General features: G+C 60.1%; 191 protein-coding genes and 1 other RNA gene (2 of these 192 running past the window's edge). 93 read left to right on the top strand and 99 right to left on the bottom strand.

The features are described from left to right. From PQR62_RS02045 to PQR62_RS02025, 5 genes are all read right to left on the bottom strand, one after another. Nucleotides 1–57: the start of a pyridoxal phosphate-dependent aminotransferase gene (locus PQR62_RS02045; protein ID WP_408154262.1), read on the bottom strand. It extends 1,143 nt beyond the left edge of the window; the window shows 57 of its 1,200 coding nt (coding positions 1–57); its start codon is at nt 55–57; its stop codon lies off the left edge, out of view. Nucleotides 58–174: 117 nt separating this feature from the next. Further along, the gene (locus PQR62_RS02040; RefSeq protein ID WP_408154260.1) at nt 175–912 is read right to left on the bottom strand and encodes an amino acid ABC transporter ATP-binding protein; all 738 of its coding nucleotides are present in this window, start codon (nt 910–912) and stop codon (nt 175–177) included. Continuing rightward, complete coding sequence (locus tag PQR62_RS02035; RefSeq protein WP_408154258.1) at nt 909–1,628, bottom strand: amino acid ABC transporter permease; 720 nt, start codon at nt 1,626–1,628, stop codon at nt 909–911. The genes PQR62_RS02040 and PQR62_RS02035 overlap by 4 nt, the downstream gene beginning before the upstream one ends. Next, entirely contained in the window at nt 1,625–2,320 is a 696-nt protein-coding gene (locus PQR62_RS02030; RefSeq protein WP_408154256.1) for an amino acid ABC transporter permease, read from the bottom strand. The genes PQR62_RS02035 and PQR62_RS02030 overlap by 4 nt, the downstream gene beginning before the upstream one ends. Nucleotides 2,321–2,419: 99 nt before the next feature. Continuing rightward, complete coding sequence (locus PQR62_RS02025) at nt 2,420–3,259, bottom strand: transporter substrate-binding domain-containing protein (RefSeq protein WP_408154254.1); 840 nt, start codon at nt 3,257–3,259, stop codon at nt 2,420–2,422. Between the two features lie 708 nt (nt 3,260–3,967). Here PQR62_RS02025 and PQR62_RS02020 point away from each other — a divergent pair. From PQR62_RS02020 to PQR62_RS02000, 5 genes are all read left to right on the top strand, one after another. Further along, a complete protein-coding gene (locus PQR62_RS02020) occupies nt 3,968–5,689 on the top strand; it encodes a methyl-accepting chemotaxis protein (protein WP_408154253.1) in 1,722 nt (573 codons plus the stop codon). 233 nt (nt 5,690–5,922) lie between these two features. Beyond that, nucleotides 5,923–6,324 (top strand): hypothetical protein, encoded by a 402-nt coding sequence (locus tag PQR62_RS02015; RefSeq protein ID WP_408154251.1) that lies wholly within the window; start codon nt 5,923–5,925, stop codon nt 6,322–6,324. Between the two features lie 185 nt (nt 6,325–6,509). Continuing rightward, on the top strand, nt 6,510–7,223 hold the full coding sequence (locus PQR62_RS02010) for a gluconate 2-dehydrogenase subunit 3 family protein (RefSeq protein ID WP_408154249.1): 714 nt from the start codon (nt 6,510–6,512) through the stop codon (nt 7,221–7,223). A gap of 95 nt (nt 7,224–7,318) precedes the next feature. Continuing rightward, nucleotides 7,319–9,091 carry a GMC family oxidoreductase gene (locus tag PQR62_RS02005; protein WP_408154247.1) on the top strand — a complete coding sequence of 591 codons (1,773 nt, stop codon included), beginning with the start codon at nt 7,319–7,321 and terminating at the stop codon, nt 9,089–9,091. 11 nt (nt 9,092–9,102) lie between these two features. After that, a complete protein-coding gene (locus PQR62_RS02000; RefSeq protein WP_408154245.1) occupies nt 9,103–10,359 on the top strand; it encodes a c-type cytochrome in 1,257 nt (418 codons plus the stop codon). A 106-nt stretch (nt 10,360–10,465) separates the two neighbouring features. On the opposite strand, the gene PQR62_RS01995 is transcribed toward PQR62_RS02000, so the two are convergent. From PQR62_RS01995 to phnD, 6 genes are all read right to left on the bottom strand, one after another. After that, the gene (locus tag PQR62_RS01995; RefSeq protein ID WP_408154243.1) at nt 10,466–10,900 is read right to left on the bottom strand and encodes a PaaI family thioesterase; all 435 of its coding nucleotides are present in this window, start codon (nt 10,898–10,900) and stop codon (nt 10,466–10,468) included. Between the two features lie 151 nt (nt 10,901–11,051). Further along, nucleotides 11,052–11,879, bottom strand: a complete 828-nt coding sequence (phnX, locus tag PQR62_RS01990) for a phosphonoacetaldehyde hydrolase (RefSeq protein ID WP_408154241.1) — start codon at nt 11,877–11,879, stop codon at nt 11,052–11,054. Between the two features lie 39 nt (nt 11,880–11,918). Beyond that, nucleotides 11,919–13,010, bottom strand: coding sequence for an iron-containing alcohol dehydrogenase PsrA (psrA, locus tag PQR62_RS01985; RefSeq protein ID WP_408154239.1), 1,092 nt, complete (start codon nt 13,008–13,010; stop codon nt 11,919–11,921). Between the two features lie 88 nt (nt 13,011–13,098). Continuing rightward, a complete protein-coding gene (phnE, locus tag PQR62_RS01980) occupies nt 13,099–13,956 on the bottom strand; it encodes a phosphonate ABC transporter, permease protein PhnE (protein ID WP_408154237.1) in 858 nt (285 codons plus the stop codon). Continuing rightward, entirely contained in the window at nt 13,953–14,801 is an 849-nt protein-coding gene (gene phnC, locus PQR62_RS01975) for a phosphonate ABC transporter ATP-binding protein (protein WP_408154235.1), read from the bottom strand. Before phnC ends, phnE begins: the two co-directional genes overlap by 4 nt. Continuing rightward, nucleotides 14,798–15,661, bottom strand: coding sequence for a phosphonate ABC transporter substrate-binding protein (gene phnD, locus PQR62_RS01970; RefSeq protein ID WP_408154233.1), 864 nt, complete (start codon nt 15,659–15,661; stop codon nt 14,798–14,800). Before phnD ends, phnC begins: the two co-directional genes overlap by 4 nt. A gap of 148 nt (nt 15,662–15,809) precedes the next feature. Here phnD and PQR62_RS01965 point away from each other — a divergent pair, with 148 nt between their 5' ends. After that, nucleotides 15,810–16,694: a LysR substrate-binding domain-containing protein gene (locus PQR62_RS01965; protein ID WP_408154231.1), complete on the top strand. Its 885-nt coding sequence runs from the start codon at nt 15,810–15,812 to the stop codon at nt 16,692–16,694. 140 nt (nt 16,695–16,834) lie between these two features. Here the strand turns inward: PQR62_RS01965 and PQR62_RS01960 are convergent, their stop codons facing one another. Then, on the bottom strand, nt 16,835–17,473 hold the full coding sequence (locus tag PQR62_RS01960) for an NAD(P)H-dependent oxidoreductase (protein ID WP_408154229.1): 639 nt from the start codon (nt 17,471–17,473) through the stop codon (nt 16,835–16,837). Between the two features lie 133 nt (nt 17,474–17,606). Here PQR62_RS01960 and PQR62_RS01955 point away from each other — a divergent pair, with 133 nt between their 5' ends. The 4 genes from PQR62_RS01955 (at nt 17,607) to PQR62_RS01940 (ending at nt 22,646) form a co-directional block, all read left to right on the top strand. Beyond that, the gene (locus tag PQR62_RS01955; protein WP_408154227.1) at nt 17,607–18,071 is read left to right on the top strand and encodes a MerR family transcriptional regulator; all 465 of its coding nucleotides are present in this window, start codon (nt 17,607–17,609) and stop codon (nt 18,069–18,071) included. Nucleotides 18,072–18,423: 352 nt separating this feature from the next. Further along, nucleotides 18,424–20,682: a catalase/peroxidase HPI gene (katG, locus tag PQR62_RS01950; RefSeq protein ID WP_408154225.1), complete on the top strand. Its 2,259-nt coding sequence runs from the start codon at nt 18,424–18,426 to the stop codon at nt 20,680–20,682. A gap of 221 nt (nt 20,683–20,903) precedes the next feature. After that, nucleotides 20,904–21,698, top strand: a complete 795-nt coding sequence (locus PQR62_RS01945; protein ID WP_408154223.1) for a glutamate racemase — start codon at nt 20,904–20,906, stop codon at nt 21,696–21,698. Nucleotides 21,699–21,908: 210 nt separating this feature from the next. After that, nucleotides 21,909–22,646 carry a cupin domain-containing protein gene (locus PQR62_RS01940; protein WP_408154221.1) on the top strand — a complete coding sequence of 246 codons (738 nt, stop codon included), beginning with the start codon at nt 21,909–21,911 and terminating at the stop codon, nt 22,644–22,646. Nucleotides 22,647–22,728: 82 nt separating this feature from the next. On the opposite strand, the gene pdeM is transcribed toward PQR62_RS01940, so the two are convergent. The 5 genes from pdeM to PQR62_RS01915 all read right to left on the bottom strand — a co-directional run bounded on the left by pdeM (nt 22,729) and on the right by PQR62_RS01915 (nt 29,664). After that, nucleotides 22,729–23,412 carry a ligase-associated DNA damage response endonuclease PdeM gene (gene pdeM, locus PQR62_RS01935; protein ID WP_408154219.1) on the bottom strand — a complete coding sequence of 228 codons (684 nt, stop codon included), beginning with the start codon at nt 23,410–23,412 and terminating at the stop codon, nt 22,729–22,731. Continuing rightward, on the bottom strand, nt 23,409–26,003 hold the full coding sequence (locus PQR62_RS01930) for a ligase-associated DNA damage response DEXH box helicase (RefSeq protein ID WP_408154217.1): 2,595 nt from the start codon (nt 26,001–26,003) through the stop codon (nt 23,409–23,411). The genes pdeM and PQR62_RS01930 overlap by 4 nt, the downstream gene beginning before the upstream one ends. Continuing rightward, the gene (locus tag PQR62_RS01925) at nt 25,987–27,642 is read right to left on the bottom strand and encodes an ATP-dependent DNA ligase (RefSeq protein WP_408154215.1); all 1,656 of its coding nucleotides are present in this window, start codon (nt 27,640–27,642) and stop codon (nt 25,987–25,989) included. The genes PQR62_RS01930 and PQR62_RS01925 overlap by 17 nt, the downstream gene beginning before the upstream one ends. Next, nucleotides 27,635–28,693: a ligase-associated DNA damage response exonuclease gene (locus PQR62_RS01920; protein WP_408154213.1), complete on the bottom strand. Its 1,059-nt coding sequence runs from the start codon at nt 28,691–28,693 to the stop codon at nt 27,635–27,637. The genes PQR62_RS01925 and PQR62_RS01920 overlap by 8 nt, the downstream gene beginning before the upstream one ends. A 233-nt stretch (nt 28,694–28,926) precedes the next feature. Beyond that, on the bottom strand, nt 28,927–29,664 hold the full coding sequence (locus tag PQR62_RS01915; protein ID WP_408154211.1) for a siderophore-interacting protein: 738 nt from the start codon (nt 29,662–29,664) through the stop codon (nt 28,927–28,929). 33 nt (nt 29,665–29,697) lie between these two features. On the opposite strand from PQR62_RS01915, the gene PQR62_RS01910 reads away from it, so the two are divergent. Continuing rightward, complete coding sequence (locus PQR62_RS01910) at nt 29,698–30,171, top strand: MarR family winged helix-turn-helix transcriptional regulator (protein ID WP_408154209.1); 474 nt, start codon at nt 29,698–29,700, stop codon at nt 30,169–30,171. Between the two features lie 21 nt (nt 30,172–30,192). On the opposite strand, the gene PQR62_RS01905 is transcribed toward PQR62_RS01910, so the two are convergent. Then, complete coding sequence (locus tag PQR62_RS01905; protein WP_408154207.1) at nt 30,193–31,887, bottom strand: fatty acid desaturase family protein; 1,695 nt, start codon at nt 31,885–31,887, stop codon at nt 30,193–30,195. Between the two features lie 930 nt (nt 31,888–32,817). On the opposite strand from PQR62_RS01905, the gene PQR62_RS01900 reads away from it, so the two are divergent. The 8 genes from PQR62_RS01900 (at nt 32,818) to PQR62_RS01865 (ending at nt 42,913) form a co-directional block, all read left to right on the top strand. After that, entirely contained in the window at nt 32,818–34,446 is a 1,629-nt protein-coding gene (locus PQR62_RS01900) for an ABC transporter substrate-binding protein (protein ID WP_408154205.1), read from the top strand. 231 nt (nt 34,447–34,677) lie between these two features. Next, nucleotides 34,678–35,652, top strand: a complete 975-nt coding sequence (locus tag PQR62_RS01895) for an ABC transporter permease (protein WP_408154203.1) — start codon at nt 34,678–34,680, stop codon at nt 35,650–35,652. Between the two features lie 13 nt (nt 35,653–35,665). Then, nucleotides 35,666–36,574: an ABC transporter permease gene (locus PQR62_RS01890; protein ID WP_408154201.1), complete on the top strand. Its 909-nt coding sequence runs from the start codon at nt 35,666–35,668 to the stop codon at nt 36,572–36,574. 5 nt (nt 36,575–36,579) lie between these two features. After that, entirely contained in the window at nt 36,580–37,581 is a 1,002-nt protein-coding gene (locus PQR62_RS01885) for an ABC transporter ATP-binding protein (RefSeq protein WP_408154199.1), read from the top strand. Nucleotides 37,582–37,613: 32 nt separating this feature from the next. Beyond that, nucleotides 37,614–38,624, top strand: a complete 1,011-nt coding sequence (locus tag PQR62_RS01880; protein WP_408154197.1) for an ABC transporter ATP-binding protein — start codon at nt 37,614–37,616, stop codon at nt 38,622–38,624. A gap of 208 nt (nt 38,625–38,832) precedes the next feature. Continuing rightward, nucleotides 38,833–40,644 (top strand): methyl-accepting chemotaxis protein, encoded by a 1,812-nt coding sequence (locus tag PQR62_RS01875; RefSeq protein ID WP_408154195.1) that lies wholly within the window; start codon nt 38,833–38,835, stop codon nt 40,642–40,644. 109 nt (nt 40,645–40,753) lie between these two features. Further along, nucleotides 40,754–41,980: a M20 aminoacylase family protein gene (locus PQR62_RS01870; RefSeq protein WP_408154193.1), complete on the top strand. Its 1,227-nt coding sequence runs from the start codon at nt 40,754–40,756 to the stop codon at nt 41,978–41,980. Between the two features lie 54 nt (nt 41,981–42,034). Then, a complete protein-coding gene (locus PQR62_RS01865) occupies nt 42,035–42,913 on the top strand; it encodes a LysR family transcriptional regulator (RefSeq protein ID WP_408154191.1) in 879 nt (292 codons plus the stop codon). A 26-nt stretch (nt 42,914–42,939) separates the two neighbouring features. Here PQR62_RS01865 and PQR62_RS01860 read toward each other — a convergent pair whose 3' ends face one another. Further along, nucleotides 42,940–44,223, bottom strand: a complete 1,284-nt coding sequence (locus PQR62_RS01860; protein WP_408154189.1) for an aspartate carbamoyltransferase — start codon at nt 44,221–44,223, stop codon at nt 42,940–42,942. 251 nt (nt 44,224–44,474) lie between these two features. Here PQR62_RS01860 and PQR62_RS01855 point away from each other — a divergent pair, with 251 nt between their 5' ends. After that, a complete protein-coding gene (locus PQR62_RS01855) occupies nt 44,475–45,068 on the top strand; it encodes a PadR family transcriptional regulator (protein ID WP_408154187.1) in 594 nt (197 codons plus the stop codon). 90 nt (nt 45,069–45,158) lie between these two features. Here the strand turns inward: PQR62_RS01855 and sbcB are convergent, their stop codons facing one another. From sbcB to PQR62_RS01835, 4 genes are all read right to left on the bottom strand, one after another. Beyond that, on the bottom strand, nt 45,159–46,610 hold the full coding sequence (gene sbcB / locus PQR62_RS01850) for an exodeoxyribonuclease I (RefSeq protein ID WP_408154185.1): 1,452 nt from the start codon (nt 46,608–46,610) through the stop codon (nt 45,159–45,161). A gap of 172 nt (nt 46,611–46,782) precedes the next feature. After that, the gene (locus PQR62_RS01845) at nt 46,783–47,337 is read right to left on the bottom strand and encodes a YqhG/Tai3 family protein (protein ID WP_408154183.1); all 555 of its coding nucleotides are present in this window, start codon (nt 47,335–47,337) and stop codon (nt 46,783–46,785) included. A gap of 509 nt (nt 47,338–47,846) precedes the next feature. Beyond that, nucleotides 47,847–48,446: a DUF3828 domain-containing protein gene (locus PQR62_RS01840; protein WP_408154181.1), complete on the bottom strand. Its 600-nt coding sequence runs from the start codon at nt 48,444–48,446 to the stop codon at nt 47,847–47,849. Between the two features lie 274 nt (nt 48,447–48,720). Next, entirely contained in the window at nt 48,721–49,023 is a 303-nt protein-coding gene (locus tag PQR62_RS01835) for an antibiotic biosynthesis monooxygenase family protein (RefSeq protein WP_408154179.1), read from the bottom strand. 566 nt (nt 49,024–49,589) lie between these two features. On the opposite strand from PQR62_RS01835, the gene PQR62_RS01830 reads away from it, so the two are divergent. After that, entirely contained in the window at nt 49,590–50,081 is a 492-nt protein-coding gene (locus PQR62_RS01830) for a DUF1269 domain-containing protein (protein ID WP_408154177.1), read from the top strand. 69 nt (nt 50,082–50,150) lie between these two features. Here PQR62_RS01830 and PQR62_RS01825 read toward each other — a convergent pair whose 3' ends face one another. Next, a complete protein-coding gene (locus PQR62_RS01825) occupies nt 50,151–50,579 on the bottom strand; it encodes a DUF2721 domain-containing protein (protein ID WP_408154175.1) in 429 nt (142 codons plus the stop codon). A 446-nt stretch (nt 50,580–51,025) separates the two neighbouring features. Here PQR62_RS01825 and PQR62_RS01820 point away from each other — a divergent pair, with 446 nt between their 5' ends. From PQR62_RS01820 to PQR62_RS01810, 3 genes are all read left to right on the top strand, one after another. After that, nucleotides 51,026–52,321, top strand: coding sequence for a solute carrier family 23 protein (locus PQR62_RS01820; protein ID WP_408154173.1), 1,296 nt, complete (start codon nt 51,026–51,028; stop codon nt 52,319–52,321). Between the two features lie 262 nt (nt 52,322–52,583). Next, nucleotides 52,584–52,820 (top strand): hypothetical protein, encoded by a 237-nt coding sequence (locus tag PQR62_RS01815; RefSeq protein ID WP_408154171.1) that lies wholly within the window; start codon nt 52,584–52,586, stop codon nt 52,818–52,820. 109 nt (nt 52,821–52,929) lie between these two features. Then, nucleotides 52,930–53,943, top strand: a complete 1,014-nt coding sequence (locus PQR62_RS01810; protein ID WP_408154169.1) for a transporter — start codon at nt 52,930–52,932, stop codon at nt 53,941–53,943. Between the two features lie 85 nt (nt 53,944–54,028). On the opposite strand, the gene PQR62_RS01805 is transcribed toward PQR62_RS01810, so the two are convergent. Both PQR62_RS01805 and PQR62_RS01800 read right to left on the bottom strand, forming a co-directional pair. Continuing rightward, on the bottom strand, nt 54,029–54,370 hold the full coding sequence (locus PQR62_RS01805; protein ID WP_408154167.1) for a hypothetical protein: 342 nt from the start codon (nt 54,368–54,370) through the stop codon (nt 54,029–54,031). A gap of 155 nt (nt 54,371–54,525) precedes the next feature. Next, complete coding sequence (locus tag PQR62_RS01800; protein ID WP_408154165.1) at nt 54,526–56,277, bottom strand: glutamine--tRNA ligase/YqeY domain fusion protein; 1,752 nt, start codon at nt 56,275–56,277, stop codon at nt 54,526–54,528. Between the two features lie 182 nt (nt 56,278–56,459). Here PQR62_RS01800 and PQR62_RS01795 point away from each other — a divergent pair, with 182 nt between their 5' ends. Beyond that, nucleotides 56,460–56,600 carry a hypothetical protein gene (locus PQR62_RS01795; protein ID WP_408154163.1) on the top strand — a complete coding sequence of 47 codons (141 nt, stop codon included), beginning with the start codon at nt 56,460–56,462 and terminating at the stop codon, nt 56,598–56,600. A 326-nt stretch (nt 56,601–56,926) separates the two neighbouring features. Beyond that, on the top strand, nt 56,927–57,394 hold the full coding sequence (locus PQR62_RS01790; protein WP_408154161.1) for a DUF2269 family protein: 468 nt from the start codon (nt 56,927–56,929) through the stop codon (nt 57,392–57,394). A gap of 39 nt (nt 57,395–57,433) precedes the next feature. On the opposite strand, the gene PQR62_RS01785 is transcribed toward PQR62_RS01790, so the two are convergent. The 3 genes from PQR62_RS01785 to PQR62_RS01775 all read right to left on the bottom strand — a co-directional run bounded on the left by PQR62_RS01785 (nt 57,434) and on the right by PQR62_RS01775 (nt 59,826). Then, nucleotides 57,434–58,288: a LytR/AlgR family response regulator transcription factor gene (locus tag PQR62_RS01785; RefSeq protein WP_408154159.1), complete on the bottom strand. Its 855-nt coding sequence runs from the start codon at nt 58,286–58,288 to the stop codon at nt 57,434–57,436. A gap of 33 nt (nt 58,289–58,321) precedes the next feature. Further along, a complete protein-coding gene (locus tag PQR62_RS01780) occupies nt 58,322–59,470 on the bottom strand; it encodes a sensor histidine kinase (protein ID WP_408154157.1) in 1,149 nt (382 codons plus the stop codon). A 62-nt stretch (nt 59,471–59,532) separates the two neighbouring features. Continuing rightward, nucleotides 59,533–59,826, bottom strand: coding sequence for a 2TM domain-containing protein (locus tag PQR62_RS01775; RefSeq protein ID WP_408154155.1), 294 nt, complete (start codon nt 59,824–59,826; stop codon nt 59,533–59,535). Between the two features lie 248 nt (nt 59,827–60,074). On the opposite strand from PQR62_RS01775, the gene ugpQ reads away from it, so the two are divergent. The 5 genes from ugpQ (at nt 60,075) to PQR62_RS01750 (ending at nt 65,453) form a co-directional block, all read left to right on the top strand. Then, nucleotides 60,075–60,836 (top strand): glycerophosphodiester phosphodiesterase, encoded by a 762-nt coding sequence (gene ugpQ / locus PQR62_RS01770; protein WP_408154153.1) that lies wholly within the window; start codon nt 60,075–60,077, stop codon nt 60,834–60,836. A 280-nt stretch (nt 60,837–61,116) separates the two neighbouring features. Beyond that, on the top strand, nt 61,117–61,350 hold the full coding sequence (locus PQR62_RS01765) for a hypothetical protein (RefSeq protein ID WP_408154151.1): 234 nt from the start codon (nt 61,117–61,119) through the stop codon (nt 61,348–61,350). 583 nt (nt 61,351–61,933) lie between these two features. Continuing rightward, entirely contained in the window at nt 61,934–64,558 is a 2,625-nt protein-coding gene (gene alaS / locus PQR62_RS01760) for an alanine--tRNA ligase (RefSeq protein WP_408154149.1), read from the top strand. Nucleotides 64,559–64,572: 14 nt separating this feature from the next. Then, complete coding sequence (locus tag PQR62_RS01755; protein WP_408154147.1) at nt 64,573–65,124, top strand: NUDIX domain-containing protein; 552 nt, start codon at nt 64,573–64,575, stop codon at nt 65,122–65,124. 95 nt (nt 65,125–65,219) lie between these two features. Further along, nucleotides 65,220–65,453: a sulfurtransferase TusA family protein gene (locus PQR62_RS01750; RefSeq protein ID WP_408154145.1), complete on the top strand. Its 234-nt coding sequence runs from the start codon at nt 65,220–65,222 to the stop codon at nt 65,451–65,453. Between the two features lie 193 nt (nt 65,454–65,646). Here PQR62_RS01750 and PQR62_RS01745 read toward each other — a convergent pair whose 3' ends face one another. Continuing rightward, nucleotides 65,647–67,245, bottom strand: coding sequence for an FMN-binding glutamate synthase family protein (locus PQR62_RS01745; RefSeq protein ID WP_408154143.1), 1,599 nt, complete (start codon nt 67,243–67,245; stop codon nt 65,647–65,649). Nucleotides 67,246–67,623: 378 nt separating this feature from the next. Between PQR62_RS01745 and PQR62_RS01740 the strand changes: the two genes are divergently transcribed. The 9 genes from PQR62_RS01740 to typA all read left to right on the top strand — a co-directional run bounded on the left by PQR62_RS01740 (nt 67,624) and on the right by typA (nt 82,519). Then, a complete protein-coding gene (locus tag PQR62_RS01740; protein ID WP_408154141.1) occupies nt 67,624–69,759 on the top strand; it encodes a putative bifunctional diguanylate cyclase/phosphodiesterase in 2,136 nt (711 codons plus the stop codon). Nucleotides 69,760–70,230: 471 nt separating this feature from the next. Continuing rightward, a complete protein-coding gene (gene scpB / locus PQR62_RS01735) occupies nt 70,231–71,367 on the top strand; it encodes an SMC-Scp complex subunit ScpB (protein ID WP_408154139.1) in 1,137 nt (378 codons plus the stop codon). Beyond that, nucleotides 71,354–73,348, top strand: coding sequence for a 23S rRNA pseudouridine(2605) synthase RluB (rluB, locus tag PQR62_RS01730; protein ID WP_408154137.1), 1,995 nt, complete (start codon nt 71,354–71,356; stop codon nt 73,346–73,348). The genes scpB and rluB overlap by 14 nt, the downstream gene beginning before the upstream one ends. 364 nt (nt 73,349–73,712) lie before the next feature. Next, nucleotides 73,713–74,201, top strand: coding sequence for a ribosome maturation factor RimP (gene rimP / locus PQR62_RS01725; protein WP_408154135.1), 489 nt, complete (start codon nt 73,713–73,715; stop codon nt 74,199–74,201). Then, on the top strand, nt 74,198–75,760 hold the full coding sequence (nusA, locus tag PQR62_RS01720) for a transcription termination factor NusA (RefSeq protein ID WP_408154133.1): 1,563 nt from the start codon (nt 74,198–74,200) through the stop codon (nt 75,758–75,760). Before rimP ends, nusA begins: the two co-directional genes overlap by 4 nt. Before the next feature lie 50 nt (nt 75,761–75,810). Then, nucleotides 75,811–78,684: a translation initiation factor IF-2 gene (gene infB, locus PQR62_RS01715; protein WP_408154131.1), complete on the top strand. Its 2,874-nt coding sequence runs from the start codon at nt 75,811–75,813 to the stop codon at nt 78,682–78,684. Between the two features lie 142 nt (nt 78,685–78,826). Then, entirely contained in the window at nt 78,827–79,225 is a 399-nt protein-coding gene (gene rbfA / locus PQR62_RS01710) for a 30S ribosome-binding factor RbfA (protein WP_408154129.1), read from the top strand. A 246-nt stretch (nt 79,226–79,471) separates the two neighbouring features. Continuing rightward, nucleotides 79,472–80,533, top strand: a complete 1,062-nt coding sequence (truB, locus tag PQR62_RS01705; protein ID WP_408154127.1) for a tRNA pseudouridine(55) synthase TruB — start codon at nt 79,472–79,474, stop codon at nt 80,531–80,533. Between the two features lie 150 nt (nt 80,534–80,683). Beyond that, nucleotides 80,684–82,519, top strand: coding sequence for a translational GTPase TypA (gene typA, locus PQR62_RS01700; RefSeq protein ID WP_408154125.1), 1,836 nt, complete (start codon nt 80,684–80,686; stop codon nt 82,517–82,519). 549 nt (nt 82,520–83,068) lie between these two features. Here the strand turns inward: typA and PQR62_RS01695 are convergent. Together PQR62_RS01695 and PQR62_RS01690 are read right to left on the bottom strand one after the other, a co-directional pair. After that, a complete protein-coding gene (locus PQR62_RS01695) occupies nt 83,069–84,853 on the bottom strand; it encodes a sensor domain-containing phosphodiesterase (RefSeq protein WP_408154123.1) in 1,785 nt (594 codons plus the stop codon). Between the two features lie 373 nt (nt 84,854–85,226). Continuing rightward, entirely contained in the window at nt 85,227–85,505 is a 279-nt protein-coding gene (locus tag PQR62_RS01690) for a hypothetical protein (protein ID WP_408154121.1), read from the bottom strand. A 283-nt stretch (nt 85,506–85,788) separates the two neighbouring features. On the opposite strand from PQR62_RS01690, the gene PQR62_RS01685 reads away from it, so the two are divergent. Further along, nucleotides 85,789–86,166, top strand: a complete 378-nt coding sequence (locus PQR62_RS01685) for a response regulator (protein WP_408154119.1) — start codon at nt 85,789–85,791, stop codon at nt 86,164–86,166. Nucleotides 86,167–86,398: 232 nt separating this feature from the next. Here the strand turns inward: PQR62_RS01685 and PQR62_RS01680 are convergent, their stop codons facing one another. Beyond that, nucleotides 86,399–86,761, bottom strand: a complete 363-nt coding sequence (locus PQR62_RS01680) for a hypothetical protein (RefSeq protein WP_408154117.1) — start codon at nt 86,759–86,761, stop codon at nt 86,399–86,401. A gap of 169 nt (nt 86,762–86,930) precedes the next feature. Next, nucleotides 86,931–87,563, bottom strand: a complete 633-nt coding sequence (locus PQR62_RS01675) for a DUF1120 domain-containing protein (RefSeq protein ID WP_408154115.1) — start codon at nt 87,561–87,563, stop codon at nt 86,931–86,933. 381 nt (nt 87,564–87,944) lie between these two features. Between PQR62_RS01675 and PQR62_RS01670 the strand changes: the two genes are divergently transcribed. From PQR62_RS01670 to PQR62_RS01645, 6 genes are all read left to right on the top strand, one after another. Then, nucleotides 87,945–88,169: a hypothetical protein gene (locus PQR62_RS01670; protein ID WP_408154113.1), complete on the top strand. Its 225-nt coding sequence runs from the start codon at nt 87,945–87,947 to the stop codon at nt 88,167–88,169. 35 nt (nt 88,170–88,204) lie between these two features. Beyond that, nucleotides 88,205–89,239, top strand: coding sequence for a tRNA dihydrouridine(20/20a) synthase DusA (gene dusA, locus PQR62_RS01665; protein WP_408154111.1), 1,035 nt, complete (start codon nt 88,205–88,207; stop codon nt 89,237–89,239). Between the two features lie 145 nt (nt 89,240–89,384). Then, nucleotides 89,385–90,503, top strand: coding sequence for a bifunctional 3,4-dihydroxy-2-butanone-4-phosphate synthase/GTP cyclohydrolase II (gene ribBA / locus PQR62_RS01660; protein WP_408154109.1), 1,119 nt, complete (start codon nt 89,385–89,387; stop codon nt 90,501–90,503). 42 nt (nt 90,504–90,545) lie between these two features. Then, complete coding sequence (gene ribH, locus PQR62_RS01655) at nt 90,546–91,031, top strand: 6,7-dimethyl-8-ribityllumazine synthase (RefSeq protein ID WP_408154107.1); 486 nt, start codon at nt 90,546–90,548, stop codon at nt 91,029–91,031. A gap of 204 nt (nt 91,032–91,235) precedes the next feature. Then, complete coding sequence (nusB, locus tag PQR62_RS01650; protein ID WP_408154106.1) at nt 91,236–91,706, top strand: transcription antitermination factor NusB; 471 nt, start codon at nt 91,236–91,238, stop codon at nt 91,704–91,706. Between the two features lie 316 nt (nt 91,707–92,022). Further along, the gene (locus tag PQR62_RS01645) at nt 92,023–93,213 is read left to right on the top strand and encodes a pyridoxal phosphate-dependent aminotransferase (RefSeq protein ID WP_408154104.1); all 1,191 of its coding nucleotides are present in this window, start codon (nt 92,023–92,025) and stop codon (nt 93,211–93,213) included. A 124-nt stretch (nt 93,214–93,337) separates the two neighbouring features. Here the strand turns inward: PQR62_RS01645 and PQR62_RS01640 are convergent, their stop codons facing one another. Continuing rightward, on the bottom strand, nt 93,338–94,336 hold the full coding sequence (locus PQR62_RS01640) for a transglycosylase SLT domain-containing protein (protein WP_408154102.1): 999 nt from the start codon (nt 94,334–94,336) through the stop codon (nt 93,338–93,340). A 458-nt stretch (nt 94,337–94,794) separates the two neighbouring features. On the opposite strand from PQR62_RS01640, the gene ubiD reads away from it, so the two are divergent. Together ubiD and ffs are read left to right on the top strand one after the other, a co-directional pair. Beyond that, complete coding sequence (ubiD, locus tag PQR62_RS01635; RefSeq protein WP_408154100.1) at nt 94,795–96,279, top strand: 4-hydroxy-3-polyprenylbenzoate decarboxylase; 1,485 nt, start codon at nt 94,795–94,797, stop codon at nt 96,277–96,279. A 338-nt stretch (nt 96,280–96,617) separates the two neighbouring features. Beyond that, nucleotides 96,618–96,716, top strand: an RNA gene (ffs, locus tag PQR62_RS01630) — signal recognition particle sRNA small type. Nucleotides 96,717–96,766: 50 nt separating this feature from the next. Here the strand turns inward: ffs and PQR62_RS01625 are convergent. The 4 genes from PQR62_RS01625 to PQR62_RS01610 all read right to left on the bottom strand — a co-directional run bounded on the left by PQR62_RS01625 (nt 96,767) and on the right by PQR62_RS01610 (nt 102,720). Then, nucleotides 96,767–96,934 carry a hypothetical protein gene (locus PQR62_RS01625; protein WP_408154099.1) on the bottom strand — a complete coding sequence of 56 codons (168 nt, stop codon included), beginning with the start codon at nt 96,932–96,934 and terminating at the stop codon, nt 96,767–96,769. Nucleotides 96,935–96,968: 34 nt separating this feature from the next. After that, nucleotides 96,969–98,837, bottom strand: a complete 1,869-nt coding sequence (locus tag PQR62_RS01620) for a glucokinase (RefSeq protein WP_408154687.1) — start codon at nt 98,835–98,837, stop codon at nt 96,969–96,971. 264 nt (nt 98,838–99,101) lie between these two features. Then, on the bottom strand, nt 99,102–100,577 hold the full coding sequence (gene zwf / locus PQR62_RS01615; RefSeq protein ID WP_408154098.1) for a glucose-6-phosphate dehydrogenase: 1,476 nt from the start codon (nt 100,575–100,577) through the stop codon (nt 99,102–99,104). A 340-nt stretch (nt 100,578–100,917) separates the two neighbouring features. Next, a complete protein-coding gene (locus PQR62_RS01610; protein WP_408154096.1) occupies nt 100,918–102,720 on the bottom strand; it encodes a tetratricopeptide repeat protein in 1,803 nt (600 codons plus the stop codon). A gap of 396 nt (nt 102,721–103,116) precedes the next feature. On the opposite strand from PQR62_RS01610, the gene PQR62_RS01605 reads away from it, so the two are divergent. Further along, entirely contained in the window at nt 103,117–103,800 is a 684-nt protein-coding gene (locus tag PQR62_RS01605) for a fumarylacetoacetate hydrolase family protein (RefSeq protein WP_408154094.1), read from the top strand. Between the two features lie 395 nt (nt 103,801–104,195). After that, nucleotides 104,196–105,692 carry a DEAD/DEAH box helicase gene (locus tag PQR62_RS01600; RefSeq protein WP_408154092.1) on the top strand — a complete coding sequence of 499 codons (1,497 nt, stop codon included), beginning with the start codon at nt 104,196–104,198 and terminating at the stop codon, nt 105,690–105,692. 122 nt (nt 105,693–105,814) lie between these two features. Here PQR62_RS01600 and gluQRS read toward each other — a convergent pair whose 3' ends face one another. After that, nucleotides 105,815–106,711 carry a tRNA glutamyl-Q(34) synthetase GluQRS gene (gluQRS, locus tag PQR62_RS01595; RefSeq protein ID WP_408154090.1) on the bottom strand — a complete coding sequence of 299 codons (897 nt, stop codon included), beginning with the start codon at nt 106,709–106,711 and terminating at the stop codon, nt 105,815–105,817. 52 nt (nt 106,712–106,763) lie between these two features. Further along, a complete protein-coding gene (locus tag PQR62_RS01590) occupies nt 106,764–107,708 on the bottom strand; it encodes a LysR family transcriptional regulator (protein WP_408154088.1) in 945 nt (314 codons plus the stop codon). Between the two features lie 166 nt (nt 107,709–107,874). Between PQR62_RS01590 and PQR62_RS01585 the strand changes: the two genes are divergently transcribed. Together PQR62_RS01585 and PQR62_RS01580 are read left to right on the top strand one after the other, a co-directional pair. Beyond that, entirely contained in the window at nt 107,875–108,576 is a 702-nt protein-coding gene (locus PQR62_RS01585; protein WP_408154086.1) for a pirin family protein, read from the top strand. 57 nt (nt 108,577–108,633) lie between these two features. Then, nucleotides 108,634–109,209: a flavodoxin family protein gene (locus tag PQR62_RS01580; RefSeq protein ID WP_408154084.1), complete on the top strand. Its 576-nt coding sequence runs from the start codon at nt 108,634–108,636 to the stop codon at nt 109,207–109,209. Between the two features lie 83 nt (nt 109,210–109,292). On the opposite strand, the gene PQR62_RS01575 is transcribed toward PQR62_RS01580, so the two are convergent. Further along, nucleotides 109,293–110,183: a sulfurtransferase gene (locus PQR62_RS01575; protein WP_408154082.1), complete on the bottom strand. Its 891-nt coding sequence runs from the start codon at nt 110,181–110,183 to the stop codon at nt 109,293–109,295. A 204-nt stretch (nt 110,184–110,387) separates the two neighbouring features. Here PQR62_RS01575 and dnaE point away from each other — a divergent pair, with 204 nt between their 5' ends. The 6 genes from dnaE to PQR62_RS01545 all read left to right on the top strand — a co-directional run bounded on the left by dnaE (nt 110,388) and on the right by PQR62_RS01545 (nt 120,335). Then, complete coding sequence (gene dnaE, locus PQR62_RS01570) at nt 110,388–113,846, top strand: DNA polymerase III subunit alpha (protein ID WP_408154080.1); 3,459 nt, start codon at nt 110,388–110,390, stop codon at nt 113,844–113,846. Nucleotides 113,847–114,099: 253 nt separating this feature from the next. Beyond that, a complete protein-coding gene (gene msbA, locus PQR62_RS01565) occupies nt 114,100–115,878 on the top strand; it encodes a lipid A export permease/ATP-binding protein MsbA (protein WP_408154078.1) in 1,779 nt (592 codons plus the stop codon). Nucleotides 115,879–115,973: 95 nt separating this feature from the next. Continuing rightward, nucleotides 115,974–117,137 (top strand): glycosyltransferase family 9 protein, encoded by a 1,164-nt coding sequence (locus PQR62_RS01560; protein ID WP_408154076.1) that lies wholly within the window; start codon nt 115,974–115,976, stop codon nt 117,135–117,137. 1 nt (nt 117,138) lies between these two features. Further along, a complete protein-coding gene (locus PQR62_RS01555; protein WP_408154074.1) occupies nt 117,139–118,242 on the top strand; it encodes a glycosyltransferase family 9 protein in 1,104 nt (367 codons plus the stop codon). After that, on the top strand, nt 118,243–119,217 hold the full coding sequence (locus PQR62_RS01550) for a glycosyltransferase family 8 protein (RefSeq protein ID WP_408154072.1): 975 nt from the start codon (nt 118,243–118,245) through the stop codon (nt 119,215–119,217). Between the two features lie 20 nt (nt 119,218–119,237). After that, a complete protein-coding gene (locus tag PQR62_RS01545) occupies nt 119,238–120,335 on the top strand; it encodes a glycosyltransferase family 9 protein (RefSeq protein ID WP_408154070.1) in 1,098 nt (365 codons plus the stop codon). Between the two features lie 107 nt (nt 120,336–120,442). Here PQR62_RS01545 and PQR62_RS01540 read toward each other — a convergent pair whose 3' ends face one another. From PQR62_RS01540 to PQR62_RS01475, 14 genes are all read right to left on the bottom strand, one after another. Continuing rightward, nucleotides 120,443–121,117 (bottom strand): anti-sigma factor, encoded by a 675-nt coding sequence (locus tag PQR62_RS01540; protein WP_408154068.1) that lies wholly within the window; start codon nt 121,115–121,117, stop codon nt 120,443–120,445. 7 nt (nt 121,118–121,124) lie between these two features. Continuing rightward, a complete protein-coding gene (locus tag PQR62_RS01535; RefSeq protein ID WP_408154067.1) occupies nt 121,125–121,703 on the bottom strand; it encodes a sigma-70 family RNA polymerase sigma factor in 579 nt (192 codons plus the stop codon). A 583-nt stretch (nt 121,704–122,286) separates the two neighbouring features. Then, nucleotides 122,287–124,704: a TonB-dependent siderophore receptor gene (locus PQR62_RS01530; protein ID WP_408154065.1), complete on the bottom strand. Its 2,418-nt coding sequence runs from the start codon at nt 124,702–124,704 to the stop codon at nt 122,287–122,289. Nucleotides 124,705–124,884: 180 nt separating this feature from the next. After that, the gene (locus PQR62_RS01525) at nt 124,885–125,898 is read right to left on the bottom strand and encodes a FecR domain-containing protein (protein ID WP_408154063.1); all 1,014 of its coding nucleotides are present in this window, start codon (nt 125,896–125,898) and stop codon (nt 124,885–124,887) included. A 13-nt stretch (nt 125,899–125,911) separates the two neighbouring features. Beyond that, a complete protein-coding gene (locus tag PQR62_RS01520) occupies nt 125,912–126,376 on the bottom strand; it encodes a sigma-70 family RNA polymerase sigma factor (RefSeq protein ID WP_408154061.1) in 465 nt (154 codons plus the stop codon). 332 nt (nt 126,377–126,708) lie between these two features. Further along, a complete protein-coding gene (gene rng / locus PQR62_RS01515) occupies nt 126,709–128,172 on the bottom strand; it encodes a ribonuclease G (RefSeq protein WP_408154059.1) in 1,464 nt (487 codons plus the stop codon). Further along, nucleotides 128,169–128,789: a Maf family protein gene (locus tag PQR62_RS01510; protein WP_408154057.1), complete on the bottom strand. Its 621-nt coding sequence runs from the start codon at nt 128,787–128,789 to the stop codon at nt 128,169–128,171. The genes rng and PQR62_RS01510 overlap by 4 nt, the downstream gene beginning before the upstream one ends. Nucleotides 128,790–128,860: 71 nt before the next feature. Further along, entirely contained in the window at nt 128,861–129,331 is a 471-nt protein-coding gene (gene rlmH, locus PQR62_RS01505) for a 23S rRNA (pseudouridine(1915)-N(3))-methyltransferase RlmH (protein WP_408154055.1), read from the bottom strand. An 11-nt stretch (nt 129,332–129,342) separates the two neighbouring features. Then, a complete protein-coding gene (gene rsfS, locus PQR62_RS01500) occupies nt 129,343–130,254 on the bottom strand; it encodes a ribosome silencing factor (protein ID WP_408154054.1) in 912 nt (303 codons plus the stop codon). Continuing rightward, nucleotides 130,254–130,919: a nicotinate-nucleotide adenylyltransferase gene (locus PQR62_RS01495; RefSeq protein WP_408154053.1), complete on the bottom strand. Its 666-nt coding sequence runs from the start codon at nt 130,917–130,919 to the stop codon at nt 130,254–130,256. Before PQR62_RS01495 ends, rsfS begins: the two co-directional genes overlap by 1 nt. After that, nucleotides 130,919–131,830, bottom strand: a complete 912-nt coding sequence (gene hemF / locus PQR62_RS01490) for an oxygen-dependent coproporphyrinogen oxidase (RefSeq protein ID WP_408154051.1) — start codon at nt 131,828–131,830, stop codon at nt 130,919–130,921. The genes PQR62_RS01495 and hemF overlap by 1 nt, the downstream gene beginning before the upstream one ends. Before the next feature lie 213 nt (nt 131,831–132,043). Then, nucleotides 132,044–132,895, bottom strand: coding sequence for a mechanosensitive ion channel family protein (locus tag PQR62_RS01485; protein ID WP_408154049.1), 852 nt, complete (start codon nt 132,893–132,895; stop codon nt 132,044–132,046). A gap of 400 nt (nt 132,896–133,295) precedes the next feature. Beyond that, complete coding sequence (gene purD, locus PQR62_RS01480; protein WP_408154047.1) at nt 133,296–134,564, bottom strand: phosphoribosylamine--glycine ligase; 1,269 nt, start codon at nt 134,562–134,564, stop codon at nt 133,296–133,298. A 45-nt stretch (nt 134,565–134,609) separates the two neighbouring features. Beyond that, nucleotides 134,610–135,335, bottom strand: coding sequence for a YebC/PmpR family DNA-binding transcriptional regulator (locus tag PQR62_RS01475; RefSeq protein ID WP_408154045.1), 726 nt, complete (start codon nt 135,333–135,335; stop codon nt 134,610–134,612). 186 nt (nt 135,336–135,521) lie between these two features. Here PQR62_RS01475 and PQR62_RS01470 point away from each other — a divergent pair, with 186 nt between their 5' ends. From PQR62_RS01470 to PQR62_RS01450, 5 genes are all read left to right on the top strand, one after another. Further along, a complete protein-coding gene (locus tag PQR62_RS01470; protein ID WP_408154043.1) occupies nt 135,522–137,162 on the top strand; it encodes a helicase HerA-like C-terminal domain-containing protein in 1,641 nt (546 codons plus the stop codon). A gap of 3 nt (nt 137,163–137,165) precedes the next feature. Beyond that, nucleotides 137,166–139,733 carry a DEAD/DEAH box helicase gene (locus PQR62_RS01465; RefSeq protein ID WP_408154041.1) on the top strand — a complete coding sequence of 856 codons (2,568 nt, stop codon included), beginning with the start codon at nt 137,166–137,168 and terminating at the stop codon, nt 139,731–139,733. Nucleotides 139,734–139,774: 41 nt separating this feature from the next. Further along, nucleotides 139,775–140,692, top strand: a complete 918-nt coding sequence (locus PQR62_RS01460; RefSeq protein WP_408154039.1) for a DMT family transporter — start codon at nt 139,775–139,777, stop codon at nt 140,690–140,692. A 77-nt stretch (nt 140,693–140,769) separates the two neighbouring features. Further along, nucleotides 140,770–141,744 (top strand): quinone oxidoreductase family protein, encoded by a 975-nt coding sequence (locus PQR62_RS01455; RefSeq protein WP_408154037.1) that lies wholly within the window; start codon nt 140,770–140,772, stop codon nt 141,742–141,744. 69 nt (nt 141,745–141,813) lie between these two features. Continuing rightward, entirely contained in the window at nt 141,814–141,981 is a 168-nt protein-coding gene (locus PQR62_RS01450; RefSeq protein ID WP_408154711.1) for a hypothetical protein, read from the top strand. Nucleotides 141,982–142,095: 114 nt separating this feature from the next. On the opposite strand, the gene PQR62_RS01445 is transcribed toward PQR62_RS01450, so the two are convergent. Next, nucleotides 142,096–142,761, bottom strand: coding sequence for a DUF4136 domain-containing protein (locus PQR62_RS01445; RefSeq protein ID WP_408154035.1), 666 nt, complete (start codon nt 142,759–142,761; stop codon nt 142,096–142,098). A 419-nt stretch (nt 142,762–143,180) separates the two neighbouring features. Between PQR62_RS01445 and pepN the strand changes: the two genes are divergently transcribed. Beyond that, nucleotides 143,181–145,874, top strand: a complete 2,694-nt coding sequence (gene pepN / locus PQR62_RS01440) for an aminopeptidase N (RefSeq protein ID WP_408154033.1) — start codon at nt 143,181–143,183, stop codon at nt 145,872–145,874. Between the two features lie 65 nt (nt 145,875–145,939). Further along, nucleotides 145,940–146,944, top strand: a complete 1,005-nt coding sequence (locus tag PQR62_RS01435; protein WP_408154031.1) for a class 1 fructose-bisphosphatase — start codon at nt 145,940–145,942, stop codon at nt 146,942–146,944. Between the two features lie 104 nt (nt 146,945–147,048). Here the strand turns inward: PQR62_RS01435 and PQR62_RS01430 are convergent, their stop codons facing one another. Together PQR62_RS01430 and rarD are read right to left on the bottom strand one after the other, a co-directional pair. Further along, nucleotides 147,049–148,608 (bottom strand): sensor domain-containing diguanylate cyclase, encoded by a 1,560-nt coding sequence (locus PQR62_RS01430; protein WP_408154029.1) that lies wholly within the window; start codon nt 148,606–148,608, stop codon nt 147,049–147,051. Nucleotides 148,609–148,776: 168 nt separating this feature from the next. Beyond that, entirely contained in the window at nt 148,777–149,694 is a 918-nt protein-coding gene (gene rarD / locus PQR62_RS01425) for an EamA family transporter RarD (RefSeq protein WP_408154027.1), read from the bottom strand. Nucleotides 149,695–150,049: 355 nt separating this feature from the next. Between rarD and PQR62_RS01420 the strand changes: the two genes are divergently transcribed. Together PQR62_RS01420 and PQR62_RS01415 are read left to right on the top strand one after the other, a co-directional pair. Continuing rightward, nucleotides 150,050–150,718, top strand: a complete 669-nt coding sequence (locus PQR62_RS01420; protein WP_408154025.1) for a response regulator transcription factor — start codon at nt 150,050–150,052, stop codon at nt 150,716–150,718. Beyond that, on the top strand, nt 150,705–152,123 hold the full coding sequence (locus tag PQR62_RS01415; protein ID WP_408154023.1) for a sensor histidine kinase: 1,419 nt from the start codon (nt 150,705–150,707) through the stop codon (nt 152,121–152,123). The genes PQR62_RS01420 and PQR62_RS01415 overlap by 14 nt, the downstream gene beginning before the upstream one ends. Before the next feature lie 34 nt (nt 152,124–152,157). Here the strand turns inward: PQR62_RS01415 and PQR62_RS01410 are convergent, their stop codons facing one another. The 6 genes from PQR62_RS01410 to PQR62_RS01385 form a co-directional block, all read right to left on the bottom strand. Beyond that, nucleotides 152,158–152,562, bottom strand: a complete 405-nt coding sequence (locus PQR62_RS01410; protein WP_408154021.1) for a YbaN family protein — start codon at nt 152,560–152,562, stop codon at nt 152,158–152,160. 151 nt (nt 152,563–152,713) lie between these two features. Beyond that, a complete protein-coding gene (locus tag PQR62_RS01405; protein WP_408154019.1) occupies nt 152,714–153,322 on the bottom strand; it encodes a biliverdin-producing heme oxygenase in 609 nt (202 codons plus the stop codon). Nucleotides 153,323–153,593: 271 nt separating this feature from the next. Further along, the gene (locus PQR62_RS01400; protein ID WP_408154017.1) at nt 153,594–154,160 is read right to left on the bottom strand and encodes a DUF2271 domain-containing protein; all 567 of its coding nucleotides are present in this window, start codon (nt 154,158–154,160) and stop codon (nt 153,594–153,596) included. 28 nt (nt 154,161–154,188) lie between these two features. After that, nucleotides 154,189–154,734 carry an EF-hand domain-containing protein gene (locus PQR62_RS01395; RefSeq protein WP_408154015.1) on the bottom strand — a complete coding sequence of 182 codons (546 nt, stop codon included), beginning with the start codon at nt 154,732–154,734 and terminating at the stop codon, nt 154,189–154,191. 117 nt (nt 154,735–154,851) lie between these two features. Then, complete coding sequence (locus PQR62_RS01390; protein WP_408154013.1) at nt 154,852–157,233, bottom strand: TonB-dependent hemoglobin/transferrin/lactoferrin family receptor; 2,382 nt, start codon at nt 157,231–157,233, stop codon at nt 154,852–154,854. Nucleotides 157,234–157,683: 450 nt separating this feature from the next. After that, nucleotides 157,684–158,265 carry an antibiotic biosynthesis monooxygenase gene (locus PQR62_RS01385; RefSeq protein WP_408154011.1) on the bottom strand — a complete coding sequence of 194 codons (582 nt, stop codon included), beginning with the start codon at nt 158,263–158,265 and terminating at the stop codon, nt 157,684–157,686. Nucleotides 158,266–158,572: 307 nt separating this feature from the next. Between PQR62_RS01385 and PQR62_RS01380 the strand changes: the two genes are divergently transcribed. Then, nucleotides 158,573–159,538 (top strand): chemotaxis protein, encoded by a 966-nt coding sequence (locus PQR62_RS01380; RefSeq protein ID WP_408154009.1) that lies wholly within the window; start codon nt 158,573–158,575, stop codon nt 159,536–159,538. A gap of 134 nt (nt 159,539–159,672) precedes the next feature. On the opposite strand, the gene PQR62_RS01375 is transcribed toward PQR62_RS01380, so the two are convergent. Next, nucleotides 159,673–160,539, bottom strand: a complete 867-nt coding sequence (locus PQR62_RS01375; RefSeq protein WP_408154007.1) for an oxidoreductase — start codon at nt 160,537–160,539, stop codon at nt 159,673–159,675. Between the two features lie 188 nt (nt 160,540–160,727). Between PQR62_RS01375 and PQR62_RS01370 the strand changes: the two genes are divergently transcribed. After that, the gene (locus PQR62_RS01370; protein ID WP_408154005.1) at nt 160,728–161,639 is read left to right on the top strand and encodes a LysR family transcriptional regulator; all 912 of its coding nucleotides are present in this window, start codon (nt 160,728–160,730) and stop codon (nt 161,637–161,639) included. 50 nt (nt 161,640–161,689) lie between these two features. Here PQR62_RS01370 and PQR62_RS01365 read toward each other — a convergent pair whose 3' ends face one another. From PQR62_RS01365 to PQR62_RS01350, 4 genes are all read right to left on the bottom strand, one after another. Next, nucleotides 161,690–161,869, bottom strand: a complete 180-nt coding sequence (locus tag PQR62_RS01365; protein ID WP_408154003.1) for a hypothetical protein — start codon at nt 161,867–161,869, stop codon at nt 161,690–161,692. 125 nt (nt 161,870–161,994) lie between these two features. After that, nucleotides 161,995–163,449: an efflux transporter outer membrane subunit gene (locus tag PQR62_RS01360; RefSeq protein ID WP_408154001.1), complete on the bottom strand. Its 1,455-nt coding sequence runs from the start codon at nt 163,447–163,449 to the stop codon at nt 161,995–161,997. After that, nucleotides 163,449–164,990, bottom strand: a complete 1,542-nt coding sequence (locus PQR62_RS01355; protein ID WP_408153999.1) for a DHA2 family efflux MFS transporter permease subunit — start codon at nt 164,988–164,990, stop codon at nt 163,449–163,451. Before PQR62_RS01355 ends, PQR62_RS01360 begins: the two co-directional genes overlap by 1 nt. Continuing rightward, entirely contained in the window at nt 164,987–166,204 is a 1,218-nt protein-coding gene (locus PQR62_RS01350) for an HlyD family secretion protein (protein ID WP_408153997.1), read from the bottom strand. The genes PQR62_RS01355 and PQR62_RS01350 overlap by 4 nt, the downstream gene beginning before the upstream one ends. A gap of 105 nt (nt 166,205–166,309) precedes the next feature. On the opposite strand from PQR62_RS01350, the gene PQR62_RS01345 reads away from it, so the two are divergent. Beyond that, nucleotides 166,310–166,789 (top strand): MarR family winged helix-turn-helix transcriptional regulator, encoded by a 480-nt coding sequence (locus PQR62_RS01345; protein WP_408153995.1) that lies wholly within the window; start codon nt 166,310–166,312, stop codon nt 166,787–166,789. Nucleotides 166,790–166,892: 103 nt separating this feature from the next. On the opposite strand, the gene PQR62_RS01340 is transcribed toward PQR62_RS01345, so the two are convergent. The 6 genes from PQR62_RS01340 to PQR62_RS01315 all read right to left on the bottom strand — a co-directional run bounded on the left by PQR62_RS01340 (nt 166,893) and on the right by PQR62_RS01315 (nt 173,064). Then, nucleotides 166,893–167,681, bottom strand: coding sequence for a phosphodiesterase (locus PQR62_RS01340; protein ID WP_408153993.1), 789 nt, complete (start codon nt 167,679–167,681; stop codon nt 166,893–166,895). Between the two features lie 77 nt (nt 167,682–167,758). Beyond that, entirely contained in the window at nt 167,759–168,628 is an 870-nt protein-coding gene (locus PQR62_RS01335) for a carbohydrate ABC transporter permease (protein WP_408153991.1), read from the bottom strand. 29 nt (nt 168,629–168,657) lie between these two features. Then, nucleotides 168,658–169,614, bottom strand: coding sequence for a carbohydrate ABC transporter permease (locus PQR62_RS01330; RefSeq protein ID WP_408153989.1), 957 nt, complete (start codon nt 169,612–169,614; stop codon nt 168,658–168,660). Between the two features lie 126 nt (nt 169,615–169,740). Then, nucleotides 169,741–171,015, bottom strand: coding sequence for an ABC transporter substrate-binding protein (locus PQR62_RS01325; RefSeq protein WP_408153987.1), 1,275 nt, complete (start codon nt 171,013–171,015; stop codon nt 169,741–169,743). A 50-nt stretch (nt 171,016–171,065) separates the two neighbouring features. Next, on the bottom strand, nt 171,066–172,181 hold the full coding sequence (locus PQR62_RS01320; RefSeq protein WP_408153985.1) for an ABC transporter ATP-binding protein: 1,116 nt from the start codon (nt 172,179–172,181) through the stop codon (nt 171,066–171,068). A 13-nt stretch (nt 172,182–172,194) separates the two neighbouring features. After that, nucleotides 172,195–173,064: a DeoR/GlpR family DNA-binding transcription regulator gene (locus PQR62_RS01315; protein ID WP_408153983.1), complete on the bottom strand. Its 870-nt coding sequence runs from the start codon at nt 173,062–173,064 to the stop codon at nt 172,195–172,197. Nucleotides 173,065–173,262: 198 nt separating this feature from the next. Between PQR62_RS01315 and PQR62_RS01310 the strand changes: the two genes are divergently transcribed. Together PQR62_RS01310 and PQR62_RS01305 are read left to right on the top strand one after the other, a co-directional pair. After that, nucleotides 173,263–174,462, top strand: coding sequence for a porin (locus tag PQR62_RS01310; protein ID WP_408153981.1), 1,200 nt, complete (start codon nt 173,263–173,265; stop codon nt 174,460–174,462). Nucleotides 174,463–174,481: 19 nt separating this feature from the next. Next, complete coding sequence (locus PQR62_RS01305) at nt 174,482–175,393, top strand: glycerophosphodiester phosphodiesterase family protein (protein ID WP_408153979.1); 912 nt, start codon at nt 174,482–174,484, stop codon at nt 175,391–175,393. 184 nt (nt 175,394–175,577) lie between these two features. Here PQR62_RS01305 and PQR62_RS01300 read toward each other — a convergent pair whose 3' ends face one another. Beyond that, nucleotides 175,578–176,153, bottom strand: a complete 576-nt coding sequence (locus PQR62_RS01300; protein WP_408153977.1) for an FxDxF family PEP-CTERM protein — start codon at nt 176,151–176,153, stop codon at nt 175,578–175,580. A gap of 635 nt (nt 176,154–176,788) precedes the next feature. Between PQR62_RS01300 and PQR62_RS01295 the strand changes: the two genes are divergently transcribed. The 5 genes from PQR62_RS01295 to PQR62_RS01275 all read left to right on the top strand — a co-directional run bounded on the left by PQR62_RS01295 (nt 176,789) and on the right by PQR62_RS01275 (nt 179,040). After that, nucleotides 176,789–177,028: a hypothetical protein gene (locus PQR62_RS01295; protein ID WP_408153975.1), complete on the top strand. Its 240-nt coding sequence runs from the start codon at nt 176,789–176,791 to the stop codon at nt 177,026–177,028. 216 nt (nt 177,029–177,244) lie between these two features. Continuing rightward, nucleotides 177,245–177,472, top strand: coding sequence for a hypothetical protein (locus tag PQR62_RS01290; RefSeq protein ID WP_408153974.1), 228 nt, complete (start codon nt 177,245–177,247; stop codon nt 177,470–177,472). 81 nt (nt 177,473–177,553) lie between these two features. Further along, nucleotides 177,554–177,790 (top strand): hypothetical protein, encoded by a 237-nt coding sequence (locus PQR62_RS01285; protein WP_408153972.1) that lies wholly within the window; start codon nt 177,554–177,556, stop codon nt 177,788–177,790. Between the two features lie 486 nt (nt 177,791–178,276). Then, entirely contained in the window at nt 178,277–178,510 is a 234-nt protein-coding gene (locus PQR62_RS01280) for a hypothetical protein (RefSeq protein WP_408153970.1), read from the top strand. A gap of 203 nt (nt 178,511–178,713) precedes the next feature. After that, nucleotides 178,714–179,040 carry a plasmid stabilization protein gene (locus PQR62_RS01275; protein ID WP_408153969.1) on the top strand — a complete coding sequence of 109 codons (327 nt, stop codon included), beginning with the start codon at nt 178,714–178,716 and terminating at the stop codon, nt 179,038–179,040. Nucleotides 179,041–179,199: 159 nt separating this feature from the next. Here PQR62_RS01275 and PQR62_RS01270 read toward each other — a convergent pair whose 3' ends face one another. Further along, nucleotides 179,200–180,342 (bottom strand): branched-chain amino acid ABC transporter substrate-binding protein, encoded by a 1,143-nt coding sequence (locus PQR62_RS01270; RefSeq protein ID WP_408153967.1) that lies wholly within the window; start codon nt 180,340–180,342, stop codon nt 179,200–179,202. Nucleotides 180,343–180,572: 230 nt separating this feature from the next. Here PQR62_RS01270 and PQR62_RS01265 point away from each other — a divergent pair, with 230 nt between their 5' ends. From PQR62_RS01265 to rpiA, 3 genes are all read left to right on the top strand, one after another. Next, entirely contained in the window at nt 180,573–181,085 is a 513-nt protein-coding gene (locus PQR62_RS01265) for an Lrp/AsnC family transcriptional regulator (RefSeq protein ID WP_408153965.1), read from the top strand. 438 nt (nt 181,086–181,523) lie between these two features. Next, nucleotides 181,524–183,296, top strand: a complete 1,773-nt coding sequence (locus PQR62_RS01260) for a cation:proton antiporter (RefSeq protein ID WP_408153963.1) — start codon at nt 181,524–181,526, stop codon at nt 183,294–183,296. A gap of 93 nt (nt 183,297–183,389) precedes the next feature. Then, nucleotides 183,390–184,061 carry a ribose-5-phosphate isomerase RpiA gene (gene rpiA / locus PQR62_RS01255; protein ID WP_408153961.1) on the top strand — a complete coding sequence of 224 codons (672 nt, stop codon included), beginning with the start codon at nt 183,390–183,392 and terminating at the stop codon, nt 184,059–184,061. Between the two features lie 126 nt (nt 184,062–184,187). Here the strand turns inward: rpiA and PQR62_RS01250 are convergent, their stop codons facing one another. The 7 genes from PQR62_RS01250 to gabT all read right to left on the bottom strand — a co-directional run bounded on the left by PQR62_RS01250 (nt 184,188) and on the right by gabT (nt 194,942). Then, entirely contained in the window at nt 184,188–187,097 is a 2,910-nt protein-coding gene (locus PQR62_RS01250; RefSeq protein WP_408153959.1) for a M16 family metallopeptidase, read from the bottom strand. A 419-nt stretch (nt 187,098–187,516) separates the two neighbouring features. After that, nucleotides 187,517–188,977 (bottom strand): NADP-dependent succinate-semialdehyde dehydrogenase, encoded by a 1,461-nt coding sequence (gene gabD, locus PQR62_RS01245; protein ID WP_408153957.1) that lies wholly within the window; start codon nt 188,975–188,977, stop codon nt 187,517–187,519. 23 nt (nt 188,978–189,000) lie between these two features. Further along, nucleotides 189,001–189,834, bottom strand: coding sequence for an ABC transporter permease (locus PQR62_RS01240; protein WP_408153955.1), 834 nt, complete (start codon nt 189,832–189,834; stop codon nt 189,001–189,003). Between the two features lie 72 nt (nt 189,835–189,906). Beyond that, a complete protein-coding gene (locus tag PQR62_RS01235; protein ID WP_408153953.1) occupies nt 189,907–191,196 on the bottom strand; it encodes an ABC transporter permease in 1,290 nt (429 codons plus the stop codon). Between the two features lie 114 nt (nt 191,197–191,310). Beyond that, complete coding sequence (locus PQR62_RS01230; protein WP_408153951.1) at nt 191,311–192,357, bottom strand: ABC transporter substrate-binding protein; 1,047 nt, start codon at nt 192,355–192,357, stop codon at nt 191,311–191,313. 83 nt (nt 192,358–192,440) lie between these two features. Continuing rightward, a complete protein-coding gene (locus tag PQR62_RS01225) occupies nt 192,441–193,568 on the bottom strand; it encodes an ABC transporter ATP-binding protein (protein ID WP_408154685.1) in 1,128 nt (375 codons plus the stop codon). Between the two features lie 90 nt (nt 193,569–193,658). After that, nucleotides 193,659–194,942 carry a 4-aminobutyrate--2-oxoglutarate transaminase gene (gene gabT, locus PQR62_RS01220; protein WP_408153949.1) on the bottom strand — a complete coding sequence of 428 codons (1,284 nt, stop codon included), beginning with the start codon at nt 194,940–194,942 and terminating at the stop codon, nt 193,659–193,661. A 104-nt stretch (nt 194,943–195,046) separates the two neighbouring features. Here gabT and pdxR point away from each other — a divergent pair, with 104 nt between their 5' ends. Next, complete coding sequence (pdxR, locus tag PQR62_RS01215) at nt 195,047–196,558, top strand: MocR-like pyridoxine biosynthesis transcription factor PdxR (protein WP_408153947.1); 1,512 nt, start codon at nt 195,047–195,049, stop codon at nt 196,556–196,558. 163 nt (nt 196,559–196,721) lie between these two features. On the opposite strand, the gene PQR62_RS01210 is transcribed toward pdxR, so the two are convergent. Then, nucleotides 196,722–196,994: an oxidative damage protection protein gene (locus PQR62_RS01210; RefSeq protein ID WP_408153945.1), complete on the bottom strand. Its 273-nt coding sequence runs from the start codon at nt 196,992–196,994 to the stop codon at nt 196,722–196,724. A gap of 100 nt (nt 196,995–197,094) precedes the next feature. Then, the gene (argA, locus tag PQR62_RS01205) at nt 197,095–198,405 is read right to left on the bottom strand and encodes an amino-acid N-acetyltransferase (protein ID WP_408153943.1); all 1,311 of its coding nucleotides are present in this window, start codon (nt 198,403–198,405) and stop codon (nt 197,095–197,097) included. 337 nt (nt 198,406–198,742) lie between these two features. Here argA and PQR62_RS01200 point away from each other — a divergent pair, with 337 nt between their 5' ends. Continuing rightward, nucleotides 198,743–198,919 (top strand): hypothetical protein, encoded by a 177-nt coding sequence (locus PQR62_RS01200; protein WP_408153941.1) that lies wholly within the window; start codon nt 198,743–198,745, stop codon nt 198,917–198,919. A gap of 102 nt (nt 198,920–199,021) precedes the next feature. On the opposite strand, the gene PQR62_RS01195 is transcribed toward PQR62_RS01200, so the two are convergent. Next, the gene (locus tag PQR62_RS01195) at nt 199,022–199,654 is read right to left on the bottom strand and encodes a DUF1120 domain-containing protein (protein WP_408153939.1); all 633 of its coding nucleotides are present in this window, start codon (nt 199,652–199,654) and stop codon (nt 199,022–199,024) included. A 451-nt stretch (nt 199,655–200,105) separates the two neighbouring features. On the opposite strand from PQR62_RS01195, the gene hrpA reads away from it, so the two are divergent. Beyond that, nucleotides 200,106–204,200, top strand: a complete 4,095-nt coding sequence (hrpA, locus tag PQR62_RS01190) for an ATP-dependent RNA helicase HrpA (RefSeq protein ID WP_408153937.1) — start codon at nt 200,106–200,108, stop codon at nt 204,198–204,200. Nucleotides 204,201–204,361: 161 nt separating this feature from the next. Further along, nucleotides 204,362–204,928: a dCTP deaminase gene (gene dcd, locus PQR62_RS01185; RefSeq protein ID WP_408153935.1), complete on the top strand. Its 567-nt coding sequence runs from the start codon at nt 204,362–204,364 to the stop codon at nt 204,926–204,928. Between the two features lie 75 nt (nt 204,929–205,003). Here the strand turns inward: dcd and PQR62_RS01180 are convergent, their stop codons facing one another. Further along, nucleotides 205,004–205,918: a LysR family transcriptional regulator gene (locus tag PQR62_RS01180; RefSeq protein WP_408153933.1), complete on the bottom strand. Its 915-nt coding sequence runs from the start codon at nt 205,916–205,918 to the stop codon at nt 205,004–205,006. A gap of 218 nt (nt 205,919–206,136) precedes the next feature. Here PQR62_RS01180 and PQR62_RS01175 point away from each other — a divergent pair, with 218 nt between their 5' ends. The 3 genes from PQR62_RS01175 to PQR62_RS01165 all read left to right on the top strand — a co-directional run bounded on the left by PQR62_RS01175 (nt 206,137) and on the right by PQR62_RS01165 (nt 208,142). After that, entirely contained in the window at nt 206,137–206,760 is a 624-nt protein-coding gene (locus PQR62_RS01175) for a chromate transporter (protein ID WP_408154683.1), read from the top strand. Next, nucleotides 206,757–207,287, top strand: coding sequence for a chromate transporter (locus tag PQR62_RS01170; protein ID WP_408153931.1), 531 nt, complete (start codon nt 206,757–206,759; stop codon nt 207,285–207,287). The genes PQR62_RS01175 and PQR62_RS01170 overlap by 4 nt, the downstream gene beginning before the upstream one ends. A gap of 69 nt (nt 207,288–207,356) precedes the next feature. Then, nucleotides 207,357–208,142: a class I SAM-dependent methyltransferase gene (locus PQR62_RS01165; RefSeq protein ID WP_408153929.1), complete on the top strand. Its 786-nt coding sequence runs from the start codon at nt 207,357–207,359 to the stop codon at nt 208,140–208,142. A 12-nt stretch (nt 208,143–208,154) separates the two neighbouring features. On the opposite strand, the gene PQR62_RS01160 is transcribed toward PQR62_RS01165, so the two are convergent. The 4 genes from PQR62_RS01160 to PQR62_RS01145 form a co-directional block, all read right to left on the bottom strand. Further along, nucleotides 208,155–210,236 carry an alpha/beta hydrolase family protein gene (locus PQR62_RS01160; protein ID WP_408153927.1) on the bottom strand — a complete coding sequence of 694 codons (2,082 nt, stop codon included), beginning with the start codon at nt 210,234–210,236 and terminating at the stop codon, nt 208,155–208,157. Between the two features lie 399 nt (nt 210,237–210,635). After that, nucleotides 210,636–211,208, bottom strand: a complete 573-nt coding sequence (locus PQR62_RS01155) for a thioredoxin fold domain-containing protein (protein WP_408153925.1) — start codon at nt 211,206–211,208, stop codon at nt 210,636–210,638. Between the two features lie 148 nt (nt 211,209–211,356). Further along, the gene (locus PQR62_RS01150) at nt 211,357–213,621 is read right to left on the bottom strand and encodes an Orn/Lys/Arg family decarboxylase (RefSeq protein WP_408153923.1); all 2,265 of its coding nucleotides are present in this window, start codon (nt 213,619–213,621) and stop codon (nt 211,357–211,359) included. 274 nt (nt 213,622–213,895) lie between these two features. After that, complete coding sequence (locus tag PQR62_RS01145; protein ID WP_408153921.1) at nt 213,896–214,405, bottom strand: dihydrofolate reductase; 510 nt, start codon at nt 214,403–214,405, stop codon at nt 213,896–213,898. Nucleotides 214,406–215,188: 783 nt separating this feature from the next. On the opposite strand from PQR62_RS01145, the gene PQR62_RS01140 reads away from it, so the two are divergent. From PQR62_RS01140 to PQR62_RS01120, 5 genes are all read left to right on the top strand, one after another. Continuing rightward, nucleotides 215,189–216,685, top strand: coding sequence for a glucan biosynthesis protein G (locus PQR62_RS01140; RefSeq protein WP_408154681.1), 1,497 nt, complete (start codon nt 215,189–215,191; stop codon nt 216,683–216,685). Next, nucleotides 216,658–219,366: a glucans biosynthesis glucosyltransferase MdoH gene (gene mdoH / locus PQR62_RS01135; RefSeq protein WP_408153919.1), complete on the top strand. Its 2,709-nt coding sequence runs from the start codon at nt 216,658–216,660 to the stop codon at nt 219,364–219,366. Before PQR62_RS01140 ends, mdoH begins: the two co-directional genes overlap by 28 nt. 91 nt (nt 219,367–219,457) lie before the next feature. Next, on the top strand, nt 219,458–220,726 hold the full coding sequence (locus tag PQR62_RS01130) for an efflux RND transporter periplasmic adaptor subunit (protein WP_408153917.1): 1,269 nt from the start codon (nt 219,458–219,460) through the stop codon (nt 220,724–220,726). 237 nt (nt 220,727–220,963) lie between these two features. Then, a complete protein-coding gene (locus PQR62_RS01125; protein WP_408153915.1) occupies nt 220,964–222,433 on the top strand; it encodes an efflux transporter outer membrane subunit in 1,470 nt (489 codons plus the stop codon). A gap of 98 nt (nt 222,434–222,531) precedes the next feature. Next, entirely contained in the window at nt 222,532–223,365 is an 834-nt protein-coding gene (locus PQR62_RS01120; protein ID WP_408153913.1) for a thymidylate synthase, read from the top strand. A gap of 271 nt (nt 223,366–223,636) precedes the next feature. Here the strand turns inward: PQR62_RS01120 and PQR62_RS01115 are convergent, their stop codons facing one another. The 6 genes from PQR62_RS01115 to PQR62_RS01090 form a co-directional block, all read right to left on the bottom strand. Then, nucleotides 223,637–224,266: a carbonic anhydrase gene (locus PQR62_RS01115; protein WP_408153911.1), complete on the bottom strand. Its 630-nt coding sequence runs from the start codon at nt 224,264–224,266 to the stop codon at nt 223,637–223,639. Nucleotides 224,267–224,727: 461 nt separating this feature from the next. Then, the gene (gene kce / locus PQR62_RS01110) at nt 224,728–225,660 is read right to left on the bottom strand and encodes a 3,5-dioxohexanoate:acetyl-CoA acetone transferase (RefSeq protein ID WP_408153909.1); all 933 of its coding nucleotides are present in this window, start codon (nt 225,658–225,660) and stop codon (nt 224,728–224,730) included. 410 nt (nt 225,661–226,070) lie between these two features. Continuing rightward, nucleotides 226,071–227,003: a 3-hydroxyacyl-CoA dehydrogenase gene (locus tag PQR62_RS01105; RefSeq protein WP_408153907.1), complete on the bottom strand. Its 933-nt coding sequence runs from the start codon at nt 227,001–227,003 to the stop codon at nt 226,071–226,073. A gap of 88 nt (nt 227,004–227,091) precedes the next feature. After that, nucleotides 227,092–227,874 carry an SDR family oxidoreductase gene (locus tag PQR62_RS01100; RefSeq protein ID WP_408153905.1) on the bottom strand — a complete coding sequence of 261 codons (783 nt, stop codon included), beginning with the start codon at nt 227,872–227,874 and terminating at the stop codon, nt 227,092–227,094. An 85-nt stretch (nt 227,875–227,959) separates the two neighbouring features. Then, the gene (locus PQR62_RS01095; RefSeq protein ID WP_408153903.1) at nt 227,960–230,482 is read right to left on the bottom strand and encodes a branched-chain amino acid ABC transporter ATP-binding protein/permease; all 2,523 of its coding nucleotides are present in this window, start codon (nt 230,480–230,482) and stop codon (nt 227,960–227,962) included. Nucleotides 230,483–230,490: 8 nt separating this feature from the next. Beyond that, nucleotides 230,491–230,686 carry the end of a branched-chain amino acid ABC transporter permease gene (locus PQR62_RS01090; RefSeq protein WP_408153901.1) on the bottom strand. The gene runs 680 nt beyond the window's last position, so only the last 196 of its 876 coding nucleotides appear in the window; the start codon falls outside the window, past its right edge; the stop codon is at nt 230,491–230,493.

Genomic DNA, 230,686 nt, shown 5'->3' with positions numbered 1-230,686 from the left:
GATCAGGGCCATGGTCATGGATGGTTTGCTGTTGCTTGCGCGTTGGGATAATTTCATGGTGATTCTCCTCATGGATGTGCCGTCTGCAAAAATGCAGGCGCGAGTTCGCCCCTGCCGATCCGATCGGCTTTCGGTATTGCATGGATAGGCTTAGTGGCTAATCAGGTGCCTGATCTAGTGGTTGATCGAGTTCAGGAAGCGGCGTACCCGTTCATTTTCATTCCCGGTAAAGAATTGTTCTGCCGGCAGGTCTTGCAGCAGATTTCCTTGCTCCAGGAACCAGATCTGGTCTGCCGCCTGGCGCGCAAAATGCATTTCGTGCGTGACGCACATCATGGTGAGCCCCTCTTCTGCCAGCGTACGCATGGCGTTCAGCACTTCGCCGACCATTTCAGGATCAAGCGCGCTGGTCGGTTCATCGAACAGAATCAGTTTTGGCTCCATCGCCAGCACCCGGGCGATGGCTACACGCTGCTGCTGGCCGCCTGAAAGCTGGGCCGGATATTTGGCGCAATGCGCCTCCAGGCCGAGCCGGCGCAACTGAGTGAGCGCACGTGAAGCAGCTTCATCCTTCCCCATTTTCCTGACCCGTCGCAGGGCAATCGCAACATTGTCGAGCGCCGTGAGATGTTGGAATAGATTGAAGGACTGCGCCACAAATCCTATGCCGCTGCGCAGCTTGTTGACGTTGATCAGTGCATCGTGAATGTTGATGCCGTCGACAAAAATGCGTCCGCCGCTGATCGGTTCCAGCCGGTTGACCATGCGTATGAGCGTCGATTTCCCCGAACCCGATGAGCCGCACAGCACCACGGTGCTGCCTTGCCTGACGCTGGCGTTGATGCCGTTGATCACCAGGTTCTCGCCGTATTTCTTGATCACGTTGTCGAAGATGACTGCATCCTGACTCATGCTGCCGCTCCCTGCTGGCCTAGCGCCGGACTGTTCGAACGCGCCTTCTGAATACGCCCTTCGATATAGCTTGCAAAGCTGCTGAGCAGATAATTCATCGCGAAGTAGACAATTGCAATGATCAGGAACACTTCAAACGGTTGCGTGAACAGCGTGGCATTGAGCTGATTGCCGGCGAAGGCCAGTTCATTGGCGCCGATGATGTAACCCACCGAAGTATCTTTGACGATGCCGACAAACTGCGTGACGATGCTGGGCAACATGTTCATGACCACCTGCGGCAGAACGATGCTGAAGGTGCGGCTGATGTAATTCAGCCCCAGAGCATGCGCAGCTTCAATTTGTCCCTTGGGCAGCGACTCGATGCCGCCGCGCACGATCTCGGCGATATAGGCCGACTTGTAGACCACCAGCGTGCCGATCAGCGTGGTGACCGGGCCGATTTCGTGGCCGATCAGCAGGGGCAAGGCGAAGTAGGCCCAGAAGATCAGCATCAGAAATGGCATGCCGCGCATCAGTTGCACCAGTGCCCTTGCCGGCCGTACCAGGCAGTGCTTGCCCGATGTCATTGCCAGCGCCAGCGCGATCGAAACCGGGATGCACAGCAACAGGCTGGTGACGGCGATGATCAGCGTCATCGCCAGTCCGCCCAGCGGGCCGTAAGGGTATTGGCCGATCAGAAGCAGCAGCCAGTTGTCCTGAACGATCTGTATCATTTTCCGGCCCCCCACTTAGGCTTGCTCAGACGCGCGCCGGCTTTCATCAGCATGAATGAGATCGCCAGATAGATGAGGGTAGTCACTGAGTAGATGGCGAAGGTGCGATAGGTAGCATCCTGAATGGCCCGCGTCTGATAGCTCAGCTCTACTACGCCAATGGTCATGGCCAGGCTGGTCGATTTGAAGAACAGCAAGGCTTGATTCATGATGGCCGGCGCTGCCGAGCGAAGCGCTTGCGGCAGGACGATCCAGAACATCGATGACAGATAGGAAAAGCCGAGTGCGCGCGCCGCTTCGGTTTGACGTCCGTCCATCGAGCGGATACCGCTGCGCAGATCCTCCGAAATATAGGCGCCGAAGGCCGATGACATGGCGATGAAGGCAAACAGGAATTCGATGGGCTGCTTGTTGACCCAGAATCGGACGCCTTCCGGCAGCAGTTGCGGAACGCCGAAGTACCAGATGAAAATCTGGATCACCAGCGGCACATTGCGATGGTATTCGACGTACAGGGCAATCAGCCAGCGCAGCGGGCGGACCGGCAGCGCGCGCAAGACCGCCAGCACCACGCCCCAGATGAATCCGAACACGAACATGAGCACGGTCAGCTTGAGCATCTCGACGATGCCGCCGAGCAGCTGCATGCCGTAAGGCGCTTTCAGGACTGAAAGAAACTCGAATAGCTGCATGGCCGATCGGGAGCTAAGGAAATGTGGATGCCAGGGGCGGAGCCGCCCCGGACATTGCGCGTGGCGCGCCGTATTGCACGGCGATGCGGCGATGACGTGTTACTCGCCGATCTTTTCCACCTTGAAACGGCGTGTCATGTTGAACTCTGAATCCTTGCCGACGAACTTGTCGAAGATTTTGTCGAGCTCGCCCTTCTTGTCGGCATCCAGCAGTGCATCATTGACGGCGTTGACCAATGCTGTTTCACCCTTCTTGATGCCCAGACCGTAGGTCTCGGCAAAGAGCGGCGGATCGGTCAGCAAGTCGATGGCGTCCGGCGTGCCCTGTGTCCGCTTCTTGTATTGCTGCAGGAAGATTTCATTGAGCGCGACGGCGTCGACCTTGCGTTGCTTGAGCGCAAGCAATACTTGTGAGATGTCGTCGAAGGTCACCAATGTGGCTTGCGGAATTTTTTCCTTGGCCGCTGCCGCTGAAGTCGTGGCGCTGCCGGCCGCAATGCGTTTTCCTGCAAACTGGGCCCACGATGTGTAAGGTGTGCTGGCCGAATAGCCCAGCACGGTCAGCGTTTTGTAATAAGCGAAACTGAAATCGATCTGTTCTGCGCGGGCCGGAGTCCAGCCCAGCGAGCCGGCGACGATATCCACCCGGCCCTGGCTTACTTCCGGAATGCGCGCGGGCACGGCCACCACTTTCAGCTCGGGTTTGACGCCGAGATGCTGCGCAATCGTCTTGCACATCTCGATGTCGTAGCCGATCGGCTCGCGCGTCTTGGGATCCTGATAACCGAATGGCGGCACCGAGCCGAGCACGCCGCAGATCAGCGTGCCACGCTTCTTTACCTGCTCCAACTGGTCGGCATGGGCGTTTTGATTGTCGAGCAGAAACAGCAGGCCTAGCGAGAGGGAGAGGATGGTTTTCTTGTATGCCTTAGCGTCCATGGTGTCGATGTTCCGTTAATTTGGTGGGAAAAATAAGGAAACACGCGGTTGTCTGGAGCCCCGCTTGTTGGAGTCTAGTGTCAGATCTGTGCTGCAGTCGCACAAGCGAATAATTGGCAGGCGCAGGCACGAAAAAAAGTGCGATGACCGAGAGTGGCAGGCGGGAAGAAAGCTTCGGCCTTGCCGCTGCAAGACGCGCCTTACGCCCGGTGTCTCGCGCTTTGCTATCCGGACACGCGGGACGCACCGGCAGTTTCCTTGCTGGTGCTGCCGACGCCAAAAAAGCGGATGAGGATGTTGGTGTGCTCATTTGCGCACGATCGTTCATCGATGCTTTTATGGCGCGCGTGGAAGTTAAGCAACACGAAATAAGATGCTGAATTCCCGTCGTATCGGATGTCTTGTGCGGCTGGAGTTCTTTCCAGTAAAGGAGAAACGAGACAGCATGATCGTTGGCGAGGTTGACGTCAAAATGTAAGGATTTCGTGAATGCCTTAGGTTCGATTGCCAGCTTTTTATTTTTAGAGCATCATCGCCGCCGAATCAGATGAAAAAAATTTGTTCAGGGCTTCATTACTGTTCAAGACAAGAATCAAAGCCTCCAAAAAAAGGCGGGGAGAGACAAGCACTCATTCCATGAGTCTTTGCGGAACTCCGTTTGCAGATTCTTGTTTGCGGGTTCCTGTGCTAACGGTAAAGGAACTAGTAATGTCGACCCATTTTAAAAATCTAGGGGTAGGGGCCCGCCTGGCTGCGGTGTTTGCTCTGGTCATTCTGTTGCTGGTCGTGGTGAGCGTCACTGCCGTCACCAAGATCAACAATATCAACACCTCCATCAATCAGATTCTTGGCGACCGCTATCTCAAGGTGCGCTGGGCGTTCGACGTGCGTGACGGCGTCAACGACGAAATCAAATATCTGCGCGGCATCGTGATCGACGCCGGCCGCCCTGAACTCAACAAGAATCGCTACGCTCAACTGGACGTTGCAACCAAGAAGACCAAGGATGCGATTGACAAGATCGCCGCCCGCCAGACGACCGACGGCGGCAAGAAGAAGATCAAGGTGCTCGACGATGCACGTCTGAATTTCGAAGCCGGCAAGGCCGAACTGCTGGCGCTGACCAGGGCAGGCAATGCCGAGGCTGCCGGCGAATACGTGCTGAGAAAGATCACCGCTTCGCAGAACAACTACCTGGAACTGGCGACCAGCTTCGCCAACTCGCAGGATCAGCAGATGCAGCAGGAGGGCGAAAAGGCTCGTGCCGAAGGCGCGCTGGCGATCGACATCACGCTGGTGTGCTCGGTGGTGGCGGTGCTGGCTTCCATCATCCTCGGTTACTTTCTGGTGCGCTCCATCGTGCGCCCGCTCAATGAAGCGGTGCGGGTGGCCGAGAACGTCGCCGGGGGCGATCTGACCACGCGCATCGAGGTCAAGTCCAATGATGAGACCGGCAAACTGATGCAGGCGCTCAGGAAGATGAACGACAATCTGCTCGGCATCGTGAGCAATGTACGCAGCGGCACCGATACCATCACCACTGCCTCCAACGAGATTGCCTCGGGCAATCTGGATCTGTCGTCGCGCACCGAACAGCAGGCTTCTTCGCTGGAAGAAACCGCATCGGCGATGGAACAGATGACATCGACCGTCAAGCAGAATGCCGAGAATGCCCGCCAGGCCAATCACCTGGCGACCTCGGCATCGGCAGTGGCGATTCAGGGCGGTGAAGTGGTGGGCCAGGTGGTCGGCACCATGGATGCCATCAACACGTCCTCCAGGAAGATCGTCGACATCATCAGTGTGATTGACGGCATCGCTTTCCAGACCAACATCCTGGCGCTCAACGCGGCGGTGGAAGCTGCGCGCGCCGGCGAGCAGGGGCGCGGTTTCGCGGTAGTGGCCTCGGAAGTGCGCAGTCTGGCGCAGCGTTCCGCCTCGGCGGCCAAGGAAATCAAGATCCTGATCGACGATTCGGTGGCGAAAGTGGACGACGGCAGCAAGCTGGTGGCCAAGGCCGGCGCGACCATGGATGAAGTGGTCGCCAGCGTGAAGAGCGTGACCGACATCGTCGGCGAAATCACTGCCGCCAGCTCGGAGCAGAGCACCGGCATCGAGGAAATCAACCGCGCCATCACACAGATGGATGAGGTCACGCAACAGAATGCCGCCCTGGTCGAAGAAGCCGCCGCGGCGGCGCAGTCGATGCAGGATCAGGCCATGCGGCTGTCGCAGGCAATCAGCATTTTCAAGCTGACGCAGGGGGCCGTGCCGGTCCCGGTCTCAGTGGGGGCCAAGGTGGCGCCTGCCTATCAGCGCAAGGTAATGCCCGAGACCAGGAACATCACGCCGCGGGCAGAGCGCCTGCGAGCAGAGGAGTCGAAATCGCTTGCGGTAAAAAGCGATGAGAGTTCATGGGAAACCTTCTGAGTTGCATCTGCTCGCGAACTGAGGGGCGCTGAACGCGTTTTGTACAAGCTGCAGGAGAATTCAGGAAAGAGGAGCGGCGCAGGCCTTGCTCCTCTTTTTATCCGGCAGCTTGTGCCTGGCTTGCGGTGATGCCCGGTGCCGGCGTTGTTTGTAAGAACTCGTCTTTTTATTCGCAGCCTGGCGTGAGCGAACAGCTCTGAAATGCAGGGAGGCTGTTGGATTATGCTCACATAATGTATGACAACTTTTCGAAAGAGTTGCGACATCCTACTTCTATCAATGCTAATATCCGACCCGTGTCAGTTCACTGGCGCCCTGGCGGTATTCATGTTCAGGCCTGCATGCAGCAGCGCAAGAAAAAAGCGAAGTGCATATGCTTCTTTCAGATGCGTGAAACTGCAGTGAAATACAATAAAAAATGCCAGTCATCCAGACTGGATGAGATTTTCGGAGACGCGTTTATTAACTCTGAAACTCAGGCAATGGCCCAAATCCATACCCAAGAAGTCAGCTTTCACCTGACTGCTGCATCCGCCTCCGATCTGATCGGCCCGGCGATGATCCGCCCGCAGCACGCACAAACCATTCATACCATCTGCAGTACCCAGAGGCGAACACGTCCGCCCTCCGGATAATGCGCGCCGTTCGGCTTTGACCGACGCCGGCTGATGGTTGCAATCGTGCTGATCGCGCTGTGCGTTCAGCGCAATTCATCTGCCCGCTCGGGTTACCCGGCTCATTCCATTTTGTTCGCTGATCGCGCAACGGCTGCTGCCGCTGCTGCGCAGGTCTTTCTTCATCTCAAACATCATTCGCCAAAATGTCGACACCGAAATTCAGTCCATCGCGCCGGGCCATGCTGGTTGCCACGGCCGCCGCAGTCCCCATTGCTTCCATCCCGATGATCAAGGCACGCGCCGAAGGCCTTGAGGGCATAGAGCTGCGCCAGTACCAGCCGGTCTTCTTTTCCGCCGCCGAATGGCTCTTCATCATGGCTGCCTGCGACCGTCTGATTCCGACCGAAGGCAAGGGCCCCGGCGCACTGGAAACCAATGTGCCTGTGTTCATCGATCAGCAATTGCACGTGGGTCTTGGCAGCGACATTTATCAGCAAGGTCCGCACAAGGTGGATGCGCCTGCGACCATGGGCTTCCAGATGCCGCATGCGCCGCAAGAGGTGTATCGCATCGGGATCAGGCTGGCGCAGCAGGAAAGCCAGAAGCTGCACGGCAAGCCGTTCGAACAATTGAGCGCGCCCGAGAAAGACGCCTTCCTGACCGCGCTGCAAAAGAATGGCGTGGACTTTGCAGCGATGGGTGTGAGCACGCTCAAGGCCTCGCAATTCTTCAGCCAGATGCTGGGCGACACCAAGAACGGTTATCTGGCCGACCCGATGTACGGCGGCAACAAGGACATGAAGGCCTGGGTCGCCATCGGCTTCCCGGGCGCCCGCGCGGCCTACACCGAATGGATCGATCAGCACAACGTCAAGTATCCGCTGGGTCCGGTCAGCCTGAGCGGCAAGCGCGCCTGATCCGCTTCCGATTTTCATGCAGGCGCCGGGTTTGATTTCTGTCCGGCCCGTGTCTGCCTTGCGCCTTGTGCGCTACTTCATTGAATAGCCTCTTTATGCCAAACATTACTAACGACGAAGTCGATGTCGTCATCGTCGGCCTCGGTTGGGCCGGCTCCATCATGGCCATCGAACTCGCGCGTGAAGGTCTGAAAGTCCGCGCGCTGGAACGCGGCCCGGATCGTCCGCCGGAAGATTTCGCTTATCCGAAACCGGCCGACCAATACGGCTACGCCACCCGCAACAAGGTGTTCGCCACGCCGCGCGATGCCGCGCTGACGGTGCGCTACAACCAGGAGCAGGCAGCCTTGCCGACCCGCAAATGGGGCGCGTTTGCACCGGGCACCGGCGTCGGCGGTTCCGGTCTGCACTGGACCGGCGTGCTGATTCGCCCGACGCCGACCGACATCAAGCTCAAGACTTATGCCGACCAGGCCTACAAGCGCGGCACGCTCGATCCGGAAATGCGCATCAAGGATTTCCCGTTCACCTGGGAAGAAATCGAACCGCATTACGACTTCTTCGACAAGGTCTGCGGCCTGTCCGGCAACACCGGCAACCTCGGCGGAAAAATCATGCCGGGCGGCGATCCGTTTGAAGGTCCGCGTTCCAGTCCGTATCCGCTGCCGGCCTTGCACGACACGCTCAACAGCTCGATGTTCGCCAAGGTGGCGACGCAGATGGGTTACCACCCTTTCCCCAATCCGTCGGCCAACGTGTCGCAGGCCTGGACCAATCCTTACGGCGCGCAGATCGCACCGTGCAACTATTGCGGCTACTGCAGCAAATATCCTTGCCTGAATTATTCCAAGGCCTCGCCGCAGACCACGATTCTCGACGTGCTCAAGCGCATGCCGAACTTCGACTATCGCGTCAACGCCAACGTGATCAAGGTCAACCTGCACGCCGACAAGAAGACGGCCACCGGCGTCACCTATTACGACGAGCAGAAGCGCGAAGTATTCCAGCCGGCCAGGATCGTGATTCTGAGCAGCTTCCAGTTCGCCAACGTGCGCCTGATGCTGTTGTCGGGCATCGGCAAGCCTTACGATCCGGTCACCGAAACCGGCACCATCGGCCGCAACTACGCCTTCCTGTCCAACGGCGGCGCCACGCTGTTCTTCAAGGACAAGAACTTCAATCCCTTCGTCACCGCCGGCGCCACCGGTGAAATGTTCAATGACATCTCGCCGGGCAATTTCGACGACGGCATCAAGCTCGGCTTCATCGGCGGCGCCAAGATTCACAGCTCGCAGTCGAGCGGCGCCCCGATCGGCACCGCGCTGCCGCCGGGCACGCCCAGCTGGGGCAAGGGCTGGAAGGACGGCATGGTGGACTGGTACGGCCGCTCGATGAAGGTCAGCATCACCACCACCTGCATGTCCTATCGCGGCCACTTTCTGGACCTCGATCCGAACTACAGGGATCCATGGGGCCAGCCGCTGCTGCGCATGACTTTCGACTGGCGTCAGAATGAGCTGAAGCTGCAACGCTATCTGCGCGACATCGTGATGAACATCTCCAAGGAGCTCAAACCGGACATGGTCTCCGAAGGTTTCCTCGGACTGGATTCGCATTGGGACATCACCAAGTACGTGTCCACCCACAACGTGGGCGGCGCCATCATGGGCACCTCGCCCAAGGATTCCGCGCTCAATCGCTATCTGCAATCCTGGGATGTGCATAACGTGTTCGTACCGGGCGGCAACGCCTTTCCGCAGAACTTCCAGGCCAACCCGACCGCCACCATCGGCGCCATCACGCTGTTCGCGGCAGAGGCGATCAAGAAGTATTACCTGAAAAATCCAGGCCCCCTGGTCAAGGCATGAGCATCCCAAACATGAACAGTCTGAAACAACTACTGGCCATCGTGGCCCTGAGTCTGAGCACTTTCTCTATCGCCAGCGCCGCGAACGATCCGGCCGTCGTCCAGCGCGGCGCCTATCTGGCGCGCGCCGGCGATTGCATGGCCTGCCACAGTGCAGCCGGCAAGGCCGAGTACAGCGGCGGTCTCGCCATCGACAGCGGTCACGGCATCATTTATTCCACCAACATCACGCCCGACAAGCAGCACGGCATCGGCAATTACACCGAGCAGCAGTTCGCCGACGCCATGCGCAAGGGGGTGCGCGCCGACGGCACGCATCTGTATCCGGCCATGCCGTATCCAAGCTACGCCAAGGTCTCGGATGAAGATGTGCACGCGCTGTATGCCTACTTCATGGATGGCGTGAAACCGGTGGCCACCGATCCGCCGGCCACCAGGATGAGTTTCCCGTTCAACATGCGCTGGGGTATGGCCTTGTGGAATGTGTTCTTCGCTTCCGACAAGCCATTCAGGGCGCAGGACGGCTGGAGCGGCGAGATCAGGCGCGGCGCCTATCTGGTCGAAGGTCTGGGCCACTGCGGCAGCTGCCACACACCGCGCGGTTTCGCCATGAACGAAAAAGCCGGCGACAGCAGCGATGCGCAATTTCTGGCCGGCGGCGAGCTGAACGGCTGGGCGGTGCCATCGCTGCGCGGCATGCCGCGCTGGAGCGCCGACGACATCGTGGCCTATCTGCAGACCGGTCGCAACAAGACATCGTCGGTGGCCGGCGAGATGAGCATGGTGGTGGAGCACAGCACCTCGCATCTGAAGGATGAAGATCTGAAAGCCATCGCGGCGTATCTGAAGACCTTGACGCAAGTGCCGCCGCGCAGCAGCGGCATCAAGCCGCAGGGCCGCGATGAGACCATCAGGAAACTCACCGCCGCCAAGGATCTGACGCTGGGTGAGCGCCTGTATCTGGATAATTGCGCAGCCTGCCACTTCGTCACCGGCAAGGGCGCCGGCGGCATCTTCCCCGAGTTGGACGGCGCCAGCGTGATCAACGCCGGCAATCCCGGCGCGCTGGTGCACGTGATCCTGCAAGGCGCACGCACGCCGTCGACCGAGAAAGCGCCGTCGATTCTGGTGATGCCCGGATTCGCGCATCGCCTGAGCGACAGCGAAGTGGCGGAACTGGCGACCTTCCTGCGTCAGGGCTGGAGCAATCAGGCCGAAGCGGTAACGGAGCGCGATGTTTCCAAACTGCGCGCCAAGGCAGAGAAGTAAGTTCGCTGCAGCTGCATGCCTGAGCGGCATGCACAGGAAAAAAGCCCGCATGTTTCATCCATGCGGGCTTTTTTCATCCTGGGACAGAGCGATGGCGATGCCGGCTTCAGGGCGCCACATGCATCATGGTGGCCTGCATCAGCGCAATCACTTTGCTGGCGCCATCCTTGAACGCCAGCACTTCACCGGTGCAGATGCTCAGCTGCTTGCCAGCATTCTGCACGCGGCCGATGGCGAGAAAGCGTTCGCCGATGGCCGGACGCAGCATATTGATCTTGAATTCCACCGTGACGACTTCATGCCCGGCCGGCGCTTTGGTCAGGGCCGCGTAACCGCAGGCGCTGTCGACGATGCTGGTGGTGGCGCCGGCATGCATGTAGCCGTGTTGCTGCGACAGCCGGATGGAAAACGGCAGGGCGATATGCACTTCGCCGTCGCCCACCGAGACCAGCTGTGCGCCGAGGGTGGTCATCAGACCTTGCGCATTGAAGCTGGCGGTGACCCGCTGCTCTATATTGTGTTGATCATTGTGATCGCTCATCTTGATTGCTCCTCCTGTTGATGTCTGGATGTGTCCGCGCTGTTTTGAACGAGCGGCATTTTTTCTGAATTTCTGAATATCCCGACTCTACTAAAAAAGCCCGCGATGTGCGGGCTTTCTCGTTACAGGCTGGCCGAGGAGCAGGTCGGCATCACGGACGTTCACCTAGTTGCAGGCGCGCTGCAATCTGTTCCGTCACGGCCGGCAGATCGGCCACCGAGTCGATCACGTAATGTGCGCCTGCGCTGCGCAGCCGCAGTTCGGCCGCGGCCTTCAACGCGGCTATCTGCTCCGGCTGCATCTGCGCCAGTTCGGCGCGGGTGCAGCCGACTTCATTGCCGGACAATGAAATGCCGACGCTCCACATGCCGGCATGTATGCCTTCTTCGATGCCGGGCACGGTGTCATCCACCTTGATGCAGGCCGCGACCTCGCGAATCCTCAGCGCCAGCACATTGGCTAGCGCCATGTAGGGGCCGGGGCGGCCGCCGGCATCCAGCTCGTCGCCGGCGACCACGTGATCGGGCGCGATGCCTTCCTGCGCCGCCAGCGGCAGCAGCACGTCCAGCACCTGGCGCGGATAGCCGGAGCAGGAACCGGTCTTCAGACCTTGTTCACGCAGCCATGCCAGCGTGTCGGCGGCGCCTTCTATGGCCTGCGAATAGTGGCCCACCTTGGCGATCTGCATCGGCATGAAGCGCGCATAGATGGCATCCACGTCCTGATCGTTCGGGGCGTGACCCATGCAAGCCTGCCATTGTGCGGCGATGGCCGGATCGGCCAGCAGGGTATGAATGTGCTGCCATTTCGACAGGCCCATGGGGCCGCGCGCCTGTTGCAGACTGATGTCGATGTCGAAGCTCTTGAAGGCGTCAACAAAGATTTGCGTCGGCGCCAGCGAGCCGAAATCAACCAGCGTACCGGCCCAGTCGAAGATCACGGCTTCCAGCGCAATCGCCGGTTTGGGAGTGTTGAACATGAGGATTCCTTTGTGCTTGAAAGATGCTGAACAGGTGAGTTAAGCGGCCGCAGCTGCGGCAATGAAATTGCGCCCGCGCGGGCCTTGCAGAGCGCGCTGCACCATGTCGTCCCAGTTGTCGCCTATGCCGTAATGCGCCGGGTCGGTGCTGACGCCCAGCGCCTGCAGAAAGCGCGACAGACGGGCCAGCGCCTGCGCTGTATCGACGGCGTCGAAGATGTGCAGCAGCAAGGCGTCGACCTGTGGATCGCGGCCGAAGGCCAGTCGCATCACCTCGGGCAGGGAGAACGAGCAGGCGATGCCATGCGCCACCCCGTGATGCAGGGTGATGTCGTAGGACAGCGAATGCGCCAGCGCGGTCTTGGTGTTGGAAAACGCAAGGCCGGCCTGCAGCGCCGCCAGCGCCATGTCTTCGCGCAGCTGCAGGTTGGCGGGCTGCAGCATCAGTGCCGGCAGCGTGGCGATGATCTGGCGCGCGGCGCCGGCGGCCAGGCTGGCCGAGACCGGATTGCGGTTGACGTTCCAGATCGATTCCAGCGCATGCGACAGCGCATCGAGGCCGCTGGCCAGCGTGGCGCCGGGCGGCAGGCTGAGCATCAGTTGCGGATCGATGATGGCGGCCTGCGGCCAGGTCCACGGAAGGTGCAGCGAATACTTGTTGCCGGCGGCCGCGTCCCAGATCGTGGCCCAGGGCGTGACTTCGCTGCCGGTGCCGGCGGTGGTCGGGATCGCGATCAGCGCCTTGCTGTCCTTGCCGTCGAGCGCGGCGCCGTCGCGCAGATGCGCCAGCAGTTCATCGAAGCAGCCGCCGGGCGTCGGCGTCAGCATGGCCTTGGCGCAGTCGAGCACGCTGCCGCCGCCGATGGCGACGATGCATTCGACCTCGGCATGCTTGGCCCAGATGCGGGCATACATGGCGGCCAGCCAGCTGACGTCGGGATTGGGTTGCACCGCGTTTTCGATGCCGGCCAGACGCGGGCCGAGCAAGGCGGCGATGTGCTGTTCCAGACCGAGGCCGGCGGCTTCGGGGAAGGTGATCAGCAGGGCGCGCCGTTCGCCCAGCAATTGCGGCAGGCGCGACAGGCTACCCGCGCCGGCATGCACCGACACTGGATTGTGATAATTCCACATGAGTTCTTGTTTCTGTGAAGAGAGGTTGAGGTCTTGCGAGATGTTGAATGCCGCATGTTGCAGGTCGCGCCGGCAACATGCGGTGAAATCAGTGCGCGCGGCCGTCCTGAATCATCTTGCGCAAGCGGCTGGAAATCGTATCGGCTAGCACCACCATCAGCGTCACCACGACGATGCAGGTGGCGGTGTCCTGATACTTGAACAGCTTGAGGCTGTTGACCAGTTCGAAACCGAGGCCGCCGGCGCCGACCATGCCGAGCACCGTGGCCTGGCGCAGGTTGACTTCGAAGCGATACAGCACGGTGGCGATCCACGCGGTGATCACTTGCGGCAGTACGCCGAAGGCCACCACCTGCAAGGGCCGGGCGCCGGTGGCGCGCAAGGCTTCCAGCGGGCCGTCGTCGATTTCCTCGATGCTGTCGGCGAAGAATTTTCCGACCATGCCGACTCCGTGCAAGGCCAGCGCCAGCACGCCGGGGAAGGGGCCGAGGCCGACCGCCGAGACAAATACCAGCGCCAGGATCAGTTCATTGATGCTGCGCGTGACGTTCAGAAACTGGCGCACTGCCTGATACACGACGCGATTGCGATTCAGGTTGCGCGCCGCCAGAAATGAAATCGGGATCGCGGCCAGCACGCCCAGCAGGGTGCCCCACAGCGCAATCTGTATGGTCTCGATGGCGGGTGCGATCAGATTGCCGAGGATGTTCCAGTTGGGCGGGAACGAGCGGCTCAGGAAGTCGCCGATCTGCGGCAGGCCGTTGGCCAGTTCGCTCCAGCTCAGTTGCGTGCCTTGCGCGCTCCAGGCCAGCACGACGGCGACCAGCACCACGGCGGCCACGCACAGCAGCCATGCGCGCAGGGTCAGCGGGCGCGGGCCGGTCCAGATGAAATCGCGATAGCTGCCCGCCTCGCTGTGTTGCAGGCCGGGAATCAGGCTGCTCATGACAGTGCTCCTTGTATCGACAGTTCGCTCGCGCGCGTCGTCTCCGGCGATGGCGCGTGATGGTTGGATGGGGCGTGCTCGTTACTCTGATTGTTCTGATCGGCGCCGCCGTAAATCAGGTTGAGATGCGATTCGCGCAGCTCATCGCCACGGCCGTCGAACACCAGCTTGCCGCCCGCCAGTCCGACGATACGGTCGCCGAATTCACGCGCGTAATCCACCTGATGCAGATTGCACACCACGGTGATACCCAGTTCGCGACAGGCATCGCGCAGATATTGCAGCACCAGCCGCGAAGTCTTCGGATCGAGACTGGCTACCGGTTCGTCGGCCAGAATCACTTGCGGCCGCTGTGCCAGTGCACGGGCAATGCCGACCCGCTGGCGCTGTCCGCCGGACAAGGCATCGGTGCGCTCGGCGGCCTTGTGTTCCAGGCCGACGCGGCGCAGACAATCCATGGCCAGCGCCACGTCCTGCCGCGAAAACAATTGCAGTAGCGAGCTCAGTGTGGAGACCTGGCCCAGGCGGCCGGTCAATACATTCTTCAGCACGCTCAGGCGCGGCACCACATTGTGATGCTGGAAAATCATCGCCACCTGCTGGCGCAACTGCCGCAGCTGGCGTCCGCTGCGGGACCGGGTGGCGGCGCCGGCATCAAAACCCGCTGCCACCAGCTCGCCGGAGGAGGGCGAGACCAGACCGTTGATACAGCGGAGCAGGGTCGATTTGCCGGCGCCGGAGGGCCCCAGCACCACCAGGAACTCGCCTGCGGCCACATCGAGGTCAACCCCGCGCAGCACGGCATTGCTGCCGTATTGCTTGGTCAGCGCGCGGATGCGGATCATTTCATGGCCTTGAGATCAAGATTCAGGATCTTGGCGGTGTCGCGCACCACGTTGTAAGCGGCATCGTCGGTCGGCACGAAACCGTTCAGCACGCCCTGATCGCCCCATGGCACGTCCTTGATGTTGGCGAAGGCGGTCGCGATCTTCTTCTTCAGCGCCGGATCCAGATCCTTGCGCCATACCATCGGCGACTCGGGAATATCGGCCGAAGTCCACACCACGTTGAAATCGGATTGCTTGACCACGCCCTTGGCGATGGCCGAGGCCAGAATGCGGTCGGCCACGGCGGCGGCATCGACCTTCTTGTTGGCCACTGCCAGGATGCTGGCGTCATGCGAACCGGAGAAGATCACGCGCGAGAAATACTTGTTCGGATCGATATTGTTTTTCTGCAGACCGGCGCTGGGGAACAGATGGCCGGAGGCGGACGATGGATCGACGAAGGCCATGGTGTGGCCCTTGAGCTGTTCGATGTTTTGAATGCCGCTGTCCTTGCGCACGATGATCAGGCTCTTGTACGAACTCTTGCCGGTCTTCTTGGTTTCCGCCACCGAGAAGGCTTCGACGTTGGCGACCGAACTGGCCAGCACATACGAGAACGGGCCGAGGTAGGCCACGTCCAGCTTCTTCGAGCGCAGGGCTTCGATGATGCCGTTGTAGTCGGTGGCGATGAAAGGCTTGACCGGCATGCCGACCTGTTCCTGCAGGCTGGCGATGACTTGCTTGCTGTTTTCCAGCATGGCCTGCGAATCTTCCGCCGGGATCAGACCGACCGTCAGCGGTGGCGCCGCCATCGCCGGATGGAAAACCGTGGCAGTCAAAAGGCCCAGGCACACGGCCAGCAGCGAGCGTCGTTTCATGATTCATCCTTGATCGTTTTAAGTGGAATAAGCGGATGCAGGGAACAGCGCCTGACTCCGGACAGACGCAAGATTAAGCATGCTTTGTGACGAGCTTATTATCGATATAATCAAAAAATCCTGATCAATCTATTGATTGAAGCTATAGATGACACCTTCACAACTTCGCGCCTTTCTTGCCGTCGCCCGCCATCGCGGCTTTTCCGCTGCTGCCCGCGCGCTGGGCGTGAGCCAGCCGACCCTGACCACGCAGGTGCAGGCGCTGGAACGCGATCACAATGTCGAGCTGTTCTATCGTCGCGGTCGCCGGCTCGACCTGAGCGAGACTGCACAGCGCCTTTTGCCGATCGCGCAAAACATTGCCGAGCTGGAACTGGATGCGCTCAATCTGCTGGTCAACTCAGGGGCGCTGCACGTGGGCCATCTGCGCATCGGCGCGGTGGGGCCCTTCCATGTCATCGAAATGGTGGATGCCTATCGCGCGAAATATCCCAAGGTCGAGTTGTCGATCAAGCTGGGCAATTCGGCGCAGTCGCTGGCCGACCTTGAAAATTACGTGACCGACGTCGCAGTGCTGGCCACCTTCAGCGACGATGTACGTTTTGTCAGCGTGCCGTATGCCGCGCACGCGGTCGTCTTGTTTGCGCATGTCGGTCATCCGTTTGCGCGACGCCAATCGATACGGCTGGAAGAGCTGGCCGGTCAGCCCATGCTGATGCGCGAACAGGGTTCGACCACGCGGCTGGCGCTGGAAAAAGCATTGCAGGCAGCCGGCGTGCGGCCGCAGATCGTGATGGAAATCGGCAGCCGTGAAGCGCTGCGCGAAGCGGTGGCGCGCGGGCTAGGATTAGGCACGGTATCGCAGGACGAATTCATTCCCGATCCGCGCATTCGCATGGTGCGGATCGAGGGCGATCCGGTGAGTACGCATACTTACGTGTATTGCCTGAGCGAGCGGCGCTCGGCGCGCCTGGTCGGTTCTTTCATGGAGATCACGGAGCAGGCTTCCGCCACAGCAGCGCTCAGGCCCTGATCGTTCTCAGCCCGCCGCATCTGAAAAATCCTCGACCTCCAATGCACAAGACCCGCGTGTTTTCGCATGCGGGTCTTGCGTTCTTCTGTCCCTGATGTGCTGCCGGTTTCAGGCCGGAGGGCGCAGCAGGGAGGAAGCGATTACTTCACTTCAGTGATGAAGTTTTCGCGTGAGCGACGCACCTTCTTCAGATCGACCAGCCAGTCGCCTTCGGCCGCGCGATAGCCGAGCGCCAGGACCACCACGCTGCGCAGATGTCTGGCCTGCAGGCCAAGAATTTCATCGACGGCGGCCGGGTCAAAACCTTCCATCGGCGTCGAATCCACTTTCTCGAATGCGGCCGCGATCATGGCCGAGCCGAGTGCAATGTAGGCCTGGCGCGCCGCAGACTGGTAGTTGCCTTCCTGGCCGCGCTGCGCCGCAATGCCGGTGAGCATCTGGCGATAATTTTCCCAGCCTTCGTTGACCGTGCCGCGCACCTCATTGGTCAGGTCGAACATCATGTTGATGCGCTCGGGCGTGATGTCGTCCCATGCTGCAAACACCAGCAGGTGCGAGCAATCGGTGTATTGCGTCTGGTCCCAGCCGACCGCCTTGATTTTTGCGCGCAGTTCGGGATTGGTGACCACCAGCACTTCAAACGGTTGCAGGCCGCTGGAGGTCGCGCTCAGGCGGGCGGCTTCGAGGATGCGTTCCAGTGTTTCCGCCGGAACGGTTTTGCTTGGATCGTATTTTTTGGTGGCGTAACGCCAGTTCAGTGCATGGATGACTGCTGTCATGTGAGGTACTCCGGACGATAGTGATAAGGGATGAAAAACAGAGCGCAAGCCGATGCCGGGCACGGGCGCACCTGCATCGTGTTGTGTCTGCGCTTATACTAAGCTTCAAGTCAACTTGAAGGTCAAGGCAAAAATGAAGATAGGCGAACTGGCAGAAAAAACCGGCGTGGCCCCATCGGCGATCCGCTTTTATGAAGAAGAGGGCTTGCTGCAGGCGCCGGTACGCGGCGCCAACGGCTATCGCCATTACGACGACAACGCGCTCAAGCGTCTGAAGATCGTGGTGGCCGTGCAAAAGCTGGGTTTTTCGCTGGAGACGATACGCGGTCTGTTCATGCACGACGGTCGTTGTTCCAAGTTCAGGACGATGGAGCAGATCGATGTCCGGCTGGATGAAGTGCGCCGGCTTGAACTGGAGCTGGCGGCGCAGCGCGGCGAACTGATCGCGATGCGCGACATGCTGGAAGAGAGTGTCAGGACCGGGCGTGATCCCAGTTGTCCGGGAACGCTGCAGGAGAATGCCGCCGTGCAAGACGCCGGGCGAAGCGCCAAGGCCGGCGTCACCAAGCGCGATGCGGATCGGCTGCACGCAGGCTGAAGCTGCAATTTTCATTGCTCACGAAACGGACTGCGATGCAGCGCCGGACCCAGGTTTTCGCCCGGGCCGCAAGATCGGATTGTTGTGCCGGGCCCGCCAGCAGAAAAAAACTACCGGCATGTGACATCCGGCGCTCACCTGCAGCTTATCCATACCCGGCTGCCGCGTGAGCCCGCGTCAGCCCCATCCGATGCTCGCTTTATCGTCGGCTATCGGCACTCTTAGTTTTTAGCTCTGGAATCCATCAGGAAATTCAATTTCCGGGATAAATACCTCGGTGCTACCATCGCAACTCGCTTAACCCCCAATCGAAACATGGTGATTCGATCAGGTCGTCTAAAGGAGATTGTGCATGACAAACGAAGCCAAGTGCCCGTTCAACCATACCGCCGGCGGCGGTACTACCAACCGTGACTGGTGGCCCAAGCAGTTGCGTCTGGATCTGCTGGCGCAGCATTCGTCAAAGTCCAATCCCATGGATCCCGACTTCGATTATGCGAAGGCGTTCAAGAGCCTCGATCTGGCCGCCGTGAAAAAAGATCTGGCGGCGCTGATGACCGATTCGCAGGACTGGTGGCCGGCCGATTTCGGCCACTACGGTCCGCTGTTCATCCGCATGGCATGGCATAGCGCCGGTACCTATCGCATCGGCGATGGCCGTGGCGGCGCCGGTCGCGGGCAACAACGTTTTGCACCACTCAACAGCTGGCCCGACAACGTCAGCCTGGACAAGGCGCGCCGTCTGCTGTGGCCGATCAAGCAGAAATACGGCAAGAAAATTTCCTGGGCCGATCTGCTGATCCTGACCGGCAACGTCGCGCTGGAAACCATGGGCTTCAAGACCTTCGGTTTCGCCGGCGGCCGTGAAGATGTATGGGAACCGGATCTGGATGTCTACTGGGGCACCGAAACCACCTGGCTCGGCGGCGATGCGCGCTACGGCAAGGGCAAGCCCGGCAGCCACACTGGCGAAATCGTGGCCGATCCCGATCAGCACGGCAGCGAGCAGGATCGCACCGCACCTGCCGGCCGCAATCTGGAAAATCCACTGGCTGCAGTGCAGATGGGTCTGATCTACGTCAATCCGGAAGGTCCGGAAGGCAATCCCGATCCGATCGCCGCCGCCAAGGATATCCGCGAGACTTTCGCCCGCATGGCGATGAACGATGAAGAGACCGTGGCGCTGATCGCCGGCGGCCACACCTTCGGCAAGACCCACGGCGCGGGCGATGCCAAACACGTCGGTCGCGAGCCGGAAGCCTCCGATCTGGAACATCAGGGGCTGGGCTGGCACAGCAGCTTCGGCACCGGCGTCGGCAAGGATGCCATTACCAGCGGTCTGGAAGTGACCTGGACGCAGACGCCGACGCAGTGGAGCAATTTCTTCTTCGAGAACCTGTTCAAGTTCGACTGGGAGCTCACCAAGAGCCCGGCCGGCGCGCATCAGTGGACGCCGAAGAACGGCGCCGGCGCCGGCATCATTCCCGACGCCCATGATGCATCCAAGAGCCACGCGCCGACCATGCTGACGACCGACTTGTCGCTGCGTTTCGACCCGGCTTACGAGAAAATCTCGCGTCGTTTCTTTGAGCATCCGGAGCAGTTCGCCGATGCCTTCGCGCGTGCATGGTTCAAGCTGACACACCGCGACATGGGGCCGCGTGCCCGTTATCTGGGCCCGGAAGTGCCGTCCGAAGAACTGATCTGGCAAGACCCTGTCCCGGCAGTCAGCGCACCGCTGATCGATGCGGCTGATGTGGCTGCACTGAAGAGCAAGGTATTGGCTTCAGGCTTGTCGGTGTCGGAACTGGTCTCGACGGCCTGGGCTTCGGCTTCGACCTTTCGTGGTTCGGACAAACGCGGCGGCGCCAACGGTGCCCGCATTCGTCTGGCGCCGCAAAAGGACTGGGCTGTCAATCAGCCGGCGCAACTGGCCAAGGTGCTGAAGGCGCTGGAAGCGATTCAGCGCGAATTCAATGCGCAGGGCAGCAAGAAGGTTTCGCTGGCCGACCTGATCGTGCTGGCCGGCGATGCAGCGGTGGAGCAAGCGGCGAAAAGCGCAGGTCAGAACGTGAGCGTGCCTTTCACGCCGGGCCGTACCGACGCTTCGCAAGAGCAGACCGATGTCGATTCCTTCGTACCGCTGGAACCGGTGGCCGATGGTTTCCGCAACTACCTGAAAGGGCAGTACAGCGTGCCGGCTGAAGCGCTGCTGATCGACAAGGCGCAACTGCTGACGCTGACCGCGCCGGAGATGGCTGTGCTGGTGGGTGGCTTGCGTGTGCTCGGCGCCAACGTCGGTCAGACACAGCAGGGCGTGTTCACCGCTCGCCCGGGCGTTCTGAGCAACGACTTCTTCCTCAACCTGCTCGACATGGGCACGGAGTGGAAATCGACGTCGCCGGCCAAGGATGCCTTTGAAGGCCGCGACCGCAAAACCGGCGCAGCCAAGTGGACCGGCAGCCGCATCGACTTGCTGTTCGGTTCGCAGGCGCAGTTGCGCGCAGTGGCGGAAGTCTACGGCAGCGCCGATGCACAGGAAAAGTTTGTGCATGACTTCGCGGCAGCCTGGACCAAGGTGATGAATCTGGATCGCTTCGATCTGGCCTGATCGCTCTGCAATGCGGCTGGAAACATCGGCCGCGTGAGCCCTATCCGCAGTAACTGAAGCGGCGAATCATCTGATTCGCCGCTTTTTCATTTGTCTGGCTTTGTCTCGCATTCAGCGTGTTTCCTTGCCTGTTGCGGTCTGTTTTTCCGGCAACTGTGTCTGGTGAAGCAAAGCCTTCGCCTTACCATTGCAGGCTCATCTCATCATGAACGGAGTACGGCGTGACGCAACTGAAGCAGCCCATCGGAATCTTTGACGCCGGCATCGGCAGCTATGCCATCGTCGAGCGCGTGCATCAACATTTCCCGCTGCAAGACATCCTCTATCTCGCAGATCGCGCCAGCTTTCCCTACGGCGCCAAGTCGCCGGCCGAGTTGCTGGCCTCGGTCAGCAAGGCTGCCGACTATCTGCAAAGTCAGGGATGCGGCGCGATCATTCTGGCCTCGAATGCGCCCAGCATCATGGTGCTGGACGGCTTGTGTGAAGTCTGTGGCATTCCGGTGATCGGCGTCTTTCCGCCGGTGGAAGAAGCCGTCAAGGCATCGGCTTCAAAGCGGGTCGCGGTGCTGGGCGTCAAATCGATGGTGACGAGCGAAGCGATGCAACACTATGTCGCCCGCTATCGGCCGGCCGGCGCTGAAGTCTTGCTGATCAATGCCTCGGCCATGGTCGATCTGGTCGAGAATTTCATGTTCTTGAACAATCCGGCGGAGACCCAGGCGCAGGTAAGAGCCTTCGTGACGGCGCTGCTGGATCGTCACCCCGAGCTGGACGTGATGACCTTGTCGTCCACCCATCTGCCGTGGCTGAAACCTTTCTTCGAGCAGGCGGCGCCGCACATCAGATTTCTCGATCCGGCCGATTCCGTGCTGGCGCAGATCAGCCCGTTCACGCTGGAGGGCAGAGGCGCGATCAGATGTGTAGCGACTGAAACAGCGGCGTTTCCCGTCAGCGAATTCAACACGGCGCTGGCGCAACTGGGGTTTGCCGGCGAGGCGGCGCGCATCACTTTCTGAGTGAGTGAAAAGCGGCGGGAGGGCGGCAGGCGCAGTTTTTCCGGCGGCGTATCCATTCTGGCACTATCCTTGCATATAGAGTGCGTGCGTATGGCCTCTGGCCTCCGGCCGCCTGCGGTCCGGGTGGCGTCAAACGACTTTCTTTTCATCAGCTTTTCTTCACCGACGATATAAAAAATGGCCGATCCCCAAGCAGTCTCCGCAGCCCCAGTGTCAGCAATTCGCCAGGCGCCGCCGTCTTTCATCAATCTACGCCAGTTTGCGCAGGATTCCAGTCTGGGTGCACCGATCGCGCTCAATGAGGCAGGTGGCGAGGACGCTTTCCTGTCCGCGCGCCGTGTTCTTGAAGTGCAGCCGGGGGCGGTCATGATCGGCGCCATCGATCTGAACGCGGGCAGCGGTATGGTCAAGGCTCAGCCGGCCGATGAATTCATCGTCGTCTGCGCCGGCGAGCTGACGGTGACGCACAAGGATCTCAAGCTGGTGCTGCAAGCCGGGCAGAGCGCGATTGTTCAGCATGGCGCCGGTTTCAGCTGGAGCGCAACGCAGCCGGTGACGTTGCTGTTCATGCGTTACAAGGCCAGCACCGCAGACACTTGTCTGGTGGTGCCGGTCAGCCAGACGCCTGATCTGCAGGTCTCGAATTCTCCCTCCGCGCAGCTGCTGCTCACGCCGACGCCGGTGTGCCGCGCGTACAGTGATCATCTTTCCGCCGATGAAGTATTTGCCTGCGGCACCTGGGACTCGACGCCGTATAGTCGCAGCGCCAATACCATTGCGCACTATGAACTGATGCATCTGCTCAAGGGCAGCGTCAGCTTCGTGGATGAGACCGGCCGCAGTGGCACCTTCTCGCAAGGCGATATTTTCCTCATTGAGCAGGGCGCCAAATGCTCCTGGGAAAGCCTGGAGCACGTGGAAAAAATCTACGCCATATGCCAGGCCTGATGCCGGTTTGCGTTGAACACGTGAAGCAATGCGCGCTGTCGCAGAGGCATGGCGGTCGCAGGTTCTTTTTTCGTGCTTTCTGTCATCCGCGCGGATAGCGAAAGACGCGGTCGTCGGTGCAGATGAAGATGTCTGCTTCGGCCTCCGGTTCGATCGCGTAGCCGCCGGTGAATGCGCCAAATGCCGGCAAGGTCGCCATGCGCTCGCCAAACAGGAAGCAGGGCAGCCTCAGCGCATCGCGTCCGCTGCGAAGCCGGATGACGGGATGAATATGCCCGGCCAGGACATAAGCGCCTTCAATTAACTGCGGATGGTGGCACAAGGCCAGGCCATCCATCATCAGCGGCTCATCCACCACGTCAATACGCAGATCCTCAGGCGGGTCGCCGGCATGGTGATCATGATTGCCGCGCACCAGCGTCAACTGCAATTCCGGATGCCGATCGCGCCAGCGCCGCAAGGCGCTCAGCGTGGCCGCCGCCCGCGCAGTTCTGGCGTGCAGAAAATCGCCCAGAAACACGATGTGCGTGATCGCACACTGCTCCAGCAGCGAATCCAGTTCTTCAAGATTGGCGCTGGTGGTGCCATGCGGCACCGGAATGCCGCCCGAGCGGAACGCTGCCGCCTTGCCGAAATGGATATCTGCCACGATCAGCAATTGCCGTTCGCGCCACAGCAAGGCGCGCTGCGGCAGCAGCGTCAGTGCCACGCCGCCGACGCTAACCGTCTGCAGTTGATCGGGTTCTGAATGGATGCGCCCCGTCATTTGTTTGCGGCCTTTTCAAGTTCTTGCAGCATGCGCGCCACGCGGTCGTTGAGCTTTTCGGTCGACAGTTTTTCGCGAAAGCGCTCCACCATCAGCGGGAAAGCAAACGGCGTTGCGCGTGTGATCTTGCACACCAGCAGCGAGCGTCCGCGCAATTCGGCCAGCGTGTCGCGCAGTCTTTGCAACTCCAGTTCCTGTTCCAGCACTTCGGTCTGCGCCTGCGTCAGCAAAAGGTTGCCGGCATCGTGCTTGCGAAAGACTTCGAAGAACAGGCTGGCCGAGGCCTGCAGTTGGCGCATGCTTTTCGGCTGGCCGGGGAAGCCCTGAAACACCAGCCCGGAAATGCGCGCGATTTCTCTGAAGCGGCGCTGCGTCAGCTCGGTCGCATTGAGGCTGGCAATCACGTCTTCCAGCAGATGCTCCGATGAAAACAGTTCGGTGCCGAACGGCGAGTCCGAGGCGGCGTTGGCGATCTCGACAGGCATGGCGCTGAGCAGCTCAAAGCCGTAATCATTGACGGCAATGGAAAAGGTGGCGGGCTGCTGCCGCGCCAGACGATAGGCCAGCAGCGAGGCCAGGCCGACATGCACCAGCCTTCCGGCAAACGGGTAGAAAAACAGATGATGGCCTTCGCGGCTGTGCAGCTGTTCAACTACCAGCTGATGCGCAGTCGGCAGCGCCGACCAGGTGTTTTGCAGGCTCAGCAGCGGCTTGACGGCCTGCATCTCGGCGCCGGCGTAGTCGTTGTGCGTCGCCTGCTCCAGGCACTCGAGCACGGCGTGCGCCAGGGTCGAGGACAGAGGCATGCGGCCGCCCTGCCAGCGCGGTACGGCGCCGGAACCGCTGCTGCTGCGTCGCACGTAGGCGGTCATTTCATGCACCCGCACGAACTCCAGCATGCGGCCGCCGAACAGAAAACGGTCGCCCGGACGCAGGCGGGCAATGAAGGATTCCTCGATGGTGCCGAGGCGCGCGCCGCGCAGATATTGCACCTGCATGCTGGCGTCCGAAACGATGGTGCCTATGCTCATGCGATGGCGGCGCGCGATGGCCGCATCGGGCACGCGGTAGACGCCCTCGTCGTCCGCGGCGACTCTCTGATATTCCGGATACGCGGTCAGGCTCTGGCCGCCGCGCGTGACGAAGTCCAGCGCCCATTGCCACTGATCGGGACGCAGATGCCGATATGAATAGGCGCAGCGCACCTCCTCGAACAAGGCCTGCGAGTCGAAGCCGCCGCCCAGCGCCACCGTCACCAGATGCTGTACCAGCACGTCAAGCGGCGTGTCGGGCACCGGTCTTTGTTCTATTTCGCCGACGGCGACGGCATGGCGCGCGCCGGCTGCTTCCAGCAGCTCCAGGGTATTGGTGGGCACCAGCGTCACGCGCGAAACCCGGCCCGGCGAATGTCCGCTGCGGCCCGCGCGTTGCAAGAGACGCGCTACGCCGCGCGCGCTGCCTATCTGCAGCACGCGTTCCACCGGCGTGAAGTCGACGCCCAGATCGAGACTGGAGGTGCACACCACCGCCTTGAGCTGGCCGGCCTTGATGGCGGTTTCCACCCATTCGCGTACCGTGCGGTCGAGCGAGCCGTGATGCAGCGCAATCAGGCCGGCCCAGTCGGGCCGCGCCGCCAGCAGATTCTGATACCAGAGCTCGGCCTGTGAGCGCGTATTGGTGAACACCAGCGTGCTGTGATGCGCATCGATTTCCTGTATCACCGGCGCCAGCATCTGCAGGCCCAGATGGCCGGCCCAGGCGAAGCGCGAGGGATTTTCGGGGATCAGGGTATCGACCAGAATGGTCTTGCGCATGGCCGCCTGCACGATGACGCCGCGCCCGGCGCCGAGCAGCGCATCCCTGGCTTGCGGCAGATTGCCCAGCGTGGCCGACAAGCCCCAGATCAGCAGATCAGGCCGCCAGCGGCGCAGCCTGGCCAGCGCCAGTTGCGTCTGCACGCCGCGCTTGCTGCCCATCAGCTCATGCCATTCATCGACCACGATGGAATCGAGCCGGGCGAAACGGCTGGCCGCATCCGGCTGGCTCAGCAACAGAGAAAGACTTTCGGGGGTGGTGATCAGGACATGGGGCAAGACGCGCATTTGCCGCGCCCGTTCACTGCCGCTGGTGTCTCCGGTGCGGCTGCCGATAGTCCAGTCGGGCAGCAAGTCCTTGAGCGGTGCTTCCAGCGCGCGCGTGGTATCGGATGCCAGTGCGCGCATCGGCGTGATCCAGAGTATGCGCAGGCCTTGCTCAGTCCTGGGTTTGCGGGGCTTGCCGGATTTGCCGGCTGCGACGGCGACGGCGAGGGCGGCGCTCGCTTCGGATGGCGGCGGTGGCGCAGCCATGGATTTCCTTAGTTGCGGCGCCGCGTGCTGCAGGGCGGCGAACCAGACCGCATAGGTTTTGCCGGCGCCGGTGCTGGCGTGGAGCAAGCCTGATTCGCCGCGCTTTGCGGCTTGCCAGACTTCGCGCTGAAACGCAAAAATCTTCCAGCCCCGCGCAACGAACCAATGTTCGACCGCGCTGCGCGCAGCGGCGTGAGGCGCCGCATCGACGGCGGCGACCTTGGCTTCAGGCTTGCGGCGCACGATGATGCTCCGCCGCGCTGAGCAGCGCTTTCAGGGTTGCCAGGGTGTCGGCTTCGGCGATGGGTTTGTCGTCGCGAATGCGCAGGATGCGCGGAAAGCGCACCGCAATTCCGGCCTTGTGGCGGGGTGAGGCGGCGATGCCTTCAAAGCCGATTTCGAACACCATGCTGGGCCTGACGCTGCGCACCGGTCCGAATTTTTCCACGGTGGTTTTGCGGATGATCTGATCGACGCGCGCGATCTCGGCATCGCTCAGACCTGAATAGGCTTTGGCGAAGGGCACCAGTTTTCTTTCCTGTGCATCGGCGGGGTCGTCTTCCCACACTGCGAAGGTGTAGTCGGTGTAGAGCGAAGCGCGCCGGCCGTGTCCGCTCTGGGCGTAGATCAGGACGGCATCGACCGAATAGGGGTCGACTTTCCATTTCCACCAGGTGCCGACATTCTTGGTGCGGCCTATGCCGTAGTGCGCGTCTCTGGCCTTGAGCATCATGCCTTCCACGCCGCGTGCGCGCGAGCTTTCGCGCAGTGTGGCGAGCTCGCTCCAGTCCGCCGCCTCAATCACGGGCGCCAGTGTCAGGCGGGGCGCAGCAGTGTGCAGAATCATTTGTTCCAGCAAGGCGCGCCGTTCATGTTGCGGCCGGCTGCGTAAATCCTGGCCTTGCCATTCAAGCAGATCATAAGCGATCAACGCCGCCGGAAAATCCGCCAGCATTTTGGCCGACAGCGTCTTGCGGCCTATGCGTTTTTGCAATTCGGCAAACGGAGCGATGACATCCTCACGCCGGATCACGATCTCGCCATCGACCACGGTGCCATCGGCCAGCGGCAGCTGTGCCAGCTCCGGAAAACGTTCCGAGATCAGTTCCTCGCCGCGCGACCATAACCAGCTTTGTCCGTCGCGGCGTACCAGTTGCGCCCGGATGCCGTCGTATTTCCACTCGGCCTGCCAGGCGCTGAGATCGCCCAAGGCGTTCGGATCGGCCATGAGTGGATGCGCCAGAAAGAAGGGGTAGGGCTGGCCGCCGCGCAGTTGATGGTCGGCATCGGAGGCAGGTGCGATCAGCGCGGCGAAGCCTGCCGCCGTCACCCGCGCATGGCCATCGGTCCAGCCGACCAGCCGCTGAGCGATGAGTTTGGCATCCAGCCCGGCCACGGCCGCCAGCGCGCGCGTGACCAGCAGCTTGGACACGCCCACGCGAAAGCTGCCGCCGATCAGCTTGGTCAGCAGAAAGCGGCCTTGCCAGTCGAGCTGATCCCAGTAGCTGAACAGCGCGGCGCGGATGTCCGGAGGATCGGCGCCGCGCAGAGGAGCAATCCGGTCTCGCATCCAGATGGCGAGACCGAGTTCGTCGCCGTGCGTGGCCGGCGGCAGGATATGCGCAATCGTCTCGGCCAGATCGCCCACCGATTGATAGCACTCCTCGAATAGCCACTCATCGATCTGCGCATATTGCATGGCGCAATGGCGCAGCAGTCTGGTCGGCACCGCCTGGCGCGGTTTGCCGCCCGCCAGAAAATACACGGCCCATGCTGCGTCGGCGTGCTGGACTCGGGCGAAATAGGACTGCAGCGCTTCCAGTTTGCGATTGGTCGCCGTAGTAGCGTCGAGTTCGGTATAGAGATGGGCGAAATCACGCATCCTGTTGCTGCGCCTCGCTTGGTATGGCGTTGCTTGGTGCAGGCGTTTCGGCAACTGCTTCAAGTTCCTCTTCGCCGCCGTATTCGGTATCGAAGGCGCCCGCGTCCAGACCGTTCTGCTGCAGCCAGCGCACCATGGTCGGAATTTGTCCGTGTGTGACGATAATCCGGCTGGCGCGGCTGGCCTCGATGGCGCTGAGCAGGCCCGGCCAGTCGGCGTGATCCGACAGCACAAATCCGCGATCCACGCCACGGCGGCGGCGCGAGCCGCGCAGACGCATCCAGCCGCTGGCAAAGGCATCGCTGTAATCGCCGAAGCGGCGCATCCAGGGCGACCCGGCGGCCGAGGGCGGCGCCAGCACCAGTGCGCGCCGCAAGGAGGACTTGTCGGTAATGTCGCCGACAGCCAGCGTGCGTGGCAAGGCGACGCCGGCAGCGCGGTAAAGTTGATTCAGCGGCTCTACCGCGCCGTGACAGACGATGGGGCCGATGTCGGCCTCCAGCCCATGCAGAATGCGCTGCGCCTTGCCGAACGCATAGCAGAACAAGACGCTGGTGCGGCCTTCGTCGGCATTGCGGCACCACCATGCATTGATGTCGTCGAAGATTTCAGCCTGCGGCTGCCAGCGATAGATCGGCATGCCGAAGGTGGATTCGGTGATGAAGGTGTCGCAGGGGACGCTTTCAAAGGCCTGGCAAGTGCCGTCGGCTTCGAGTTTGTAGTCGCCCGAAGCCACCCAGACTTCGCCGCGATATTCCATGCGCAACTGCGCCGAGCCGAGCACGTGTCCGGCCGGATGCAGAGAAAGTCTGACGCCGTTGCGAACAGTGGTTTCACCGTAAGCCAGGGTGTCGAGGCTGATGGGGCCGAGCCGGGCGCGCAGAATCCCGGCGCCGGCGGCAGTGGCCAGGTAATGAGCATGGCCGGTACGGGCATGATCGGAATGCGCATGCGTGATCACGGCCCTGTCCACCGGCCGCCACGGGTCGATGTAGAAATCGCCGGGGACGCAATATAAGCCATCCTTTTTCACTATGACCATCTCGCTCATGCGCGCTTGTTCCTCCGGTTCTGCGGCATCCTCCGGCATTTGCCGGCGCCCGTACATGGCGTTGCGCCAAATGCTTCAGCATAGGGGAAAAAAACGAAACTGCTTGTCAGAGATGCGCTGTTTACGGCGTCAGCGTCCATCGGCCGGGCAAGAAAAAACCCGCAGGCGCGGGTCTGGGGCGATGCTGCGGAGCATCCGAACGGCGTCCGCATGTCTTGTCTTTCTTGACGGTTTCAATCCAGCTTTTCATGGAAATCCGAGGCGCCGTGTTTCCAATAGGCCGAGATGCGCATCGCCTCTTTCGGATGCTGTTTCTCATTGAGCAGCACCTCACGCAGTTGCTTCATGACGACCGCTTCACCACCACCCCAGGCATAGCCTTCGCCGGCCGGCAATTCCAGGGCGCGTACGGCGGAGAGCAGTTCATTGCCGTTCGACACCCATTTGATATCGACTTGTGCAACTGAATCGAACTGTCGCAGATCGCCCATATGCGCGATTTCGACAACCGCGATGGCGCGCGTGCCGGCCGGCAATTCCTTGAGGCGACGGGTGATGGCGGGCAGGGCCGACAGGTCGCCGACCAGCAGATGCCAGTCGTAATCGGGCGGAATGATCATGGAGCCGCGCGGGCCTGCAATCACCGCTTCCATGCCGACTTTGGCGCGGCGCGCCCAATCGGTGGCGGCGCCCTCGGCATGCAGTGCGAATTCCAGCGTCAGCTCGCATTGTTGTGGGTCGTACTGGGTTGGCGTATAGTCGCGCCGGATCTGTTCGCCTGCGGCGTCAGGAAAGATAAACTTGACGTGGTCGTCGAACGACAGGGAAACGAAGTCCGACAAGGCCTCGCCCTTGAACGCGATGCTCAGCATATTGGTGCCGGTCTGGCGAATCGCCGACACCGTCACGTTGCGAATCTTGAGTTCATGGCGCACACGCTCGACCACTCTTGATGTTGATTTGATATCCATGTCTATAGAATTTAGTTGATAATATCTACTATTATGAAAAATCAAGTTGATAAAGTCAACCATTCACCTACTGCCGATGCGGTCTTTGATGCCTTGCATACCGTCATGCATCTCTATCGCTCGCGGCGGGCCCAGACTTTCCGCGAGGATGAGCGCGACATCACGCATATGGAAAGTCGCGTCATGGACTACTTCGATCGCCATCCCGGCGCCACGCAGAGCGATCTGGTGCTGCATTCGGGCAAGGACAAGGCGCAACTCACGCGCCTGATCCGCGGCTTGCGCGACAAGGGCTATCTGGAAGCGCACGAAGATGAACGGGACCGCCGCTCCTCGCGCCTTCACCTGAGCGCCGAAGGCAAGGCGATTCAGCGGGAACTCAAGAAATGCAGCAAGGAGGTATTGGCGCTCGCGGTCGAGGGGCTCACTCAGGAGCAGAACCGCGAGCTGGTGACATTACTGAAGATGCTGCAAGCCAATCTGGAAGGCAGCGGCAAATCGCGTTGAGCCATGCCGCGGCTGCTTCCGTCAGCGTGCGCCACCGAGTATCAGGCTGGCGAATGACTCAATCAAAAACAAGGGCACGATACGCCACAGCCGTTTGGATGTGGACAGCGGCAGATGGCCGCGCAGGATCACGCCGTAATCGAGCGACGCGTCGTGCGGAAAATAATTTTCGTGAACCGACACAATCTGGCGAAATCCCTTCCTGAAGTAATAACGCAGCTGCGGGTCGAGCGGTTCCTGCGAATGGAATGTGCGCTTGGCATGCACGTAGCGCCATACGGACAACTGCGGATCGCGTTCACGCGCCTTGCGAAAGCCGGGCATCGGCGATCCTAGAAATACGTCAGTCCAGCCGGCCTTGAGCGCGCGCGAGTAGAAGAAGCGGAACATGTCGTCGACGGCGTCGGCACGGTTGCTGCTCAGACTGATGCCAAACAGGGAGCGGGTGGTGGCGCCATCCAGATAAGGCCAGGCGGAGGCATCGGCGGTGTATTCCCAGCGCGTGGGCGCAGTAAAAATCGCCGGGCTGACAGGCCGCAGAAACAGCGACGCCAATGCCTTGCCGGTATCAAGACAGAAGCAAGCCATGGACAGCGTTGGAAAAGCACGAATGCGATCCTGCAGGGTCTGCGCATCTGCGGCCTGGTTGGGCTCCCACTTCGATTGTTCGAGTTCCAGCAGCGCCGGCACATCTTGCCGTTGCAGGTAGCGCGTTTCCATGCGCTTGCCGGCAGTTCTTTTGCCGCCGCTCCTGTCGCCGGATTGCTGCCCGCCGGCTCCGGGGCGGCTGATCTCATCCAGCAGTTGCCCGAAATATCCGCGCGTGATCACCGCCCGCACCTGATACTCCTGATCGCTCAGCAAGATGCGATGCAGGCGTCTCAGACGAAAGAACGGCACCGAGGGGAACAGATGATGCTCGGCGTGAAAATGCACGCCATTCTGCGAGATCAGCAGCCGTTCAAGCCAGCCTGCGACCACCGTGCGCGAATGTCCAAAGCCTTGCGACGGCATGCCGAAATGCTCTCCGACGTCACGCACATACAGGATCGCCATCAGAAAGGTGGACATCGGCAGGACCCAGTACAGCAACACCTCTGGCCACCAGCCGAGCGCGCTGATGGCCAGCACCGCCAGCACGGTGAAGAGCACGCGTGCGATGCGCGTGAAGCGCGGCAATTCTAGCGCCATCCCGGCATCGACCGTATAGCCTTTGAGTTCCGCGAAGGTGTACCAGCCGACGCAATGTTTGATGACCTCGGAGAGATAGCGCGGTTTGCTCATCGGGAACTGATAGCGCTGCTTGCGCAAGGATGACATCCAGTTGGGATCCTGGCCCGAAGAAGTATTGCGGTGGTGCTGCATGTGGTTGCGGCGAAAGCCGAACACCGAGATGAAGAACGGAAACGCCGTGAAGACATCGCCGACCAGATCGTTGAGCCATGCCTGACGCCGGCTCAACTGGTAGTGCGCATATTCATGCATGAGTGCCAGCAAGGCATGCTGGCGTGTGGCAATCAGCAAAATGCAGAGTGTGCTGAACAAGGGATGGGCGACCCGCACGGCGGCCACGATCATCAGCACGATGCACAGCCATTCGAATAAGGTCTGTACCAGCAGACGCAGCGGTGCGCGCCGTGCCAGCTCACTCAGTAATGTGCGACTGAGCGCAATTCGGCGGTCGATGGACGAGGGGGTGAGCGACGAGGGATTCATGATCTCCGGTTTCTTCTTCGAAAGTTGATAAATGGTTTTTCAAATTCTCAAGAAGCGGGATCGTAATAATCAAATATGTCAGCTCCGTGAAAAAAACGATAAATATCGTTTTCACTGGCCCTTATTTTTTCATTTTGCTTTTTAGGTATATTTGCATGCATATCGCGGGTATATCGCAGCATTTGCTTGGAGATGTCGTTGTGGGAAATCCGGGTACGGTCTCTCGCTGCCGGCTGCGATCCGTTTTGCCTGATCCTCCCGTCTGCCTGTCGGCCGAGGCAAGCCTTGCCCGGACAGGCCATTTTGCGTGCGCCGGTCGCCGGCATTGGCCGCCTTACGTGGTTTTTTTGTATAAGCAGAGGCCGCGCGGGGATCGGATTTACTGCGTGCGGCGCATTTTATTTGCGTTTTGCGCGTGCGCTTCCTGGAATAGGGCGGTTCTTTTTGGTGCGTGACGGCAGTCGAATCAGCGCGGCGAGCACCGCATGCTCCTGCGTCGCTATGCTTCAGAACGCAGTGCTCACGTTTCCATCCAGGCTTGCCGAATAGCGCTGCGCCCCTGCTCATCTGAAGCATAGCGGCGTATTTTCACCAGATTTCAGGGCTGAATTCGCATGCTTTGTGCGTCGGGCCTTGAGCCCTTGTGTGGCCTGTTATTGCCCCCTTTTCGGGCCCCAGTTTGGGTAGTTCTTTCTATATTTTCAAAGCATAACAACCATGCTAATTCAGTAATTTGAGAGTGTCGGTTGCCTGCATATACTTGCCTCAACTTATAGAAAATAAGTCTAGCAAGACGGTCCGCAAGCTGAATGTCGCGTCCGCAGCCAACTCTGCCGGGGCGCCGCCATTTGAGCGCGGGATCTGCTTGCCGCATTCGGCTTCACGCCTGGCGTCGAAGCGTAAAGCTACTTGATTAAACTGGGGAGAGTCATGATTAAGTTTTGTCTCAAGCATCTTGCCGCACCGGTCGCCTGTATCGGTTTGCTCGCTTCAACGCTGAGCGCTCCGCTCGCGCAGGCAGCGGATCTGAAGATCGGTCTGGCGGCAGAGCCTACTGCAATGGATCCGCACTACCATTTGTTCACACCGAATATTTCGCTGGCCAATCAGATCTATGAGCCGCTGGTGATGAAGAATCCGGACTTCTCCATGCATCCCGGACTGGCCGAGTCTTACCGCGCGATCAATCCGACCACCTGGGAATTCAAGCTGCGCAAGAACGTCAAGTTCCACGACGGCACCGCGTTCGACGCCAATGATGTGCTGTTCACCTTCTGCCGCGTGCCGACGGTGCAGAACAGTCCTTCGCCGTTCACGCTGTACACCAAGGCCATCAAGGAGATGGAAGCGCCCGATCCCTACACCGTGATCATCAAGACCACCGAACCTTATCCGCTGCTACCGAACGAACTGGCCACCATCGGCATCATTTCCGACAGTCTGATCGACGGTGAGAAAGTGCACTTCTCGGACGCCGGTTGCAAGATCACGCACAAGTGGCCTGCCACCGAAGAATTCAACAGCGGCAAGGCCGCCATCGGCACCGGGCCGTTCAAGTTCGGGCAGTTCACCAAGGGCGACCGTATCGTACTCAAGCGCAACGACGCTTACTGGGGCAAGAAGCCGGCCTGGGACCAGGTCATCATGCGACCGATCACCAATCCCGGCTCGCGGGTGGCGGCCTTGTTGTCGGGTGATGTCGATTTCATCGAACGTCCGACCACGCAGGATATTCCGCGCATCAAAGCCGATCCGCGCTTCAAGATCGAAGGCGCCGTTTCAACCCGCACCGTTTTCCTGGTGATGGATCAGAGCAGCGACAAGGCGCCGCCCGGCGTCAAGACCGCCGACGGCAAGAACCCTTTCAAGGATGTGCGGGTACGCAAGGCCTTGTCGATGGCGATCGATCGCCGCGCGATTGTTGATCGCATCATGGGCGGTTTCGCCAAGCCGGCGCAGCAGTTGATGAGCAAGGAGTTCTTCGGCACTGATACCTCGTTGCCGGTGCTGGCCACCGATGTGGCGCAAGCCAGGAAACTGCTGGCCGAGGCCGGGTATCCGGATGGCTTCGAGATGACGCTGGCGACGCCGAACGACCGTTACATCAACGATTCGCAAGTGGCCCAGGCGGTGGCGCAGATGTTCACCAAGATCGGCATCAAGACCGGTGTCGACGCGATGACCGCCAGTACGTTTCTGTCGCGCCGTGCCAAGCATGAGTTCGGCATCTACCTGTTCGGCTGGGGCGCACAGACTGGTGAAATGTCGTCGCCGCTGCGCGGACTGGTCGCCACGGTCAACAAGACCAAGGGCTGGGGCAGTTCCAACTACGGCAAGTTCTCCGACGCCACGATAGACAGCACGCTGGACAAAGCGATGGAGACCGTCGATGACAACAAGCGCCGCGCCCTGATGGCTGAAGTGAGCAAGCGCTCGATGGAGCTGATGGCGGTGATTCCTCTGCACTACGAAGTCACGCCCTGGGCCATGAAAGCCAGCCTGAACTACAAGGCGCGTGCCGATGAGTTCACCAAGGCGGAGGATGTGACGCCGAAGTGATTGTGGAAAAATCACGGCAAGCGAGGGCTGCTGCGGCATCTTAAAAAATAATAAACAAGCGGCCAGTCCTGAGCAGGTTCGTAGCAAATGCAGTCGTCCGACTGACGTCACATGGAGTAAAGCAACATGCGCAGACCGGCGCGGCCACGACTGAGTGGTCGCGCGGGCGGCCTGTTGTCCGAATTTCGCGAGTCCTTTCAACATATCTTTAACCAGCATGAAGAAGCCCGCATGATTACCTTTCTGATCCGGCGTCTCATCCCGTCCCTGATGACGATGTTCGTGATGTCACTGATTCTGTTTCTGGGTCTCTACACCATCGGCGATCCGGTCGAGATTCTGGTCGATCCTTCCGCCGACGATGCAACGCGCGAAGCGGTGCGTCAGAGCCTGGGACTGGATCTGCCGCTGTATCTGCAATTTTTCCGCTTTCTCGGCAATGCACTGCACGGCGATCTCGGCAACTCTTTCGTGCAGAACGTGCCGGCGATTCAGCTGATTCTGCAACGCATGCCGGCCACGCTGGAAGTGGCCGTGCTGGCGTTGGCGATGGCGGTGATCGTCGGGCTGCCGCTGGGTATGCTGGCCGGACTCAGGCCAAACGGCAAAGCCAGCCGCGTGATCATGTCGGTGTCGATACTCGGTTTCTCGCTGCCGGGTTTCTGGATCGGACTGATGCTGGCGCTGGGTTTCGGCGTACTGCTGGGCTGGCTGCCGGCCGGCGGCCGTGGCGAAACCAGTCTGCTGCTCGGCGTGCCGGTCAGTTTTCTGACGCTGGACGGACTGCGCCATCTGATCTTGCCGGCCGTCACGCTGTCGCTCTACAAGACCGCTTTGATCATCCGCCTCAGCCGTGCCGGCACGCGTGAAGTGATGCAGCACGACTACATCAAGTTCGCACGTGCCAAGGGGGTGAAGTCGTCGCGCATCATCTTTGTTCACGTATTGAAAAACATCGCCATTCCCATCGTGACCGTCGTCGGCCTCGAGTTCGGTTCGCTCATCGCGTTTGCAGTGGTGACTGAAACCGTGTTTGCCTGGCCCGGCATGGGCAAGCTGCTGATCGACAGCATTCTGCGTCTGGACCGGCCGGTGGTCGTGGCGTATCTGCTGATCGTGGTGGTCATGTTTTCACTGATCAATCTGGCGGTCGATCTGGTGTATTCGCTGCTCGATCCGCGCATTCGCATGGGAGGCAAGGCCTGAAATGGATATCGCAATGCAAACTGAATTGCCCAGGAAAGCACGGCCCAAGGCCTCGATGCTCAAGCGCATCGCCAGGGATTTTGCACACAGCAAGGTGGCGATGGCCGGGCTCCTGATTCTGGCGCTGCTGATTCTGGCGGCGGTGTTCGCGCCGCTGGTGACGCCGCAAAATCCTTATGACCTGAGTCAGCTCAATGTGATGAACAGTCACATGCATCCGGGCGCCCGGCCCGACGATCAGAACTTTCATTTCTGGCTCGGCACCGACGATCAGGGGCGTGACATCTACAGCGGCATCGTCTACGGCTTGCGCATCAGCCTGATGGTCGGTTTCGTGAGTACCGGCGTGGCCTTGATAATCGGCACCGTGTTCGGTCTGATGGCCGCCTACTTCGGCGGCTGGGTGGAGGGCCTGATCATGCGCATCGTCGATCTTCAGTTGTCGTTCCCGGCCATGTTGATTGCGCTGGTGCTGCTGGCGATGCTGGGCACCGGTCTGGACAAGGTGATCGTTGCACTGATCGCAGTCCAATGGGCCTACTACGCACGCACCGTGCGCAGTGCGGCGCTGATCGAAAAGAACCGCGAATACATAGAAGCGGCGCGCAGCCTGGGCTTGTCCAGCCGCCGCATCTTGTTTCGCCATCTGCTGCCGAACTGCATTCCGCCGCTGATCGTGGTGGCCACCATGAACATCGCCACCGCCATCTCGCTGGAAGCCACGCTGGCCTTTCTCGGCGTCGGTGCGCCGATTACCGAGCCTTCGCTCGGACGTCTGATCGCCAATGGCTATTCGTACATGCTGTCGGGCGAATACTGGATCTGCTTCTATCCCGGCGTGGTGCTGGTGCTGTTGATCGTGGCCGTTAATCTGGTCGGCGACCAGTTGCGCGATGTTCTTAATCCCCGTCTGCAAAAGTGAATCTCATGAGCGATACCTTATTGGAAGTACGCGGTCTGCAAACCTGGTTCGATACGCGCTCCGGCACCATCCGTTCGGTCAACGGCGTCGATCTCACGCTCAAGCGCGGCGAGATTCTTGGTCTGGTGGGGGAATCCGGTTCGGGCAAGAGCGTCACCGGCTATTCCATCATGGGCTTGCTGGAGGCGCCGGGCCGGATTGCCGGCGGCTCGATCAAGTTTTACGGCAAGAACGGCACTGCCGTCGATCTGGTCAATCTGTCCGAGGAGCGCATGCGTGCGCTGCGTGGCGACCGCATCGCCATGATCTTTCAGGATCCGGCCACCAGCCTCAATCCGGTGCTGCGGGTCGATACCCAGATGTGCGAGGCCTTGCATTCGCATGCCCGCATGAGCGAGACGCAGGCGCGCGACATCGCGCGTGAAGCGCTGAACCGGGTCGGCATTCCGGCGCCGGATGAGCGCCTCAAGTCGTACCCGCATCAGTTCTCGGGCGGCATGCGGCAGCGGGTGGCGATCGCCACCGCGATTCTCAACAAGCCCGAGCTGATCATCGCCGACGAGCCGACCACCGCGCTGGACGTCACGGTGCAGGCGCAGATTCTGTACGAAGTGAAGAAGCTGTGCCGTGAATCGGGCACCGCGCTGATCTGGATCACCCACGATCTGTCGCTGGTGTCGGGGCTGGCCGACAAGATCGCCGTGATGTACGCGGGGCGCATCGTCGAGACCGGCCCGATTGCCGAAGTGATGGCGGCGCCGCGCCACCCTTACACCATCGGCCTGATGAAATCGATCCCCAGCAACAACCCGCGCGGTCAGCCCTTGTACCAGATTCCCGGGATGGCGCCGTCGGCCGAAAACCTGCCGACCGGTTGCGCCTTTCGTCCGCGCTGCGAGCGTGCCAGCGCGGCCTGCGAAAGCGTGCCCGAGGCGCGCGACCTGTCGCGCACTCCCGGTGTCGAACACATGGTGCGTTGTTTCCACGCGCAAGAGGTGAACGCATGAATACCCATCTGAATATGCCGAGGCCAGCGGACATGGCAAGTGCCGTCAACAAATCCGAGAGCCTGATCCGGCTCGATCACATTTCCAAACGCTTTACCGCCAAGCGCGATCTGGCCGGCGCGTTGATTGCCAGGCTCAGCGGCAAACCGCCTTTGCCGTCGGTGCACGCGGTGGACGACGTTTCGCTGCACATCGCCAAAGGCGAGGTGGTCGGTCTGGTGGGCGAGTCCGGTTGCGGAAAATCAACGCTGGGGCGGGTGGTTGCCGGCATCCACGGCCAGAGCAGCGGCAGCATGCAGTGGAAGGGAACGGCCGTCGAGCGGCTCGATGCCGCCGAGCGCAAGCGCCACAGCCTGGCGATCCAGATGATCTTTCAGGATCCGATGGCGTCGCTCAATCCGCGCATGCGGGTGCGCGACATCATCGGCGAAGCGGCTGTGGCGCATGGTCTGGTGAAGCCGTCGGCGATTGAAGACTACGTCGATGACGTGATGCTGCGCGTCGGCCTCGATCCAACTTATCAGTTGCGCTATCCGCATCAGTTTTCCGGCGGCCAGCGTCAGCGCATCGGCATTGCGCGGGCGCTCGCGGTGCAGCCGGAATTTCTGGTGTGCGACGAATCGGTGGCGGCGCTGGATGTATCGATTCAGGCGCAGGTGATCAATCTCTTCATGCGTCTGCGCGAGCAGTTCAATCTGACTTACCTGTTCATCAGCCACGACCTCGGCGTGGTCGAGCACATTTCGGATCGCGTCGCGATCATGTATCTGGGCCGCATCGTGGAGATCGCGCCCACCGCAGAATTGTTCGCGCAGCCCAATCATCCTTACACCCGGGCGCTGCTCAGTGAAGTGCCGCGCATCAGTACGACGCCGCGTGAATTCAGTCCGATGAAGGGCGAATTGCCGTCGCCGCTGAATCCGCCCAAGGGCTGCCATTTCAATCCGCGCTGTCCGTTTGCGATGGAACGCTGCCGGCAGGAGAGGCCGGAGCTGAAACAGATTTCAATGACCCATGCGTCGGCCTGTCATTTGAACGATTGAAGCAGGACGCGGCCGGCGGTGGACCGGTGAGCAGTTCACCGCGTCCGCAGCGACGCCGACGATAGCCTGGCCCGCTCGCACAAGGGGGGAAGCTTGCGCAGAGAAAAAATCGGTGCGGGCGGATGCCGGGCTACCTCGCTGGTGGTGGTGGAAATGTTGGAAGTGGTGGCAGCAGTGGATTTCAATACTTTTGAATCAGGGGGCGGCAATGACACCGAGCAATCGACGCAGCACAGGACTGAGCATCAGGCTCAATGACATGCGCATAGGAACGCGGCTGGGGATCGGCTTCGGCCTGTTGCTGCTGATCCTGATCGTGCAGATTGCCATGGTGGGCGTGATCAGCGCCGGCAACAGCAGCCGCCTCAATAACGATCTGGCGAAGGCCAATGCGCGCGCGCTGCTGGCGTCCAACATGCGCACCGCCATGCTGCAGGCCGGCATCGCCATGCGCAACATCGGCCTGCAAACCGATCTGAGCGCCATGCAGATCGAGGAAGACAGATTCAACGCGGCCCAGAAGCGCTATCGTGAAGGACGCGACCAGTTGCTGGGCAGCGGTCTGGCCAGGGCGGAGAGCGATGCCGTGGCGCGTCTCGATGCTCTGCAGGCGCAGATGGCGGAGCCGATGAAGGAGGCGGTGGCCGATGCGCATTCCTTCAACGGTGAAGGCGCAGCCAAGCTGATCGCCGAAAAGATCGATCCGCTGACGCAACAATCGATGTCGGAAATCGACAAGCTGGTCGAGGCGCAGCAGGCGGTGTCGCTGCGCAGTCTGCACACGGTGACCGCGGATTCCGGATCGATCATATATTTTTCCATCATCGTCGGTCTGATTTCGCTGGCGGTGGGCGGCCTGTCGGCGTTCGTCATCACGCGCAGCATCACCTTGCCGCTGAAGGCTGCGGTCAAGGTGGCGCGGCGGGTGGCAGCCGGCGAGCTGGAACTGAGCGCCACCGCCGCCGGCAGCGATGAGATCTGCCAGTTGCTGGATGCCCTGGCCGACATGAACGCCAGCCTGATGAAGATGGTCGGCGAGGTGCGCATCGCCAGCGCCACCATCGCCACCTCTTCCGGTGAAATTGCGCAGGGCAATGCTGATCTGTCGATACGGACCGAGGCGCAGGCCGCCTCGCTGCAGGAGACCGCATCGTCGATGGAAGAACTGACGACCGCAGTGCGCCTCAATGCGCAAAATTCCGGCGTCGCCAATGAGCTGGTCGAGGCCGCTTCGCAGCATGCCAGCAGCGGCGGCGAAATCGTGGCGCAGGTGGTGTTGACCATGGGTTCGATCAAGGAAAGTTCGCGCCGTATCGTCGACATCATCGGCGTCATCGATGGCATTGCTTTCCAGACCAATATTCTGGCGCTCAACGCGGCGGTCGAAGCGGCGCGCGCCGGCGAGCAAGGCCGCGGATTTGCGGTAGTGGCGTCGGAGGTGCGCAGCCTGGCCGCGCGCTCGGCCAGCGCCGCCAAAGAGATCAAGGTGCTGATCGCGGATTCGGTCGGCAAGGTGGATGCCGGTGCGGTGCTGGTCGAGAAGAGCGGCATGGCGATGGACGAGATCGTCGGTTCGGTGCAGCGCGTGACCAGCATCATGGGCGACATCGCGCATGCCGGCCGTGAGCAGAGCAAGGGCATCGTCGAAGTCAACAGCGCCATCGCGCGCATGGATGAAATGACGCAGCAGAATGCGGCCCTGGTGGAGCAGGCTGCAGCCTCGGCCGAAAGCATGAGCATGCAGGCCGCACGCCTGGCGGATGCGGTGGCGGTGTTCAAGCTGGGCGAGACCAGCGCCGCCAGTCCGGGTGGAAATATCGACGCTGTGCGCAATGTCGGACGGGGCGGCGATGCAGTCAAGGCGCCGCTACCGCGCCGGCCGGTCGCGGTCTCGCCCTCGCCCGCAGAGGCAGCCGACGGCAAGCCGCCTACCTGGACTCAGCATGTACAACGTCTGACCTTGCGGCGGGCGCTGACCCGGTCTGTAGCGGCACAGGATGAAGGATTCGAACAGTATTAGGAAAAAGTGAAAAACAGAATTGAAAAACATCGCTGAAAACCAGGGATGCAATTCAGTCAGGCAAGTCGAGACCCCCTTTTTTAGCAACGGAACAGGACATAAGCATCTCATGAACGATACCAAACGCTTTTGCGAAATCAGTGACCTCGAAGGCGCCGCGCCGGAGTTGCGCGCCGTGCGCCATCATATTCACGAACATCCCGAGCTGGCCTATGAAGAGCTTGAGACCGCGGCGCTGGTGGCGCACAAGCTGGAAGAATACGGCTATCAGGTCACCACCGGCGTCGGCCGCACCGGCGTGGTAGGCACGCTCAAGGTCGGCGAAGGCCCGCGCAGCATCGGCATCCGTGCCGACATGGATGCCTTGCCCATCGTCGAAGCGACCGGCCTGCCCTACGCCAGCAAGACGCACGGAAAGATGCATGCCTGCGGTCATGACGGTCATACCACCATGCTGCTGGGCGCGGCCAGATATCTGGCCGCCACGCGCAATTTCTCAGGCACCTTGCAGTTGTACTTTCAGCCGGCCGAAGAGCATGGCATCGACAGCGGTGCGCGCGCAATGATCCGCGACGGTCTGTTCGAACGCTTTCCCTGCGACGCGGTGTTCGGCGTGCACAATCATCCGGGCGCACCGGCCGGCAGCTTCCGTTTTCGCAGCGGCGCCTTCATGTCGGCCAGCGACAAGGTCTTCATCGACATCCAGGGCAAGGGCGGCCATGCGTCGCGTCCGCACCTGGCGGTCGATCCCGTCATGGTCGGTTCCAGCATCGTGATGGCGCTGCAGACCGTGGTCTCGCGCAACATGCCGCCGCAGGAGCCGGTGGTGGTGACGGTCGGGGTGTTCAAGGCCGGCATCGCCAGCAATGTGATTCCGGACAGCGCCCGGCTGGAACTGAGCGTGCGCACCTTTAACGCCGCCGTGCGCGACAAGATACGGCAACGCATCATTGACCTGGTGCATGCCCAGGCCGACAGCTATGGCGCGACCGCCAAGGTGGATTACGTCTACGGCTATCCGATGGTGGTCAATACGCCCGACGAAACCGCATTCGCCATCGAAGTGGCGCGCGAACTGGTGGGCGTCGACAAGGTGACGCCGCATTCGGATCTGTTGATGGGCAGCGAAGACTTTGCCTTCATGCTGCAGGAGCGGCCGGGCTGTTTCTTGCGTATCGGCAATGGCGGCACCTCCGAGGAAGACGCTTGCATGGTGCACAATCCGGGCTATGATTTCAACGATGCCAATCTGCCGGTCGGGGCTGCCTTCTGGTCGCGCCTGGTGGAACGCTTCCTCGATCCGGCGCGCGATTCTGCGGCTGGCGCAGCGCTCTGACATCGCCGCCGACCGTAACGGTGTCGGTACCGATTTTCAAGGATAAAGCCTGATATGGAACTGAGACACCTGCGTTATTTCATGGCCGTCGCCACGCATGGCAGCGTGGCGGAAGCGGCACGCAAGATGAACGTGGCGCAGCCGGCGCTGAGTCGCCAGATTCACGATCTGGAGGAGCATCTCGGCACCTCGCTGTTCCAGCGCACCACCAAGGGCACCAGTCTGACCGGCGCCGGCCGGCAGTTCCTGATCGACGTCACGCGTCTGATGGGAGAACTGGACGAGGCCAAGGAGCGTGCCCTGAATGTGGGGAGCGGGCAGTCCGGCACCTTGCGCATCGGCGTGTCGCCGTATCACACCTCGCATCCCGAATTGCTGCGCCGTCTGCGCAAATTTCGCGATACCTATCCTGAAATCACGGTGGTGCTGGAGCCCGGTGTGTCGATGAAGCAGCCTACGCTGATCAAGGAAGGGAAGCTGGATGGCGGCATCATGTCCTTGCGCGACCCCGGCGATACGCAACTGGACAGCATCAACATTCTGCGCGTCGGCCTGGTGCTGGTATTTGCCAGTGATCACCGTTTTGCGCTGCACCCGCCGACCCGGCTGAGCGAACTCAAGGACGATCCCTGCGTCTGGTTTCCGCGTCCGCGCTCTCCGGTCTACTACGATTACATCATGGCGCAGTGCGAGTTGGGCGGTCTGACGCCCAAGCACATTTTCGTTAGCGGCGACGTTGGCACGCGGCTGGGCATGGTCGCCATCGGCATGGGATATACCGTCATTTCCGAAGCCACGCGTTACAACTGCCCGGCCGGGCTGGTGCTGCACCGGCACAGCGATCTGCCCAATACCTACAACATCGAATTTGCGTTTCGCCGCAACGATGCTTCGCCGTTGCTCAGGCTCTTCATCCGTGCGATGGAAGAGTGACGCGGGCCTGCCTTCCGAGGGCCGGCTCAGCCATCCAGTCCATGAAACAGCGCATCGTCAGGGCCGATGAAACGCGGTACCTTCCAGGTGGTGTCGCGCAGTGAATTGGCGACCTGACCGGCGACGCCTAGCAGCGAGGCGAACAGCGCCATACGCACCGGGATGCCGTTGTCGGTCTGGCGGAAGATCGCCAGGCGCGGGTCGTGAATCAGATCGGCGCCGAGGTCGTTGGCGCCCGGCCGGCTGTCGCGCGGCAGCGGATGCATGATCAGCGTGTCATGCCCGCACACGGTGTTGACCAATGCCTGATTGATCTGAAAGTCGGGCGTGTAGCCTTCAATGTCTTCATTGGCGAAACGCTCTATCTGGATGCGCGTCGCATAGACCACATCGGCACCCTGCAGTCCTTGCGCCAGGTCGCTGGTCTGTTCCACCACATTGCCGTTGTTCGCGATCCGCTCGACGATGTAGGCCGGCATCTCCAGGCCGGCCGGTGCAATCAGCGTGAATTTGATGCCGCGATACAGCGCCAGCAATTTGCTCAGCGAGTGCACGGTGCGGCCGTATTTCAGATCGCCAACCATGGCGATGTGGGCGCCGTCGATGATCTTGCCGAGACGCGAAAATTCGCGCTGGATGGTGTACAGGTCGAGCAAGGCCTGGCTGGGGTGTTCGCCCGGCCCGTCGCCGGCATTGATCACCGGGATGTTGGTGGCGCGCGCAAATTCTGCGACCGAACCCTGATCGGGGTGGCGCACCACCAGCGCATCGACATAGCCGCTGAGCACGCGGCTGGTGTCGTAGATCGACTCGCCCTTGGCCATCGATGAAAAGGTGAAGCCGGTGGTGTCGCACACCGAGCCGCCGAGCCGGCAGAACGCAGCGCCGAAACTCACGCGCGTGCGCGTGCTGGCTTCGAAGAACAGATTCCCCAGCACCGCACCTTCCAGCACGCGCGAGACTTTTTGTCTGCGCGCGATGGGTTGCATCACATCGGCCAATTGAAACAGCGCCTCTGCCGATTCGCGCGAAAACTGATCGACCGACAGCAGGCAGGGCTTGCCTTCATGTTCAATCGCCAGGCTCGCCGGTGCGGCGGCATGTTGCGCGGTGTCGGCGCTGCCGGCCAGAATTTCGGTCACGAAGCGTTCGACGATTTCCGGCATGCGGCGGAACTCCTGAGAGTCCAGCGGCAGTAGCCAGGTATCCAGCGCGCGGCGGCTGACGCCGATGCGGGAGGAGAAGCCCTCGCGGGTCAGGTTGAGTCGGCGCATGGCGTCGCGAAGGAAACTCTGCTGTTGAATTGTCATGATCTGGAATATCCAATAAGCGTATATCTAAATTATATTTTTGTATTTTAATGGAATTATATGTACGCAATGCGTAAATGTAATGGATATTCAGCGCCTATTCCTGTCAGGAATCCCTCGTGAACGGCGCGGGAAAGCTGTAACTATCCACGCTGCGTGGTGAAGTAATTGAAAGCTACATCTAAGATATATCTTGACTGAGGTATTTTTAAGATATATCTTAGATCTGTCTTCAATCAAAAAGGACAGACATGTTCAAACATTTACTGGGCCGTGGACATGGCCCCATGCATCATCGTTTCGAGCGTTCGCATCATGGCGGCGGTCTGTTTGACGAACGTGGACCGGATGAGCGCGGCCCGCGAGGCCGTGAAGGCGGCGGACGCGGGCGCATGTTCGAACAGGGGGCGCTGCGCGTCGTGATCCTGCATCTGCTGCAGGAAAAACCGCGCCACGGTTACGAAATCATCAAGGAAGTGGAAGTGCTGGTCGGCGGTGGCTACAGCCCGAGCCCGGGCGTGATTTATCCGACGCTGACGCTGCTGGAAGAAATGGGCTACGCCACCGTGGAAGCGGAAGAGGGCGGCAAGAAGCTGTATCGCATCACCGCCGAAGGCGACGCCCATCTGCAGGAAAACAGCGTGATACTGCAGCAGATTCTCAAGAAGTTCGAAATGCGTCGGGAGCCGCTTCCCGGCACCGATTCGCCGGAGCTGCGCCGCGCCACCCAGAATTTCAGGATGGCCTTGCACACGCGTCTGGCGAAGGGTGAATTGAGCAAGCAGGAGTTGCACGCCATGATCGATATCATCGATCAGGCAGCGGTCGCCATCGAACGTGTGTGACTGGCGGGTGCAGGTAGCAGAGATGTAAAACGGGCCCCGGCTGAATTCAGCCGGGGCCTGTTGTTTGTTAATGCAAGCGAAGTCGCCGCCTCAATCGCGCGAGGGCGCAATCATCTCCGCGTAGTCGTACAGCGCGCCCAGCACTTCCTCGCCACGCTCATCCACGGTTTCAGATAGCTGATCGATCTCTTCGAACAGTTGATCGACGGTGCGCGCGCCGCCCTGGCCTTCGAACAGCCGCGCCACGCGATGCGCTTCCCAACGCAGGACTTCCTGCTCCGACAAGGTCTCGGGGAAATTGCGGGCGCGATAGCGGAACAGGATCTGATCCAGACGCGCATCGTCGAAGGCGGCATCGGCATGCGCCAGATCCTGCGGCGACATGGCGCGCAATTGCGTCAGCAGGCGACGGTCGCTGTTGCCGACGAAACCGCCGTACAGATCTTCATCGACATCGGGTGCCGCTTCCGCCGGGCGATGAAACACCTCGCGCCACAGATGCGAGAGATCGGGCAGGGCTGCGGCAAGGTCGGCCATGCGCAGTGCCGCCTCGACATCGATGCCGAGTTCGGCCGCACGCTCGGGATTGAGTGTCTTGAGATTGCCGACCACCATCGGCGACTTGTTCAGGTGAATGCTTTTGATCGGCAAGCGTGTGACGCCCTGCGGCAGATTCTCGCTCTTGCTGAACATGCGTTCGCGCACGGTGGCGGCGTCCAGCTTTGCCAGCTCGCTCGGATCGCCGCTCAGATCCCAGGCGATGACTTCATTCTTGTTGGTCGGATGCATGCCCAGCGGCCACATCAGCGCCAGGCAACCGCGCGTCGACGGGAACATGCCGGACACATGCAGGAAGGGGCGGGTGGTGCTGGACTGATCGACTTTCGGCAGGCCGATTTCGCTCGCCGCCTTGTCCTTCTTGTGCAGCGCCAGGCTGAAGTCGAACAGGCGTGGATTCTTTTCGCGGATCAGGCGCGCCAGCGCAATCGTGGCGCGCACGTCGGACAGCGCATCGTGCGCAGCTTCGTGCGCCAGGCCGTTGGCCTTGCTCAGATGTTCCAGTTTGAAGCTGGGTGTGCCGTCTTCCTTGCGCGGCCATTCGATGCCATCGGGGCGCAGCGCATAGTTCAGGCGCACCACGTCAAGCAGATCCCAGCGGCCGCAGCCGTTCTGCCATTCGCGGGCATAGGGATCGATCAGATTGCGCCAGAACATGAAGCGCGTGACTTCATCGTCGAAGCGTATGGTGTTGTAGCCGACGCCGATGGTGCCCGGCTGCGCCATGGCTTGTTCGATCTCGGCCGCGAATTCGTGTTCGGGCAACCCGCGCTCGAGGCAGGTCTGCGGCGTGATGTGGGTGATCAGACAGGATTGCGGATCGGGCAGGAAATCCGGCGCCGGCTTGCAATAGATCATGATCGGTTCGCCGATCTCGTTGAGCTCGGCATCGGTGCGGATGGCCGCGAACTGCGCGGGGCGATCGCGGCGCGGGACTACGCCAAAGGTTTCGTAGTCGTGCCAGAGAAAGGTGTGATTGGACATCGGAATGGAGTCGCGCGTGGCTGAAGGATAATGGCGCGATTATAGAGCCATAGAGCCTGCGCACGCCGCCACACGTGAAAGTGCGGATTCCATCACGATGCTGCAAATGAAAAAAGCGGGCAGTGCCCGCTTTTTTTTTATCATCACCGCCGCGGTCCGAGCCGGGGCCGCCTTATTGCAAGACCGGCGTATCGCGATGGAGCAACGTGCGCATCACTTTTTGCAGATCGCCGCTGCGCATGGGCGCGGCGCCGCCGGCGTATTCGATATTGTCGATCACCCAGCCGCGTGCATCGCGGTTGAGCACCACGCGGTCGGTCCACTTCGAGGGGGCCTGCAGCTTGGCGTCGCTGTAGATCAGTTCGACATTGCAGGTGCTGACGCTTTCCTGCATGTCGCAATTGATGATGCGGAAGGTCGAGGCGCCGCCTGGATGAGAGGTGAACAGATCGCCTTCGACCAGCGGCGGCGACGGTGCGGCAGCGTTCTGGGCGGCGCGCGCCTCATCCGCCATTGACAGGTCTTTGAGCAGATCAAACAGCGGCACCGACATGAAGTGGCGGAAGGTGATCAGTTCCTTCAGCGTCAGCGGGCCCGAAGGGCGTGCCGCCTGATGCGTCTGATAGAAGCTGGTGACCACTTCCTTGGCCTTGTGCTCGTCATTGCTGGAACATGCGGCCAGCAGAACGCTGACTGCGATGATAAAAATTAGGCCGATCCGCTTCACGATCTTTTCCCCTTGACGCCATCGACGTCGATCAAACGCGCTTTGATGGCACTTGTTGCTTTCCTTGTTATAGGACGGTCGCCGTCGCGACCCCTTCATGTGATTCCGTCAGGCGCTCCCCCCTGTTCAGAATCGATGCCGCTGGTTTTGTGTTGCCTGCCGTTATTGACGGCACCGCGGTTCGCAGCAAGGCGAAGAGCAGCATGATAAATGAAATGGAAGGGCTTGCGTGCGCTACGAAACGCAGCGTTTCGGTAACAAAATACCAAGCATGCCCAAGGGCAAGAGTAATCCAGTCAGGCGGCGGACGAGCAGTGGAGAAGTCGTGGAAAATCCTGCCAATTCAGATTAAAGACGCAGGGTTTGGCCGGCGCAGCTGAGAATCGATAGCAAGGAAGCCGGCTGTGAGGCAAGCCCGGAATATGCCGGGCTTGCCACTGACATTTTGCTGACCGGGTGCTGATGGCATGCGACAGCGGGCTGCACTTTTCCAGCCCTTGTAAAGAACTTTACTGCGCGTCCTTGATCGCTTCCGACAAGGTGTCGCTCAGATATTCGCGTTGCGAGGATTGGTCGTTGCCGATGAATTCGATATCGTCGATGCGCCAGTGACCGTCTTCGCGCACCAGCAGAATCTTGTCATTCCAGGCTTCTCTGTCGCCGTCCTGGCTCTTGTACTCGAAGCCTACCTGGCAAGAGGCCTTGTTGTCCTGACTGTCGCAGCTTTCGACGCGGTACGAACTGGCGCCTTCGAACAGCGAAGTAAACAGATCGCCCTCGATGATGGGCGGTACTTGCGTACCCATCGCGGCGTGGTACTTGGCTTCGGCAGCGGAAGCCTGATCCAGCAGCGCGGCCAGCGCATGGCTGACGAAGGGCTGATATTGCTTTAGTTCTTCGGCGGCCGGGATGCCCGGCGTATGCGCCTTCAGATGCGCATCATAGAAACCGGAGATGACTTGCGCCTGTTGCTTGTCGTCGCCCGAGAAATTATTGCAGCCGGCCAGCGCGGCGCTGGCGGCGATGCTGAGAACGGCGATGCTTTTACCCAGCAAGGCGGGAGAGATGGGGGACGTGGCGGATTTTGGCTGGCGGCTAAAAATTTTCATTCAGGTTTTCCGGCGCAGAACACCTCGGCGGCAGGGCCGGCCGGTATTCCGCAGGTACATTTCTTTCGCTGTGGCCGCTGCCGCTTGTGCGGCCTGGGCTGTATTTTTTGCAATGTGCGGGCGGGTAGTTCAGGTCGCGCGCGCCGCGTGAGGCGCAGGCTGGAACCGCTTAGTCTGCATCACGCGGTGTGCGTTCCCCGGCAAGTCAAACATCGGAACAAAAAATCTGGCTGCTTGCTCCGGCGATGGTTTGCTGCCGGCGTCGGGTTCGAGATCAGGCAGATTCGCTCAGCAGCGCGAAGTGTTCGACTTGCGGCGGGCTGGCGAAGTAAGGGCCGACGATGCCGCGCCATTCGGTGAAGGCCGGCGATTCGCGAAAGTCGACGGTGTGATTTTCCAGGGTCGCCCATTGCACCATCAGCAGATAACGCTCCGGCGCTTCCACACCTTTTTGCACCTTGTGGCCCAGATAGCCTTTGGCCTTGGCGATGGTCTGCGCCACGCCGCGTTGGATGGCTTCGTCGAATTCGGCTTGCTTGCCGGGCTGGATGCGAATGTCCGCCAGTTCAAGAATCATGGATGTCTCCCTCATGTGTGTGCTGTGATAGTGGAATGTCGATACTGCCAAGCGCCCGAGCGGCGTCGCGCGAAAGCGGCCCTGATTATGACATTTTCCTGACGCCATTGCCGGGCCGCGCACCTCTGCGGCGGATGAAATGACTTCATCAGTCGCGCTGCAAATCGTTGCGGAAAAATGCCCGCCACGTCTTGCAAAGAATAGCCGCCGGCCATGTCGACGCCGGCTGAAATTCCGCGGCGGCCTCCCTGTGCCGCTTTCTCTGCGGGCTGAGTCCGCAGGCCGCAGATGTTGCCGAATCTCATCGTTGAAATGCCGCTGCCGATTGACTATGCTGAAACCTGACGCGCATGTCAGGATGCGGAGATGCGCCGGAGAACATGTGCCCGCACACCGGCAAGGCAAGCGCATCACATGAAATAAACGGGCGTGCCTGAAATTGCGGCGCAGCTACCGTGCCCGGAACCGCCAACAAGGCCAGCTGTAAAAAGTGCCGCGCAGATGTTCAGATCATCATTGAGCTACACGGGGGCAACACCATGCCGGGCAGACAAAGACTGTATTTCATGCTTCCCGATGTCGCCAGCGCCAGAGGCCTGCGCGACGATTTGTTGCTGGCCCAGGTGGGCATCGGCCATATCCATTTCTGGGCCAGGGACAGCGGCTTGCCGCTCGATTTGCCGGATGCCGGCATTACTCACAAAACCGATCTGGTGCATGGCGCCGAGATTGGCCTGGCTGTCGGCGGCATACTCGGTTTCATCGGTGGCGTGTGGCTGGCGATCTTTCCTCCCGAATGGGCGGAGTTGCATATGCTGAAGGTGCTGCTGATGACGATGGGCGGTGCTTTGGCGGGGGGCTGGATGGGTGGCATAGCGGCGGCTGCCTTCCCCAATTCACGCTTGCGGCGGCTTCAGCAAAGCATTTCAGACGGCTGGATTCTGTTGTTGGCGGATGTCCCGGGCCCACAGGTGAGTGAAATCGAAGCGCTGCTCAAGCGGCGTCAGGCGGAAGCCCATTTCGCCGGCGTCGATCTGCGCATGGCGGTGCTGCGCTGAGTTCGTTCTGGATTGTTCGGCTGATGATTTTGCAGGCCTGGATCGGCAGCGTCTGCCTCATCCATTTCATCAATTGCCCTGATCCGGTTTGACCGTGCGCGGCGCTCGCTGCAGTTTTTGCTCCAACTCTTCCAGACCGATCTCAATCGCACGCGTGCTGATCGCGATCTCCCACAATGAAAACAGCAGCGACAGCACCAGCAGGAAAATACTGGCGCCGAAGGCGAATTGCGCCACGCCGTCGATCTCGATGAAGAGCAGAAACATCGACAGTGCGCACAGAATGAAGCTGCTCACGCCCAGCACCTGCATGTTGCGAATCATCGCGATGCGCTTGCGCAGATTGACGATCTGGCGGATCACGACGTCGCGACCGTCTTCCTTGTGCTGGGTTTGCAGATGGCGGATCAGTTGCGCAAGCACCAGAAAGCGGTTGGTGTAAGCGAGCAGCAGCAGCGAGATGGCGGGGAACAGGAGTGCAGGGGTGGTCAGATTCATGGTGGCGGCGCAGGCGTGCGCAAACTCCTTCTAAAGCTATTGATTTCGCAAGAAATATGCCCGTGACCTGCACGCAAGCCGATGTGAGTGAGGGGCTGCTGCATTCCCGGGGACAGCAGCGGCGCGCTGCAGATTGGGTGATTTGCATCTGTGATTCAAGGCAGGCATTTAAACACCGCGCATGGCTATTGTCGAATCGTCATCGCTGAATGCGCTTTGTGACGGATTTCGCGTGCGCAGGCAGTCACCAAAATCGAGCCTGAAATGATTTTCAGCAGGCCAAATTGGGGCGTTATCGGACAGGATCACACCATCATGCACTAAGGCATGGCAGCGCCGCGCCGGCCCGATTATTTTTGCGCTCGGCGTTCGCTTGCCGATTGTTATTTGTTCACTCGCTCAATACACTAGCTCCCGTTCATTACAATAAAACCGAAAGGCAAAACATGGCGGGTTCTTACTTTCCTCAGTGGCGCTTGCGCGCCGGCGTCGATGACGGCAAGGCGCAGGTGATTGCAGCGGACGAGCGCCTGCCGGCGCCGCAGACGGTGGCGATGGGCATACAGCACGTGGTCGCGATGTTCGGCTCTACCGTGCTGGCGCCGTTGCTGATGGGCTTCGATCCGAATCTGGCGATTCTGATGTCGGGCGTCGGCACCTTGCTGTTCTTCGTGCTGGTCGGCGGCCGCGTGCCCAGCTATCTCGGTTCCAGCTTTGCCTTCATCGGTCTGGTGATTGCCGTTACCGGCTATGCCGGGCAGGGCCACAACAATAATCTGGGCGTGGCGCTGGGCGGCATCATTGCCTGCGGCGCGGTGTATACCCTGATCGGTTTTCTGGTGTCGGCGGTCGGCACGCGCTGGATCGAAAGTCTGATGCCGCCGGTGGTCACCGGCTCGGTGGTGGCGGTGATCGGCCTCAATCTGGCGCCGATCGCAGTCAAGGGCGTGACCGGCAATAACTTCGATGCCTGGATGGCGCTGGGTACCGTGCTGTGCGTCGGCGTGGTGGCGGTGTTTACGCGCGGCATGCTGCAGCGTCTGCTGATTCTGATCGGTCTGTTGCTGGCCTATGTGATCTACGGGGTGCTGACCAATGGCGCCGGTCTCGGCAAGCCCATCGATTTCAGCGGGGTCGCAAGCGCGGCCTGGTTCGGTATTCCGACTTTTGCCGCACCGGTATTTCGCGCAGATGCAATGGCCTTGCTGGCGCCGGTAGCGATCATCCTGGTGGCGGAAAATCTCGGCCATATCAAGGCGGTGAGCGCGATGACCGGTCAGAATCTGGACCAGTACATCGGTCGCGCCTTCATCGGCGATGGTCTGGCCACCATGTTGTCGGGCAGCGTGGGCGGCACCGGCGTGACGACCTACGCCGAAAATATCGGTGTGATGGCGGTGACCAAGATCTACTCCACGCTGGTGTTCGTGGTGGCGGCGCTGATTGCGATTCTGCTGGGTTTCTCACCCAAGTTCGGTGCGGTGATCCTGACGATTCCGGGCGCGGTGCTGGGCGGCGTGTCGATTGTGGTCTTCGGTCTGATCACGATATCTGGCGCACGCATCTGGGTGGAGAACAAGGTCGATTTTTCCAACAACACCAATCTGATCGTGGCGGCCGTGACGCTGGTGCTGGGCGCCGGAGACTTCACGCTGAAGCTGGGCGGCTTTGCATTGGGTGGTATCGGCACCGCCACCTTCGGCGCCATCATTCTGTATGCGCTGCTGAGAAAGCGCGCCTGATGTTGTCGGCTTCGGCCCTGTAGCAGGCAACGGGTAAAACTGATCGGCGCGATGCAATGTATTTATGCATCGCGCCGATCCGGATTGCCATTTTTCCATTGAGCAAGTCCTGCTTAGTTACTATACTTGCCGCTGCTGTTGATTGCCTTGTGGAAATTTCCGGGCGCAGATCCGGACACTTGTCAGCAATGCAAGATGCTATGAATCTTTGACCTACAGGTCACGCAAGGCCGGCTGCGCCGGACAAGGGGAAAACGCTTAAATGAATACCGCAATCCGATTGGGCGCACTGCTGTGCGTCGCTCTGCCTTTGCTCGCCGCCTGCGACGCAGTGGCCGGCAAGAAGGACTACGCCTACTTCCGCAAGAATCTGGACGAAGCCAAATCGATTTCCGATCAGTGCTCGCTGAACGGCACCTCCGGCATGAACAAGGCCCAGATGGCGGAATGCGATGCCGCGCGCGAAGCCTATGCGAATCGCAATATGAAGGGCTACTAGGTTCTTTTCTACAGATTCCTTGCAGCACGCGGCGTACGGCCGGGTTTGTCACAAAATTGTCAAAGTCGGCCGGTAGAATCCAACGTCTTTCAGACCGTTGCCGCTGACCATGATCAATCCGTCGGACTTGCCGCAGGCTTTGCACCTGCTCTATGAACCTGCGGGTTTCATCTGTGCGTTCCGTTTCAATGGCGGTCGCGCCGAACAGCTCAAGTGGAATCAGGTGCTGGACGATAGACCGGCGCCGTCTGCTTTCACCTGGGTGCACGTCAAGACCGCCGACGTCAAGGTTCAGCACTGGATGCAAAACGGCAGCGGCATCCCCGAACACATTCAGGAGTTTCTGCTCAGCAGCGACACCCATCCAGGTTTGCATGCCGCGGCACAAGGCGTCTACGGCACGCTGACCGACATCAAGATGGAAATCGGCGACACCGGCACCGAGAAGGGCGCGCTGCATTTCTATCTCGACGGCGGCCGCTTGCTGACCTTGCGCACACAACCTTTGTGCTCCACCAATCTGCTGCGGCAGAAAGTGCTGGACGGCGCCGAGTTCGACAATCCCATGGATTTGTTTGCCGAGCTGCTGCGATGCCTGGCCGACGGCTTCAATCTCAAGCTGGAAGCGCTCAACGACCGCGTCGACGATATCGAGTTTTCAGTGCTGTCAGACCGTCGTCCGGAAGACCGCGCCGAGCTCAGCAGCATTCGTCGTCAACTGGCCGAGCTACGCCGCTACATCACGCCCGAGCGGCGTTTGCTGAATCAGTTCAATCGCCTGCGCCCGGCCTGGGTGCCTCCCGCCGCGCTGGAAGATCTGTCGCATGCGCTGGATGAGCTCAATGAACTGCATTCCACGGTCGAGGCCTTGTACGAACGCGCCAAGCTGCTGCAGGAAGAAATCGCTTCGCAGATGTCGGAACAGATGAACCGCAATCTGATGGCGCTTTCGATACTGACGGCTTTGCTGATGCCGGCGACCTTGGTGTCCGGCATTTTCGGGATGAATGTTGCCGGCTTGCCCGGCTTGCACGATGAAGGTTCGTTTGTGATGGTCATGGCCATCATGATCGGGCTCGGTGTGGCGACGGTGGCGTTTCTGAAGTGGCTGAAGATCTGGTAGGGCAGGTCGGCAGAGGGCATGGTCAAAAAAAACGCGCCTGGCTGGGCGCGTTTTTTTATTGTGTGCGACAGGTGGTGAAAGGGGCTCAGCTTTCTTCGCTGACCAAGCTGTCCAGATCGAGGGTGTCGACTGCTTCCACCTTCAGCGCCAGCGGCCGCCACAGCGAATACAGCCACAGGCCGATGGTGCACAGCGTGCCGAGGAACAAGGTAATGAAACCGGACAGAAACAGGCCGATGAAGGGCGCCGCCATCAGCCCCTGATACCCGATCAGATGCTTGCCATCCCAGGTGATGGTCTGTGCGCCGAACAGCGACAGCAATCCCATCAACGTTGAAAACGGCACCAGCGAAAAGCAGGTGCCGATCGCCAGCAATTTGTAAATCGTGCCCATGGACAGGCGTTGAATCTTGATTTCTTCGAACATGGGCTTCAGCCCCCCGACTGTAAGATGATGGAATGCTTTGCTTGCTGCCGGACGGCGCTCCCCCGGAATTGCCGGCGCCGTCTTTTATTCTATGACTCAATGAATTCTGCGTGGCTGGCTTGAGCGAACGCACCGAAGCGCTTCGCCCGTCCTGCTTATTTGCCCCAGCTGTCTTTCAGTGTCACTGCGCGATTGAACACCGGCTTGCCGTCTGTCGAATCGATGCGGTCGGCGACGAAATAACCATGGCGTTCGAACTGATAGATGTCGCCCGGCTTGGCCGATTTCAGTGTCGGCTCCAGATAGGCAGTGATGACTTCCTTCGAGTTCGGATTCAGCGCCTGGAGGAAATCCTTGCCGCCGGCGTCCGGATGCGGATCGCTGAACAGGCGGTCGTACAGGCGTACTTCTGCGGCCAGTGCGTGCTCTGCGCTGACCCAGTGCAGATTGCCCTTCACCTTGTAGTTGGAGCTGCCTTCGGTGCCGCTTTTGCTGTCTTCGAAGTAGCTGCAATGCACGGCGATGATGTTGCCGTTTTCATCCTTGTCGCAGCCGGTGCATTCCACCACGTAACCGTAACGCAGACGCACCTTGTTGCCCGGGAACAGGCGGAAGTAACCCTTGGTCGGCACTTCCATGAAGTCTTCGCGTTCGATCCACAGTTCCCTGGTGATCGGGAAGTGGCGATGCTCGCTGTCGTGCTGCGGATGCGCCGGCGGGTAGACCGGTGCGCTGCAGTCTATGCTCTGCCCTTCGGGGAAGTTGTCGATGATCAGTTTGAGAGGACGCAGCACGGCGACGGCGCGCGGCGCCTTCGGATCCAGATCGTCGCGCAGCGCGCCTTCGAGGATGCTGTAGTCGATCCAGCTGTTGTTCTTGGAGGCGCCGGTGCGGTCGCACATCAGGCGGATCGCTTCCGGCGTGTAACCGCGACGGCGCAGACCGACGATGGTCGGCATGCGCGGATCATCCCAGCCGCTGACGATCTTTTCATCGACCAGCTGTTTCAGCTTGCGCTTGCTGGTGATGATGTAGGTCAGGTTGAGGCGTGCGAATTCATATTGATGCGGCAGCGGCTTCTTGAAGAAACCGGCATCCGACAGGCGTTCCAGTACCCAGTCGTAAAGCGGGCGCTGATCTTCGAACTCCAGCGTGCAGATCGAATGGCTGATGTTTTCCAGCGCGTCTTCAATCGGATGCGCGTAGCTGTACATCGGATACACGCACCACTTGTCGCCGGTGTTGTGATGCGTCGCATGGCGGATACGGTAGATGGCCGGATCGCGCAGATTCATGTTGGGGCTGGCCATGTCGATCCTGGCGCGCAGGATCAGCGTGCCGTCGGCGTGCTTGCCGTCGCGCATTTCTTCAAACAGACGCAGCGATTCATCGGCCGGGCGATTGCGCCATGGCGAATCCTTGCCCGGCTCGGTCAGCGTGCCGCGGCTTTCGCGCATCTGTTCGGCGTTCTGTTCATCGACATACGCCAGCCCGGATTTGATCAGCGATTGCGCGCCGGCGTACATCACGTCGAAGTAATTGCTGGCGTAATAAAGATGCGTTTGCCCATCCTTGTTCCAGTCGAAGCCCAGCCATTTGACCGAGTCGATGATGGTGTCGACGTATTCCTGATCTTCTTTTTCCGGATTGGTGTCGTCGAAGCGCAGGTGGCAGCGGCCCGCGTAGTCGCGCGCCAGACCGAAGTTAAGGCAGATCGATTTGGCGTGGCCGATGTGCAGATAGCCGTTAGGCTCGGGTGGAAAACGCGTCACCACTTGCGGCAGCGGCTGGCCCTGGCTGTCGCTGCGGTCGGCATAGGTGCCGGACACAAGGTCGGCTTCGATGATGCCGCGCAGGAAGTTGGTGGAGGGTGGTGCCGGGTGACCGTTTTTCAGTTCGTTGCTCATGAGGTGATAAAGAATGCGGATTTATGCAGAATGCAAACATTTTACAGCAGGGCGCCCGTATTCATCGGGCTTTGCGCTGCGGCAACGGCGAAATAATTGATTACAGTTGATACCGCTGCGAATTACCTTGCGCAGGCCGCGGATGGCAAGCTGGCACCGTACTGCAAACCAAGGAGGGCAGCATGAAGAAGTTAATCAAACTGGTAGTGGTCGGCGTCTTGCTGAGTTCGGCCCTGTCGGCCTGCGTGGTGGTGCCGGCCGGTCCGCCGCATCCTCACTATTACCGTCCTTATTACGGGCCTGGTCCTTATTACGGACGTTGATTTCGGATGTTTCATCTTTTAAGCGTTGCGTCAGCTTTCTGTGGTCGATGATTTATATGGTCCCGTGCAGCGAGAATGTCCGGCCGTAAGGCGGACTGATTGTGTATTGCAGCGGGCTCAATTGCTCTGCGCCCGGCGTCGCCGATAACATTCCTCGGGGGCGCCGGGCGCTGTTTTTGTGCCACGTATTTCCATGCCTTCATCAGATGCCGGCGATGGATCATCGGCTCATTGCCGGTTTTCTGCATTTCGTCGCTTGCGCCTTCGCACCGGTCGAGTATTGCGCCATCCTTTCTATCTCTCTTTGTTATTGATCGGAGTGCGCAATGACGGTAGTCACGTGGAAGGCCATTCATCTGGCCGGCATGCTTTTATTTCTCGGCAATATCATTCTCACCGCATTCTGGAAAACGCTGGCTGACCGCAGCAGCAATCTGGTGCTCATCCGTTTCGGCGTGCGCGTTGCCAATCTGGCCGACATTTTTTTCACGCTGCCTGGCGCCATCATGCTTGCAGCAGCAGGCCACTTCATGGCGCCGTCCTATGGCGGGTTGTTACACACCGGCTGGATGTTCTGGGGCTTGGTGCTTTTTATCGGTGCCGGGGCATTGTGGCTGATGGTGTTGATTCCTCTGCAACTGGCACAGGCGCGCAGCTTGCGGTCGCTGCGCGATGGCGATGCAATTCCGACGCGTTATCGCAAGCTGGCGCGCGCCTGGGCGATGGCAGGCATGCTGGCCACTTTATTGCCCTTGATTGCCGCTGTGCTAATGGTGATCAAGCCGCAGTTGTGAGCGGTTCGCCATGCATGCGGCGCCCATTGCCGGAAATGACTACATCTGCCTGAACAGATATGCAAACAGGCGACTCACCGCCAGCCGCTCTTTGCGATGATGCAGTGTCAGCGACAACTTGCCCGTCTCATCCCGTACGGCTGCCTGCACCTGGCGGATCTGCACTACGGTGCCGCGATGCACCTGCCAGAATTGCTGCGGATCGAGTTGCGGTATCAGCTCTTTCAGGCTGGTGCGGATCAGTGCTTCGCCGTCGGCTGTGACGACGTTGATATATTTGTCGGTGGCCTCGAAGTACAGCACTTCACTGACCGGAATCATGCGCACCTGATTGCCCACTGCAGCGCGGATGATGTCCAGTCGCGGCACGGCCTTGTTCGATGCCGTCAGTTGATTCAATTGCGCGAGCGCCTGCGCCAGCCCTGCATCCGGCAAGTCTTCCATTGCGGAGGCCGCATCCGTCCTGGTGCGCTCGGCGAGCCGTGCCTGCAAACGCAATACCGTTTGCATCAGTCGCTCATCATTCACCGGCTTGAGCAGATAGTCGACAGCCGCCTGATCAAAGGCTTGCAGCGCGTATTGATCATAGGCGGTGACGAACACCAGCAGCGGAAACGGCCGTTCATCCGGCCAGGCATTCAACAGTTCCTGCGCCGCCTCCAGTCCGCTCAGTCCGGGCATCTTGATATCGAAAAACAGGATGTGCGGCAAGCGCGCCAGCGCCTGCTCGACGGCCGCGATGCCGTTTTCGGCAATGGCGGCGATCTGCAGTTGCGGCCAGCAGCGTTGCAGGGCCTGGCTCAGCGCCCGGGCCAGCAGAGCTTCGTCTTCGGCGATCAGTGCAGAAATCGGAGCCGAAGTCTGAGTGGCATTTACGGTCGTCGTCGAACTCATCGTCACACTCCGGCGAAGTGCTGCGGTTGGCGGTCAGGCGCGCGTATAAGGCGAGGGAGGCAGTGCGCTCAGGGGAATCGTGATTTGCGCCATGGTGCCGGCGGGGACGTTGTGCGTGAGGATCAGTTCCGCCAGCGGACCGTAAAGCGCGTGCAGGCGGTCACGGATGTTTTGCAGGCCGAAGTGCATGGTTTCGCCCTCCAGCGTCGGGCCTTCCGCCAGTATGCCGGGCGGCTGGTTATAGCTGATGCCGGCATTCAGCCCCTGGCCGGTATCGAACACGCTCAGGATCAGCATGCCTTGATGCAGCGAGGCGCGCACGGTGCAGTTGCCGCCCTCGACCTTGGGTTCCAGACCGTGACGGATGGAGTTCTCCACCAGCGGTTGCAGCAGCATCGGCGCCAGCTTCAGCGAACCCAGTTGTTCCGGCAATTGCAGGCGGTAGCTCAGACGCAGACCCATGCGTAGCGACATCAGGCCGAGGTAGGCCTGAATCAGATCGAACTCCTTTTGCAGCGTGGTGTTTTCGCTGCGCGAGGTGGTCAGCGTGGCGCGCATATAGTGAATCAATTGATCCAGCATCTGGGTGGCGCGCAGCGGTTCGCTGGCGATCAGTGTCTGCAGTGTGGCAAGCGTGTTGAACAGCATGTGCGGTTCGACCTGAGCCTGCAGCATCTGCAATTGCGCCAGCGCCGCCTGTTTTTCGATGATGCTGGCATGCGCCTGCAGGGCCGCGATCTTTTCGCGATTCCAGAAAAACAGGGTGCCGCCGACGCAGGCCAATAGAGTGAGGACGATGATGCCGATGATGTTGTTGCTCTGGCCCAGCGTCAGCGCCTCGATCGGTGTGCCGAGGATGACTTCGGCCACCAGATTGCCGATCACGAACGACAGCGGCGCGAGTACCAGCAGCATGGCAATGAAACCGCCCTTGTGCGGTTCGCCATTGCCCCAGAACAGGGTACGAGCACCTTGAATCAGCAACATGGCGCTCAGGCCTATGCACATCGCGATCAGCAGATTTTGCTTGAAGCCGGTGCCGATGTGCATCAGGTAGGTGACGACGGCCGCACACAGCACATTGATGACCAGCGTCGGCAGCAGCGCGCGCAGCAGCTCGCGCGCCAGCAGATAGATCCGGGAGGAAGACGGTGATGCAGGTGGACTCGCAGGTGTACTCATTAATCCAAAACGTTCAGATAATTCAAGAATCGCCGCTGCGGCATGGCTATTGAGGCCATGGCTCAGCGGTTTTGCAGTTCGCGCTCTATCATGCGCTGCTTCCAGCGCGTGGGCTGCCGTGGGAACACCGACAGAGCGTGGAATAGTAACCCGATTCCCCAGCCGAGTAACGGTCCGGCGCTCCAGAAAGGTGCGCCGGGATGGCGCAGATTGAGGATCACCAGTGCACTGTTGATTACCAGATAAATGGCCAGATGGCGGTAAAAGCCGATCATGCGTTCGACGCGGCGGGTGGCGTTGATCCGCGCCGCGGGATCGTCGCAGGCCTCGCTGGCGGTGGCTTGATGGTCTTGCATGGCATGCTCCTCTGGCGTGGATTGATTGCCGGCCAGTATCCTGCCTGGATGCGCTGCAGGACATGCCGATGCGACGAAATGCTGAATCGTGGCGTTCAATGGATTGCTGGCCGCGCCAGCGGAAACGCATACAATCCATGCGGCGCAGAAAAAGCGCCGGGCGGGCAGACCGGCTCGGCCCGTTGGGACGATTTTCAGGGCTCAGCCGCCCGCCGTCCGCACAATCTGCAATCTCAGGAGGAAATCATATGTGGCCCTATCCCAAGATCGTCGCTCACCGTGGCGGCGGCATTCTGGCTCCGGAAAATACCATCGCCGGCTTTAAGGCCGGTTTGGAGCATGGTTTCAAGGCGGTTGAATTCGACGTCATGTTGACGCGCGACGAAGTGCCGATCCTGATGCACGACCCGCAACGCGGGCGCACCTTGCCCGGCAGCGGCAGGATTGCCGAGCAGGATTGGGCCGAATTGCGCGAGCTCGATGCCGGCGGCTGGCACGGCCCGGATTTCGTCGGCGAACGCATCTGCACCCTGCAGGCGGCGCTGGACTTTTGCGTGGAGCGCGGCATCTGGATGAACATCGAGATCAAGCCGGCGGCGCCGGAATACGCAAGGCGTACCGGCGAGCTGACGGCAGCGCTGGTGCGCGCCAAATTCTCCACGCAACTGGCTGCGCACGCGGCGCCCGCGCAATTGCCGCTGTTCTCTTCATTTTCCTTCGATGCGCTGATGGCCGCAAAAGTCGGCGCCCCGGATATTCCGCGCGGGTTTCTGATTGATGCGCCCGGACCGGACTGGCGCGAGCGCTTGCAGCAGCTAGCCGCTGTTGCACTGCACACCAACCACAAACATCTCAGCGCCGGACTGGCGCAAGCCGTCAAACAGGCCGGTTACGGGCTGTTCTGCTACACGGTGAACGAGGCGCAGCGCGCTCGCGAGATCCTCGGCTGGGGTGTGGACGCCTTTTGCACCGATCGTATCGACCTGATCGGACCCGGCTGGCAACCCTGAAAATGAAGTGAAAAAGTCATTCTGACCAAGCGACTGAAATGTTTTGCCGCTGGCTAAGATCGGCTGACGGATGGCGGGGTGGACTTTGGGATTCTCGGGGGGATATTCGGGAGCCTGCAAAAACACCGCAAACCTGATGTCAACGCTTGCAGAAGAGCGCGCGTTATGGAAGCACAAGGCTTGTAAATCCTGATGGACACCACCCAGGGGAGCTGGCGGCAGCGGAACTGACGACAGATTTGCAAGCAGCCTTGTGACGATAAAACACTTGATGAGGAAAATGATGAAGATCAATAAATTGTTGGCCGCTGTACTCGTTGCCGCTTTCGCTCTGCCAGTCATGGCTCAACCGGCTCCAGCCGCTGCTCCAGCGCCGGCTGCTGCACCAGCAGCTCCGGCTCCGGCCGCCAAGCCAGCTGCCAAGCACAAGAAGCACAAAAAGGTTAAGAAGCACAAGAAGCACAAAAAGGCGAAAAAGGCCGCTCCTGCTCTGCCAATCAACAAAGGCGCTTAAGCCGGCGTCTCAAGACTGAAAACGCGCCGTCTGCCGCAGGCAGGCGGCGCGCCAGTTTTACCGGAAGGGGAAGCACCGAAAGCGGAATCGCTTGCAGCCGGCGCAATGAGCCGCGCCGGGCTGAAGGTCGCGACCCGTGACCCGTTGGGAGAAATCCCGACGGGTTTTTTTTCGTCTGCCGATTTGTTTTGATGTGAATGAAAGGCCTTTAAGTGGCGTCATTGGCGTTCTTTGAACGACAGCCCGGCGCCGGGCTGCAAGCAGTCGAGTCGGAAAAGAAGTGTCTGGTGACCGCCGGATCGGGGCGCAGAGGCAATGCCGCGGGCTTCAAGCCACGTCGTGCAGGCCGCCGGAGTTTGCCCGCCGGGCCGCTGCCGCCGGGTCCCCGGCGGCCATTTCGCCATCTTTGATGGTATCCGTGATTGCCATAGGGCTTCTCGCGTGTATCACGTATAATCTTCGGTTCGCAATCTCTTTTTGCAGCGGTTTTTGCTCTATTTAATGCATGGCCCCGGCTTCGTTTTTCGTTGCCTCATTGCTCTGCCGCTTGGCCTACTACCCGTTTTCTTATTAGCCCCTGAACATGAACTCAGCCGAAATTCGCGACAAGTTTCTGAAATTCTTTGAAGCCCAAGGACATACCATCGTTCGTTCGTCCAGTCTGGTGCCGGGCAACGATCCGACCTTGCTGTTTACCAACTCCGGCATGGTTCAGTTCAAGGATGTGTTCCTCGGCACCGACAAGCGCAACTATGTGCGTGCCGTGTCCGTGCAGCGCTGCCTGCGCGCCGGCGGCAAGCACAACGATCTGGAAAACGTGGGTTACACCGCACGTCACCATACCTTCTTCGAAATGCTGGGCAACTGGTCTTTCGGCGACTACTTCAAGCGCGAATCGCTGAAGTGGGCCTGGGAACTGCTGACCAAGGTCTACGGCCTGCCGGCTGAAAAGCTGTGGGCTACGGTCTATGAGACCGACGACGAAGCCTACGACATCTGGACCAAGGAAATCGGCGTGCCGCCTGAGCGCGTGGTGCGCATCGGCGACAACAAGGGCGCGCCTTACGCGTCCGACAATTTCTGGCAGATGGCCGACACCGGTCCATGCGGGCCTTGCTCGGAAATCTTTTTCGATCACGGTCCTGAAATCTGGGGCGGCCCTCCGGGCAGCCCGGACGCCGACGGCGACCGCTACATCGAAATCTGGAACAACGTGTTCATGCAGTTCGACCGTCAGATCGACCCTGCCACCGGCCAATACACGCTGTCGCCGCTGCCGGCGCCTTGCGTCGACACCGGCATGGGTCTGGAACGTCTGGCTGCGATTCTGCAGCATGTGCACAGCAACTATGAGATCGACCTGTTCCAGACGCTGATCAAGGCTGCTGCGCGCGAAACCAATATCACCGATCTCAGCAATAATTCCTTGAAGGTCATTGCCGACCACATCCGCGCGACTTCTTTCTTGATCGTCGATGGCGTGATTCCGGGCAATGAAGGCCGCGGCTATGTGCTGCGCCGTATCATCCGCCGCGCGCTGCGTCATGGTCACAAGCTGGGCCAGACCAAGCCGTTCTTTTTCAAGCTGGTCAAGGATCTGGTGGCCGAGATGGGCGCTGCTTATCCGGAACTGCCGGAAGCCGCAGCCCGTGTCGAAATGGTGCTCAAGCAAGAGGAAGAGCGCTTCGGCGAAACGCTGGAACACGGCATGAAGATTCTCGAGTCCGCGTTGGCCGGCAACACCGGCAAGCTGGACGGCGAAACTGCTTTCACGCTGTACGACACTTACGGCTTCCCGCTGGACTTGACCGCCGACATCTGCCGCGAGCGCAATGTCGAGCTGGACGAAGCCGGTTTTGACGCTGCCATGGCGCGTCAGAAATCCACTGCGCGCGCCGCAGGCAAGTTCAAGATGGCGGCCGCCGTGGAATACACCGGCGACAAGACCAAGTTCGTGGGCTACGAGTCGCTGGCCCAATCCGCCAAGGTCATCGCCTTGTATGTGGCCGGCAGTGCAGTGCAGAAGGTCGAAGCCGGGCAGGAAGCCATTGTGGTGCTGGACACCACGCCGTTCTACGCTGAGTCGGGCGGTCAGGGCGGCGACGCCGGCACGCTGGAAGCGGCATCGGCCTTGTTTGCCGTGGCTGATACGCAAAAGATTCAAGCCGATGTGTTCGGCCACCACGGCGAACTGATCAAGGGCAGCCTGGCCGTCGGCGATAGCGTCGAAGCCAAGGTCGATGCCGATCAGCGCGGCCGCACCGTGCGCAATCACTCGGCGACCCACCTGATGCACAAGGCCTTGCGCGAAGTGCTGGGTGGCCATGTCGCGCAACGGGGCTCGCTGGTGGATGCGGACAAGACCCGTTTCGACTTCAGCCACACCGCAGCGATGAGCGCCGACGAAATCCGTCGTGTGGAAGAAATCGTCAATCGCGAAATTCTGGCCAACGTCTCGACCGAAGCCAAATTGATGAGCTACGACGACGCTATCGGCGCCGGCGCCATGGCATTGTTCGGCGAAAAGTACGGCGACGAAGTGCGGGTGCTGTCGATCGGTTCCTCACGCGAACTGTGCGGCGGTACGCACGTGTGCCGCACCGGCGACATCGGCCTGTTCAAGATTGTGGCGGAAGGCGGCGTCGCCGCCGGCATCCGTCGGATTGAAGCAGTGACCGGCGAAGGCGCATTGGCGCTGGTGCAATCCCTGAGCAATCGTGTCAGCGAAGCGGCGGCCGCGCTCAAGGCGCCGCCGGAAGAACTGACCCAGCGTATCGGCCAGGTGCAGGATCACGTCAAGGCGCTGGAAAAAGAAGTGGCAGCACTGAAGTCCAAACTGGCCTCCAATCAGGGCGATGAACTGGTGGCGCAAGCCGTCGATGTCAAGGGCCTGAAGGTGCTGGCGGCGACGCTGGAAGGCGCCGATGTCGGCACCCTGCGCGAAACCATGGACAAGCTGAAGGACAAGCTGAAGAGCGCGGCCATCGTGCTGGCCTCGGTCAAGGACGGCAAGGTCAGTCTGATCGCCGGCGTGACTGCGGATGCCACTGCCAAGGTCAAGGCCGGCGAGCTGGTCAACTTCGTCGCGCAGCAGGTTGGCGGCAAGGGCGGCGGCCGTCCCGACATGGCGCAGGCCGGCGGCACCGATCCGTCCGGTCTGCCGCAAGCGTTGCAAGGCGTGGCCGAGTGGGTCAGCGCCAAGGTCTGAACAAGGACATCATCGTGAGCGATTTCAAATTTTGTCCGGTGTGCGCAGCGTCTCTGGAACTGCGCGCCGACGAAGGCGAAGCCAACAAGCTTCGCCTGGCTTGTCCGCACGGACATTGGACCCATTGGGACAATCCCCTGCCGGTGCTGGCAGCGCTGGTTGAAATCGACGGCAAGATGCTGACAGCGCGCAATGCGGCCTGGGCTGAAGGTCGATTTGCTTTGATTACCGGATTCATGGAGCGCGATGAAACCCCGGAGCAGGGCATCGCGCGCGAGATCAAGGAAGAAACCGATCTCGATGCCCAGCAAATTCAATTGATCGGCGTATACGAGTTCATGCGCAAGAACGAGCTGATCATCGCCTATTACGTGAAGGCCAGCGGCACCGTCAAACTTTCGCCGGAACTGCTGGAATATCGCTTGTCCGAGCCGGCCGATTTGCGGCCGTGGCCGGCGGGTACCGGTCATGCAGTAGCGGACTGGATGCGTGCGCGTAATCTGCCGGTGCAGTACGTGGAATTTGCCGGATCTACAACACCTTTAGTTGCTTCTGCACAAGCTTAGTGCGCAGAATACAACAGCACTTGTGCGATGCATCAACTCGGGTCACGTTTGCAGTAAAATCGTGCACAGTTCTTGTTCGGATTTAGAGTCAACGTATGGTTATCGAATTTCACAGAGAGCTGGACGCGCGTGGACTTAATTGTCCATTGCCGATTCTCAAAACCAAGAAGGCGCTGGCGGATATGACAAGCGGGCAAGTTCTGCGCGTCACGGCCACAGATACCGGATCGGTTCGGGATTTTCAGGCTTTCGCAAAACAGACCGGCAACGATTTGCTTTCGCAGTCGCAACATGAGCAGGAATTCATCTTCTTCATGAAACGCAAGTAAGCAGGCATTCTCTCGTCCGACACATCGCAGAATTCAGGGGCCGCGCAGCATCACCGGCCTGCAAGAAAAGCCCGCCATCGCGGGCTTTTTCATTGGGATCGTTGCTTGCGGAGCGATTCAGCAAATTTCCGTTCATCAGAAAATAGCCGCCCCGGTTCCGGCGCATGCAGCTCGCCATGCGCCGGCAGTCCGCTTAACCCAGCTGCGGATGAAAACTCTCTGCGCGTGCGATGGGCCAATATTTTTCATAGACCTGGTAGCGGAACTGCCCCGCCAGCAAATCGCCGGGCTCTAGATATTTCAGCAACTCCGACAGCAACTGGATCTCGTGATCGTTGATTCTGTGCACGATGTGATGCGGGCGCAGCGCCGAGGTGTGCGGCAAACCGGCTGCCTGCACCAGCTCCTGCAGAGCATGCAGCGTGCTTTGATGGAAGCGGTAGACGCGTTCGGCCTTGTCCGGCACCACCAGAGCGCGGGCCCGGACTTGATTTTGCGTGGCGACGCCGGTCGGGCAGCGGTCGGTATGGCAGCTTTGCGACTGGATGCAGCCCAGCGCAAACATGAAGCCGCGCGCCGAGTTGCACCAGTCGGCGCCGAGCGCCAGCGTGCGGGCAATGTCGAAGGCGGTGATGATCTTGCCGCTGGCGCCGATCTTGACCTTGTCGCGCAGGCCGATGCCGACCAGCGTGTTGTGCACCATCAGCAAGCCTTCCTGCAAGGGCATGCCGACGTGATCGACGAATTCCAGCGGGGCGGCGCCGGTGCCGCCTTCGGAGCCGTCGACCGTGATGAAGTCGGGCGTGATGCCGGTTTGCAGCATGGCTTTGGCAATGCCGAAGAATTCCCAGGGATGGCCGATGCACATCTTGATGCCGACCGGTTTGCCGCCCGACAGTTGGCGCAGCTTTTCGATGAATTCAAGCAGGCCGATCGGTGTCGAGAACGAGGAGTGCACCGCCGGCGAAATGCAGTCGATGCCCATGGGGATGCCGCGCGTGGCCGAAATCTCGGGTGTGATCTTGGCCGCCGGCAGTACGCCGCCGTGGCCGGGTTTGGCGCCTTGCGACAGCTTGACCTCGATCATCCTGATCTGCGGCGATTTGGCTTGCGCTGCGAATTTTTCATCGTCGAAGCTGCCATCGGCGTTGCGGCAGCCGAAATAGCCTGAGGCGACCTGCCACACCAGGTCGCCGCCGAATTCGCGGTGATAGGCCGATACCGAGCCTTCGCCGGTGTCATGCGCGAAATTTCCCTTCTTGGCGCCCTGATTCAGCGCGCGGATGGCATTGGCCGACAGCGAGCCGAAACTCATGGCCGATATATTGAAGACCGACATCGAATACGGCTGGGCGCGATGTTCGCCAACCGTCACGCGGAAGTCGTGACTGGCAATCTTGGTGGGCGATAGCGAATGGCCTATCCATTCATAACCTTGCTGCTGAACATCCAGTTCGGTGCCGAACGGCCGGCTGTCGACATCGGCCTTGGCGCGTTGGTAGACGATGCTGCGTTTCTTGCGAGAAAACGGTCGGCCGTCCATTTCGCCTTCGAAGAAGTATTGGCGCAGTTCCGGGCGGATGGCTTCGAACAGAAAGCGGAAATGGCCGATCAGCGGATAGTTGCGCAACACCGCATGGCGTTTCTGCAGGACATCGCGCAGTCCGACCGCGCTGAGCGCCAGCGGGATCACGATCCAGGCCCAACTGATCGCGTGGGTGCCGGCGCATGCCGCCAGCGCCAGGGTCAGGAGCACCAGCAGCCAAAGTGTCAGGTAGCGGTATGCCAGCATGTGAGTCTTCCTTGTTGTTATGAGCAGGGCGGTGGCCACATGGCTGCCCGGCAGAATGTTGTGCGATTCTACTGCGCAGCGGGGTAGACGGCTTGCGTCGAAATGAGGGGTGTTTCTTGTTGAATTGGCCAACTTGCCCTTGATTCATGCGCAGCCGCTGCATTTGCCGGGCTGGCGCCGGCTTGCGCGCTGCCATAAATCAGCTGCCGGTCAGCAGCTGAAATCGTGGAATGGCATTGTTATTGCTTATTGTGAGCACAGTATGCGTCTGCAGGGGGAGGGGCTAAAAATAACAAGAATCGGGCTGCCTGCACATCAATAAAAACGTCCAACCTGTTGTTCAGGGTTTTAGCGGGGATAGGATTCACCCTTCACTTTATGAAGATAGTCGCTTCGTCAATCAAGGCCGACCCAAGCCTTGTTTCCGCTCCTGCCAATCGCTCGCCACGCTTGCTGGAAACTTTGCTGGCCAACCTCGATGGCATGGTATATCGCCGCCGCGAGGATGAAAGCTGGGCCATGGAGTTCATCAGCGAGGGCTGCCTCGCGCTGACCGGATATTTGCCCGAAGATCTGTTGATGAATCAACTTGTTTCTTATGAGCAATTGATTCATGCCGATGATCGTCACATGGTGCGTGCACGCATTGCCGAAAGTCTGTCGCAGCAAAGCCGTTTTGAGATCGAGTACCGCATCGTGCGCGCCGATGGCCAGTTGCGCTGGGTGTGGGAGCGAGGCGTCGGCATCTTCAATCCCGACGGTAGCGTTGATGCGCTGGAAGGTTTTATTCAGGACATTACCGAGCGCAAGGAGTCCAATCAGGCGCTGCTTGAGGCGGAACGCCGTTACCGCAGCATCTTCGAAAACGCGATCGAAGGCGTGTTTCAGACTACGCCCAGTGGTGCCTACATTGCCGTCAATCCGGCGCTGGCGCGGATCTACGGTTATCGCTCGCCGGAAGATCTGATCGTCAGTCTGCGCGATATCCGGCATCAGCTGTATGTGGAAAACGAGCGTCGCGCCGAATTCATGCGCCTGATGGAGGAGGAGGGCTCGGTCTCCAATTTCGAATCGCGCGTGTATCGGCGCGATGGGGAAATCATCTGGATATCGGAAAACGCCCGCGCCGTACACGATGAAGCCGGGCAGTTGCTGTTTTATGAAGGCACCGTCGAGGCCATTACCGAGCGCAAGCTGTATGAGGCGGAGATCCGCCATCAGGCCACGCACGACGCCTTGACCGGGCTGCCCAACCGCACCATGTTGCACAACCACCTGCAGCGTGCGATTCAGATTCCGCGACAGAAAAGCGCGCTGACGGCAGTGGTGTTCGTCGATCTGGATCAGTTTAAATATATCAATGACAGCCTGGGCCACCAGATCGGCGACGAGTTGCTGAAGACGGTGGCGCAGCGCCTGGTTTCCTGCGTGCGCGACAGCGACATGGTGGCGCGCCAGGGGGGCGATGAATTCGTGCTGGTACTGGAAAATCAGGCGGACGAAAACAGTATTACCGAAGTCATGCAGCGCATTCTGACGGCGGTGGCTAAGCCCTGGCGCGCCGGCGACCGCGAGTTTCATATTACCTCCAGCATTGGCATCAGCCGTTATCCGACCGATGGCCGAGATGTTGAAACCTTGCTCAAGAACGCCGATTCGGCGATGTACAAAGCCAAGGAGCGCGGACGCAACAACTTCCAGTTCTTCGCGCGCTGGATGGATACGCAAGTCAGCAATCGCCTGGAAATGCTGGTCAGTCTGCGCCAGGCGCTGGACAAGGATGAATTCAAGCTGTTCTATCAGCCCAAGGTCAGTATTGCCGACGGCAGCATCATCGGCGCTGAGGCATTGATCCGTTGGCAATCGCCGGAGCAGGGCATGGTGGCGCCGGATCGCTTCATTCCGTTTGCAGAAGAGGCCGGCCTAATCGTGCCGATCGGCGAGTGGGTCTTGCGCACCGCCTGCGCTCAGAACAAGGCCTGGCAGGAAGCGGGCCTGCTGCAGATTCCGGTCGCCGTGAATCTGTCGCCGCGCCAGCTGGATCAGTCGCTGCCGGATTTTGTGCGCAAGGTGCTGACCGAAAGTGCTTTGTCGGCGCAGTGGCTGGAGCTGGAGATTACTGAAAACGTGGTGATGAAGGACGCCGAGAAGACTGTGGCGACGCTGAATGCCCTGAAGCAACTCGGACTGAAGATTTCGGTCGATGATTTCGGCACCGGTTATTCGAGCCTGAGCTATCTGCGCCGCTTTCCGGTGGATGCGCTGAAGATCGACAAGTCCTTCGTGCGCGACATTGCGCGCGATGCCGACAGCGCCGCGATCGTCAAGGCGGTGATTTCGCTGGCGCATATTCTCAATCTGCGGGTGATAGCCGAAGGCGTGGAGGATCATGAGCAATACAACTTCCTGCGCCAGAACGGCTGCGATGAAGTGCAGGGCTACTATTTCGGCAAGCCGATGTCGGTGGCTGATTTCACGCTGCGTCTGCAGCAGGAACAAAGCAGCGAGGAATGAAGCGCCATTGCAGCCACGCCCGGCCCGGTGCCAGCAGGCCTGTAAATAAGTGTCGAAGCCCTGCAACAAGCACCAAACGCGCAAATCTTTGTGCTAAACTCCGCGCAGTATATTTGGACTTAAGTGATGCGCATCGCAACTTCCGCCGCAAAAAAAGTCCAAAGCCGCAAGGCCAAGTTGAAAAAGGGTGCGAGAATTTAGCGATCCGTGATTTTGCTGGATTCAGCCGGATTTAGTTAGTTTCGCAGCCAGATCTTATTTTCCAGCTCATCTTCAACCTCCTATAAATCGGGCGCCGGAAAGCAGCATCAGCTGCGAACGTACAACGCAACCCATTTGCGCGTGCACAACTCCGTTGGCGTTGCGATGAAGCGCAGGCATGCAGCCGGGCCATTTGGCATTGGCTATGGTCTCGAACCATAGTTTTCAAGCCGCTAAATTTTTGTTAAACACGTCGCACAAGAGCCGTACATGGATATTGCTGAGGTCAAGAGAGTCCTCGAAACCGCATTGTTATGCACGCATGAGCCCCTATCGATCAATGATTTGAAGAAACTGTACGCCCAGGACGGCGAGCAGAGCGCGGTCAATAGCGACACCCTCAAGCAATTGCTTGAAGAGTTGCGTGGCGACTGGGCAGATAAGGGCGTAGAGATTGTCAGCTTGTCGACGGGATGGCGTTTTCAGAGCCGCGCCGACATGAAGGTGTACCTGGACAGGCTGCATCCTGAGAAACCGCCTAAATATACGCGCGCTACCCTTGAAACTCTGGCCATCATTGCCTATCGTCAGCCGGTGACCCGCGGCGATATCGAAGAAATTCGCGGTGTGGCGGTCAATACGCAGACCATCAGAATGCTGGAAGAGCGCGGCTGGATTGAATCCATCGGCCATCGCGATGTGCCTGGCCGTCCTGCCTTGTTCGCTACGACGCGCAAGTTCCTCGACGATCTGGGGCTGACTTCGCTGGATCAACTGCCGGCATTGCAGAACGTCGGTGCCGACGGTGCTGCGCAAGGCGCGCTGCTGGAGTTGCAGGCGCTGGAAGCAGGTCTGGGTCAAGCCTCGGCAGAAGAAATGGCGATAGACGAGGCCGAGTTCGGTGTTGATGCCGGGCCGGATCTGCTGACGCAGGCCGAGCTGCCGGTCGATTCCGTAGCTGAAGAAAGTGTTGATGCCGAGTTTGCCGACGAGTCTGATGGCACCGCTCAGGCCGTCAGCTCGGAAGATGCCGCCATGAGCAGCGATGTGGCTTCTGCGTTTGATTCAGTTGAGGCGGATGATCATGTGCTCGCCGAAGATGCAGTTGTTGAGCTTGAGGTCGAACATGATCTGGAGTTTACTGGAGAGGCCGGCATCGAATCCCAAATCGTGCCGCCGCTGGAGTCCGAGTCGCCGGTTCAATTGGCTGCAATGGAAATTGAAACAGGCACGGAAAATTCAGAACCTTTTGCCGAGCAGCTTGCCGTAGAAGAAAAAGCAGCCACGCCAGCTGCCGCATTAGCACTAAATACAGAAGAAACCGATTCCCCCGATCCGGCATCCGAGCAGAAAAAAGCTGCCGAGTCCGATCTGCACAACCACGATTCGAATAATGAAACCAACTAGTCCCAAAGACGAGCAAGCTGTCGATGTTATCGCGACAGGCGCAGATGCGTCTGCTGCCGCCAAGCCGGTGAAAAAGCGTACCCGCAAAGTGGTCGAGGCCGATGCCGTCGAGGCGCCGGTGACTGCTGTCGCCGCTGAAGCCGGTGACGAGGCTGCGCCGAAGAAGCGCGCGCCACGCGCCAAGAAGCCAAAGGAAGAGGCTCCGGCACTTGCCGTGGAAGCCGCTGTCGAGCAATCGGCTCCAGTGGCGGAGAAGTCTGTCAAGGCTGCGGCTGCAAAGACGCCGAAGCCGCGCGCTCCGCGCGCCAAGCCGTCGGTTGAAACCAAGCCGGCTGTCGAGAAGGCTCAGTTGTCGTTCGATATGGCCCCGGCAGCATCTGCTCCGGCATCTGCCGAGTCGCCCAAGGTGATCGTGACGGTTGGTGAGGAAGTATCGGCGCCGCCGGTTCTGCTGGACGCTCCCAACGAAAACGCCAATCGCAACAAGCCCGCGCGTCGTGGCGTGCGTGGCCCGCGCGCATTGCGCAACAACCGGGCAGCGCAACGCGCCGCAGCAACCGACGGTGAAGTCGCTCAGCCGGCGGTTGCAGAGGCTGGGAATGACGGCGCGAGCCAGGAAGTGCGTCCGCAGCAGGCACGTGGCCAGCATCAGCGTGTGCCGGGTGCATTCGGCACGCAACCGGGCAAGGGCGGCAAGAAGCAGCCCTTCGTCAAAGGTCATAACAAGCCGAAGGCGCCGCAACTGGGTTTGCGCGCCGAACCGTCGGACGATATTTTTTCCTTCGTGACCTCGGAAGCTTTCGATCAGGAAGAGGGCGGCAAGTCGCGTGCATCGCATGTGATGCGCGGCAAGAATGGTCGTCGCGACCTGACCGCGGAGGATGATGCGCCAAAGCTGCACAAGGTGCTGGCTGAAGGCGGTCTGGGTTCGCGTCGCGATATGGAAGAATTGATCGTCGCCGGCCGTGTGTCCGTCAACGGCGAACCGGCGCACATCGGTCAGCGCATTTTGCCGACCGATCAAGTGCGTATCAACGGCAAGCTGTTGCAGCGTAAAGTCAGCAAGAAGCCACCGCGCGTGCTGGTGTATCACAAGCCGTCCGGTGAAATCGTCAGTCACAGCGACCCTGAAGGCCGTAGTTCTGTTTTTGATCGTTTGCCCAACATGAAGGCCGCCAAATGGCTGGCCGTCGGCCGCTTGGATTTCAATACCGAAGGTCTGCTGTTGTTCACGACTTCCGGCGACCTGGCGAATCGTCTGATGCATCCGCGTTACAACATCGAGCGTGAATACGCCGTGCGTACGCTGGGCGAACTGGAGGAGGGCATGCGCCAGAAGCTGTTGTCCGGCGTTGAGCTCGATGATGGCATTGCGCAGTTCTCCCGTATCGCCGATGGCGGTGGCGAAGGCGTCAACAAGTGGTATCGCGTCACGATCGGCGAGGGCCGTAATCGCGAAGTGCGCCGCATGTTCGAAGCGATAGGTCTGACCGTGTCGCGCCTGATTCGCACCCGTTACGGCGCGATGACTTTGCCGCAAGGTCTGAAGCGCGGGCGTTGGGAAGAGCTGGAAGAAAATGAAGTCCGAGGCATGATGGCTGCCTGTGGCCTGGAAAAGCAAGCCGAGCAAAAAGGCTCCGGCAAAGGCCAGGGGCAGAGCAACGGCAATAGCTTTGGCAATGGCGGTAACCAGATGCGTGGCGGCAATCATGCGCCGCAGAACAAAGGTCCGCAGCAACGTCGCAACAGCAATGGCGGCGGCCAATGGCAGCAAGGTAATGGCAATGGTAACGGCGGCGGCAATGGCAACAAAGCTGGTGGCGGTCAGCCGCGCAGCCGTCAGCCGGATCCTTTGCAAACGGCGCTGGGTTTCCCCGATGCCGGGCAAGGTCGTCGCAACAACAATCGTCCGCAGCGCAACAACAGCGGCATGCCGATGTCGGGAATGCCGGGTCTGCCGCGTCGCCGTTCGCGCGGTTGATTGTCGGCTGGCTTGATGGTGATGTGAGCGAAGTGGGTGCCGGTGTTGCTGATGGCGTTGCACTTCGCTGATTGATTGGTAGCTCTGAATTGTCTTTGTGGCAATTTTTTGCGGCGGTGTAGGCCGCCGTATGCAATCCGCCCGGATTCATGAATTGCCGCACATACCGTAATCGGTTATAATGCGCAAGTTAACACAGCCAGTCACGGATAATTTGTGAGTAAAGCTTAACGAGATGCGTGGCCGGTTGTATGAAACATAATAAAGATGGGCGGATGCCCATTTTTTTTTTGCTGATCAAATTCTGATGTCGGCCTGAGACGCGGTTTATGTGTCATGCCGCTGTCATTACGGAGAAATAGTCTTGCAATTGCTTGAACTGATCGAGACCACCCTGAAGGGCATGGGATACGAACTGGTTGATTTCGAAAAAGCCGCACGCGGTTTGCTGCGCATCTACATCGATTTCCCGTTCGAACAGGCCGAAAAGGGTTCGATCACCGTTGAAGATTGCGAGAAGGTCACGCATCAGCTGGTGCACGTATTCACGGTCGAAAATGTGGCCTACGAGCGACTCGAGATTTCGTCGCCAGGTCTGGATCGCCCGCTGAAGAAACTGAATGATTATCTGCGGTTCGCAGATGCGGAAGCCATCATTAAATTGCGTGTGCCGATGCCCAATACCTCGAATCGCAAAACTTACCAGGGCCTGCTGCGCGCGCCCGAAGGTGAAAGTCTGAAACTGGAATTTGAAGCAAATGATGGGTCGGCAGCGGTGTTGAGTTTCACGCTGGCCGATGTGGATAAGGCACACCTGGTGCCGCAGGTCGATTTTAGGAGTCGCAAAGCATGAGTCGCGAAGTTTTGTTATTGGTCGATGCGCTGGCGCGCGAAAAGAACGTCGATAAAGAAGTGGTTTTCGGTGCACTGGAACACGCACTGGCACAAGCCACCAAGAAGCGCTACGAAGGTGAAGTCGACATTCGCGTATCGATCGATCGTGAAAGCGGAGAATTCGAATCCTTCCGCCGCTGGCACGTGGTGCCTGATGAGGCCGGTCTGCAACTGCCTGACCAGGAAGTGCTGCATTTCGAAGCCAAGGAACAGATCCCTGATATTCAGGTGGATGAGTACATCGAAGAAGCCATTGAGTCGGTTGAGTTCGGTCGTCGTTTTGCGCAGGACACCAAGCAGGTCGTGCTGCAGCGTATTCGTGATGCCGAGCGTGAGCAGATTCTGGCCGACTTCCTGGAACGCGGCGATTCGCTGGTCACCGGCACCATCAAGCGTATGGAGCGCGGCGATGCCATCGTCGAGTCCGGCAAGGTGGAAGCCCGCCTGCCGCGCGATCAGATGATCCCCAAGGAAAACCTGCGTATCGGCGATCGCGTCCGTGCTTATATCCTGCGCATCGATCGCAATGCACGCGGCCCTCAGGTGATTCTGTCGCGCACCGCGCCTGAATTCATCATGAAGCTGTTCGAGCTGGAAGTGCCGGAAATCGAGCAAGGCTCGCTGGAAATCAAGTCGGCAGCACGCGACGCCGGCGTGCGCGCCAAGATCGCCGTGTTTACTGCAGACAAGCGCATCGACCCTATCGGCACCTGCGTCGGCATGCGCGGTTCGCGCGTGCAGGCCGTGACCGGTGAGCTGGGCGGCGAGCGTGTTGACATCGTGCTGTGGTCGGAAGATCCGGCGCAGTTCGTCATCGGCGCGCTGGCGCCGGCCAATGTCAGCTCCATCGTCGTGGATGAAGAAAAGCACGCCATGGACGTCGTTGTGGACGAAGAGAACCTGGCGATCGCCATCGGTCGCGGCGGCCAGAACGTGCGTCTTGCTGCTGAACTGACTGGCTGGCAAATCAACATCATGACGGCCGAGGAATCGGCCGACAAGTCGGCGCTTGAAACCGCCGCAATCCGTACGCTGTTCATGGAAAAGCTGGATGTCGACCAGGAAGTGGCCGACATTCTGGTGGAAGAAGGTTTTGCCAGCCTGGAAGAAATCGCCTATGTGCCGATTACTGAAATGCTGGAGATCGAATCGTTTGACGAAGAAACGGTGAATGAACTGCGTAACCGTGCCCGTGACGCGCTGGTGACGGAAGCGATTGCTTCCGAAGAAGGCCTGGAAGGCATGGACGACGCACTGATCAATTTTGAAGGTCTGGATCGTGTCCTGGCCGGCAAGCTTGGTCTGGCGGGTATCAAGACCCTGGCGGCTTTTGCCGCACTGGCGTATGACGAGTTTGGCGCGATTCTGGCTTTGCCGGCCGAGCGCGCACGCCAGTTGATTGACAATGCATTTGAAGATGTGACCGACGATGAAATGAAGCTCATCGATGCCAAATACGATGAGCGAGCCAAGGCTCTGCAAGCCAAGGCATGGAGCGCGGCGGAAGCCGAGCATTGAAGCGCAGCTCCATCACATCATCTGCCGAGCCACATAGAAAAGAGGACTGAATGGCGAGTAACAACGTAGCCCAATTTGCCACCGAGCTGAAAATGCCGGCGGATCTGCTGCTGACCCAGTTAAAGTCGGCCGGGGTTGAAAAAAGCTCTGAATCCGATGCCCTGTCGAAGGAAGACAAGGATCGTTTGCTCGAGCATCTGCGTCGAGCGCGTGGTGCTGCGCCGGAAGGCGAGAAGAAAAAGATCACGCTGACACGCAAAGAAACCACCGAAATCAAGCAGGCCGATGCAACCGGCAAGTCGCGCACCATTCAGGTCGAAGTGCGCAAGAAGCGTACCTTCATCAAGCGCGATGAGTCGGCTCCTGACGAAGCCGCTGCACGTCCGGCCGGTGCCGCTGCGCCTGTGGCTGATCCTGCAGAAGAAGCACGTCAGGCAGAAGAAGCGCGTCAGCAGGCTGAGCTGATCGCACGCCAGGAAGCTGAATTGTTGGCCAAGCAAGAACGTCTGGCGCAACTGGAGGCTGAAAAGGCCGCCCAGGCCAAGGCCGATGAGCAGGAGCAGCAACGCGCCAAGGCAGAGGCTGAAGCCGAAGCTGCACGCGCCGCTGCCGACGCTGCTGCTAAAGCCAAGGCCAGTGCCAGCGCGAAGGAAAGCGCCGCACCTGTTGCCGCGGTGGATCCGGCGGAAGAAGAGAAAAAGCGTGTCGCTGCTGATGAAGCCAAGAAGAAGGCTGCTGATGCCGCGAAGGTCGCCAGCGAGCGTACTGCTGCTACCGAACGCGCACGCAAGGCGGTGGAAGACGAAGTCGCCCAGATCAAGGCCATGATGAATGCGCCGCGCCGGGTGATCAAGGCTCCCGAGCCTGCACCGGTCGTCGCCAAGACATCCGAAGGCACGTTGCACAAGCCGGCTGACAAGAAGCCGGGCGAGAAGAAGGACGACAAGAAACCGGCGGTTGTGGTCGACAAGAAATCGATCAAGTCGGCCAATGTGTCCTCGACCTGGCAGGATGATGCGAAGAAGCGTCCGGGCGGCGGCGCTGGCGGTGGCATGAAGTCACGCGGCAACTCCGGCGGTGGCCGGGACGGCTGGCGCGGTGCAAAGGGCCGTCGTCATTCGAACCACGACGACCACGAAAGCAATTTCCAGGCGCCGACTGAAGCCGTCATCAAGGACGTCTACGTGCCGGAAACCATCACTGTCGCCGAAGTGGCGCACAAGATGGCAGTCAAGGCTTCCGAGGTCATCAAGCATTTGATGAAGCTAGGTCAGATGGTCACCATCAACCAGGTGCTGGATCAGGAAACTGCCATGATTCTGGTGGAAGAAATGGGCCATCGCGCTCATGCCGCCAAACTGGACGATCCTGAAGCGCTGCTGGAAGAAGGCGACGGCCATGCCGACGCCGAACTGATCCCACGCGCCCCGGTCGTTACCGTCATGGGTCACGTTGACCACGGTAAAACGTCGCTGCTGGATTACATCCGTCGCACCAAGGTGGCGTCGGGCGAAGCCGGCGGCATCACGCAGCACATCGGCGCATACCACGTCGAAACGCCGCGCGGCATGATCACCTTCCTCGACACCCCGGGCCACGAAGCGTTTACCGCTATGCGTGCCCGCGGCGCCAAGGCGACCGACATCGTTATTCTGGTGGTGGCGGCCGACGACGGCGTGATGCCGCAGACCAAGGAGGCGATTGCTCATGCGAAAGCCGGCGGCGTGCCGCTGGTTGTGGCGATCAACAAGATCGACAAGCCGGGCAGCAATCTGGATCGCGTCAAGCAGGAACTGATCGCCGAAGGCGTCGTGCCGGAAGAATACGGTGGCGAATCGCCATTCATTTCGGTATCGGCCAAGACCGGCGAAGGCATCGACTCCTTGCTGGAGCAGGTGCTGTTGCAAGCCGAAGTTCTGGAACTGACCTCGCCGATCGATGTGCCGGCCCGTGGTCTGGTGATTGAAGCCAAGCTGGACAAGGGCCGTGGCCCGGTGGCAACGATTCTGGTGCAGTCGGGTACCTTGAAGCGCGGCGATGTCGTGCTGGCAGGTTCATCCTACGGTCGCGTTCGTGCGATGCTGGACGAAAACGGCAAGAGCATCTCGGAAGCAGGTCCGTCGATCCCGGTCGAAATTCAAGGTCTGACAGAAGTGCCGTCGGCCGGTGAAGAAGTGCTGGTGATGTCGGATGAGCGCAAGGCCCGTGAAATCGGTCTGTTCCGTCAAGGCAAGTTCCGCGACGTCAAGCTGGCCAAGCAGCAGGCCGCGAAGCTGGAAAACATGTTCGACCAGATGGCCGAAGGCGAGGTCAAGAACCTGCCGATGATCATCAAGACCGACGTCCAGGGTTCGCTGGAAGCGCTGGTGCAATCGCTGCAGAAACTGTCCAACTCCGAAGTGCGTGTACAGGTTGTGCACGCTGCGGTGGGCGGCATCAGCGAAAACGACGTCAACCTCGCGGTGGCATCGAAGGCGGTCATCATCGGCTTCAACACCCGTGCCGATGCATCCGCACGCAAGCTGGCCGAGGCCAATGGCGTCGACATCCGTTACTACAACATCATTTACGATGCGGTGGACGAGGTGAAGGCTGCGATGTCGGGCATGCTGTCCCCGGAAAAGCGCGAACAGGCGCTGGGTCTGGTCGAGATTCGTCAGGTGTTCGTGGTCAGCAAGGTCGGCTCGATCGCCGGCTGCTACGTGCTGGAAGGCCTGGTCAAGCGCGGTTCTCAAGTCCGTCTGCTGCGCAACAATGTAGTGTTGTGGACTGGCGAGCTGGATTCGCTGAAGCGCTTCAAGGACGACGTCAAGGAAGTCAAGTTCGGCTTCGAGTGCGGTCTGTCGCTGAAGAACTACAACGACATCCAGGTCGGCGATCAGCTGGAAATCTTCGAAGTCCAGGAAATCGCACGTACGCTGTAAAACATTCCGCTCCGGCGTCGGCAGCATTCTTGCTGGCCGCCGGAGTGCGGAAACATCAGTTTGAATCGATAGCATTGTCCGTCGTAGCAACGCAGTGACTCTGGTCTTGCATCGCCTGCGACGGATTCTTTTTTTTTAGAGCATGGCAAAACATAGCAAATCCATTCCAGCACGCGGTCTGCGTGTCGCCGATCAGATTCAGCGCGATCTGTCGGAGATCATCGCATTCGAGTTGAAAGACCCGCGTGTGGGGATGATCACGATTACCGAAGTGCAGGTCACCCCGGATTACGCGCACGCGAAGATTTTCTTTACCACCCTGAAGGACGATGCCGAGGCGGTGAAAAACACGGTCACCGCTCTGCGTACCGCGGCTGGTTTCCTGCGCAATCAGTTGGGCCGTCGTCTGCATATCCACACCTTGCCGGAGCTGCATTTCGTGCACGACAATTCGACCGTACGCGGTATCGAGATGTCGCGCCTGATCGATGAGGCCAACGCCACTCGTGCCAAGGATGCAGACGAAGATCCTCAGAAGTAAGCTGGCGACGAGTGCGGCACGGGTATCGGATAAGTAATCGTCGGATAGCCGCTGTACCCGGAGTTGGCAGTCAGAAATGCGCTGTGAAGGATTGAGCCGATATTTGATTTTCCGCGCTCTCCACGCGACGTAATCCTCGTGTCCGGAATGTGATTCCGGCAAGAACAATAAGATCAAACACTGAAACAAGGCTGCGCGCATTGCCTATTGCATGCTGCGGCCGCTTTTTGAATGGCAGATTTCCAGATGGCGTCCGATTTGCCTTCCACACAGAATCCGGTCCTGGCACCGGTTGGCGATATTCCGGCCCGGCCGAAGAAAAAGCAGCAACGCAACGCACAGGCGCCGCGCATCCCACGCGAACCGGTGCATGGCGTACTGTTGCTCGACAAGGCCGTAGGCTGGTCGAGCAACGACGCGCTGATCAAAGCCAAGCGCATGCTGAACGCGATGAAGGCTGGGCATACCGGCACGCTCGATCCATTCGCGACCGGTCTCTTGCCATTGTGCTTTGGCGAAGCGACCAAGTTTTCGCAGGACTTGCTGGAAGCCGACAAGAGTTACGAAGCCACCGTGCATCTGGGCATCAAGACCAACACCGGCGATACCGAAGGCGAAGTGCTGGCTGAGTTGCCGGTCGATGTCAGCGTTGAGCAGATCGAGCAGGTGCTGGTGCAATTTCGCGGCGATATTCAGCAGGTGCCGCCCATGCATTCCGCGCTCAAGCGCGACGGCAAGCCTTTGTATGAATATGCGCGGGCGGGTATCACGCTCGAGCGAGAAGCGCGCGCTGTGACGATTCATGCGCTGGAGTTGCTGGAGTATCAGGCGCCGCTGTTGCGCATTCGTGTGGTGTGCAGCAAAGGCACCTACATCCGCGTGCTGGGCGAAGACATCGGTACAGCGCTGGGATGCGGTGCGCATTTGCAAGCCTTGCGCCGTATCGGCGTCGGTGCGCTGACGCTGGAGCATGCCGTGACGCTGGAGCAGTTCGAACAGCTCGGCCTGGCTGGCGCTGATGCAGAATCGGGGCCGGCAGCGATCGCCGCCCGCCGGCAAACACTGCTGCCGGTGGATGGTCTGCTGCAGACTTTTCCGATGGTCAGCTTGCCGGATGAATTGGCGCGCCGCTTCATGCAGGGCCAGCGACTGGCCTTGGGCAAAGAGGGGGTGCCGGCGCCCGAACAGCAGGGCCGGGTGCGCGTGTATCGCAGTGCCGACGGTGTATTGCTGGGCACCGGGCTATTGCAGGAGTATTCGATTCTGGCGCCGGAGCGGCTGATTTCAACTGCCGCCACCAGCGCCTGAAGCAGGTTTTTTCACCGCCTTTTCACCGCCCTTGCGGGTGTCGCGGAGAGGCAGCAAGCCGTTGAAATTATTAGGCTTTTTAAAGTTCGTGCGTCGCACCATGCTATAATGCGCGCCTTCCAGGATCAGGCAGACCAACTTAACTCAATCATGTCAAACAATAAACGCGCTATTCGCAACATCGCCATCATCGCCCACGTTGACCATGGCAAAACCACCCTCGTCGACCAATTGCTGCGCCAGTCCGGTACTTTCCGCGACAATCAGCAAGTGGACGCCCGCGTGATGGACTCCAACGATATTGAAAAAGAGCGCGGCATCACGATTCTGTCGAAGAACTGCGCCGTTGAATACAAGGGCACCCACATCAATATCGTCGACACCCCAGGCCACGCCGATTTCGGCGGTGAGGTCGAGCGCGTGCTGTCGATGGTCGACAGCGTGCTGCTGCTGGTGGATGCGCAAGAAGGTCCGATGCCGCAAACGCGTTTCGTGACCCGCAAGGCACTGGCGCTGGGCCTGAAGCCTATCGTCGTGGTCAACAAGATCGACCGCGAAAACGCCGATCCGCAGAAGGCCGTCAACGCCACTTTCGAACTGTTCGACAAGCTGGGCGCAACCGACGAGCAACTGGATTTCCCTATCGTTTATGCATCGGGCTTCAAGGGCTATGCCGGTCTGGAAGACAGCGTGCGCGAAGGCAACATGGAGCCGCTGTTCGACGCGATCCTGGAACACGTTCCTGCGCGTGAAGATGACCCGGACGGTCCACTGCAACTGCAAATCACTTCGCTGGAATACTCGTCCTACGTCGGCAAGATCGGCGTTGGCCGTATCCTGCGCGGTCGCGTCAAGGCACTGCAAGACGTGGTCTGGATGAACGGTCCTGACGACAAGCCAACCAAGGCACGCATCAACCAGGTGCTGACTTTCCGCGGTCTGGATCGCGTGCTGGTCGATGAAGCGCTGGCCGGCGACATCGTGCTGATCAACGGTATCGAAGAAATCAGCATCGGTTCGACCATCTGTGCCCCGGATACCCCGGAAGGCCTGCCGATGCTCAAGATCGACGAGCCGACCCTGACCATGAACTTCATGGTCAACAGCTCGCCGCTGGCCGGCCGCGAAGGCAAGTTCGTGACCACACGTCAGATCCGCGATCGTCTGGACCGCGAACTGAAATCCAACATGGCGCTGCGCGTGGTGCAGGCTGAAAACGACGACTCGACCTACGAAGTGTCGGGCCGTGGTGAATTGCACCTGACCATTCTGATCGAAAACATGCGTCGCGAAGGCTACGAGCTGGCCGTGTCGCGTCCACGCGTGGTGTTCAAGATGGTGGATGGCGTGCGCCACGAGCCGTACGAAAACCTGACCGTCGACGTCGAAGAAACCAGCCAGGGCGGCGTGATGGAAGAACTGGGTCGTCGTCGCGGCGATCTGCAGAACATGGAACCGGACGGCAAGGGGCGCGTTCGTCTGGAATACCGTATTCCTGCACGTGGCCTGATCGGCTTCCAGGGCGAATTCATGACGCTGACACGCGGCACAGGTCTGATGAGCCACGTGTTCGACGAATACGCTGCAGTCGACAACAGCAAGGGTGAGCTGGGCGGTCGTCGCAACGGCGTGCTGATTTCTCAGGACGACGGTGCTGCCGTGGCCTACGCCATCTGGAAGCTGCAAGATCGCGGCCGCATGTTCGTGAGCCACAACGATCCGGTCTACGAAGGCATGATCATCGGCATCCACTCGCGCGACAACGATCTGGTGGTCAACCCGATCAAGGGCAAGCAACTGACCAACGTGCGTTCGTCGGGTACCGACGAAGCGGTGCGCCTGGTCCCACCGATCGAAATGTCGCTGGAATATGCGGTTGAATTCATTGACGACGACGAACTGGTCGAAGTGACACCGAAGAGCATTCGTCTGCGCAAGCGTTTCCTGAAGGAACACGAGCGCAAGAAGGCATCGCGCGACGCGTAATAGATGTGCAAGTGAGAAGTTGAAGGAGCGGGGCGCGTATTGAGCTGTGTTGTTTATTGTGCTGATATCTTATTTGTGAATACCTGATATCAGCATAATAAAGCGGACGAGTATGATGCGCTGCGATATAGTTCTACCTGTCTCCTCCAATTTCCTCCTAAAGAATTGGATTTAAACCCGCAACCTTCAGGTCGCGGGTTTTTTTTTGCCAAAATTTATTTAATCTTTCGTTTGTCTGAATTTGCTTGTCGGCGCGCATGCGCCAAGTGTGATGCAGGGCTGGCAAGGCTTTCGGAGCGCTCCCTCAGATATGTCGAGGTCTATTTCTCCATGTTCAGAGGTCGCGCGGCGAAAAAATTTCCAGAAAGGCACTAAATTTGTGCGGTGCGAAATGACGAATGCTGAATTGTGGTGCAGAATCAGCCCCGTAGTATAAAAATCCTATCTCTCAAGAGGATAGAGGGGACACCGGCCCGCAGCGCGCAAGCTCTGCGGGTTTTCTATTTGGGCGATTGAATTTGCCGGAAAGCAGGGCGCGTTCCGGGCAATTTAGTTGTTGATCTCCAACCAGGCCTCAAAGTCCGCTGCCGGCATGGGTCTCGCAATCGCATAGCCTTGGCCGTGATCGCATCCATAGCTCTTGAGCAGTTCGTAGGTCTCCATGCATTCGATCCCTTCCGCCACCACCACATAACCGAGTTCGTGGCCCAGTCGCATGATGGAAGGCACGATCATGCGGTCGGTCTTATTGACCAGCAGGCCTTTGATGAAGGACTGATCGATCTTCATATGATCGGCCGGTATGTTCTTCAGGTAGGACAGATTGCTGAAGCCGGCGCCGAAGTCGTCAATCGCAATCTTCACGCCCAGATTTTTCATATCCAGAATCTGCTCGCGCAGACTTTGCGCATTTTTGCCGATGGCGCTTTCTGTGAATTCGATTTCAATCAGCCCCGGCGGTATCTTGTGTTCGGCGAGCAGGGCGCGCAGTAATCCCGGCAACTCGTCGGTGTCGAAGTCGCGCGCGGAAACGTTGATCGCCACCGGAATGCGGCGACCTTGTTGCATCCATTTGGCGGCTTGCGTGATGCCTTCGCGCAGCGCCCATTTGGTCACGCGGCGGATCAGTGCGGTCTTCTCCGCAAGCGGAATGAAAACAGCTGGCGAGACGCTGCCAAACACCGGGTGCTGCCATCTGATAAGCGCTTCCACCCCTGAGCATTTGCCGTCGCGCATCGAGACTTTGGGTTGAAAGTGCAGGGTCAGCTGGCTTTCAGACAAGAGGGCGCTGGGGATGGACGACAGAATATCGAAGGTGTGCTTCTGGCTTTCACCTTGCGATTGTTCAAACACACGCTGACCTGTGCCGTCTTGCCGCGCCAGATCGGCCGCAGTAAACAGCGAGCGCACCAGGTCTTCACTGCTGCTGCTTGATTGAACCGGGACGATGCCCACCGAAATTTCCATGGTGTAAGGAATGCCTTGATGCTCAAGCGGCGTATTGAAACGCTCCTGAATCTTGTCGATCAAGGTCTGCAGCTCCTTGCTGTCCGAGTAGTGCAGATAGGCAAACAGCGTCGTACCGATGCGATACACGGCGCTTGTGTCGACCGCATCGACCAGTCGGTTTTTGGCCTGGATAAGAAAGCCTTCGGCGTAATCCCAGCCGAGCGCCTTGATCATGTCGACAAAATAGTCGCGATCACAAATGTCGACCGATACCGCCGTCACCGAGCGCCGCAGACGGTCCGAGCTCTTTTCGAAAAAGCGCAGGTCCTCGATGAATCGCGTGCGGTTGGGCAAGGTGGTCAGTGCATCGACGTAGCCGGTGGTTCGCAATATTTCAAGGCGCGCCATGACGATGGCGCCCAATTGTTCCAGCGTGGCCAGGTCTTCGTCGCTGAATTCGTCGCGCGGTGTTTTACCGATGACGCACAGTGTGCCCAGGCATATGCCTTCCGGCGTGATCAGCGGGGCGCCGGCGTAAAAGCGGATGTGGGGATCACCCAGTACCAATGCGTTGTTCTTGAAACGCTCATCCTTGGTCGCATCAAGTACGACCATCGGCCGGTGCTGGTGAATCGCGTGCGCACAGAAAGAATCCGATCTGGGCGTCTGCACCACATTCAGGCCTTTTCTGGATTTGAACCACTGCCGATTCTCATCGATCAGGGAAATCAGCGAGATGTCTGCGTTCAACAATTTAGCGGCCAGATCCGTGAGCAGGTCGGACAGCGGGTCGGGGGGAGTATCAAGCAAACAGTAGGATTTGAGCGTTGCCAGGCGGACATGTTCGTCCACGGCCAGCCTGGAAATATTGCTATCGCTCATCATTTACCTTTGTAATCGAAATTGCTCTATTGACAATATTGTATTGTCTTTTAAATCGACTGCCTGGCATAGCGTGGCGACTCAAAATCTGAATAAAACTTGATCTGCGTTGCAGTCAGCCCTCACTTTTTAGCGGCAAGAGCATCTTGAAATTGCTTTGCTGAAATTTCAGTTTTCCGCTGTAGCGCTTGCGGTTGATTTTGTGTGGCGATATGGCAATGGTCGGCGCGAATTTAACGGACATGTTGCTGATGCCCGCCGGGCAGTCTCTGACGACCACATCGGATTTGGGTTCCGGTCCAACGCTGCAGCGGGCAGCTTGCGACTCGAGTCGGACATGGCATATGTTTGCGGCCGAGCCAAGAGCCGCACCGGGCTACTCGTCATCGAATTCCGCCAGGATGATCTGGGCCTGCGATGCAAGAAGGCCCGCGCTCCGCACCGCCTCCCTATATTGCTGGAACATCTCTCTTGTTACGGTGAGCGACGCGCTTCCATCGATACTGCGTGAATTTCCGGAAATATCTGCAATGGCATCGCAGGCGATCTGGTGCGCATCTTTCATCCTGGAGATGCAGGTCAGAAGTGAGTTCTTTTTTTTCACATCGAGCTCCTGTGTTCGTGTATCGATGACGTTGAAAAATAGCGCATTCATCGTATCCGATGGAGATGGCGCGCGGGAGTTCTGCCCGCTTCGTATTCAAGTATTCGGGAAGCCGAGTCCGCATGCTCCGCTCGGTGTTTCCCTGCCAGTGCAAACAGCTGTGCGAGCAAAGAAAGGATGAGCTTGGAAGGATCGACGCACGCCACTTGTAAGTAATGACTGACGCCCGAATGAGGCGCGCAGGCCGTGTGCATTTCGCGCTGATGCGTGATACTGAAATCCTGTTGCCACTGTGTGTGGCATTTCACATTTATCCTAACTCAAACGGTCATTTATGACGGAAACGACACAAGCAGTTCTGGTCGTTGAAGATGATGACGACACTCGGTATATGCTGGCGCACGTGCTGAGGGAAAGCGGCAGGAAAGTGATTGAAGCCGTTGACGGTGTAGATGCGCTGGAGCAGATGAAGCTGCATGAGTTATCCATCGTGCTGACCGACTTGCGCATGCCAAGAATGAATGGCATTGAGTTGGCCAGAAAGCTCAAGAAATCGGCTTCGTACAAAAATATTCCTATCGTGCTCATCTCTGCAACGCCACCTTCACCAGGCCAGCGTATTCCTGAGTTTGCAGCGGTTCTGGTCAAGCCCTTTGCGATTGCGGGCCTGCTGCGTTGCGTCGACGAACTGCTCACCCCTCTGAACGGATAAGCGACAGCGCATCGTTCACGTGCTATGTCCGCTCTTTGCCCAAAAAAAGGCCCGCTACCGGGGGAGATAGCGGGCCTGAATGATCACAGTTTCGGGCCATGATCAGGGGGGTACAGTCGGTTAAACGGACAAATTCTTCGATCTTGATGTAGAGCTTTGTCATTATTATCTGCGCTTGAGAAGCGAAGACTTTCAGCCGTTTCGTCGATTCGCCATTTCCTCCTGAAGCTCTTCAGAATTTGATCGCGCCTCTGTCGCATACTTGTCGTGCCCGATGCGACGCCAGGCAATTTTCAACAAGGACTTCCTTCAATCCATGCGCTGATTTTAAGAGGCGTGCATGAGCCTGTCCGTGCGGTAGGCCATATATGGCTGAATTTGCGTGAATGCGCATGCCACGGCCGGTCTGCAACTTCAAGCCTTGCGCATCGCGCATCCTTGGCAAAAATCCTTGGTCTGTCAATTGGCTCGAGGCCTTGCTTGTCTCACCGACCACGTATTGGCCGGTTTTCTTTGTGACTCTGTCTTTCCAGCGGGCGGTGACGCCTTCGCCGGAGTCGGTCTGCAGTTCTGTTTCGGATTCGGCTGCTTCCATCTTTGTTTCAGACGCATGTGTGTGGTGAATCGATTGGCGCCCATGGTTTTATATGCAAAAAAACGCGGACAAAAAAAAGCCCACCTTCGGAGAGGTGGGCAAACTTACAGGGACTACATCACTACTTACTCTCAAGATTCGTTTGTCGGATTTCTCCAACGTGCATGGCTTACAGGTAGATCACTTCAATTGTCGCCGAGCCATCCAGAGGGATTTCACGCGTCAGGTCGAGATCTTCCGGCTTGTTGATGATGGCGGCGACCCGGATCTTTGCCGTTACGTCTTTGTAAGCACCAGGATTCCAGCCGCCATTATTAAAAGAAAACAAATGCCATGTATTGAGGCCACTGGCGCCTTGATACCAGCTTTTGCCCGAATCGCCGGAGTAGAGGACCTGGCCCGCTACGCCATCGCCGGTCACGCCCGCCATTTCAATGGTGTAGCCGCCGGTCTTCTTTCCGCCAACCGTGCCCAGGCCGAAATTGTGTTCTGGATACTGCATCATTTCGGTCACGATGGACTCGTGACGGTTATCAACAAACTTGAAGCCGATCTTGGTCGGTGCTTCGCATTTGATGTTCAGGGCGACTTCTCTTGTCGGCATGGGGGTGTAGGCGCCTTTCTTGAGAACGCTTGCGGGTATCACACCATAGTCAACCACGGCGCCGCCACTGAAGCTCGGAACGCAAGCCGATGGGCGGATCACTCCTTTGACCTTGAGTTCTGCGGTATCGGCTGCGTGCGACAGAGTGGAGAACAGAGCAACGGCGAGCAGGGCAGAGGCGGTGATGAGGTTTTTCATGATGTCTTCCCAAGAAAGTAAGCTGTAGTCTGTGCATCGCGCTTGTTTGTGCTGTCTGATGCAGTGATGTCATTGTGCTTTTTTGGTCTCGATACTTATATGAGAAAAGTCTCAAAACCTTTTCGGCTTTTGAGGCTGTGCACCGCCTGGGTAAAGCTACTGATATTGAAATCAGGAAATTATTTCGCGTGTTTTTGGGCGCGCGTAATGAAGCCACCGATCGTCTGCTGCAGGCGACCTCGGTGCTGGCGAAGTGCACTCCGGGCTAGCACAGCGCAGGAGGGGGCCGTTTGTTGCGTCCGAACGCTCTGTCTTGCCGCATTTCGGCGAAATATTCATTAGTGAATTCGCTCACAGCGGGCGGGATAAGGTCATGCCGTCGTGGAAATCCAACGTATCCATGTCGCGCTCGACTTTGTGCGCCCATTCCTGAGCCATCCCCTTATCGGAGAGAGACTTGCTGATAAACTTATGCCCTTTTTAGCGAATCTGGGCAATCTACGCGTCGCTTCGCCTGGTATTGCTCACGATTCTGTCGATGCAAATTTGATGCTGTCAGGTAATGAAATGGCGCCAGTCAATCAAGTTTCTGCTCTTGCTGTCTAAGTAAAAGCCTCCCCTTGAAATAGCAGTTTATCTTTATGAAATCAAAGACTTACGGTAAGCGCCGGATATCCGTGGCCCCGATGATGGACTGGACCGACCGGCATTGCCGCGTCTTCCATCGCCAGATCACCCGTCATACCTGGTTGTATACCGAGATGGTGACGACCGGGGCGCTGTTGCACGGCGATGTGGCGCGTCATTTGAATTTCAATGAGGAAGAGCATCCGGTCGCCTTGCAGCTCGGCGGCAGCGAGCCGGCCGATCTGGCGCATAGCGCCAAATTGGGGGAGCAGTGGGGCTATGACGAGATCAATCTGAACTGCGGTTGTCCTTCCGAGCGAGTGCAGCGCGGTGCGTTTGGCGCCTGCCTGATGGCCGAGCCGGCGTTGGTGGCTGATTGCGTGAAGGCCATGCGCGATGCGGTTTCTATCGATGTGACCGTGAAGCATCGCATCGGTATCGATAGTGTTGAATCCTACGATTTCGTGCGCGACTTCGTCGGCCAGATCGCCGAGGCCGGTTGCAGCACTTTCATCGTGCATGCGCGCAATGCAATCCTCAAAGGCCTGAGCCCGAAAGAGAACCGCGAGATTCCTCCGCTCAAATACGATTTTGCCTATCAGCTCAAGCGTGATTTCCCCGAGATGGAAATCATCATCAACGGCGGCATCAAGACCGTGGCTGAGATCGATCAGCATCTGCAGCATGTCGACGGCGTGATGCTGGGTCGCGAGGCGTACCACAATCCCTTCCTGATGGCTGGTTTCGATGCGCTGTATTACGCCGACCGGCCCGGCGCGCTCGACCCTAGCCGTGAGCAGGTGATCGCGGCCATGCTGCCGTATATCCGGCGTCAGCTGGAGTTGCATGGCGACAATGGCAAAGGCCTGCGTCTGAACAGCATCACGCGTCACATGCTGGGCTTGCTGGCCGGCGTGCCGGGTGCGCGGGCGTTTCGTCAGACGCTGTCGGATTCAAAGAAGCTGGCGGCCGGCGATGCCGACCTGTTGCTGGAAGCCCTGGCGCGTACCCGCCGCGTATCCGAAGAACATGCCGACGAGCGCGCCTGAAGATCTGAGCACATAAGTCCGCAATCATTTCAAGGCATGACGGAGCGACAACATGCGCTGCATCAATGAAGTGCGGCGATGCCCCGTTTTAAGGGCGCAAATCCTTTAAAATAGCGGGTCTTACAAAGTTACCAGCCATTCCAATATGCCACTCGCCTCTACCGAAGAAATCGTTGCCGAATTACGTGCCGGACGCATGGTGATTCTGGTCGATGAAGAAGACCGTGAAAACGAAGGCGACCTGATTCTCGCGACCGATTTCGTGACGCCTGAAGCGATCAATTTCATGGTCAAGCACGCCCGCGGTCTGGTGTGCCTGACCCTAACCGAAGAACATTGCGATCAGCTCGATCTGAGCATGATGGCGGCGCGCAACGGCACCCAGTTCGGCACCAATTTCACGGTGTCGATCGAAGCGGCCGAGGGCGTGACCACCGGAATCTCCGCAGCCGACCGCGCACGCACCATTCAGGTCGCGGCAGCCAAAAATGCCAAGCCATCGGATCTGGTCCAGCCCGGCCACATCTTCCCGCTGCGCGCCCAAAAGGGGGGGGTGCTGATGCGCGCCGGCCATACCGAAGCCGGCTGCGATCTGACCCAGATGGCGGGCCTGACGCCGGCCGCCGTGATCTGCGAAATCCTCAAGGACGACGGCACCATGGCGCGTCTGCCGGACCTGATGGAATTTGCCGAAACGCATCAACTCAAGATCGGCACAATTGCCGGTCTGATTCATTACCGCAGCCAGCACGAGAGCATCATCGAGCGCGTGGCCGAACGCCAGATGCAGACCGTGCACGGCAGCTTCAAGGCCATCGCCTATCGCGACAAGCCTAGCGGCGGCGCTCACCTGGCGCTGGTGCATGGCGACGTTCAGAGCGATCTGGAAACGCTGGTGCGAGTGCATCAGCCGGTGTCGATTCTGGATGTGCTGGAAGCCGAGGAAACCACGCACTCGTGGAATCTGGCGGCGGCCATGAAAAAGATTCAAGCCTCGCCCAGCGGCGTGGTGGTGCTGCTCAATTGCGAAGAGTCGGCGGAGCAGATGTTCCAGACCTTCGGCGCGCTCAATGAAGCGTGCAACAAGGATCGCAAGCCGGCCCGCGCTGATCGCATGGACCTGCGCACCTACGGTATCGGCGCCCAGATCCTGAAGGATATCGGCGTGCGCAAGATGAAGCTGTTGTCGAGTCCGCGCAAGATGCCGTCGATGACCGGCTTCAATCTGGAAGTATCCGGTTACCTGACCCGCGATGCCGAGTAACTCAATTCATCACGACACAAGTCAACGTAAAAGGAAAAAGCCATGACCATTGGAACATATGAAGCAGACCTGAGCGGCGAGAACCTGCGCATCGGTATCGTACAGGCGCGCTTCAACGAGGACGTGTGCCACGGCCTGCTGGCCGCCTGCCTGGCCGAACTGAAGCATCTGGGCGTAGCGGACGAAGACATCCTGCACGTAACAGTGCCGGGTGCGCTGGAAATTCCGCTGGGCCTGCAAAAGATGGCCGAGACCGAACAGTTCGATGCCTTGATTGCGCTGGGTGCGGTGATTCGCGGCGAGACCTATCACTTCGAGCTGGTCTCCAACGAATCCGGCGCCGGCATCACGCGTATCGGTCTGGATTTCGGTCTGCCGATTGCCAATGCCGTGCTGACCACCGAGAACGACGAGCAAGCCGAAGCCCGCATGGCGGAAAAGGGCGCCGATGCAGCGCGCGTGGCGGTCGAAATGGCCAATCTGGCGATTGCGCTGGAAGAGCTGGCACAGGCCGGCGAAGAAGAATAAGCCGCTTTGCCGGCATGGATGCGACAGCATGCTTGTGCATCGATGCCGGATGAAGCAGGCTGGCGTTTCAGGCAGTGTCAAACCGTATCAAGTTTTTCCCTGTCAGTCAGAATGAGCGGCCGTCGCAGATCCTTGATTGAATCCGAATCGAAGCGGCGGCACGCGATGCAACAGAAGTCATAACCGGCCTTGAGCCTATTCATCATGTCGAACAAAACCAGCCAACACGCCAATTCGAACAAGAACCGCACGCCGCGTCACCGCGCGCGCGAGTTCGCATTGCAAGGCCTGTATCAGTGGTTGCTTAACCACGAAGACAGCGGTGCCATCGAGGCCAACATCCGCGAAGCACACGGCTTCGACAAGGCCGATGCCGAGCACTTCGATACGCTGCTCAACGGCACCATCAAGGATGTGCAGATTCTGCGCGCCGGCCTGACGCCGCTGATCGATCGTCCCATCACCGAGCTGTCGCCGGTTGAACATGCTGCATTGCTGATCGGCGCCTACGAGCTGCAGAACCACATCGAGATTCCTTACAAGGTGGTGATCAACGAAGCAGTCGAGCTGACCAAGTCCTTCGGCGGTATCGACGGTCACAAGTACGTCAACGGCGTACTGGATCGTTTCGCGGCGCAGACACGCGCGACTGAAGTGCAGGCCGCGCGCCGCTGAGCATGTTGACCGGATGAGATCGCAGCGGCTGAGTTGTCGGGCGCTGTGATCATCCTCAGTCGGGCCGGCCGGCAAGGCCGGACTTCGATGTGGATCCGGATCACGCGGCCGGCCGGATTTTTGTCCGCCTGAATGCATGCATCACGGCTGATTCAGCCAGATGGCGCAAAGGTATCTGTAGCAGCGCAAGACATCGGGCGTTCATCTTCAGTGTGGCGCCTGGACATTACGTCGGTGCATGACCGCCATGACCGTGATGCTCGGCGCTCCGATTCTTCTCCCTACCATTCATCCCACTCTTTTCATATTTCCTGCCATGAGCCTGAACGAATTCGCCTCCCGTTTGCAGAACATCGAACCTTTTCACGTGATGGAGCTGGCCAAGATGGCCGCCAGGCTGGAGCAGGAAGGGCGTCACATCATTCACATGGGCATCGGCGAACCGGATTTCACGGCGCCGCCCGCGGTGGTCGCAGCAGCGACGCAAGCGATGGCTGACGGCAAAATGCAATACACCTCGGCCACCGGCTTGCCGCAATTGCGTGCCGCGATCTCGGATCACTATCGCAGCGTGTACGGCCTGGAGATTGCGCCATCGCGCATCGTCGTCACGGCCGGCGCTTCGGCTGCATTGGTGCTGGCCTGTGCGGCGCTGGTGGAAAAGGATGCCGAGGTACTGATGCCGGACCCCTGCTACCCATGCAATCGCCATTTCGTCGCCGCCTTCGAAGGCAAGGCCAAGCTGATCTCCAGCGGTCCTGAGCATCGTTTCCAGCTGTCTGCAGAAATGGTCAGGGCGCATTGGACCGATGTCACGCGTGGCGTCTTGCTGGCATCGCCTTCAAATCCCACCGGCACGTCGATTCTGCCGGATGAGTTGAAGGCCATCATCGACGAAGTGCGCGCGCGCAAGGGCTTTGCGATTGTCGATGAAATCTATCAGGGCCTGTCGTATGAAGGAGCACCGTTCTCGGCGCTGTCGCTGGACGACGATGTGATCGTGATCAACAGCTTCTCCAAATACTTCAACATGACCGGCTGGCGTCTGGGTTGGCTGGTGCTGCCGGAGCGCATGGTGGCGCAGGTCGAAAAGCTGGCGCAGAATCTTTTCATCTGCGCATCGTCGATTGCGCAGTATGCGGGCGTGGCTTGCTTCACGCCAGAATCGATCGCCATCTATGAAGAGCGCAAGGCCGAATTTAAACGTCGTCGCGACTACATCGTGCCGGCGCTGGAGAGTCTGGGTTTCAAGGTGCCGGTGACGCCGGACGGCGCATTTTATGTCTACGCGGATTGCAGTGCGCTGAGCGACGATGCCGATCAGCTGACCATCGACATGCTCAATGAAGCGGGCGTGGTGCTGGTGCCGGGTCTGGATTTCGGGCCGTTCACCGCCAATACGTATATCCGTCTGTCGTATGCGACTTCGATGGAAAATCTTCAGGACGCGGTCGCGCGTCTGCGCAGGTTTTTTGATGCGCGCAAAGTGAAATCCGCCGCAGCCTGAGGTGCTGCGGGCAACTCGCCGCTCAAAAAGAAAGACGCCGCATGAAAATGCCGGCGAAAAAAAGGAGCCCGAAGGCTCCTCTTTTTTGCGTGTTGAATACCGGTAATATTCAAGCGCAACACGCTCATAAAGCAGCGAGTTGTTCTTCCACTTTCGGCTTGTTGGCAGCCGCAATGTTATTCGGTTGAGCAGCCTTGGCCGGGGTTGCCGGATTGACTGGGCTGGTCGGCACCGGGCCGGCGCTGGCCGACACGCTAGGCGCCGCTGCCGGCGGCAGCTTGATCAGATTGGTGGTGAAGATGGAGATATTCTTGCCCATCGCCACTTGCTTCAGATTCTGGTATTCGGACAGTACCTTCACGCCGTAGCCGCCATCGTTGTTCATCTCGGCTGCGCCCACATAAGTCTTCAGGCCCGCTTCTACCGAACCGCCGCGTGTCACATATTCCTTCAGGATCTGCGAGCCGACACGGATGTTCGCCACAGGATTGAGTGCAGCCTTGATGCCGCCCAGTTCCTGGAATTTATCGTGGTGCACCTTGGACATGACTTGCATCAGGCCTTGCGCGCCCATCGGGCTTTCCGCGAAGGGATTGAAGCGCGATTCGATGGCGATGACCGACAAGATCAGCAGCGGATCCAGTTTGATGTCCTTGGCCGTCAGATAGGCGGCGGACACCAGCATGTCGGCTGCATCATTGGCCACGCGATAGCGCTTGGCCAGCCAGCCGGTCACCAGCTTTTGCTGACGCGCCGATCCCAGCATGGCGCGATCTTCTGCGGTCAGCGTGGCGGCGCTTGCTGCTTCGACCACGGGCACCGTTTCTACGGCGCCTGCGGCAGGCATCAATTGCGACAGCGGCGGTGCGGCTGCTTGCGCCACATCCTGCTCTTCAGCGTTGTCCGAGAACGGCGACATGCCGATCAGACGATCCGCCAGGTCAGGGTTGAAAAACATCAGACCCAGAACGAACAGGGCGGCGATGCCGAGCAGCGTGACAATACGATGTGCGGCGGTGAAAAAATAAGCAATTCTGCTGCGAGCGGACGTCGTCCAGTTCGCGGCGCGATGAACCAACTGCTGGGCGCTATCTAACGGCGCCTCGGTAGCCTGGTTTGACATTGAACCTCCTGCGTTATTGCGGCAAACAGAGGACGTGCCGGCCAAGAAGTGAAGACCAGTCGCTATCTTTGTGTGTCGCAATTTATTGCGTTACCGTCGCAAGGCGTTACGGCAAGTGCTATCTGCGCGGCCTGCTGGCCGGTGCAACAGATAACCATGTTCGGGGGATAAGGCTGACGCCTTGGATGACACTTCTTTAAAAGTTATGGGACCCCGGTCCCTGGTATGCCTTGCAAGCTTGAATGTGAAGCTTGAATTCGGACTTCATGCCCGGTCTCTTTGCTTGAGAGTGCGCGCATTGTAGAAGCCACTTTATATCAAGTCAATACTATTGAAAGCGTTTTATATAACTTTTGTGTATCATATTTTTCTAGGTCCTTCACCAAAAATCAATAGAATCAACCGTTTGGCCGGGATATCTGATCCCCGGCAGTGATGTAAGAAACTTGTGAAAATTTATGAAATACGCAGATTTACGTGATTTTATTTCTCAACTACAACAAAAAGGCGAACTTAAACGCATTTCTACGCCAGTTTCGCCTCATCTGGAGATCACGGAAATCTGTGACCGGACCCTCAGGGCAGGAGGTCCGGCACTTTTGTTTGAGCGTCCTTCTCAAAAAAATATCCCCGTCTTAGCGAATCTTTTCGGCACGCCGCGTCGCGTGGCGCTGGGCATGGGGGCCGAAGACGTCAGCGAGCTGCGTCGCATCGGTCATTTATTGGCAAGACTGAAAGAGCCTGAGCCGCCTAAAGGTTTCAAGGATGTGCTCAATCTCGGCACGCTGGTCAAGTCGCTGTGGGACATGGCGCCCAAGGAACAGCGCTCGGCGCCGTGTCAGGACATCGTGTGGGAAGGCAATGATGTCGACCTCGATCGTCTGCCGATTCAGCACTGCTGGCCGGGCGATGTCGCCCCTCTTATTACCTGGGGCCTGGTGATTACCAAAGGTCCTAATAAGAAGCGCCAGAATCTGGGCATTTACCGACAGCAGGTCCTCGGCCGCAACAAGGTCATCATGCGTTGGCTGGCACATCGCGGCGGCGCATTGGACTTCCGCGAACACTGCATCGCCAATCCCGGCAAACCTTATCCGGTGGCGGTCGCGCTCGGTGCCGACCCGGCTACTATATTAGGTGCAGTGACGCCGGTGCCGGACAACTTGTCGGAGTATCAGTTTGCCGGTCTGCTGCGCGGCAGCCGCACCGAGCTGGTCAAGGCCATCGGCAGCGAACTGCGGGTGCCGGCCTCGGCCGAGATCGTGCTCGAAGGGCATATCTATCCAGACGAATCTCATCCCACCGGCTATGAGCATGCGCTCGAAGGTCCCTACGGCGATCACACCGGTTATTACAATGAGCAGGACTGGTTTCCGGTATTCACCATCGACCGCATCACCATGCGGCGCGATCCGATTTATCACTCCACGTATACCGGCAAGCCGCCTGATGAGCCCGCGGTACTGGGCGTGGCGCTCAATGAGGTGTTCATTCCGCTGCTGCAGAAGCAGTTCAGCGAAATCACCGATTTCTATCTGCCGCCGGAAGGCTGCAGCTACCGCATGGCCATCGTGCAGATGAAGAAGTCCTACGCCGGCCATGCCAAGCGCGTCATGTTCGGGGTCTGGAGTTTCCTGCGCCAGTTCATGTACACCAAGTTCATCGTGGTGGTGGATGAAGACGTTGATATCCGCGATTGGAAGGAAGTGATCTGGGCTATCACCACGCGCGTCGATCCGGTACGAGACACCGTGATGGTGGATAACACGCCTATCGATTATCTCGACTTCGCTTCGCCGATCAGCGGTCTCGGCAGCAAGATGGGAATCGATGCCACAAATAAATGGCCAGGTGAAACCAATCGTGAATGGGGTACGACGATAGCCATGACGCCTGAAGTGAAAAAGCGCGTCGACGATATCTGGGAGCAGTTGGGTATCTGATTTTGCCCGCGCTTCCTGAATTCAGATCGGTGATCAAATCGCGAAAGGGCGCTCATCGGCGACGAGGAAAATGGCAATCAGGAGGTGCGCGCGACGAAATTGTTTAGCAATTTTTCGCAGCGCTTCCGTGATGATGCTTGCGTTGACGGTGATTTCCGTTCAGCAGAATTCATCGGATATGGCGGGCTTGATGCTTGGGTGGCCTGTCCTGAAAGTCCTGCTGCATAAGGCTTGCAGAGGCACAGCCTGTTTTGTGAAGACGAGTTTTCATCGCGCCGATTTCACTGATTCACATCGGCGGCTACTGCGCCGCGACAATATGGAGTACAATGCGCGTCGGCGGGCCCCTGCGCATTGTGGCATGGTCAACCTGGTCAGGTCGGGAACGAAGCAGCCACAGCCATTCCCCGCAAGTGCCGCAGACAAGGCTCGCCTCTTATCTTTTCATGACAGTCCGCAGCATGTGATTTTTCGGATTGTTCCATCTTCAGGCGATTGCAAGCAAGCCTGCACGCCGCAGAGCAAATTCCACCGCGCAGATTTCAGGCAGACCGATTTTTTCGATGCCGTATTGGTTGGTCCGTACTTCTGCGCTTCTCCACGCCGCACAAAATGCCGCACAAGAAAACAGCGCATCAAATCCGATGCGCTGCATGCATTTCTCTTTCTTGCTTTCGCCGCTCGCCGATTTATTTTCCTGCCCGACCGTCGCCGTTTGGCCCGGCCTCATCAGCTGCATCGTCCGGTTCGTCCTGCGTTGGCGCCCCTGCATCCAGCGGCAAGTGATTCAGAATGCCGCGTTTGGCCTGACGTCGCAATTCGCCGATGGGGCTGGAGCGATGCAGGCTGAGGTTGACCACCAAGATATCGATCAGCAACAAAAACAGAATGCGCGACATGGTCGGGATATGCACCAGGCTATCTTCGTCATGTTCCACTGCCAGCGTGTGATGCGCGCGCTTGGCCAGCTGCGAGTTGGTCGGCGCCAGCGCGACGATGGTGGCGCCTGAGGCCAGTACTGCTTCCACGGTCGGCGCCAGATGGCGCAGGCGGCTGGAGTTGGAAATAATCACCGCGACGTCGCCGCGCTTGAGCATGGAGGCCGAGACTTCCTGCAATTGCGGATCGGTGGCGACGCTGCAGGGGATGCCGAGACGGAACAGTTTCTGCTGCGCGTCCTGCGCCACCAGCCCGCAATTACCGAAACCGTAAAATTCCACGCGGCCGGCCTCGTGCAGCAGATCCACTACCTGCGTCAGCGTGTCCGCATTCAGATTGTCGCGCAGCTGCATCATGGCGGCGATGGTGTTGTCGGCCACCTTGGCCGCCACGTCCAGCGGCGCATCGTCGCCTTGCACCTGGCTGTGCGCCACCGGCACATTGCCGGTCACGCCTGAGGCCAGCTTCAGTTTGAAATCGGCCAGTCCCTGGCAACCCATGGTGCGGCAAAAACGGATCACGGTCGGCTGGCTGACATTGGCGCGCCGCGCGATTTCAGAAATCGGTTCGTTCATCACCACGCGCGGATGCGCGAGTATCAGGCTGGCGACGCGTTCTTCGGCCGGCGAGAATTGCGACTGCACCTTGCGTATGCGTTCGAGGAAGGGCACCGCGTTGCCGCCGCCCAGTCGCTCGGACAAAATTGCCGCGACGCCGACGAAAGCCGGGTAGGGTGCGGTGATGACGAAGGTCGGAATCTTTTCCACATAGGCGCGGAAGCGGCCCTTGTTTTCGAAGCGTGCGCGGAACGGCGAGCGCGCGAAATATTCACCGAGTCGCGGCACCACGCCGCCGCCGATATAAATGCCGCCGACTGCGCCCAGCGTTACCGCGACGTTGGCCGCCAGCGTGCCCAGCATGCCGCAGAAGATATCCAGCGTTTCGACGCAGACCGCATCCTTGCCCTCAAGCGCACGCTCGGTAATTTGCGCCGCCGGCAATTCTTCTGCCGCGCGTCCGTCAATGTCATTGAGCGCGCGATGAATCATCTCGACGCCGGGCCCTGAAATCAGGCGTTCGGCCGAGACGTGCTCGTACTCGCGCCAGCAATAGGAGAGAATCTTCGCCTCGCGTTCGATGAAGGGCGAGAACGCGACATGGCCGCCTTCACTGGCCAGCGCAATCCATTTACCCTCGCTTGGCAGCAGGCCTCCGACGCCCAGGCCGGTGCCGGCGCCGACCAGCCCGATCACGCTTTCAGCCTGCGCGGTGCCGCCGCCGATCTGCTTGCAGTGATTGGGTTCCAGATGCGGAAGGGCCATCGACAGTGCGGTGAAGTCATTGACCACCAGCAGCGTATCGAGCCCGAGCAGCTTGCGCGTGGCTTCAATCGAGAAGGCCCAGTCGTGGTTGGTCATCTGGATCTGGTCGCCCTGCACCGGGTTGGCGATGGCGATCGCCGCATGCTTGACCGGCGCATGTCCGAAGCCGTTCAGATAGGCTTGCACAGCGTCGGAAAATTCCTTGTAGTCGGCGCCGCGCAGCGTCTGGATCGCATCGATGCGACCCGGCGCCAGCTCAAGTGCGAAACGTGCGTTGGTGCCGCCGACATCGGCCAGCAGGCGCGGTCCATCCAGATAAGGGCTGCCGCCTTCATTTCGACTGTGGTCGGCGGCATCCGGCAGCGGCCGTTCCGCTTCCTCGCTGAGGCCAGCGACAGGCTGACCGTTCTCATGTGAAGCTACCTTGGGCGGATGCTGTTGTTCGTTACCGGGTTTGGACATGGAGCGGATTTTCCTTGCGGTTTTTGTAAGTGTGCAGCGGGGGCGCGACGCCGTTCAATCAGCAGGTCGAGCATTCAAATACGTGCATGCAGGCCGGGCTCAACGATCTTCCGGCCAACTGGCGCCGGCGCGCATCATCATCGAAGACGAGGCGGTCGGGCCCCAGCTGCCGGCTATATAAGAGCGCGGCGGCGAGGCCAGCATCTGCGGCGATTCCCAGTAATTGAGCAGCGGTTCAACCCAGCGCCATGCCGCTTCCTGCTCATCACGCCGCACGAACAGCGAGAGATTGCCGCGGATCACGTCCAGCAGCAGACGCTCATAAGCTTCTGCGCGTTTCTGGCGGAAGGCCTGCTCGAACGACAAGTCCAGCACCACCGGCCGCACCGTCATGCTGTCGCCGGGCTGCTTGGCGAGACAATGCAGTTGAATCGATTCTTCCGGTTGCAGCTTGATCACCATGCGGTTGGCGCTGGCGCCGCCGCCCGGCATCGGCAGGATCGCATGCGGAATCGGGCGGAAGGTGATCACGATCTCGGCACTGCGTTGCGCCAGGCGTTTGCCGGTGCGCAGGAAAAACGGTACCCCGGCCCAGCGCCAGTTGTTGATCTCCGCATGCAGGGCGACGAAGCTTTCGGTGGTTGACTCCGGCGCGATGCCAGGTTCGTTGTGATAACCAGGCACCGCCTTGCCGTTGACGGCGCCCGAAGCGTATTGCGCGCGCACCGCCTTGGTTTCCAGCTCTTGCGGCGTGAAGGGTTTGAGCGCGCGCAGCACGCGCACCTTTTCATCGCGGATGGCGTCGGCGTCCATTGAAATCGGCGGCTCCATTGCCACCATGCACAGCAATTGCAGCAAATGGTTCTGCACCATGTCGCGCATGGCGCCGGTGCCGTCGTAAAACTCGCCGCGGCCTTCCACGCCGAGCTGCTCGGCAATGGTCAGTTGCACATGTTCGATCGAGTCGCGACTCCACAGCGGCTCGAACAGGCTATTGGCGAAGCGCAGCGCCAGCAGGTTTTGTACCGATTCCTTGCCGAGATAGTGGTCGATGCGATAAATCTGGTTTTCTTCGAACACCCGCGCCACCGCGTCGTTGATCGCGCGCGAGGTGCGCAGATCGTGGCCCAGCGGTTTTTCCAGCACCACGCGAGCCTGACTCAGGTCGATGTCGCTGGCGCCCAGATTGGCGCAGATGGCCTCAAACAGCTTGGGCGTGGTGGCGAGGTAAAACACGGTGATCGCATTCGGCAGCAGTTGCGCCGCCAGTCGCGCATAGTCACCGGGCTGCGTGGCGTTCAGCATCACATAGTCGATGCGCTGCACGAAGTCGCGCCAGCTTGGTGATTCGCTCAGGCCCGGACCTTCACCCTTGACGTGCGGAGCGGCGTTGGCGTCGACCCAGGCCAGATAGCTTTCCTTGCTGAAGTCCTGAATCGCCACGCAAACGATGCGCCCCCCGGCCTGCAGCTTGCCGTCGCGGTGCGCGGCATACAGCGCCGGCAGAATCTTGCGCATGGCGAGATCGCCGGTTGCGCCAAACAATACGAAATTGAAGATATTTTCTTCTGGCATGGTCAGCTCTTTGTATGTAGTCAAATAAATATAAAAAAAGGCTATTTATGTATTATTGCTACTCAAGAGGCTTTTGTTCAACAAAAGAAGGTGGGTTTTTTAATTCAGTTCGTGAAAAGAAACAGAACTTGTAGTTCTGCAAAAAGATTCCAAAATTGTTCTACTTAAATCTATGAATGCTTCGGGCTTGGCTGGTTCCTGAAGATTTTGGAGCACCTGTGCGGCTACAGAAATTTCAGGGTGAATGGGCGGAGATATCGCGATGTCGCAGTGAGCAATCTGCATCGCAAACAAAAACGGACCTGCATGAGGTCCGTTTTTGATGTGTGCGAGCAGGGGCTTAGCCCAGCAAGGCCTCTCGTACTTCGGCAATGACGCTGTTCCAATCGCCCGCTTCCGGCTGGCGGAAGATGCGGAAGTTGGTGTACCAAGGTGTGTCCTGGCGCTCCAGCTGCCAGCGCCAGCATGTGTTGAAGCGATTCAGCAGCCAGACCGGTTTACCCATCGCGCCGGCCAGATGGCAGACGGCGGTATCGACCGTAATCACCAGATCGAGATGGGAGATCAGCGCGGCGGTTTCCGAGAAGTCGCGCAGATCGGAAGAGAAGTCCTTTACGAGGCTGCCCACAGCGTGATTTTTCAGCTGAGCGCTGGCCTTGTCGCCGACCTGCAGCGAATAGAATTCGATGGCAGGATTGTCTTTTGCCAGCGCCACCACCGGCGCCAGCGTGTCGAAGGAAATCGAACGCAACTGATCCAGACGATTGGCCGCCAGATTGTTGGCGCGCGGATTGCCGGCCCAGACCAGACCCACGCGCAGCGAAGGGCGGGTCGGCAGTCGTGCATGCCAGCTGGCCCATTTGGCCGGATCGACCGTGACATACGGGCCGCGTGGAATGTCTTCGCCCTTGAGCGTCTTGCACGCCAGCGGCAGGCTCATCAGCGGGCAGTGATAATCAAAGGAAAACACGAATTCGTCCTGGCCGTAGACCTGGGCCACGCCCGGCACCGAGCTCAGCAGGCTTTTCAGCGATGGCTGGACCTGCAGCAGCACACGTGCGCCGCGCCGCGCCAGTTCCGGTGCATAGCGCACGAATTGCAGGGTGTCGCCGAAGCCTTGTTCGGCATGCAGCAAAATCGTCTTGCCGGCCAGCGATTGCTCGCCCAGCCACAGCGGTTGCGTGAATTTGCGCTGATGCTCGCGCATCTGCTCGGTCGACCAGCGCCATTCGTATTTCTTCCAGCCTTCTTCGAAATCCCCCAGCAAAAGACGGCACAGGCTTTCATTCCAGTGCGGCGAGGGCGCTTGCGGATCAATGTGCTGCGCCAGTTGATAGCTGGCCACGGCTTCGTCGAAGCGTTGCAGGTCTTCCAGCGTCGAGCCGCGATTGAACAGCAGATCGACCGATTCGTCGCCCAGCTCGACCGCGCGGTCGTAGCTTTCCAGCGCCTCCAGCGGGCGCTGCAGATAAAACTGGACGAAGCCGCGGTTGGTCAGCGCCTGCGCGAAGTCGGGCGCGATTTCCAGCGCCTTGTCGTAGGCAGACAGCGCCTCTTCCAGATGGTCCTGATCTTTCAGGGTATTGCCGAGGTTGAACTGCGCTTCGGCGTAATCAGGGCGCAGCGCCACAGCCTTGCGATAGCTGGTCAGTGCATCTTCATATTGTTTCTGGTCGTGCAGCGCATTGCCTTGCTGGAACCAGGCTTCTGCGTTGTCCGGATCCGCACTCAGCGCTTTTTGATAAGCGGTCAGCGCTTCGCGTGAGCGCGACAGGCGGCGCAGCACATTGCCGCGCTTGATCTGGGCGTCGGTGAAATTCGGTTTGAGCGCCAGCGCCAAGTCCAGGCTGCGCAGCACATCGTGGTCGCGGCCCAGATGTTCGAGTGCGGTGGCGCGGTCGAAATAGGCATCCACGTGATCCGGCTTGAGTTTGATGGCGCGTTCGATCTGCTCGGCGGCGGCGGCCCAGTCTTGCTTGTGCAGCTTCAGCATGCCGAACAGGTAAGCGGCCTCGAAGTGCGCGGGCGCTTTTTCCATCACTTTCTTGTAGATGACTTCGGCCTGATCCAGTTGGCCCTTCTGATGCAAGCTCAGTGCTTGCTGCAACAGGATGGAAACGGGTGATGCCTGTGGACTGCGCATGGTAGGGGCGTCTGTATGAGTATTTATAAGGTTGCCTGAGCCGGTTCGCACCGGTTCCGCAGCGATTGTTCTTATTGGCGTTGCCGCAAGTGTCCCAAAATCGAGAGGCTTGCGCTAGAAAGAATACCCATTGATTTCGGCTTCAAATCAATATTCTTGAGGTTTGAGACCGCGATCCCCTTGCCTGATGGCTTTGAGACGGCCCTTTTTCCCGGCGCCAGAGGGGCGTCGAGCGGTTTTGCCTGATTTCTTTTACACTCCTGAAGCCGGATCGGGTCGGTGGTTTCACTTTTCCATGAGTGCACTTTGCTTTCTGGAGTGAGCCCGCGGCCCGGTTTGCCGCTTCATATCAAAATAATCATTATCAGTTGATCATCCACAGACGGAGCTTTCCCGATGACATTCGCAATTCCCGTTCCAGAACAGACCACCATTCCCGTCGTCGACGGCGATCCTTTCCCGGTACGCCGCATTTATTGCGTGGGCCGCAATTACGCCGCCCATGCCCGCGAAATGGGGCACGATCCGGACCGCGAACCGCCATTTTTCTTCATGAAGCCGACCGATGCCATCGTGCCAACCGACAGCGTGGTGCCCTATCCGGCCCAGACCAGCGATTATCAGCACGAGATCGAAATGGTGGTGGCGCTGGGCAAGGGCGGGCGCGATGTGCCGGCCGACAAGGCGCTGGATCTGGTGTTCGGCTATGCCGTCGGCCTCGACATGACGCGCCGCGATATCCAGGCGGCTGCCAAGAAGCTGGCGCGCCCATGGGACATGGCCAAGGGTTTTGATCAGTCGGCGCCGTGCGCGCCGCTGCTGCCGGTATCCAAAGTCGGCCATCCGGACAAGGGGGCGATCTGGCTCAAGGTCAATGGCGAAGTGCGGCAGCAGGGCGATCTGTCCGATCTGATCTGGAACGTGGCGGAAACCATCGCCTATCTGTCCGGTCTGGTCGAGCTGTTCCCGGGCGACCTGATCTATACCGGCACGCCGGAAGGCGTGGGCGCGGTAGTCAAGGGCGATCACCTGCAAGGCCACGTGGATGGTCTGATCGACCTCAACGTCAAGATCGGCTGATCGCGATCAATTGCTTGCCTGAATGAAACCTTGGCGGCGGAGCGCTCCTCATGTGCTCCGCTGTTCCTTTTTCCAGGCCCGGTTTGTTGTTCTCCGGTGCTGCAATCGGGCGCATTTCCGCGCCAACCGGCCCGCCGACACCAAACTGTCATGAGCCGATTTCGATAGGCGCGTATAATAACCGTCTTCCGGGCCATCCAATCCAAGTTCGATTGGGCTTTGCCCGGCGAGCATCCCGGCATCATCCGAGCCGAGCGGCGAGTTAGCAAAGTCGCTTTCGCGTAATACTTCAACACTGAAAGTAATTGAACTTGTGCACATGCACCTGGAGATCGGGGCCCTTGCAGGCAAGCCGCCATACCGGCGCACCGTTCGCAGAAAGTTCGCAATAAACCATGTCCGATACCGTGACTGAAACCGCAGCCGTAGCTGCACCCGCAATCCGCTTTGAAGATTTTGGCCTTTCTCCCGATGTGCTGCGCGCACTGAGCGAGCAGGGTTACGTGCATCCGACGCCGATCCAGGCGCAAGCGATTCCGGTCGTCTTGCAGGGACGCGATGTGATGGGCGCGGCGCAGACCGGTACCGGCAAGACCGCCGGTTTTTCGCTGCCGATCATTCAACTGTTGCTGGCCCACGCCAACACCAGCGCATCGCCGGCGCGCCATCCGGTGCGCGCGCTGATCCTGACGCCTACGCGCGAGCTGGCCGATCAGGTGGCGGACAACGTCAAATCCTATTGCCGCTTCACGCCGCTGCGTTCCACCGTAGTGTTCGGCGGGGTAGACATGGCGCCGCAAACCGCCGCCCTGCGCGCCGGCGTTGAAATCGTCATCGCCACGCCTGGCCGTCTGCTCGATCACGTGCAGCAAAAGACCCTGAACCTCTCGCAGACCCAGATTCTGGTGATGGATGAAGCCGACCGCATGCTGGATATGGGCTTCTTGCCGGATCTGCAGCGCATCATCAACCTGCTGCCGAAGAAGCGCCAGAACCTGATGTTCTCCGCTACTTTCTCGCCGGAAATCAAGAAGCTGGCAGGCAGCTTCCAGAATGATCCGATCACCATCGAAGTGGCGCGCAGCAATGCCACCGCCGAGCGTGTGACGCAGACCATCTACAAGGTCAACGACGACGCCAAGGGCGACGCCGTCAGCTTTATCATCCGCGAGCGCGCGCTGAAGCAGGTGATCGTGTTTTCCAACAGCAAGATCGGCGCCTCCAAGCTGGCGCGCCAGATGGAAAACGAAGGCATCGTCGCTTCCGCCATTCACGGCGACAAGTCGCAGAATGAACGCATGGCAGCACTGGAAGCCTTCAAGCAAGGTCAGATTCAGGTGCTGGTGGCCACCGACGTCGCCGCGCGCGGCCTCGACATCACCGATCTGCCGTGCGTGATCAACTACGATCTGCCGTACAACGCAGAAGATTACGTGCACCGCATCGGCCGTACCGGCCGTGCCGGCGCATCAGGCGATGCGATTTCGCTGTTCACCGAAAAGGACGAGCGCCTGCTCGTCGATATCGAAAAGCTGATCAAGAAGAAATTCGAACGCGCTGAGCTGGTCGGCTTCAAGCCCCGTCAGCGTGGCGGCGATCGCCCGGAACGCAGCAGCAGCGATCGTGGCGAACCACGGGCCCAACGTGGCGAGCGTACTGAACGCAGCGATCGTGGTGAACGGACCGAACGCAGCAGTATCAGCAACCTCGGTAGTAGCCGTCGCGAAGGCGGTGCACCGTCGCCCCGTCGCGAAAAGGTCGATCCCTGGTTCCTCAAGCCTTACGAGCCATCGACCGGCGAGACCCTGGTGGAAAAGCCTGAGGTCGCCTCCAAGTCAGTCAAGTCGCGTCAGAAAGTGGCGGCCTTGCTCGGCGGTGGTCCGAAGCGCTGAGTTCTTGAGTGACTCTTGATGAGCATGAGCAAGATGTGTAGCGTAAGGCGGGCACATCCTGCATAAAAAACAGGCGGACGCATCTTGATGCGCCGCCTGTTTTTTTTCAGGCTTTGATTGCTTCAGTATCGCGCGCCGAAGCGCGTATCCCAGGCGCTCAAGGCCTGCTGCCAGAAGTCTTCCACATCCCGCACGTCTTTCAGCCCCAATTGCAGAAATGCTGCCGCGCGCTGCAACTCCGTGAGCGGCTGCGTCAGATCCAGCGCCTGCGCGCCATTCTGCTTCGACAATTTTTCTCCCGACGTATTGGCCAGCAGCGGCACATGCATGTAATGCGGCGTCGCATAGCCGAGCAGGCTTTGCAGATAGATCTGGCGGGCGATCGAATCCAGCAGGTCGGCGCCGCGCACGATGTGCGTGACGCGCTGATCGGCATCGTCCACCACCACCGCCAGTTGATAGGCCCAGAAGCCGTCCGCGCGTTGCAGCACGAAGTCGCCGACTTCGCTCGCCAGATGCTGATGCTGCGGCCCCAGCCAGCGGTCATCGAAGCTGATCAATTCACCGGCTGTGCCCGGGTCCGGCACGCGCAGGCGCAAGGTGCGCGCGATCTTGCCCGGTGCCAGACCCTTGCGGCAGGTGCCGGGATAAATCGCCGCGCCATCGGCTGCGAGGCCGATGCGCGAGTCGGCGATTTCACGCCGGCTGCAGCCGCAGGGATAAATGTGTGCGCCCAATTCGTCGCGCACTTCTTGATAGCGCGGCTTGCGTTCGCTCTGCACCAGCACCGGCCCATCCGAGCGCATGCCCAGTGCGGCCAGCGTCGCCAGAATATCCTGCGCCGCGCCTGGCACGCTGCGCGTCTCATCGATGTCTTCGATGCGCACCAGCCAGCGGCCGTCATGCACGCGCGCATCCAGATAACTGGCCAGCGCCGCGACCAGCGAACCGGCATGCAAGGGGCCGGAGGGCGAGGGCGCGAAGCGCCCGATATAGGAAGGCATTTCCTGATTCAACATCGCGGATTTCTGTATGTCGGAGGTTCAAATTCCAGGGTTGGGGAGACGCAGTTTATTTGCCGGTTTTGCGGCCCGGCGCCACCGGCCCCAGCAAGGACTCCTGAATTTCCGGACGGCTCAGATAGTCGACGAACCATTGCAAAGATTTGCCTTGCTCGGCCTTGGGCCAGGCAAACAGAAAATGGTCGTTGGGCTTGGCGGCCATGGTTTGCTTCTCGATCAGCTCGCCGCTGGCTAGATAGGGCGCAGCCCAGATACGCGGCAGGTGGCCGCAGCCGAGGCCAGCCAGTTGCGCGGTCAGCTTGTCGGCGACGCTGCGCACGGTCAGGGTTTCCTGTCCGCTGAGCAAGCCCATGGTCAGTGTCGGCAGCGACTGGCTGTTGTCGCCAACCGCCACTGCACGATGCTGGCGCACCAGTTCAGCCGGCAGCGGCTCGGCCACGTCGGCCAGCGGATGATTTGGCGCCACGGCGAAAATCCAGTCCACCATGCCCAGATTGTGGGTCTGGAAGCGGCCGCTGGTGCGCACAATTTCCGGCCCGTCCAGGGTCACGCCGATGACCAGATTGGCGCGTCCTTCGATCAGTTTTTCCCAGGCGCCGGTCAGCACGCCGGGTGTGAAGCGCAGGCGCGTGCCCGATTGCTCGCGGTCGAAGGCCTCGATGATCGGCAACATCTTGCTGAAGGGAATCAGACTGTTGAGCACGATATGCAACTCGGTCTCGCGACCGGTGGCTGTCCGTTTTACGCGCTGCTCCAGATCGCTGGCGGCCAGCAGCAGATGGCGGCCCTCATTGAGCAGTTGCACGCCGGCCGGCGTCAGCTGCGCGCGATGGCCGCGGCGGTCGAACAGCAGCACATCGAGATCATCTTCCAGCTTGCGCACGCTGTAAGTCAGCGCGGAGGGCACCCGGTCCAGCGACAGTGCGGCGGCGGCAAAACTGCCTTTGCGGTCGATCATGTCGAGGATTTGCAGGGCTTCCAGGGTCAGATTCATATCAGAGGCGCTTGTTTAAATATTTTGAATGATACATCTAAACCCATCCCCTTATTTCATGGAAGGAATCGGTCTATAGTGCTCGACATAGGGAAGTATCAAGCAACAATTAATTTGTATTAACTCTGTTCAATCCGGCCCTAACAACCACTCAGGAGGTGCTGCCATGATGCAACTACGTAAAGCGAACGAGCGCGGTCACGCCAATCACGGTTGGCTGGATTCGTACCACAGCTTTTCTTTTGCCGATTACCATGATCCCAAGCACATGGGCTTCGGTCCGCTGCGCGTGATCAACGAAGACTGGATCGAAGGCGGTCAGGGTTTCGGCACGCACGGCCATCGCGACATGGAAATCATCACCTATGTGCTGGAAGGCGAACTGGCGCATAAGGACAGCATGGGCAATGGCAGCGTGATCCGTCCCGGCGACGTGCAGCGCATGAGCGCCGGCACCGGTGTTCGTCATTCGGAGTTCAATCATTCGCAGACCGGCACCGCGCATCTGCTGCAGATCTGGATCATGCCGGATCAGGCCGGTGTGACGCCGAGCTACGAGGAAAAGCGTTTTTCGGATGCCGACAAGCAAGGCCGTCTGCGCATCGTCGCCTCGGCGGATGGCCGCGAAGGTTCGGTGCGCATGCATCAGGACGCGGCCCTGTATGCCGGCCTGTTCGACGGCACCGAGCAAGCCAGCTTCGATCTGGCGCCGGGTCGTCTGGCCTATGTACACGTGGCGCGCGGCAAGCTCAGCGTCAACGGTCAGCCGCTGGAAGCAGGCGATGCGCTGAAGCTGCATGCGGAAGACAAGCTGAGCTTCAGCGACGGCGACAAGGCCGAGGTATTGCTGTTCGATTTGCCGCAGTAAAGAGTAAGCAAAAACTAGCGTTCCAACTGTTCAACTGAAACGAAAAAGGAAAATATCATGACCAAAGTCGCCATCGTTTATCACTCGGGCTACGGCCACACCAAGAAGCAAGCGGAAGCTGTGCAAGCCGGCGCCGCAGCAGTGGCCGGCGCCAGCGTCGACCTGATCGCCATCAACGCCGAAGGCAACATCGCCGATGCCGAGTGGGAAACCCTGAGCGCGGCCGACGCCATCATCTTCGGCTCGCCGACCTACATGGGCACCGTGTCCTGGCAGTTCAAGAAGTTTGCCGACGCCTCCTCCAAGCCATGGTTTTCCCAGCAATGGAAAGACAAGATCGGCGCTGCTTTCACCAACTCGGCGACCATGAACGGCGACAAGCTGTCGACCCTGCACTACCTGTTCACGCTGGGCATGCAGCACAGCATGGTGTGGGTCGGCACCGGCCTGATGCCCGCCAACAGCAAGGCGGCGCAACGCAACGACATCAATTTCGTCGGTTCTTTCTCCGGCCTGATGGCGCAAAGCCCATCCGACTCCTCGCCGGAAGAAGGCCCGCTGCCAGGCGATCTGGAAACCGCCAAGCTGTTCGGCAAGCGTGTGGTTGAGACTGCGGCTAAGTTCAAGAAGTAATCAGCAATTCAGCAGTTCAAGCTCGTAAAAAAGCCCACCGTCTGGTGGGCTTTTCATTTTCCGCGTCAGATATGAGGGCAAATTCAGGCGGCAGCTTGTTCGTCCGGGTTCTGAGCCGCATGTGTTGCATGTTCGCCGGCGCAATGCGGACAAGACTTGCCCGGCACATAAAACGGCGACAGCTGTTCGCGCGGTGTGACTACCGAGCGGCAGGCGAAACATTGCGCGGTCTGGGTTTCTTCCAGTTGCGGGTTGAGCGCGGTGCGGTAGTCGAAGACGAAGCAGTCGCCGTTGTAGTGCGCGCCGCCGACTTCTTCAAAGTATTTGAGGATGCCGCCTTCCAGCTGATAGACGCTGTCGTAGCCGATGTTCTGCATGTGGATCGCCGCTTTCTCGCAACGAATGCCGCCGGTGCAGAAGGTGACCACGGTCTTGTCGTTCAGCTCCTCCTTGTGATCGGCGATGACTTGCGGAAACTCGGTGAACTTGTTGATGCGGTAATCGATGGTGTTGTCGAAGGTGCCGACGTCCACTTCAAAGGCGTTGCGGGTATCGACCATGACCACCGGCTTGCCGTTGTCGTCATGGCCCTGATCCAGCCAGCGCTTGAGCGTTTTGGCTTCGACAAAAGGCGCGCGGCCTTCTTCGGGCTTGATCAGCGGATGCTTCATGGTGATGATTTCAGCCTTCAGCTTGACCAGCATGCGCGTGAACGGCTGCTTGTCGGACAGGCTTTCCTTGACCTGAATGTCGGCAAAGCGCGTGTCGGCGCGCAGCCAGCTCAGAAAGGCGTCGATGTCCGGACGGCTGCCGGCGAGAAACAGGTTGATGCCTTCCGGGCTGAGGATGACGGTGCCGCGCAAGTTGTGCTTTTGGCAAAACGCCAGAAACAACGGACGCTTTTCGGCGGTGTCGTTGAAGCTGATGAATTTGTAGGCGGCGATATTGACGATGGATTGGTCGCTGGACTGCATGGTGCTGTGCTCTAAGTCTTTGAATTGACAGCATTATAAACGTTAGCGCGGGCTCGCCGCAGCAATTTGGGCAAACTGTGATGCAGATCAAGCCGCTTGATGCGGCCTTGTGAGCGGCGGCTTTCTTCTTGTAAAGGCGACTTTGCAAAAAAGCGCGCAAATAGCAGAAGCTGTCACAGGCTGGTAACGGTAAAATGTCGCCCCATGAGTACACCGCAATTCGTTCATCTTCGCCTGCATTCCGAATATTCAATCGTCGACGGCCTGGTCCGCATCGACGATGTCGTGAAAGCGGCTGCCAAAGACAGCCAGGCTGCTCTGGCCATCACCGACCTCGCCAATCTGTTTGGCATGGTCAAATTCTACAAAGCCGCGCGCGGCAAGGGCATCAAGGCGATCGCCGGCTGCGACGTCTGGATCACCAATGACGCCGACCGCGACAAGCCTTCACGCCTGTTGCTGCTGGTCAAGAATCACCACGGCTATCTGCAACTGTGCGATCTGCTCTCCAAGGCCTGGCTCGGCAATATCCATCGCGGCCGCGCTGAGCTGCGTCCCGAATGGCTGGAGCAGCTTAACAAGGAAGAGGGCGGCAACGGCCTGATCGCATTGTCCGGCGCCCATTTCGGCGATATCGGGATTGCCATCGAAAACGGCAATGTGGAAGCCGCCGAACGCTGCGCCGAACGCTGGAGCCAGGTCTTTCCCGGCGCGTTCTATGTGGAAATCCAGCGCGCCAATCAGCCCAATATGGAAGTCCAGGTGCGCCAGTCGGTGGCGCTGGCAGCCCGGCTGAATTTGCCGGTGGTGGCAACGCACCCGATCCAGTTTCTGTCGCAGGACGAATTCGTCGCCCACGAGGCGCGCACCTGCATCGCCGAGGGTGAGATTCTGGCCAATGCGCGCCGCGTCAGGCGCTTCAATGAAGAGCAGAACTTCAAATCGCAGGCCGAGATGGTCGAGCTGTTTGCCGACTTGCCGGGCGCGATTCAGAACTCGATTGAAATCGCCAAGCGCTGCAATCTGAAGCTGACGCTGGGCAAGCCGCAATTACCCGATTTTCCGACACCGGACGGCATGACCATCGACGACTTCCTGGTGGCCGAAACCAAGGCCGGTTTGGAGGCGCGTCTCAAGCATCTGTTCCCGGACGAGGTCAAGCGCGAGAAGGAAAGACCGCGTTACGAGGCGCGTCTGAAGTTCGAGAACGATACGATCATCAAGATGAAGTTTCCGGGCTACTTCCTGATCGTGGCCGACTTTATCCAGTGGGCCAAGAACAATGGCGTGCCGGTCGGGCCGGGCCGGGGTTCGGGCGCCGGTTCGCTGGTGGCGTATTCGCTCTCGATTACCGATCTGGACCCGCTGCAATACAATCTGCTGTTCGAGCGCTTCCTCAATCCTGAGCGGGTTTCGATGCCCGACTTCGATATCGACTTTTGCCAGGAAGGGCGCGACCGCGTCATTCAGTACGTGAAGGATCGCTACGGCAAGGAGGCGGTCTCGCAGATCGCCACTTTCGGTACCATGGCGGCCAAGGGCGCGGTGCGCGACGTCGGCCGCGTGCTTGATCTGGGCTACAACTTCTGCGACGGCATCTCCAAGCTGATTCCGTTCAAGCCGGGCAAACTGGTGACGCTGGCCGACGCCATCGAGGAAGAGCCGCTGCTCAAGGAGCGCCTGGAAAACGAAGAAGAAGTGAAGCAGCTGATGGGGCTGGCGCAGCAGGTCGAAGGCATCGCCCGTAACATCGGCATGCACGCCGGCGGCGTGCTGATCGCGCCCGGCAAGCTGACCGATTTCTGCCCGCTCTACACGCAGGGCGGTGACGCCGGCGTGGTTTCGCAATACGACAAGGACGACGTCGAAGCCGTCGGTCTGGTGAAGTTCGACTTCCTGGGGCTGACCACGCTGACCATTCTCGATCGCGCGGTGCGCTACATCAAACAGCTCGATCCGGCCATGGCCGACTTCGATCTGGCCAAGCTGCCGCTGAATGATCGCCCGTCCTACGATCTGCTGACCAAGGCCAAGACGGTCGCCGTGTTCCAGCTGGAAAGCCGCGGCATGCAAGGCATGCTGAAAGATGCGCGGCCCGACCGCTTCGAAGACATCATTGCGCTGGTGGCGCTGTATCGCCCGGGTCCGATGGACCTGATTCCCGATTTCTGCAAACGCAAGCACGGTGAAGCGTTTGACTATCCTGACCCGCGTACCGAAGGCATTCTGTCCGAAACCTACGGCATCATGGTGTATCAGGAGCAGGTGATGCAGATGGCGCAGGTGGTCGGCGGCTACTCGCTGGGCGGCGCCGACTTGCTGCGCCGGGCCATGGGTAAGAAGAAGGTCGAAGAGATGGCGGAGCACCGCCAGATCTTCCGCGAAGGCGCGGCCAAGGACGGCTTGTCGCAGGACAAGGCCGACGAAATCTTCGACTTGATGGAAAAGTTCGCGGGCTACGGCTTCAACAAGTCGCACGCCGCCGCTTACGCGTTGCTGTCGTATCACACCGCCTATCTGAAGGCGCACCATCCCGCCGCGTTCATGGCAGCCAACTTGTCGCTGGCGATGGAAGATACCGACAAGGTCAAGATCCTGATCGAAGACTCGCTGGATATCTGCCGCCTGACTATCCTGCCGCCGAATATCAATCTTTCCGACTATCGCTTCATGCCGGTCGGCGAGCCGGGCAAGAAAGCCACCCAGATCCGCTACGGCCTGGGCGCGGTCAAAGGCGCAGGCCAGAATGCAATCGAAGCCATCATCGCCGCGCGCGCCGACGGCCCGTTCAAGGACTTGTTCGACTTCGCCAAGCGTGTCGACAAGAAGCAGATCAACCGCCGCACCATCGACTCGCTCATTCGCGCCGGCGCCTTCGACTGTTTCGGCGTTGACCGTGCAATCCTGCAAGCCTCGGTCGGACTGGCCTGGGAAAGCGCCGAGCAAGCTGCGGCCTCGGCCAATCAGGTCAGCCTGTTCGGCGGCGACGACAGCGATCTGGAAGCGCCGCTGGAATACGTGAGCGTGCCGCCCTGGAGCGACAAGCAAAGACTGACGGAAGAAAAGGGCGCGCTCGGCTTCTACCTGTCCGGCCACCTGTTCAGCGCCTATGAAAAGGAAGTGCGTCGCTTCGTACGCACCAAGCTGTCCACGCTTGAGCCTTCGCGCGAACCGCGCAGCATGGCCGGCATCATCAGCGGCGTACGGGTACAGATGACCCAGCGCGGCAAGCTGGTGATCGTGTCGCTGGACGACGGCACCGGCGTGGTCGAAGTCAGCATCTACAACGAAGTATTCGAACCCCTCAAGCACCTGATCAAGGAAGACGAATTGCTCATCGTGCAGGGCAAGGTTTCAGAAGACCGCTTCAACGGCGGTCTGCGTGTCTCGGCCGAAAAGATCATGGACATTGGCCTGGCGCGCATCCAGTACGGCGTGCGTCTGGTGGTCTCGCTGACCAAGGCGGTCGAGCCGGCTTACCTGCGCGACACCTTGTCGCCGTATCGTCAGGATCAGGGCTTACCGTTCGTCATGCGCTACCTGCTGCCCGATGCCGGCTGCGAAGTGGTGCTGGGCGACGCCTGGCGCATCAACCCCAGCGACAGCCTGCAATCCTCGCTGGTGACTTCCTTCGGCAAGGATGCGGTGGTGGTGGAGTACTGATCTGCCGACAGCTTCTGTCCGTCCGACCAGTGTTTTGCGATATGTTTTTTAAGGTCCGTCGGCAACTCATGCCAATTCTGATGAATGCGAGAGTTGGTTTTCTTAATCTATGCACGTCGAGCCGTCCGGCAGCAATTGGCGGCGGAGCTTCGGCGGAAGGTAAAATGGCGGGTTACTCCGTTGATGGACTGGTATGTGGAATCCGTCGAGATGCGGCACGCCAGACCTGGATTTTTGGAATCAAAGAATGAAAATGACTATTTCACCCCACTTTATTCGCCTGCTGCGCATGCACAAGCCTTATCGCATGCGCCTGATGATGGCGTTTCTGGCGATGGCGGTGACAGCGGCCACCGAACCGGTCGTGCCCTATATTTTTCAGGTGCTGCTGGATAAGGGCTTTGTCGGCAAACCGGCTTTTTCCTTGTGGCTGGTGCCGGTCGCGGTGATCGGCATCTTCGTCATTCGCGGTATCTCGACCTTCGGCAGCAGCTATCTGATGACCTGGGTCACGACGCGGATTCTGAATGAAGTGCGGGCCAAGATGTTCGCGCGCATGCTGGATTTTCCGCTCAGCTTCTACACCACCAATACCGTGGGCAAAGTGATCAATTCGATCATGTTTGAAGTGCAGGGCATCACCGACATGGTGACGCGCATCTTTACCTCCATCATTCGCTCGGCGCTGACCGTGCTGGGTTTGCTGGCCTGGCTGCTGTACCTGAACTGGGTGCTGACCATGGTGACGCTGATCCTGTTGCCGCTGCTGGCCATTGTGGTGCGCGCCACCAGCCGCAATCTGAAGAAGCTGAATCAGGATTCGCTGCGGGTCAATGCCGAGCTGACGCAGGTGATCGAAGAGTCGACCCGCGCGCAGCAAGTGATCAAGATTTTCGGCGGTCAGCAGTTTGAAAAAGACCGCTTTCACGAGCGTTCGGAAAATCTGCGCCGCTACACCATGCGCATGACCAAGACCTTTTCCTCGACCGTGCCGATTACACAGTTCATGACAGCTTCGGCCGTCGCGATCGTGATCGTGATGGCGCTGATCCAGTCCGGTAACGGTCAGATCACCGTCGGCGGCTTCGTGTCTTTCATTACCGCGATGCTGATGCTGCTGACGCCGCTCAAGCAACTGGCAGAAGTCAACGGCCCCTTGCAACGGGGCATGGCTGCGGCCGATGCGGTGTTCAATCTGATCGACATGCCGACCGAGCGCGTCGGCGGTCAGACCTTGCAGAAACGTGCTTCGGGCAAGCTGGATCTGGTGGATCTGTGCTTCCAGTATCCGGAGCGCGAGCAACTGGCGCTGGATCACGTCAATCTGAGCGTCAATGCCGGCGAGACCATTGCTTTCGTCGGTATGTCCGGCGGCGGCAAGTCGACGCTGGTGAACATGATTCCCGGTTTCTATTCCGCCAGCAGCGGCCAGATTTTGCTGGATGGTCAGCCGATTGAAGACATCTCGCTGCTGAGCCTGCGCAGCCAGATCGCGATGGTGAGCCAGCATGTGGTTCTGTTCAACGGTACGATTCTCGACAACGTGGCCTACGGCGATGCCCAGCCGGATCCGCGCAAGGTGGAAGCTGCGCTGGACGCCGCCCATCTGAGTGACTTGATGAAGGAATTGCCGGAGGGAATCCATACCTTGATCGGCGACAACGGCTCGCGTCTTTCCGGCGGTCAGCGTCAGCGTCTGGCGATTGCGCGCGCGATCTACAAGAATGCACCTATCCTGATTCTGGACGAAGCCACTTCGGCGCTCGATACCGAATCCGAGCGCGCCGTGCAGGCGGCGCTCGACCGTCTGATGGAAGGGCGCACCACCTTCGTCATCGCCCACCGCCTGTCGACCGTGGAACGCGCCAGCCGCATCGTGGTGCTGTCCATGGGCAAAGTGGTGGAAGTCGGTTCGCATCAGGAATTGCTGGAAAAGAATGGCGCCTACGCCAAGCTGTATCACTTGCAGTTCTCCGATAAGGCGGTTGCTGAGCGAGATGTGCAGCAGAAGGATCTGAAGGAGCTGATGTAAAGCCTCGCTGTCAGTAAAGGGAAATGCGCCAGCAAAAAATGGATGCGGACTGAACGGGATCCGCATCGAAAATATCAATCGCAAGAAATTACACCATGTTGAAACAGATCGTTCCGCCTGAAGTACTGCAAAAGTCAAACAAGATATTGTTTGTCGCTCACCTGGCATTGGGTGATTTCACCTACATGCAGGCGTGCTTCAAGGCATTCGCCGAGGCTTATCCGCATATCGAAATCCACTTGTGGGTTGATGAAGTCCGGCGCACTTACGATTTTCGCCAATGGAAGTTTCTGAAAAAATATGTGATCTTCGATTGGGTGGCGAGCTGCCCGATGTTCAAGAAAATCTACAATCGCACCTATAGCCCTTTCGTGTTTCGCGACTCGATCAAGGAAGCGCGGCAGGAAGACTATCCGCTGGTGGTTTCCTTCGGCCTGGCGCGTCGGCCGATGTACGCCAAGCTGGTGCGCAAGATCAGCCCCAAGGGCTTTGTCGTTGCGATGGGCAAACGCGTGCGTCCTTACGACATCCGCAAGAAGCTGATCTACGGTGCCCTGGATGCCGCCATCCCGCTGTATTCGCATACCAAGCAACACGTCAGCGGCGTGTATTCGGACTGGTTCAAGCAGTTGTTCGGGGTTGAGGTGGCGCCGGAAAAGCGGATTCCCTCCATGGATGTGCCGGCGCAGTGGGCGGAGGGCGCACAGCGTCAACTTGCGCAATGGAATGTGGCGTCGAAGTCCTCGCGCGGCAATCAGCTAGTGTTCGTCAATGCCTTCTCCAAACCGCCCGAGCGTTCATGGCCGATCGACAACGTCATTGCGTTGATTCAGAAAATGCAGGCATTGCCGCAGTGGCAGTATGCCGATTTCGTGGTTAATGTCGTGCCCGAGAAATGGGAAAGCACCAAGCAGCAGGCCGATGCAGCCGGTGTGCCGCGGACTCATCTGTTCAGCGCCGATGAAAATTTCTTTCAGCTGCCGGCCATGATGGAGCAATGCAATCTGATCGTGACCGTCGAAACTGCGGTGATGCATCTGGCCAACGCGGTGGGCGTGCCGGTGATCGCATTGATGCGTCAGATCAGTCCTGAATGGGTGCCTATCGATGCCGCCAACAGCACGGTGATTTATACGCAGGCCTATGACGACTGGGTCAACAAGATCACGGTCGATACCGTGATGCAGGTGCTGACCGATCCGGCCGGCATTCGTGGCATGGCGGCATCGCCGGCGCAAGCTTTTTCGGCGGCCGGCTGAGATGTCGCTGATCCCTGCGCAAAAGCTGGCGAGCGCCGACAAGATTCTGTTCATCGCCCATCTCGCGATCGGCGATTTTACGTATCTGCAGAATTGCTTCAAGGCTTTCGCTGAGGCCTATCCTCATCTGAAAATTCATCTGTGGATCGATGAAGTGCGGCGCACCCCGGACGAAACCAAATGGGGCTACCTGAAACAATATGCGCTCTACGATTGGGCCGAAAGCTGCCCCTTCTTCGCCAAGGTATATCGCCGCACCTACAGTCCGGCCTTGTTGAAAGAATCCATCGCAGAAGCGCAGTGCGAGCACTATCCGCTGGTGGTGTCGCTGGCCACTTTGCGCCCGCATCAATATGCGGCATTGGCTCGCGAAGTCGGGCCTGAGGCCTGGGTGGTCGGCATGCGCCGCAAGCCGCGCTGGTTTGTGCCGGCTGACTTTTTCGCCTACCGCAAGCTGGATGCCGCGTTCGCGCCCTTCGAAGCTTTTTCCGGTTATCACATCACGGATGAATACGCCGACTGGTTCCGGCAGCTCAGCGGTCTGGACATCTCTGCGCAGCAGCGTTTCCCGTTTGTCGACATTCCGGCGGAGTGGCAGGCCCATGCCCGCCGGCAGTTAAAGGAGTGGGGCTTCGCCGATGCCAGCGGTACAAAGCAGGGCGGCAAGCTGGTCTTCATCAATCCCTTCGCTAAAACGAAGAAGCGTTGCTGGCCGGTCGATAAGGTCGCCGATCTGATCCTGGCCTTGCAGTCCAGGCCTGAATGGCGCGATGCCCGTTTCATCATCAATGCCACGCCGCAGGAAATCAAGCAGGCACAACAGCAACTGGCGAGCCGCTTGCCGCCCAATACCGTCTGGTTCAGCGCTCAGGAAAGTTTCTTTGAGCTGCCCGGCGTGTTGCAGTGCTGCGATCTGATCATTTCGGTCGAGACGGCGGTCATGCATCTGGCCAACGCCGTGCATGTGCCGGTGCTGGCGCTGATGCGACGCAAGAATCCCGAATGGGCGCCGTTCGACAAGGCCAACAGCACGGTCATCACCACCACCAGGCGCAGCGAGTGGGTGGATGCGATTACGGTTGATCAAGTCACGGGAGCGCTCTGAATGGATGTGACGCACGCCGCTGTTCAGTCCGAAGAAGACTCTTTCCACATCGTGTTCTGTGTGGATGACCGTTATTTCCGCTGCATGGGAGCGACCATCGCCTCCATCGTCGCCAACAATCCTGGCCAGCACTTCACGTTTCATGTGCTGGCGATGAAGGTGTCCGCCGACAATCGGCGCCGGCTGGAAAGCCTGAATCAGCAGCCGGGCATTGCGGCGATGATTCATTTGATCGATTCCGCGCAGTTTCGCGATTTCGAGCAATACACCAAGTCTTCGTACTACTCCTCGTCGATTTTCACGCGGCTGGTGATTCCGGATATTCTGCACAGCTACACCGACAAGGTGCTTTATCTGGACGCAGACATTTTATGTGTCGGCCCTATCGATGCCTTGCGCGATCTCGATCTGGGTGAGGACGTGGCGGCCGTGGTGCCGGACGCCGAAGCCACCACGGTACGCCGTGTGGCGGCCCTGAGCCTCAAACATCCGCGTTACTTCAACTCCGGCATGTTGTACATCAACATTCCGAAGTGGTTGGCGCAGGGGATTACTCAGCAGACCATCGACGCCATTCTCAAGGATGGCGATCAGTTCCGCTTTCCCGATCAGGATGCATTGAACGTCGTGCTGGACGGCCGCGCTCGCTTTCTCGACGTGCGCTGGAATTATCTGTACGGTCTGGTCGGCGATCTGGAGAACAATCGTCCGGCGCTGGCCATCCCGCCGGGCGCTGCGACATTCATTCACTTTGCCGGATCGGTGAAGCCCTGGGGCGTCTGGAGCGGACATGATTCGGTGCGTTTGTTCCAGCAGTACCACGCCTTGTCGGCCTGGTCCGATCAGCCGCTTGATATGCTGCCGCAGAACTACAAGGAATTGCGCATGCATTCGCGCTTTCTGTGGGCGCGCGGCGCCCGGCTGCAGAGTCTGAGATGGTATTTCCGTTACTTGCAAGTGCGTTCGCACCGTTGAATTCAATCACTATTTCCTCTATGCCAGATCAACTGATCCCTGCCGAGCTGCTGAAGAAGTCGAACAAGATCCTGTTCGTCGCGCATCTGGCGCTGGGCGATTTCACTTACATGCAAAATTGCTTCCGTGCTTTTGCGGCAGCATTTCCGCATCTGAAGATACATCTCTGGGTGGATGAGGTAAGACGCACCAAGGATGCTGCTCAATGGCCACATCTGAGCAAATACGTGCTGTATGACTGGGTCAAGTCCTGCAGTTGCTTTGAAAAGATTTACGATCAGACCTACAGCCCTCAGCTATACAAGCAATCGATTGCCGAGGCGCAGCGTGAGGAGTATCCGATCGTGGTGTCGTTCGCCGTGCTGCGCCGCCACCTGTATGCGGAACTGGTGCGCAAGCTGAGCCCCAATGGTTATGTGGTGGCGCAGAAGAAGCGGGTGCGTTTGCTCGATATTCGCAAGCACCTTGCCTATCGCAAGCTGGATGCGCATATTCCGGCCTATGCCTCGGCTGAGCAGCATGGCAATCACATCAGCGCGATCTACGCCGGCTGGTTCGAGCAATTGTTCGGCATTCAGATTCCGGTGGAGCAGCGCTTCCCCTTTGTCGACATACCGCCGCAATGGCTGGAACGCGCGCAGCATGATCTGACGCAACAGGGAGTACCGCCGGACGCAAAGCTGGTGTTTTTGAATGCCTTCTCCAAATCGGAAGAGCGCAGCTGGCCTTTGGAATGGATGCTCGAGCTGTCGCAACGCATGCGCGCCACCGAAGCCTGGCGCGATGCGCATTTCATCGTCAACGTGGTGCCAGAGAAGATGGCTGCCGCGCGCAAGCTCTTCGATTCGCGCGCGTGGGCGGGTGTGCATCTGTTCAGCGCGGAAGAGAATTTCTTTCAGCTGCCTGCCGTACTCAGCCGTTGCAGTCTGATCATCTCGGTGGAAACCGCCGTCATGCATCTGGCCAATGCCGTGCATGTACCGGTGATCGCGCTGATGCGGCAGACCAGTCCCGAATGGACGCCCATCGATGCCGCCAACAGCAAGATCATCACGGTCAGAAATCGCAAGGCCTGGGTCAAGGAAATTTCGGTTGACGATGTGATGCAGGCTTTGTAGGCAAAAGCTTCCATACGTATTGCCCTGATCTGAAGAGCGCCGAAAAAGACAAAGGCCGGAACTGCACAAGCAGTTCCGGCCTTTTTCACATCATCTGCAATGTAGGCTCAGCCCTTCACCGGCTCCAAATAACCCTTATACAAAATCGGTCCCGTCGCCACACCGGTCGGCGAGCCGCCCAGTGGTTCCAGCGTGATGGCCAGCAGCGTGCGGTTGCCGATCAGGCTCTTCTGTTCAGGCGTGAGCGTGATGCGTTTGCTGTCGCCTTGCGCCGGGACTACACCGAGAGAAATGACCTTGCCCTTTTCCGGCACGATCCACAATTCCAGGCTCTTGTCGGAAGCGGTCGGCGCAGCTGCCAGCGGCTTGACTTCGATGTCGTTGCCGTAGGCGTTGATGGCGATGGCGGTCACGGCGGCGTCGGTTTGCAATGCGGCCTGGTAGATCGGCGCTTCGGTCTTCTGCAGATTGAAGACCACCGTAATCACGATAGCCAGGCTGGCGAAAGCGCCGACCAGCCATTGCCACATCGGGCGCTTGGCCGCTTGCTTCTGCGGCTGGATGCGGGCCTGAATGGCTTTCCAGATGCGTTCCGGCGGTTGCTTTTGCGGCAGCGGCGCGGCCAGTGTGGCGAGCACGTCTTGCCAGTGACCGACTTCCTGGCGCAGCGCGCGGTCGTCGGAGAGCATTTTTTCAAAGCGGCGGCGGGCCGGCATCGGCATGGTGCCCAGTGCGTATTCGGCGGCCAGCGCGCGGCGCAGGGTAGGGGAGGAGTAATTCATGGTCGTTTCATCCTTCCAGGCAGGTGCGCAGGCGTTCCATGCCGCGCCGTATCCACGACTTCACGGAGCCCAGCGGCGCTTGCATCTGTTGCGCCAGGTCGGAATAGGAGATGCCCTGGAAGTAGGCAATGATGATGGATTGCCGCTGCTTGCCTTCGAGCGTGTCGAGACAGCGGTTGAGGGCGGCATTTTCCTGCGCGGTGACGGACTGATCCAGCGGCCCCGGGCGCTCGTCCTGAGGCTCCAGCGCATATGGCGAATCTTCGTCCGGCAGCGGTTGTTCGTGATGGCGGCGCAGCTGGTCGATGGCCAGATTGCGCGTGATATTGATCATCCAGGTCATGGGCGCCGACAGGTTGACGTCGTAGCGGCCGGCATTGTGCCAGATGCGGATGAAGCTCTCCTGCAGCACTTCTTCGGCCCAGTCTTCGCGACGCAGGCTTTTGAGTGCAACGGCATAGAGTTGTCCTGACACGCTGCGATACAGCGTTTCGAATGAACGCTGGTTGCCCAGCGCGCATTCGGCGAGAAGCTGCTGAAGCTGAGTTGGATCAGTCGCCTTAATCGCTATTCTCCCTTGAGTCATTCCGCGGCTCGCCGTGATCGGCGAGGTGGCCGTTGGGGCCTGAAACGAAAACGGGAGGGAAGGCATTACGGACTGCAGCCGCGCCGCGAGCGTCGACCATGTTGACCGCCCAGCTTCTCCCCCGCACCGGATCGTGTGCAGCGAGCATACTGGATTCCATAGGAAAGCGCTATTCATGTTTGCCTTGCCGCAATACGCGAATTGAAACGCCCGCAGTCGAGCGTTTCTGTTGAATGGAGAACAAGAACGATGTCAGATCATCAAGTGAGAAGCCTGCTGCGACAGGCAATCAGGGCGCAGGCAGCCTGAGGTTGCGGCGCGCTGTTGCTGACAGTGCTGCCCCTGTCCTCTTTACCTGGCTTTATACGTGCGGTATCTGCGATCGGATGCAGAAAGTTTCTTCTGCCGTGGCGCAGTTGAGATTCAGATAAGTGCCGGATCGACGGATGTCATCGAGAGCAAGATGATGAGCGTTTGTTTTCAGGCATAAAAAAACGAGCGCAGTTCGCGCTCGTTTTTCTGGTGGGGCAATATTCGGCCCACCACCCGGCAGCGTGAGTCGCTGCACTTGCTGCCGTGCAACTTACCAGCTGTAGCGAGCGCTGGTGAACACGCTACGCGTTGCGCCCCAGTAGCAGCTACTGCTGCTGCAGGTCGACAGATATTCCTTATTCAGCAGATTGGTCGCGTTGACCGAAAGCCGCCATTTCTGGAAGTCGTAGTGCAGCGCTGCATCCAGCAGCGTGTGGCCGCCGGTCTGATACTGATTGGCGGCATCGCCGTAGGTCGGGCCGACATAACGCACACCGGCACCCATGCCCAGTCCGGCCAGCGCGCCCTCCAGCAGGCGATAGTCGAGCCACATCGATGCCAGATGGCGCGGCACCAGCGGCACGTTCTTGCCGACTTCGCTTGGCGCCGCGCTTTGCGACACCGTGGCTGCCGTGTACGAGTAGGCGGCAGTCAGATCGAGGCCCTTGCTGAGTGAGCTCTTGGCTTCCAGTTCCACGCCGCGCGAGCGCACCTTGCCGACCTGACGCGAAATCAAGGTAGTCGGATCGGTGGTGATGACGTTGGTCTTTTCCAGATTGAAGACGGCGGCGGTCAGCAGCGTGCGGCTGTCCGGCTGGTATTTGATGCCCGCTTCGTATTGCTTGCCCTTGGTCGGATCGTAAGACGAGCCGGTGCTGGAGTTGAGGCCGATCTGCGGCAGGAACGAGGTCGCATAGCTGGCGTAGACCGAGAGTTGCTGCGTGATCAGATAAGTCAGACCCAGGCGGCCGCTGAGGGCGTTGTCGTTCTGCGTGGTGCGCACATTGCTGATGTGATTGTCGGTCACCGTGCGCACCTGATCGTAGCGGCCGCCGGCGCTCAGAATCCAGCGCTGTCCGAACTTGATCTGATCCTGCGCATACAAGCCGGTTTGCTGTTGCGAGATATTGCTGTTGAGCTGCAGGGTGCTTGGCAGCGTGAAGTTTTGCCCGTAGACCGGGTTGGACAGATTCAGTGTCGGTTCGGCGCCGATCCAGCGGCTGGCGTTGGCATCGACGAAATTGGCGTCCAGGCCGAACAGCAGTGCGTGACGGCTGTCGCCCCATTGCACATCGCCGGCCAGTTGATTGTCGACCGCAAATTGCTGCAGATCTTCCTGACGACGGAAGGCGTAGCGATTGACCGTCACGCCGTCGGCCTGCAGACCGTTGAGCATGGTCTTGTTGAATACCGGCAGACGGCTGCTGCCATAGCGCGCCTTCTGATTGAAGCTCCAGTTGTCGCTGAGCTTGTGTTCCAGCAGATAGGTCAGGCTGGATTGTTCGGTTTCGTATTTGTCGAACGCTTTTTCCGAATACGAGATATGCGTCGGGCGTGGGCCCGGATAAGTCCACGACCAGTTGTTGGCCAGGCCCACGTTGTCGTGCAGATAGTCGGCCAGCAAGGTCACGCGGGTCACGCCGGATGGTTTCCAGGTCAGGCCGCCGGAAATATAACGACGCTCGTTGCGGTCGTCGAACACATTATTGCCGTCGCGCGCCAGGCCGGTGAGGCGATACGAGAATTCGCCGTCCTTGTCGATGGCGCCGCCCAGATCGAACTGCGCCTGCTTCACGTCATGGTTGCCGAAGCCGAGCTGGACTTCATGCAGCGGCTCGGTGACGGGCATCTTGCTGGTGCGATTGACCATGCCGCCGGCTTCGGCCTGACCGTACAAGGTCGACGACGGGCCACGCAGAATTTCAATATTTTCCATTCCGTAGGGCTCGGTGCGGAAGAAGCTGTAGCTGTTGCTGCTCTGGCGCAGGCCATCGCGATAGTCGCTGGTGGCCTGGCCGTCGAAGCCGCGAATCATCAGCCAGTCGTAGCCCTTGGAGTCCGGACCGTAAGTTTCGATCGCGACGCCAGGCACATAGCGCAAGGCTTCGGTCACGCTCTGCACGCCGCGCGCATCCATTTCGCTGCGGGTGATCACGGAGATGGATTGCGGCGTTTCGATGATGCGCGCCTTGCTCTTGGAGGCAAAGCTGGCAGTGCTGGCGACATAGCCCTGAGTGACGGGGCCGGTGGTCGCATCCGCCGTGCCGATGGCCTGCACCAGCGGCAGCTCGCCGCCGACGAGGCCGGCTGCCGCCAGCGGTACTTTGCGCAGGAAATAGCTGCCGTCGTTCTTGCGCTCGGCGGCGTAGCCGCTGCCGTTCAGCAGATAGCTGAAGCCGCCGTCCACCGAATAATTGCCGGTGATGCCCTTGCTCTGCACATCGCTCAGCAAGCCGGAGTCGAACGACAGCGGCACACCGGACGCGGCGGCGAATTGCGCCAGCACATGGCCGAGCTGGCCGGGGCCGATGGCGTAAGGGCGCACGCTGGCGGCGATATCAGCGCCGGCGGCGCTGGCCTGCAGCGGTGCAACTGCACACACCAGCGCCAGGCTCAGCAAGGCGCCGTGAACGGCCTGAGCGATATGGGTAGGACCTACGATGGAATGTCGATGATGCGGGGCGCTCAAGATGAAGCCTTTCTGACGGTAATTGTTTGAGTATTCGGGATGTGGAGTGCAGAGTGACATCCGCTATACCGTTCGAGCGTCAAAAAAGTATCAGCTGAAAGAAGATTTATTTTGCGGGCGTGGTCGGAGGCTGCGGCTGGTATGTGTCGGCATGCGTTGCTGCTGCATGCTTGCTAGAGATCAGGATGCGGCCACGGTGATCCAGTAGCGCGATACGCTGTGCAATCGGATCGGCATGGTCTCGGTCAGCAGCCGCAGGCTCAGATCGATATCGTTCAGAGGGAAGGCGCCGCTGACGCGCAGGCGCGCCACTTCCGGGTCGCAGCGCAGTATGCCGCGCCGGTAGCGCGACAGTTCGGCCAGCAGATCGGCCAGTCGCATGTCTTTGGCGACCAGCATGCCGCGTTCCCACATCAGCAGATCCGGATCTGCCGGCGTGGCAGCGGCAATGCCGTCCGGACCGAAGCGGCTTTGTTGCCTGGCTTGCAGCACCAGTTTTTGCGCCGGAGCATGGTTCTGAATTTCGACCGCGCCTTCGAAGACGCGAACCAGGCTGTCGCCGTCCAGGCGCCGCACCGAAAAACGGGTGCCCAGTGCACGCGCCAGACCTTGCGGAGTTTCCACCAGAAAGTTGCGATGCACGGTCGCCGGGTCGGGCGCCGTGGTGATCAGAATCTCGCCAGCCAGCAGACGAATGCGGCGCTCTTTGTCGTTGAACAAGACATTCACTGCGCTGTGGCTGTTCAGCACCAGCGTGGTGCCATCGGGTAATTGCACGCTGCGGCGTTCGCCGACGGTGGTGTGCAGGTCGGCCATGACTTGTTCCCAGGGCCGTTCGCGCCAGGCCAGCCAGGTCGCCGGCAGAGCCACAATCACGCTCAGGATGCCCAGCGCGCGGCGGCGACTATGGCGGTTGACACGCTGCATGGTGTTGCTCAGCACCCCTTGCGGCAGCGGTTGCATCATGCTGCGCAAGGCTTCGACCCGGGCCCAGGCCGCCACATGCTCGGGGCTGGCGGCCAGCCACTGACGCAACGCCTGATGATCGGCTTCGCTGACCTGTTCCGATTGCAGGCGCATCAGCCAATCCACCGCCTGACCGAGCGCGTGCTTGTTGATGCGGGTGGCGTTGCCGGGTTTGCCGATGTGAGCGGTGGCGGTCGCCGCATCGCCGTGCAGCAGGTCTGAACTCATGATGCGGCCCGCTTCAAATTGCCATGACGCAGGCCAGCAGCGCACGTCGGATGTGGCGCTTGACCGTGATCAGCGAAATATTGAGCTTGAGCGCAATGTCGGCGTAGTTCATGCCATCCAGCTGGGACAGCAGAAACGCCTCGCAGGCCTTGGGCGGCAGGCCGCGCAGCATGGCGTCGATTTTGTGCAGGGTTTCCAGAATCAGCAGGCGGGTTTCGGGCGAGGGCGCCTGTGGTTCCGGCAGCAAGGCCACCGTTTCCAGATAGGCGCGTTCGATATCCTGATGGCGCCAGCGGTCAATCAGCAAATCTCTGGCGATCTTGGTCAGGAAAGCGCGCTGTTCATGGTCAGGATTGGGAATGCGGCGTCCGCTCATGACGCGCACAAAGGTGTCGTGCATCAGATCCGCCGCCGTTTCGCTGTTGCCGACCTTGCCCGCCAGCCAGTGTTGCAGCCAGCCGCGATGGGTGACATACATGACGTGTACCGATCCGCTTTGCGCACATTGCTCGACCACCTGAATTCCCCCGGAATGGATGCGACACGCTGTCGCCTTTGATTATTATCATTAACTGATAATCATTCTTATTATATCTCATGATTTTTCGATATAAATGCAGGCGGGAGGGAGGAATCGGGTGCCGGGGAAGAGGGGACGCGCTCCGCGAGAGGCCGCAGGGGCGCCCGACCGGCGAAAAAAATGCCGGGACGATCATGAGCGGATGCGCCCGTGTTCGTCCCGGCATTCAATTCAGGTCTTGCCGCACCGAAAGCGCCGTTGCCGCGCCGGATGCTCGAACCTTCAATACCTCACATCAGGATGATGTCGTATTGTTCCTGCTGATAATCGCTCTGCACCTGCAGCGAGATCGGTTTCTTGATGAAGTCGCCCAGCATGGCCAGATGCTGCGATTCTTCTTCGAGGAACATGTCGACTACCACCTGCGAGGCCAGGATGCGGAATTCACGCGGGTTGAATTGCTTGGCTTCGCGCAGCACTTCGCGCAGGATTTCGTAGCAGACCGTGCGCGAGGTCTTGACCTGGCCGCGTCCACGGCAGGCCGGACAGGTCTCGCACAGGATGTGCGCCAGCGATTCGCGGGTGCGCTTGCGCGTCATTTCCACCAGGCCCAGCGCGGAGAAATTCGACACCGAAATCTTGGTGCGGTCGCGTTGCAGGGCCTTGTTCAATTCCGCCAGCACGGCGCTCTTGTGCTCGGTGTTCTCCATGTCGATGAAATCGAGAATGATGATGCCGCCCAGATTGCGCAGACGCAACTGGCGCGCGATGGCGTGCGCCGCTTCCAGATTGGTCTTGAAAATGGTGTCGTCGAAATTGCGGCCGTTGACGAAGCTGCCGGTATTGACGTCGATGGTGGTCATGGCTTCGGTCTGGTCGACGATCAGATAACCGCCCGATTTCAGATCGACGCGGCGTCCCAGCGCGCGTTCGATTTCTTCTTCCACGCCATACAGATCGAACAGCGGACGCTCGCCGCGATAGTGCATCAGCTTGGTCAGCACCGAGGGCGTATAGCGCGCGCCGAACTCCTGCAGCATGTGGAAGTTCTCGCGTGAGTCGACCTGGATGCTGGAGGTGTCGTCGCCGACGAAGTCGCGCAGCACGCGCTGGGCCAGGCTCAGATCCTGATGCAGCAGGGTCGGCGCCGGTTGCGTCTTGCCTTGCTGGATGATGGTGGCCCAGGTCTTGCGCAGATATTCGACGTCCATCTGCAGATCGGTATCGGAAGCGTCCTCGGCCATGGTGCGGATGATGAAGCCGCCTTTTTCTTCCGGCGGCAGCAGGGCTTGCACCTTGCTGCGCAGCAGTTCGCGCTCGGCTTCGTTTTCGATGCGCTGTGAAATGCCGATGTGCTTGTCCTGCGGCAGATATACCAGCATGCGGCCGGCGATCGACACCTGTGTCGACAGTCGCGCGCCCTTGGTGCCGATCGGATCCTTGATGACCTGCACGGTGATGGTCTGGCCGTCATGCAAGAGTTTCTCGATGGCGACGGCTGGCGCATTCTGGCCGTCGTGCGGCCGCGCTTCCCAGATGTCGGCGACGTGCAGGAACGCTGCGCGCTCCAGACCGATGTCGATGAAGGCCGACTGCATGCCCGGCAGTACGCGCACGACCTTGCCCAGATAAATGTTGCCGGCCAGACCGCGCGACAGGGTGCGTTCGATGTGCAGTTCCTGCACCGCGCCCTGAAGAATCAGCGCCACCCGCGTCTCCTGCGGGTTGATATTGATCAGAATGTCTTCGCTCATAAGATGCGTATGCCCGCTTTTTGTAATAGTTGAGCCGTCTCGTAGAGCGGCAGCCCCATGATACCGGAATGGCTGCCGACGATATTCTGAATGAACATCGAAGCCAGCCCCTGAATGCCATAGGCGCCAGCCTTGTCGTAGGGTTCCAGCGTATTGCAGTAGGCCTCGACGGCGGCATCGCTGAGCGCTTCGAACGTGACGTCGGATTGCTGGGTGATCTGCCAGACCTGAGCTTGCAGATCCAGCGGATCTTGCATGCCGACGGCGACGCTGGTCAGCACCTGATGCGTGCGGCCGGACAGACGGCGGATCATGTCGACCGCTTCTGCATGGTCGGCCGGTTTGCCGAGGATAAGGTGATCGATGACCACCGTGGTGTCGGCCGACAGAATCGGCCGATGCGGTAGCTGTCGCAGCAGCATGGTCTGGAATGCGCTTTGCAGCTTGTCGCGCGTGACGCGGGCGACATAGTCCAGCGCGTTCTCGCCGGCCAGCACGCTTTCGTCGACATCCGTCTCGTTGAGCAGCAGTTCGAAATCGATGCCGATCTGGCGCAGCAATTCGCGCCGGCGCGGACTCTTGGAGGCGAGGTATATCTTGTTGTCAGCCTGTTTCATGGGCTTGCTTTCGTCAGAAATCGCCGCAGCGCATCCGGTGTGGATGCGGGGCAGGGCGGTGGTTTGAGACGTCAGGCGCGGTGGTAGGGGTGATTCTGGGTAATCGACCAGGCCCGGTATAGTTGCTCTGCCAGAATGACGCGCACCATGCCGTGCGGCAGCGTCATGCTGGAGATGCGGATCAGCGTGTCGGCATTCGACTTGAAGCCGGGATCGAGACCGTCGGCGCCGCCGATGACGAAGGCGACGTCGCGTCCGTCCTGCTGCCATTGCGTGAGTTGCTGCGACAGCTGCATGGTGGTCCAGTCCTTGCCGCGCTCATCCAGCGCCACGATGCGCGCGCCTTTCGGCAGGACCGCTTCGATCTTGCCGCGTTCCTGCAACATCACGGTTTCGGCCGTGCGGCTGCCGGAACGTTCCACCGGTTTGATGTCCTTGAGCAGAATCTTCAGCTCGGGCGGCATGCGCTTGGCGTATTCCTGGAAGCCGGTCTCGATCCAGGCCGGCATCTTGTGACCGACCGCCGCGATGATCAACTGCATCGCGTCAGACGTCAGGCTTTGCTGCGAGGTGCAGCGCGCTTGGCGGCAGGTTTCTTGGCCGGGGCGGCGCTGCTCTTGGCGGGTGCGACGCGCACAGTCTTGCCGACTGCCTTGGTGGCGGCGGGTGCCTTGCTTGGTTTCTTGGCTGCCGTGCTGCTGGTGGTGGTGCCGGCAATACGCTTGGTTGCTGCAGTTGGCTTGGCTGCGGCCGTCTTGCTTGCGGTGCCGCGTGTTGCAGTCGCCGTGCCGGCGGTGCGCGTGCCAGCACTGCGCGTGCCGGTTGCCGCAGTACGGGCTGCCGGGGTGCGGGTAGTTGTGCCGGTGGCACCGGCTGCCTTGCCTGCTGCGGTAGTGCGTGTGGTACCGGCGCCGGCAGTGGTGCGGGTAGTCGACGTACGGGTGGTGCGCGTCGTCGTGGTGCCGGTAGTCGCACGCGGCTTGCGTGCCGGTTTCTTTGGCTCGTCGTCTTCCAGCGCCTGGCTGGCTTCGACTGCCATTGCCTGTTCCTTGGTACGGCGGATCCTGACAGGACCTTCCGATTCACCGGAACGCTTGGCGGCGGCGGAAGTGCCGACACGCTTGGCTGCGCCCATCTTCACTTCCTTGTCGCCCCAGATTTCTTCCAGGCGATAGTAGGCGCGGATGGCCGGCTGCATGATGTGCACGATCATGTCGCCAAGGTCGACCAGCACCCATTCGCCGGTGTCTTCGCCTTCCATGCTGATGACGTGGCCGCCATTCGATTTGACTTTGTCGCGCACCGAAGAAGCGAGCGCCTTGGTCTGGCGGTTGGAGGTGCCGGATGCGATCGCGACGCGATCGAACAGGCTGGTCAGATGGGTCGTGTCGTAGATGCGGATGTCTTGCGCTTTGACGTCTTCCAGAGCGTCAACGACCAGGGTTTGCAGTTTTTTGATGTCCATTAGTTTCGGTACAGATGTTGTTGTTCGATATAGTCTAGCACCCTCGCCGGTATCAGCGCGTCGGGTCTTGCCCCGCGCTGCAGCAAGGCGCGGATTTCAGTCGATGAAATATCGACCTCAAGACCGGGTGCAAGATATGCCCGACCATACGTGGTCGAGCGGATTTGTTCTGCGTCGCCACGGCGGCGTGTGAATTCCGCCGTGACTTCAGGAGGCACCTGCGTCGCATCCAGGCCGAAGCCCGGGCGTGACGCCGCGCATAAATGCGCGTAGTCGAACAGGCGTTGCCAGTCCTGCCAGGTGTTGAGATGCTGCAACTGGTCGGCGCCCATCAGAAATACGATGGAAATCTCCGGTCCCAGTTCCTCACGCAGCGCGCGCAGCGTGTCTATCGTATAGGTTGCGCTGGCACGACGGATTTCCTGCTCATCTATCGTGACTGCCACTTTCTGGCTGTCGAAAGCGCGTCGGACCATCTCCACGCGATCGGCCGGGGACGCCTGCAAGCCGTGCTTCTGCCACGGATTGCCGGCGGGAATCACGCGCAGCTCGTCGGGCTGCAACAGCGTGATGAAATGCTCGGCCAGTCTGACGTGGCCGATGTGCACAGGGTCGAAGCTGCCGCCGAGCACGGCGATACAGCGTTGCGCGGCGCGCGCCGGCATTACAGCCATTCCTTGTGCACCAGAAAATCGGAATACAGCCGCGCTTCCTCGCTGCCGGCTTCGGGCTGCCAGTTATAGCGCCACTTCACGACCGGCGGCATCGACATCAGAATCGATTCGGTACGACCACCGGATTGCAGCCCGAACAGCGTACCGCGGTCGAACACCAGATTGAACTCGACATAGCGACCGCGGCGATAGGCCTGAAAGTCGCGCTCGCGCTCGCCGTAATCCATATCTTTGCGACGCAGCAGAATCGGTAGATACGCTTCGATGAAATGATCGCCGACGCTGCGTTGCATCGCAAAACTCTGCTCAAACGGCAGAGCATTGAAATCATCGAAGAAAATGCCGCCGACGCCGCGCGGCTCCTGCCGATGCTTCAGATAGAAATAGTCGTCGCACCAACGCTTGAAGCGCGGATACAGATCGCTTCCGTAAGGCTGCAGTGCATCGCTGCACTGGCGATGAAAATGCACTGCGTCCTGTTCGAAGCCGTAATACGGCGTCAGATCCATGCCGCCGCCGAACCACCAGACCGGTTCTTCGTTTTCCGCCCTGGTGGAAAAGAAGCGCACGTTCATGTGCACGGTCGGCGCGTACGGATTGCGCGGATGCAGCACCAGCGACACGCCCATCGCTTCCCACTCGCGGCCGGCGATGTGCGGGCGGTTGGCCGCAGCGGAGGGCGGCAGATTCTTGCCCATGACATGCGAAAAACCGACGCCGCCGCGCTCGAAGACGTTGCCTTCTTCGATGATGCGCGAAGTCCCGCCGCCGCCTTCCGGCCGTTGCCAGGAATCGCTCAGAAACGGCTTGCCGTCGGCCTGCTCCAGCGCGGCGACGATGCGGTTTTGCAAGTCTTGCAGATAGGCTTTAACGGAGGAGGATGCGTTGGCAGAAGATGTCACGGCGCGTCAATGCAGGGCACGATAGGAAAAATACCCCGCGATTGTAACCTGCTCGGCCTGCCGCGGGGGATATGAATGCCTTTTGCCGTCCGGGACTGCACAATTTGATGCAAATGCGTGCATGTTCGGCGATCTTGAAAAGAAAAAGCCCGGCGGCGGCCGGGCTCTTCAATTTGTTGTGCGCTGATAATTCAAGTGTGCAGGCTTTTTCGGTCAGGCCTGGGGCAGCGCCTGATCCTGCTCAGGCTTGGGTTGCGCCGAAGGCACCGCCACCTGATACGTCGCCGGCGCCGGCCAGCCGGATGCCAGGCAAACTTCTGCGATGGCGCGGTTGGTGTCATTGTAGACCTGGCCGAAATTGGGCGTGGCCGCATGCAGACGTACGGCCAGCAAGGTGCCGGTGGCGTTGAACTCTTGAATCGCGACCGCCGGCGCCGGGGTTTCCAGTACGTTGGGGATGGCTTTCACGCGTTCGTTCAGACGCGCCATGGCTTCGTTGGGATCCACGCTATAGGCAATCTGGCAGCGCAGATCGACACGGCGCGTGGCATTCACGTTGAAGTTGGTGATGATGTCCGAGAACAGTTTGTTGTTGCCGATCAGCACGCGCAGGTTGTTGTCGGTGGTCATGGTGGTCATCACCAGGCCAATATCCGACACCGTACCGGTCTGACCGGCAGCAGTGATGTAATCGCCCACCTTGAACGGACGCAGCACCACCAGGAAGATGCCGGCCGCAAAGTTCGACAGCAGGCCGGACCAGGCCACGCCCAGCGCCACGCCGACGGCGCCGATCATGGCCGCGAAGGAGGTGGTCGGGATGCCGCAGACTTCCAGTATGCCCATCACCAGCAGCACCCGCAGGATTACGTGCAGCGCCGATACGGCGTAATTGATCAGCGTCGGCTCCAGCTGGCGCATGGTCAGCACCCGGCGCACCACCTTGGCGAAGGTATTGATCAGCATGCCGCCGATGAACCAGATGACAAACGCCGCCAGCAGCTTGAGTCCGAACGGGACCAGATAGAGGTTGACCAGCGTTTCCATGTTCAGCAGATGTTCCATGCGGGATTTCCTTTCCTTGCTTTTTATATTGATGCGTAGTGGTGAATGCTTGCGGTATTGACGGTATTCGCGGCACCGCAGGCAGCTTTAGTGCCGCGCGGCGGGCGGTTTTTCCGGGCCTGATTCTGTATTGGCCTGAGTGAAACAAGGCGGCCAAATCAGACCGGGCTTTGTCACTTTATCAAGCCGGCTGCCGTGCCGCCGAAGCTGCTTAGTGCGCACTCGGCCCGATTTGTTGCAAGCGAGCTGCGATTTTATGCGACGTCGGCGCCGGAAAAACACAAGCCTCGCAAAACATGAATTTTGCGAGGCTTGTCTGATTCAACGGCTAGCCAAGCCTGAAAATATTACTTCCCGGCTTGTCTATTTGCTAGGCGATGTGCATCGTTGCGGATCAAGCTCAGCGTTTCAGTGCACGCCAGCCGATGTCGCGGCGCATCTGCGAACCTTCGAAGTGGATCAGGTCGGCCGCGTCATACGCATGTTTCTGCGCCACTTTCACGCTGTCGCCCAGGCCGACCACGCACAGCACGCGGCCGCCGGAGGTGGTCAGCTTGCCGTTGTTGAGCGTAGTGCCGGCGTGGAAGGTCACGCAGTCCGGCGTTTCGGCCGGGATGTCGGTGATCAGATCGCCCTTGCGCGGGGTTTCCGGATAGTTGTACGCGGCCATCACCACGCCCAGCGCGGTGCGGCGATCCCACTCCAGCTCGACCTTGTCCAGCGTGCCGCTGACCGCGTGTTCCATCACGCCCAGCAGATCGGTCTTGAGACGCGCCATGATCGGCTGCGTTTCAGGATCGCCCATGCGGCAGTTGAATTCCAGGGTCTTCGGATTGCCTTCGTCGTCGATCATCAGACCGGCGTACAGGAAGCCGGAGAACGGAATGCCGTCCTTGGCCATGCCTTGCACCGTCGGCACGATGATCTCGCGCATCACGCGCGCATGCAGCGCGGGGGTGACGATAGGCGCCGGCGAATAAGCGCCCATGCCGCCGGTGTTCGGGCCCTGATCGTGGTCTTGCAGGCGTTTGTGATCCTGGCTGGTGGCCAGCGGCAGAATGTTCTTGCCGTCCACCATGACGATGAAGCTGGCTTCTTCGCCGGCCAGAAACTCTTCCACCACGACGCGTGCGCCGGCATCGCCCAGCTTGTTGTCGGACAGCATCATGTCGATGGCCGAATGCGCTTCTTCCAGCGACATCGCCACCACCACGCCCTTGCCGGCGGCCAGACCGTCGGCCTTGATCACGATAGGCGCGCCTTTTTGCGCGATGTAATCGTGTGCGGCCTGGACGTCGGAAAAGGTCTGGTATTCAGCCGTCGGAATCGCATGGCGCTTCATGAAGGCCTTGGCGAAATCCTTGGAGCTTTCCAGCTGTGCCGCTTCGCGTGTGGGGCCGAAAACCTTCAGGCCGCGGGCCCGGAAAATATTGACGATCCCGGCCGCCAGCGGCGCTTCCGGGCCGACCACGGTGAGCGCAATATGTTCTTGTTCAGCGAAATCGGCGAGCGCGGTCGGATCGGTGATGTCGATGTTTTGCAGACGCTCGTCGAGCGCGGTGCCGCCGTTGCCTGGCGCAACATAAACGGTCTGGATGCGCGGCGATTTGGCGATGGTCCATGCCAGGGCGTGTTCACGGCCGCCGGAGCCAACAACTAGGATTTTCATGAGTAAGGATAAGTAGTGGTTGGAGTGGAAGGTCGCTTGTGATGTTTATTCTTCGATGACGGCATTGCTGTAGATTTCCTGCACGTCGTCCAGATTTTCCAGGGCGTCGAGCAGCTTCTGCATTTTCAGGGCGTCCTCGCCGGTGAAGACGGTTTCGGTCGCCGGTTTCATGATGATCTCGGCCATTTCGGCCTTGAAGCCGGCGGCTTCCATCGCCGTCTTGACTGCCGCGAAATCGTGCGGCGGCGTCAGCACTTCAATGCCGCCTTCGTCGTCGCTCAGCACATCTTCGGCGCCGGCTTCCAGCGCTGCTTCCATCACCGCGTCTTCGCTGGTGCCGGGCGCATACAGCAACTGGCCGCAATGCTTGAACATGAAGGCCACCGAGCCTTCGCTGCCCATGTTGCCGCCGAACTTGGAGAAGGCATGACGCACTTCCGCCACCGTGCGCACGCGATTGTCGGTCATGCAATCGACGATGATGGCGGCGCCGTTGATGCCGTAGCCTTCGTAGCGAACTTCTTCATAGTTCACGCCTTCCAGCGCGCCGGTGCCGCGCTGCACCGCGCGGGTCACATTGTCTTTCGGCATGTTGGCTTCGGACGCCTTGTCCACTGCCAGGCGCAGGCGCGGATTGGTGTCGGCGTCGCCGCCGCCCATGCGTGCTGCGACCGTGATTTCCTTGATCAGCCGGGTCCAGATACGGCCCCGTTTTTCATCCTGGCGGCCTTTGCGATGCTGAATATTGGCCCATTTGCTGTGTCCAGCCATGTTGATTCTTTCGTGCTTGAATGGTCTTGCCGGAAGCTGTGGCTAGCCTGAATCTCATCGCGGAAGTGATCCGGGGCAAGTTCTGGCTGAGTTCTGGCGGAGTTCTGTCTATAATCGGGCGAGAATTTTACCATATCGTCGCCCCCGGATTGGCGGCTTCACCAGCAGCCCGACTGCTTCCAGATCATGACAAATACACTTCCGATTGCCAGAAATTCCACGCTGGAACTGGCCCTGCTGCCGCAACTGGTCAATCGCCACGGCTGCATTACCGGCGCCACCGGCACCGGCAAGACCGTCACCCTGCAGGTGCTGGCGCAGGCCTTGTCTGACATCGGCGTACCGGTCTTCATGGCCGACGTCAAGGGCGATCTGTCCGGTCTGGGCAAGGCCGGTGTCGCCGGCGACAAGACGCGCGAACGCCTCAGCCGGCTGGGAATGGACGAGCCGCACTGGGCGGCGGCGCCGGTCGCGTTCTGGGATGTGTTCGGCGAAAAGGGCCATCCGGTGCGCGCCACCATTTCCGACATGGGCCCGCTGATGCTGGCGCGCATGCTCAATCTGAACGATACCCAGCAAGGCGTGCTGCAACTGGTGTTCAAGATCGCCGACGACAATGGCCTGCTGCTGCTCGACAGCAAAGACCTGCGCGCCATGCTGCAGCACGTCGGCGAGCACTCGGCCGAGTACAAGAATGAATACGGCAATATTTCCTCGGCCAGCATCGGCGCCATCCAGCGCGGGCTGATCGGCATCGAGGAGCAGGGCGGCGACAAGTTCTTCGGCGAGCCCATGCTCAATATCGAAGACTGGATGCAGACCGACAACGGCAAGGGCGTGATCAACATCCTCGCCGCCGACAAGCTGCTCAACGCGCCGCGCCTGTATTCCACCTTCCTGCTGTGGATGCTGTCCGAACTGTTCGAGCATCTGCCCGAGGTCGGCGATCTGGATAAACCGAAGATGGTGTTCTTCTTCGATGAGGCGCATCTGCTGTTCGACGAAGCGCCCAAGCCGCTGCTGCAAAAGATCGAGCAGGTGGTGCGCCTGATCCGTTCCAAGGGCGTGGGCGTGTATTTCGTCACGCAAAATCCGCTGGATATTCCCGACACCGTGCTGGGGCAGCTCGGCAACCGCGTGCAGCATGCCTTGCGCGCCTATACGCCGCGTGATCAGAAAGCGGTGCAGGCCGCCGCCGAGACCTTCCGCGTCAATCCGCAGCTCAATACCGCGCAGGCCATTACCGAGCTGGCCGTGGGCGAGGCGCTGGTGTCCTTTCTCGACGACAAAGGCCGTCCCAACGTGGTCGAACGCGCCTTCGTGCTGACCCCGGCCTCGCAGATCGGCCCGCTCACCGAGGACGAACGCAAGGCCGTGATCGCCGGCTCGCTGGTGGCCGGCGTCTATGAAAAGGCGATAGACCGCGAATCGGCCTACGAGCGCCTGAAAGGGCGCGCCGTGGCGCAGCCTGAACCGGAGCAAAAAGCTCCCTCCGGCGCGCCGGCCACGCCCGACGGCAATGCCTGGGGCGCCTCGGCCGGCTCCGCCAGGCCGACCGGCACGGTCACGCCTGCCCGGCCGGGCGGCGGCGTCAGTCGTGCGCCGACGCCGGTGGATAACACTGCGGGCCATACCGAAAGCCCGGGCGGCCTCGGCGATCTGATCAAGGATGCGACCGGCAGCATTTTCGGCAGCGGCGGCAGCCGCAGCAGCCGCAGCGATTCGCCCTTGCAGGCCATGGTCAAGTCGGCCGCGCGCAGCATAGGCTCGCAGGTCGGCCGCGAACTGATTCGCGGCGTGCTGGGATCGCTGCTCAAAAAACGCTGAGCGATGCCGGTGTCCGGGGAAAGCTCCTCACATTCCGATCAACATGAAACCCCGGCACTTCAGGCGACTGAAGTGCCGGGGCGCTTTCGTCCGCGCCTGACGCTGCACACGCTCACGCGTGGCGACGGCGTGCTCGGACTGCGTCCCGGCGGCCTGTTCGGCCCGCGCGGCGGCAATGTCACGGTAGCGCAAATCGACTGGACCTATCAGACCGGTGACGCCAATCACGGCTTGCGCTGGGAGTGCGCCTCGCCGACCACGCTGATGGATCAGAGCGCCGCCGCCACGCAAACTCTGTACGACCCGCAAGGAAAAAGCGTGCTGATGAGGCGCGATCTGCAGGCCGAGGCCGATGCGCTGGAAGCGATTCAGGCCGCCGGTCTGCTGCCCTTGCCGCCGGATGCGCTGCAATGGCGCGCCGACGATCTGGCCACCGTGCACGAACCGCTGTGGTCGCTGCTGCTGGAAACCGGCTTCGGCGATTTCTGGGCCGATGAAGCGCCGCAATTGCAGGCGCAGGGCTGGGCCATCGTCGTGCGTCCCGGCTTTGCGCATGAAAGCGTGAGAGTGGATGCCTGGCGCCTGATCGTCAGTCCCGAATCCGGCGCCGTGCTCGGCAAGGAAGTCGCCAGCCGCCTGCGGCAAGGTCGTCAGCAAGTCATTGGTGACTTCGGTGGCTTCGATGGGCCAGGTCGCGCGGCCTGGTGGCTGCTGACCATGGGCGTGGAAATCGAAGGGCAATTTTTTGATCTGGCGCCCATGCTGGCCGATCTGCTGCGACGCGATGCGCGCTGGGTCGATCTGCAAAAGATCGCCGCCATCGACGATATATCTTTCATCTCCTTGCGGGCGCCCGGCGGCAAGCGCGTCGATGCGCTGGCAGCGCCGCTCAAGGTCATCGTCTCGGCCATGCTCGATCTGCTGAGCGATCCGCGTCGCAAGGATGGGCCGCTGCGTATTTCCGCGTGGGACGCCGGCCGGCTGGAAGATATGTGTCTGCGTCTGGGCGACAGCGAGGTCGCGCGCAGCGGCGTGCTGACGTTGGAAAACGATGCCGGCCTGCGCGCGCTGGCACAGCGTCTGCGGCTTGCCGGCGAACCGCCGGCAGTGACGCCGCCGGCCGGTCTGGGCGTGACGCTGCGGCCGTATCAATTGCACGGCGTGGCGTGGCTGCAATATCTGCGCGAGCACCAGCTCGCCGGCATTCTGGCCGACGACATGGGACTCGGCAAGACGGCACAGATGCTGGCGCATATCCTGATCGAACAGCAGTCCGGCCGCCTCGATTGTCCGGCGCTGGTGGTGCTGCCGACCTCGCTGGTATTCAACTGGCAGGCCGAAGCCAGGCGCATGACGCCGGGTTTGCGCGTGCTGGCGCTGCAAGGGCCGCAGCGTGAAGCCGACTTCGCACGCATGGCCGACTACGACATCGTGCTGACCACCTATCCGCTGGTCTGGCGCGATCTCGACGCGCTGGCGCGTCAGCCATTCCATCTGCTGATTCTGGACGAGGCGCAGACCGTCAAGAACGCCGCTGCGCGCAGTGCCAGCGCGGTGCGCCGCCTGCGTGCGCGGCATCGCATCTGCATGACCGGCACGCCCATGGAAAATCATCTGGGCGAGTTGTGGACGCAATTCAATTTTCTGATGCCGGGTTTTCTGGGGGACGCCACCAGTTTTGCGCGCATGTGGCGCAAGCCTATCGAAGAAAACGGCGAGTCCGTGCGCGCGCAGTTGCTGGCGCAACGCGTGCGGCCTTTCATCCTGCGCCGGCGCAAGGAAAACGTGGCCACCGAATTGCCTGCCAAGACCGTCGCCGTCAAGCTCCTGCGGCTGGAAGGCGGGCAGCGCGATCTGTATGAAAGCGTGCGCGTGGCGGCCGACAAGCAGGTGCGCCGGGTGCTGGAAAAACGGGGCTTCACCGGCTCGCACGTGACCATCATGGATGCCTTGCTCAAGCTGCGTCAGGTCTGCTGCGATCCGCTGTTGCTGAAGGGCGAACGGGGCCGCAAGAGTCTGCCCAAAAACATCGAACGCGCCAAGATCGCCATGCTGCGCGACATGCTGCCGTCGCTGGTGGCGGAAGGCCGGCGCGTGCTGGTGTTTTCGCAATTCACCGAAATGCTGGACCTGATCGAGACCGAGCTCGATGCGCTGCAACTCGACTGGCTGGCGCTGACCGGCAAGACACTGCCGGCACAGCGCGGCGAAGTGGTGGCGCGCTTTCAGAGCAAAGCCGTGCCGATTTTGCTGATCAGCCTCAAGGCCGGCGGCATTGGCCTCAATCTCACCGCGGCCGATACCGTGATTCTGGTCGATCCCTGGTGGAACCCGGCGGTGGAGGAACAGGCCATCGCGCGTGCGCATCGCATCGGTCAGGAGCAGGCAGTGTTCGTCTACAAACTGATCATCGAAGGCAGTATCGAAGAACGCATGCTGGAACTGCAGCAGCGCAAGTCGCTGCTGGCCGAAGGCGTGCTCGGCAGCGACGCCGAGGCCGCGCCCAAGTTCGGCCTGGCTGAACTCAATGCGCTGATCGCGCCGCTGTCGTCCATCGTTGCCGGGCATTGACTGCTCCGGCAGGCAAGTGCCGGAGCGATTACAATCACGCGATGTCTTCAGCCTCTCTTTCCCCCCAGATCTCCAAACGCCAGGCCTATTTAGGCGGTTTGCTGCTTGCCATCGTTGGCGCCATCTTCTTTTCCGGCAAGGCCATCGTCGCCAAACTGATGTATCGCTATCACGTCGATGCGGTGATGGTGCTGACGCTGCGCATGCTGTTTTCGTTTCCCATGTTCGCCGCCATCGCGGTGTGGAAGGCGCGCACTGAGCCGGCCTTGCCGCTGGCCGATTACGGCCGCATCGTGGTGCTCGGGCTGACCGGCTATTACCTGTCCAGCTTTCTCGATTTCCTCGGTCTGCAATATATCTCGGCCGGGCTGGAGCGTCTGATTCTGTTTCTGACGCCGTCCTTCGTGCTGCTGATCGCCTTCGCCTTCTTCAAGCGCAAGGTCGGCTGGATCGAGTGGAGCGCCTTGCTGGTGTCCTATTTCGGTACCGTGCTGGTGCTCATGCACGACCTCAACGGCGGCGGCAGCAATGTGGTGCTCGGCAGCCTGCTGGTGCTGGGCGCGGCGGTGTCGTATGCGATTTATCTGATTTCGTCCGGCGAATTGGTGCGCCGGGTCGGCGCGATCCGGCTGGTGGCGTATGCGATGTGCGTGTCCACCGTGGCCTGCGTGATCCAGTTCTTCATTTTGCGCACTCCGGCGGATCTGATCCAGCCGGCGGCGGTCTATCAGTTTTCGCTGTTCAACGCCGTGTTCTGCACCGTGTTGCCGGTGTTTCTGACGATGATCGCAGTGGCCCGCATCGGCGCGCCGGCGGCTGCGCAGGCTGGACTGGTCGGTCCGGTGTCGACCCTGTTTCTGGGGGCGGTGCTGCTGGACGAGCCGATCACCGGCATCCAGCTGACCGGCACGGCGCTGGTGCTGTGCGGCATCTATCTGTTGTCGCGCAAGAAAGTGTGAAGCTTTGATCAAGACATCGTGCGGCGCGATGGCTGCGCCGAGCGATTCCCGGAAATTCAATCGAGAAGGAGACAGACATGAGCATGGCAATCAGAATCAACAAAACCGGCGGCCCCGAAGTGATGGAATACGTCGAGGTCGAAGTCGGCGAGCCGGGCCCGGGCGAAGTGCGCGTGCGTCACGCCGCCGTCGGTCTGAACTTCATCGATGTCTATTTCCGGACCGGCCTGTATCCGCAACCCTTGCCCGGCGGTCTGGGGCAAGAAGCCGCCGGCACCATCGAAGCGGTGGGCAGCGGAGTGCAGGGTTTTAGCGTGGGCGACCGCGTAGCCTATGCCGGGCGGCCCAACGGCGCTTACGCCGAAGCGCGTGTGATGCCGGCCGATATTCTGGTCAAGCTGCCTGATTCGATCAGCTTCGATACCGCCGCCGCCATGATGCTGCAGGGCATGACGGTGCAATATCTGCTGCGCCAGACTTATCCGCTCAAGGGCGGCGAAACCATTCTGTTTCACGCCGCCGCCGGCGGTATCGGCCTGATCGCCGCGCAATGGGCGCGGGCGCTGGGCGTGACCATGATCGGCACGGTCAGCAGCGAAGAAAAGGCGGCGCTGGCCAAACAGCACGGCTGTGAGCACGTGATCAATTACAAGACGGAAAACTTCGTGGAACGCGTCAAGGAAATCACCGGCGGCAAGGGCGTGCCGGTGGTCTACGACTCGATCGGCAAGGACACTTTCATGGGCTCGCTGGACTGCCTGCAGCCGCGCGGCATGATGGTCAGCTTTGGCAATGCTTCGGGCGCGGCGGCGCCGTTTGCGGTGAGCGAACTGGCTTCGCGCGGTTCGCTGTTCCTCACACGCCCTTCGCTGGGCAATTACGTCTCGACCCGCGCCGATCTGGATGCCACCGCCGGCGATCTGTTCGCGATGGTGGAAAGCAAGAAGATCAGCATCGCCATCAATCAGCGTTACGCCTTGAAGGACGTCGGCCAGGCGCATGCCGATCTGGAAGCGCGCAAGACCACCGGCTCGACGATTCTGATTCCCTGAATGATTGTGACCTGAAGCGGCTGGCCGAACATCTTTCGGCCGGCCGCGATGGAAGAACAGGAGGCGACATTGAGCGACTTTCAAACGGATCCGGAACCCAATCCCATGGATCATCCCGCAGAACAGCCTGCGGGCAGCGACGGCTCGCCGCGCTTCGGTCGGCTGCTGATTGTGCTGATCCTGGCGGTGCTGCTGATCGTGGCGATTACCTTTGGCAGCGAAGCGTATTTCTCGTGAAGACACTCAAGTCCAGGCTTCGGATGTCTCAAGCCAAATAAAGCAAGTCAAATAAAACAAGCCAAACAAAAAGCCCGGAATGATCCGGGCTTTTTGGTATGCGCATTAGCTCTTTTACTGCGGCGGCAAGCGCGAAATGACTTTGCCGTTTTCTTCCACCTTGAGCTTGATATGGCGCGCCACGCCGCTCGGCCCCGGGAAATCGGCAAAGGCGCTGCGTACCATGTAAGGCATGGCGCCGGCCAGTCCGCTGCTGCGGCCTTCGCTGTCGACGATCACGTCATACAACTGCTGGCCGCTGTCTGCGCGTGCAATGCCGATCTGCAGGCGGCGGATGAAGACCGGATAACTGGTGGTTTGCTGCGGACCGTAGAAAAACGGATCGTAAAAAGGCCCGAAGGGCGCGTAATAAGGGCGTCGGTAAGGGCCGAAACGTCCCCAGGCGCCATACGGCTGGCCATAGAAAAACGGATCGACCGGTTGTGTGACCACGATGTTTTCGGTCGACATGCCGTATTGAAAGGCGACCGTCAGATCGGCCGATTTGCGTTCCTGGGTTTCCTTGAAGCCCAGCACCTGCAGCTCTTGCCGTATCAGTTGTTCGTAGTTCAGGTATTCCAGATTGTTGGTCCGCTCAGGCGGCGCGCTGAAGACGTAAGACTTGCCTTGCATGTCCTTGGGCCATGCGTGAAACGCGGTGACGTCGCTTTCGACGAAGCTGGCGCAGCCGCTCAGCATCAGCGCCGAAGACAGCACCAGCAGCTTGAACCAGCGTTTCATATTGATTTGCATTGCATGCATTGCGATTTGTCCGAAGTGAGCTCTGGCTGGGCAGCGCGGCTTATTTGCATCCGGCTTTCTGGCAAGCGGTGGGCGCTTCATTGAAAGTGTGATGAAAACTCAGTGAAGCATATGGGCGCTATTCTAATCTGCCGCGCCGGCTCGCGTTGCGCCTTTTACATGGGAAAAAAGCGGCAAAGAAGGTCGCCCGGAAGCGGATCAGGACAGGCCGCCAAACGGCCTCAGAAATCAGGCAGGGCCTTGCATTGCAGCATCGTGCAGAACGTTATTGCAGCGGGCCGGTCGATTAAACCGTGAATCATGTTTTTTTGCATGCTTCGAATCCCGTCCCGATTTGCGCCTCCAGCCCCAGTTGATTGGTAAAATCGGGTTTTGTTCCTTTTTACGGACAGCTCTCCATGCGCACAGATACGCCACCGACGATTTACCGCAAAGATTACGCCGATCCCACTTATCTGGTCGACACCGTCGAAATGGGCTTCGACCTCGAACCCTCGCTGACGCGAGTCGCGACCCGCATTTTCATGCAGCGCAACCCGGCCGGCAGCAATAACGAGATCGTGCTGTTCGGTGAAGAACTGGAACTGGTGCAATTGCGCCTGAACGGCAAAGTGCTGCGCGCCGCCGATTACAAGCTGGCCGGCGGTGTCTTGCGCATTCCCGGCGCACCGGCCAAAGTGGTGCTGGAAATCGAAACCACCACCCGGCCCGACCGCAATACCTCGCTGATGGGCCTGTATGTGTCCAACGGCAACTTTTTCACCCAGTGCGAGGCTGAAGGCTTCCGCAAGATCACCTTCTTCCCGGATCGCCCGGACGTCATGGCCAAGTACACCGTGATGCTGCGCGCCGACAAAAAGGCATTCCCGGTGCTGCTGTCCAACGGCAATCTGATCGAAGAGGGCGATCTGCCAGACGGTCGTCACTACGCCAAGTGGGAAGATCCGTTCAAGAAGCCGTCTTACCTGTTCGCGCTGGTGGCCGGCAATCTGGTCTGTCAGGAAGAAAAATACCGCCTCAAGTCAGGTCGCGAAGTGCTGCTGCAGGTCTGGGTCGAAGACGGCAATCTCGACAAGACCCAGCATGCAATGGATTCGCTGATCAACAGCATCCGCTGGGACGAAGAACGCTTCGGCCTGGAGCTCGATCTGGACCGCTTCATGATCGTCGCCGTCGGCGACTTCAACATGGGCGCGATGGAAAACAAGGGCCTCAACATCTTCAACACCAAGTTCGTGCTGGCCAATCCGCGTATCGCCACCGATATCGATTTCGCCAATATCGAGGCGGTGGTCGGGCATGAATACTTCCACAACTGGACCGGCAACCGCGTGACCTGCCGCGACTGGTTCCAGCTGTCGCTCAAGGAAGGTCTGACCGTGTTCCGCGATCAGGAATTCTCGGCCGACATGATAGGCACCGACAGCGGCCGTGCAGTCAAGCGCATCGACGACGTGCGGGTGCTGCGTCAGGCGCAGTTCCCGGAAGATGCCGGCCCGATGGCGCACCCGGTGCGTCCTGATTCCTTCGTCGAAATCAATAATTTCTATACCGTCACCGTCTATGAAAAAGGTGCCGAAGTGGTGCGCATGTACCAGACCCTGCTGGGCCGCGACGGCTTCCGCAAGGGCATGGATCTGTACTTCGAACGGCATGATGGCCAGGCCGTCACCTGCGACGATTTCCGCGCTGCGATGGCCGACGCCGGCAAGCGCGATCTGAAACAGTTCGAACGCTGGTACAGCCAGTCCGGCACGCCGCGGGTCGCAGCCGGCGTGCATTACGACGCCAAGTCCAGGACCCTGGAGCTGACGCTGGAGCAGTCCTGCCCGGCCACGCCCGGGCAGAAGAAGAAACAGCCTTTCCATATCCCTGTGGCAGTCGGTCTGCTCGACAGCAAGGGCCGCGACATGCCGCTCAGACTGGATGGCGAGAAGTCGGCCGCAGGCGACACCACACGCGTACTGGAACTGACCAAGGCCAGGCAGACCTTCCGTTTCACCGATGTCGCCGAGAAGCCGGTGCCGTCCATCCTGCGCGGTTTCTCCGCGCCGGTGGTGCTGCAATATGAATACAGCGACGCCGAACTGGCCTTCCTGATGGCGCATGACAGCGATGCTTTCAATCGCTGGGAAGCCGGCCAGCGTCTGGCCACGCGCCGCTTGCTGAAGCTGACCACGGCGGTGCAGGCGGCACGCCAGTCCGGGCACGTGGTGTCGTTTGAGACCGTGCTGGGCAATCAGGATCAGGACAGCGCCCTGAGCGATGCGCTGCGCATCACTTTGCGCGACGAAACGCTGGACGCCGCCTTCCGCGAACTGGTACTGACGCTGCCGTCGGAAACCATGATCGCCGAACAGATGGAAGTGATCGATCCGCATGCCATCCACATCGCGCGGCAATTCATGCGTCGTACGCTGGCGCGCGATTTGCGCGACGATCTGCTGGCCGCTTACAAGGCCTGCGGCACACCCGGTGAGTACAGTCCCGATGCCGACGCCAGCGGCAAGCGCGCACTCAAGAACGTGGCGCTGTCGTATCTGGTCGAGCTGGATGAGGAAGAAGTCCTGACGCTCGCGCAAAAGCAAAATGACGAGGCCAACAACATGACCGACCGCCTGGCGGCGCTCGGTGCGCTGACCAACAGCTCGGCCGCCGGCAAGGCCGCCGCGCTGGAAGGTTTTTACAGCGAGTTCGAAAAGGAAGCGCTGGTCATCGACAAGTGGTTCACCCTGCAGGCCACCGCACGCAATGCGGATGTCAACACGGTGCGCACGCTGGCTACGCATCCCGCGTTTTCGCTCAAGAATCCGAATCGTGCCCGTAGTCTGATTTTCAGTTTCTGCAACGGCAATCCTTCGGCCTTCCACGCGCTGGACGGCAACGGCTATGCATTCTGGGCCGAGCAGGTAATCGCGCTAAACGGCAGCAATCCGCAAGTAGCGGCGCGCCTGGCGCGCAGTCTGGATCGCTGGCGCAAGTACACGCCTGCGCTGCAGGAAAAAATGCGCCATGCGCTGCAACAGGTGGCGGCCTCGTCGAATCTGTCGCGCGACGTGGCGGAAGTCATCACCAAGTCCTTGTCGAACTGAGCGTCAGCAGGGACAAGGGCAACAGGTTTTTCAAGTCAAGTTAAAGAAAAGGGAAGAAGAAAATCATGAGCAAACGCGTCAGTCTGACCCAACATCTGATCGAGCAGCAGCGCCTGCACAACAAGATCCCCTCCGAATTGCGTCTGCTGATCGAGGTCGTGGGCCGCGCCTGCAAGAGCATCAGTCACGCCGTCGGCAAGGGCGCGCTGGGCGAAGTGCTGGGCAGCGCCGGCAGCGAAAACGTGCAGGGCGAAGTGCAGAAGAAGCTGGACGTGATCTCCAACGAGATCCTGCTGGAAGCCAATGAATGGGGCGGCCACCTGGCGGCGATGGCGTCGGAAGAAATGGAAACCATCCACCGCATTCCCAACCGCTATCCGCTGGGCGAATACCTGCTGATGTTCGATCCGCTGGACGGTTCCAGCAACATCGACGTCAATGTTTCCATCGGCACGATCTTCTCGGTGCTGAAGGCGCCGGAAGGCATGACCGAACCGTCGGAAAAGGATTTCATGCAGCCGGGCACCAAGCAGGTCGCCGCCGGCTATGCCGTGTACGGCCCGCAAACCGTGCTGGTGCTGACCACCGGCGATGGCGTCCACTGCTTCACGCTGGATCGCGAAATGGGTGCCTGGGTGCTGACCCAGCGCGACATCAAGATTCCGGAAGACACCAAGGAATTCGCGATCAACGCCTCCAACGCGCGTCACTGGTTCCCGCCGGTGCAGCGTTACGTCAATGAAATGCAGGCCGGTGTCACCGGTCCGCTGAAGAAGGATTTCAACATGCGCTGGATTGCCTCCATGGTGGCCGACGTGCATCGCATCCTGAACCGCGGCGGCATCTTCATGTATCCGGCCGATGCGCGTGAACCGGACAAGCCAGGCAAGCTGCGTCTGATGTATGAAGCCAATCCCATGGCCTTCATTGTCGAGCAGGCCGGCGGTGCCGCCACCAACGGCAAGCAACGCATTCTGGATATCCAGCCTGAAAAACTGCATCAGCGCGTGGCCGTGTTCCTCGGCTCCAAGAATGAAGTGGAACGCGTGACTTCGTATCACCAGGAGTAATGCCGAACGGCCGGTCTGCTGCATGACCGCGCCGGATAGTCATTGCACCATGAAAAACGGCACCTGCAAGGGTGCCGTTTTTTTTGTCCGCGCAATATGGGGGGCTAAGTGCTTCCCAGCGCTGCAGCGCAGACCCGATTGCGGCCATTGTTCTTGGCTGCGTACAGCGCCTCGTCCGCGCCCTTGAGCAGTTGCTGTGCATTGAGCTCCTGGCGCGCCAGCAACAGGCTGTTGACGCCGGCGCTGATGGTCACCACGCCGTTGGGATTGCCGGCATGCGTGATGCCCAGCGCATGAATTTCGGTGCAGATTTTTTCCGCGACCTTGACGGCGCCTTCGACATCGGTGCTCGGCAGCAGCAGCGCCAGTTCTTCCCCGCCATAGCGCGCGGCCAGATCGCCGGGGCGTTGCTCCACGCCCTTGATCACCTTGCCGATGCGGCGCAGGCATTCGTCCCCGGCCTGATGGCCGTAGATGTCGTTGTACTGCTTGAAACAATCCACATCCAGCATGACCAGCGACAAGGCGCTGGCATTGCGCGTGGCGCGGCTGAATTCTTCGTTCAGCGCCAGATCGAAATGGCGGCGGTTGGCGAGGCCGGTGAGGCCGTCCTGATGCGCCAGTTTTTCCAGAGTCTGATTCAGTTGCTGCAAGGCGTCACGCGCCTTGATGGCTTCTTTTTCGGCCAGCAGCCGCAGATTGATCTGTTTGATCAGACGGAAACCGAAGACGCAGATCAGTACCAGCAGAATCGCCACGCCGATGGCGTAGATAATGGATTCATGGCGCCAGGCGGCCAGGATCTCGTTTTCCGACAGCGCCACGATCACCACCAGCGGATATTTCTCCAGCCGGCGATAGCTGTACAGGCGCTCGACGTTGTCCAGCGTGGAGCGCTCCAGCCGTGTGCCGATCGGCGATTGCGGCAGGTAATTCCTGAAGATACGGCTGCCGCTCATGTCGTAGGCGATGAATTTATCTTCGAACGGGCGGCGCGTCAGTATCGTGCCGTCGGCCAGCGCCAGCACGATGGCGCCGCTGTCGCCGATGTCGAAGCCGTCGTAAAAACGTCTGAAGTAATTGATGTCGATGGTGGCCAGCGCGACGCCGCCGAAACTGCCATCCGGAAGATTGAGGCGGCGCGAGGCGGTGATGATCCAGTCATTGGTGGCGCGGCTGTGCACCGGCGGACCGAGGTGCATTTCCAGGTCTTCATGCGTCTGGTGATACTTGAAGTATTCGCGGTCGGCATTATTGGCCTGCGGCGGCAAGGCACCCATGGAGTTGACGATCCATTTTCCGTCGGCGTCATAGATGAAGAGACCATGCAATTGCGGCGACTTGGCCACCAGCCGCTTCAGCGCCGGCGTCATTTGCGCGATCCGTTCGGTGCCGATGCCGGCGTCGCTGACCTGATCGGCCACGCTCAGAAGAATCGCGTCGGCACCCTGTATTGCATCATTGGCATGTTGCGCCAGCGCCTTGGAGATGTTGCCGGTGGTTACTTCGGCGTCGCGCAGATCGCTCTTGCGGGCGTTCCAGCTGATCCAGCCGTCGATGCCGATGATGATCACGCAAACCAGAATCACGAAAATCTTGGCGAGAGCGGAGACCGAATAGGTCTTGTCGTTCCAGTTGTCCGGCAGTTCTTGTTGTTGGCTCATGGTGGACGGTCAGAGATATCTGCAACCTGCCATCCTGCATGCGGCCTGGCGTGTTGCGCTGGTGATAGTGCATCGGAGCTGCTCACTGAAATGCGATCCCGGGTGATGGCGGCTACGCGGACTCGCTGGTGCGCAGGAAAGTATAAGCGATACGGCTTCCCGGCCGGCTTATTTGCGCGTGGCCGCGTCTCTGGCTTGCAGCCTGCGCATCAGGCGGGCGCTGTGCAGGGCAGTAAAACCGACCGACAGCCAGATCGGCACATAGGTGCCGAGCTGCTGCAGGCTCAGGCTTTCACCCAGCACCAGCACCGCCACGGCGACCAGCAGCACCGGCTCGACATAGCCGAGTATCCCGAACAGGCTCATCGGCAGCAGCTTGCCGGCACGCAGAAAGCAGGCCAGGGCGGCAGTGCTTAGCAGTCCCAGCACCGGCAGCAGCAGATACATGGAGGGCTGTGTCAGCGTGGCTTGCAGCGTACCGGTGCTGAACAGCGCCAGCAGCGCCAGCGGCGCCATGACCAGCATCTCCATCGTGAACATGACCAGCGAGTCGTAGTGCAGACGGCGGCGCAGCACGAAATAGGGCGGATAGCCGAGCGCCACGATCAGCGCCGGCCATGACAGGCTGCGTGTCATCCAGATCTCATGCAACACGCCGGCGACGGCACAGGCGACCGCCAGTTGTTGCAGGCGGCCCAGCCGCTCGCCGTAGTAGAAGCGACCCAGCATGACCATGCTCAGCGGCAGCAGAAAATAGCCCAGCGACACTTCCAGTGCGCGGTCGTGCAGCGGCGCCCACAAGAATAGCCAGAATTGCAGCCCCAGCAGGGACGTCATGCCGACGAACAGCAAGGCCTGCAGCGGCGCCCGCAGCAATTCGCCTATCGCCAGGCGCAGCGCCGGCAATTGACCGCGCCGGGATAGCACCAGCATCACCATCGGCAGCGTCCACAGCACGCGCCAGGCAAAAATATCCAGGCTGGTCAACGGCGGCGCCAGCCAGCGCGTATAGCCGGACATCAGAGCGAACAGGGCAGATGCTACGACCGACAACAAAATGCCGCGTGCTGTTTCGTGAGGATTCATCAAGAGTGAGGCAGAAGGAAACGCCGGCTGTGCAGGCGCAGGCGTAATCGATGCGCGATGTTGTCAGTTCTTTCGGCGACTGATTGCACGGCGCGGCAAGCGCCAGATTGTACGCGCGGATGCCTGCTTGCGCAGCGGTGCGTTTTTTTGATGCCATTCGGCTTTCGGCGAGAAGTGCGCAGGACTCGGTGAAAGAACAGGGCGCCCGCAATCCTTAAGTTTCCCTAATTTTCAGCTGCCGGGAATGGCCTTGGGTGTTTAATTGAAAAAGTTCAATTCTTTCTTTAAATAGTAATGATTATTGTTTACTATGTAGAAAAAAGCCTGGTCCATTCTGAGTTTGCTGGGAGTTTATGTGCGAGTCCTGATAGTTGAAGACGATCCGAAAGTGAGCCACTGGCTCAACAGCAAGCTGCAGAACAGCGGTCATCGCTGCCGGATTGCCGACAATGGCGAAGACGCCTTGCAGTTCGTCAAGCGCGAAGTCTTCGACGTCGTCCTGCTGGATCGCATGCTGCCCGACATCAGCGGCATTCAGGTATTGCATGCGCTGCAGGACCAGCCGCATCCGCCTATCATGATGCTGTCGGCGGTAGATCAGCCGGGTGACCGCATTGAAGGCCTGCGCGCCGGCGCCGAAGATTATCTGGGCAAGCCCTTCGACTTTACCGAACTGCAATTGCGGCTGGAGGTGCTGGTGCGCCGCCGCAGTGTTCAGAACGACGGCGAGCGTGTCATGGAGTTCAACGACCTGACGATAGATCTGCGCAATCGCAAGGTCACCCGCGCCGGTAAGCCTGTCGATCTCACCCAGAAGGAATATGCCTTGCTGGAAGTATTGGCGGAGCATCGCGGCCAGACTGTGACGCGCACCATGCTGATGGAAAAAGTCTGGGGCTATCAGTTCGATCCGCAGACCAATCTGATCGACGTCCACGTCTCCAAGTTGCGCAACAAGCTGGACCGCAATTCATCTCATTCGCTGCTGCGAACCATCCGCGCCATCGGCTATGTCCTGGACTAGGCGGTTGCCGTCGCTGTTTGAAACCAGTACCTTCCGCCATGCTTCGCTGACTGCACTTATCTTCCTGCTGGTGGCAGTGGGATCGGTGGTGTTGATCGGCCATCAGATCGAAGCGCTGATGCATACCCACGTGCGCGAAATGATTCTGGCCGATGTGCAGAATCAGGAAAAGCGCGACCGCCTGACCGATTCAAGCAAGCTGGCCGCCGTCTTGCGGCGCGATGAAGAAAACGAGCGCGAGGGCGGCATGTCGCTGGTGCTGTCGCCGGCCGGCGAGGCGCTGTACGGCGACCGCCGGCTGCTTCAGGTATTGGACTGCGCGCGCGCCTGCAGATACGGCTGGCGCAATCAGGAACTACAGGATGTGAACGGCAATGTAATGCGCATGCAAGGCCTGCAGGTGCCGCTGGACGACGGCGGCGTGTTCTTCCGCGCCTACGATGTTTTCCCCATGCTGGAACGGGTGCGCGTGATTCCGCTGGTGGCCAGTCTGGCGCTGCTCGGCGTGCTGCTCAGCAGTCTCGCCATCGGCCTGTATTCCAGCGTGCGCAACATGCGCCGCGTCGATCGCATCCGTGCCGCTTTGCGGCGCTATGTCGGCGGCGACCGCGACGCCATCGTGCCGACCAATCGCAAAGGCGATGAAATCGATCTGCTCGGCGGCGACATCAATCATGTGCTGGGGCGCGTCAACGGCCTGATGGAAGAGGTCAAGAGCGTCACCAGTATTCTGGCGCACGAATTGCGTACGCCGCTGACGCGGCTGCACAATCATCTGGTCGGCGTGGCCGAACGTCTCGATGACGAACTGCGCGACGACATCATGGATGCCGTGGCCGAGGCCGAGCGGATACAGCGCATCTTCAAGGCGGTGTTGCGCATCGGTGAAATCGAAGCGGGGCGTTGCGCCTATTCCTTCGAATGGTTCGACGCCGACGCTTTCCTGCACGATGTCGCCGATTACTATCAGCCGCTGGTGGAAAGCGCCCGGCTCAGACTGCATATCCAGGCAGAGGTTGGCGGCGATCTCTACGGCGACCGCGCCTTACTGTTTCAGGCCATCTCCAATCTGCTGGAAAACGCCATCAAGTACGGCAGCCAGGCCAGCGACATTTTCCTGCTGGTGCGCTTGCACGACGATTGCATTGAGTTGGGTGTGGCTGACAACGGACCGGGCATTCGCGCCGATCTGCGCGATGAAGCGGTGCGCCGTTTCCGTCGCCTTGAAACACAGTCGCAGGACGGCAGCGGTCTGGGCCTGGCGCTGGTCAATGCCATCGCCAAGTTGCACGCGGGCGAACTGGTGCTGGGCGATCATCAGCCGCGCGGTCTGCTGGCCGTGCTGCGATTGAATGCGAGCAACTGGAACAGCAAAACCGGCAGCCTGGCGACGTTGAAATTCTGAGGTTTGTCTTTGGCCGCGTGAAGCAGCGAGGCTTTCAAGTGCCTTCTTGTTGAGCGGTAATGCGCTCCGGCCGCGACCACATCCACAGCGCACCGCCGCCCATGCCGATGGCGGCCACCACAATGATCCAGCGATGCGTCACCGTCAGCATCATGATGATCAGGCACACGCTCATGGCGAACGATGCCGTCAGCTTGGCACGTCGCGCTACCACGCGGCCGTGCTGCCAGTTATAAATCATTTGCCCGAAAACGGGATGCTGTTCCAGCCAACGCCGCAGTCGGGGCGAACCCTTGCCCGCGGCCCATGCCGCCAGCAAAATGAATTCGGTAGTGGGAATGCCGGGAATGAAAATCGCCAGCAGGCCGATGCCCAGACTGGCGTACGCCAGCGCCAGCCACAGCCAGCGCGACCAGCCTTTGACAGCCTGAACGGCCATCGGCGTTTGCTGATCCCGGGTGTGAGAATTCCCGGGACAGGTATTGCTGTTTTCCGGCTCGGTTTCTTTCATCTGCATCGTCCGGGCTACTGGGGAAATTCTTGCCGAAGCGGCCAGCCTTTCCGGCCTGGTCGTGTAATTTCTGAATCGTTCAGGCGAGATTGAAGTGACGTTTCAGCAGTGCGCCAAAGCGTCCATAGGCGGCCACTGCGCCTGCAATCACTTCTTCGTGCTGCTCGCCCTCCAGCGAATCCCGATCCAGCGATGCCACGAAGCGGCGCCAGACGATGGCGCGGCCTTCGGGGTAGGCCGCCAGATTGCGGGCGCCGAACTCTTCGCTCAGGCCCAGTTGTGTCTTGGCTTCCTTGAGCAGAAACGCGGCGCCCAGCGTCGAGCCTTCGGAGACATACATCCAGCCGAGCGCAGCCGGCATGCTGACGTCGGCACTGGCGATCACATCATCCTGCGCGACCACGCCCAGATCGGCCAGATCCGCCAGCGAGGCAGCTTCACGGCCACGCACCTGCAGATCGGGCACTGCCGCCTGCACCGCGGGATCGGCGAACAGGAACTCGATGTCGCGCTGAAAGTGATATTGCGCCTCCACGAATCGCGCATAGTTTGCGCGGCTGGCAAACGGCTGGCCGCGTTCCATCAAGGTATGCATCAATTCATGCAGTGCTGCGGTCTCGGTCTTGAGCCGAAACGAAAGAGCGGGACGAATCTCGGTGCTGGTAATGGTAATGGTACTGGTGTTCATGGCCAGGATCTTGAAAATGGATAAATGATTGTTTGCCGGGTGCGCAGATCTTTGCACGATGCGACCGTTTTACAGCAAGCCATGCGGCATGACACGTTAACTTTGCTTCATGTTTGCCGGCTGTCCTGCCGATGAGCGACGGCGCTTCGCCATCTTAGCGCGACTGCGAGTGCCTTGCCGCAGTGTGCTCGCTTGTGCATTGTTGCCGCGGTCGCCGCCGCTGTTCCCGGAATACCTGAAAACCGATCTTGCGCTTCATGCATTCCGGCATTCAGGGAGACACCGTCGCCTTGAGAAAACTGACTTCGGCGCCGGCACTGCCATCCGGGACGCTGCGGCTGCCATCCATGCCGTCACCGCCACCCCAACTGAACGGCGTGCGCAGGACAGTACGGCCGCCTTGCTCGCGCGCAACTTCAATCGCCAGCATGTATTTGCCGCCCGGCAGTTGGGCCAGCGCGCCCTGATTGCCTGCAAAATGCAGCGCATGTGTGCCGGGGCCGCGCGTCGCACCGCTGACGCCATCGGCCGGCAGAGTCAAGGTCTTGCCGGCTTTGCGCCACCAGCTGCGCAGATTCTGCAGGAAGATCTTGCCCAGCTCATCGCGCAAACGCCGGTCGTACCAGACGGCCAGCGTGCCGGCGACCGACTGATTCTCGATATTCTCAATCCAGACCGCAACGTAAGGCGAGTGATAGGCGGCGCTGGGGATGGCCGGCAAGCTGAATTCTATATCCAGTGACGCCGCGTTGGCCGAACCCGCCAACAGGTTCAGCAGCACGGCGGCAAGCCATGCCGGTGCGCGGCTGCGGTCAATCACGGTATTGGCTTTCATCATAAAAATAGGAAAGACGGTTGCACTGCCATCAGTTGCCGTCGTTGTTGCGTGGCGGCGGCAGCGGATCTGAGGCGTCCACCTTGCCATCGTGATTGGTATCGTTCTGCGCGAAGGTCTTGTCCATGATTTCCTTTTCTTCGGCCTGCGACAAAACACCGTCGTGATTGCGATCCAGCAGTGCAAACCGCACATGCGCCTGGCGAATGGCAGCGGCATAGGATTTGTCCGGCTCGCGGCCGCCGGCGGCGTATTGCTGCTTGAGGCGGCTTTCGAATTCATTGACGTATTCGTCTTCGCTCAGCACGCCGTCGTTATTCTTGTCGGCAGCGCGGAAGCGGGCCAGACGTACCGCATCATATTCGGCCCGCGTGACCACGCCGTCGCCGTTGGTGTCGTAGCTGCCCATGAAGGCTTCGCGTCCGTGTCCGCCGGCCGGGCGCGCCGGGCCGGATGTGCCTGCGGTCGATCCGGTTGCCGCGGCTTGTGAGGCATTCGGCTGGGTCGCTTGCGGTGCGCAGGCGCTCAGCGCCAGCGCGCCCAGCATGCCGATCAGGATTGGAGATACATATTTCATGGCGATTCCTCAGGAGAGTCAAACGGTGGTCAAAGTGGTGTTGCAGGTGTCAGGGTGCGGGCAGCGTGGCACCTGCAAAAACGCGGCCATCCATGCCGGATGTCCGCATCATTCTGCTTAGAAGTCGACGCTGACCGACGCATAGAAGCTGCGTCCGGTGCGGGTCTTCAACTGGATGTCCTGCGCATCCTTGGCCACGCTCAGGTCCAGGTTATACACGCTGGCGTAGTCCCAGTATTGCTTGTCGAACAGGTTGTTGATGCCGGCATTGATATGCACGTTCCTGGCCACGCGCCAGTAACCGCTCAGATCGAACACCGCATAGCCGGGCACGTTGAAGTAGCTGGTGGTCGAGCTGGTCAGCGCGGTGCCGCTGTTGGCGTAGCTGTTGCGGTTGGTGGCCGAGGCCTTCTTGCTCTGAACAAATGTACCGGTCAGGTTGCTGCCCCACAGTTTTTCAGGCGCATCGTAACCGAGGCCGATGATCAGCTTCGGCGGTTGCACCGTGTCGAGGTCCTGATAGCTGTCGCCGCTGTAATAGCTCTTGGATTTGCCCTTGCTGTAACCCAGCGCCCAGGTCGAGTACATGCCTTGCATGGCCGGCACGAAGGCGCCGTGATCGATGCGCGCGCTCAGATCCAGACCATAGATGTAGGCGCTGTCGCGGTTCTCGGCCTGATAGATGGTGGCGACGTTGCTCTGCACGTTGGTGAACTTCTCCGGATTGCCGGTGCGTGTGTAGCGCGTGTAAGCGATGAAGTTCTTGTACTTGGTGTAGAACAGCGAGCTGTTGAACTTGACGCCGTTGACCGGCGAACCCTTGAGGCCGATTTCAAACGCATCGCTGGTTTCCTTCTGCAGGCTGGGATTGCCGACCAGTGCATAGTTGCCGAAGCCGGAGTTCCAGTAGCCATACGATTCGCTGGCCGACGGCGCACGACCGCCGCGCTTCCATTGAACGAAGCTGCTCAGCTTGGGCTGGATGTCGTAGACCAGACTCAGGCTGGGGCTGACGATGGTATTGCTGCTGCCGGAGCCGTACAGTGCATTCAACTGCGCTGCCGTGATGGCGGTGCTGGCAAAGCTGCCGGAGCTGTAGATGCTGGTGTTGATGCGGTCGACGCGCAGACCCGGAATCACCGCCAGGCGATGGCCGCCCGGATTGAAGACGATCTCGTCTTCGATAAAGGCGCCGTACTTGGTGGTCTCGGTGTTGGGGTAGGGCTGCTGCGCCAGAGAAGTGCCGGTCAGGATGTGTTCGTTGTCGTTCTGGCTGAGGTTCACTCCGAAGCGCAGATTGTTGTTGCCGATCTTCTTGCTGCCGTTGCTGGTCAGGCCGATCTGCTTGTTGGTGTTGCGCGAGAAGTCATTCTCGACGGCGCCGGTGCTCAGCGTGGTGGTGCGGGTACGGTCGCTCATGTCGGTGTTCTGGTATGAGAGCTTGGTTTCCAGCTTGTCCAGCAAGGCGTTGGCGGGCGTCCACAGATGTCCCAGCTGGATGGTGTTGCGCGAGGTGGTGCTGTGCTGGGTGGATTTGCCGGTGATGGCGGTACCGGTGTTGTTCCAGGCGCTGTAGTCGAGGTCGTTGGTGCGGCGATAGAGATCGGCCGACACCGTCAGCTTGTTTTCCGCGTTCAGGCGCATGCCGCCCTTGAGCAGGATGGCGTCGGAGAACCAGGTCGACGGATAGCTGCTCATCGCGCTGCTGTAGTTTTCGGTCTCGTTGCCGTCGCGGCGCGAATAGGCGAACAGGCCATCGAACTCGCCCGATCTGCCGGCGGCGGTAATCGATTCGTTGAACGAACGATCGGCGCTGTTATAGCCGGCCTTGGCGCCGAAATAAGTGCTCTTGTCATCGCGCAGATAGTCTTCAGGCGATTTGGTGCGGAAGCTGACCGAACCGCCGATGCCGCCCGCCGGCCGTGTTGCAGCGGTAGTGCCGGAATCGACCTGCACTTCGGAATACATTTCCGGATCGATGAAATCGCGGCCCTGGCCGAAGCTGCCGACCGAGGCGCGACCGCTGCCCGAGGTGGCCGAGCGGTCCACCGCTTCAGGCATTTCCACATCATCGACGTCAAGACCGACACGATTGCCCTCGACGCCGCGGATGTTGTAGTTGGTGCTGCCCGGGTGATCGTAAGGACTATTATTTTTGGTCGAGCCGGAGGTGACGCCGGGTACCGATACCAGGGGCTGATACTTCAGGACGTCGGCAAAGCTGCCGGCGCCCTGGCGTTCCAGTTCTTCTCTGGTGACCTTCACCGATGAGCCCGGCTTATGCTGCTCTTCATTGGCGTCCTTGACTTCAATGTCCGGCAGCTTCTTCGAGTCGACGCGCTCGCCGGCGACGGAGGACGATGCCGCATCGCTCTGCTGAGCGCGTACATCGGTCGCCAGGCAGAGCAAAGCGCTGTTGATAGCGATGACCAAAGTGAGTGGGCGCAGCGTGTTGCGCCATTGATGATGAGCCCGGGCACCGGGAAGAACGTGAGCCATGTTGAGTAAGCCTTATTGGAAATGGGGGATGTTTGGCTGGCTGTACATAACTCGACGACTGCGGCGCTTGCCGGGGGCAAGTCCGCTATTCTTTTTGTGAGTGTTAGCGCTGACTGGGGCGTAGTCTACATTTAATTGATAATGATTATCATTAAGTATTATTAAGATTTGAACTCGCCCGGCCGCTGAAGCGATCTTTTTGGCGCTTCCTGATTCCTGGCGAGAGCCGCTTCAGATTTGCTCTGAAACAGTTTCGAAGAATGTAAAGAAGGCGGGGGTGGGGAGTTGCAGAGCGCCGCGAGCGCTCGAGCTGAGGCAGCGGGCCCGGCGCGCGAGCAGCAACTGCTCGCGCGTGCAGAAGAGAGGCGTGCTGATCGGGGACGAATCAGTATCTTGCTTGCCCGGGCCCGAACTGCGCGGTGCCCTGACACTGGCGGTTCAAGCCTCCGTTTAGTGGTCGAACAGCCAGCGCTGTACCAGCTTGGTATAGCGCGGCATGACGACATACACCATCGCAGCGACCACCATGCCCGAGGCGATCAGCGCATTGAGGTAGCGTTCGTTCGGCAGGCCGATCTCGTGCAGCAGCGGCAGCAGCAGTTGCGATGCCAGCAGCGACAAGGGAAAGATCGCCGACCAGGTAATCAGGAACTGCTTCCAGCGCACCGGAACTCTGGCCTTGGCGCCTTGCGGTGTGAACCAGAAATCCAGCCCGCTGCGGATGAAAAACGCATCGTCTTTGGCGAGGAAGGGTTTGACCCGCTCAATGTGTGCTGCGCGTTCCGTCGAGCCCATCCAGTGTTGCAGGCGCTCCGCCGAAGCAAAGCGCAGGATGATGGTGTAAGCGTTGTTGATGCCCGCAAGCGGCCGCACAATCTGCCAGTCGAGGATGCCGTCGGCCGCCTTGCGGGCGGAGGCGATTTCCTTGAGCCAGGCTTCGTAGCTTGCCTGCATGCCCTCGCGGATCTGGTGTGTGATGACGACAGTGGCGCCGGGATGCTCGGGATCGGGAAGTGCACTTTGAGTATTCAAACTTGCTCCGGGACGGTTGCTGTTGATGTTTTGCTCGGGGGCATCATTCTAACGTCTGCGGGCCATCGGCGAGTAAAGCCGCGAGCAAGCTGCCGCGCGTATCGCCATGGGGGTAGTATCTCCCCTGAGCTCCATGGATCTCCATTAACCGGTCAGCTTTGACGCAATAAAGATTTCTTTCCGGAAATCAGGTTTTGCCTGATTAAGCAAAATCGCAGACTCCCGTATCGTTCCATGGGTAAATGATTTTAACGGTGCGTCCCGAAACGGCGCACATCGAAAACAGCCATCCTCAAAGGAAAGAATAATGGATCAGTTTCAACAGGAAATTGATGAGCGGACCAATCTGACCAGCAGCAACAAGTTCGAGCTTTTGCTGTTCCGCCTGGGAGCGAGCGGGCGCGCCGACGATGTCGGCGAACTGTACGGCATCAATGTGTTCAAGATCCGGGAAATAGTTCCAATGACCACCATCACCACGGCAGCCGGCACCAAGGCGCCGATGCTGGGCATGATCAATATCCGCGGTCAGGTCATCCCCGTGATCGACCTGCCGGCGGTTGCCGGTTGTACCCCGGCGACCGGACTGAACATATTGCTGATCACCGAATTCGCGCGCACCACGCAGGCATTCGCGGTCGAATCGGTGGAAGAAATCGTGCGTCTCGACTGGAAGCAGGTCTTGTCCGCCGAATCGCGCGCCGGCGGCGATATCGTCACCAGCATCGCCCGGCTTGATTCGAATGAAGACGGCGGCCGTCTGGTGCAGGTGCTGGATGTGGAGCAGATTCTGCACATGGCGGCGCCGATCAAGAAGATGCTCGACCAAGATCATGCCGATACCCTGAAGGACATGATTCCGCCCGGCGCCATCGTGCTGGCTGCGGACGATTCGAAACTGGCGCGCGCGCTGATTGAAGGCGGCCTCAATACGCTGGGCATCCCTTACATCATGACCAAGAGCGGCAAAGAGGCCTGGGATAAATTCAGGGAATTGTCGGCCGAAGCCAAGCGCGACGGCATCGCCCTGAAACAGAAAGTGGCGCTGGTGCTGACCGATCTGGAAATGCCCGAAATGGATGGTTTTACCCTGACCAGAAATATCAAGAGCGATCCCAACTCAAAGCATATTCCGGTGGTGATTCACTCCTCGCTGTCCGGCTCCGCCAACGAAGATCACGTGCGCAGCGTAGGTGCCGATGGCTACGTCGCGAAATTCAATATCGAAGAACTGGCGGCGTCGCTGAAGTCGGCATTGCTCAGTGCCGCCTGATCATTCGCTGCCGGCGGTGTGGCGCGCGCATGCTTGCGGCAAGGCCTGAAAAAAACAGAACCGAAGTGATGCAAATGCCGTTCAGCTACAAACTGAACGGCATTTTCATTTGAAGCGGACTTTCAGAAGCAGGATCACAAGGCGTTCAGCGTCGCCAGCGTCTGCGCATCGAGTTGCAGCGCACCTGCGGCGATGTTTTCACGCAAGTGCGCGACCGACGAGGTCCCCGGAATCACCAGAATGTTGGGCGCGCGCTGCAGCAGCCAGGCCAACGCTACCTGAATCGGCGTGGCGTGCAGCTCTTTGGCGACACGGCTCAGCGCATCCGATTGCAGCGGCGTAAATCCGCCCAGCGGGAAAAACGGCACATAGGCGATACCCTGTGCTGCCAGCGTATCGAGCAGCGCATCGTCGCCGCGATGGATCAGGTTGTATTGGTTTTGCACACAAACGATATCCGTCATCTTTTGCGCTTCGGCCACCTGCTGCGCATCGACATTGCTGAGTCCGATATGGCGGATCAGTCCTTCTTCTTTCATGCGCACCAGCGTGCTCAGCGCTTCGACTATCGAGGAGCCGTCGGCACCCGCTATGCCCGGCGCCCGCAGATTGACGACATCGAGCACATCCAGTTGCAGGTTGCGCAGGTTGTCATGCACTGCGTCGCGCAATTCCTGCGCCGATGCAGCCGGCAGCCAGGACTGATCTGCGCCGCGCTTGAAGCCGATCTTGGTGACGATGGTCAGGTCGTCACGGTAGGGATGGAGTGCTTCGCGGATGATCTGGTTGGTGACATGCGGACCATAAAAGTCGGAGGTGTCGATGTGATTCACGCCCAGTTCGAGCGCGGCGCGCAGCACCGCGACTGCGGCGGCGCGATCCTTGGGCGGGCCCCATACATGCGGGCCCGCCAGTTGCATGGCGCCGTAGCCGATGCGGTTGAAAGAGATGTCGCATCGGGCGGGCGTAAATTGATCGCTGGCAGGGGAATATGCGTTCATGAAAACTCCTGATTGGTTGATTGGGCAGTCGAATGGTTCGCCTTGCGCCGGGCTGCCTCGGGCAGGTCCAGCGGCATGAGTACATGGTAATGAAGATGGAGTGATGTGATAATCGGGGTAATCGTGCACGGCTTGTGCGAAATAACGCACAATTGATCTCATCTGAATTTCACCGGAGCATTTCATTCATGAGCAGCGACCTCCATTCCATGGCTGATCTCTCGACCTTCGCTCTGGTCGCGCAGCATCAGGGATTTCGCCAGGCGGCGCGCGCCAGCGGGCAGTCCGCTAGCGCGCTGAGCGAGGCGGTGCGACGGCTGGAAAACAAGCTCGGCATTCGCCTGTTGCTGCGTACCACGCGCAGCGTGACGCCGACCGAAGCCGGCGCGTTGCTGCTGAGTCGTTTGCGCCCGGCGCTCAATGAGGTATCGAATGCGCTGGATGTGCTCAACGACTTGCGCGACAGCCCGCGCGGGACTCTGCGTCTGAATGTGCCGGTCAGCGCGGCGCGTTTTTTTCTGCAGCCGATGGTGAACCAGTTTCTCAGCCTGTATCCGGAGATCATGCTGGAACTGGTGGTCGACAATAATTTCGTGGACGTGGTCGCCACCGGCTGCGACGCCGGCATTCGCTATGGCGAGCGGCTGGAGCAGGACATGATTGCGCTGCCCATAGGGCCGCGTACGCAACGCTTCGCGGTCGCGGCGTCGCCGGACTATCTGGCGCGGCGCGGCACCCCTCAGCATCCGCGCGACTTGCTGGAACATTCCTGCCTGCGCGGCAGATTTCTCAGCGGCGCCATCTACCCGTGGGAGTTTGAGCGCGATGGACAGACGCTCACGGTCGATCCTGGCGGCCCCTTGATCGTGACCCCGACCGTCGCCGACCTTGCGGTGAGTGCAGCAGTGGCCGGGCATGGATTGATTTATCTGTTTGAAGAATGGCTGGAGCCGTATATGCAGTCCGGTCAACTGCAGCCGGTGCTGCAGGATTGGTGGCTGAGTTTTCCCGGGCCGTTTTTGTATTATTCCGGCCGACGCCATCTGCCTGCGCCGTTGCGCGCTTTCATCGAGTTCATTCAGTCGCCGGCTGCGGGCTGAGGTTCTGCATCACATGTTTGCCTGGCTGCTCGCCCTTGGCGGTGAGATTTTTACAGCGCGCGCAACCAGTGCCATGCCATCGGCGACAGCACCAGCACCACGAAGCAGCACAGCACGAACAATAAGGCTGCTGCGCTCAGGGCGCACAGGTAGACCAGCGCGACCATCGGTTTTTCAATGTAGACCGGCCATCGCTGCTGATGGATTCTGGCAAGAAGCTGTTTGAACAAGGGTTCCCCGCGCTATACGTAAATGAAAAATGCCCGCACGGATTTTACTGTGCGGGCATCCTGAATTGCGCTTTCGGCGGAAGATTTGTACGGCACGCCTGCCGGCATTGGTTCGACCTCTCAGGCTAACTGCTCCAGCCCAATCCCAGCGCCTTTTGAATCGCGACGAAACTGCGCGTCAGATTTGCCTCCGCCTGCAGCAGATTTTGCTCTGCGCTGACTTGCTGACGGGTGGTGTCGAGCACGTCGATCAGCGTCGTGGTGCCGGCGCGATAACGTTGCTGCACCAGCGTCAGCGCCCGGTCGGCGGACGCCTTGGTGCGCGCCAGCGTGGCGACGGTGACGCGGCCGTGGCGGAAACGCGAGAGCGAATCCTCAGCGTCGCGCAAGGCTTCCAGCACGGTCTGGCGATATTTCATTTCGGCTTCGTTGCGTACTTCCTCGGCCTGATTCACGCGCGCGGTATTCCGTCCGAAGTCGAGAAAATTCCAGCTCAGCATGGGCGCCAGCACCGTCGAGAAATCATCCAGCTTGGTCAGATCGGAAGGATGCGTACCGCCCAGTCCGATCACGCCGAACAGCTTCATGCTGGGATAGCGCGCAGCTTCGGCCTGGCCGATCTTGGCGGTGTCGGCAGCCAGCGTGCGCTCGGCAGCCCGGATGTCGGGCCGGTGACGCAGCAGGCTGGCCGGATCGCCGACCTGCACTTGCGCCGGCGGCAATGGCAGGGGCGATGCAGTGTTCAATTGCGCATCCAGCGCGCCGGGTTCTTCGCCGGCCAGCGTGGCCAGTTGATTCAAATACGACTCCAGGTCTGCACGCAGCGGCACGATGTCGGCGCGCGTGGCATCCAGCTGATTCTGCAGGCGGATCAGATCGAGGCTGGAAGCAGTACCGCGCGCAAGACGCTGCTCAGTCAGCCGTATCATTTCTTCCTGCATCCCCACCGATTGCTCACCCAGCGCAATGCGCTGCTGGCGGTCGCGCAGATTGATGTAGGCGTTGGCCACTTCGGCGGCGAGGCTCACCTGGACGTCGGCCAGTGTCGCCTCGGCCGCTTGTGCGCTGGCTTGCGCAGCTTGCACGCTGCGCTTGTGGCCGCCGAAAATATCCACTTCCCAGGAGGCATCGAAGCCCACGCTGTACAGGTTCACGCTGGTGGCCGAGCCGCCGTCGGTGAACGGCGGCAGGCGCGCATGTCCGGCCAGCGCCGAGGCGCCGGTGCTGGGCATGCCGTTGGCCTGTTCCAGATTGAGCGCCGCGCGCGATTGCTGCAGGCGCGCCCTGGCGATGTTCAGATTGGGATTGGCATCCAGCGCGTGCCGCACCAGCTCATTGAGCTCGGGATCGGCCAGGCCTAGCCACCATTCATTGAGCGGTGCGGCCTTGCGCATTGCCGCATCGTCGGCGCGCACGAACCGGCCGCTCTGCACTGCATGCGGGGCCGAGTCCGGCGGGCCTTTGTAATCCGGCCCGAGCGTGCAAGCCGAGAGGACCGCCAGCATGACTAGCGACAGAACGAGGGAGAAGTTGCGCGCAAGCGCAGGTTTAACTGGAGTAATGGGGCGCATGGTATTCATCAATGAGTCGTGACCGGAGGCGCATTGCTGGGCAAGGGCCGGAGAAACAGAACCAGCGGGGTGATGGCCATGATGCCGACGCCGAGTATCCAGAACAGATCGGCGTAGGTCATGGTCAACGCCTGAGTCTGGATGATGGCGGCCAGCGAACGCAGCGCAGTGGCCTGGCCGCCGAGTGCGCTGCTTTGCGTGGCAATGTAGTTCTGTACCAGATCGGAGTTGGCCGACAGGCTGTCTTCCAGCCGCCGGCTGTGCAGCCACATGCGCTGCTCCTGTATCACCGCAATGCCGGCCAGCGCCAGCGAGCCGCCCAGATTGCGCGCGGCGCTGTACAGTCCGGCGGCGTCGCCGGCCTGCGCCGGGCTGACCGAGCGGATCGCCGCCTGATTGAGAAACATCATCGCCAGCACCGTGCCGAGGCCGCGCAGCAATTGCGAAAAGATGAAGGAGCCGCCGCTCGACAGCGGGCTCAGATCGGTTTCCAGAAACGCGCTGATGGCCAGCATCAGCAGACCGGACCCCACCGCCAGGCGGATGTCGAGGCGCCGCAGCAGCACCGGCACGAAGGGCATCATCATGATCATCGGCAGCCCGGACAGCAGCACGATCTCGCCAGATTGCAGGGAGTTGTAATCGGCGATGCCGGACAGGAATTGCGGAATCACATACGCCGTGCCGTACAGCGCCACCCCGACCACCATCGCCATGGCGACCACGGCGCCGAACTGGCGGTCGCGCAGCAGGCGGAGCTGAATCACCGGATGGCGCGCGCGCACCTGGCCGATGGCCAGCAGGATGAAGCCGATCAACGAAGTCAGCGCCAGCCAGCGGATGTCGGGCGAAGAAAACCATTGCTCGCGCTCGCCTTCTTCCAGCACCACCGTCAGGCCGCCGAGGCCGAGCGCCATGCCGGCCACGCCGAACCAGTCGGCTTCGCGCAGCAGATTCATCTTGGGTTTCTCATACGGGATGGCGACCAGCAGCAGCGTGATCAGTGCAATACCGATCGGTACATTGATGAAGAAGGAATAATGCCAACTGACATTTTCAGTCAGCCAGCCGCCCAGCACCGGGCCGAACACCGGGCCCAGGATCGCGGTGGCGCCGAACATGGCGTTGCCGACCGGCTGCTGCCAGCGCGGCAGCCGGGTGGCGATGATGGTCATCGCGGTCGGGATCAGCGCACCGCCGGTGAAACCCTGACCGACGCGGCCGATGATCATGGTCGGCAGGCTGGTGGAGAGGCCGCAGACGATGGAAAAACAGGTGAACAGTCCGGCGGCCAGCAACAGCAGGGTACGCAGGCCCAGCAGTTTTTCCAGCCAGCCCGACAGGGGAATGATGATGATCTCGGCCACCAGATAGGCGGTGGCGATCCAGGTGCCTTCGGTGCCGCTGGCGCCGATCTCGCCCTGTATCGTCGGCAGCGATGAGTTGACGATGGAGATATCCAGCGTCGCCATCATCGCGCCCAGCGTGCCGGCCGCGACCGCCAGCCAGGCGCCGGCATCGGCGCGATCGCGTGGCTGCGGGCTGTTCACGAATGCTTCCCTTCAGGAGAGGCAGGCGGGTCTTGCCGGTTTGCCTGATCCTTGTTGCGCTGGTTTTTCAGATCGTCTTTGGCATCGATGGTATTGACCTCGGCCGTGACCGACATGCCGGCCACGAACAGACGCCGCAGTTGCGGCCCGACGTCAACCGCAATGCGCACCGGCACGCGCTGGACGATCTTGGTGAAATTGCCGGTGGCGTTCTGCGGCGGCAGCAGCGAGAACTGGGCGCCGGTGCCGGGTGAGATGCTTTCCACGTGCGCCTGGAATTCTTCACCGGGCAGGGCATCGATCTTGACGGTGGCCGGTTGGCCGATGCGCATCAGGCCGATCTGGGTTTCCTTGAAATTGGCGACCACGTAGAAGCTGGAAGGCACCACCGACATCAGGCGCGTGCCGGCCGAAACGAACTGGCCCACGCGCACGCCCTTGTCGCCGATGCGGCCATCGGTGCTGGCCTTGAGTTCGGTGGCGGCCAGATTGACATTGGCGGCATCAAATTGGGCCTGGGCGTTTTCACCCTGCGCCTGCGCCTGGCGAATCTGCGCCTGCATCGAATTCACACGCAGTTGCGCGGCTTCCAGCGCGGCGCGGCGGGCGGCGACATTGGCGTCGGCCAGGGTCGCCTGATTGCGCAGCGAATTGAGTTTTTCGCGGGTCTCGGCGCCGCTGGCGGCCAGCGGCTGATAGCGTTCCACTTCACTCCTGGCGAAGCGCGCGTCTTCCTGCGCCGAAGCCACTTGCGCCTGGGCCTGCGCAATCGCGCTCTTCTGCTCCTGCAGCGAGGCGCGGGCAGCGTCGACACTGGCCGCCGAGGCGTCGATCTGTGCCTTGAACTGAGCGCTCTGCGCCGAGTAATCGCGCGGGTCGATGCGCACCAGCGACTGACCGGCCTTCACCTCCTGATTGTCGGCCACATACACCTGCTCGACATAGCCGGACACCTTGGGCGAGACCGTCACATTGTCGGCGTGGATGTAGGCGTCATCGGTGCTTTCGATATATTTGCCGCGCGTTTCATGATAAAAGAACCAGCCGGCCAGCAATACCAGCGCCAGCACTGCACCGCCGCGCAGCACGAATCCGGCGCGGGCGCTCATGCGCTTCCTGGGCTTGTCGGATTTCTGATCCTGTTGGTTTTGCGGGCTTTGCGTACCTTGCTGTTTCGGCGATTCTTGATCGGGGGAAATATCGGCTGAGCTCATGCGGGTTCTGTCCTGGTCACCATGAAATGATAGGCACGGGAGTGTGGAAATCATTTGCCTCCAAATTTAATGGAGGAACCATATAATATGCTAATGAAGAAAATTATGTCCAACACCTTTACATCCGACAGCGGCAGCATCGAAGCCGGCGAAGCACTGCGCGATTTCTACATGACGTCGCAGCGTGCGCTCAATCGCATGCTGGCTGTACAGGGAACTTCATTCGCGCGAACCAAGATGATGATGTTCATCAATCTGCGCGGCAAGGTGCGCTCGGCCGACATGGTGGATGGCTTCGGTTTCTCGCCGCGCACGATCACCGAGGCGGTGGATGCGCTGGAAAAGGATGGATTGGTGATGCGCGAAGCCGATGCGTCCGACCGCCGCGTCAAACACATTTCACTGACCGCGGCCGGGCTGGCCGTGCTGGAACAATCGGAGCCGGTGCGCGAGCGTTTTCGTACGGAGCTGTTTGAGGTGCTGAACGACGTAGAAAAGGAGCAGCTCACGCAGTTGGTGGGCAGGCTCAATGAACGGTTGCGAGAGCTGGAGCAGATATTTGCCGAGGATGGCAAGCAGAGTTGAGCGTGATACGCGAAGGGATGCGCTTTTTATCCTAGTAGTCAGAATCAGAAATGCCGGCAAGATCTGCCGGCATTTTTCGTCCTGGATTTCCTGTTTCCAATCTTCAGCCGTAATACGGAAACTGCTGCGATTGATCCATGAAGGCATGGTAATGCACCACCACGCCGGCTTCGCGCAGACTCAGCACCGCGTAGGCCGGCGGCTCCATCGACGTGGTGGCGGGGCCGGTCAGCGCGAAGTCGAGCGCGTGCTGGTGATTGGTGCCGGGCACGGTGGCGAACGGCGTGCCATACCAGGTGCCGCCCGATGGCCGATGCACGTGGCCGGAAAACATGTAGCGCACATTGCCGTGCTTCCTGACGAGCGCGCGCAGGTCGGCCTCTTCACGCAGACGAATCCAGTCCATCGACGGCAGGTCGAGCTCGAAGGGCGGGTGATGCGAAAACAGATAGACCTGACGCTCGCCGGCTTCGGCCAGGGTGCGATCCAGCCACGCCAGGCGGTCGGCGCACAGCCGGCCTTCATGGGTGCCGGCTTCCTTGGTGTCGAGGAACACCAGCCGCGTTTCATCACTGTCGTGTATGCCCTGGATGAAACCCCTGTCGTCCACCGGCAAGTCCGGGAACACACTACGGAATACCGCGCGTTCATCGTGATTGCCCAGCAGCAGGCGCACCGGCAGCTTCAATTCTTTCAGGCACTCGGCCAGGATGCGATACGAGGCTTCGTCGCCGTCATGCGTGAGATCGCCGGTGATGACGCACAGATCAGCGTCGGCGTGATGTGCATTGACGTGGGTGATGCAGTTGCGGAAGCGGCTTACCGAATCTTCGCCGAACAAGAGGTTTCCATCCGGAACCAAGTGGATGTCGGTAATTTGTATGACTTTCATCAGGATGTGTTTTCTATAAAAAATGATGAGGCGGAAGCTGTGCCGATGCAGCTTCGGTCTTTGTTGTTCTGTTTTTTTCAGCGGATACCGGCGCGCAGGAAGGCCTGAATGAACTGGCGCTGGAACACCAGGAAGCCGATCATCAGCGGAGCAATCGCCAGCAGCGTGGCGGCGCTGATGATGGAGATATTGACGCCGCTTTCCGGCGCGCCGAACAGCGACAGGCCGACCGTCAGCGGACGCGTGGCCTGCGAGTTGGTGACGATCAGCGGCCACAGAAAATTGTTCCAGTGGGTCGCCACCGACACCAGCGCATAAGCCAGATACACCGGCTTGGCGGCCGGCACATACACGCGCCACAGCACGCCGAACCAGCCGCAGCCTTCGATGCGCGCCGCCTCTTCCAGCTCGCGCGGAATCTGCATGAAAGCCTGGCGCAGCAGGAAGATGCCGAAGGCGCTGGCCATGTAAGGCACGGCCATGCCGAAGGGCGTATCGAACAGGCCGAGGCGGGTCACCATCGCGTAGTTTTCGACGATCAGGATTTCCGGCAGCACAAACAGTTGCAGCAGCACCAGCACGAAGACGATGTGCTTGCCGCTGAACTGAAAGCGGGCAAAGGCAAAACCGGCCAGTGTGCATAGCGTGAACTGGCCGACCAGAATCAGGCTGACCAGCACGAAGGTGTTGAGGAAATAGCGCAGCCATGGCGCGGCTAGCCATGCCTCACGGAAGTTCTGCAGGATCAGCGGGGCGCGCCAGTCGAGACTGAGCGCAGCGTTGGATGTATGGAAGGCGGCCCACAGCGCAAACAGCAGCGGTGCGATCCACAGCAGCGCCAGTAGCCAGGCGCCGGCGGTATCGGCGATGTTCCAGAAACGTTCGCCGGGAGCCGCGGCAGCGGCCGGTGCAGGAGTATTGGAAGAAGGAAAAGAAGCGGTAGTCATCGGCAGTATGCGTCAGTAGTGAATCGCGATCAGCGATAGTGAATGCGGCGGTCGAAGAACATGAATTGCAGCGCCGCGACCAGACCCAGGGCCACCAGCACCAGCACCGTCATCACCGCAGCGCCGGCCTGATCCAGATAGGCGAAGGCCATTTCCCAGATCCAGTACAGGATCAGCTTGGATGCGTTGTCGGGGCCGCCCTTGGTCAGGATGAAGAGGTGATCGATCAGGCGCACCGAGTTGATCAGCGCATTGATCAGCACGAACAGCGTGGTCGGCATCAGCAGCGGCAACACCACGCGGCGGGTATAGGCCCAGCGGCCGGCGCCTTCGATGCGCGCCGCTTCGCGCAGATCGGGCGGAATCGCTTGCAAGGCCGCCAGATAGAAAATCATGAAGAAGCCGGACTCTTTCCAGATCGTCACCGCCATCACCGACCACAGCGCGGTGCCGGGCTGGCCCAGCCAGTTGGTCGGGCCGATGCCGAACAGCGCCGTGAAATGATCGAGCAGGCCGAGGCCGGGGGTATAAAAGAACAGCCACAGATTGGCCGCTGCAATCATCGGCAGCATGGTCGGCGTGAAGAAGGCGGTGCGCACCAGACCGCGGCCGCCGATGCGCGCATTGGCCCACAAGGCCATGCTCAGCGCCAGCGCGATGGAGACCGGCACCGTCACGCCGGCATACAGCAGATTGTTGCCGGCGACCTGCCAGAAAGTGGGATCGCTGAGCAGATCGCGGTAGTTCTCGATGCCGTTGAATACGCTGGGACGGCGCGCCGTGCCGCGCGAATGGAAGCTGGCCCAGAGGGTCGCCAGCATCGGATAAAACGCGAACAGCGTCAGCAGAATCAGCGAGGGCGCCAGCAGGCACCAGCCGAACAGATTGTGCAGACGGCGTTCGGCGCGGTTGACTCGCGGCGCTTGCGGAGTGGCTGCGTTGTTGGTATTCGCAGCGCTGTGCGCATGAGTTGTTGCTTGGTTCATCAGGATCGTGTCCAGTGATTGAGCTTGATTGAGCTGCAGTGGCGGCCGTTTGAATAGGGCTTCAAACGGCCGCCAGCGCTTCATCTGCCCAGGAATTGCGGTGGAGCCTGTACTACTTTGCCGGCATCAACGGTAAGGCTTCAGCAGACGTTCAGCCGTCGCCTGTGCTTCATCCAAAGCCTGCTTGGAGGTCTTGGTGCCGGTCAATGCAGCTTGCACCGCGTTCGACAAGGCTTCGCGCACGCGCGCGGTCTGCTCGGTCGAGAACTCCGGAATCGCCACCGCCAGCTGATCGCGCGCCACCAGCGCCTGCGGGAAGGTCTTGGCATAATCACGCAGAGCAGGCGTGTTGTACGAGGCCGGGCTGGTGCCGACGTAGCCGGTCGCGATCGACCATTGCGCCGCGCGTTCCGGCGCCGTCATCCAGCGTACGAAGGTGACCGAAGCCGCCTGCTGAGCAGGGGACGAACCCTTGAACAGGTAGAAGTTGCCGCCGCCGACCGGTGAACCCGGTTGCTTGTTGGCCGGCAGCATGGCGACGCCGAAGTCGAACTTGGCTTCTTTTTTCACCGCAGTCAGGTTGCCGGTGGTGTGCCACATCATGGCGGTCTGGCCTTGCACGAAAGCCTGGCGCAGGGTGCCCCATTCAATCGCACCGGCCGGGCTGACCTTGTGCGTGGCCGCCAGCGAACGCCAGAACTCCAGCGCTTCCACTGCCGCCGGCGAGTTGAAGTAGACCTGGGTACCTTCCTTGTTCATCAGCGACACGCCGTTCTGGATCGCGAAGCCCTGGAACATCCAGTACGGATAGCCGGTGGACGGCACCATCAGGCCGTAGCGGTCCTTGGTGGTCAGCTTGGCGGCGGCGGCCAGCATTTCTTTCCAGGTCTTGGGCGGTGCATCAGGATTCAGGCCGGCGGCGCGGAACATGTCCTTGTTGTAGAACATGACGATGGTCGAACGCTGAAACGGAATGCCCCAGACGTGCCCGCCTATGGTGCCGTTGGCCATCAGGCCGGGGTAGAAACTCTGCAGCCAGGCCTTGTCGTCGGCGCTGGTGGCGACCTTGTCGAAAGGCTCGATCAGGTTCTGGTCGATCAGGTCGTAAGTGTCGAGCGCACCCAGCACCGACAGTTGCGCCGGCTGCCCGCCCTTGATGGCGGACAGTGCGCGCACGCGCGTCTCATCGTAGTTGCCGGAATAGACCGCCTTGACCTTGATGTCCGGATTGGATTTTTCAAAGTCGCTGATCATGCCGTCGATCACTTCGGTCAGCGGACCGCCGACCGAGATCGGGTAATACATGGTCAGTTCCGTGGCGGCGCTGGCCAGCGACGAGGCTGACATGGCGCTGGCGAAGAGTGCGGCCAAGGCTGTTTTTTTGATGAGTTTGCTCAGCATTGCTGTTCCTTTTTGAGGGAGGTCATGTTGAAAAGCACAGGGGTAGATTCTTAAAGCGCAGCCGCCAAAGCGGCGTCCTTGCGAATGGGAGTGATACTGGGGCCGAGGCCGGCTTGGGCATGGGCATGCGGGTTCAGACGGCGGCCGTCTTCGGCGGCGAAGATATGCGCATCCATGGCGCTCCAGGCCAGGCCGATACGGTCGCCGAGCTGCAGTCTGCTCTTTTCCGGACTGCGCACGATGATGGCGTCGCCGCCCGGCAGTTCCAGATAGATGTAGGATTCGGCGCCCTGGAATTCGACGCCGGTAACGGTGCCGGACAAATCGGTGGAGCTGCTTGCGACAATATGGAAGTGCTCGGGACGCACGCCTATCATCTGGCGCTCGTCGCCGGCGCCGAGACGCATCGACGCGGGCAGCTTGCCGGCTTGCATCAGCATCATCGGCGGGCTGCCGATGAAGCCCGCCGCGAAGGCGTTGGCCGGCATTTCATACAAGGCTTCCGGCGTGCCGCTCTGCACGATGCTGCCGCCATTCATCAGCACAATCTGGTCGGCCATGCCCATGGCTTCGGTCTGGTCGTGCGTGACGTACACCACGGTCATGCCGAGTCGCTGCTGCAGCGCGCGGATTTCATGGCGCACCGAATGACGCAGTTTGGCGTCGAGATTGGACAGCGGCTCATCCATCAGACAGATCGAATGCCCGGCCACCACCGCACGCGCCAGCGCCACACGCTGGCGCTGGCCGCCCGACAGTTGCGCCGGCTTGCGTTGTTCCAGTCCCTGCAGATTGGTGAGCGTCAACGCATCCTGCAGCCGCTGACGGCGCTCGGCGGCAGACACCTTGCGGACCTGCATGCCGAAGCAAATGTTTTCGGCGACATTCAGATGCGGGAACAGCGCATACGACTGGAACACCATCGACAGACCGCGCGCTGAAGGCGCCGCGTTGGTGACGTCCCTGCCGTCGATTTCAACGCGTCCGCTGTCGGGGATTTCCAGTCCGGCCAGCAAGCGCAGCAGCGTGGATTTGCCGCAGCCGGATGGGCCGAGCAGCGCGACCAGCTGGCCGCGTCCGAATTCCAGATCCAGTGATTTGATGACCTGATGCGTGCCCCAGGATTTGCTGAGGCCGGAGAGGCGGATGGCGATGTCGTTGTGCATGTTGGCTCCCTGCTTATTTGGCGGTGATGGAGAGGACGGCATGATCGTGTTCCGGGTCGTCATCAGGATTGTCGGCACTGATCACCACGCGTGTATTCCCCGCCAGCATCGCTGCCAGCGACGGCTTGAGCGGCAGGTCGGTGACCAGAATGTCGGGGTCGGAAAGATGGCCGCCGCGTACCGGCGCCTGACGTCCGAATTTGGAGTTGTCGGTCACCAGAATCTGGGTGCGGCAACTCTCGCGCAGCGCCTGTCGCGAGCTCGATTCCATGCGATCAAAATCCAGCAAGGTGCCGTCGGTATCGACGCCGCCGACACCGTAAATGCCGAAGTCGGCGCGGAAGTTGCGGAACAGTTTGTCGGCGTCGTTGCCGAGGATTTCCGGATTCGGAAATCGCAGCGTGCCGCCCGGCACGATGACCTGATTATTCTGATTGGTCGACAGCGCCAGCGCGGCGCGCAGGTTGTTGGTAATGACGGTCAGATGGTCGTGCTTGGCCAGCGCCAGCGCGACTTGTTCGGGCGTGGTGCCGATGCCGATCAGCACGCTGCAGGCGTTGGGGATCAGCTTCGCCACCGCTGCGCCGATCTCGGCCTTCTGCTCCAGATTGTTGATGCGGCGCATGTCGTAAGGCTGGTTGCGCGCCGACAGAATCAGCTCGGCGCCGCCATGCCGCCGTCGCAGGATATCGGCATCGCACAGCGCGTTGATGTCGCGCCGTATGGTCTGCGTGGTGACCGCGAAATGCTCGGCCAGCGCCTCCATGCTCATGAAGCCATGCTGACGGAACAGCGCAATGATTTCGTTGTGGCGCAGCGATGCCGGTTTGGCGGCGGGCTTTTCAACAGGCTTGTCGGCGAGCTTATCGGTAGTGACAGACATGTTCACTTATCCATTCATTCGTTCATTTGAAAACGTGATGAATGTTAGCCAGCGATTGTTACCGCATCGTTACGTTCATATGAACATGAATTCATTTTCATATCATCAAAACGTCATGCCGACGTCATATAAGGCAGGCATAGTCCGCAGCGTTTCAACACTGCTCGCCTTCCTCAAATCACATCTCAAAAAATGGTCATGAAAAAATACGCTCTCGCTCTTTCGCTGTCTGCCATCGGCCTTTCTGTAGTCGATGCAGCGCATGCGCAAACCGCCGGCACTTCGTCGGGCGTCACCATCTACGGCATCATCAATCCCAGCGTGACTTACACCGACAAGGTGGCGAACGCCACCGCCGGCAATCCGACCAGCACCGGTTCACGTCTGAGCATGGACACCGCGGTGGCGCAGGGTTCGCGCATCGGCTTCAAGGGGGTGGAAGATCTGGGCGGTGGCCTGAAGGCGCTGTTCACGCTGGAAAATGGTTTCAATGCAGACACCGGCCAGCTGGCGCAGGGCGGTTTGTTCTTCGGCCGCACCGCGATCGTCGGTCTGTCGGGCAAGAGCGGCACGGTGTATCTGGGCCGTCAGAAGGATTACATCGACGATCTGGCTGCTTTCAACGGCGCGCTGGATTTCGGCAGCCTGGTCAACAACATCCACGGCCTGAATCTGGACCGTTCGCAAGGTTCGCGCGTCAATAATTCGATCCGCTATAACTCGCCGGTGATGGCCGGCGTGACGCTGAGCGCGCTCTACGGTTTCGGCGAACAGGCCGGCTCGACCGGCGCCGGCCAATCCTTCGGCGTGGGCGGCAGCTATACCAATGGCCCCTTGTCCGTCGGTGCGGCGTACTTCCAGAACAAGCTGACCGGTAACAACAGCTTCACCGGTTCCAGCGACTCCGGCATAGCGCCGGGCGCCACCACCGGCAGCATCGCCAGCACTTCGCTCAAAACCTTCCTGATCGGCGGTTCCTACAAGCTGGGCGACGTTCGCATGTACGGTTCGTTCTCGCAGGTCAAGCAACCGCTGGCAGTGGCTGCCGGCACTTCGATGACAGCCTTCACCGGCGCCAGCGGTGCTGCGTTCACCTTCGGCGGCGTCAACAACAGCCGCATCAACATTATCGACCTCGGCCTGAACTACAGCGTGACGCCGAACACCCAATTGCTGGGTAACTTCGTGACCACGCGCTCCAAGTTCGTCGGCGCCAGCGACGGCAAGGCGACCCAGGTCTCGCTGGGCGTGGATTACTTCCTGTCCAAGCGCACCGATGTCTACATGTTCTACGCCAACATCCGCTCGTCCGACATGTACAACCCGGGCCTCTACGTGGCACCGGGCGGCAGTAATACGCAAAACGTGCTGACCACCGGCATCCGCCACAAGTTCTGATCAGGCTCAGGGAGTTGACATGAAGATGAATACATTGATGCTGCATGCCGTGGGCGCGGCATTGCTGAGCGTGACGCTGGCGGCAAGCGCCGATCCCTTGATCGCCGCGCATCGCGGCGGCACCGGCGACGGCCCGGAAAATACCATTCCGACATTGCAGAATTCGCTCAAGCACGGCGCCGACATTCTGTGGATGACGGTGCAGGTTTCCAGCGACGGCGTGCCGGTGCTGTATCGTCCGGCCGATGTGTCGGCGCTGACCGACGCCAAGGGCCTGGTCAATACCCTGAGCGCGGCGCAACTGACGGCGCTGAATGCCGGTTACGCATATAGCGTGAGCGATGCCGCCGGTAACAAGAGCTATCCCTATCGTCAGCATCCGGTGATGATCCCGACCTTGCGCGATGCCTTGCGTGCGGTGCCGGCATCTACCCCGATCATGATAGACATGAAGCAGCTGCCGGCCGAGGCTCTGGTAGCGGCCGTGGCCAAGGTGATCGATGAAGAAAATGCCTGGCAGCGCGTGCGCTTCTATTCCACCGATGCCAATGTGCTGGCGCTGATGGCGGCGCAGCCGAAAGCGCAGGTGTTTGAATCACGCGATGCCACGCGTGATCGTCTGGCGCGTATCGCCCTGAACGGCGGCGCCTGCGAGGCGGCGCCGGCGGCGGGAACCTGGTCGGGCATCGAGCTGGAACGCAAGGTCACGGTGGTCGAGAAATTCACCCTGGGCGAGGGCGTCTCTGAAGTCGTCGCACACTGGTGGACGCCGGACGCGATGAAGTGCTTCAAGCGCAATCCAGGCACCAAGGTGATGGTGTTCGGCGTCGATTCGCCGGCGGCCTATCGCGCCGCGCAGCAACTGGGTGTGGATGTGGTGATGACCGATTCGCCGATGAAGATGAAGGGCATGCGCGAATCCGCGAAGTAAGCTTGGCCTGCGTTCTGTATCGGCTTGGGTAAGCAGGCAGCGCGGCCACGAGAAGACGGGAAGGGTTGTTGACCCTTCCCGTTTTTCGCATTATTCGCATCAAGGAGCAGTGAATCATCGTGAGGAGAGCAAAAAGTAAAAGGCCCGCCATTGCGGGCCTTACTGCTTCGGCAAGCAGATATGCTCATGCCATCTGTGCGTGCCCTAAGGACGGGCGGTTGGCGGCAGTGCCTGTGTTCACGCTTGTGCGGCGGCGCAGAGCAACGAAACCGACCAGCATCAGGCCGCCCAGCATCATGGCGGCGCTGGATACTTCCGGTACCGGCGAGACGTTGATGTTGCCGCCGAAGCTGCCGCCGCGCGTGCCGGTGACCGTGCCGGCCACCGACAAGACGTAGCTGCCCGAACTCAGGCTGGACGCATTCAGCGTGTAGTACACGGTATTGCCGACGACGGTTTTGCTACCGGTGTAGGTACTGCCGTTTCCGCTCAGAGTGAAGCTGGAAATGTTCACCGAGGAGACGTTGCTCAGCGCAATCGAAATGACTGCCGATGAAACGTCGAAGGGGCTGCTATAGCTGAAGGTGTAGTTCTCAAGAAAGGTCTTGTTTTTGGTTCCGCTGCCGAAACTGGCGCCGAAGCTGGAGGTGTCGTTGTTGAATACCAGCGCGGAAGTGCCGTTGATATTCGCCGCGTGTGCAATCGGACCGATGAGCGCCAGGAACAAGGTCAGCAGAATGCTTGCCAGAATTTTTTGCATGAGACATACCTCTTCATTCAGTGGAGGACGAGAATGGTCAAACGCGAGGGCAGAGAATCCAGCAAATAAATTTCCGTTGAGAATTATTATTCGCGTTTTTATTTGTGTCGTTGCTAGAATTATTTTCTAAGAATCGACAATTGAAGATTAGGTTCTGAATTCGAAAAAAGCAATTGATTGTTGAGCTTGATGCGAAAATATTGTGGCGATGCAGCAACCTTGTGGGCCTTTGTTTATATGGCGTTGAGGCTTATTGTATAAAAAATATTCGTGTGGAAATGTATTCCTGTGGCAACGTAACTTGTACTTGTTTTAAAGAAAAATAAATACTGAATTTCCTGAGTGAAATTTATTTTTTGCAATATTTAAAATAAATTGCTCGTATTTAATTTTGGGTGCGGGACGGCAACTTGAAGCAGATATTCGGCATGGATAAGTTGCGCCAGCCGAAGGCAAGGCAACTGCCAATTGTGGAACTTGTTATTTCTCGTTCAATGAGAATTGGATGAAAGCTGCGACATGGGAGAGAGTACGTGTCGTACCAAGGGCAAGCAGCTTTCGCTGTTTGACGCCTTCTTCCGAACCTTCGTGCTTGAGTGCCATCAGACTTGAAGCTGATCACACAGGAGATGAAGATGAACGAACAACATACGCAGTTCGAGCACAACGAAAATGCCTACATACCCAGCGCGCATCCGGCGCCTGAAGCGGGGCGCTGGCAAGGTCGGGTGGATATCCTCGTGCCGCTCGGCACCCACCGGCGCCAGACGTTCACGCTTGAAAATCACTACACATCGGAAGGCGACGCTCTGGCCGCTGCTCATCAATATGCGAAGAGTTTGATTGACGGTGAAGTGCCGGGACTGAAAGTCTGAAGCGCCGCTTGAGGGGCTAGTAACAAGAAAGATGACAGACCATGCTCAGGCGACATGACGGAGGACCTTGGAGTAGGGCGACGGCATCCAGGCACTTGGATGCCGGCAAGCTGATTTAGCTCAACTTCCCGATCAAAGAGTACGGCGTCGCTGGGCAGGAGTCGTCGCTTTGTGGCATGATGATTCCCTTCATTCAACATATCGTGGAATTGCAACATGGCTGGCCCCATCGGTCGGATATCGCAACGATATTTCGGCGCAACAATCAACCTCACCCCAGTACTGCGCAATGATGGAACCTGGAGTGCCTTTGTGCACATCGATTTCCCTGATCGCACTACCCACGATTTCGGTGATTTCAAGCCCGGCAGCACCAAGATGCAGGCGCTGCAAAATGCCGTGACCGGCGCCGAGCAATATATTCTCTCTCATAAGAAGCGATAATTTTTTCGCCTGCAGGCGTCTCGTGCTCAGAGTTGCGTGCGGCCGTGGTAGGATTTCCGCTCAGCCGGAGGAGAACACATCATGGAAAAGAATCAGGGTTTCCCATATCGCGGTTACGCCATTGCAGCATTGACTGAGCCGCTTCCTGACGGTCGCTGGACAGCGAAGTTTTCGGTGCAGGAGGGCGAGGACGGCAGCGGGCCTACGCGTTACTCGGGCAATCTGAATGGTGAAGCTTTCGACAGCGATTTTGCCGCGCAGCAGAAGGCCATTGCGCTGGCATCTGATTGGATCGACAAGATACTGATTCCGGTGTGATCCTGTGCTGATGTTTTCAAGTTGATCTGGATGCTCCGGCAACTCGGGCTGCATGCTTTCAGGCAATGGATGGCAGAGTGGCCGACTGCTAAAGTTTTCTGCTGAGGAATGCGTGAAGGAAATATTGCTTGTGCCGATTTCCCTTCCTGTATATAGTCAGTCGAAGTCGCATCGGTAGTTCATCAGCAAGGCCCCGGGTTTTGATTCAAGAGCATGTTCGCTATGCGGCGTCACTCACCAGATAGGTGGGGATGTCGTGAAGATGCTCCTGAATCAATATTCCTTAACATCACGCAAGACTCCGTAAAAGCCCGCCTCCTTCAGACGCGGGTTTTTTTGTCGTCTGCCGGTTCTGCCTTGAAGCCTGCCTCGCTGCATTTGTCCCAAGTCGTTTGCTCACGCCATAGCGGATATCAATGACGGTTCCTGAAATTGTGACTGGGCGTTCTGGTCTAAATTTTTCCTCGCGCTCTGAAGGAGCAGCACATGGCCAAGATCAAACTGGACGAAGACGGCTACATCGCCGAAATGAACCGGCGCCTGTGCGCGCATCCCGAATACGAGGGCGGCATGGAGTTTCTGCCGCATCCTCCCGGTTCGGCGGGTAAAAGCATACTTGGCATCGCCTGGGCCGGCATCATGTTCAAGCAGGCCTACCGGGAAGTGCTGCAATCGATGGAAGCCGACTTTGAACTGGAGACGCACCGTCGGCGTTTCTGAGCATTCTCTGGCCTGCGCTCACGCGGCGTGTTCTGTGCTCTTGCATATGCATCAGACTGCTAGCCCGTCATCCTTTCCTACATGCAGATCAGCGCTTGTGCGCTGCAAGCGGCGTTCGACGCGATCTAAGATGATATTTCACAGCCGCGGGCGAACTCGCCACCCGTCAGCAACGCATAAGTTATTTTGCAGAGGAGAGTGTCATGCCGCAGACTGCATGGAGTCCCAAACGAGAACGTCAGTTTCAACACATCAAGCAAGGTGTGCTGAAGCGCGGCGGCAGCGAGAAGCTGGCGGAAGAAATCGCAGCGCGCACCGTCAACAAGGAGAGAGCCCAGCAAGGCGAATCAAGTGAGGCCAGCAAGAGTTCGCTCAACGACATTCCTGCATCGCGCCGAGGCGGTATGCGCTCTCACAAAGGGGCGGGTGGACGTACTTATCAGCAGTTGTATGCAGAAGCCAGATCGCGCAGCATCAAGGGGCGGTCGGGCATGAGTAAGGCGGAACTGGAGCAGGCCTTGAGACGCTGATCAAGCCAGTCAGCCGGCCACATGCACGTGGAGTTTTGCAGATGTATAGGTGAATGTTTGTGAAGCATCCTATACATACGTAAGGCCAGCCCAATAAAAACGCCCGGATGAACCGGGCGTTTTCTTTCGTGCATTCAGGCCTCGCAGCCCGAGCAAAAATTACTTGGTCACTGCCAGCAGAGTACGTTCGCCGTTCTTGTAGGTGTACAAGGTCAGCGAGCCGTCCTTGATGTCGCCCTTGGCATCGAACGCGATCGTGCCGGTCACGCCCTTGTGGCTGATCTTTGCCAGTGCGGACAGGTATTTCTTCGGATCGGCCGAACCCGCCTTGGCCATCGCATCGGCGACGGTCATGGTGGCGTCGTAGGCATACGCAGCGTTGTAGACCACGTCGATGCCGAACTTCTTCTTGTACGCTGCGCGGAAGTCGTCCATGCCCTTCTTGCCAGCGTCATCCACACCACCTGCTTCGGCGCAGACCACTTGGTCGTTGATCAGGCCATCACCGGCCAGACCTGGCAGGGAACCGGTACAGATACCGTCGCCGCCCATGAACTTGGCGGAGATGCCCAGCTGCTTCATCTGACGCAGCATCGGGCCGCCGACCGCATCCATACCGCCGAAGAACACGACTTCTGGCTTCTTGGCCTTGAGCGAAGTCAGAATCGCGTTGAAGTCGGTCGCCTTGTCGTTGGTGAATTGCTTGCCGACGATCTTGCCGCCGGCTGCTTGCGCACCCTTGGCGAATTCTTCTGCAACGCCCTGGCCGTATGCGGTACGGTCATCGATCACAGCGATGTTCTTGGTGCCCAGCTTCTGCACGGCGTATTTACCCAGCGCTGCGCCCAGTTGCGCATCGTTGGCGACCACGCGGAAGGCGGTCTTGAAGCCTTGCTGGGTGTACTTAGGATTGGTGGCGGAAGGCGAAACCTGTGGAATGCCTGCGTCGCTGTAAATCTTGGAAGCCGGGATGGTGGTACCGGAATTCAGGTGGCCGATCACGGCTGCAACCTTGGCGTCGACCAGCTTGGTGGCGACCGATGTCGCTTGCTTAGGATCGGAGGCGTCATCTTCGCCGATCAGTTCGAACGTGACCTTCTTGCCGCCGATGGTGAAACCCTTGGCATTGAGTTCTTCGATCGCCATGCGGGCGCCGTTTTCATTGTCCTTGCCCATGTGAGCGTTCGGGCCGGAGAGGGGGCCGACGTGGGCGATCTTGATGACTTCTTGCGAATGCGCGGCGCCTGCAAAGGCCATCGCGATAGCTGCGGTTAATGGAATAATTGTGCTCTTGAGTTTCATAAATTTCCTCTGTAGATTGAAATAACCAAGCTAGTAAAACCACTTACATTCACACTTGCCCCACTTAAATTTCTCAAGCCATATTCAGACAATGGCGCCGGCGTCGTTTGCGAGTCCCCTTTGCATTCGGACGCGGCTTTCTGAATAATGCAGACGGTACAACATAAGAATCTGCTTAGCCAAGACTTTTTTGAGACCTTCCTTTAAAAAATTCATAATCCTCAAAACCCATGCCCGCCAAATACCATACGCTCGACAAGGTTGATCGCAAGCTGCTCAATCTGCTGCAAAAAGACAATCAGATTGCGACGCGCGTGCTGGCCGAAAAACTGCATATTTCACAGCCGACCTGCCTGCGCCGCATCCGCGACCTGCGCGAAGCCGGCATCATCAGCGCCGAGGTGGCGATGGTCGATCCTTTTGCGCTGGGGTACGGCATGCTGGCGTTTCTGGAAATTTCGCTGAACAACCAGTCCGACGGGCACATGCAGGAGTTCGAGCAGCGCATGAGCAAGGAGGCTGAAGTAATGCAGTGTTATTTTGTCTCCGGCGAATACGATTATTTTCTGGCAGTGCATGTGATCGATATGGACGCTTACTATCAGTTCGTGCGGCGCGTCATTTCCGGTTCCGGCAATGTGCGGCATTTCCAGTCGCGCTTCCCGATGAAGCGCGCCAAGTTCACTACCCGCATTGCTTTCGACGAAAAAGCCGTGGAGCTGCAAGTACGCGTCCCGACCTGATCTATCTCCCGAAGTGATTAGCAGTTTTCGTGCCTGATGGCGTTTCAGCAAGAGGAGCGATCGGCGGCGCAGATCAAATCTCTTGGAAATTAGCCAGGATCCGGCGTTGCCCCACGCCACCTTCCTGTGTTATTTTCGACCTCACCTGATGACAGTCCCGGCCGTCTGCATTGTCATTCATGCCATACCTATAACAATCAGCACCAAAATTCATCCCGCTCATCCGTTCTGACCGGCCTCGCCAGACCGGCTTGCACCATTCCATGGCGCGGGCCGGCCAGGCTGGTGCTGCGTCCCGATTCTTTCGACCGGAATGGGCATGGCCAGTCAATCCGCAAGCCGCAGGGGGAAACTTCGGCCCGGATCGAACCACAGATAAAAACGCGCTGCGTCCGAACGCGGCTTCTCTCAACACCAGGAACAAGGAACCCCCTCAAGATGCATGAAGTTGAATTATTCATTCAGGACATGGCGATCATCATGCTGATCGCCGGCATCGTCACGATCGTCTTCAACAAGCTGAAGCAGCCGGTGGTGCTCGGCTACATCGTGGCCGGCGTGATCATCGGGCCGCATACGCCGCCCTACGACATGATCCAGGATGAAAAGACCGTGCATATTCTGTCCGAGCTGGGGGTCATCTTTCTGCTGTTTTCGCTGGGGCTGGAGTTCAGTCTCAAGAAGCTGGCCAAGGTCGGCGCTACCGCCTTCGTTGCGGCGGCGGCGGAAATCCTGCTGATGATCTGGATCGGCTACGAGATCGGCCTGTACTTCGGCTGGAAGCGGATGGATGCGATCTTCCTCGGCGCCATGCTGGCGGTCTCGTCCACCACCATCATCGTCAAGGCGCTCAATGAACTGGGGATGAAGAACGAAAAGTTTGCCCAGATCATCTTCGGCATCCTGATCGTCGAAGACATCCTGGCGATCGGCATGATCGCGCTGCTGTCGGGCGTGGCCACCAGCGGCTCGGTCAATTCCGGCGATGTCTTCACCACCGTCGGCAAACTGGTGCTGTTCATGATCGTGTCGCTGGTGGTCGGTATCCTGGCGGTGCCGCGTCTGCTCAACTACGTTTCACGCTTCAAGAGCAATGAAATGCTGCTGGTATCGGTGCTGGGCATTCTGTTCGGCTTCTGCCTTTTGGTGATGAAGCTGCAATACAGCGTCGCGCTGGGCGCTTTCCTGGTCGGCGCGGTGATGGCCGAATCGCGCCAGCTGCATCGCATCGAACGCATCGTCGAGTCGATCCGCGACATGTTCAGCGCCATCTTCTTCGTCGCCATCGGCCTCATGTTCGATCCGAATGTGCTGGTCAAATACTGGCTGCCGATCACCGTCATCACGCTGGCAGTGGTGTTCGGCAAGCTGATCAGCTGCGGTCTGGGCGTGTTCATCGCCGGCGAGAGCGGCCGTACGCCGATGCGGGTCGGCATGGGCCTGGCGCAGATCGGCGAGTTTTCCTTCATCATCGCCGCGCTCGGCGTCAGCCTCAAGGTCACCAGCGAGTTCTTGTATCCGATCGTGGTGGCGGTCTCGGCCGTCACCGCCTTGCTCACGCCGTATCTGATCAAGGCCGCCGATCCGTTGTCGGCCAAGGCGGTGACGCTGGTGCCGAAAAAAGTCTCGGCCTTGCTCGGCATGTATTCCGGCTGGCTGGAAAGCCTGCAGCCGCAGGGCGACCGCGCCGAACTGACGCGCATCATCCGGCGCATCCTGATGCAGGTGATCGTCAATCTGGCGCTGGTGATCGGCATCTTCCTGGCGGGTGCCTTCTTCGTCGATGGCATCAGCCAGAAGCTGGCGCTGTGGACGCCGGACGAACAGGTTCAGAAGGCCATCATCTGGGGCTGCGCGCTGGTGCTGTCGCTGCCTTTCCTGATCGCGACTTACCGCAAGCTGCAGGCGCTGTCGATGCTGCTGGCCGAGGTCAGCGTCAAGCCGGAATTCGCAGGAGCGTATACTGCCGGGACGCGGCGCCTGATCTCCGAGCTGATACCGGTGTTGTCGATAGTCGGTATCATGCTGCTGATTTTCGTGCTGAGCGCCAGCATCTTGCCGCCGCTCAACCTGCTGGCGGTGGTGCTGCTGGGGGCGGGCGGTCTGCTGTGGCTGCTGTGGAGCAAGTTCGTGAAGCTGCATTCGCGGCTGCAGATTGCACTGTTCGAAACGCTGGAAGAGCAGCCGGAAGACAGCAAGGAGCACCACTGAGGCCGCAATCATTTGCGGCAACCCGGCGCCGGCGCTGCCGCAAAACGAATTTTTTAGCCCTTTGAATCTTTGTACTTTTGTATTGAACTGATCATGACCCAAGACGAACTCAAGCAAGCTGTGGCGCGCGCCGCCATCGAATACGTGGTGGACGGCGAAATCATCGGCGTCGGCACCGGCTCCACCGCCAATTTCTTCATCGACGAACTGGGCAAGATCAAGGATCGCATCAAGGGCGCGGTGGCGTCTTCCGAAGCGACCGCCGAGCGCCTGCGTGCGCACGGCATCAAGGTCTTCGATCTGAACGAGGTCGAGACCATGCCGGTGTATATCGACGGCGCCGATGAAATCACGCCGCAGGGCGCGATGATCAAGGGCGGCGGCGCGGCGCTGACGCGTGAAAAGATCGTGGCCTCGGTGGCGCAGAAGTTCGTCTGCATCGCCGACGGCTCCAAGCTGGTCGACGTGCTGGGCAAGTTTCCGCTGCCGGTGGAAGTGATTCCGATGGCGCATGGCGTAGTGGCACGCAAGCTGTCCTCGCTGGGTTGCGAGGCGAAGTTGCGCCTCAAGGACGGCAAGCCGCTGGTGACCGATAACGGTTGCTACATCATCGACGCTGTCGGCATGCAGATCGCCGATCCGGCCGCCATTGAAGATGCCATCAACAACATCGTCGGCGTGGTCACCAACGGCCTGTTTGCGCGCAAGGGCGCGACGGTCTGTCTGCTGGGGACGGCGGACGGCGTCAAGAAGCTGGAATTCTGAACCGGCCGGCGACATATTAAGGTGGGTTGAGACATTCGCCCGGCGCATTCAAGAACGCTTGCGCGCATAAAAAAAGGACGTGCATGGCACGTCCTTTTTTATCGTCTGCGGATTTGCAGCCGGGGCTTACTTCGCTGTAACCGCCGCAGGAGCGATCGATGCAGCACCGGCAGCGCCGGCTGAATTTGCCGCGCTCGCCTTCACCTCATCCCGCGCAATCGCCACACTGATCCTGGCCGGATCGATATGGCGGCGCAGCGCCGTATTGACCTGCGCCAGCGTCAGCGCTGCGATGCGCTCATCCATCTGCTGTTGCCAGAGGAAGTCGCGATCCAGATCCAGCAGCGCCGTCCAGCCGGTGGCGATACTGCCGTCCTGCGCACGGGCCTGATTGCGCTGCTGCAGAATGCCGGATTTGGCGCGATCCAGTTCTTCCTGCGTGAAGCCTTCGCGCACCACGCGCTGCAGCTCATCCTTGACCGCGGCATCCACCTTGTCCAGGTTCTGCGGCGCCGAGATCGCGCTGATCACGAAGCTGCCGGCGTCGCTCAGCGCGCCGATATTGAGCGAAGAAGAAATACCGTAAGACAGGCCTTCCTTCTGTCGTACGCGGTCGGCCAGACGCGACTTCAGGCTGGCGCCGCCGAACAGGTAGTTGGCCACCGCCAAGGCGGCGTAATCGGGATCGCTGTCGCGCAATTGCACATTGGTGCGCGCCAGGTAGAAACCGTTCTCCTTGTCGGGCGTGTTGATCAGGCTGCGCGTCGGCGCGATGTCCGCATAGCTGGGCAGCACGCGCTGATATGCGGCGGCGCTGTCCCAGCCGCCGAAGGCGCTGTCGATGGCGGCGCGCGTGGCGTTGACGTCAAAGTCGCCGACCACCGCCAGCTCGCCGTGCGATGCACCGTAAAACTCGCGATGAAAGGCCTTCACCTGCTCCAGCGTGACGGCCTTGATGCCGGCAATCTTCTGATCCAGCGTTTGCGCCGCGCGCCAGTCGCCGTCCGGATAATGATTGAAGTGCAGCGCGGTGGCTTCGGAGGCGCGCGCGGCCGGCTCATTGCGCGAGGCTTCCAGATTGACCAGTATTTCGCTGCGCAATTGCTCGAACTCTGCGGCGTCGAAACGCGGGTGTCTGAGGATGTCGGCCGCCAATGCCAGCGCCGGCGCCAGATTCTCGCGCGTGGTCTGGAAGCCGTAGATGCCGCCGCTGATCTTCAGGCGCGAGAACTCGTCGGCCAGTTGCTGGCGCGTCAGGCTTTGTGTGCCGCGCATCAGCATCGAGGCCGTCATTTGCGCCACTGCGCGTTTGCCGAACAGATTTTTCTCGTCGCCGAATTCCAGATTCATACTGACCGAGACCGTGGCGCCGCGCGACTTCTTCGGCAGCAAGGCCAGCTTGAGCCGGCTGCGCTGGTCCTGGCCGGGCTGCAGCAATTGCGTGCGCGCAAGGATATTGGCCGGGGCCGGATCGAAGCTCTCGCCGGCAGCCACGGGCGGCCTTGGCGTGTAATCCTGCAAGATCTTTTCTACCGTGGGCGCTGCCGGTACATCGCTGCGCTGCGGATGCTCGTCCGGTACGTACAGGCCGACTGTGCGATTGTCGCGGCGGAAATATTTGTTGGCGGCATCGGCTACCTGCTGTGCCGTCACCCTGGCGGTTTCATCGCGGTCGGCAAACAACAGGCGCCAGTCCCCCAGCGCGATGGCATTCGACATTTCCACGCCCAGTTGCTGAGGATTGTTGAGCAGCTTTTCAAAGGCATTGGCGTTGGCGCGCTTGACGCGTTCGATTTCCTCGGCGGTCGGCAGAGTGCTGCCGAAACTTTCTACTGCGTTGATCAGCTCCTGCTTCACTTGCTCGATCGGCGCGTCTTTCTTGACCACCGCGCCGATGATCTGCAGCCCCGGCGCATAGCCGCTCAGCTGCATGTTGTAGACCGCGCTGGCCTTGCCGCTTTCCACCAGTTTCTTGTGCAGACGGCCGTTGGGCGAGTCGGCCAGGATCGAGGCCGCAAACGCCAGCGGATCGGTGTCGGGGTGCAGATTGCTCGGCATCTTGTAGCTCAGCGCCACCAGCTGGATGTCGCCGCTGCGGCGGATCGTGAATTCACGCTCGCCGTCCTGGGTTGGTTCCACGGTCCAGAATTCTGGCAGCTTGCGCTTGGGTTTGGGCATCGCGCCGAAGCGCTGGTTGACCAGATTGAGCACCTGCTGCGGATCGAACTTGCCGGCCACCAGCAGCACCGCATTGTCGGGCTGGTAATAGGTGCGATAGAAGGCCTGCAGATTCTCGATCTTCACATTTTCGATATCGCTGCGATTGCCGATGGTCGGGCGGCCATAGCTGTGCCAGTCATAGGCGATACCCTGCATGCGCTTGAGCATGACGCTGGTCGGTGAGTTTTCGCCGGCTTCGAACTCGTTGCGCACCACGGTCATTTCGCTGTCCAGATCCTTGCGCGCGATGTGCGAGTTCAGCATGCGGTCGGCTTCCATGGACAGCGCCCACTTCAGATTGTCGTCGCTTGCCTGAAAGGTCTCGTAGTAGTTGGTGCGATCCAGCGAGGTGGTGCCATTGAAACGCATGCCGCGCTTGCTGAATTCCTGCGGAATCGCCGGATATTTCGGCGAGCCCTTGAACATCAGATGTTCCAGCAGGTGCGCCATGCCGGTTTCGCCGTAGTTCTCGTGGCGCGAGCCGACCAGATAAGTCATGTTGACCACGACGGTGGGCTTGGAGTCGTCGGGGAACATCAGCAGCTTGAAACCGTTGGCAAAACGGTATTCCGAGATGCCTTCGGCCGCCGGCCCCTGGCTGACGCCGTGTGGCAGCTTGATGGCAGTAGCGGCCTTGCTGCTTGCTGCTGTCGCTGCGGTTGCGGGTTTGACATCGCTGCCGGTGGCCGCAGAGGCCGGCGCATTCATCACCGCGCCCGCGCACAGCGTGACGGAAAGCAGCGCACAACGGCTATGGCGAAGCGCCAGGATGCGGGTCATTCGGGAAAGACGGTGCGGGATGCGGAACGAAGACATGTTTCTCCTGCAGGAAATGAAAGGGGATTGCGGATGTTGCTGAAGTTGCCAAGAACGCTGACGCCACCCATGCCGATCAACGAGCATGCACTGACGCTTGTCAGCATCGATGCGGCCGCAGCAAGACCCTGATTGTATCGTTGTATCGGCTAGCGGCATCAGATGCCGGCTCGGCCAGCGATCAATGCGTGCTGCGCAAGTGGCGGCCATGCATCCAAAGCCCGAAGCGTGGCGGCGAAGAGCGGGATTTTATGGCGCAGAAGAGGCGCAGGCTATCGACGAATCTGGGGAAATCGCCGATTTGAAAGACCCCGGAAGGAAGGGCCCGTGGAGGATGAGCGCGATCAATAATGCAACGGCCGCAAGTCTCAATCGCCGCCGGCGCTGCCGATCCGGGGAAGGGCAGCGCCGGCACGCGTTCAGATACCGCCCATGCAGAGATACTTGATGGCCAGGTAGTCGTCGATGCCGTAATGCGATCCTTCGCGGCCCAGACCGGATTGCTTGATGCCGCCGAACGGCGCTACTTCATTCGAGATCAGGCCGGTATTGATGCCGACCATGCCGCTCTCCAAGCCCTCGGCCACGCGCCAGATGCGGCCGATGTCGCGCGAATAGAAATAGCTGGCCAGGCCGAACTCGGTGTCGTTGGCCAGCGCCAGCACTTCTTCATCGGTCTTGAAGCGGAACAGCGGCGCCATCGGGCCGAAGGTTTCTTCGCGCGCGAACAGCATGTCGCTGTTGACGTCGGCGATCACGGTCGGCTCGAAGAAACTGTGGCCCAGCGCATGGCGCTTGCCGCCGGTCAGCACGCGGCCGCCCTTGGCGCGCGCATCGGCGATGTGCTGCTCGACCTTTTGCACCGCCTTGTCATCGATCAGCGGGCCTTGCGTGACGCCGCTCTCCATGCCGTTGCCGACCTTGAAGCGGGCTACCGCGCTGACCAGCTTTTCGGCGAAGGCATCGTACACGCCGTCCTGTACGTAGATGCGATTGGCGCAGACGCAGGTCTGGCCGGCGTTGCGGAACTTGGAGGCGATGGCGCCTTCGACCGCTGCATCCAGATCGGCATCATCGAACACGATGAAGGGCGCATTGCCACCCAGCTCCAGCGACAGCTTCTTGATGCTGGAGGCGGACTGCTGCATCAGCAATTTGCCGACTGCGGTCGAGCCGGTAAAGCTGATCTTGCGCACGCTCGGGTTGCTGGTCATTTCGCCGCCGATGGCCTTTGGCGAACCGGTCACCACGCTGAACACGCCTGCGGGCACGCCGGCGCGTTCGGCCAGGGCTGCCAGCGCCAATGCGGAGAAGGGCGTGGCTTCCGCCGGCTTGAGCACCATGGGGCAGCCGGCGGCCAGGGCCGGACCGGCCTTGCGCGTGATCATCGCGGCCGGGAAATTCCAGGGCGTGATGGCGGCGCAGACGCCGATCGGCTCCTTGGTGACCACGATGCGGCTGGACGGCGAAGGCGAGGGGATGGTGTCGCCATAAGTGCGTTTGGCTTCTTCCGCGAACCATTCAATGAACGATGCGGCGTAGCCGATTTCGCCCTTGGCCTCGGCTAGCGGCTTGCCTTGTTCGGCAGTCATGATCAGCGCCAGATCGTCGGCATTGGCCAGCATCAGATCGTGCCATTTACGCAGAACCATGCTGCGTTCCCTGGCGGTCCTCTTGCGCCAGCCGCTCCAGGCCGCTTGCGCGGCGGCGATGGCGCGCCGTGTTTCGTCGGCCCCCATGTCGGGCACCGTGCCCAGTTGCTGGCCGGTGGCGGGATTGTTCACGGCCAGCGTGCCGCCTTGATCGGCGTTGCACCACATGCCATCGATGAAGGCCTGCTGGCGCAGCAGGGTCGGGTCTTTGAGTTGGTCTTGCAGCATCGGATGCATCTCTTTCTGAAGGTTTAGAATTTCGCCGCCGCCTTGTTGCGGCCGCGCAGCCATTCCAGCACCAGCAGCAGGCAGGTGGAGAAAATGATCAGGATGGTGGCCAGCGCCGCGATGGTGGGGCTGATGTTGTCCTTGATGCCGGCAAACATCTGACGCGGCAGGGTGGCCTGATTGGGGCCGGCCACGAACAGCGTCAGCACCACTTCATCGAAGGAGGTGGTGAAGGCGAACAGCGCGCCCGAGATCAGGCCCGGCGCGATTACCGGCAAGGTAATGCGGAAAAACGTGCGCAGCGGGCTGGCGCCCAGACTCAGGCTGGCGCGTACCAGATTGTGGTTGAAGCCTTGCAGCGTCGCCAGCACGGTGGTGACCACGAAGGGCGCGCCCAGCGCCGCATGCGCCAGAATCAGGCCGAGGTAGCTGTCGGCCAGACCGAGTTGCGCGAAGAACAGATACACGCCGACCCCGACCACCACCACCGGCACGATCATCGGTGAAATCAGCACCGCCATCAGCACCGCCTTGCCGCGAAAGTCGGCCTTGTTCAGACCGACCGCCGCCAGCGTGCCGAGCACGGTCGCGATCAGCGTCGCCGCCGGCGCCACGATGAAGCTGTTCCTGGCGGCGCGCATCCATTCGTCGGACTCCAGCAAGTTCTGATACCAGCGCAGCGAGAAGCCCTTGATCGGATACATCAGAAAACTGCTGTCGCTGAACGACAGGGGAATGATCACCAGAATCGGCAGGATCAGAAACAGCAATATCAGCAGATTCAGGCTGCGCGAGACGAAAAACCAGGCGCGCTCGATCAGCGACATGTAGGGCGGGAACAAGGGCAGTTTGGTCATGGTGCTCACTTTTTGTGCTGCAAGATTGGCCTGCATTCAGGGCGCAGATTCTTCAGATTGGCCGGTGCGGCTTTACGCTATGCCGGTATCGACCTTGGCAAAGCGGCGGTACACGCCATACAGCAACAGTGTGCCGGCCAGCAGCAGCGCACCCAGCGCACAGGCCATGCCCCAGTTGATGGTGGTGTTGATGAAGTAGGCGATGAAGTAGCTCACCATCTGTTCATTGGGGCCGCCCAGCAGCGCCGGGGTGATGTAGTAGCCGCCGGCCATGATGAACACCAGCAGCACGCCGGCGCCGATGCCCGGATAAGTCTGCGGCACATACACGCGCCAGAACGCGGCGAAGGGATGGCTGCCGAGCGAAACGGCGGCCTTCAGATAGGTGGGCGGCACCGATTTCATCACGCTGTACAGCGGCAGGATCATGAACGGCAGCAGGATGTGGGTCATCGAAACATAGACGCCGACGCGGTTGAACACCAGTTCCAGCGGCGAGTTGATCAGGCCGCTCAGCATCAGCGCCTTGTTCACCAGACCTTCCGATTGCAGCAGCACGATCCAGGCGGCGACGCGCACCAGAATCGAGGTCCAGAACGGAATCAGCACCAGAATCATCAGCAGATTGGCGCGGCGCTCGCTCATGGTCGACAGCCAGTAGGCCAGCGGATAAGCCAGCAGCAAGGTACACAGCGTGACCACCAGGCTCATCCACAGCGTGCGGCCGAAGATGCTGCGGTAGATCGACGCGTCAGGATCGGCCTGAATGATGTCGCCGAACTGATTCTGTTTCAGGTCCAGCGAGGCCAGCAAATAATAGGGCGAATACAGCGAGCCGTTCTTGGCGATCACCTGCCAGGCATCCGGCTGCGCCCATTGTTCGTTGAGTGCGATCAGCGCCGCCTTGCTGGCAGCCGGCGTGAGTGCCTTGCCGTCGGCATCGCGCAGCGGCATGGCGCGCACCGCGCCCATGATCAGCGAACGCGCCCCGGCCAGCTCGGTATTGATGCGGCGCGCCAGCGGGCCGGCGGTATTGTCGTCCTTGGCCCTGGTCAGATCGGTCGCCAGCGCGGCATAGGCCTGATCCGGCGGCGCGCTCTTGCGGTCCCATCTGGCCAGCGCGGCGACGGTGGCCGGCAGGGTAGTGGCGATCTCGGGATTTTCGACCGCGCGCTGCAGCAGGAACACGATGGGCGCGACGAAGGTCAGCAGCAAAAAGATGGCCAGCGGCGCAATCAGCGCCAGGGCGCCGAGGCGCTTGCGGGTTTCGGCCGCGCGCAGATCGCGCTTGAGTTGCTGCGGCGTCGCCTCGGCCACAGGAGGGGCCGTGTGCGTGCTCGGGCTGCTAGCTAGAGTATTCATGATGACTCTTGATTCCGGATACGGCATGAGATCGAATTGAAGCAACAGGCGCACTGAGGCGCCTGCGCTGCATTCCGGCCCGGGCTGGAAGCCAGAGCCGGACCTTGCTGCAAATTACTTGGCGACCCAGGCCGCGAAGCGCTGTTCCAGTTCTTCGCCGTGGTCGGTCCAGAACTGCTGGCTCAGCTGGATCGCGTCCTTGGCGTTGGCCGCCGAGGTCGGCAGATTGCCCAGCGTCTTGGCGTCCAGCAGTTTCAGCGTGTTCTTGTTGACCGGGCCGTAAGCGATGTTGTTGGCGTAGACCTTCTGGTTCTCCGGCGTGGTGGCGAAGGCGATGAACTTCTCAGCCAGCGCCTTGTTCGGCGAACCCTTTGGAATCACCCAGTAATCCAGCGTGTAGACGCTGCCGGCCCACACCACCTTGAGGTTCTTGCCTTCGCGTTGCGCGGCATCGATGCGGCCGTTGAAGGCGGTCGACATCACCACGTCGCCGGCCACCAGGAACTGCGCCGGCAATGCGCCCGCTTCCCACCACTGGATGTTCGGCTTCAACTGATCCAGCTTCTTGAACGCGCGATCAACGCCGCCCTTGGCGCTCAGCACCTTGTAGACATCCTTGGTGGGTACGCCATCGGCGATCAGCGCGAATTCCAGTGTGTATTGCGCGCCCTTCTTCATGGCCCGCTTGCCCGGGAATTTCTTCACATCCCAGAAGTCAGCCCAGCCCTGCGGCGCGGTCTTCAGCTTGTCGCCGTTGTAAGCCAGTACGGTAGACCAGACGAAGGCGCCCATGCCGCATTCGCTGTTGACGGACTCGGGAATGAAGTCATCCTTCTTGATGGTCTTGGCCAGATCCAGCTTTTCCAGCAGGCCGTCTTCACAGGCACGGTTCAGATCGCCGGCGTCGATTTCCACCACGTCCCAGGTGACCTTCTTGGTTTCGACCATGGCCTTGACCTTGGCCAGCTCGCCGTTGAATTCGGCGGTCACGACCTTGGTGCCGGTGCTTTTCTGGAAGGGCTCCACGTAGGCGACTTTTTGCGCGTTGGCATTGGCGCCGCCGAAGTTGACCACGGTCAGTTCGGCTGCCTGGCTGAGGCCTGCCGAGAACAGCATGCCGAGCGCCAGTGGCGAGAGCAGAGCGAGAGTTTGGCGTTTCATTTATTCCTCTTTGGTGGTGGTTCTGGGGGACGAAAGCAAAAATGGGGGAAACAAAAAACAGGCGGCAAATGGGGTGTGCCGCCTTACAGAAAAATCCGCAAGCGCTCCGGTGCAATGTGCAGACTGACGCCGCGTCCTTCGGCCAGATCGGCCAGCGAGGGATCGCTGAGCGACAGCTTGATGAAGCAGTCGTCCTGGCCCTTGACCGCACACCGCACCCGCACGTGGTCGCCGAAATAGATCAGGCCGACGATGCTGGCCCTGATCTGATTACCGTGGTGCTGGCCCGGCGCCAGGCTGATGCGCTCCGGCCGCACACAGGCGGTGACCTGTTGCCCGACCTGCGCCTGATGCACATTGAGGCCGCTCAGGGTGGCGCCGTCCGGCAGCCGGATCTGGCACTGCCTGCCGTCGGCGCTGAGCGATTCGACGCCGCCCTTGAAGCGGTTGTTGTCGCCGATGAAGCTGGCCACGAACTGGTTGTCGGGAAACTCGTAGAGATCTTCCACCGGCGCCAGTTGCTGGATCACGCCCTGATCGAATACGGCGACGCGATCCGACATGGTCAGCGCTTCGCTCTGATCGTGGGTGACGTAGACGAAGGTCACGCCCAGACGCTTGTGCAGCGCCTTCAGTTCGAGCTGCATGTGTTCGCGCAATTGCTTGTCGAGCGCGCCCAGCGGCTCATCCATCAGCACCAGCTGCGGATCGAACACCAGCGTGCGCGCCAGCGCCACGCGCTGTTGCTGGCCGCCCGACAACTGGGTCGGATAGCGGTCGCCGAACTTGCCCATCTGCACCATCTCCAGCGCCTGCTTGACCTTGGCTGCGCGCGTGGCGCTGTCCATCTTGCGCACGCTCAGCGGATAGGCGACGTTCTGGGCAATCGTCATGTGCGGGAACAGCGCATAGTTCTGAAACACCATGCCGATGTTGCGCTTGTGCGGCGGCACCCGGTTCAGCAACTGGCCGTCCAGCCGGATTTCGCCGCTGGTGGGAAACTCGAAGCCGGCCAGCATCATCAGGCAAGTGGTCTTGCCGGAGCCGGACGGCCCCAGCAAGGTCAGGAACTCGCCGCGCCGGATCTCCAGATCGAGATTCTTGACGATCAGGTTTTCACCGTCGTAGGTCTTTTTCACGCCGCAAAACTGCACCAGCGTGTCGCCCGCCGGATGGGCGGAAAACTGAGCGCTTGCAGGCGCATCCGACATGTTCAAGGCTGCGTTTGTATTCATGCTGGCGATTCCTGTTGGCTGGTCACAATGAGATGGTTGAATGAGCGCTGCACGCGCTTGCGGCCATCAGGCCTGACGCAGGGCGGCCGTCAGAATCTGCAGCGCTTCGTCCATGACGTTATCCTGAATGGTCAGCGGGAACAAGAACCGGATCACGTTGCCGTAGCTGCCGCAGGTCAGCAGCAGCAGACCGTTTTGCAGCGCGTGGTTCTGCACGCGTTTGGCGAACTCGGCGTCCGGCTTGCTGCTGCCCGGCTGCACGAATTCCACCGCCACCATGGCGCCGGGGCCGCGCACTTCGCCGATGGCCGGAATCGCCGACCGCAGTTCATTGAGCTGATCCTTCAACTGCTGGCCGAGGCGGGCGCCGCGCGCCACCAGATTTTCTTCCGCGATCACATCCAGCACCGCCAGCGCCGACGCCACGGCGATCGGATTGCCGGCATAGGTGCCGCCCAGGCCGCCGGGCGCCGGTGCATCCATGATCTCGGCACGGCCGCATACCGCTGCCAGCGGCATGCCGCCGGCCAGGCTCTTGGCCATGGTCATCAGATCGGGCAGCACGTCGTAGTGCTCCATCGCAAACAGTTTGCCGGTGCGGGCGAAGCCGCTTTGCACTTCATCGGCGATCAGCAAAATGCCGTGTTCGTCGCACAACTGGCGCAGGCCGCGCATGAATTCAGCCGGCGCCGCATAGAAACCGCCTTCGCCTTGCACCGGTTCAATGATGATGGCCGCCACCCGCCTGGGATCGACATCGCTCTTGAACAGGCCGGCCACTGCGGCCAGCGCGTCTTCGCTGCTGACGCCGTGCAGCGCGGTCGGGAAGGGGGCGTGATAAATCTCGCCGGGGAAGGGGCCGAAGCCCAGCTTGTACGGCGCCACCTTGCCGGTCAGCGCCATGCCCATCATGGTGCGTCCGTGGAACGCCCCGGAGAAGGCAATGACGGCCGAGCGGCCGGTGGCGGCGCGGGCGATCTTGATGGCGTTTTCCACCGCTTCGGCGCCGGTGCTGAACAGTGCGGTCTTCTTGGCGTGCGCGCCGGGGGTGATGGCATTGATGCGTTCGGCCAGTTCCACATAACTCGCATACGGCACGATCTGGTAGGCGGTATGGGTGAAGCGTTCCATCTGGGCGCGCATGGCTTCCAGCAGCTTGGGGTGGCGGTGGCCGGTGTTGAGCACGGCGATGCCGGCGGCGAAGTCGATGAAGCGGCGGCCTTCCACATCCCACAATTCGGCATTGAGCGCGCGATCCGCATAGAAGTCGCACATCACGCCGACGCCGCGCGGGGTGGCGGCATTCTTGCGCTGAAGTAATTCGGTGTTGCTGGTGGCATGTTGTGTCATTGCTTGCTCCGCTGTCCGCGTTGAAAATTCTCAGGTTGCGGGAATACTAAAGCTGCAATGGACCTGTAATATAGAGCCAATCTTGAATATTTGATGGAGCCACTTTGCGCATCGTCTCTTTGTCCGATTATTTGCTGCTGCGCGTCAACCGCGGGGCGGCAGCAGGCGCACCGGCTCGCATCCCGCGGCTGCCGGTCAATCGTCAGATTTATCAGTTGATCCGCGAAGCGATTCTGGGGCAGACGCTGCCGGTCGGGCTGCAATTGCCGTCCTCGCGCGATCTGGCGCGCGAGCTGGCGATGTCGCGCAATACCGTGACCTACGCTTACGAACAATTGCTGGCCGAGGGCTATCTGGAGAGCCGCGCCGGAGCCGGCACCTTCGTGGCCGACACCGCGCCGGATCAGATTCCCGAAACCGTGGAACGCAATGTCGCGCTGACCGATCCCTCCGGCAAATCCGAGTTGTCGGCGCGCGGCGCCATGCTGACGCGCCAGGCCGGCGTCAGCGACAAGCAATGGGGCGCCTTCATGCCGGGCATTCCCGACGTCACGCGCTTTCCGCACAAGGTCTGGAGCCGCTTGCAGAACAAGCATTGGCGCAAGGCTCAGGCCGAAATGCTGACCTACGGCCCGGGCGCCGGCTACGGGCCCTTGCGCGAAGCGATTGCCGAATACCTGCGTATCTCCCGCTCAGTCAATTGCAACGCCAGCCAGATTCTGATCACCACCGGCATTCACCAGTCGATCGATACCGTGGTCAAACTGCTGGGCGAACATGGCGATTCGGCCTGGGTCGAAGATCCCTGTTACTGGGGTACGCGCAGCGTGCTCAAGTCGCTCGGCATCGAGGCCGTGCCGATCCCGGTCGATCAGGAAGGCATGCGTATGCGGCTGGCGAATCTGCGGCGGCCGCCGCGCTTCATCTGCACCACGCCTTCGCATCAATATCCGCTGGGCATGGTGATGAGCCTGTCGCGCCGTCGCATGTTGCTGGAATATGCCGCCGCCCACAAAGTCTGGGTGATTGAAGACGACTACGACAGCGAGTTCCGCTACGGCGGCCGGCCGCTGGCATCCTTGCAGGGCATGGATACCCATGACCGCGTGCTGTACATGGGCACCTTCAGCAAGATCATGTTTCCCGGCCTGCGCATCGGTTTTCTGGTGGTGCCGGAGGCGCTGGCCGGCGCCTTCACTACCGGCATGGCCGAGCTATACCGTTCAGGTCAGGTGTTCCTGCAGGCCACGCTGGCGGACTTCATGGCCGAGGGCCACTTCGCCTCGCATATCCGCAAGATGCGGGTGCTGTACGCCGAGCGCCTGCAACTGCTGCAGCAGAGCATTCACCGTCATTTCGGCGAGCAGATGACCATCACCGGCGGCGAGGCCGGTCTGCATCTCACGCTATCGCTGCCGCACGGTTCCGACGACAAGCTGATCGCCGAAGAGGCGCGCAGGGAGGGCATCATCGTGCGTCCGCTGTCGACCTATTACATGTCGCCCAAGTCGGCGCGCTGCGGGCTATTGCTGGGTTACGCCAGCGTCCCCAACGAGGGCATTGCGCCGGCCTTCGACAAGCTGGCGCAGGTGATCCGGCGGCATGTCGCTTTGTAGGATGGAAGACCTGCCCCGGAACCGGAGCCGGATGCGGCAAGAGCAGGCGGCAGGAAAGCAGGAAAGCAGGACAGCAGGACAGCAGGACAGCAGGGGAGGCGGGAGGATAAAACGAAAAACCGCAGCACCAGGCTGCGGTTTTCAGATCGACTACGCGTTTGACTTATTCCGTCGGCGGCACGTAACCGTGGGCGGCATCGGCGCCATCGCCGAAGAAATGCTTTTCCATCTGCACCGCCAGATATTTGCGGGCGCGCGCATCGGCCAGCATCAGGCGGTTTTCGTTGACCAGCATGGTCTGGTGCTTGAGCCAGGCGGCCCAGGCTTCCTTCGACACGCTTTCATAGAGACGTTTGCCCAGTTCGCCCGGGTATGGTGGGAAGTCCAGACCTTCGGCTTCCTTGTTCAGTTTGATGCAGTGGACCATGCGTGCCATGTTGATTCCTTGTTCGATTGAAGTTGAAGCGTGGCGGACGTGGCTGGCTCGGGCTTCTTTCTGCTGTCAGCGGTTGAGCTTGCTCACGTCCTGACCGGTATTACAAATTCTTGATCAGTATCTGCGACTTGCGCTGCCAGTTATAGATCGCACGGCGATCCTGCGGCAGATCGTCGACCGTCGCCAGCACGAAGCCGCGCCGCAAGAACCAGTGCGAGGTGCGGGTGGTCAGCACGAACAGCTTGGTCAGGCCGGACTCGCGCGCACGCGTTTCGATGTGCTTGAGAATACGCTCGCCGTCGCCTTGCGCCTGCACTTCCGGATTGACCGTCAGACAGGCCATTTCGCCCATCTTTTCCTTGGCGAAAGGATACAGTGCGGCGCAGCCGAAGATCACATTGTCGTGCTCGATCACCGAGAAGTAATGGATCTCGCGCTCAATCAGTTCGCGACCGCGCTTGACCAGCGTGCCATCGGCTTCCAGCGGTTCGATCAGCTTGAGGATGCCGCCCACGTCTTCGATGGTGGCCTCGCGCAGGCTTTCCAGATTCTCGTAGGTAATCATGGTGCCGATGCCGTCGTGCGTGAACAGCTCCAGCAGTACCGAACCATCGGTCTCGAAGGGCACCACGTGCGCGCGCGAGACGCCGGCGTTACAGGCCTTGACGGCGCTGTTCAAGTAGAAAGCAGAGTCCGGCGGCAGGAAGTTCGCCAGCAGCACGGCTTCGGCCTGATGCGAGGCCAGTTCGCGGATTTCGGTGCCGGCGATGTCATGCATCAGCGGCGTTTCCGTCAGGAAGATCAGCTTCTCGGCGCGCAGCGCAATCGCCGCCGACACCGCCACGTCTTCCATGCTCAGATTGAAGGCTTCGCCGGTCGGCGAAAAACCCAGCGGCGACAGCAGCACGATGCCGCCGGCATTCATGATCGGTTGAATCACATCAGCCGCAATCTTGCGCACGATGCCGGTCAGCTGCAGATCGACGCCGTCGATCACGCCCATCGGACGCGCGGTGACGAAGTTGCCGGAAATCACGCGGATCGCGGCGTGCGCCATCGGCGTATTCGGCAAGCCCTGGCTGAATGCCGCCTCGATGTCGAGGCGCAGTTCGCCGGCCGCTTCCTTGGCGCATTCCAGCGCAGCGATGTCGGTCACACGCAGGCCGTTGTGAAAGCGCGCCTCCACATTGCGCAGCGCCAGCTGTTCGGCGACCTGGGGGCGCGAGCCGTGCACCACCACAATGCGGATGCCCAGCGCGTGCAGCAGCGACAGATCCTGCGCCAGCACCTGCAGGCCGCCGGCGGTCACCAGCTCGCCCGGAAAGGCCACCACAAAAGTCTTGCCGCGAAAGGCGTGAACGTAAGGCGCGACCGAGCGCAGCCAGTGAACGAAATCAGTCGGATTTTCCATGACGCGCATTATAACCAGCACAGCGCCGGTGCGTGGATTCGAGGCGGTTTTCGACAGCAATTTGTGCAGCTGCCATGCGCAGAATTGGCAAGTGTTGCCAGATGGATATGTCACGGCCCGGGTGTTGGCCGATCGGCCCGGTCGCGCTGAATGCCCCGGCTTGATGGCTGCGCCGGCAAGCAGGGGCCTGCTCGCAACTGCGAAAGCCTCAAAAATCAGAATCCTTCTAACGACGCCTTCGGCCTCAGCGCCGATACTCGCCGCTCTTGATCATTGATGATCTTTAGCCGTCGTCAATGATCAGCGCTCAAACAGCATCTACAGTTTCGGCTACACCTTGCCCGCTTATCTTGCGCTGGATGCCGCGCTGAGCTATGCGCAAGGACATTACCGCATCGCGCTCAACGTGAAGAATCTGGCCGACCGCCGCTACTACGCCGGCGGCGTCAACAACCGGGCGCTGACCGTGGGCGATCCGCGCACCATTCTGCTGAGCTTCAGCTACCTGCACTGAAGCAGCCTTTTTGCCCGTATCCCCTAGCCTGAATCGGAGTTCAAAATGAAAAACCCGCTGCATGTACACAGCGGGTTTTTTTGCGACTGAGCGATCAGCGGATCAGAGATACACGACTTCGATGGTGGCGGAGCCGTCCAGCGGAATTTCGCGCGTCAGGTCCAGTTCTTCCGGCTTGTTGATGTAAGCGGTGAGGCTGATCTTGGCGCTCAGTTGCTTGTAAGCGCCCGGGGTGCTGGCATTGTTGCCGAAGCTGAACATGTGGATTTTGGTGACGCCGGCAGCGCTGCCCCAGCTCTGACCATTGTTGTTGGTGGCCAGCAGGGTCAGGTTGGCGCCGTCGCCGGTAGGTTGCGTCATTCTGATGCTGTAGCCGCCGGTATTCTTGCCGCCTACTGCGCCCAGACCGAAGTTTTCTTCCGGATATTGCATCAGGCCGCTGATCACCGAGCTCTGGCGGTTATCGACAGCTTTGAACGCTACCTTGGTGGTGGCGTCGCAAGTGATGTTCATGGTCACATCCTTGGTCGGCAGCGTGGTGAACTGGCCCGCCTTCAGCGTGCTGGCAGGAATCACGCCATAGTCAACCACACCGCCGCCGGTGAAGCTGGGCGCGCAGGAAGCCGGGCGGATCACGCCCTTGACCTTCAGTTCGGCGGTGTCGGCAGCCTGAACGGCAAACGAAGCCAGCAGGGAAGCGGCCAGGGCGACTGCGGAGATAAGTTGCTTTTGCATGATCATTTCCTTCAAGAGTGAGGTTGAGAATGTCTGAATTGGTTTGCCTGGTCTGCTGCTCTGTGCGTTCAAGCAATGAAGCCATTGTCGCGATTTGAGTCCTTGCTTTATATGAGAAAAGTCTCAAAAAACATGTGATTTCAGGTGCTTAATAGCGAGGGGGAGTCGTCGCAATGCGAGATTGGGGCTGTGTTTTCAGCTTTTCCGGCTTTGCGGGGCCGGGACTGAAATCCCGGCATCCAGAGGCTTGGGCGGGGATCGCCGATGGGCGCCTGTATTCACTCAGGACGGTCGATGCCACGATCGGCAGCGCTCGCGCAAGGCCGTCTGCGGCTTCTGTATCTTCCTTGTCGCGCGGGCTGGTCGGCGCCTGCCTTCGGCGGTCGCTCAGGCCTTGCCTCAGGCAGCTTGGCTGCGGCTTGCGCGGCTAAATGGGTATAATCTGGCCGCTATGTCCGTCTCTCATCCCCCCAAAGCTCCACAGCTCAAAAAACAGCCCGCGTCCGCATCGCCCTCGGGCTCTGCCGTGCCTAAAACGTCAGATGCTGCGAATGCGCCACCGCGTGCGGCCAAGGCTTCTCAAGCTTCCCAGGCCCCGCAGGCGCCGTTCCGCAATCCGCTGCCGCCCATCACCTTTCCCGAGGAATTGCCGGTCTCCGGCCGTCGTCAGGAAATCGCCGACGCCTTGCGCGCCAATCAGGTGGTCATCGTCAGCGGCGAGACCGGCTCGGGCAAGACTACCCAGTTACCCAAGATCTGTCTGGAACTGGGGCGCGGCGAAAAGGGCCTGATTGGCCACACCCAGCCGCGCCGTATTGCCGCTTCCTCGACCGCCAAGCGCATCGCGCATGAACTCGGTTCACCGGCCGGCGAGCATGTGGGCTTCAAGGTGCGTTTTACCGATACCTTGTCCAAGGGGGCCTGGATCAAGCTGATGACCGACGGCATCCTGCTGGCCGAGTCGCAGACCGATCCGCTGCTGCGCCAGTACGACACCATCATCATCGACGAGGCGCATGAACGCAGTCTCAACATCGATTTCCTGCTCGGCTATCTGAAGCAGTTGCTGCCCAAGCGGCCCGACCTGAAGGTCATCATCACTTCGGCCACCATCGATGCCGACCGCTTTGCGCGGCATTTCGGCCGGGAAGTCGGCGGTGAGCTCAAGCCGGCGCCGGTGATCGAAGTCTCGGGGCGGCTGTATCCGGTGGAAATCCGTTACCGGCCGATCGACAATGCCGACCGCAGCGGCGTGTCCACCGAGGTGGCGCAGGCGCGCGCGCGTGCCGAAGGCCGCGCTTCGCAGGCGCAGAAAGACCGCGAGCAGCGCGACCTGATGGATGCCGTAGTGGACGCCGTCGACGAGCTGGCGCGCATCGGCTCCGGCGACGTGCTGGTGTTCTTGCCGGGCGAGCGCGAGATTCGCGATGCCGCCGAGGCGCTGCGCAAGCATCATCCGCCGCATGTGGAAATCCTGCCGCTGTTCGCCCGTTTGTCGGCGCAGGAACAGGAACGCGTCTTCAAGATCAGCAACGCGCGCCGCATCGTGCTGGCCACCAACGTCGCCGAAACTTCGTTGACGGTACCCGGCATCCGCTACGTGGTCGATGCCGGGCTGGCGCGCGTCAAGCGTTACAGCTATCGCAACAAGGTCGAGCAGTTGCAGATCGAAGCGGTGGCGCAGTCGGCCGCCAATCAGCGCGCCGGCCGTTGCGGCCGGGTGGCGGCGGGCGTGTGTATTCGCCTGTATGACGAACAGGATTTCCTGGGACGCGCGAAGTTTACCGATCCCGAAATCCTGCGCTCCTCGCTGGCCTCGGTCATTCTGCGCATGAAGTCGCTGCATCTGACCGATGTCGAGTCCTTTCCCTTCATCGAGCCGCCGCCGGGCCGCGCGATTGCCGACGGCTATCAGTTGCTGCAAGAGCTGGGCGCGGTGGAAGAAGTCGAGGGCGGCAATCGCCTGACCGCGCTCGGACGCCAGTTGGCCAAGCTGCCGCTGGACCCGCGCGTGGGTCGCATCATTCTGGCCGGACGCGACAATGCCTGCCTCAGCGAATTGCTGATCATCGCCGCCGCATTGTCGGTGCAGGATCCGCGCGACCGGCCGATGGACGCGCAGACTGCAGCCGATCAGGCGCACAAGAAGTTTGCCGATGAAAAGTCCGAATTCACCAGCTATCTGAAAATCTGGAAGTGGTTCGAAGAAGCGATTGCGCACAAGAAATCGAATCGCCAGTTGCAGGACCATTGCCGCGCCAGCTTCCTCTCGCAATTGCGTTTGCGCGAATGGCGCGATGTGCATTCGCAGCTGCTGACCATCGTGCGCGAGCAGGGCTGGCGTCTGAACGAGGCCGACGCCACCTACGAGCAATTGCATACCGCGCTGCTGACTGGCCTGCTGGGCAATGTCGGTTTCAAGTCTGAAGAAGATGCGCAATATCTGGGCGCGCGCGCCATCAAGTTCAACATCTGGCCCGGTTCGCATCTGCTGAAAAAGGCCGGCAAGTGGATCGTCGCCGCCGAGCTGGTCGACACCACGCGCCTGTATGCGCGTTGTGTGGCGCAGATTCAGCCGGAATGGCTGGAAAAGGTGGGCGGCCATCTGCTCAAGAAATCCTGGGGCGAACCGCGCTGGGAAAAACGCACCGCGCAGGTCTCGGCTTCCGAACGCGCCACGCTGTACGGGCTGGTGGTGTACAGCCAGCGGCGCATCAATTTCGGCCTGATCAATCCGCGCGAAGCGCGCGAGATTTTCATTCGCGACGCACTGGTGGGTGGCGACTACGACACGCGCGCGCCGTTCTTTGCGCACAACCAGAAGCTGATCCGTGAGATCGAAAATCTGGAGCACAAATCGCGTCGCCTCGACGTGCTGGTGGACGACGATCTGATCGCCGCCTTCTACGACAAGCTGATCCCGGCGGATGTCTGCAACGGCATCAGCTTCGAGAAATGGCACAAGGACGCCACTGCCGCCGATCCCAAGCTGCTGTATCTGAACCGCGATGACCTGATGCGGCACGAAGCCGCCGGCGTCACCACCGAGCTGTTTCCCAAGACCATGAACGTGGCCGGCATCGCCATGGCGCTCAGCTTTCACTTCGAGCCCGGTGCGCCGCGCGACGGCGTCACGCTGACGGTGCCGCTGTACGCCTTGAACCAGGTCTCGGCCGACCGCAGCGAATGGCTGGTGCCCGGCATGCTGAAGGAAAAGGTGCATCTGCTGCTGAAGTCTCTGCCGCAAAAGCTGCGCCGCCATTGCGTGCCGCTGCCAGAGTACGCCGCCAATTTCTGCGAGCGCATGCAGGAGCGCCATCTGTTCGGCCGCGGCAATCTGCTCGACGCCATCATCGCCGACATCCGCGAGCAGATCACTATCATGGTCAAGGCCAGCGATTTCAAGCAGGAAACGCTGCCGGCGCACCACACCATGAATTTCAAGATCGTCGACGAGCACGGTCGCCAGCTCGACATGGGACGCAATCTGCCGGCGCTGCAGGCCGAATTCGGCGGTCAGGCGCGCCAGGAATTCCAGAAGCTGGCCGAGCAGACCGCCATCGCACCGCGCGTCGATGAAGAGGGCGACAGCCCGGCGGCAGCACCATCGGCAGCCGCCAGCGCCAACGGCAAGCCGGCGGCGCTCAAGACCACATCCGCTGCGCCCGCCGTCAGCGCCGGCGAATACAGCAATCTCACCAACTGGAGCTTTGGCGAGTTGCCGGAGCTGCTGGAAATTTCACGCGGCAGCGGCGCCAAGGCACAAACGCTGATCGGTTTCCCGGCGCTGGTGGACAAGAAAACCCACTGCGATCTGGAAGTGTTCGACGATCCGAGCGACGCTGCGCGCCAGCATCTGGCCGGCCTGCGTCGCCTGTTTGCGCTGCAGATGAAAGAGCAGCTCAAGTATCTGGAAAAGAATATTCCGGGGTTGCAGCAGATGGGCATGCAATTCATGGCGCTGGGCACGCAGGAAGAGCTGCGCGATCAGATTCTGTCGGCCGGGCTGGAGCGCGCCTTCCTGCAAGACCCGCTGCCCAAGAATGCCGACGAATTCAACAAGCGCAAGGAAGAGGGCAAGGCGCGGCTCGGCCTGCTGGTCAATGAACTGGCGCGGCTGGCGGCGCAAATCCTCACCGAATATCACGCGCTGCCGAAGAAGCTGCAAGGTGTGAAGGCGCATCCGCAGGCGACCGCGGACATTCAGTCGCAGCTGTCGCAACTGGTGGGCAAGCGTTTCGTCGCCGAAGGCGAATACAGCAATCTCTCGCACTACCCGCGCTATCTCAAGGCAATCAACGTGCGGCTCGACAAGCTGCGCGCCGACCCAGCGCGCGATACGCGTCTGCTGGCGGATTGGAATCTGGTGGCCTTGCCTTATCAGCGCGCGCTTAAGGACCGCGCCGGCCGCACCGACGCCAGGATGACCGAGTTCCGCTGGATGCTGGAAGAACTGCGCGTCTCGCTCTACGCGCAGGAGCTGAAGACGCCGATGCCGGTATCGGTCAAGCGTCTGCAGAAGGTGTGGGAGAGCATGCAGCGCTGAGGCAAGTCGCCGGGAATTGGGGCCGGCATGGAAAGTAATCTCGCCGCTTGTCAGCCTGCGTCGGAGACATCGCCATCAGCGCTCTGCCGAGTTTGACGCGACCACGCGGCGTTTTCGCGTAGAATTGCAGCACTTTTACGCAACTTATTTCCAAAAAGACAATGGCAATCAAATCCGACAAATGGATACGCCGCATGGCGGAAAACGAAGGAATGATCGAGCCGTTTGAGCCCGGGCAAGTGCGCGAGGAAAACGGTAACAAGATCGTGTCTTACGGCACCTCATCCTACGGCTACGATATTCGTTGCGCCAACGAATTCAAGATTTTCACCAACATCAACTCGACCATCGTCGATCCCAAGAACTTCGATGAAAAATCCTTCGTCGATTTCAAGGGCGATGTCTGCATCATCCCGCCGAATTCTTTCGCGCTGGCGCGCACCGTCGAGTACTTCCGCATTCCGCGCAGCGTGCTGACGATCTGCCTCGGCAAATCGACTTATGCGCGCTGCGGCATCATCGTCAACGTCACACCGTTCGAACCCGAGTGGGAAGGCTATGTGACGCTGGAGTTCTCCAACACCACGCCGCTGCCGGCCAAGATCTACGCCGGCGAAGGTTGCGCTCAGGTGCTGTTCTTCGAAAGCGATGAAATCTGCGAGACTTCGTACAAGGATCGCGGCGGCAAGTATCAGGGCCAGCATGGCGTGACCTTGCCCAAGACCTGAAGCGTTCTGAATCAGAAAACGAAAACGCCGGCTGCATATAGATGCAGCCGGCGTTTTTCATTTGGCGGCTGTGCTTCACACCGAGGCAGCAATCTTGCGCGCCTCGGCGATCATCTTGCCGACCACGCCTGAGGCCTCTCCATCGCGGTAGGCCAGGTGCAGCGGCGCCGACAAGCCGGGCGCTGCATTCAGCTTAAGGTAGATCACACCCTCCGCATTGACATGCATCATCGAGGCCGGAATGATCGCCACGCCGAGGCCGGCGGCGACCAGGCTGAGCGTCGAGAGATTCTTGCGCGCATCCTGTTCCACGCGCGGACTGAAGCCGGCGGCGCGGCAGGCGGCGATGATGGTGTCATACAAGCCCGGCCCGCTGGGACGGCGCGTCATGATGAAGGCTTCTTCGGCCAGCGCTGCCAGCGCCACGCTTTTGCGCCGGCCATTGCCGGCCAGCGGATGTGAAGCGGGCAAGGCCAGCACCATTTCTTCCACCAGCACGGTCTCGATGGTCACGCCGCCGGCGTCGCCTACCGGCGAGCGTACGAATGCCAGGTCGAGCTGTTTCTTGCGCAGCGCTTCCACCAGTTCGTTGGTGTTGCTTTCTTCCACCGTCAGCACGACTTCCGGCGCCGCCTGGCGAAACGCGCGTATCACCGATGGCACGAAGGGATGCAGCGAGGCCGATTCGGTGAAGCCGACCGCAATCCGGCCCAGTTCGCCGCGGGCGATGCGGCGCACGCCGGCCACGGTGGCGTCCATCTGTGCCAGGATCGCGCGCGCGTCGGTGAGCAGCGCCTGGCCGCTGTCGGTCAGCTCCATGCCGCGCGGCAGGCGGTTGAAGAGGGTGACGCCGAGCTCCTTTTCCAGGGCGCGTATCTGCTGGCTGAGCGGCGGTTGCTGAATGCCGATGCGTTGTGCGGCCTTGGTCAGATGGCCTTCTTCGGCGACGGCGACGAAGTAGCGCAGCAGGCGCAGATCGATGGATGACATATGTGTAATGTATGGTTTATGTGCTTGCCATATATTAGACAAAATAAGGTCGCAAGAGTAGCCTTGTCTTGCGGTGCCGACCGGGCCCGGAGTTGGATAAGTTGCCCGGGTCAGGGGAGCGGCGTCGTACTTCATTCAAGCATTCTTCAAGCAGGCCAATCATGAGCAATATCGAATCACACAGCAGCGCGCCGGGCGAGGGCAAGCCCCTGCCGGGGATGACATCCACCGGGGTGCCGGCGCCGACCTCAAAAGAATTATTTACAGGATTTCTCGGGCTCGGCATGACCGCTTTCGGCGGCGCCTTGCCGCTGGCGCATCGTATGGTGGTCGAGCGCCATCGCTGGCTGAGCGAGGCCGAATTCACCGAGTTGCTGGGCCTGTGCCAGTTTCTGCCCGGGGGCAACATCATCAACCTGTCGGTGGCGCTGGGGATGAAATTCCGGGGCGTGAAGGGCGCGCTGGCCGCGATCTCCGGTCTGATCGCGGTGCCGTCGGCGGTGGTGGTGGTGCTGGGCATGATCTATCAGCATTTTCAGAACGATCCCAATATCAAGCATCTGTTCGCCGGTCTGGCTGCGGCGGCGGCTGGTCTGCTGATCCAGATGGCGGTCAAGATCGCGCTGCCGCTGCGCAAGAATCTGGTGCTGGCGGCGGTGGCGCTGGTCTGCTTCATCGCCATCGCTTTGCTGCGTATTCCGCTGCTGTGGACCATGCTGGTGATGACGCCGATCAGCATTCTGGTGACCGCAAAGTTCGGCGGCAAATTCGCCGGCAAGCTGCCGGAAAAGGCCGCGGCAAAATCGGCGCCGCCGGCTGACAAAAATGGAGCGATCAAATGATTCAGACCCTGATCGCGCTGGCCTTGATTTTTTCCGAATTGTCGGTGCTGGCTTTCGGCGGCGGCAATACCATCCTGCCCGAGATGCAGCGCCAGGTGGTGGAAGTGCATCACTGGATGACGGCTGAAGATTTCAGCGCGCTGTTTGCGCTAGGGCAAGCCGCACCCGGCCCCAATCTGATGGTGGTGACGCTGGTCGGCTGGCATGTGGCCGGTTTCTACGGAATGCTGGTGACCACGCTGGCCAAGTTCGGCCCTTCGTCGCTGATCACCATCATCATGCTGCACGCCTGGGAGCGCTTCAAGGACAAGCCGTGGCGCCGTCACGTCCAGTCCGGCCTGTTGCCGGTGACCGCCGGCCTGGTCGCTGCCAGCGCCGCGCTGATCACGCATGCATCAGTCGGCAACTGGCTGCTGGGTGCGATCACTGCGGTCACCTCCATCGTCGCCCTGAAGACCAGACTGCATCCGTTGTGGCTGCTGTTCGGCGGCGCCATGGCTGGCATGCTGTTCTTGTCGCCGATGTGAAAACGGTTGGCATGCGACCCCTCATATCAACATTTAGTTTGATGCACGAAGTCTGATTGGACCCAAGCCATGAGCAATAAACAAGATGATGCGATTCACCGCACGGCGGCAGATGGCTACACCGTCACCGCCGACAACTATGTGCGTGGCCGGCCCGGTTATCCGCCGGAAGTGATGCAGTGGTTGCGAGACGACCTCTTGCTCAGCGTCGGCAAGGTGGTGCTTGATCTGGGCGCCGGCACCGGCAAGTTCACGGCCTATCTGGCACGCACCGGCGCGCATGTAATCGCCGTCGAGCCGGTCGAAAAAATGCGTGACAAGCTGGTTGAAGCTTTGCCGCAGGTGCGTGCGCTGGCCGGCACTGCCGAAGCGATTCCCATGCCCGATGCCTCGGTCGATGCCATCGTTTGCGCGCAAGCCTTCCACTGGTTTGCATCGACTGCGGCGTTGCAGGAAATTCAGCGCGTCCTCAAGCCAGGAGGATGCCTCGGCCTGATCTGGAACATGCGCGACGCGCGCGTGGGCTGGGTACAAAAGCTGGATAGCATCGTCAATCAGGTCGAAGGCGATACGCCGCGTTACCGCACCGGCGCCTGGCGCAAGGTGTTTCCATTTGCCGGCCTGAGCATGCTGCAGGAACGTCATTTTGCTGTAGGTCACACCGGCCCGGCCGAGGACGTGATTCTCAATCGCGTGCGCTCCACCAGCTTCATCGCCGCGCTGCCCTCGGAGCAACTGCGCGGAATCGAAGAGCAGATCAGGACGCTGATCGCCAACGAGCCGGAGCTGGCGGGTAAAGCGCAGGTGACGGTGCCTTATGAAACCGCCGCTTTTTGCGCAATCAAAACCGGCTAGCCCGCGCCGGTATCAATCCAGATACTGCTTCAAAAACTGCTCCATCTCGCTGAAGGTCCTGATGCGATCTTCTTCGCGGCTGAGATTGTGATCGCCCAGCGGCAGCTCCACGTATTTGTAGGAAGTATTGCCGGCGTCCTTGAGTGCGGAGACCATGTCGCGCGATTGATCCACCAGCACGATGCGGTCTTCCTTGCCGTGTATCAGCAGCAGCGGCGTGCGGATTTCCTTGGCGCGGTTGACCGGGGAAGTCTGGCGCAGGCGTTCGCGATCTTTCCACCATTCACCGATGATGCGCTCGGCGCCGATCTCGTAGCCGACATAATGTTGCGCACGTGCCAGCACGTCGCGCAAATCGGCCACGCCGGCGATGCTGACCGCGCAGCGATACAGATCCGGCGTCTTGACCACGCCCATCATGGCCGCATAACCGCCGTAGTTGGCGCCGACGATGCAGACTTTGGCGGGGTCGGCGAGCTTGCTGTCGACCATCCATTTCACGCTGTCGGTCAGGTCATCCTGCATTTCCATGCCCCAGCGCTTGAAGCCCGCAGTCTCGAACTCGCTGCCATAGCCGGAAGAGCCGCGGAAGTTGACCTGCAGCACCGCCCAGCCGCGGCTGGCCAGAAACTGGCTCATGGCATCAAAGCTGAATACGTCGCGGCTGATCGGTCCGCCGTGCGGCAGCAGCACCAGTGGATAGGGCGTGTTTTCAGCGTGCTTGACGCTGGCCGGCGGCAAGGTCAGATAACCGTGCAGAGCGACACCGTCGCGGCTCTTGAAGTTGACTGACTGCGGCGGCCGCATCCTGAAGCCGTCCAGTTGCGGCCGGGTGTTCGCAAGCTGCGCCAGAGCGCCGTTGACCCGATCCAGCCAGAATATGCGTGAGGCTTCGTTCGGCGCAGACGAATAGACGATGTGCCGCATGCCGTCGTCGCTGCTGCTGACGATGGTGTTGGTGTGCCTGGGCAGGGCGGCATCGATTTGCGCTTGCAACTCCTGCATGGCGGCATCCCAGTAAATCCGCTCGCCGAATTCGCCTGAATAGCGGAAACCCACCACCTTCTTCAGCCACTTGGCATAGACCAGGCTGCCGTGCAGATCGAAGCGCGCATCGGCGCGAATGAGCTGACGCGGAAACGCCGGGTCGGAAATATCCACCTTGAACAAGGCCTGGCGTCCCTCGTGATCGGCGCTGACGTAGAGATAGCGCGGATCGTCATCGAAGCCGTGCAACTCCATGGCGTTCTTGCGCGTGTCTTCGATGTTGCCGGCATCATAAGTGCTGAGGGTCTGCCATTTGTCGGCGCCGGGCGGTTTGACGATGATCCTGACCTGCGTATCCTTCCAGCCGCTGCCGGCGCGGACTTCGCCCTGGCGATCGGTATGCCAGCTGTAAATGGAGCCGGGATTGGGGATCAGTTTCCTCAACTGGCCGTTATCCACATTCAGTTTGTAGACGTCGGGCTTGGTCATGTTGTCCAGATCCAGCGCGATCAATACGCTGCTCGGTTCACCCTCGACCTTGCCCAGCACACGGTTCTGAAATTGCGGCACATTCTTGCGCTGAGCAAAGTCGAAGGCTGAGCCCAGCAGATCTCCCTTGAGATTGCTGCCGTCGCTGTTGACCGCCAGCATGCGGGTTTCTATCGTTTCATTGCCATAGCGAAAAAAAGGATAGCGGACATCCACCAGCAGCCGCTGATTGTTGACCCAGCGCAGGCCGTTGAAGTAGAACTTTTTGTTGTCTGTGCTCAGCGGAGTCTTCTTGATCTTGCCCGGCAATTGTGTGACCAGATAGCTCTCGCCGTTCTGATTCTGGAAATAGGCAATTGATAAGCCGTCCGGCGAGACGATGGGCGAACTGATCAGCGGCAGCGATGCAAACGCTGCGACGGGCGGTGGCGCCGATATTGAAACCGCGGCCGCAGACGCAGCAGAGTCTGATTGAGCCGCTGCGCTCTGGTCGGCGGCGGGAGCAGCAGGGGCGGAATGCGCGGCCGATGCACTGAGCGCGCAGCAGAGAACGACAGTGAGCTGCTGAAAAAGATGGCTGCTGCGTGAGTGGCCAATGGAACGGCTGGTTGAGCGCATGGATGAATTGTCGTGAGCAAGTGCGGGCGCACCGGCCGGCGAGATACGCTGTTCTGCCCGGGCCCGATTGGATATGGGATCCGCGTTCAGACTGGCGCCGCAATACTGCATCCCCCCGGATGATGGCCTGCCGATTTATAAAAGAATTCTTGTTCTGCTGTTTTCTGGCTTCGGGCTTGAAATGAATCGGCGCGGCAGGACTGCTTGCAAGCCCATGCGGAAAGCGCCGGATCGACGGCTATTCTGCGTGGTGAGGCTGAGCAAGTCAATCGATGCGCGCGCGATGGCATTTCGGGGGAGTCCCCTGCATCTGGCCGCCGCTGGCGGACCTGCAGGAAGAGCCGGCGTGAGGCGGCCGTGTCCATGCAGTTTCGTCAGCGTGCGTTTCCCGGCGACAGTTTATGAAGCCGCTACCCCCAGCAGCGCCGCCAGTTGCGCCGTGTCGATCCCGCCGGTCTTGCTGCCGTATTGTCCGGAGCCTGCATTTCTATAAAGGATATAGGGAACGCCATCGGCGCCCAGGCTTTTGAACAAGGCCGTATTCGCCTCTATTTTCTGTTCCATCCGAGGCTGGGCAGAGGATGGGCTGATTTCGTTTTTCAGAATGTGCGTCACGTGCTCATCCATTGCCTGCAGCGGATCGGCGGCAGCGAGAATCGCGGTGCTTTGCGCTTGCGATGACTTCGACAGAAAGCCGAGTGGAATCCACACGATGCGCACTTTGGAAACCAAGGGCTTTGCGCTGTTCCACAGGGCAGCGCAATGCATGCAGGCAGGATCGAAAAATACATAGGCAAGGTTGAGCGCCATGATGGGCCCCGACGCAAAGCCCGCGGCGGTGGATGCCTTTTCGTAACGTTGCGTGTTCGACAGGGCGGGTGAGGAGTCGCTGAAGCTGTTGCGCTTGCAGGCGCTGATACTCATCATGGCGCAGGCAGATAAGGCGAGTTTTCCGAATGTTCGACGATGCATGCCGCTTCCTTATGAGTGGGGTGCCGCTGAGACCATCAGGTTTTATCAACTGTTCCTGGCTGCGGTCCTGTATCGCTCATGAAAAAAGCCGATACCAGATGTCCGGTATCGGCTTTCAGCACAGCTCAAAGCAAGTCTTTGACGCTTGTTACTGACGCACGCAATCCACAAAGTAATCGCGGCGACCATTGACTTCGCGCTTCACCAGGCCATGCACGTCGGTTTCGAAGCCCGGGAATTTCTCGTTGAAATCACGCGCAAACTTGAGGTAGTCGACGATGGTCTTGTTGAACATCTCGCCCGGAATCAGCAGCGGAATGCCCGGTGGGTAAGGCGTCAACAGGATGGACGTAACGCGGCCCTCCAGTTCGTCCAGCGGCACGCGGTCGATTTCGCGGTGCGCCATCTTGGAGAACGCATCGGACGGCTTCATTGCCGGCTGCATGTCGGACAGATACATCTCTGTCGTCAGGCGCGCGACGTCGTAGGCGCGATAGGTTTCGTGAATCTGCTGGCACAGGTCGCGCAGACCCAGACGCTCGTAGCGCGCGTTGCGGCCCTGATTCGCGGCAGCGAACTCGGGCAGGATGCGCCAGATCGGCTGGTTCTTGTCGTAGTCGTCCTTGAACTGCTGCAGCGCCGTGACCAGCGTGTTCCAGCGGCCCTTGGTGATGCCGATGGTGAACATGATGAAGAACGAGTACAGACCGCATTTTTCGACGATCACGCCATGTTCCGCCAGATACTTGGTGACGATGGACGCCGGGATGCCGCTTTCGCCGAACTGGCCGTTGAGCGACAGACCGGGGGTGACGATGGTGGCCTTGATCGGGTCCAGCATGTTGAAGCCCGGCGCCAGATTGCCGAAGCCGTGCCAGTCGTCTTCCGCCTTGATGACCCAGTCTTCGCGCTCGCCGATGCCGTCGGTCGAGAAGCTGTTCGGGCCCCACACCTGGAACCACCAGTCGAGACCGAATTCCTGATCGATCTTCTTCATGGCGCGGCGGAAATCCAGCGCTTCCAGAATGCTTTCTTCCACCAGTGCAGTGCCGCCCGGCGCTTCCATCATGGCTGCTGCGACGTCGCACGAGGCGATGATCGAGTATTGCGGCGAGGTCGAGGTGTGCATCAGGAAGGCTTCATTGAAGGCATCCTGATCCAGTTGTACGGTTTCCGATTCGCGCACCAGAATCTGCGAGGCCTGCGACAGGCCGGCCAGCAGCTTGTGGGTCGACTGGGTCGAGAAGATCATCGACTGCTTGGCGCGTGGACGATCCTTGCCGATCGCGTGCATGTCCTTGTAGAAATCGTGGAAGGTGGCGTGCGGCAGCCAGGCTTCGTCGAAGTGCAGGGTATCGATTTCACCGTCCAGCATTTCTTTCAGCGTTTCGACGTTGTAGACCACGCCGTCATAAGTCGATTGCGTGATGGTCAGGATGCGCGGCTTCTTGTTCACGGCTTCGCGCGCGAACGGATTGGCTTCGATCTTGCGACGGATGCTTTCCATCGTGAACTCTTCCAGCGGAATCGGGCCGATGATGCCCAGGTGATTGCGCGTCGGCATCAGGAACACGGGGATTGCGCCGGTCATGATGATGGAGTGCAGAATCGACTTGTGGCAATTACGGTCGACCACCACGATGTCGCCCGGGGCCACGGTCGAGTGCCACACCATCTTGTTGGACGTCGAGGTGCCGTTGGTGACGAAATAGCAGTGGTCGGCATTGAAGATACGCGCGGCATTGCGTTCCGAATCGGCTACAGGGCCGGTGTGATCCAGCAACTGGCCGAGTTCTTCGACGGCGTTGCAGACGTCGGCGCGCAGCATGTTTTCACCGAAGAACTGGTGGAACATCTGGCCGATCGGCGACTTCAGGAACGCCACGCCGCCCGAGTGGCCGGGGCAGTGCCAGGAATACGAACCGTCCTGCGCGTAATGCACCAGCGCGCGGAAGAAGGGCGGCGCCAGGCCGTCGAGGTAAGACTTGGCTTCGCGGATGATGTGGCGCGCCACGAATTCGGGCGTGTCTTCGAACATGTGGATGAAGCCGTGCAGTTCGCGCAGGATATCGTTGGGAATATCGCGCGAGGTGCGGGTTTCACCGTACAGGTAAATCGGGATGTCGGAGTTCTTGTGGCGGATCTCGCCCACGAAGGCGCGCAGCGATTTGAGTGCGAAGTCGGTTTCTTCGGAGGAGCCGGCGCCGAACTCTTCATCGTCGATCGACAGGATGAAGGCGGAGGCGCGCGATTGCTGCTGGGCAAATTGAGACAGATCGCCGTAGCTGGTGACGCCCAGCACTTCCATGCCTTCTTCTTTGATGGCATCGGCGAGGGCGCGAATGCCGAGGCCGGAAGTGTTTTCGGAGCGGAAATCTTCGTCAATGATGACGATGGGGAAACGGAATTTCATAATTTCTCCAAGGCTAGGGCGTGTGAGCAATCAATTTGCGATTGCCGATCAGCCGGACATGAGGCGGAGCCAGGCGCGCATGGCGCGTGGCCGCTCTTAAAGTCATGACCCGGAAAATCAATTGCTGACACGCCCTAATGAGGGTGAAAAAAACGCCTGGGCAGAAAAGCTTGCGCGCCAAAAAGAAAGAAGCCGAATTTTCGCAGATATGCGCAAATGAGGTGCGCATATTACAGAAAAACCGGCAAATACAACAAGCAGGGCGTTTTATCGCTCAGCGCCGCTCGTATGTCACAAACGCGTAGTCAAATCCTGCTACTTCGGAGCGGTGAGTGTCGCGCGCGGTTTCTTGCCATTGCGCGGCATCGATGGCGGGGAAGAAGGCATCGCAGTCGAACACCTGATCGATGCGGGTGATGATCAGACGTTTCACCAGCGGCAGGGCTTCGGCATAAATCTGCGCGCCGCCGATGATGAAGGCCGGTGCGGCGCCGACCAGTTGCGCCGCATCATGCAGCGAGGCCGCGCTTTCGACGCCGGCGTGTTGCCATTCGCCATTGCGGGTGATGACGATGTTGCGCCGGTTGGGCAACGGGTGGCCGATCGAGTCGAAGGTCTTGCGGCCCATCAGGATGGGATGGCCGGACGTGGTCCGCTTGAAGTGCGCCAGATCTTCCGGCAGCCGCCACGGCAGGGTGTTGTTGATGCCGATGCCGTTGTTGCGGTCGGTAGCGACGACGATGGTCAGGTCTGCATTAAGCGGCTGGAGCGGATTGAAAGACATGCTGGGCTGAACTCTTGACGGTATATCTTGACGGTAGATGAGGCAGGCCGCTTGCTGCGGCCCCGAAACACATAATGTTACAGGAGCCATGCTGCATGACGGAACTTTCTGTCCGGTAATCGCCCTTATAGCTTTGAAAAACGCGTTCTCGTGACGGCGCAGGGATGACAGGGCCGCCGTTCAGCCGTTCAAGCAGGCACGCAAGGCCGGGCAGGATCAGAATGATTCAGTCGCCAGCCGCTCGCCAGCGATCGCAGCCTGAACAAGCGAACCACCAGGGTTGAAGCCGCCGCCCGCCGCGCTGGTCGTCAGCGCACTGTCAGTGATGGCGGCATCGTCTCGCCGGCAGTGCTGCTTATTTACTGCGATAGCGTTCGAACAAGTCACGCAACATTGGGTAAACTACCGCCTGCTTTCCAGGTTGGACAAAGAGATGAATAGCGGACCGAAGGCGTGATTCAACGCCGGATGCCGAGCAAGGATTTTGCTGCGCTCATGCATTGCTTGTTGTATTTGCATGCAATTCGTGCGATATAGCCACACGAACTTACGCAGCAGCAAATTAACACCGGCAATCACGGTTCTTGGCCGATCGCTCTTTGTTCTACCCGGACGTAAAAGCAGGCTCACATAAAATATTGCATGTCAGACACAACAATAATGCTTTCAACAATAAATCGGCGACCTGCAATGGAAAACTCCATCGGCAGCATCCGTCGCATCGCGCTCCCGGTCCGTTTCGGAAAACTGGGAAAAATTGCTCTTTCGGCAACTGTGGCTTGCATGCTGGCTCTGCCGGCTGCCGCCTTTGCCTTTGATTTCAATACGGTGGCGGCACGCGCCAAGGCATTGGCCGGCAAGTCTTACAAGAAGCCATCCGAGGACATACCCAAGGAAGTCAAGGATCTGAGCTACGAGCAGGCCAGCCAGATTCACTTCCGCGCGGATCATTCTTACTGGCGCACGCAAAAGCTGCCGTTCGAACTGTCCTTCATTCACCTTGGCGGCGGCTTCAACGATCCGGTCAAGATCAATGAGGTGGTGGGCGGCAGCGTGCGCGAGATTCAGTTCAATGCCAATCTGTTTGACTACGGCGCCACGCGCAACGTCGACCCGCGTCGTCTGCGCAATATCGGTTTCGCCGGTTTCCGCATTCGTTATCCGGTCAACAACGCCAAGGTCAAGGACGATGTGCTGACCTTCCACGGCGCCAGCTATTTCCGGGCGATGGGCAAGGGCCAGGGCTACGGTCTTTCGGCGCGTGGTCTGGCCATCGACACCGCCTTGTATTCGGGCGAGGAATTCCCGCGCTTCAGCGAATTCTGGCTGGAGCGTCCGGCCGCCGGCGCCAAGGAACTGGTGATCTATGCATTGCTGGATTCGCCGCGCGCCACCGGGGCCTATCGCTTTGTGCTCAAGCCGGGCAGCGATACGGCAATCGACGTCAAGTCGCAGATCTATCTGCGCGCCAACGTCACCAAGCTCGGCATTGCGCCGCTGACCAGCATGTTCTACTTCGGCGAGAATCAGCCCGGCCCGGGCGACGATTTCCGTCCCGAAGTGCATGACTCCGACGGCCTCTCGATGCAGTCCGGCACCGGCGAATGGCTGTGGCGTCCGCTGGTCAATCCTAAACGCTTGCTGGTGACCGCCTTCTCCTTCGACAATCCCATGGGCTTCGGCCTGATGCAGCGCGACCGCGCCTTCAGCAGCTATCAGGATCTGGACTACAACTATCAGTCGCGTCCCAGCGCCTGGATCGAACCCAAGGGCAAGTGGGGTTCGGGCCGCGTGGAGCTGGTGCAGATTCCGACGCCGGATGAAACCAACGACAACATCGTGGCGTACTGGATTCCCAACACCATGCCGAAACCGGGCCAGCCGCTGAATGTCGAATACCGCATGCTGTGGCAGAAGGACAATGACAAGACACCGCCGCTGGCGTGGGTGACGCAGACCCGATTCGGTCACGGCTATCGCGCCAAGCTGGATGGCGGCAAGCAGGATGATTCGCTGGCGCTGGCGATCGACTTTGACGGCACGGCGCTCAAGAAACTGCCGGCCAACGCCCGTATCGAAGGAGTGGTCGAGGCAGACGCCAACGGCAAGATTGTCAGCGTGGCAACGCGTCGCAATGAGGCGACCGGCGGCTGGCGCATTGAAGTGAAATTGCGCCGGAATGAAGATAACAAGCCCGTCGAGCTGCGCGGATTTTTGCGCAACGGCAACGGCGGCACAACCTTGTCAGAAACGTGGAGCTACATATTACCCCCCAACTAAGGCAAACAACGGAAGCATCCCAGGCGCTCGAGCACTACCTCGGGCGCTTGCCGTTATCGCCTGAGCTGCGCCAGCAACTGGCGACGCGGGCCGGTGAAATCGGCTCCGGCGATCCGGTTGCCGATCTGCATCGCGTGCTGGCGCAGTCAGGCCTGAACACTCCCTCCACCAGCGAACTGCCGGCTGCCGATGCATCGGCAGCCTTAGATTCATCAGGTGCGCCAGCAGCGCTGTCCACGCAGATCCAGGCCGCTGCAATCAATGCCGATCCTTTTGCCAGCGCTGCGCAGCAGTCGGTTCCGGCGCGCCTGCAGATGCTGTATCCGTCGGGGCCCGCAGCCTTTGCCTCGCATCGTCAGCCGCTGATCGGCACCGACCGCGAACTGCAGCCGCATATCGCGGTGGCGCCGCCGCTCAATCGCAAATCGATGGTGCCGCGCCCTTGGGGCGAACTCAATCCGTTTGCGCGCTGGGTCGATGAAGAAAATCGCCGGCTGGATCGCCGGCCGGGGCGCTGGCGCCGCAAGAAGGGCAAGGCCAAGCCGGAGCCGGTCGTCTCCAATGTGCCGGATGAACCGCATTATGTGGAAGACCATCACGACACATCGGAAGCGCCCGATCCGCGCGGTTACTGGCAGCATCGCGGCAATATGCGCCGCATCACGCTGCTGGTGCTGATGGTCTTGCAGACCGCCATGGCCACTTATTTCATGAGCGACGTGCTGCCGTATCACGGCACCAAACCGCTTGAAATGCTGGTACTGGGCTTGTTCGCATTGCTGTTCCTGTGGGTCTCGGCAGGTTTCTGGACCGCGCTGACCGGCTTTCTGCTGCTGATGCGCGGCGACGATGAATATCTGATCTCGCACGAAAAGGCGGGCGTCAAGGACATCGACGCTGAAGCCCGCACCGCCATCGTCATGCCGATCTGCAATGAAGACGTGGCGCGCGTGTTCGCCGGCTTGCGTGCGACCTACGAGTCGCTGGAACGCACCGGCCAGATCGAGCATTTCGATTTCTTCGTCCTGAGCGATAGCGGCGAAGCCGACATCTGCGCTGCGGAGACCAAGGCCTGGGCCTCGATCTGCGAAGAGACCGGCGGCTTCGGCCGCATCTTCTATCGTCATCGCCGTCGCCGCGTGAAGCGCAAGAGCGGCAACATTGACGATTTCTGCCGTCGCTGGGGCGCCGACTATCGTTACATGGTGGTGCTCGACGCCGACAGCGTGATGACCGGCGACTGCCTGACCAAGCTGACGCGTCTGATGGAAGCGCATCCCGGCGCCGGCATCATTCAGAGCGCACCGCGCGCCGCCGGTCGCGACACGCTGTATGCCCGCATCCAGCAATTCTCGACCCGCGTGTACGGCCCGCTGTTCACCGCCGGCCTGCATTACTGGCAACTGGGCGAGTCGCATTACTGGGGCCACAACGCCATCATCCGTCTGGCGCCCTTCATCAAGTATTGCGCGCTGGCGCCGCTGCCCGGCGAAGGCAATATGGCCGGGGCCATCCTGTCGCACGATTTCGTCGAAGCTTCGCTGATGCGGCGCGCCGGCTGGTCGGTGTGGATCGCCTACGATCTGGACGGCAGCTACGAAGAAATGCCGCCCAATCTGCTCGACGAGCTGAGCCGCGACCGCCGCTGGTGCCAGGGCAATCTGATGAACTTCCGCCTGTTCCTGGCGCGCGGCATGCACGCGGTGCATCGCGCGGTGTTCGTGACCGGCGTCATGGCCTATGTCTCGGCGCCGCTGTGGTGTCTGTTCCTGGTGCTGTCGACCTTGTTGCTGGCCTCGCATACGCTGATCGATCCGCAATACTTTGTCGAGCCGCGCCAGATGTTCCCGATCTGGCCCGAATGGCATCCGGAGAAAGCGTTGGCGCTGGTCTCGGCCACCGCTACCATCCTGTTCCTGCCCAAAGTGCTGAGCGTGCTGCTGTTCGCCGCCAAGGGCGCCAGGGGTTTTGGCGGCGTGCTGGCGCTGACTTGCAGCATGCTGATCGAATTGCTGTTCTCCATGCTGCTGGCGCCGGTACGCATGCTGTTCCACACCCGTTTCGTGCTGGGCGCCTATCTGGGCTGGGCGCTGAGCTGGAAGTCGCCGCCGCGCGCCGACAACGAAACCGGCTGGGATGAAGCTCTGCGTCGGCATGGCATGCATTCGATCATCGGCGTGGCCTGGGGCGCGATCGTGTTCTGGCTGAATCCTTCGTTCATCTGGTGGCTGTTGCCGATCGCCGGTTCGCTGGCCGTGTCGGTGCCGATTTCGGTGATGTCGAGCCGGGTCTCCCTCGGCCGGGCTTTCCGTCGCATCGGCCTGTTCAAGATTCCGGAAGAGAGCGACGTGCCGCTGGAGCTCAGCGAGACCACGCGTTATCTGAAGGCGACCCCGGCCTTGCCGGGCTTTCTCGAGGCGGTGGTCGATCCGACCTTCAATGCGCTGGTGTGCGCCACCGCCCACGCCCATCCGCGCGTGCCCGGCGTCACCGTGCATGTGCGCGAGCGGCTGGTGCGCCAGGCTTTGCGCGATGGCCCCGACGGCTTGAGCGACAAGCAGAAAAACAGTCTGCTGGAAGAGCCGCAATTGCTGTCGCAGTTGCATCAGGCGGTGTGGAGCGGCGCGCCCGAAGTGCATGCCGACTGGCTGCAAGCCGTGCACCGGAGCGTGCCCGCATAATATGCAGGAGAGCAGGTCAGGCCGGAACCCGAAAGGTAATCCGGCCGTCATTTTTTTCTGAAATCATTAGAGATCAATTGCAAGCGCCATCATGAATCAGCCTCAGGACGATCACAAACTCCCCCCCACACTGCCCGAATTCGAAGCGGCGGCGCCGCGACGTTCCGGTCTGGTGCCGGTGATCTGGGGTCTGGTGATCTTGCTCCTGCTGATAGGCGGAGCGGTCTTGTTGTGGCAGAAACGTACGCCGCCGCCGGCCAAGGTGGTGGTGCCGGTGCGACTGGAAACCGTGCGCGCCGAACTGGCCGACATCGAGCAGGTGGTCAACGCCACCGGCAATGTGGTGGTGCAGAGTTACGTGGATGTCGGCTCCAAGGTGGCCGGCCAGATTGCCGATGTCGACGTCAGTGTCGGTGAAGCGGTCAAGGCCGGCAAGTTGCTGGTGACGGTGTCGCCGGCGTTGCAGAACAGCCGTATCGAAAACAATCGTGCGCAACTGGCGCGCCTCAAGGCTGAACTGGCCGGGCAGAACGCTCAACTCGATTTCGCCCAGTTGCAATTCCAGCGCCAGACGCAGTTGAAGGCCGAGAACGCCACGCGCGAAGAAGCCTATGAGTCGAGCCGCATGAACATGTATTCGGCCGCGGCACGGGTCGATGCAATCAATGCGCAGATCCAGCAGACCGAATCCAGCATCAAGGACGACGAAGCGATCCAGAAACAGACCCGCATCGAAGCGCCGGTCAGCGGTACCGTGGTGACGCTGAATGCACGCGTGGGACAGATGCTGAACGTGAATCAGGACGTGCTCATGCGCATCGCCGATCTGAGCAAGATGACGGTGCAGGTGCCGGTGGCGGAAGAAGAAGTGACCCGTCTGCAAAAAGGCATGACCGCCTATTTCAGCACACCGGGTTATCCGGGCAAACGCTGGAGCGGCAAGCTGCGCCAGATCATGCTGCTGCCCACCGATGACTCCGGCCGCCAGGGCAAGAAGGCCTTCTACACGGTGTTGTTCGACGTCGCCAATCCCAGCCGCGAGCTGATGAGCGGCATGACCGCCGACGTCTATTTCGTGCTGGCGCGGGTCGAGAAAGCAGTGGTGATTCCGGTGTCGCTGGTGACCAAACCTGGCATCGACGGCACTCAAAGCATCAAGGTCATGCAGGCCGACGGCAAGCTCGAAACCCGCAAGATCAAGATCGGCATCCGCGATACAGATCGCGCGCAAGTGTTGTCGGGATTGAAGGAGGGCGAACAGATCGTGTTGCCGGCCACGCCGGCTGCCGGCAATGCCAATGTGGTCGGCTCCACGCAAGGGCCGGGCACAGCTTCGGCCGGCCCCAGCGCCGCACCGTAACACGGCGTCGGCAGCGGCATCCTGAGGACCAGGCCGCAGGCAGGCGTTTCCATGCGTTCAGGCTCTTTCGCGCACCCTATGCATGCCCTATACATGCCGCTTAATCTGCATCCGCGGTGGCGATTCATTAAAATGGAGGCCGCTGGGTGCGGTATGTGCGCAGTTCGATAAGCAATGCACAGCGTCCTGCCTTTAGTTTTCCTGTCGCTCGGCGACATTTCCTGGATCGTGTTTCATATGAGTTTTCCAAGCCGACATCGTGATGTACCGCATGCAGCATTCAGTCTCAAGGCCACGGCCCTGGCTGCTGCCGTGGCGGCAGCGCTGATGCTGAGCGGATGCGCCTCACGCACCGTCGAACTGGAGCCGGTTACCGAGATGAAGGTGCCCGATTCCTGGGGCAGCGGCGCCACCGTTGATGTTGCGCGCAGCGAGCAGCTATGGCCGGACACTGATTGGTGGCGCCAGTTCGGCAGCAGCGAACTGGCCAGGCTGGTCGATGACGGCCAGCACAACAACTTTGAAATTGCCGCCGCCTATTCACGCGTGCAGCAGGCCGAAGCGCAGGCGCGTATTGCCGGCGCGCCGCTGTTGCCTGAAGTCGATCTGGCGATGAGCGCCAGCCGCACCTTGCCGCTCAGCGGCGGCAGCCCCAGCAACACCGCCAGCGGCTTGCTGACGGTCAGCTACGAAGTCGATTTCTGGGGTAAGAACAGAGCCAGTGCGGATGCCGCCGAGTCGGCGCTGCGCGCCAATCGTTACGATCGCGAAACCGTGGCGCTCACGGTGACCAGCGGCATCGTCTCCACCTATCTGCAGGTGCTCTCGCTGCGCGACCGCTTGCAGATCGCCAAGCAGAACGTCGAAAACGCACAGCGCGTGTTGAAGGTGGTCGAGGCGCAGAGCCGGGCCGGCTCGGCCTCGCCGCTGGATCTGGCGCGCCAGCGTTCGGCGCTGGCCAATCAGCGTCAGTTGATTCCCGATCTGGAACAGCAGCAGCTCGATGCCCAGACCGCGCTGGCGATTCTGCTGGGACGTCCGCCGCAGAATTTCACGGTGGAGGAAAAAGGTCTGGCTGAAATCCAGATGCCGAAAATCGCCGCCGGCCTGCCCTCCGAATTATTGTCGCGCCGGCCCGATGTGCGCCGCGCCGAAGCGCGTCTGGCAGAGGCCAACGCCAACGTCGCGGTGGCGCGCGCTGCGCTGTTTCCCAGCATTACGCTGACCGGCTCCACCGGCGCTCAGAGCAATGCCTTGCTATCTCTGTTCAATGGTCCCAATCTGCTGGCCAATCTGGGGGCTGGTCTGATCACGCCGATCTTCGATTCAGGCCGCCAGCAAAGCCGCCGCGATCTGGCCATCGCGCAGAAGCAGGAGCTGGTGCAGGTGTATCGCTTGCGGGTAATCAATGCGCTGTCTGAGGTGGAAAAAGCATTGGGCGCGATCCGCAGTCTGGAGGAGCGTTATCGCCTCAAGACCGGCGAGGTCGATCAGGCGCGCTTCGCCTTCGAGCTGTCGGAAATTCGTTATCGGGCCGGCGCCGAAGATCTGATGGTGGTGCTGGACACCCAGCGCAATCTGTCGGAAGCGCAGAATCAACTGGGCCAGATCAAGCTGCAGCGCCTGCAAGCTACCGTCTCGCTGTACAAGGCGCTGGGCGGCGGCTGGCATGACGATGCGCCGGGCAATGCGGCCAAGGCGCCGTGATCAGGGCGGTGGGTATAGGGCTCATCAGCACCAGGGGCGCAACACGATGCATGGTCACGCCTTATACTCTCGATATTCGCGTTTAAAAGAGATTTCCTGTGAAGCAATATCTTGAACTTCTGACCGACATCCTGGAGAACGGCGCCCAGAAAGGCGACCGCACCGGAACCGGCACCACTTCCGTCTTTGGCCGGCAGATCCGGCATAACCTGGAAAAGGGCTTTCCGCTCCTGACCACCAAGAAGCTGCATTTCAAAAGTATTGCGAATGAGCTGATTTGGTTCTTGAATGGCGATACCAACATCAAGTGGCTGAACGAGAACGGCGTCAGCATCTGGAACGAATGGGCGACTGAAGATGGCGAACTGGGCCCGGTGTACGGCAAGCAGTGGACCGCCTGGCCGACAAAAGACGGCGGGAGCATCAACCAGATTGACTATGTCGTCAACGCCCTGAAGACCAATCCGAACAGCCGTCGCATCCTCTTCCACGGGTGGAATCCCGAATATCTGCCCAACGAGCGCAAGAAACCTCAGGACAACGCCAGGGAAGGCCTGATGGCACTTCCACCGTGTCACCTCCTGTATCAGTTCTATGTCGCCAACGGCAAGCTGTCCTCCCAACTGTATATCCGCAGTTCGGACAGCTTCCTGGGTCTGCCGTACAACATCGCATCGCTGGCCTTGCTCACGCACATGCTGGCGCAGCAATGTGACCTGGCGCCTCATGAGATTGTGGTCAGCATCGGCGACCTGCATGCCTACTCCAACCACATGTCCCAGATTCAGGAACAGTTGACGCGCGAGACTCGCACGCTGCCGCAACTGCTGATCAAGCGCAGGCCGGATTCCATCTACGACTACAGGTTCGAGGACTTCGAGATCGTCGGGTATGACCCGCATCCCTCGATCAAGGCGCCGATTGCGGTGTGAGCTCACGTTAGATGATGAAATAAAAAAAGGAGGCCTCGGCCTCCTTTTTTCATGCCTGCTTGCAGCCTGACGTCCAAGCCTGCGTGGAATAAGACTTTGCTGAACCTGAGAGTGGTTGACGCCGCCGATGCCCACGCCAGGCTTCTCTTCTGACTGTTACTTCAGCATCGAGAATCAAATCGGGCTTGTCTACTCGAAGCGCGCTGCATGATAAGCACGCTGGGTTTTGCCGCATGCCTTTCCGATACGCTCTGCCTCCGGCGCGATCTTCTCAAACCTTGGTTGCGGGATGCTGGGCCAGCGGTATGAAGGTGTTGGTCGCATCGAGCGCATCTATCGAACCGCTCTCGATATCATAGACCCACCCGTGCAGGGTCAGTCGACCTTGAGCGAGAGCCAGGGCTACCGACGGATGGGTGCGGATGTTATTCAACTGTGCGATGACGTTCTCGCGAACCATCCCGTTGATGCGGTCATTCTCATTCGCGTGGTTCTTGGATTCATTAATCATCCGCGCCGCATCGGCATAATGCAGCCAGTGTTTAACTGCAGGCATGTGATCCAGGCAAGCACATGTGGCGACCGCTTTCATGGCACCGCAATCTGAGTGACCGCAGATGACGATATCCGTTACTTTCAATTGCGCAACAGCGTATTCGACCGTTGCGCTGACACCGCCCGGTTCCGGGCCGAACGAGGGCACGATGTTGCCGGCATTGCGAATCACGAAGAGCTCACCAGGTTCGCGCTGCGTCACAAGCTCCGGCACCATTCTGCTATCCGAGCAGGAAATGAACAGTGCCTTGGGGGTTTGGCCGGTCGCCAGCGTTTTGAACAGCTCTTTGCGTGCCGGAAAGACGTCCTGCTGGAAGCGGAGAAAACCATTGATAATGTCGCGCATATTGAATAAAAGCTGGCTGATACAGGAGCGCCATTATCGCTTAGATGCTGATATGCCGTCATCTACTGAGCAATGGTCTCTTCCTGACCAAGTCGTTCAGTCGACATCAAATATTTCCTTTCCGTAATAAATCTCCGTTGCCACCAGGACACCGATGGGATTCCATCGGCATGGCGATTTCCAGGGCCGGAAGCTCTAAGCTCTTTGCTCCATATATATTTTCAAGGCGCCGTCGCAGCGCCCAGCCGGCGGCGTCCGGTCTGCCGCGCAGAGCGAATCGCCCAGGATGCGGCTGCATCTGGAGCGAAATCCTGACCTCAGACAGCGATTGATTTTTCTCGGGTATGGCGCTTCTGTCTGATTGCCATACCCGTGGTCGCCGTTTCGGGAATTCCGGCCGCACATTAAAACGCCGCCACCCGGTCGGGCGGCGGCGTCATCACAGCTGATAAAGACGATGATCAGAATCCGACCTTGTCTCCTCCCTTGAGCTTGAGCATTTCGCGCGCGTCGTCCGGCGTCGCCACTTCCAGCGACAGCGCTTCGATCACGGTGCGGATGCGTTTGACCTGGTCGGCATTGCTCTTGGCCAGTTGGCCCGGGCCGTCCCACAGCGAATCTTCCAGACCGACGCGGGTGTGGCCGCCGATTGCCGCCGAGATGGTGGCGATCGGAATCTGACCACGGCCGGCGCCCAGCACCGACCAGTAATAGTCTTCGCCGAACAGGCGGTCGGCGGTGCGCTTCATGTGCATCACGTCTTCCACATCGTTGCCGATGCCGCCGCGCAGACCGAACACCGACTGAATCAGGAACGGCGGCTTGATCAGGCCGCGGTCGATGAAGTGCGCCGCGGTGTAGAGGTGGCCGATGTCGTAGCACTCGATTTCAAAGCGGGTCTGATTGGCGCTGCAGGATTCGAGGATGTAGGCGATGTCCTTGAAGGTGTTGCGGAAGATGCGGTCGTCGGATTCGGCCAGGTAAGGTTTCTCCCAGTCGTATTTGAAGTCCTTGAAACGGCCCAGCATTTCATACAGGCCGAAGTTCATCGAACCCATGTTGAGCGAGGCGACTTCCGGTTTCAGCTGCAGCGCCGGTTGCAGGCGTTCTTCTACGCCCATGGTGGGCGCGCCGCCGGTGGTCAGGTTGATGACGACGTTGGATTTGGCCTTGATCTGCGGCAGGAATTTGCGGAATTCGTTGGGGTCTTGCGTCGGTTTGCCGTTTTGCGGATCGCGCGCGTGCAGGTGGACGATGGCGGCGCCGGCTTCGGCCGCGCCCAGTGCGGCGTCACGGATTTCGTCCGGCGTCACCGGCAGGTAGGGCGACATCGAGGGGGTGTGGATGGCGCCGGTGACGGCGCAGGTGATGATGACTTTTTTGGGTTTGCTCATTTGGTTCTCCTGTGGGTGTTGGTTGTTGTCTTTTGTTGCGTGTCGGTTGTCAGTGCCGTTGCTGATACGGATGCTGTGTTTTCTTCGGACTACCGCCGTTGCCGGGGGCGGCCCGGCAGCCGCTCACTTTCTTTGCTTCGCCAAAGAAAGTAAGCAAAGAAAGGCGACCCCGAAGACTTGCCCCTGCGGGGTTCCCGCTGCTGTGGCGCAAAAAATGGGAAGTGAAACAAACTCGCTGCGCTCAGACAAGTTTCACTTCTGATCCATTTTCTGCACCACATCACCGGCTGCGTCCCCACGGGGAGTTCTTTTAATCGCCTCGCCTTCGGCCTCGGGATTGGGCTCGCCTGCGGCTTCGTGTTCTTTGCACACCGGTCATCCTCTTCTGGACTGGTGTTGTTGCTAACTGATTACTTCGCTTGCTTGCGCTTGTGCGCCACCAGTCCCATCAGGCGGTTGTCGCGCCAGCGCGAGCGTTCGCCGAGTTGGTCGGTTTTGAGTTCCTGGCGGCGTTCGCTTTCGATCTGCTTGAGCGTGGTTTCATTCCATTCGTTCGGCAGTTGGGTCTTGGCGACGTCGCGGTAGGTGTGGCCGTAGCGTTGAGCGTAGTCGATGATGCCGTCGGGAGCGTTGAGGTCTATGGTTTCGAACGGGCCCATGAAGGACCAGCGCAGGCCCAGTCCGTCTTTCAGTACCTTGTCCAGGTCTTCGGAGGAGGCGTAGCCGTTTTCGTAGAGGTTCAGCGCTTCGTTGAGCACCGCGCCTTGAATGCGGTTGAGCAGGAAGCCGGTAATTTCCTTTTTCAGCAGCACCGGCGACTGGCCGGCGCGGGTGTAGATGTCGTGTGCGCGGGCGACGGCTTTTTTCGAAGTCCATGGCGCCGGCGCCAGTTCTACCAGCGGCACCAGATAAGGCGGGTTGACCGGGTGCGCCACCAGAATGCGGTCGCGGCCGGGCAGGTGTTCGGAAAACTCCGAGGTCGGAATCCAGGAGGTGGAGCTGGTGAGGATGGTGTCCGGCGCCGCCAGCTTGTCCATCTCGGCGAAAATCTGGCGCTTCACTTCTACCGTTTCCTTGACGTTTTCCTGTACCAGCACCGCGCCCTGCAAGGCATCGGCCAGAGATGCTGCAGGCTTGATGCGCGCCGCCACCACATCGGGCGCTTCGTCGATCAGGCCGTGCTGCGCCAGGTCGCTGAGGTTTTCGCGCAGCAGCTGCTGGCAGGCATCCAGCGCCTGCGGCACGGCGTCGTAAATGGCGACGTCAAAACCGGCGCGGGCGAATACGATGGCCCAGGCGCGGCCGATGAGGCCGGCGCCGACGACTGCAATTTTTTCACTCATGTTGTCTCCTCTGATATCAACTGCCGCGTCACGCGCAGTGACGTCGGCAGCCATGGCTATTCAGTCCTTGTTATTCGATTCTGATCCTTCAGCCCAGGTGCTCCACATTGCCACAGACCGACAGACTTTGCCCGCTGATGGCAGAACCGGCCGGTGAGCAGATGTAGATGATCTGATTGGCGATGTCTTGCGCCGTGACCATCTTGCGCATCGAGACCTTGGACAGCAGACGCTCGCGCATCTCTTCATGGCCGATGTTGTAGGAGGCTGCCTTGGCGGCGATCACGCGTTCCTGACGTTCGCCGGCGACGATGCCGGGCAGGATGGCGTTGACGCGGATGTTGGAAGGGCCGAGTTCCATGGCCCAGCTTTCGGTCAGACCGATCACGCCGAATTTGGAGGCGGAGTAGGGCGTGCGCAAGGGAAAGCCGAGGCGTCCGGCAGCCGATGAAATATTGACGATGGAGCCGCCGCCGGCCTTCTTGATCAGCGGTGTGGCGCGCCGCGTGCACAGGAACGGGCCGGTCAGATTGACCGCGATGGTCTGGTCCCATGCCGCCAGTTCGGTTTCTTCCACCCTGGCGGTGGGGCCGGCGATGCCGGCATTGTTGACCAGCACGTCGAGCGTGCCCCAGCGTTGCTGCAGCTCGGCGAACATGGCGTCGACCTGCGCTTCGTTGGCGACATCGGTCTTGCTGTAGCTGACCGGCGCGTTGGCAAATTGTGCGCGCGCGCTGTTCAGAAAATCGTCGCTGACGTCGCAGATGTGCACCTGCGCGCCGGCTTCGATGAAGGCCGTGGTGATGGCCAGACCGATGCCTTGAGCACCGGCGGTGACGACTACTTTTTTATCCTTGAGGCTGATATCCATGAAGAGTCCTTGTTGCATGAGTCAAAAATGAGTGAGTAAAAATGAGCTGAAACCGAGCGCGATCATGCATCGTCGCAGTCAGCATTCACAGCCACAGAATCTGTTTGCGATAAGTCAGATCGGTCAGCAGCGGCGTCGCCGGGCCGGTGTGGAAGACGGCGCCGCGCTCCAGCGCGAACACGCGGTCGGCCAGCGCCAGCACCAGATCGAGATTGTGTTCGACGATGACGATGGAGACTTCCTTGCGCAGCTGATCGAACACCGTGAACAGTTCCTGCACCACCGCCGGGGCCAGACCTTCGAAAGGTTCGTCCAGCAACAGCAGCTTGACGTTGCCCGACAGCGCACGCGCCACCGCCACCATCTGCTGTTCGCCGCCCGAGAGAAAGTCGGCGTGCGTGTGCAGGCGCTCTTTCAGACGCGGGAAGTAATGCAGGATCTTCTCTTCGCTCCAGGCCACCCCGTTACTGTTGTCCGTCTTGCGCGCCAGCCGGCCCAGCGACAGATTTTCGGCCACCGTCATGCCGGCGAACAGGCCGCGTCCTTGCGGCACATAGCCGATGCCGAGGCGGGCGATGTCGGGGGCGGACATGCCGGCGATGTCCTGACCGTTGTAGCGGATGGAGCCGGAAGCCGGTTTCAGCAGACCGGTCAGTGCCTTGAGCAAGGTCGATTTGCCGGCGCCGTTGCGACCCAGCAGCGCCACGATCTCGCCTTCGCGCACTTCCAGCGTGGCATCGTTGAGGATGTGGCTCTTGCCGTAGAAGGCATTGACCTTGTCGAAGGCCAGCAACTGGCCGCGCTCTTGCGCATCGCCGGCGATGCGGCCGGTGACCGGCGGCGTGCCGCTGCCGGTGTAGATTTCCTGCACGCGCTGATCGGCGCGTGCTTCATCAGGCGTACCGGCCATCAGCACGCTGCCCTGATTCATCACCGTGACTTTTTGGGAGAAGCCCAGCACGCGGTCGATGTCGTGTTCGACGATCAGCACCGGAATATTACTGGCAATGATCTTGACCAGACGCGACACGCGTTCGCGCTCGGCGGCGGCGAGCCCGGCCAGCGGTTCATCCATCAGCAGCACGTGCGGTTTCGAGCCCAGTGCGATACCCAGATCGACCAGCCGCTGTCCGCCGTAGGAGAGCGAGCCGCCTTCGATGTCATCGATGCCTTTAAGACCGAGGAAGCGCATCAGTTCATCGGTCTCGGCATGAATCTCGGGATAGCTGTCGATGTCGCGCCACATGTTGAAGCGCGAGGCATGGCGCGCCTGCAGCGACAGCCGCAGGTTTTCGTAAATCGACAGGCCCTTGAACAGATTGGTGATCTGGAACGAGCGCGCCAGTCCGCGCTGGCAGATTTCACCGGGCGTCATGCCCTGGATCTCTTCGCCGTTCAGTTTCACCGTGCCCTGATTCGGCACGAACATGCCGGAGATCAGATTGAAGGTGGTGGTCTTGCCGGCGCCGTTGGGACCGATCAGCGCGTGGATCTCGCCGGCGTGCAGATTCAGCTGCGCATTCTTCACCGCCTGGATGCCGCCGAAGCGGATATCGACATCCTTCACCTCCAGCACCAGACCTTGTTGCGCAGGCGGCTGCAGAAAGGTCGGCAGCGGCAGGCCATCGACGATCTGGCGCTGGCTCATGGCGGCGCCGACTTCGGCCGGCGGCCGCAGGCGCTGCTTGATCTTTTGCCAGATGCCGACCAGCCCGGTCGGTGAAAACAGGATGAAGCCGACGAAGGCCAGACCGAACCAGAGCAGCCAGTTTTCGGTCCAGATCGACAGGCATTCGCGGAACAGGATGTAGAACAGTGCGCCCAGCGCGGGGCCGAGAAAACTGCGCATGCCGCCGATCACCACCATCGCCAGCAGCTCGCCGGAGAAGGCCACCGAGGTCGGCTCGGCCGAGGCAAAGCGGTGATGGAAGGCCAGCAGCGCGCCGGCCAGACCGGTGACGCTGGCCGACACGATGAACATGATCAGCTTGTAGACGATGGTGCTGTAACCCTGAAAACGCGCGCGTTGTTCGTTCTCGCGTATTGCCACGATGGTGTGGCCGAAGGGCGAACGGATCACGCGTTGCAGGACGAAGAGCACGATCAGGGCGATCACGCTGACAAAGATGAGGAAGGGAATCGCCTGATCCAGATCGATGCCGGCCACTACCGGACGCACCACATTGCCGAGTCCCGATTCGCCGCCGGTGAACTCGGTCCAGCGGAAGGCGATGGCGAAGGTCAGCGCCGACAAGGCCAGCGTCAGCAGCGAAAAATACACGCCGCGCCGACGCAGGATCAGGAAACCGACCACCGCCGCCGTCGCAGCAATGAAGACAATCGTGAACAGCATCGGCGCCACGATCTGACCGGGAAACCAGTGCTTCTGCGACAAGGCTGCCGCGTAAGCGCCGACGCCGAACCAGGCGCCATGGCCGAAGGAAGTCAGGCCGGTGTAGCCGACCAGCAGGTTGAGGCCCATCGCGGCTATCGCATAGATCACGACATCGGTCGAGGAGCTGGTGGTCAGGCCCAGCAACTGCAGCAGGATGGGAACGATGATCAGCGCCAGCGCGCCGATCCATAGGGATTGATATTTGTTGTACATGGCCGCTCTCATTCAAAACGTTCGATGCGTTCGCCCAGCAGGCCACGCGGACGGAAGATCAGCACCAGCAGCATCAGCAGATACATCGATGCCTCGCCGGCCGGCGCGTAGAACTGGATGGTGATGCCGCGGACCACGCCCACCAGCAGCGCCGCCAGCACCACGCCCCAGAAACTGCCGAGGCCGCCGATCACCACCACCACG

Origin of the sequence: Herbaspirillum lusitanum (assembly GCF_046025995.1) — a bacterium.
In the GTDB taxonomy this organism is placed as follows: Bacteria; Pseudomonadota; Gammaproteobacteria; order Burkholderiales; family Burkholderiaceae_D; genus Herbaspirillum; species Herbaspirillum lusitanum_A.
The sequence above is the reverse complement of the archived record's forward strand: the minus strand, read 5'-3'. Positions and strand labels throughout refer to the sequence as shown.

What these genes read in the sequence shown, in the direction of transcription:
- PQR62_RS01520 (WP_408154061.1), bottom strand. Translation starts at nt 126,376, where the DNA reads ATGTATGTCACCCATCGCGGCTGGCTGCAACACTGGCTGGCGGGCAAG.
- PQR62_RS01170 (WP_408153931.1), top strand. Translation starts at nt 206,757, where the DNA reads ATGATTCAGACCCTGATCGCGCTGGCCTTGATTTTTTCCGAATTGTCG.
- PQR62_RS01155 (WP_408153925.1), bottom strand. Translation starts at nt 211,208, where the DNA reads ATGCATCGTCGAACATTCGGAAAACTCGCCTTATCTGCCTGCGCCATG.
- alaS (WP_408154149.1), top strand. Translation starts at nt 61,934, where the DNA reads ATGAACTCAGCCGAAATTCGCGACAAGTTTCTGAAATTCTTTGAAGCC.
- PQR62_RS01885 (WP_408154199.1), top strand. Translation starts at nt 36,580, where the DNA reads ATGAGCGATACCTTATTGGAAGTACGCGGTCTGCAAACCTGGTTCGAT.
- PQR62_RS01900 (WP_408154205.1), top strand. Translation starts at nt 32,818, where the DNA reads ATGATTAAGTTTTGTCTCAAGCATCTTGCCGCACCGGTCGCCTGTATC.
- PQR62_RS01965 (WP_408154231.1), top strand. Translation starts at nt 15,810, where the DNA reads ATGACACCTTCACAACTTCGCGCCTTTCTTGCCGTCGCCCGCCATCGC.
- PQR62_RS01370 (WP_408154005.1), top strand. Translation starts at nt 160,728, where the DNA reads ATGAGCAGCGACCTCCATTCCATGGCTGATCTCTCGACCTTCGCTCTG.
- PQR62_RS01775 (WP_408154155.1), bottom strand. Translation starts at nt 59,826, where the DNA reads ATGCAAGACCATCAAGCCACCGCCAGCGAGGCCTGCGACGATCCCGCG.
- dnaE (WP_408154080.1), top strand. Translation starts at nt 110,388, where the DNA reads ATGAGTACACCGCAATTCGTTCATCTTCGCCTGCATTCCGAATATTCA.
- PQR62_RS01315 (WP_408153983.1), bottom strand. Translation starts at nt 173,064, where the DNA reads ATGTCTGTCACTACCGATAAGCTCGCCGACAAGCCTGTTGAAAAGCCC.
- PQR62_RS01230 (WP_408153951.1), bottom strand. Translation starts at nt 192,357, where the DNA reads ATGAAACGCCAAACTCTCGCTCTGCTCTCGCCACTGGCGCTCGGCATG.
- PQR62_RS01145 (WP_408153921.1), bottom strand. Translation starts at nt 214,405, where the DNA reads ATGTCTTTCAATCCGCTCCAGCCGCTTAATGCAGACCTGACCATCGTC.
- rarD (WP_408154027.1), bottom strand. Translation starts at nt 149,694, where the DNA reads ATGAATCCTCACGAAACAGCACGCGGCATTTTGTTGTCGGTCGTAGCA.
- PQR62_RS01855 (WP_408154187.1), top strand. Translation starts at nt 44,475, where the DNA reads ATGTTCAAACATTTACTGGGCCGTGGACATGGCCCCATGCATCATCGT.
- katG (WP_408154225.1), top strand. Translation starts at nt 18,424, where the DNA reads ATGACAAACGAAGCCAAGTGCCCGTTCAACCATACCGCCGGCGGCGGT.
- PQR62_RS01375 (WP_408154007.1), bottom strand. Translation starts at nt 160,539, where the DNA reads ATGAACGCATATTCCCCTGCCAGCGATCAATTTACGCCCGCCCGATGC.
- PQR62_RS01275 (WP_408153969.1), top strand. Translation starts at nt 178,714, where the DNA reads ATGCCGCAGACTGCATGGAGTCCCAAACGAGAACGTCAGTTTCAACAC.
- PQR62_RS01410 (WP_408154021.1), bottom strand. Translation starts at nt 152,562, where the DNA reads ATGGCCGTTCAGGCTGTCAAAGGCTGGTCGCGCTGGCTGTGGCTGGCG.
- PQR62_RS01830 (WP_408154177.1), top strand. Translation starts at nt 49,590, where the DNA reads ATGCTTCCCGATGTCGCCAGCGCCAGAGGCCTGCGCGACGATTTGTTG.
- PQR62_RS01140 (WP_408154681.1), top strand. Translation starts at nt 215,189, where the DNA reads ATGCTGGCTCTGCCGGCTGCCGCCTTTGCCTTTGATTTCAATACGGTG.
- rlmH (WP_408154055.1), bottom strand. Translation starts at nt 129,331, where the DNA reads ATGCAGTTGATCATCGCGGCGGTCGGTCACAAGATGCCGGCCTGGATC.
- PQR62_RS01960 (WP_408154229.1), bottom strand. Translation starts at nt 17,473, where the DNA reads ATGACAGCAGTCATCCATGCACTGAACTGGCGTTACGCCACCAAAAAA.
- PQR62_RS01880 (WP_408154197.1), top strand. Translation starts at nt 37,614, where the DNA reads ATGGCAAGTGCCGTCAACAAATCCGAGAGCCTGATCCGGCTCGATCAC.
- PQR62_RS01335 (WP_408153991.1), bottom strand. Translation starts at nt 168,628, where the DNA reads ATGACTACCGCTTCTTTTCCTTCTTCCAATACTCCTGCACCGGCCGCT.
- PQR62_RS01580 (WP_408154084.1), top strand. Translation starts at nt 108,634, where the DNA reads ATGACCAAAGTCGCCATCGTTTATCACTCGGGCTACGGCCACACCAAG.
- PQR62_RS01685 (WP_408154119.1), top strand. Translation starts at nt 85,789, where the DNA reads ATGACGGAAACGACACAAGCAGTTCTGGTCGTTGAAGATGATGACGAC.
- PQR62_RS01250 (WP_408153959.1), bottom strand. Translation starts at nt 187,097, where the DNA reads ATGTCTTCGTTCCGCATCCCGCACCGTCTTTCCCGAATGACCCGCATC.
- PQR62_RS01345 (WP_408153995.1), top strand. Translation starts at nt 166,310, where the DNA reads ATGTCCAACACCTTTACATCCGACAGCGGCAGCATCGAAGCCGGCGAA.
- PQR62_RS01870 (WP_408154193.1), top strand. Translation starts at nt 40,754, where the DNA reads ATGAACGATACCAAACGCTTTTGCGAAATCAGTGACCTCGAAGGCGCC.
- phnD (WP_408154233.1), bottom strand. Translation starts at nt 15,661, where the DNA reads ATGAAACGACGCTCGCTGCTGGCCGTGTGCCTGGGCCTTTTGACTGCC.
- PQR62_RS01445 (WP_408154035.1), bottom strand. Translation starts at nt 142,761, where the DNA reads ATGAAACGCTGGTTCAAGCTGCTGGTGCTGTCTTCGGCGCTGATGCTG.
- PQR62_RS01875 (WP_408154195.1), top strand. Translation starts at nt 38,833, where the DNA reads ATGACACCGAGCAATCGACGCAGCACAGGACTGAGCATCAGGCTCAAT.
- PQR62_RS01240 (WP_408153955.1), bottom strand. Translation starts at nt 189,834, where the DNA reads ATGACCAAACTGCCCTTGTTCCCGCCCTACATGTCGCTGATCGAGCGC.
- infB (WP_408154131.1), top strand. Translation starts at nt 75,811, where the DNA reads ATGGCGAGTAACAACGTAGCCCAATTTGCCACCGAGCTGAAAATGCCG.
- PQR62_RS01305 (WP_408153979.1), top strand. Translation starts at nt 174,482, where the DNA reads ATGAAGATGAATACATTGATGCTGCATGCCGTGGGCGCGGCATTGCTG.
- PQR62_RS01350 (WP_408153997.1), bottom strand. Translation starts at nt 166,204, where the DNA reads ATGAGCTCAGCCGATATTTCCCCCGATCAAGAATCGCCGAAACAGCAA.
- PQR62_RS01815 (WP_408154171.1), top strand. Translation starts at nt 52,584, where the DNA reads ATGAATACCGCAATCCGATTGGGCGCACTGCTGTGCGTCGCTCTGCCT.
- PQR62_RS01400 (WP_408154017.1), bottom strand. Translation starts at nt 154,160, where the DNA reads ATGATGAAAGCCAATACCGTGATTGACCGCAGCCGCGCACCGGCATGG.
- PQR62_RS01380 (WP_408154009.1), top strand. Translation starts at nt 158,573, where the DNA reads ATGGATCAGTTTCAACAGGAAATTGATGAGCGGACCAATCTGACCAGC.
- PQR62_RS01470 (WP_408154043.1), top strand. Translation starts at nt 135,522, where the DNA reads ATGACAAATACACTTCCGATTGCCAGAAATTCCACGCTGGAACTGGCC.
- PQR62_RS01575 (WP_408154082.1), bottom strand. Translation starts at nt 110,183, where the DNA reads ATGCAGTCCAGCGACCAATCCATCGTCAATATCGCCGCCTACAAATTC.
- PQR62_RS01800 (WP_408154165.1), bottom strand. Translation starts at nt 56,277, where the DNA reads ATGAGCAACGAACTGAAAAACGGTCACCCGGCACCACCCTCCACCAAC.
- PQR62_RS02025 (WP_408154254.1), bottom strand. Translation starts at nt 3,259, where the DNA reads ATGGACGCTAAGGCATACAAGAAAACCATCCTCTCCCTCTCGCTAGGC.
- dcd (WP_408153935.1), top strand. Translation starts at nt 204,362, where the DNA reads ATGGCAATCAAATCCGACAAATGGATACGCCGCATGGCGGAAAACGAA.
- ugpQ (WP_408154153.1), top strand. Translation starts at nt 60,075, where the DNA reads ATGTGGCCCTATCCCAAGATCGTCGCTCACCGTGGCGGCGGCATTCTG.
- PQR62_RS01165 (WP_408153929.1), top strand. Translation starts at nt 207,357, where the DNA reads ATGAGCAATAAACAAGATGATGCGATTCACCGCACGGCGGCAGATGGC.
- PQR62_RS01740 (WP_408154141.1), top strand. Translation starts at nt 67,624, where the DNA reads ATGAAGATAGTCGCTTCGTCAATCAAGGCCGACCCAAGCCTTGTTTCC.
- PQR62_RS01750 (WP_408154145.1), top strand. Translation starts at nt 65,220, where the DNA reads ATGGTTATCGAATTTCACAGAGAGCTGGACGCGCGTGGACTTAATTGT.
- PQR62_RS01395 (WP_408154015.1), bottom strand. Translation starts at nt 154,734, where the DNA reads ATGAAATATGTATCTCCAATCCTGATCGGCATGCTGGGCGCGCTGGCG.
- nusB (WP_408154106.1), top strand. Translation starts at nt 91,236, where the DNA reads ATGTCGAACAAAACCAGCCAACACGCCAATTCGAACAAGAACCGCACG.
- PQR62_RS01820 (WP_408154173.1), top strand. Translation starts at nt 51,026, where the DNA reads ATGGCGGGTTCTTACTTTCCTCAGTGGCGCTTGCGCGCCGGCGTCGAT.
- PQR62_RS01265 (WP_408153965.1), top strand. Translation starts at nt 180,573, where the DNA reads ATGCCCGCCAAATACCATACGCTCGACAAGGTTGATCGCAAGCTGCTC.
- PQR62_RS01640 (WP_408154102.1), bottom strand. Translation starts at nt 94,336, where the DNA reads ATGTCAAACCAGGCTACCGAGGCGCCGTTAGATAGCGCCCAGCAGTTG.
- PQR62_RS01810 (WP_408154169.1), top strand. Translation starts at nt 52,930, where the DNA reads ATGATCAATCCGTCGGACTTGCCGCAGGCTTTGCACCTGCTCTATGAA.
- PQR62_RS01545 (WP_408154070.1), top strand. Translation starts at nt 119,238, where the DNA reads ATGCCAGATCAACTGATCCCTGCCGAGCTGCTGAAGAAGTCGAACAAG.
- PQR62_RS01780 (WP_408154157.1), bottom strand. Translation starts at nt 59,470, where the DNA reads ATGAGTACACCTGCGAGTCCACCTGCATCACCGTCTTCCTCCCGGATC.
- PQR62_RS01430 (WP_408154029.1), bottom strand. Translation starts at nt 148,608, where the DNA reads ATGAGCCAACAACAAGAACTGCCGGACAACTGGAACGACAAGACCTAT.
- PQR62_RS01835 (WP_408154179.1), bottom strand. Translation starts at nt 49,023, where the DNA reads ATGATTCTTGAACTGGCGGACATTCGCATCCAGCCCGGCAAGCAAGCC.
- PQR62_RS01540 (WP_408154068.1), bottom strand. Translation starts at nt 121,117, where the DNA reads ATGAATTACTCCTCCCCTACCCTGCGCCGCGCGCTGGCCGCCGAATAC.
- PQR62_RS02000 (WP_408154245.1), top strand. Translation starts at nt 9,103, where the DNA reads ATGAACAGTCTGAAACAACTACTGGCCATCGTGGCCCTGAGTCTGAGC.
- PQR62_RS01285 (WP_408153972.1), top strand. Translation starts at nt 177,554, where the DNA reads ATGGAAAAGAATCAGGGTTTCCCATATCGCGGTTACGCCATTGCAGCA.
- PQR62_RS02015 (WP_408154251.1), top strand. Translation starts at nt 5,923, where the DNA reads ATGTATGACAACTTTTCGAAAGAGTTGCGACATCCTACTTCTATCAAT.
- PQR62_RS01510 (WP_408154057.1), bottom strand. Translation starts at nt 128,789, where the DNA reads ATGAAACAGGCTGACAACAAGATATACCTCGCCTCCAAGAGTCCGCGC.
- PQR62_RS01795 (WP_408154163.1), top strand. Translation starts at nt 56,460, where the DNA reads ATGAAGAAGTTAATCAAACTGGTAGTGGTCGGCGTCTTGCTGAGTTCG.
- PQR62_RS01625 (WP_408154099.1), bottom strand. Translation starts at nt 96,934, where the DNA reads ATGCAGCGCATCGGATTTGATGCGCTGTTTTCTTGTGCGGCATTTTGT.
- scpB (WP_408154139.1), top strand. Translation starts at nt 70,231, where the DNA reads ATGGATATTGCTGAGGTCAAGAGAGTCCTCGAAACCGCATTGTTATGC.
- rpiA (WP_408153961.1), top strand. Translation starts at nt 183,390, where the DNA reads ATGACCCAAGACGAACTCAAGCAAGCTGTGGCGCGCGCCGCCATCGAA.
- PQR62_RS01925 (WP_408154215.1), bottom strand. Translation starts at nt 27,642, where the DNA reads ATGCGTGATTTCGCCCATCTCTATACCGAACTCGACGCTACTACGGCG.
- PQR62_RS01600 (WP_408154092.1), top strand. Translation starts at nt 104,196, where the DNA reads ATGTCCGATACCGTGACTGAAACCGCAGCCGTAGCTGCACCCGCAATC.
- PQR62_RS01105 (WP_408153907.1), bottom strand. Translation starts at nt 227,003, where the DNA reads ATGAGTGAAAAAATTGCAGTCGTCGGCGCCGGCCTCATCGGCCGCGCC.
- PQR62_RS02035 (WP_408154258.1), bottom strand. Translation starts at nt 1,628, where the DNA reads ATGATACAGATCGTTCAGGACAACTGGCTGCTGCTTCTGATCGGCCAA.
- ribH (WP_408154107.1), top strand. Translation starts at nt 90,546, where the DNA reads ATGACCATTGGAACATATGAAGCAGACCTGAGCGGCGAGAACCTGCGC.
- truB (WP_408154127.1), top strand. Translation starts at nt 79,472, where the DNA reads ATGGCGTCCGATTTGCCTTCCACACAGAATCCGGTCCTGGCACCGGTT.
- phnC (WP_408154235.1), bottom strand. Translation starts at nt 14,801, where the DNA reads ATGATCCGCATCCGCGCGCTGACCAAGCAATACGGCAGCAATGCCGTG.
- PQR62_RS01180 (WP_408153933.1), bottom strand. Translation starts at nt 205,918, where the DNA reads ATGTCATCCATCGATCTGCGCCTGCTGCGCTACTTCGTCGCCGTCGCC.
- PQR62_RS01535 (WP_408154067.1), bottom strand. Translation starts at nt 121,703, where the DNA reads ATGACTCAAGGGAGAATAGCGATTAAGGCGACTGATCCAACTCAGCTT.
- PQR62_RS01920 (WP_408154213.1), bottom strand. Translation starts at nt 28,693, where the DNA reads ATGAGCGAGATGGTCATAGTGAAAAAGGATGGCTTATATTGCGTCCCC.
- PQR62_RS01690 (WP_408154121.1), bottom strand. Translation starts at nt 85,505, where the DNA reads ATGAATGCGCTATTTTTCAACGTCATCGATACACGAACACAGGAGCTC.
- PQR62_RS01280 (WP_408153970.1), top strand. Translation starts at nt 178,277, where the DNA reads ATGGCCAAGATCAAACTGGACGAAGACGGCTACATCGCCGAAATGAAC.
- PQR62_RS01100 (WP_408153905.1), bottom strand. Translation starts at nt 227,874, where the DNA reads ATGGATATCAGCCTCAAGGATAAAAAAGTAGTCGTCACCGCCGGTGCT.
- msbA (WP_408154078.1), top strand. Translation starts at nt 114,100, where the DNA reads ATGACTATTTCACCCCACTTTATTCGCCTGCTGCGCATGCACAAGCCT.
- PQR62_RS01270 (WP_408153967.1), bottom strand. Translation starts at nt 180,342, where the DNA reads ATGAAACTCAAGAGCACAATTATTCCATTAACCGCAGCTATCGCGATG.
- purD (WP_408154047.1), bottom strand. Translation starts at nt 134,564, where the DNA reads ATGAAAATCCTAGTTGTTGGCTCCGGCGGCCGTGAACACGCCCTGGCA.
- PQR62_RS01260 (WP_408153963.1), top strand. Translation starts at nt 181,524, where the DNA reads ATGCATGAAGTTGAATTATTCATTCAGGACATGGCGATCATCATGCTG.
- PQR62_RS01605 (WP_408154094.1), top strand. Translation starts at nt 103,117, where the DNA reads ATGACATTCGCAATTCCCGTTCCAGAACAGACCACCATTCCCGTCGTC.
- rng (WP_408154059.1), bottom strand. Translation starts at nt 128,172, where the DNA reads ATGAGCGAAGACATTCTGATCAATATCAACCCGCAGGAGACGCGGGTG.
- PQR62_RS01095 (WP_408153903.1), bottom strand. Translation starts at nt 230,482, where the DNA reads ATGTACAACAAATATCAATCCCTATGGATCGGCGCGCTGGCGCTGATC.
- PQR62_RS01865 (WP_408154191.1), top strand. Translation starts at nt 42,035, where the DNA reads ATGGAACTGAGACACCTGCGTTATTTCATGGCCGTCGCCACGCATGGC.
- pepN (WP_408154033.1), top strand. Translation starts at nt 143,181, where the DNA reads ATGCGCACAGATACGCCACCGACGATTTACCGCAAAGATTACGCCGAT.
- PQR62_RS01495 (WP_408154053.1), bottom strand. Translation starts at nt 130,919, where the DNA reads ATGCCGGCGCGCGCCGCGCAACGCTGTATCGCCGTGCTCGGCGGCAGC.
- PQR62_RS01235 (WP_408153953.1), bottom strand. Translation starts at nt 191,196, where the DNA reads ATGAATACTCTAGCTAGCAGCCCGAGCACGCACACGGCCCCTCCTGTG.
- PQR62_RS02030 (WP_408154256.1), bottom strand. Translation starts at nt 2,320, where the DNA reads ATGCAGCTATTCGAGTTTCTTTCAGTCCTGAAAGCGCCTTACGGCATG.
- PQR62_RS01225 (WP_408154685.1), bottom strand. Translation starts at nt 193,568, where the DNA reads ATGTCGGATGCGCCTGCAAGCGCTCAGTTTTCCGCCCATCCGGCGGGC.
- PQR62_RS01680 (WP_408154117.1), bottom strand. Translation starts at nt 86,761, where the DNA reads ATGGAAGCAGCCGAATCCGAAACAGAACTGCAGACCGACTCCGGCGAA.
- rbfA (WP_408154129.1), top strand. Translation starts at nt 78,827, where the DNA reads ATGGCAAAACATAGCAAATCCATTCCAGCACGCGGTCTGCGTGTCGCC.
- PQR62_RS01525 (WP_408154063.1), bottom strand. Translation starts at nt 125,898, where the DNA reads ATGAGTTCAGACCTGCTGCACGGCGATGCGGCGACCGCCACCGCTCAC.
- PQR62_RS01825 (WP_408154175.1), bottom strand. Translation starts at nt 50,579, where the DNA reads ATGAATCTGACCACCCCTGCACTCCTGTTCCCCGCCATCTCGCTGCTG.
- PQR62_RS01910 (WP_408154209.1), top strand. Translation starts at nt 29,698, where the DNA reads ATGAAAAATCAAGTTGATAAAGTCAACCATTCACCTACTGCCGATGCG.
- PQR62_RS01805 (WP_408154167.1), bottom strand. Translation starts at nt 54,370, where the DNA reads ATGTTCGAAGAAATCAAGATTCAACGCCTGTCCATGGGCACGATTTAC.
- argA (WP_408153943.1), bottom strand. Translation starts at nt 198,405, where the DNA reads ATGGAAAATCCGACTGATTTCGTTCACTGGCTGCGCTCGGTCGCGCCT.
- PQR62_RS01455 (WP_408154037.1), top strand. Translation starts at nt 140,770, where the DNA reads ATGAGCATGGCAATCAGAATCAACAAAACCGGCGGCCCCGAAGTGATG.
- gabT (WP_408153949.1), bottom strand. Translation starts at nt 194,942, where the DNA reads ATGACACAACATGCCACCAGCAACACCGAATTACTTCAGCGCAAGAAT.
- PQR62_RS01330 (WP_408153989.1), bottom strand. Translation starts at nt 169,614, where the DNA reads ATGAACCAAGCAACAACTCATGCGCACAGCGCTGCGAATACCAACAAC.
- gabD (WP_408153957.1), bottom strand. Translation starts at nt 188,977, where the DNA reads ATGCTGCAAGACCAACTCAAAGACCCGACCCTGCTGCGCCAGCAGGCC.
- phnX (WP_408154241.1), bottom strand. Translation starts at nt 11,879, where the DNA reads ATGTTCAACACTCCCAAACCGGCGATTGCGCTGGAAGCCGTGATCTTC.
- PQR62_RS01905 (WP_408154207.1), bottom strand. Translation starts at nt 31,887, where the DNA reads ATGAATCCCTCGTCGCTCACCCCCTCGTCCATCGACCGCCGAATTGCG.
- PQR62_RS01840 (WP_408154181.1), bottom strand. Translation starts at nt 48,446, where the DNA reads ATGAAAATTTTTAGCCGCCAGCCAAAATCCGCCACGTCCCCCATCTCT.
- PQR62_RS01585 (WP_408154086.1), top strand. Translation starts at nt 107,875, where the DNA reads ATGATGCAACTACGTAAAGCGAACGAGCGCGGTCACGCCAATCACGGT.
- PQR62_RS01550 (WP_408154072.1), top strand. Translation starts at nt 118,243, where the DNA reads ATGGATGTGACGCACGCCGCTGTTCAGTCCGAAGAAGACTCTTTCCAC.
- PQR62_RS01485 (WP_408154049.1), bottom strand. Translation starts at nt 132,895, where the DNA reads ATGGAACATCTGCTGAACATGGAAACGCTGGTCAACCTCTATCTGGTC.
- PQR62_RS01560 (WP_408154076.1), top strand. Translation starts at nt 115,974, where the DNA reads ATGTTGAAACAGATCGTTCCGCCTGAAGTACTGCAAAAGTCAAACAAG.
- zwf (WP_408154098.1), bottom strand. Translation starts at nt 100,577, where the DNA reads ATGCCAGAAGAAAATATCTTCAATTTCGTATTGTTTGGCGCAACCGGC.
- PQR62_RS01115 (WP_408153911.1), bottom strand. Translation starts at nt 224,266, where the DNA reads ATGCGCGACATTATCAATGGTTTTCTCCGCTTCCAGCAGGACGTCTTT.
- typA (WP_408154125.1), top strand. Translation starts at nt 80,684, where the DNA reads ATGTCAAACAATAAACGCGCTATTCGCAACATCGCCATCATCGCCCAC.
- PQR62_RS01405 (WP_408154019.1), bottom strand. Translation starts at nt 153,322, where the DNA reads ATGAACACCAGTACCATTACCATTACCAGCACCGAGATTCGTCCCGCT.
- PQR62_RS01390 (WP_408154013.1), bottom strand. Translation starts at nt 157,233, where the DNA reads ATGGCTCACGTTCTTCCCGGTGCCCGGGCTCATCATCAATGGCGCAAC.
- kce (WP_408153909.1), bottom strand. Translation starts at nt 225,660, where the DNA reads ATGAGCAAACCCAAAAAAGTCATCATCACCTGCGCCGTCACCGGCGCC.
- PQR62_RS01590 (WP_408154088.1), bottom strand. Translation starts at nt 107,708, where the DNA reads ATGAATCTGACCCTGGAAGCCCTGCAAATCCTCGACATGATCGACCGC.
- PQR62_RS01465 (WP_408154041.1), top strand. Translation starts at nt 137,166, where the DNA reads ATGCCGGTGTCCGGGGAAAGCTCCTCACATTCCGATCAACATGAAACC.
- PQR62_RS01295 (WP_408153975.1), top strand. Translation starts at nt 176,789, where the DNA reads ATGAACGAACAACATACGCAGTTCGAGCACAACGAAAATGCCTACATA.
- PQR62_RS01160 (WP_408153927.1), bottom strand. Translation starts at nt 210,236, where the DNA reads ATGCGCTCAACCAGCCGTTCCATTGGCCACTCACGCAGCAGCCATCTT.
- PQR62_RS01610 (WP_408154096.1), bottom strand. Translation starts at nt 102,720, where the DNA reads ATGCGCAGTCCACAGGCATCACCCGTTTCCATCCTGTTGCAGCAAGCA.
- PQR62_RS01745 (WP_408154143.1), bottom strand. Translation starts at nt 67,245, where the DNA reads ATGCTGGCATACCGCTACCTGACACTTTGGCTGCTGGTGCTCCTGACC.
- rluB (WP_408154137.1), top strand. Translation starts at nt 71,354, where the DNA reads ATGAAACCAACTAGTCCCAAAGACGAGCAAGCTGTCGATGTTATCGCG.
- PQR62_RS01995 (WP_408154243.1), bottom strand. Translation starts at nt 10,900, where the DNA reads ATGAGCGATCACAATGATCAACACAATATAGAGCAGCGGGTCACCGCC.
- PQR62_RS02020 (WP_408154253.1), top strand. Translation starts at nt 3,968, where the DNA reads ATGTCGACCCATTTTAAAAATCTAGGGGTAGGGGCCCGCCTGGCTGCG.
- nusA (WP_408154133.1), top strand. Translation starts at nt 74,198, where the DNA reads ATGAGTCGCGAAGTTTTGTTATTGGTCGATGCGCTGGCGCGCGAAAAG.
- phnE (WP_408154237.1), bottom strand. Translation starts at nt 13,956, where the DNA reads ATGAGCAGCCTGATTCCCGGCCTGCAACACAGCGAGGCGGGCAGCTAT.
- PQR62_RS01915 (WP_408154211.1), bottom strand. Translation starts at nt 29,664, where the DNA reads ATGGATATCAAATCAACATCAAGAGTGGTCGAGCGTGTGCGCCATGAA.
- rsfS (WP_408154054.1), bottom strand. Translation starts at nt 130,254, where the DNA reads ATGGACATCAAAAAACTGCAAACCCTGGTCGTTGACGCTCTGGAAGAC.
- PQR62_RS01435 (WP_408154031.1), top strand. Translation starts at nt 145,940, where the DNA reads ATGAGCAAACGCGTCAGTCTGACCCAACATCTGATCGAGCAGCAGCGC.
- PQR62_RS01150 (WP_408153923.1), bottom strand. Translation starts at nt 213,621, where the DNA reads ATGAAATTCCGTTTCCCCATCGTCATCATTGACGAAGATTTCCGCTCC.
- PQR62_RS01175 (WP_408154683.1), top strand. Translation starts at nt 206,137, where the DNA reads ATGACATCCACCGGGGTGCCGGCGCCGACCTCAAAAGAATTATTTACA.
- PQR62_RS02010 (WP_408154249.1), top strand. Translation starts at nt 6,510, where the DNA reads ATGTCGACACCGAAATTCAGTCCATCGCGCCGGGCCATGCTGGTTGCC.
- PQR62_RS01890 (WP_408154201.1), top strand. Translation starts at nt 35,666, where the DNA reads ATGCAAACTGAATTGCCCAGGAAAGCACGGCCCAAGGCCTCGATGCTC.
- PQR62_RS02040 (WP_408154260.1), bottom strand. Translation starts at nt 912, where the DNA reads ATGAGTCAGGATGCAGTCATCTTCGACAACGTGATCAAGAAATACGGC.
- PQR62_RS01415 (WP_408154023.1), top strand. Translation starts at nt 150,705, where the DNA reads ATGTCCTGGACTAGGCGGTTGCCGTCGCTGTTTGAAACCAGTACCTTC.
- PQR62_RS01785 (WP_408154159.1), bottom strand. Translation starts at nt 58,288, where the DNA reads ATGAGTTCGACGACGACCGTAAATGCCACTCAGACTTCGGCTCCGATT.
- PQR62_RS01765 (WP_408154151.1), top strand. Translation starts at nt 61,117, where the DNA reads ATGATGAAGATCAATAAATTGTTGGCCGCTGTACTCGTTGCCGCTTTC.
- PQR62_RS01460 (WP_408154039.1), top strand. Translation starts at nt 139,775, where the DNA reads ATGTCTTCAGCCTCTCTTTCCCCCCAGATCTCCAAACGCCAGGCCTAT.
- PQR62_RS01555 (WP_408154074.1), top strand. Translation starts at nt 117,139, where the DNA reads ATGTCGCTGATCCCTGCGCAAAAGCTGGCGAGCGCCGACAAGATTCTG.
- PQR62_RS01475 (WP_408154045.1), bottom strand. Translation starts at nt 135,335, where the DNA reads ATGGCTGGACACAGCAAATGGGCCAATATTCAGCATCGCAAAGGCCGC.
- PQR62_RS01320 (WP_408153985.1), bottom strand. Translation starts at nt 172,181, where the DNA reads ATGCACAACGACATCGCCATCCGCCTCTCCGGCCTCAGCAAATCCTGG.
- PQR62_RS01300 (WP_408153977.1), bottom strand. Translation starts at nt 176,153, where the DNA reads ATGCAAAAAATTCTGGCAAGCATTCTGCTGACCTTGTTCCTGGCGCTC.
- PQR62_RS01695 (WP_408154123.1), bottom strand. Translation starts at nt 84,853, where the DNA reads ATGATGAGCGATAGCAATATTTCCAGGCTGGCCGTGGACGAACATGTC.
- PQR62_RS02005 (WP_408154247.1), top strand. Translation starts at nt 7,319, where the DNA reads ATGCCAAACATTACTAACGACGAAGTCGATGTCGTCATCGTCGGCCTC.
- PQR62_RS01860 (WP_408154189.1), bottom strand. Translation starts at nt 44,223, where the DNA reads ATGACAATTCAACAGCAGAGTTTCCTTCGCGACGCCATGCGCCGACTC.
- ubiD (WP_408154100.1), top strand. Translation starts at nt 94,795, where the DNA reads ATGAAATACGCAGATTTACGTGATTTTATTTCTCAACTACAACAAAAA.
- PQR62_RS01790 (WP_408154161.1), top strand. Translation starts at nt 56,927, where the DNA reads ATGACGGTAGTCACGTGGAAGGCCATTCATCTGGCCGGCATGCTTTTA.
- PQR62_RS01130 (WP_408153917.1), top strand. Translation starts at nt 219,458, where the DNA reads ATGAATCAGCCTCAGGACGATCACAAACTCCCCCCCACACTGCCCGAA.
- PQR62_RS01325 (WP_408153987.1), bottom strand. Translation starts at nt 171,015, where the DNA reads ATGCTGAGCAAACTCATCAAAAAAACAGCCTTGGCCGCACTCTTCGCC.
- hrpA (WP_408153937.1), top strand. Translation starts at nt 200,106, where the DNA reads ATGTCCGTCTCTCATCCCCCCAAAGCTCCACAGCTCAAAAAACAGCCC.
- PQR62_RS01675 (WP_408154115.1), bottom strand. Translation starts at nt 87,563, where the DNA reads ATGAAAAACCTCATCACCGCCTCTGCCCTGCTCGCCGTTGCTCTGTTC.
- PQR62_RS01955 (WP_408154227.1), top strand. Translation starts at nt 17,607, where the DNA reads ATGAAGATAGGCGAACTGGCAGAAAAAACCGGCGTGGCCCCATCGGCG.
- dusA (WP_408154111.1), top strand. Translation starts at nt 88,205, where the DNA reads ATGAAATCAAAGACTTACGGTAAGCGCCGGATATCCGTGGCCCCGATG.
- PQR62_RS01645 (WP_408154104.1), top strand. Translation starts at nt 92,023, where the DNA reads ATGAGCCTGAACGAATTCGCCTCCCGTTTGCAGAACATCGAACCTTTT.
- psrA (WP_408154239.1), bottom strand. Translation starts at nt 13,010, where the DNA reads ATGTGGAATTATCACAATCCAGTGTCGGTGCATGCCGGCGCGGGTAGC.
- sbcB (WP_408154185.1), bottom strand. Translation starts at nt 46,610, where the DNA reads ATGTCCAATCACACCTTTCTCTGGCACGACTACGAAACCTTTGGCGTA.
- PQR62_RS01310 (WP_408153981.1), top strand. Translation starts at nt 173,263, where the DNA reads ATGAAAAAATACGCTCTCGCTCTTTCGCTGTCTGCCATCGGCCTTTCT.
- ribBA (WP_408154109.1), top strand. Translation starts at nt 89,385, where the DNA reads ATGCCACTCGCCTCTACCGAAGAAATCGTTGCCGAATTACGTGCCGGA.
- PQR62_RS01125 (WP_408153915.1), top strand. Translation starts at nt 220,964, where the DNA reads ATGAGTTTTCCAAGCCGACATCGTGATGTACCGCATGCAGCATTCAGT.
- pdeM (WP_408154219.1), bottom strand. Translation starts at nt 23,412, where the DNA reads ATGACGGGGCGCATCCATTCAGAACCCGATCAACTGCAGACGGTTAGC.
- gluQRS (WP_408154090.1), bottom strand. Translation starts at nt 106,711, where the DNA reads ATGTTGAATCAGGAAATGCCTTCCTATATCGGGCGCTTCGCGCCCTCG.
- PQR62_RS01360 (WP_408154001.1), bottom strand. Translation starts at nt 163,449, where the DNA reads ATGAATACCATGCGCCCCATTACTCCAGTTAAACCTGCGCTTGCGCGC.
- PQR62_RS01210 (WP_408153945.1), bottom strand. Translation starts at nt 196,994, where the DNA reads ATGGCACGCATGGTCCACTGCATCAAACTGAACAAGGAAGCCGAAGGT.
- PQR62_RS01290 (WP_408153974.1), top strand. Translation starts at nt 177,245, where the DNA reads ATGGCTGGCCCCATCGGTCGGATATCGCAACGATATTTCGGCGCAACA.
- PQR62_RS01340 (WP_408153993.1), bottom strand. Translation starts at nt 167,681, where the DNA reads ATGAAAGTCATACAAATTACCGACATCCACTTGGTTCCGGATGGAAAC.
- PQR62_RS01195 (WP_408153939.1), bottom strand. Translation starts at nt 199,654, where the DNA reads ATGCAAAAGCAACTTATCTCCGCAGTCGCCCTGGCCGCTTCCCTGCTG.
- PQR62_RS01895 (WP_408154203.1), top strand. Translation starts at nt 34,678, where the DNA reads ATGATTACCTTTCTGATCCGGCGTCTCATCCCGTCCCTGATGACGATG.